Raw genomic sequence first — 230,686 nt, forward strand, 5'->3', positions numbered from 1 at the left:
ACAACCCGAACAATCGTGCTGACTTACAAAGTTTTAAAATGCGTAACCGCGTGCTGACCGATGCGATGGAGCCCGGCTCTACAGTAAAACCGTTTGTGGTTTTGGCAGCCTTAGAGAACGGTACCGCAGACCCAGATATCGTTATTGATACTGGCAATGGCATCATGCAAATCGGTGGTAGCCGTGTACGAGACTCTTCTAAAGTGGGTAAGGCTGACTTAGCTTTGATCCTCAAGAAGTCGAGTAACATCGGTGTGGCGAAATTGGCACTTAACATGCCACTAGAAGCCTTACTTGGAATGTACAGCTCTGTTGGTCTAGGCGAGATGTCTGGTCTGAACTTAATCGGTGAAACCAGTGGTATTTTCCCGAATCGACGTCGTTGGTCTAAGTTTGAAATTGCTACCTTATCATTCGGTTATGGCTTGTCGGTTACGCCGATGCAATTAGCGCATGCTTATGCGACGTTGGCTAACAAAGGCATGTATGAACCGATTCATATTATTAAGAGTAACGACCAAGATTTTTCAAAGCAGATCATCAAGCGCGAGAACGCGGAACTGGTGTTGAATATGCTAGAAGGGGTGACTCAAAAAGGCGGTACGGCAACAAGAGCTGCTGTACCAGGTTACCGAGTTGCAGCCAAAACGGGTACATCTCGTAAGGCTGAAGCGGGCGGGTACAGTGATGAATACATTGCGATCACCGCAGGCTTTGCCCCTGTTAGTGACCCAAGAGTGGCGCTGGTTGTTGTGGTCAATGAACCTCAGGGTGACCTTTACTATGGCGGTTCAGTTGCAGCCCCCGTTTTTTCTGAAATCATGAAGGGTGCACTGCAAATACTCAATGTCCCTGCTGATGAAAACAAATTTCAAGAATAGAGCCAATCAGGATTCAATATGAGTAATAGCCTCACGCTGTCATCTTTACTTTCTCCTTGGGGAGACTTCAGTTCTTCTGAGCTAGATGCGATTGCTGTTGAGCAGTTGGAGTTAGATAGCCGTGCGATCAAGGACGGTGATACCTTTGTTGCCATTGTTGGACATGCCGTTGATGGTCGTCGCTTTATCGATAAAGCCATCGCTCAAGGCGCGAAAGCCGTCATTGCACAGGCTGGTGATGACAAAGCTCATGGCTTGGTTGAGTGGTTAAATTCAGTTCCTGTTGTTTATGTAGCAGAGCTCAATTCAATTCTCTCTGAACTGGCTGGCCGAGTTTATTCTTCTCAGGCGACCAAACTGATAGGTGTTACTGGCACCAATGGCAAAACCACCATCACTCAATTGATTGCTCAGTGGTTAGATCTCGTTGGTCAACGCTCTGCGGTAATGGGCACTACAGGTAATGGCTTCTTAGATAATCTAAAAACAGCAGCGAACACTACCGGCAGCGCGATTGAAATACAGCGCACGCTGAGTGAGTTGGCTGAAGAAAAAGCCGTTTATACCGCGATGGAAATCTCTTCTCATGGTTTGGTTCAAGGCCGAGTAAAAGCATTGGATTTTGAGGTTGGTGTATTTACTAACCTGAGCCGTGATCACCTTGATTACCACGGCACAATGGAAGAGTACGCATTGGCTAAGAAAAGCCTGTTTACTCAACATAAATGCAAACATGCAGTGATCAATGTAGATGATGAAGTAGGTAAAGCGTGGATGTCAGACTTGTCCAATGCGATAGCGGTTTCATTGCTTCCGTTGTCTGGTTACCAACAGTCGGTGTGGGCCTCTGATGTCGCTTATGCAGAGACAGGCATCAAACTCAATTTTGATGGTAGCTGGGGGCAAGGTCAGCTTTCGGTTCCTTTAATTGGTCAGTTCAACGCATCAAATGTGTTGGTTGCTTTCGCGACTCTGCTTTCACTGGGCATCGACAAGCAAATCTTGGTCGACACCGCGCCTCAGCTTCAACCTGTGATTGGTCGCATGGAACTGTTCCAAGTACCAAACAAAGCAAAAGTCGTTGTCGATTACGCACATACACCAGACGCACTAGAGAAAGCATTGGCGGCACTGCGTGTACACTGCTCTGGAAAACTATGGGCAATCTTTGGCTGTGGTGGTGATCGAGATACCGGCAAGCGCCCAATGATGGCGGTAACGGCTGAGCAGTTCGCCGACAAAATTATTATTTCAGATGACAACCCTCGCAGCGAAGATCCTGCTTTGATTGTTAAAGACATGCTAGCTGGCTTAAGCGAACCTGAATCTGCATTCGTCGAGCACGATCGCTATCAAGCGGTTAAGTTTGCTCTAGAACAGGCTGGCAGTAATGACATTATTCTTTTGGCTGGTAAAGGCCATGAGGATTACCAAGTATTGAAAGACGAAACGATCCATTACTCAGATCGCGAGTCTGCGCTCCAACTTTTAGGTATTTCATAATGATTGATGTATCACTCGAGCAGATCTGCTCAGCGGTGAGCGGTCAGCTGATTGAGGCTGGCAAGTCGAGCAATAGTGTTATTAATGCGGTTTCTACTGACACTCGCACTGTTGAAGAAGGTGCACTGTTTGTTGCTCTTGTTGGTGAACGTTTTGATGCGCATGACTTTTGTCATCAAGCGGTAGAAGCTAATGCGAGCGCGTTGTTAGTCGAACTAAAACTTGACCTAAATATTACTCAAGTTGTTGTTGAAGACACTAAACTTGCTTTAGGTCAGCTAAGTGCTTGGATTCACGAGCAATGTAACGTTCTAACTATGGCGATTACAGGCAGCTGCGGTAAGACGACCGTTAAAGAGATGGTCGCGAGTATTCTACAACAACGTGGCAAGGTGCTGTTTACAGCGGGTAACTTCAACAATGATATTGGTGTACCGCTAACTCTGCTACGCAGTGAGCCAAGCGATGACTATGCGGTGATTGAATTAGGCGCTAACCATATCGGTGAAATTGCTTACACTACTCAGCTAGTGAAACCACAGGTTGCTTTGGTGAACAATGTCGCTGCGGCACACTTAGAAGGTTTTGGTTCTATTGATGGTGTGAAGCAAGCGAAAGGTGAAATCTTTCAGGGGCTTGCTGCTGGTGATACTGCTATTGTTAATCTAGATAGCAACGGTGGTGACTTTTGGAATGACGTACTTGCAGATAAAACGGTGCTGACATTTTCAGAAAGCGATAATGCTGCGGATTACTTTGCTAAGAATATTCGCATCAATGAGCAAGGTGAAGCTTGCTTTGATATGCAGACACCGCAAGGTGCAATGGCAGTCGAACTTGGCATTATTGGTCAGCACAACGTGGCAAATGCGTTGGCAGCTGCAGCGTTAAGCACTCAATTTGGTGCCACGCTTGAGGAAATAAAAAGCGGTTTAGCAAACCTTATCTCGGTTAAAGGTCGAGTTGAGGTTCAACAATTAAGTCAGAATATTAAGCTGATAGATGACAGTTATAACGCCAGCGTACCTGCAATGAAGGCAGCAGCAAAATTGCTGTCGAGCTTCAAAGGTCAACGTTGGTTGATTTTAGGCAATATGGCTGAATTAGGCGACGAAAGCCTTGCACTTCACCGTCAAGTCGGTGAATATGCTGCCCCATTCGCTTTTGAGCATGTACTCACTTACGGTGATGATACCAAGGTGATTAGTGAGGTCTGTAATGGGACTCACTTTGCAACGCATCAAGCGATGATCGCGCACATAGAGCAGCACTTAAGCTTGCCAGAAAACGCGTCACATACCTTGTTGGTCAAAGGCGCGAATAGTGCAGGAATGAGTAAAATAGCCGCTGCTTTAAAGGAGAACTTTTCATGATAATTTGGCTTGCAGAGCTACTACAGCCACACTTTTCTTTCTTCCGTTTGTTCGAATACCTATCGTTTCGTGCAATCGCGAGTATTCTGACAGCTTTGTGTCTGTCGCTGTGGATGGGACCTCGTTTAATTGAGCGTCTGCAAATGCTACAAATTGGCCAAGTTGTTCGTAATGACGGCCCAGAATCTCACTTCAGCAAACGTGGTACGCCAACCATGGGCGGTGTGATGATCCTTGCTGCAATCATTATTACAGTATTGATGTGGGCTGATCTTTCAAACCCTTACGTTTGGGCTGTTCTAGTTGTCCTTGGTGGTTACGGTGCGGTCGGTTTTGTTGATGACTATCGTAAAGTCGTTCGTAAGAACACCGATGGCTTGATTGCGCGTTGGAAGTATTTCTGGCAATCAGCGATTGCATTGGTTGTGGCATTTGCTCTGTATGCTCACGGTCACGACACCGCTGCAACGCAATTGGTTGTTCCTTTCTTCAAAGATGTGATGCCACAGCTTGGTTTACTGTACATTGTACTAACTTACTTTGTTATTGTGGGTACCAGTAACGCGGTAAACCTAACGGATGGCCTAGATGGCTTGGCGATCATGCCAACGGTTATGGTTGCGGCTGGCTTTGCTGTTATCGCTTGGGCGACAGGTAACGTTAACTTCGCGGCATACTTACACATTCCATACATCCCATACACCTCTGAACTGGTTGTGGTATGTACTGCTATCGTAGGTGCTGGCCTTGGTTTCCTATGGTTTAACACTTACCCAGCACAAGTATTCATGGGCGATGTTGGCTCTCTAGCACTGGGTGGTGCATTGGGTGTGATTGCTGTGTTGGTTCGCCAAGAGTTGGTACTGGTTATCATGGGCGGTGTGTTTGTAATGGAGACCCTGTCAGTAATCCTGCAGGTAGGCTCTTACAAATTGCGTGGCCAGCGTATTTTCCGTATGGCACCGATTCATCACCACTATGAGCTTAAAGGTTGGCCTGAACCGCGCGTAATCGTGCGCTTCTGGATCATCTCAATGGTATTAGTACTGGTTGGCCTAGCGACACTGAAAGTTCGTTAATCCTATGCGAGCCTCTGAGTAGAGGCTCTTTAAAACTATTAAGAGCATCTTGTTTAAATGGAACGTTGGCAAAATATTCAAAATGTAGTGGTTGTGGGGCTCGGTATTACCGGGCTCTCTGTCGTTAAACATCTCGTAAAATATCAGCCTCACACTCATGTGAAGGTAATCGATACGCGAGAACTACCGCCGGGCAGAGAGTCTTTGCCTGAATCGGTAGAGCTGCATTCTGGAAGCTGGAATACCCAATGGTTGGCTGAGGCTGATTTAGTGGTAGCTAATCCAGGTATCGCCTTAGCGACCCCAGAAATTCAAGATGTGCTTCAAGCGGGAACGCCTGTTGTCGGTGACATCGAGTTGTTTGGCTGGGCGGTGAATAAACCGGTCGTGGCGATTACTGGCTCAAATGGCAAGAGTACGGTGACTGACCTTACTGGTGTGCTTGCTAAAGCGGCTGGCCTTAACGTCGGTGTCGGTGGCAATATTGGAATTCCGGCTTTAGACCTTCTTGAGCTTGATGCAGATTTATATGTTCTTGAGCTCTCAAGCTTCCAGTTAGAAACTACATCGAACCTAAACCTTGCTGCAGCAGCCTTTTTGAACCTGTCAGAAGATCACATGGATCGCTATCAGGGTATGGCTGATTATCGCGAGGCTAAGTTAAGAATCTTTAATAACGCGCAGTGTGCGATTGTAAATCGCGAAGACAAAGAGACTTACCCAGACCACACAATGCCATTGGTGACATTTGGACTCGATGACCAAGAGTTTGGTGTATCGACGATTGATGGCACTGAGTGGTTAATCGATAACGGTAAACCAGTACTTGCTACTCAAGATTTAACATTGGTTGGACGTCATAATGTGGCGAATGCGTTAGTCTCTTTAGCATTATTGAAGCAAGTTGGTATTGATTACAGCAAAAGCCTTGAAGCTTTGAAAGCTTACAATGGTTTGACTCATCGCTGCCAAGTGGTGGCTGACAAGCGCGAAATCAAATGGGTTAACGACTCAAAAGCAACCAACGTAGCGAGCACATTAGCGGCTCTGTCCGGTTTAGAGTACCAAGGTACTTTGTATCTCTTGGTTGGTGGCGTTGGTAAAGGTGCTGACTTTAGCGAGCTTAAACCTGTATTAACGCAACTAGAGCGTGTTCAGTTGTGTTGCTTCGGTGAAGATGCTGCGCAATTTATGCCGCTGCATCCATCAGCTCAAAAGTTCGAGACCATGCAGCAGATAATCGAATCTATCTCACCACAACTGGTGGCTGGAGATATGGTGATGTTGTCTCCTGCGTGCGCGAGCTTCGATCAATTTAATAATTTCATGGCGAGAGGTGACGCGTTCACTGACCTTGCTCATGAGTATGCCTAACGTGTTGAAGGACTAACATTCAGTGCAAAGAGTGAAAGAGATCAATCAATCTATTTGGCAATGGCTTAACCGTGCCACACCAGAGGCGCTCTACGATCGTCAATTGGTATGGATTGCTCTTGGACTGATGCTGACGGGCTTGGTAATGGTAACGTCGGCTTCGTTCCCAATCAGTGCTCGTTTAACCGATCAGCCGTTTCACTTTATGTTCCGTCATGCCATCTTCCTTGTGTTGGCGTTAGGTGTGTCCAGTGTCATATTGCAGATTCCGATGCAACGCTGGTTTCAATACAGTATGTACTTACTGGGCTTGTCCTTCTTCTTGCTGATCGTGGTATTAGCGGTCGGTAAGTCAGTTAACGGTGCATCGCGTTGGATCCCTCTCGGCCTATTTAACCTTCAGCCAGCCGAAGTCGCTAAGCTATCACTGTTTATCTTTATGGCGGGCTACTTGGTTCGAAAACAAGACGAAGTGAGGAAAACCTTCTTCGGTGGTTTCGGTAAACCTATCATGGTGTTTGGCGCCTTTGCTGTGTTGCTGCTCGGTCAACCCGATTTAGGTACCGTAGTCGTAATGTTGGTGACTCTGTTCGGCATGTTATTTATCGCTGGTGCCAAACTTTCGCAGTTTATTGCCTTGATGGTGGCGGGCATTGCCGCCGTTGTTGGCTTGATTGTCATAGAACCTTACCGTGTTCGACGTGTGACCTCCTTCTGGGAACCTTGGAATGACCCGTTCGGCAGTGGCTACCAGTTAACTCAATCATTGATGGCGTTCGGTCGTGGTGATTGGATGGGACAGGGGCTTGGCAACTCAATTCAAAAACTCGAATACCTACCGGAAGCGCATACCGACTTTGTATTTGCGGTCTTGGCAGAAGAGCTTGGTTTCGTCGGTGTTACTTTAGTGTTGATGCTGATCTTTAGCTTGGTGTTTAAAGCCATTTTTATTGGCAAAAAAGCCTTCGATAACGACCAAGTGTTCAGTGGCTATTTGGCTTTCGGTATTGGTATTTGGTTTGCTTTTCAAACGCTTGTTAACGTAGGCGCTGCTTCAGGTATTGTTCCAACTAAAGGTCTAACCTTACCGTTGATCAGTTATGGTGGTTCAAGTCTTATCGTGATGTCGGTGGCGGTTTCTATGCTGCTGCGTATCGATCACGAATGCCGGATACAACAAAAAGAACAAGCCGACAATCAAAACGAATTAGTAGAATAAGAATCTAACGTGATGAAACAAAACAAAAAACTTTTAGTGATGGCTGGTGGTACTGGCGGTCACGTTTTCCCAGGGTTAGCGGTAGCTAAAAAGCTTCAGCAGCAAGGTTGGGAAATTCGCTGGTTAGGAACCGCTGACAGAATGGAAGCGGATTTAGTGCCAAAGCATGGTATTGAAATCGACTTCATCAAGGTGAAAGGCCTTCGAGGTCAAGGTATTAGCAAGCTAATTAAAGCGCCGTTCCAGATTATCAATGCCATACTTCAAGCAAGGCAGCATATCAAAGCATGGCAGCCAGATGTGGTGCTTGGTATGGGCGGCTACGTAAGTGGTCCCGGCGGTATCGCGGCATGGTTGTCTGGTATTCCGGTGGTACTGCATGAGCAAAATGCAGTGGCAGGTTTAACGAATCAATGGCTGTCTAAAATTGCTAAGAAGGTATTCCAAGCTTTCCCTGGTGCATTTCCTACTGCGGAAGTGGTTGGTAACCCTGTACGTGAAGATGTGGTTGCCTTAGCTGAACCAGAGCTACGCATGGCTGAGCGTGACGGCGATATCCGTATATTAGTGATGGGCGGTAGCCAAGGCGCTAAGATCCTTAATGATACTTTGCCAGTGACGATGGCGAAGCTTGGCGAAGGCTTCACAGTGATGCACCAAGCGGGCAAGAACAACCAACAACAAGTCATTGAGCAATACAAATCACATTCTGTAGATAATGTTCAAGTGACTGAATTTATTGATGATGTGGCGCAAGCTTATGAGTGGGCAGATCTATTAGTGTGTCGCTCAGGAGCATTAACCGTATCAGAAGTGTCTGCGGCGGGTGTGGGCTCTATCTTCGTTCCGTTTATGCACAAAGACAGACAACAAGCGCTGAACGCCGATCACTTAGTTGAGTGTGGCGCAGCGTTAATGATTGAACAGCCTCAACTGACGGCTGATAAGCTAGCGAACACGATCGCCGAGCTTGATAGAAATGAATTAAAAATGATGGCAACAAAAGCTCGTCAAGCAGCCAAGCTTGATGCTGATGTGACCGTCGCTGAAGCGATTAAAGCTTTAGCAAAATAATGAGATTGAATTGATGACGATTGAACATACCCAAGACTTAGCGCAAATCCGTGCAATGGTGCCAGAGATGCGCCGTGTTAAATCTATCCACTTCATTGGTATTGGTGGTGCAGGCATGAGCGGGATCGCTGAAGTCCTGCTAAATGAAGGCTACCAAATCACAGGTTCTGATATTGCTCAAAACCCAGTGACTGATCGTTTAGTCAGCAAGGGCGCGACCGTTTACATTGGTCACCAAGCAAGTAACGTTGCCGATGCAAGTGTGGTGGTGGTATCAACCGCTATCAACGAAGAAAACCCAGAGATTATTGCCGCTCGTGAAGCGCGTACCCCTATTGTTCGTCGTGCAGAAATGCTGGCTGAGCTGATGCGTTTTCGTCATGGCATTGCTGTGGCAGGTACGCACGGTAAAACAACAACAACGGCTTTGGTTACACAAATTTATTCTGAAGCTGGCTTAGATCCAACCTTCGTCAACGGTGGTTTGGTGAAAAGTGCAGGCACAAACGCACGTCTAGGGTCGAGCCGTATCCTTATCGCTGAAGCTGACGAAAGTGATGCGTCATTCTTACATCTGCAACCAATGGTTAGTATTGTAACTAACATTGAAGCGGATCATATGGATACCTATGGCGGCGACTTCGAAACGCTAAAGCAGACGTTTATCGATTTCCTACATAACCTACCGTTCTACGGCCAGGCTGTGATGTGTGTAGATGACCCAGTAGTACGCGAGCTTATCCCTCAGGTAAGCCGCCAAGTGATTACTTACGGTTTCTCCGAAGATGCGGACATTCGCATTGAAAACTACGTACAAGAAGGTCAGCAAGGCAAGTTTACGGTTGTGCGTGAAGGCAAAGCGAACCTAGATATTACGTTGAACATTCCAGGTCGCCACAACGCACTGAATGCATCAGCGGCGATTGCGGTAGCGACTGAAGACGACATCAGCGATGAAGCGATTCTAAAAGCGATGGCGGGAACGGAAGGTACTGGTCGTCGTTTCGATCATCTTGGAGAGTACGAAACGGGTAAAGGCGTCGCGATGTTGGTCGATGATTACGGTCATCACCCAACGGAAGTGGATGTGACGATTCAAGCGGCTCGCAGTGGCTGGACTGACAAACGTCTTGTAATGATCTTCCAACCGCACCGCTACAGCCGAACACGTGATTTATATGATGATTTTGCGAACGTTCTTGAACAAGTTGATGTCTTAATCTTATTAGATGTGTATTCAGCTGGTGAGAAACCAATTGCAGGGGCTGACGGACGTTCATTAAGTCGAACCATTCGTGGGCGTGGTAAGATTGATCCAATCTTTGTTGCTGATATCAACACACTGCCATCGGTTCTAGCGAACGTAATTCAAGGCGGCGACCTTGTTTTAACGCAGGGTGCAGGTGATGTTGGTCGTGTAGCTAAGCAACTTGAATCGCTACAATTAGACATTAATCAAATGCGGAACGCGTAACAGAATAGCGTCTACATACTGTGGTCGATCGCTCACTTCTTGCGATTGACCTAAAATTGACCAAAAATCTTATTATCAACGTTTGATAGTTTGATTTTGCTCAGTATAATTCATAGGTTAAAGTAAGTGCTTTTACCTCTATTACGAAGATAGGGAATAGAATTGCGAACCAACGACAGGGAATGCGGGCTTTGGTAGAAAGTACTTTTAGCGAAAACCGCCACCTATTCAGTTTACCGTCGCTCAAGAAACACGCCTTAGGCGGGTCTTTTTTTGTCATGGTATTGCTATTCATTGGGTTTCTTTTCTATACCACACTGACTTGGATGTGGGACGATCAGCGATTGCCTCTCTCCAAAATAGTACTTCAAGGCGACTTAACTTACGTAACCGCTGGTGATGTTCAACATGCCTTTGGCGAGCTTGAACACATTGGAACATTTATGTCACAAGACATCGGCGTGTTGCAAGACAGTTTAGAAGCGTTACCTTGGGTATCTGTTGTCTCTATTCGTAAGCAGTGGCCAGACACAATAAAAGTATTTTTGACTGAGTACCATGCGGCAGCAATCTGGAACGGTAACATGCTGCTGAATGATGATGGTCAGGTGTTCAATGGTGATATCGGCCTCTTGAAGGGCGATAGAGTTAAGCTTTACGGCCCAGACGGCACCAGCCAAGAAGTGATAGAAAAGTGGCGACAGATAACCCCTTTGATTAACAGCCTAGGGTTAACCGTTACCTCGCTCGTTCTCAATGAGCGTCGCGCTTGGCAAATAATCCTAGATAACGGTATCCGTTTAGAACTAGGTAAAGATTCTTTAGATGAGCGTGTTGAACGCTTCATTTCGCTTTACAACGAGTTAGGTAGTAAGGCGAATCAAGTGAGCTACATCGACCTCAGGTATGATACGGGAGCCGCTGTAGGCTGGTTTCCAGAGCAAGAGTTAGAAGAGAGCACAGATGACTAAGACCGCAGATGACAACATAATCGTTGGTCTTGATATAGGCACTGCGACCATATCAGCTCTGGTTGGTGAAATATTGCCTGATGGTCAAATCAATATCATTGGTTCTGGGCAAAGCCCATCCAGAGGTATGGATAAAGGTGGTGTAAACGACCTAGAGTCGGTAGTTAAGTCGGTTCAGCGAGCTATTGATCAAGCAGAGTTGATGGCGGAATGCCAAATCAGCAATGTGTTTATCTCGCTATCGGGCAAACATATCGCAAGCCGAATTGAAAAAGGCATGGGCACAATCTCTGATGAAGAGGTGTCTCAAGACGATATGGATCGAGCGATCCATACCGCAAAATCAATTAAAATAGGTGATGAGCAGAGAATTCTGCACGTGATCCCACAAGAATTTACCATCGATTATCAAGAAGGGATTAAGAACCCACTTGGCTTATCTGGTGTTCGAATGGAAGTCAGCGTTCACCTAATTTCTTGCCATAGCGATATGGCGAGAAACATTATTAAAGCTGTTGAACGATGTGGTCTCACAGTAGAACAGATCGTGTTTTCAGGACTTGCCTCAAGTAATGCGGTAATTACTGAAGACGAGAGAGAGCTTGGAGTATGTGTGGTGGATATCGGCGCGGGTACGATGGATATTTCCATTTGGACTGGCGGCGCACTGCGACACACAGAAGTCTTTTCCTACGCAGGAAATGCAGTAACCAGTGATATTGCCTTCGCTTTCGGCACGCCAGTGAGCGATGCTGAAGAGATAAAAGTAAACCATGGTTGCGCTCTGAGTGAACTCGTAAGCAAGGATGACTCTGTTAACGTCCCAAGTGTTGGTGGTCGCCCATCGAGAAGTTTGCAGCGACAAACTTTGTCGGAAGTGATTGAACCACGTTACACTGAACTTATGGGCCTCGTTAACCAAACTATTGATACGGTTCAATTACAGCTACGAGATGAAGGTATTAAACACCACCTTGCAGCTGGCGTCGTTCTCACTGGTGGAGCGGCACAAATTGACGGATTGGTAGAGTGTGCGGAACGTGTTTTCCGCAATCAAGTTCGAGTTGGTAAGCCATTAGAAGTTAGTGGCTTAACTGACTATGTTAAAGAGCCGTATCATTCTACGGCGGTTGGTTTACTTCATTACGCAAGAGATTGTCAGATCAGTGATGAAGGTGATTACAGCGAACCTAAGCGTTCAGCACCTTCTATGTCTGGTTTGTTTGGCAAATTGCGTAATTGGATACAAAAAGAGTTTTAACCTGAGTTGCAGGAAAAAACGGAGATAACACATGTTTGAACCGATGATGGAAATGTCTGACGATGCAGTAATTAAAGTCGTTGGAGTTGGTGGCGGTGGCGGTAACGCTGTTGAGCACATGGTACGTGAATCAATCGAAGGCGTAGAATTCATCAGTGTTAACACTGATGCTCAAGCACTTCGTAAAACAAGCGTGAGCAGCGTGATCCAAATTGGTGGTGATATCACTAAAGGTTTGGGCGCTGGTGCAAACCCACAAGTAGGCCGTGATGCAGCTCTCGAAGATCGAGAAAGAATTAAAGAAGTTCTAACTGGCGCCGATATGGTATTTATCGCAGCTGGTATGGGCGGTGGTACTGGTACAGGTGCTGCTCCAGTTATTGCTGAAGTTGCGAAAGAGTTGGGTGTGCTAACGGTTGCTGTTGTAACTAAGCCATTCAGCTTTGAAGGCAAAAAGCGTTTAGCGTTTGCTGAGCAAGGTATCGAAGAGCTTTCTAAGCATGTGGATTCTTTAATTACGATTCCAAATGAAAAGCTACTTAAAGTACTTGGCCGCGGCGTAACACTGCTAGAAGCTTTCGCAAGTGCAAATGATGTACTTAAAAACGCTGTACAAGGTATCGCTGAGCTAATTACTCGCCCTGGTATGATTAACGTCGATTTCGCGGATGTTCGCACCGTAATGTCTGAGATGGGTCATGCAATGATGGGTAGCGGTATCGCAAAAGGTGAAGACCGTGCTGAAGAAGCTGCTGAAACGGCAATTTCTAGCCCACTACTAGAAGACATCGACCTAGCTGGTGCTCGTGGCGTTCTTGTGAACATCACAGCAGGCCTAGATATGCGTCTAGATGAGTTCGAAACAGTAGGTAACACAGTTAAGGCATTCGCATCTGATAACGCAACAGTTGTGATTGGTACTTCTCTAGACCCTGATATGACGGATGAAATCCGCGTAACTGTTGTTGCAACAGGTATCGGTACAGAGAAAAAACCAGACATTACTTTAGTTGCTGGTGGTAAAGCTAAGGTTGCACCAACTCCTCAACCACAGGTAGCGGCTCAAACTGCACCAAAAGTGGAAGAGAAAGTGGCACAGCCATTGCAAGAAAAAACTGAGGTTAAACCTCAAGTTAAGCCACAGCCAACAACGTCACCTGTTTCTTCAGGTACAGGAGCTAGCCAAAGTGCTGCACCTAAAGCTGAGAAAGAGAGTGGATATTTAGATATTCCAGCATTCTTACGACGTCAGGCTGATTAACAAACACCCAAAATTTGACTATAGTCGAATTAATGGTAAAATTCGCGGTCGGTAAATACTGACCGTGATTTGTAGCACTGATAACGAGGCAAGCAGATGATCAGACAACGTACTCTGAAAGAAATTGTGAAAACAACTGGTGTGGGTCTCCACTCTGGTCGTAAAGTCACACTTACTCTTCGCCCGGCAGCTGCAAATACAGGCATTGTTTATCGTCGTACAGATGTAAATCCACCTGTAGATTTCCCAGCTGATCCAGCATCAGTTCGTGACACTATGTTATGTACTGCTCTTGTTAATGACGAAGGCGTACGTATCTCTACAGTGGAACACCTTAACGCAGCTCTAGCGGGCATGGGCATCGACAACATTATTGTTGAAGTAGATGCACCAGAGATCCCAATTATGGATGGTAGCGCAAGCCCATTCGTATACTTGCTACAGCAAGCGGGTGTGGAAACACTGAATGCAGCGAAGCGTTTTATTCGTATCAAAAAGCCTATCCGTTTTGAAGATGGCGATAAGTGGGCAGAGTTTGTTCCATTTAACGGCTTCCGTATGGACTTTGAGATCGACTTTAACCACCCAGCAATTGAATCTGATGAGCAACGTTTGTTGTTTGATTTCTCTTCACAAGGCTTTGTGAAAGAAATCTCTCGCGCTCGTACTTTCGGCTTCATGCGCGATATTGAGTATCTACAATCTCAAAACCTAGTACTTGGCGGTAGCTTCGATAACGCTATCGTTCTAGACGAATACCGAATTCTTAATGAAGAAGGTCTGCGTTTTGACAATGAGTTCGTAACTCACAAAGTACTGGATGCGATTGGTGACTTGTACATGTGTGGACACGCTATTATTGGTGAGTTCCGTGCATACAAATCAGGTCACGGTCTAAACAACCAACTACTACGTGCAGTACTTGCTGACGCAGAAGCTTGGGAGTGGGCAACATTCGAAGAAGAAGTAGGCTCTCCTGTTGCATTTGCTGAGCCAGGAATGGTTCTAGCGTAATTGTTGTTTACAACAATATAAGATTTCGAAAACCAGGTCATTGACCTGGTTTTTTTGTATCTATTTTCCAGATACAGTGTCGTCAACATCCGAAAGTTGACTACCAATGGGCTACAGTCTGGCTAATCCGTCAGCAATTAGAAAGAAAAGTTCCAAGCACATCAAACAAATGGGGTTATAAATGGTCGTTGGTGTGAAAATTACTTACACTAAAGGGCATTAATTTTAACTCAAGCCTTGAAAACTCTACTCTCAAGTACAATATCAAAGATACTAGATTTATCTCAGTATCCTTGGTTAGTAACTGAAGACTAGTTCATAGCTAGTAGAGACTGACGGCATTTAAAATAGATCGCGGACGATCTGAGAACGAAGAGATTCCAAGCACATGATTACTAAGCTGCTGACAAAGGTAATTGGCAGTCGCAATGACAGAACACTGCGCCGCCTTAGAAAAATTGTAAAAGAAATTAATAACTACGAACCAACGTTTGAAGCACTTTCAGACGAAGAGCTAAAAGCAAAAACGGTTGAGTTTCGTGAGCGCTTAGATAAAGGTGAATCGCTAGACCAACTTCTACCTGAAGCATTTGCTACGGTACGTGAAGCGTCTAAGCGTGTTTACGGCATGCGTCACTTTGACGTGCAAATGATTGGTGGCATGGTTCTAAATGCTGGCCAAATTGCAGAAATGCGTACTGGTGAAGGTAAGACTCTTACAGCAACCTTACCAGCTTATCTTAACGCCCTACCTAGCAAAGGTGTTCACGTAGTAACGGTGAACGATTACCTAGCGAAGCGTGATGCGGAAACAAACCGCCCATTATTTGAATTCCTTGGTATGACGGTTGGCGTGAACGTGCCAAACATGGCTCCGCCAGAGAAAAAAGAAGCGTACCAAGCTGACATCCTATACGGAACAAACAACGAGTTTGGTTTCGATTACCTACGTGACAACATGGCTTTCCGTGCTGAAGATCGTGTTCAACGCGAACGCTTCTTTGCTGTTGTCGATGAAGTTGACTCAATCTTAATTGATGAAGCTCGTACTCCACTTATTATCTCTGGCCCTGCTGAAGATAGCTCAGATCTTTACACGCGTATTAACACGTTAATTCCTAACCTTGAGCGCCAAGATAAAGAAGATTCTGAAGAATACCGTGGTGAAGGTCACTACACCATGGACGAGAAATCGAAGCAGGTTCACCTGACTGAAAATGGTCAAGAATTTGTAGAAGAGCTAATGGTGAAAAACGGTCTGATGGAAGAGGGCGATACGCTTTACTCTCCAACAAACATCAGCCTATTGCACCATGTTAATGCAGCGCTTCGTGCACACGTATTGTTTGAGAAGAACGTAGACTACATCGTTACTGAAGACGGCGAAGTCGTTATTGTTGATGAACATACTGGTCGTACAATGCCAGGTCGTCGTTGGTCTGAAGGTTTACACCAAGCTGTTGAAGCGAAAGAAGGTGTGAAGATTCAGAATGAAAACCAGACGCTAGCATCGATTACTTTCCAAAACTTCTTCCGTCTATACGAAAAACTGTCAGGTATGACAGGTACAGCCGATACAGAAGCTTTCGAATTCCAGTCTATCTACGGCCTAGAAACAGTGGTTATCCCAACCAATAAGCCTATGGTTCGTAACGATATGCCAGATGTGGTTTATCGTACTGAAGAAGACAAGTTCAATGCGATCATTGAAGACATTAAAGACCGTGTAGCTGCTGGTCAGCCATCACTGGTTGGTACAGTTTCTATCGAGAAATCTGAGCTACTGTCTAACGCACTGAAAAAAGCAAAAATTAAGCACAACGTTCTAAACGCTAAGTTCCACGAAATGGAAGCTGAGATCGTTGCACAAGCGGGTACGCCAAGCGCGGTTACTATCGCAACTAACATGGCCGGTCGTGGTACCGATATCGTGTTAGGTGGCAGTTGGCAGGCACAAGTTGAGAAGCTGGATAACCCAACTCAAGAGCAGATCGATAAGATCAAAGCTGACTGGAGAGTAATCCACGATAAAGTACTTGAGTCAGGTGGTCTGCACATCATTGGTACTGAGCGTCATGAATCTCGTCGTATCGATAACCAGCTACGTGGTCGTTCTGGTCGTCAAGGTGATGCAGGTTCTTCTCGTTTCTACCTATCAATGGAAGACTCACTGTTACGTATCTTTACATCGGATCGTATGGCTGGTCTTATCCAAAGTGGTATGGACGAAGGCGAAGCGATCGAATCTAAGATGCTTTCTCGCTCAATTGAAAAAGCACAACGTAAAGTTGAAGGTCGTAACTTCGATATTCGTAAGCAGCTTCTTGAGTACGATGATGTAGCCAATGACCAACGTAAAGTGGTTTATGAGCTTCGTGATGAACTGATGAGTTCTGACGACATCAGCGAAATGATCGAACACAACCGTGAAGATGTGTTTACTTCGGTTATCGATGAGTACATTGCTCCTCAATCGCTTGAAGATATGTGGGATATCGCAGGTCTGCAAGATCGCCTGAAGAACGACTTCGATCTAGAGTTCGATATTCAAGGTTGGTTGGACGAAGACGACAAGCTTTACGAAGAAGCACTGCGTGAACGTATCCTAGGTATGGCGGTTGATTCGTACAAACAGAAAGAAGAAGTGGTTGGTGCTCAAGTACTACGTAACTTCGAGAAATCTGTAATGCTACAAACGCTAGATGGCCTTTGGAAAGAGCACTTGGCTGCGATGGATCACCTTCGTCAAGGTATCCACCTACGTGGTTACGCTCAGAAGAACCCGAAACAAGAGTACAAGCGCGAGTCGTTTGAACTGTTTGAAGGTCTACTAGAAGTACTGAAATCAGATGTTATTACCATCCTTTCTAAAGTTCGCGTTCAGCAACAAGAAGAAGTAGAAAAGATGGAAGCTCAACGTCAAGCTCAAGCTGAAGAAGCGGCGCGTCGTGCACAAGCACAACACGCAACGGCTGAAAATCAGTTAGGTGACGATGAAGCTGAACCAGCATCTCCACAAACGGTAGTACGTGATGAGCGTAAAGTGGGTCGTAACGAACCATGCCCATGTGGAAGTGGTAAAAAGTACAAACAGTGTCACGGTAAAATTGACTAAGTTTGGTGAATCGTTGCTGTAACGGATGATTGCAGTGTCGGAGGTACTCACTTACTAACGTAAGCTCCGTGCCCTTCCTTGCACTCACCACGTCACAGCTTAGCTTCAAACAAACTTATTGATAAAAAGAGTCGCTTAGGCGGCTCTTTTTGTATGTAAATTTCATGGCTTACTTTGTTATACAAGGAAGTCGTCATGCCCTATAGCGAGGAACGAGCGTAGTAGGGAATCTCGTTTAGTTAGACTCACGTTGTTTTATATCCCCAACTCAGTCGTTCCTCCTTCTTGAGGATGACGTATTCGGGGACTATGTGAGTTAACCGTTTTATTAAGGAACACCAACACATGAAAAGAATCCATATTGTAGCGGGCATTATCTTCAACCAAGATAAGTCGCAGGTATTTATCACTAAGCGCCCAGACGACAAACATAAGGGTGGTTTTTGGGAGTTCCCTGGCGGCAAGGTTGAAGCGGGCGAAACCATTGAACAAGCGATGACTCGTGAACTGGATGAAGAGATTGGCATTAAAGTAACTGAACAGTCTTTGTTTGAGCACCTTGAATTTGATTACACGGACAAGTCGCTTAAGTTCGACTTCATCCTTGTGACCGACTTTGAACAGCAACCTTATGGCAAAGAAGGCCAGCAAGGTGAATGGGTAAGTCTTGAATCATTGAATCAATACGCCTTCCCTGAAGCAAATGTGCCAATTTTAGAGCGAGTGGTAAAAGAGTTTTCGTAATTGCTAGCCTGAGTTTGAGATTGTTGTTAGTTTAAAGAGATTAATCGAATGAACGTTGCTGCAAGAGATAAGTGGCAACGGTAACCAAAACAATGGAGATATTCGCAGTGGTAAGAATTGCAATTGCAGGAGCAGCGGGCCGTATGGGTCGCAACTTGGTGAAAGCCGCTCATCATAATTCAGAAGCAAGTGTTGGTGCTGGTTCAGAGCGTCCAGAGTCATCTTTGGTAGGTGTTGATGTTGGCGAGTTATGTGGTGAAGGTCGTTTTGATGTCGCTCTAGTGGATGACTTGTCTAAAGCGATCGAAGAGTTTGATGTGATTGTCGATTTTACTGCCCCTGTTAGCACATTAGCGAATATTGAACTTTGTAAACGTCACGGTAAAAAGCTAATCATCGGTACGACGGGTTTCTCTGAAGAAGAGAAGCAGGTGATTGATGCGGCTTCAAAAGAGATTCCTATCGTAATGGCACCTAACTACAGTGTCGGTGTGAACCTGGTATTTAAGCTGCTAGAAAAGGCCGCTAAAGTCATGGGCGATTACTGTGATGTTGAGATCGTTGAGGCTCACCACCGTCATAAAGTCGATGCTCCTTCTGGTACAGCGATTGGCATGGGCGAAGCGATTGCTGGTGCGATGGGCAATGATCTTAACGATGTAGCCGTATGGTCACGTGAAGGTATTACTGGTGAGCGTACGAAAGATGAGATTGGTTTCGCTACGATTCGTGCCGGTGACATCATTGGTGAACACACCGCTATGTTTGCTGATATCGGTGAGCGAGTCGAAATTACTCATAAAGCCACGGACCGAATGACTTTCGCTAATGGCGCAATCAAGGCTGCAGTCTGGTTAAATGATAAACCAGCCGGCTTTTATACCATGACTGATGTCCTAGGTTTGAATGACCTGTAAATAGATATTTATGCGCTGGCAGTTGCCGGCGCTTTCTTTATTTGGTACATTTTTCCTCGTAATATCCCTTTTACAAACCTCCCTCTAGTTTCTTCTGATCGTCGATTTTTCCTTATTTAACTTTGTTTTTTAATGCTTATAGTGTGTTTTTTGTTTTAGGTCTTTAAATTACGATCTTTTCTCTTTGTATTTATCGATTGCGTTTTGTTGCTGATATTTTTATCACTCTATGGTTGGCTAAAATGAGGGGTGAAAATTAGAAAATCGTAATATTCGGCCGAAATGAGCATGAAAGTTAAACTTTTGAAGCTTTGATGGCGTAAATTGAATTAGTCCTTACAAATGTTTAATTTCTTTTGCGTTAAATGTTGACACGTATCACGCACATCACTAAAATACCGCCAATTTGTCTAATTTCCATAAACACGCAGTTTCTGGTGTTGCAGGAAGGTAGATTTGCAAATTAAATCAATTTTAATGCATTTTTATTTCTGGAGGTTGTCTTGAAGAAGTCAGCACTACTCGTCCTAGAAGATGGGACAGTATTTCACGGTGAAGCCATTGGCGCTGTAGGTTCTGCAGTTGGTGAAGTCGTTTTTAATACCTCGATGACGGGGTACCAAGAAATCCTCACTGATCCTTCCTATTCTCAACAAATCGTTACCCTTACTTACCCTCACATTGGCAATACCGGAACCAATTCCGAAGACGAAGAATCTTCTTCAATCCACGCTCAAGGCCTTGTGATTCGCGATCTCCCTCTAATCGCTTCTAACTTCCGTAATGAACAATCCCTTTCTGATTACCTTAAGTCGCAAAACGTTGTTGGTATCGCTGATATCGATACTCGTAAGCTGACGCGTATTCTTCGTGAAAAAGGCGCACAGAACGGTTGCATCGTAGCGGGTAACAACCTAGACGAAGCTTTGGCTCTAGCTAAAGCAAAAGAATTCCCTGGCCTGAAAGGTATGGACCTTGCGAAAGAAGTTACAACAAAAGAAGCGTATCAATGGAAACAAGGTTCGTGGACGCTTACGGGTGGACTTCCTGAAGCGAAAGCAGACTCTGAATTGCCATACCACGTTGTTGCTTATGACTTCGGTGCAAAACGAAATATCCTACGAATGCTTGTTGACCGCGGCTGCCGCCTAACGGTTGTTCCAGCTGAAACTTCTGCTGAAGAAGTACTAGCTCTGAACCCAGACGGTGTTTTCCTTTCAAATGGCCCTGGTGACCCAGAACCATGTACTTACGCAATTGAAGCGACAAAAGTGTTCCTAGAAAAAGGCTTACCAATCTTCGGTATCTGTCTAGGTCACCAGATTCTTGCTCTTGCGTCAGGCGCTAAGACAGTGAAGATGAAGTTTGGTCACCACGGTGCAAACCACCCGGTTAAAGATTTAGATCGTGATGTTGTGATGATTACTTCGCAAAACCACGGCTTTGCTGCTGACGAAGAAACCCTTCCAGAGACACTACGTGCAACGCACAAATCACTATTTGATGGTTCTCTACAAGGTATTCACCGTACAGACAAACCAGCATTCAGCTTCCAAGGTCACCCTGAAGCAAGCCCAGGTCCAGAAGACGCAGCGCCGTTATTCGACCACTTTATTGAACTAATCAAACAGCACACAGCGTAATTCGGAGTAGTAGACAATGCCAAAACGTACTGACATTAAAAGTATTCTTATTCTAGGTGCTGGCCCGATCGTTATCGGCCAAGCATGTGAGTTCGATTACTCTGGTGCTCAAGCTTGTAAAGCGCTTCGCGAAGAAGGTTACCGAGTTATTCTTGTAAACTCGAACCCAGCGACAATCATGACTGACCCAGATATGGCCGATGCAACTTACATCGAACCTATCCAATGGGAAGTTGTGCGTAACATCATCGCTAAAGAGAAGCCTGATGCAGTTCTACCTACTATGGGTGGCCAAACTGCATTGAACTGTGCTCTAGACCTAGAAAAGCACGGCGTTCTTGAAGAGTTCGGTGTTGAAATGATTGGTGCAACGGCTGACGCTATCGATAAAGCAGAAGACCGTTCACGCTTCGATAAAGCAATGAAAGCAATTGGCCTTGAGTGTCCAACTGCTGATACAGCGAAAACGATGGAAGAAGCTTACAAAGTTTTAGACATGGTTGGCTTCCCTTGTATCATTCGTCCATCGTTCACGATGGGTGGTACTGGTGGCGGTATCGCTTACAACAAAGAAGAATTTGAAGAAATCTGTCGTCGTGGTTTGGACTTATCTCCAACTAACGAACTTCTTATCGATGAATCACTTATCGGTTGGAAAGAGTACGAGATGGAAGTGGTTCGTGACAAAAACGACAACTGCATCATCGTATGTGCGATTGAAAACTTCGACCCAATGGGTATTCACACAGGTGACTCAATCACTGTGGCTCCAGCTCAAACGCTGACAGACAAAGAATACCAACTAATGCGTAACGCATCTCTAGCAGTACTGCGTGAGATTGGTGTTGAAACAGGTGGTTCAAACGTACAGTTTGGTATCAACCCGAAAGATGGCCGTATGGTTATCATCGAGATGAACCCTCGTGTATCTCGCTCTTCAGCACTAGCATCTAAAGCTACAGGTTTCCCAATCGCTAAGATTGCAGCGAAACTGGCTGTTGGCTTCACGCTAGACGAGCTAATGAATGACATCACTGGCGGCGCAACGCCAGCATCATTCGAACCAACAATCGACTACGTAGTAACTAAGATTCCTCGTTTTAACTTCGAGAAGTTTGCAGGTGCTAACGACCGTCTAACGACGCAAATGAAGTCTGTTGGTGAAGTTATGGCTATCGGCCGTAACCAACAAGAATCTCTACAAAAAGCACTTCGCGGCCTAGAAGTTGGCGCGACTGGTTTTGACGAAATGGTAGACCTAGATGCACCTGATGCTCTAACGACTATCCGTCACGAACTGAAAGAAGCTGGCGCAGAGCGTATTTGGTACATCGCTGACGCATTCCGTGCTGGTATGTCGGTAGATGGTGTATTCAACCTAACGCAAATCGACCGTTGGTTCCTAGTTCAAATCGAAGACATCGTTAAGCTAGAGCAAGAACTGAAAGCGAAAGGCTTTGCTGGTCTGAACAAAGACGAGTTAAACAAGCTTAAGCGTAAAGGTTTTGCAGATGCGCGCCTATCTAAGATTCTAGGTGTAGCAGAAAGCGAAATCCGTCGTCTGCGTGACCAATACGATATCCACCCAGTGTACAAGCGTGTAGATACGTGTGCGGCTGAGTTCTCTTCAGACACAGCTTACATGTACTCATCTTACGATGACGAGTGTGAAGCGAACCCAACAGACAAAGACAAGATCATGATTCTAGGCGGCGGTCCAAACCGTATCGGCCAAGGTATTGAATTTGACTACTGTTGTGTACACGCATCACTAGCACTACGTGAAGATGGCTACGAAACTATCATGGTTAACTGTAACCCTGAGACTGTTTCTACAGACTACGATACATCTGACCGTCTGTACTTCGAACCAGTAACACTGGAAGATGTACTAGCAATCGCTCGCGTTGAGAAGCCAAAAGGCGTTATCGTTCAGTACGGTGGTCAAACGCCACTTAAACTGGCTCGTGCTCTTGAAGCTGCTGGTGTACCAATCATCGGTACTAGCCCAGACGCAATCGACCGTGCAGAAGACCGTGAGCGTTTCCAAGTTGCTGTAGACCGTCTAGGCCTACTTCAGCCAGAGAACGCAACAGTAACAACAATGGAGCAAGCGGTTGAGAAATCTCGCGAAATCGGCTTCCCACTTGTTGTACGTCCTTCTTACGTACTTGGTGGTCGTGCGATGGAAATCGTATACGACGAGCAAGATTTACGTCGCTACTTCAATGAAGCAGTTAGCGTATCAAACGAATCTCCAGTACTACTTGATAGCTTCCTAGACGACGCTGTTGAAGTAGACGTAGATGCGATTTGTGACGGTGAACGCGTTGTAATCGGCGGTATCATGGAGCATATCGAGCAAGCGGGTGTTCACTCTGGTGACTCAGCATGTTCTCTTCCTGCATACACGCTAAGCCAAGAAATCCAAGACGTAATGCGCGAGCAAGTTGAAAAGCTAGCGTTCGAGTTGGGTGTTCGTGGTCTGATGAACACGCAGTTTGCTGTTAAGAACAACGAAGTGTACCTAATCGAGGTGAACCCTCGTGCAGCACGTACGGTTCCATTCGTATCTAAAGCAACTGGCGCACCAATCGCTAAAATTGCAGCTCGTGTAATGGCAGGTCAATCGCTAGAGTCTCAAGGCTTTACGAAAGAAATCATCCCACCTTACTACTCAGTGAAAGAAGTTGTACTTCCATTCAACAAGTTCCCTGGTGTTGACCCACTGTTAGGCCCAGAAATGCGCTCTACTGGTGAAGTTATGGGTGTTGGCGCGACGTTCGCAGAAGCATACTCTAAAGCTGAATTGGGTTGTGGCAACATCTACCCAGAAGGCGGCCGTGCACTTCTTTCTGTTCGCGAAGGCGACAAAGAGCGTGTTGTTGACCTAGCATCTAAGCTATCTAAGCTTGGTTACCAGCTAGACGCAACACACGGTACAGCGGTTATCCTTGGCGAAGCGGGTATCAACCCACGTCTAGTCAACAAGGTACACGAAGGTCGTCCTCACATTCTTGACCGTATCAAGAACAACGAGTACACGTACATCGTGAACACAGCTGCTGGTCGTCAAGCGATTGAAGATTCTAAAGTACTTCGTCGTGGCGCATTGGCTGAGAAAGTTAACTACACGACTACGCTAAACGCTGCATTCGCGACTTGTATGGCGCATACTGCAGACGCGAAGACATCAGTAACTTCAGTTCAAGAGCTACACGCACAGGTTAAAGCTTCTCAAGCTTAATCGCCTAAAGTGTATCGCTGTTAAGCGGATATAAATGCTCAAAGCCCACTCTCCGGAGTGGGCTTTTTTATGCCTGTTAGATAGCATGAGTTAAATGATGAAAATATGGAATAGGTTAGAATCTTGTGTTTCGTTGTTGTTCGTTTGCTCACGGTGGTAACTTGTCGCTACACAAGAATTTAAGGCGTTGGGTATATGGAAATCACTCTAGAAATATTGGCTATCTTGTTTGTTGTTGCAACGGCAGCAGGCTTTATTGATGCAATGGCTGGCGGCGGTGGGTTGTTGACTCTACCTGCATTGCTCGCGGCTGGCGTGCCACCCACGCAAGCACTGGCGACTAACAAACTCCAGAGCTCATTTGGCAGCTTCTCTGCGAGTTGGTATTTCGTGCGTAACGGTATCGTCAGTATTAAGGAGATGCGCCTCGCTATCTTTTGTACCTTTATAGGTTCGGCTATTGGTGCTGAGTTGGTTCAATACATCGACGCGAGCCTTTTGACCAGCGTGATCCCACTGCTGCTTATCGCGATCTCTCTCTATTTCCTATTAGCACCACAAACCAGAGCCTCTGAAGGCAAACAAAAGATCTCTGAGGCGATGTTTGCGTTATGTGTCGGTGGCGGTGTTGGTTTCTATGATGGCTTCTTTGGCCCGGGTACAGGCTCAATCTTCACGGTTTGTTTTGTAGCTATTGGTCATTTCTCATTAGTCGATGCTACGGCACGCACCAAAGTATTGAATTTCACCTCGAACATCGCTGCACTGATCTTCTTTATTTTGGCTGGTTTGCCAATTTGGGAGTTAGGATTAGTGATGGCGGTTGGTGGCTTTATGGGAGCTCAGCTTGGCGCTAAAGTGGTGGTGGCAAAAGGGCAGAAATGGATTCGCCCTCTTGTGATCGTCATGTCGATGCTCATGGCTTCTAAACTCCTTTGGGAACAGCATCAACAATGGATTCTATCAGTATTTTAACTCTCGGAGACTGATAGCTATTTGGTCTAACACAGACATGAATCGGTCGAATTAAGCCTGCTAATTCATGGAAGCTATACAAGTATTGAGGCTCAATATTGAGTGTTTTTACGATAGAGAGCGGGATTAACGCCGGTCCCGTTCCGCCCAATGCAAGTTGCGCCGCTGCGGTGTAGGCATCCATCTCCATTAAGGGTTTTATGCCGAATTTTTCTAATACAGATAATTGATAAGAGTTAGCAGGGTTGGTCATATCGTTGGTAATGACCAGTGGAGGAAGGGCCTTGAGTGGCTGCTTACTCACAATGTAAAACGGCTCATCAAACAGGTGGAAGGTCATCAATCCATGATGCGGTGGCAATAAGCCTGCGCACAATCCTAGAGTTGCCTTGCCTGATTGCACTCGTTCTATGATTCTCGGCGTGTGGTTGGTGGTAATGGTGATGTATTTATCTTGCTGGATAAATTGCCCCATCATCTCACCTAAGTAGCCCGCTATTAGAGATTTAGAGCTGTCTAAGGTGATGAGAGTGGTATCTTCCAACTCTTGTTGTTCATAAATAAGGCCACGAAGCTCATTGAACGTAGGGCCGATACTCTCGATCAATGCAACCGCATCCGGCGTCAGTTTTATCTGTCGGCCACTCGGCTCGATGAGCTTTTTACCTAGCTTCTTTTCTAAATTTGCAATCCGTTTGCTGACCGCTGATTGGCTGATATAAAGCAAACTGCCGGTACGGCTCATCGTCTTTGCTTTACTCAATACCAATAGAGTTTCGATTCCTTCGAGTAGCATTTAGTAATATTCATGAAAGTTGGGAATGATTGAATCAAGTTACCTGAAACGACAGCCATTCTCTAGTCTTGAGCTCATAGATATCACACAAGCTACGAACTTTGAACCAAGCTCGCGATGCGTTGACCAAAATAGAAAGCGGTTTTTAGGTCATTTGCATTAACGCTGTTGTTTGTTGAGGTTGGGGCTTCATCGACACTGGCAACCAAGCCAATGCTCGAACCAGTGCGATTCAGGCCTAGGTCGTCGATGTGTTTAGATACATCAAGCCCTGCCCAAATCATGCCATGTTGGCAAGCTAGAGTGAAAAAGCTGAGTAGGGTTTGTTGTTGCTCTCCGTTGAGGCTGCCACCGGTGGTAAAGCCTGCAGCAAGTTTGTTTCTCCATGATTTCTTACCGTAAGTATCACTGCTCGCGTCCATAAAACTCTTAAACTGAGCGGCAGGTGACCCCATATAAGTTGGCGCTCCAAAGACAATCGCATCACAGCTGTCTAATACCTTGAGCTTATCGATATTGTCATACCTTCCTTCTATGATTTCAGACGAGAGAACCTCGATGAGCAATGCCGAGCTAGGCAGTTGAGAGTTTACGCCCTCTGCGATGAGCTCTGCTACTTGCTTGGTTGCCCCGCATTTGGAGAAGAAAACAATTCCAATTTTATTACTGCTCATCCTTAAACCCTCGTAGTTAGCATTAGTAAGTAAATATATTTGTAAAGTCATTTGTTTACTAATATAGTCTGGTAATCGTATAAGTAAACAAAAAACATTATTAACTAAATTGAAATTTGGAAACGATAGAGGGACTTTGGAAAGTGAAACTTAGGAATTCGTATTGAATGACAGATGTTTATGAGTGAATTAGAAGATGAAGTAGAATTAAAAAAGGCCCCTTACGGAGCCTTTAATCTATTGTGTAGCGCTCGCTTATTTGATGGCGAACGTCGGCAGTGATAAGTGCCAGCGAATAGCCCCAAGCCTAATCAGCAGCGTTGAGAATACACCGGCTAAAAATGCCGTCTCTGAGTCGTGCCCCATGCTGATTGCCATGGTGTGGAAAGCGCCACCAATAATACAAGCGGTCGCGTAGACTTCACTTCTTAGGATCATCGGCACTTCACGGGCAAGCACGTCGCGAATAATACCCCCACCACAACCTGTGATGACACCCATGATAATGGCCACCAATGCAGAATCTTGGTAAATCAGCGCCTTTTCAACACCAATGCCCACGAATACCGCTAGGCCGATTGCATCACATACCGGCAGTATCCACCATGCCAGACGCTTGGGACGTCTTACGATGATCATGGTCAGCAAGCAGGTAATGATGATTACCCAAAGGTAGGTGGTGTCAGTGATCCAGAACACTGGAGTTGCACCCAATGCCATGTCACGAATAGTACCGCCGCCAATCGCGGTTACACTGCCTAGAACGGCTACGCCAAAGGGGTCCATCTTAAGACGGCCTGCGACAAAAACGCCTGAAATAGCAAAGATGGCAGTGCCAAATAAATCGATAATATAAAGCAGCATGGAGTCCATGATACTGGTGCTCTTATAGTTAAAATTGTAGGGACAGGTCGGTGGCGAATTGTACGAAAAAACGCAGCAAAAAGTTAGTGATTTTGCCTAGCTCTATCGAAGAAATCGCACACTTGTTGGATCGCTTGCAAAGTTCTGGTTGTCGGGCGATTAATCCAATCTGAATTGAGTGACCAAATCTGATCTTGAGCGACAGCTGGGATCTCTTCTTCCCAAGTTTGCCACATGGTTCCGTTCTCGATGGCGTGCTGAGATGTGAAGATCACTTCAGGTTTCTTAAGTACAACCTGTTCAATACCAACTTGCGGATAAGGGGAGGCGCTGTCTTCAAAAATATTGTGCCCACCACAAAACTCAAACACCTCACTTGGCCAGTGCCCTTGAGCCACAGTGATGATCGGCTTTTCGCTAAGCTGATAAAAGTAGTTCACAGGCTCGGCGTCTTTATATTTTAGCCTTAACGCGTTGAGCTGTTCTTTGTATTGCTTAGCATTATTTTCACCGACACTTGGGTCACTTGCGTACTGGCTTAGTTGTTCAATATTGGTCGCGATGCTGTCTAGGCTTTTGGTTTTGGAGTAGTAAATATTAAAACCAAACTGCTCTAACTTTGCGAGTTCTCTAGGCGGGTTGCCTGCAGGCCATGCAAGAATCAGATCTGGCTGCAGTGCGATGATTTTCTCAACCTTGATGCCTTGATAGTTTGCTACCTTCTCAAGCTTATCAGCCTGTGGTGGGTAATCACTTCGTTCGCTCACTGCGATAAGGTTGTCACCCAAGCCTGCACTGTACGCAAGCTCCGTCGCATGAGGAGCGAGGCTGATAACACGTTCGGCTGTTGCTATTTCTGTCGCAAGTGAAGTGGGTGCCCAAAAACTGAAGCTGAGACTGAACGTGAGGGCTGTACATCGTGTAACAAATTGAGAGGGTTTCACTTTAAATCCCTTGGTGAATAATGAGGAAGGCTAGGCTTTGTAAGAATATCCAGATAGCGATGCGACCAAAAAGCAGCTTTTGAACCTGAGATAAGTGCAGCGCTGATGGGGCGATTCTGCCACCTAATTTTGCACGAATGGCTTTGGTGTTGTCATAAATCGCAGGGCCACCTAGTGATAACTCTAACTTGTTACCTACGGCTGTAATTAACCATGCTGGGCCGGGTAGAGGCCAGGAGCGACTTTGAACGAGCATTATCTTAAATGTGTGGGACGCTTTATCACCACAGACGATCATCAAGGCAAACAAGCGCATTGGTATAAATTCTAGGATCGCGACGATCTTGATTGCCGTAGAGCCGAAAGGAGAGAACTGCTTGCGGCTTGGTGACCAAGCTCGAGCTAATTCGACAATCAGACGATACATCAATGCGGCGATACCACCACCGATGGCGTACCAGAACAGCACACAAACCACGTTACGAGCGTAACCCATAATGATGGTTTCTGTAGCGGCTTTGCCTAGGCCAAGTGATGAAAGTGATTCGGTCTGACGATTGACAATTGGATCCAGTAACTGACGAGCGGCAGCTTTATCTTCTCGACCAAGTGCCTTGATCAACTGATTAGCCAGCTTTTCATTGTTACGCCAATCAATGGCGAGTAATAGCAGTGCTAACTCAAATAGCTGAGATTGCCAAACCAAAGGTTGTAAGGCCAACAGAATAACCAGAGTCGGTAATACCATTAATCCCCAGGCTAACGTGCCCGAGATTAGGCTTTGGGAATAGTTTTGGTTGTTATTAACCTTGCTTGCTAAAAGCTCAGCAAACTTATGCCATAAGGTCGTGGGGTGTGCGGCATGAGGGATAGGTAAGATTAAATGAAAAAGCAGTGCTCCCCACATTACAAGGAGCACGCCATTTGCAAATACCTGATCAAACAGTGTTTGCATGTCTAGTCGCTTACTTTAGTAGGGCAACCATTTTGATAACCATTTCAGAAGAGCTTTGCGCTGCTAGTGGCAGGAACTCTTCGAAGCTCATTGGTGACTCTTTGTCTGCAACGTCAGAGATTGCACGCACAACCACGAATGGAACTTGGAATTGGTGACAAGCTTGAGCAATCGCAGAAGCTTCCATCTCTACAGCAACCACTGATGGGAAGTGCTTACGGATGAACTCTTGGCGCTCAGCGGTGCAAACAAATGCATCGCCAGTACAGATAAGACCGCGAACAGCATGCTTATCTTCCATTTGAGATAGCGCTTGTTCAGCAACTTGCATCAGTTTGTCGTCAGCTTTGAATGCTGCAGGTTGACCTGCCATTTGACCGATTTCGTAACCGAAAGCCGTAACGTCTGCATCGTGGTGACGAACTTCAGTCGAGATAACAACATCGCCAAGGTTCAGTGTTGAATCAAAACCGCCAGCAGAGCCAGTGTTTAGAACGACATCTGGTTGGTATTCGCTTAGTAGGATTGAAGTACCAACTGCTGCTGCTACTTTACCAATACCTGATTGAAGCAAAACAACGTCAACACCATTTAGCTGACCAGAGAAAAAGGTACAACCGCCTTTATTAACTTCAGTAATGTCTGAAATTGCTGCTTTTAGGATCGCAACTTCTTGCTCCATTGCGCCAATGATGCCGATTTTCATGTGTAGTCTCTTAATAAAAATATTTAAACAGTAGAGCGAAATTGTAGCATGGAAGAGAAGTGTCGAGCGACAGCCCAGAAGCACTTCTCATCCGAATAGCAGCGATTTATCTGCGTATTCTTTTATCTATTTGATTAGGCCTTCGCTTTTTAGGCTTGCGCGAAGTTGTTCAGAACGTTTTCGGTTCACACCAAAATCAGAATGACCAGTACGAGACTCAGAACGCACGATCAGTTTGCCATCGGTGATTTTGAGTTCTAAGTCATCGACAAAGCGCATGATGCGAGAGGTACATTCGACACGCAGGTAATCTTCTGTTTTGCTCGCGGTTTTCGAACCCGGTAAGGTTAGCGCAACCTGCTCAATCGCATCTAGGTTTGCTGAATCTGATAACTCGAACGCGGCCAATGCATGCTGTTCACGATCATCTTGAGTTGATACGCAGTTTGGTTTGTCTCCACAAGGTGATGAAGTTCTGTCTTTCATATCCGTAATTCCTTGGCTGCATGCGGTTAACGTTAAAAGTGATAGCGAGAGGAGAGCGGCTTTTTTCATAGTGTTTCCTATGGCTTGTTTTTAATTCTAATTGTAGTTATCGGTATTGGCTTGTTTGCGATTGTTCTACGTATTTTTGTTGTGCTTGTGATAAACGTATCTAATTCAAAAAAGGATCCATAATTGGATCCTTTTTTATAGTAACGGCTTGAGTAATAAAGGAAACCTTATACTAGGGCGTGTTGACCTTTCGTGGTTAAATTTTGTTCGAGATAAAAGCGTTTTAATCGCGGCGAGGGGGAAGTAGCCTAGTCACTCTAAGCAAATCTCCCTCAACAAAGAGTAAAACGCTTTTAGCCGAACCCTTCGGGCAGCGTTTGCTGGTCATTTCTACTACGTTATCGGCTTCTCATGTAGGCTAGCTACACATCGACGCCTCTGCCTTGTATAAATGCCCAGCAACTCGCTGCAAAAATCAGCTCGAAAGATCAACACGCCCTGGTCACACTTCTAGGTAATCTAATATCCCTTCCGCGGCTTTTCGACCTTCATCGATAGCGGTCACTACCAAGTCAGATCCTCGAACCGCATCGCCACCTGCAAAGATCTTGCTGTTGGTGGTTTGGTATTGAAACTCTTGTTGTCCGGGAGCCTTGATTCGTCCCCATTGATCCAATTCAACACCGAAAGGTTCTAGCCACTCCATCGCGTGAGGTTGGAAACCAAATGCCATGATCACTGCGTCGGCTTCAAGAACATGCTCACTGCCTTCGACAGGTTCTGGACGGCGGCGACCTGCTTCATCAGGCTCACCCAAAGCGGTTTTCACGACTTTGACGCCAACCACATGACCAGCGCTGTTAAGCTCTAAGCCGATAGGTTGGAGGTTGAACTTGAACTTCACACCCTCTTCACGTGCATTTTTTACCTCACGGCGAGAGCCTGGCATGTTGGCTTCATCTCGGCGGTAAGCACACACAACATTGGCTGCATGTTGGCGAATCGAGGTTCGTACACAGTCCATCGCGGTATCACCACCACCAAGCACGACCACCTTCTTACCTTGCATATCGATGAACGGAGTTGGGTTTTCTAAATCCATTACCTTGTAGGTGTTAGAGATTAGGAAAGGCAGGGCATCATAAACGCCCGGTGCATCTTCGTTATCTAAACCCGCACGCATGTTTTTATAGGTGCCGACACCTAAGAAGACTGCATCGTAATCATCGACAAGTTGCTGAAGTTGTACATCTTTGCCGACTTCGGTATTCATTTGGAACTCAACGCCCATCTCGCTAAAGATGCGGCGACGATTTTCCATGATGCCTTTCTCAAGTTTGAACGATGGAATACCAAACGTCAGTAGGCCACCGATCTCTGGGTAACGGTCAAATACAACAGCTTTCACGCCATTACGAACTAGGATATCAGCCGCCGCTAGACCTGCCGGGCCTGCTCCGATGATAGCCACCTTTTTATCAGTCCACTCAACATGAGACATGTCAGGCTTCCAGCCCATCTCAAAGGCTTTGTCGGTAATGTACTTTTCAATATTGCCAATGGTTACTGCGCCGAAATCATCGTTGAGGGTACAAGAGCCTTCACACAAACGGTCTTGAGGACAAACTCGTCCACAAACCTCAGGCAGGCTGTTGGTTTGGTGAGACAGTTCAGCGGCTTCGATAATACGTCCTTCATTGGCAAGCTTAAGCCACTGAGGGATGTAGTTGTGAACTGGACATTTCCATTCACAGTATGGGTTACCACAGTCTAAACAACGGTCTGCTTGCGCTTTCGCTTGCTGTTTCGTGAAAGGTTCGTAGATCTCTACAAACTCAATCTTACGTATCTTGATTGGTTTCTTCGCTGGGTCTACGCGATTCACATCAATAAATTGGTATACATTCTGGCTCATTATTGGCTCCTTCCAATTATTGCGCTTGAACACGAAGTTCAGCTGAGCTGCGGCTTTGGTGGCCGAGCAAGGTGTTTAGATCCGCCGTCTTTGGCTTCACTAGGTAGAACTTCGGAATCCATTCATCAAAGTTCGCCAGAATAGCTTCAGCGTGTACTGAGCCAGTCTCTTCTAAGTGCTCTGCAATTAAGCCACGCAGATGTTCTTGGTGGATAAATAAGTCAGACAGAGAAAGAGCCTCGACCGACTCGTTATTAACTCGGCCTTGGAAGTCTTCATTCTTATCCATGACATAAGCAAAACCACCTGTCATACCGGCGCCGAAGTTGACGCCAGTTGCGCCAAGAATGGCAACAATACCGCCCGTCATGTATTCACAGGCGTTGTCACCCGCACCTTCAATCACAGCAACCGTGCCTGAGTTACGGACGCCAAATCGTTCGCCCGCTGTACCTGCGGCAAACAACTTGCCACCGGTTGCACCATACAGACAAGTGTTGCCTATGATGGTCGCTTCGTTACAAGTAAATGCGGTGCCTTGGTGAGGCTTGATAACCACTTTGCCGCCAGCCATGCCTTTGCCAACATAGTCATTGGCATCACCTGTTAGGTAAAGCTCAACGCCGCCTGCGTTCCAAACTGCAAAAGATTGGCCTGCTGTACCATCGAGATACAATTTGATTGGTGAGCCAGCCATCCCTTGGTTGCCGTATCGCTTAGCTATTTCACCAGAGATACGAGCGCCAATCGAACGGTCTGTGTTGATCACGTTGTAGTAAAGGCTGGTGGATTGACGTTTCTCAATCGCATCGAGTGCATCATCAAGGATCTGTTGATTGAGTTGCGCCTTATCAAACGGTGCGTTTGGTTCTGTCCAAAACAGAGGGTGACCTTCTGGAGAAACAGGAGCTTCGAGTATTGAAGATAGATCGAGTTTGCTCTGTTTCGCAGTGAGGCCCTGAACGGCTTCAAGCAAATCAGTACGACCAATTAGGTCTGTAAGTTTTTCTACACCAAGCTCTGCAAGGTATTGGCGAACTTCATCGGCTAGGCCAGTAAAGTAGTTCACCACCATGTCAGGCAGACCTTTGAAGTATTCGCGACGTAGTGTTTCATCTTGAGTCGCGACACCCGTTGCACAGTTGTTGAGGTGACAAATTCGCAAGAACTTACAACCCATTGCGACCATCGGCGCGGTACCAAAACCAAAGCTTTCAGCACCTAAAATCGCACCTTTAATCACATCAAGACCGGTTTTTAAACCGCCATCGACTTGTAGACGGATCTTATGACGAAGCCCGTTTGCAACCAGTGCTTGCTGGGTTTCTGCTAGCCCTAGTTCCCAAGGGCATCCTGCGTATTTTACCGAAGTCAGTGGGCTCGCTGCGGTACCACCATCGTAACCAGAAATGGTGATCAAATCGGCGTAGGCTTTTGCTACACCAGTCGCGATAGTGCCGACACCCGGTTCAGACACTAACTTCACTGAAACCAGTGCGTTAGGGTTCACTTGCTTAAGGTCGAAAATCAGCTGCGCTAGATCCTCGATAGAGTAAATATCGTGATGTGGAGGAGGGGAAATCAGAGTGACACCTTGAACTGAGTATCTCAGTTTGGCGATTTCTGCCGTCACCTTATGACCTGGCAGTTGACCACCTTCGCCAGGTTTAGCGCCTTGTGCGACCTTGATTTGCAGAACATCTGCATTGGTTAGGTAATGTGGCGTGACACCAAAACGACCAGAAGCAATTTGCTTAATACGAGAGTTACGGTCGGTACCAAAGCGTCGTGGATCTTCACCGCCTTCACCTGAGTTGGAGTAACCACCCAAGCGGTTCATCGCCATCGCTAATGCTTCATGCGCTTCTGGGCTCAGCGCACCAATCGACATCGCAGCCGAATCAAAGCGCTTAAAGAGATCACTACTCGGCTCTACTTGCTCAAGCGTTAGTGGGTTATCGGCTTTTTTAAGGCTCATTAAGTCACGCAGCATCGCAGCAGGGCGAGCATTTACCTGCTTAGCAAAAGAGAGGTAATCCGAAGTTTCGCCGGTTTTAACTGCCGTTTGCAGTGTGCCGACCACATCTGGGTTATAGGCGTGGTATTCACCACCATGCACGTATTTCAGTAAACCACCGTGCTCGATTGGCTTACGTTTGGTCCACGCTTTGCGAGATAAGTTATAAATATCTTGTTGGAAATCGCTAAAGCTTGCGCCTTGGATTCTTGTAGTAACTCCGCGGAAACAGAGCTCAACAACGTCGGAATGTAGGCCAACGGCTTCGAAAAGTTGCGAACAACGATATGAAGCAATCGTAGAAATACCCATCTTCGACATGATCTTATACAGACCTTTGTTGATGCCGTTTTGGTAGTTTTGCATCGCGGTGCGATAGTCTTTGTCTAAAGAGCCATCATCCAACATTTTACCTAACGCTTCATAAGCAAGGTACGGATAAACCGCGGTCGCACCGAAGCCAAGTAGAACTGCGAACTGGTGTGGGTCACGAGCAGTTGCGGTCTCAACCACGATGTTGGCATCACAACGTAGGTTGGTATCAGCAAGTCTTGTTTGCACCGCACCAACTAACATGGCTGCAGGGATGGATAGTTTACCTTTCTCTAAACCTTTATCCGACAGTACAACTAAAACGGCACCTTCACGGACTTCTTGTTCGGCGCTATCACATACTGCTTTGATTGCTTGTTCAAGGTCTTGATGGTTAGGGTCGTAGTGCATGCTGAGAATGACATGACGGTAATGTTTTTGGCTTAACTGCAGAAGCTGCTGCATGTCTGAGTAAAGAAGTACTGGTGAATCAAACGTGACACGATAGGCGTGACCGTCTGTTTCACAGAACACGTTCATCTCTTTACCAATACTGGTCGCCAAAGACATCACGTGTTTTTCACGCAATGGATCAATAGGTGGGTTGGTGACCTGTGCAAACTTCTGACGGAAGTAATCAGTGACCAGACGTTCTTTTGAAGAGAGAACAGCCATCGGCGTATCATCGCCCATCGAACCTACCGCTTCTTGCCCCATGTCACCAAGCACACGCAGTACTTGGTCAGACTCCTCGTTGGTCATCGCAAACTGTTTCTGATAAGTCTTGAGCGTGTCATCGTCAAAGCTACGCTTACCGACTTGGTCATCTTGCAGCGCAGAAAATGGCGTTAACTTGTGAACGTTCTTTTCCATCCATTCTTTATATGGGTGGCGACCTTTGAGGTCATTGTCGATCTCATTAGATTGCCACAGCTTGCCGCGGCGAGTATCGATCACCAGCAACTCACCCGGTCCAACACGGCCTTTTTCTGCAACTTCATCTGGTGCGTAGTTCCAGATACCGACCTCAGATGCCAGTGTGATTAGGTTGTCTTTAGTAATCACATAACGCGCTGGGCGCAGGCCATTTCTATCGAGGTTACATGCGGCGTAACGACCATCTGAAAGTACGATACCTGCAGGGCCATCCCACGGTTCCATGTGCTTGGAGTTGAAGTCGTAAAAGGCACGCAGATCTGGGTCCATGTCTGGGTGATTTTGCCAAGCGGGCGGAACAAGCATACGCATCGCTCGGAACACATCCATACCACCCGCTAGGAACAGGTCGAGCATGTTATCTAGGCTTGAAGAGTCTGAGCCTGTCTCATTCACAAAGGGTGCTGCGGTTTGTAAATCTGGCAACAGTGGTGAAGAGAATTTATAGGCACGAGCCTTAGCCCATTGACGGTTTCCTTCAATGGTATTGATCTCACCATTGTGAGCCAAATAGCGGAACGGTTGAGCCAGTGGCCAGCGTGGTTGTGTGTTAGTTGAGAAACGCTGGTGGAACAGACATATTGCAGATTCCATACGTAAGTCTGCAAGATCGAGGTAAAATCGAGGAAGATCGGCAGGCATACACAGACCTTTGTAGACCATTACCTGTGTTGAAAGGCTACAAATATAGAAATCTTTGTCTTCGGTGATCTGCTTTTCAATTCTGCGACGAGCAATGTATAGGCGGCGTTCGATATCACGCTCACGCCAACCGGCAGGAGCAGAGATAAACACTTGCTGAATATTCGGAACCGAGTCTTTTGCGATTGGACCCAAAACGTCGGTGTTAGTCGGCACGACACGCCAACCTGCAACGGTGAGTGTCTCTTGAGCGAGCTCTTTATTGACGATGTCTTGCGCGGATTGCGCTTTGATTGAGTCTTGGCTGAAGAAAATCATGCCGACAGCGTATTGCTTGCCGAGGTTGAAGTTATTCTCTTCTGCGATAATTCTGAGGTAAGAGTCTGGCTTCTGCAGTAATAAGCCACAGCCATCCCCGGTTTTACCATCCGCAGCGATACCACCACGGTGTGTCATGCGATCTAGGGCTGAAATAGCAGTTCTTACCAACTTATGACTAGGTTGGCCTTCCATTTGCGCTATTAAACCAAATCCACAGTTGTCTTTTTCAAGACTAGGATCATATAGAGCCATTGCAATTCTCCCTTTTGCTTCTCTGTCATCCAGACAGTAAATGACTAACTATTCATGTACTTGTTGTTTTTTATAAACTGATAGTTTGCTTTAGCCAGTTAAAACGTTATTGGTTGTGTTAACAAAACCGATTGATTTTATTTTCATCAGCTTTACAACGTATAGCTAATTGTGTTTAAGGTCAAGTTCATGGTTAATTATCATGCATAAACGCGATTAGCCACTTAATAATCTAAAATAGTCGATGGATATCAATGAGATATGCAAGGCGAATGTTAATGGTATTTAACATATACAACAGGGTGTTTTTGAAAACGCCGAAGGCTAGATAGAAAAAAGGCTAGCATCGAGTGCTAGCCAAATATAAAAGTTAGGAAGGGTGTTGCTTTTCCTCTAGGCTAACGTCATCGACGCTAGCCCGAGAAATATTATGCGGAAAGCATGAGTGAATCAGCTTTCGCTTCTAAGTTTGAGTTACCCATTAAGAAGTCATCAATAGCAATTGCACATTCACGACCTTCATTAATACAACGTACTACTAGAGACTGACCTGTACGCATATCACCAGCAGCGAAAACGCCTTTCTGGTTAGTTGCGTAACCTTCAGAAGCGACGTTACCGCGCTCGTCCAGTTTAATGTCTAGTTGAGCTAGCACACCTGTTGGCTCTGGGTGCAAGAAACCCATCGCTAGGAATGCCATATCACAAGGGATAACACGTTCTGTGTTCGCCACTTCATCAAAGCTTGGGCGCTCACCAGGTTTCGCATCTTGCCAAACGATGTCAGCAATACGTAGACCCGTCACTTGACCTTGCTCGTTACCGATGAACTCTTTGGTTAAGATGTTCCAGTGACGCTCACAACCTTCTTCGTGAGAAGTCGTTGTTTTCATGATCATTGGGTATTGAGGCCAAGGCATATTTGCAGGGCGCTTCTCTGGTGGGATCGGCATGATCTCTACCTGAGTAATGCTTGCTGCTTTATGACGGTTTGATGTACCCACACAGTCAGAACCTGTATCACCACCACCGATAACCACAATGTGCTTATCTTGAGCGTGAATCTCTTCTGTTTTCAGGTCTAGGTCGTTGGCTCGACGGTTGTTTTGGCCAAGGAATTCCATCGCAAAATGAACGCCTTTTAGCTCACGACCTGGAATTGGAAGGTCACGAGGAACCGTAGAACCACCTGTTAGCAAGACTACATCAAACTCTTGACGTAGTTGTTGAGCGTTAACATCAACACCGATGTGCTGGTTCACTTTAAACTCAACGCCCGCTTCAGCCATAAGGTTGATCTTACGATCAATTACGTCCATACCCAGTTTGAAATCTGGGATACCGAAACGCAGTAGTCCGCCAACTTTCTCGTCACGTTCAAATACAGTCACTGAGTGACCTGCACTGTTTAGTTGCTCAGCAGCGGCTAGGCCAGCAGGACCTGAACCGATAACAGCTACTGTTTTGCCTGTGCGAGAACGAGGTGTTTTAGGTTTTGCGTACCCTTCACGGTACGCAGTTTCTACTATGGTTTTCTCGATATTACAGATAGTGATTGGGTCTTGGTTGATACCTAGTACACAAGCACTCTCACAAGGAGAAGGGCACACACGACCTGTAAATTCAGGGAAGTTATTGGTCGAGCTTAGGATGTTCCAAGCCTCTTCCCAGCTGTCACGGTAAACCGCGTCATTGAATTCTGGGATGATGTTACCAATAGGACAACCGCTGTGACAGAAAGGTACGCCACAGTCCATACAACGAGATGCTTGAGTATTGATCTTGTCACCAAACTCTTCGTTAAGTACGAACTCTTTGTTGTCTTCGATACGAACTGACGGGTCGAGCTTCTTTGGAAGCTCACGACCGTGTTCTAAAAATCCAGTAGGCTTACCCATTATACTGCCTCCACTTCTTCCGTTTGTGCTTGTTGTGCTTCAGCTTTACGCTTCTCAAGAACTGCTTTGTAGTCGCGTGGCATTACTTTTATTAGTGATGCAACACTTGCTTCAAAGTTGTCTAGGAAAGACTGAGCAACTTCACTTCCTGTGAATTCAACGTGCTTGGTTAGCATATCTAGTAGAAGATCTTTATCTTCTTGTTCAATTGGATCTAGGTCTACAAGTTCAGAGTTAAGCTTGGTTTCGAAGTCGCCCGCTTTATCCCAAACATAAGCGACACCGCCACTCATACCCGCAGCAAAGTTACGACCTGTTGAACCAAGGATAATGGCAACACCGCCAGTCATGTATTCACAACCGTGGTCACCAACGCCCTCAACAACAACCTTCGCACCTGAGTTACGAACACAGAAACGTTCACCAGCCATACCGCGAATGAAAGATTCACCTGAGGTTGCGCCGTAGAAACATACGTTACCAACCACGATGTTATCTTCAGCAACGATAGAAGATTTCGCATCTGGGTACAGCACCAAAGTACCGCCAGACAGACCTTTACCCCAGTAATCGTTCGCGTCGCCTTCTACTTCGAACTTAACGCCTTTCGCAAGGAACGCACCGAAAGATTGACCAGCACTACCGTGGAACTTAACGTTCATTGGTTGTGGTAAACCTTGGTCTTTGTAAACCTTCGAGATTTCGTTCGACAGCATGGTGCCCGCAGAGCGGTCTGTGTTGATGATAGGGAAGGTTGCATTTACAGCTTCACCTTTCTCAAGTGCTGGAATCGCAGCTTGAATCAACTTACGGTCTAGAACATCTTCAAGGTTGTGGTTTTGTTGTGTCTGGTTGTAGATACCATCTTCTTCACGAGCCTGTTCAATGTGCAGTACAGGTGTTAGATCTAGGTTCTTGTACTTCCAGTGGCCGATGTCGTCACGAACTTTAAGTTTGTGTGATTGACCCACCATCTCATCGATAGAGCGGAAGCCAAGTTCAGCCATTACTTCACGTAGGCCTTCAGCCATGTATTGGAAGAAAGTCACTACGTCTTCTACGCGGCCGTCGAAACGCTCACGCAGAGTCTTGTTCTGTGTTGCGATACCAACAGGACATGTATTCTTGTGACACTTACGCATCATGATACAGCCTTCAACAACCAATGCTGCTGTTGCTACCCCCCATTCTTCAGCGCCAAGTAACGTTGCAACTGCAAGGTCTCGTGGTGTTTTCATCTGACCATCAGACTGAACAACGATACGGTTACGTAGGCCGTTTTTCAGTAGTGTTTGGTGCGTTTCTGCTAGACCCAGTTCCCAAGGTAGACCAGTGTGACGGATAGAAGACATCGGTGACGCCCCCGTACCACCATCAAAACCTGCGATAAGTACTACGTCAGCTTTCGCTTTTGCTACACCTGATGCAATCGTACCTACGCCTGCTTCCGATACTAGCTTCACGTTTACACGGCCATTACGGTTCGCGTTTTTCAGATCGTAAATTAGCTGAGCCAAATCTTCGATTGAGTAAATATCGTGGTGTGGTGGTGGCGAGATAAGACCTACGCCCGGAGTCGAGTGACGCGTTGCGCCGATCCAGTCATCAACCTTATCACCAGGTAGTTGACCACCCTCACCAGGTTTCGCACCTTGAGCCATCTTGATTTGCAGCTCATCAGCGTTAGATAGGTAGTAAGACGTTACACCAAAGCGACCAGAAGCCACCTGTTTGATAGCTGAACGTTCCCAGTCACCGTTTTCTTTACGTTCGAAACGTGCTGGATCTTCACCACCTTCACCTGAGTTTGATTTCGCGCCAATGCGGTTCATCGCAACAGCCAGTGTTGAGTGAGCCTCATGCGAGATTGAACCAAAGCTCATTGCGCCAGTAGCGAAACGCTTAAGGATGTTCTCGATTGGTTCTACTTCTGCTAGAGGAATAGAGCCTGCAGGGTTCTTGATGAAATCAAGTTGGCTACGTAGCGTTGCTGCGTTGTCGCCTTGGTCATCGACTGCTTTTGCGTACTTCTTGAACTGGCCGTAATCTTTGTTACGCGTCGATTCTTGAAGTAGAGAAATCGTTTCTGGGTTGAATAAGTGTTTCTCACCACGTTGTTTCCACTGGTAAACACCGCCAACATCAAGGATTTGAGCTGGGATTTCACGAGCAGGGTAACCAACACGGTGACGAACAAGCACTTCACGTGCGATATCGTCGATCGTTAGACCTTGGATACGAGAAACAGTACCAGTGAAGTATTTCTCAACCACTGATTTGCTTACACCAAGTGCTTCAAAGATTTGTGCACCGTGGTAAGACTGCAGCGTAGAGATCCCCATTTTAGAGAATATCTTCAGTAGACCGCCGTTGACACCTTTACGGTAGTTATCGAAGAACTCACGTGGGTGTACGTTTGGATCTAGCTTCTTAGTACGTTGCAGTTCAACAATCGTTTCAATCACTAGGTATGGGTTAACCGCGTTTGCACCGTAACCGATAAGCGTTGCAAAGTGGTGTGTTTCACGAGCATCACCCGTTTCAACAACGATGTCACACTTAGCACGTAGGCCTTTACGGATTAGGTGGTGGTGAACCGCGCCAACCGCCAGCATTGCTGGAATAGCTGCGTGGTTAGAGTTAACCGCACGGTCAGTCAGTAGGATGATAGAGTAGCCATCAATCACTGCGTCTTCTGCGTATTGGCAGATACGCTTAAGTGCGCGCTCTAACTTACCTTGGTCGCCATTTGCTTGGAATACGATATCCAGCGTCTTCGCTTGAAGGTGCTCGTTATCGATTGCACGCAGCTTTTCTAGCTCAGAGTTAGAAAGTACTGGAGACTCAAGCTCTACCTTTTGACAGTGCTCAGGTGTTTCAGCAAGTAGGTTCTGATCTTTACCTAGGTAAGTGTTCAGAGACATAACCATGCGCTCACGAATCGGGTCGATTGGCGGGTTAGTTACTTGAGCAAACAATTGTTTGAAGTAGTTTGAAAGGTGCTGCGATTGGTGAGAAAGAATCGCTAGCGGCCAGTCAGCACCCATTGCAGAAAGCGGCTCATAGCCTGTTTTCGCAAGAGGTAGAATGATTTCGTTTACTTCTTCAGAGCTCACGCCAAACGATTGTTGTTTGTGCAGAAGCTTCTCTGGAGAAGGTTGGCTAAATTCGTTGCTCGCATCTGGTAGCTTTTTCAAGCTCAGAAGGTTTTCTTCAACCCATTTCTCGTAAGGTTGTGCTTTCGCGATGCCATCTTTCACTTCTTCATCAGAAATGATGCGGCCTTGCTCAAGGTCAGCAACGAAGATACGACCTGGTTGTAGACGACCACGGTACTCAACGTTTTCTGGTGCGATTTCAACTACGCCAGACTCAGACGCCATCACTAGGAAATCGTCTTTTGTCACTGTATAGCGAGAAGGGCGCAGACCGTTACGGTCGAGTGTTGCACCTACTTGAACACCATCAGTGAAACATACCGAAGCTGGACCATCCCATGGTTCCATTACGTTCGCGTGGTACTGGTAGAACGCGCGACGAGTTGGGTCCATGTTTTTGTTTTCTTGCCATGCTTCCGGGATCATCATCATCAATGCGTGTGGCAGAGTACGACCAGACAGAACCAGAAGCTCAAGTGCCATATCGAAGTTTGATGAATCCGAGCTACCTTCCTGACAGATAGGCAGTAGCATGTCGATTTCAGCTTGTGTGAATAGATCCGATTCAAGGATCGCTTCACGCGCTTTCATCCAGTTTAGGTTACCGCGAACCGTATTGATTTCGCCATTGTGCGCGATGTAACGGAAAGGCTGAGCTAGACGCCAACGTGGGAATGTATTAGTAGAGAAGCGAGAGTGTACAAGTGCTAGAGCTGTCACCATAGTTGGGTTTTGCAGGTCTAGGAAGTACTGAGGAACTTGTTCTGTTGTTAGCTGACCTTTGTACACCAATGTCTTGTAAGACATAGAGTTGATGTAGAAGTCATCACCGATATTTGACACGCTTTCTAGGCACACACGAACTGTGTAGTTACGTAGAACGTACAGTTTGCGCTCAAGCTCTTCTGGAGTAATACCAGGGCCGCCAGAGATAAATACGTGTTCAAATTGAGGTTCAGTGCTTAGTGGGTCAGCACCAATCATTGAGTTGTCAGTTGGAAGTTCACGGTAGCCGATAACTTCTAACTCTAGGCGTTGTGCATTGCGTTCTAGAATGTCACGACACTGTGCACGTTTGTGTTCATCTTTAGGGAAAAGTACAACACCAACACCATATTTTTCAAAAGATGGCAGTTTAATTCCAAGCTTTACGGCTTCTTCTAGTAAGAATTCGTGGGGCTTCTGTAGCAGGATACCTGCACCATCACCAGAACACGGATCACAGCCTTGGCCGCCACGGTGTTCCATACGTGCAAGCATATCGAGTGCTTGAGTTACTACATCATGAGATTTGCGATTCTTTAGATGCGCAACAAAACCGATACCACAAGCGTCATGCTCCAGTTCAGGAGTATACAGACCCTGTGAGTTCTGCTCTTGATCTACCATAGATACATCCTTCCAGTTAAATCTAGGCGCAACTTCTTTGTACAAAGTCAGCCTTGTCCTTTTATATTTATGGGTCTAAACCTGCCTATGCTGGCGGTTTGAATCCTTTCCGTATCTCGCAGGAAAAGTATTGCGAGAAAAACAATCCTTAGTGATATCCGTTTATTTTTAACCACAAACTAGTGGTTTATATAGGTGGGAGTTAGATATCACCGACTTATTAGCAAGTTTTCGTTGTAAGTAAACACTCAAAAATAGCCAATATGTGTAAGTATCCTACAATTTTGTCTAGGCGAATTGCAATGAAAGTTGACCCATGTAGACCATTTTTTTCGTTTTATTTTGAATTTTTTGTCTAACAAACGCGCAACATTAGGCAAATAGAGCCGATTTTTTGCATGTTTATTGATATTTGATAGGTTGCTTGCAAAAAGCCTTGAGTAAACTAATTGGTCGAATTTTGCAGGGATGTAATTTTTTTTCAAAAAAAGACTGATATTCATTCTTATTTACTTGAGCGCTTTGAAAATATGCAATTACATGAGTTGGTCAATACTATCGGCCAAGATCTTCAACGTCGTTATGGCGAAAAGGTTCACAAGCTAACACTGCACGGCGGTTTTAGTTGTCCAAACCGAGATGGAACCATTGGCCGCGGAGGCTGCACTTTTTGCAATGTTGCGTCCTTTGCTGATGAACAAACTCAGGTTCAAAGTATTGCAGACCAGTTAAAAGATCGTGCGGGTGAAATTGCTCGTGCTAAGAAGTATCTTGCTTATTTTCAGGCGTACACCAGCACTTATGCTGAGGTGCAAGTGCTTAAGAATATGTATGAAGAGGCGCTAAAAGCACCGGGTGCCGATATTGTAGGTCTTTGCGTGGGCACAAGACCTGATTGCGTACCTGATTCAGTGTTAGATCTGCTCGCGGGATATGTAAAACAGGGCTATGAAATCTGGCTAGAGCTTGGCTTGCAAACGGCCAATGATAAGACCCTTAAACGAATTAACCGCGGACACGATTTTGCGGTGTATGAAACGATCACCCACCGCGCACGTGCGTTAGGTATCAAGGTGTGTACTCATCTTATTGTTGGCCTGCCAAAAGAGACCAAAGCGGACAATCTTGAAACTTTAGACAAGGTATTAGCGGTAGGAACCGATGGCATCAAACTTCACGGCCTTCATATAGTAGAGGGCAGTACCATGGCTAAGGCGTGGAAAGCAGGAAAGCTAGAAGCACCAAGCCTTGAAGAGTACATAGATGTTGCTACGGATATCATTCAATGTACGCCTGCGAACGTGGTTTACCATCGCGTTTCATCAGCCGCGAGGCGTCCAACGTTGCTCTCGCCTTTATGGTGTGAAAACCGCTGGTTAGCGATGACTGAGATTGGTCGTTCACTCGATAAAACCGGCGCGCAAGGCATCAAAACAGGTTCAGCATTTGAATACACGCTACCCGTTTTAAACACAGCCAATTGATAGAAATCGGTGAGAGTAGGTAACAGCAGATAAAACCAACAAATAGTGGTAACATTTCCCTCACAGAATTTATGGTATAGATTGAGAGTAAATGGAACTGGTAATGACTTGGTTGTGGGACAGGGCGTATGGCTACGGTATTTATATCGTTCTCATGTTGCTGATTGCTCTCATCTGCTGGCATCTTTATTCACGTTATCAGTCGCATATTGAACAGCTTCTTCTTTCTACTCCGTCGCCACTCTATTTCGTCGATGTGCGAAGTGGCGAGATCCTCTATGCCAATCGCCAAGCGATGCAACTGCTTGGTATCCGCCAAATCGGTGTTAATTTTCGCTTTCCTACCGTGGAGAGTGAGAACAGCTTTCGCCACTATTTAACCAATCACATCAATTCCCGAGCATTTGAGCAGATCTCGTTTTGGGCTCTTTCTGAATTTGAATCTTTTAAGATCAATTTAGTGGCTCGTAAGATCCGCTTTAGAAGCAAAAAAGCGTGGATGATTCACGCCTCTCCCTACAAGAATACTAATGAAGAGCAGTCCCAAGAAGTTCGCGAGCTGAATGTTGCGCGTACGGCTTTGGATTCTCTGTCTGAGCTGATCTACGTAAAAGATCAGAAGGGTGAGTTGGTCGCGAGTAATCGTTCGTTTAAAAAGTTTTGGCATGGTCGTCCTGAAGAGGGTACCTTGAGTGTGTCTGGTGGTGCATTAAAAGGTCGTGTCAGTGAGCGATCGTGGACAACCGACCAGGACGGCAAAGGTTGCCTGCTCGAAACCTATCAAAGTGTGTTGCTTTCCCAAGACGGAGAAACAATCGGTACGCTCTCTATTAGCCATGATGTGACCGATTGGCATGACATGCAGCAGAAACTGCGTGGCGAGATGGAGAAGCGTAAAGATACCGAGGTCGCACTTGCCCAGCGTGACACCATCTTACAAAACATCTTAGAAGCCAGCCCTGACTCGATTGGTATCTTCAACGAGAACATGGTTTATCAAGCGTGTAATAAGCCATTCGTCGCGGCGCTTGGTATTTCTGAAGTGAGTGATTTAGTCGGCAAACGTCTGCAAGATGTGGTGCCAAACAGCATGTACATGCGTATCTCAGACACAGATCATCAAGTGCTCCATCACGGAAAATCACTGCGCTACATAGATAAGGTGGTGTCTAGTGATGGCGAATACACTTGGTACGATGTGGTGAAATCTCCGTTTAGAGATCCAGCCTCAAGCACCAATGGCGTGTTGATCATGGCGCGTGATATCACCGAACGTTACCTTGCTGAGCAAAAACTTGAAGAAGCCAACCTTGAGCTTGAGCGCCTCAGCTTTATGGACAGCCTAACTCAGGTGTCTAACCGACGCCGTTTTGATGAACAGCTGTCGACACTGTGGCATTACCATGTGCGTGAGAAGTTGCCACTGACGATTATGTTGTGTGATATCGATTTCTTTAAAGGCTATAACGACTATTACGGGCACCAGCAAGGTGATGATGCGCTTATCCAAGTCTCTCAGGCGTTTAAAAAGGTGCTCAATCGCTCGTCAGATTGTGTGGCTCGTTATGGCGGTGAAGAGTTCGGCTTTATTCTGCCAAATACAACGGCTGATGGTGCGCAGCTGGTGGCGGAGCGCATTCATAGTGAAGTCCTTAAACTGGGGCTAATACACGAGAAATCGGCAGTCTCCGAATTCATCACGGTGAGTATTGGTATTATCTCTTACATTCCGACTCCTGATGATGAAATGGAGTCTGCGGTTGCCTTGGCTGATAGCGCGTTGTACCAAGCAAAATCCGATGGCCGAAACCGTTCAATCGTGCATCCATCGTCGATTCGCTAAACAAACCTATCACTGACTTAATCAGTATTTACTTGGGTTATCTGTTTTAAACAATATAACCCGAGCTCTCTTGCTGCATGTGATGTAGCTAGCTTACCTCCTATCTTCAAACAGGGTAGAATGTTGCTAGTCTTATCGCATGGAGCGCTAAATGAAACCCATGAAAAATCTCGCCCAGTATTACGTGGATCTACTCGTAAAACTGGGGATTGTCCGCTTTTCTATCTTACTAGCCCTAGCGCTTGTTGCCCTCGCTGTTGTTGTGCAAGTCGGCATAACCCTCGCACTCAAAGGTAATGTTGATGATATCGACATTGTCCGTTCAGTTTTCTTCGGTTTAGTGATCACACCTTGGGCGGTTTATTTCTTGTCAGTGGTGGTTGATCAGCTGGAAGAGTCTCGTCAAAGATTGGCGAAGTTAGTCTCTAAGCTTGGTGACATGCGTGAGCGAGACCAAGAGCTCAACAATAAACTGCAACTCAATATCGAGAAGCTCAATCAAGAAATCGAAGAGCGTGAAAAAGCTGAAGAAGCACGCGCTGAAGCGATGCATGATCTCGAAAATGAAGTCTTTCAACGTGAGCGAACTCAGCTTGAGCTAGCAGAGCGTACTGCATTGTTACGTTCGTTTATCGATGCCTCGCCTGACCTTATTTACTACCGTAATGAAGAGGGTGTTTTCTCTGGTTGTAACCGTGCGGTTGAAGAGCTCACCGGCAAGACAGAAAAAGAGCTAGTCGGTTTGACGCCTTGGGATGTCTACAGCAAAGAGGTCGCTCAACAAGTTGTGGAAACCGATAAGAAGGTGTTTGCTGATAACCAAGCGCTAACTTATGACCAATGGCTTGAATACCCAGATGGGCGTAAGAGCTACTTCGAACTGCGTAAAGTACCTTTCTACAGCAAAGATGGTCGCCACTTAGGCTTAGTGGGTTTTGGTCGTGATATTACCGAGCGTAAAGAGCATCAAGAGTCGCTAGAGAAAGCCAGTCGTGATAAGACCACCTTTATCTCAACCATTAGCCATGAGTTAAGAACACCGCTTAACGGCATCATTGGCTTAAGCCGTATGTTGCTCGATAGTCAATTGACCACTGAGCAGCGTAAACAGATGCAAACCATCAAGGTGAGCGCGGTGACACTGGGTAATATCTTCAACGATATTATCGACATGGATAAGTTTGACCGTCGTAAGCTTGAGTTATTCCCAACCCCAATCAACTTTGAAGATTTCGTTGTTGAGATCGAAAGTATCTCTGCATTGATGGCCGAGCAAAAAGGATTGAGGTTCGATCTAGAAAGGTTGTCTGATCTGCCTGCGGCCGTTGAAGTGGATGGCACTCGCCTGAGGCAGGTGCTGTGGAACCTCGTAAGTAACGCCATGAAGTTCACCAAAGATGGTGGTGTGGTGATGACAGTCAGCGCCGACATCGATGGCGACTTTGCCAACATTACGATGGAAGTGGAAGACACCGGTATTGGTATCCCTGAAAGTGAAATCGAAAAGATCTTCGCGATGTATTATCAGGTGAAATCTGGAACGGATAATCTGCATGCGGTGGGTACAGGCATTGGCCTAGCTGTATCGCAGCAGCTGATCAATATGATGGACGGCCACATCGAAGTGACCAGTGAAGAGGGCTTTGGTAGTACCTTTACGGTATCGATTCGAGTTCCTGTTAATCACGATACTCAAGCACTGATTAAAACACCAAGAAAGCAGTCGAATCTTAAGATCTTCATGGTTGAAGATATTGAACTGAACATCACGGTGGCTCGCTCTCTACTTGAAAGCTTGGGTCACGAAGTGACGGTGGTGATGACGGGTAAAGAGGCGCAAATTGCTTTCAATCCTGAAGACTATGACTTGGTACTGTTGGACATCCAACTGCCAGACATGACTGGCTTTGATATTGCTCAATACTACCGTGAGAAGTACAGCCAGTTACCGCCTTTGGTTGCGTTAACTGCCAACGTGTTAAATAACAAACAAGAGTATTTCCAGAAAGGCATGGACGAAGCGATCAGTAAGCCATTGTCGGTTCGAGCTATTCAGGATGTGATCAGCGAGCTTATCGAGGATGCACCAGAGGTGGTCGAAAAAGTCGGAAATATTGAAAAGATAGAAGAGAGTAAGCCAGTTCTTTCATCGATTGACACCACTTTGCTTGATATTGATATGCTAGAGTCTTATGTTGACATTGTTGGGCCGAAACCGGTTTTGGATAGCATCGCGATGTTTGAAGATATGATGCCGGAGTATATGGAAATATTGAATTCCAACATGGTCGCGAAAGACCAAGCCAGTATCGTTTCTGAGGCGCACAAGATCAAAGGCGCGGCAGGTTCGATTGGTTTGAAACGCATACAGCAAGTTGCTCAGAAAGCTCAGTCTCCAGATATGCCTGCTTGGTGGGAGAATATTTCAGACTGGGTCGATGAAATTAATAACGAATACCAGAATGACATTGAAGTCTTAAAAAGTTGGTTAAACCAAAGGTAGAAGAATAATGAAAAAATTAGCATTCGCCGCATGCGTAGTGGCATTAGCAGGTTGTTCTGCACCGCAAGTAGAATGGCAGCAAGGTAACCAAGTTGAAGTATCAGCAACGACAGTAACAATGAAAAGCAATCTTTGGCACAACAAGATGCCAACGATTGGAAAGACTCAAGATAAGACACTGCATGGTGCTATCTACCTAGAATCAGACTCAGAGCTGCCAGCAACGCTAGCGGTTGAAAGCGTTACGGTAAAACAAGGTGCAGATACCTTGTTAGTGACGGCTGACGATCTTGATTTAAGAACGCACAGTGAAACTCAGTGGGAAGTCGCTTTTGTGTGGCAACTAGAGATCGACAGCGACAAGCCTGTTGATGTTGCGGTTGAACTGAAAGATGGTGAAACCGTGAAGTGGCTGGTGGAGAAAGACGTTAAGGTTGATACGGTTTACTAAACCTTAGCGAACAATGAACAACAAAAAAGGGAGAATGCGTTGGCATTCTCCCTTTTTAATAACTATTGATTGCGCCTCTACTGTTCAAACACTAAGTGCTAAACGACTAGAAACGCGAATCGAATTAGTCTTCTAGGTCACCACAAAAGCGGTAGCCTTCACCGTGAATCGTTGCGATGATTTCTGGCGTACCAGAAACAGATTCAAAGTGCTTACGAATACGACGGATTGTTACGTCTACAGTACGATCGTGTGGCTTAAGCTCACGGCCAGTCATCTTCTTAAGAAGGTCTGCACGTGTTTGGATCTTACCTGGGTTCTCACAGAAGTGAAGTAGAGCACGGAACTCTGAACGAGGTAGCTTGTAACCTTCGCCATCTGGGCTAACCAGAGAACGACTGTTGATATCTAGTACCCAACCGTTGAACTCGTACTTCTCAACGCTACGCTTTTCTTCTTGAACAGAGCTTGTGCTCATTGAACGGTTAAGAAGGTTGCGTGCACGGATAGTCAGTTCACGAGGGTTGAAAGGCTTAGTGATGTAGTCATCAGCGCCGATCTCTAGGCCAAGGATCTTATCAACTTCATTATCACGACCAGTTAAGAACATAAGCGCTACATTTGCTTGCTCACGTAGTTCACGCGCAAGTAGTAGGCCATTCTTACCTGGCAGGTTGATGTCCATAATTACAAGGTTAACTTGGTTGTCAGATAGCACTTGGTGCATCTCTTCACCGTCGCTAGCCTCAAAAACAGCATATCCCTCTGCTTCAAAAATACTCTTTAGAGTGTTACGAGTTACTTGCTCATCTTCAACGATAAGAATCTGCGGGGTTTGCATTTGGCGGTACCTAAATTTGTGACGAAACTGTGCTAATAGAATAAATTCTAGGCAAAAACATAACATACAGGTAATGTATTTTTGATGATAACTTAAAGTTTTCAAAAAAACACTTACTTCCAGCTATCTGCCTTCCTTGAAGTATTGCCCAATAACGTAGATCCAGTACGCCTTTCAATCATTCTTTTAGTGATTGCAACGGATTCTATAATGTTAACAGCATGCTAACAACGCGAGAATGTTAATTCCATTCACTTTGTTGATTTACATCAATTGCCGTATCGCAACAAACTTTAATAGTATGGCTACAACTTAACCAGTGTTATGGTGATTATTTAGCATCAAAACCAGAATGGTTATTCGAGATAGTTCTCACATCTCGTATGCTAAAGACCTGATTATGAACCAAGGAAGCGGAAAGCTGTCCTTAGAGTCTAGTAGATAAATATGCTCAATCAACTTTAATTAATGATTAAATTGAGCATAGAACAATGAAAACAAAGGATTAATTTTAATAACATATAAAAGCATAGAGGTAAGCCTGACTTAACAGGTAGCGCCTTACTCACGGAGGATATATGCACGATATAACACCCGACTTGTGTGATGAGTTTGAAAGCAAAGTCACCCTACTTAACCTTCCATTACAGAACTTCGGTCAACGTGGTGCGTTCTGGGGAAAAATTGTAACAGTTCGTTGTTATCACGATAATTCCAAGGTTCGCGAGGTTTTAGCGACCGACGGCAGCGGTAAAGTACTGGTTGTTGACGGAAATGGCTCGTGCCAGAAAGCACTGCTTGGTGACCAACTTGCTATTCTTGCAATAGAAAATGGCTGGGAGGGCGTGATCGTTAATGGTGCTGTACGGGATGTTGGCATGATGTCGCAAATGGATCTGGGCGTTCAGGCGCTAGGTGCATCACCATTCAAAACCGAGAAGCGTGGCGTAGGCCAAGTTAATGTGACACTGACAATGCATAACCAACTGATTCAGCCTGGTGATTACATTTATGCAGATTGGAATGGCGTGTTAATTTCGTCGGAGCTGTTACTCGAATCATAACGCCGATTTGAGTAACAGTTGTTAATGGGTAACAAGCTTATTGGGTTAGAAGCGAAACCCTAATCTCACTTCAACACCTTGCTGCCACTCTTCATAATCAAGGGTGGCATGCAGATCCAAGTTGTCCGTCAGTTGAACTCGGCTTGACACTTCCGCGGCTACCGACTTTTCATTCTCTTCGGTTTCATCCTTATAGGTATGGAGAGAGCTATTGAAAGAGATTCTTTCAGAGAATTGATAACTGACACCGCTCAAGAATCCACTTTCACTTTTCAAAGACGCACTGTTTATACGTGTACCGACATAAAGGTCAACATCATCAAACAAGCTATAGGCGTAGCCACTGTCGACTTTCCAAGTATCGAAACTTTCGCTCGACGCATTTTGAGTTGAGATAAAGAACTTATGAGAAGAACGATCGATTTGACCGGGTAATAGGGGCAGGTTGCTTAGCAGGGGTAAGCTGTTCGCTGAACAAACAACAGGCATAGCAAAGGCTAAAAGAATAAGTAATCTCTTCACTTCCCACTCCTGATGTCATTATTATTGTTCTTTGAACGTTATCGTTCAATTAAAGCACAGTTCTTGTGTGCTTGCTGAACAATCGATATAGCATTTTGTTATGACTATATATGCAATTAATCACTCTTGAGTGTTTATAGGATAAATCCACGATCTGAATTACAGGTGCATACAGGGTGTTTTATCCCTTAAATGACGGTTTGCTCTGAAAAACGGTGTGAATGTAAAAAAAACGCAACTTTTCATTGACGTCTAGTGGTAAAAATTGATACACGTAGAGTAAAGCACAAGCAGAGAATTTGATATGCAGCACGTAAGCCACCTAGTAATGACCACAACCATTATTATTACCGACATTAACATTGTTGGGGCAGGCTGCTAAGTAACGGATTTTAAAAAAAAGGCCTGTATCCAACAAGATACAGGCCTTTTTTTGTACCATTTTTATGACTTATGGAGAAAGGGATGCGCGTTTTAAAGTTTGGAGGTTCATCATTAGCTGATGCAGATCGTTTTTTACGAGCGGCTGATATCATCGCTAATAATGCCCAGCAAGAAGAGCTAGCCGTTGTACTATCGGCTCCAGGAAAAACAACCAATAAGTTGGTCGCTGTTATTGAAGCTGCACTGAAAAATGGTGAAGCTGACGCACAAATCACAGAGATCGAATCTTCATTTACTGCGCTGTTTGCAGAGATTAAAGCGGTTGTACCTTCGATTGATGGTACTGCGTTCCAAGAGCAGGTTGATACCTCTCTTGCTCAGCTAAAGCAGTTCGTGAACGGCATCAACCTACTTGGTATGTGCCCGAACCACGTTAATGCTCGTATCATCAGTAAAGGTGAGCGAATCTCTATCCAGTTAATGAAAGCGGTACTTGAAGCAAAAGGCCAACCAGCAAGCCTGATTGACCCAGTTCAATACCTATACGCTAAAGGTGATCACCTTGAAGCTATGGTTGATGTGGATGTGTCTACTCAGAACTTCCGTCAATCGCCACTTCCACAAGGTCACGTTAACATCATGCCGGGCTTCACTGCAGGTAATGATAAAGGCGAGCTAGTTACACTTGGTCGTAATGGTTCTGACTACTCAGCGGCAGTGCTAGCGGCATGTCTACGTGCTGATTGTTGTGAAATCTGGACAGATGTAGACGGCGTTTACAACTGTGACCCACGCTTAGTCGATGATGCTCGTCTGCTTAAATCACTGAGCTACCAAGAAGCAATGGAGCTTTCTTACTTTGGCGCTTCGGTTCTACACCCGAAAACCATCGCTCCTATCGCACAATTCCACATACCTTGTCTGATCAAAAACAGCTTTAACCCACAGGGTGCAGGTACTTTGATCGGCCAAGACACTGGCGAAGATAACCTAGCAATCAAAGGCATCACGACGCTAAGTGACCTAACGATGGTTAACGTATCAGGCCCAGGTATGAAGGGTATGGTTGGCATGGCGAGCCGTGTATTCGGTGCGATGTCTTCAGCTGGCGTTTCTATTGTCCTTATTACTCAATCTTCTTCTGAGTACAGCATCAGCTTCTGTATTGAATCAGCAGATAAAGTAAAAGCGAAGCAAGTACTGTCTGACGCATTTGAACTTGAACTTAAAGATGGCCTATTAGAGCCAGTTGAGTTCATGGACGATGTAGCGATTGTAACGCTGGTGGGTGACGGTATGCGTACTTCACGCGGTGTCGCTTCTCAGTTCTTCTCTTCTTTAGCTGAAGTGAACGTTAACATCGTTGCAATTGCTCAAGGTTCATCTGAGCGCGCTATCTCTGCGGTTATCCCCGAAGATAAAATTTCAGAAGCAATCAAAGCGTGTCACGAAAACCTATTTAACTCTAAACACTTCCTAGACGTATTCGTTGTGGGTGTTGGCGGTGTTGGTGGTGAGCTTGTTGACCAGATCCAACGTCAGCAGGGCAAACTGGCTGAAAAAGGCATCGTGATTCGTGTATGTGGTTTAGCAAACAGCAAAGGCTTATTGCTAGACAGTGAAGGCTTACCACTAGAGCAATGGCGTGATCGCATGTCGAGCGCGACAGAAGAGTTCAGCCTAGCGCGCCTAGCAGCTCTAGTTCAACGTAACCACATCATCAACCCGGTATTGGTTGACTGTACGTCTAGTGAAGGTATTGCTGCTCAATATGCAGACTTCCTAGCAGCTGGTTTCCACGTGGTAACACCAAACAAGAAAGCGAATACAGCTAGCATGGCTTACTACCATCAGCTTCGTGAAGTTGCACGTAACTCACGTCGTAAGCTGATGTACGAAACAACAGTAGGCGCAGGTCTTCCGGTAATCGAAAACCTACAGAACCTAATCTCTGCAGGTGATGAACTTGAGAAGTTCAACGGTATCCTCTCTGGTTCTCTGTCTTACATCTTCGGTAAGCTTGATGAAGGTATGACGTTAAGCCAAGCAACCAACATCGCTAAAGACAACGGCTTTACAGAACCGGATCCTCGTGACGATCTATCTGGTATGGATGTAGCGCGTAAGCTACTTATCCTTGCTCGTGAAGCAGGCATGGCACTTGAACTTGAAGACGTTGAAGTAGACCAAGCACTTCCACCGGGTTTTGATGATTCAGGTACGGTTGAAGAGTTCATGGCTCGCTTGCCAGAAGCGGATGCTTACTTCCAAGAGCAGTCAGCTATCGCAGCAGAAGAAGGCAAAGTACTTCGTTATGTTGGTGAGATTGCCGATGGTAAATGTAAGGTTCGTATCGCAGCTGTTGATGGCGACGACCCAATGTTCAAGATTAAAGATGGCGAGAACGCTCTAGCATTCTACAGCCGTTACTACCAACCAATCCCGTTAGTACTTCGTGGCTACGGTGCTGGTACTGAAGTAACAGCAGCAGGCGTATTCTCTGATGTGATGCGTACTCTTGGTTGGAAATTAGGAGTTTAGGAATGAGTTCAAGTGATATGGATGTTGTCGTTTATGCTCCTGCATCAATCGGTAATGTCAGTGTAGGGTTTGATGTGCTGGGGGCCGCTGTGTCTCCAGTGGATGGCACACTGCTGGGTGACCGAGTTATGGTTAAAGCAGGTGATGAACCATTCTCACTTAAAACAGCAGGCAGCTTTGTTTCTAAGCTGCCGACTGAAGCCAAAGAAAACATCGTCTACGACTGCTGGGTGGTGTTCTCTAGAGAGCTTGCTAAAAAAGGCGTTGCGCTAAAGCCTTTAGAAATGACACTCGAAAAGAACATGCCTATCGGTTCTGGTTTAGGTTCAAGTGCATGTTCAATCGTAGCGGCGCTTGATGCGCTAAACCGTTTTCATGGTCAGCCATTGAATGAAACTGAACTGCTTGCTCTGATGGGCGAGATGGAAGGTAAGATTTCTGGTGGTATTCACTACGATAACGTTGCGCCATGTTACCTTGGTGGCGTGCAATTAATGCTTGAAGAGCTTGGCATCATTAGCCAAGAAGTACCGTGTTTTGATGATTGGTACTGGGTGATGGCTTATCCGGGCATTAAGGTTTCAACGGCAGAAGCGAGAGAGATCCTACCATCTCAGTACCGTCGTCAGGATATCATTGCTCATGGTCGCCACTTAGCGGGCTTTATCCACGCGTGTCACTCAGGTCAACCTGAACTGGCAGCGAAGATGATCAAAGACGTGATCGCTGAACCATATCGTGAGAAACTGCTTCCAGGGTTTGCTGACGCTCGTAAATACGCGCTGTCGGCAGGTGCATTGGCTACTGGTATTTCTGGTAGTGGCCCAACTCTATTTAGCATTTGCAAAGAACAAGATGTCGCCGAGCGTGTTGCACGCTGGTTAGAACAAAATTACGTACAAAATGAAGAAGGATTCGTTCACGTTTGTCGCCTAGATAAGCAGGGTTCGATCGTTACAGGAAGTGAGTTATGAAACTGTACAACATCAAAGAAAATGATGAACAAGTCTCTTTTGGCCAAGCCGTTCGTCAAGGCTTAGGCCGTAATCAAGGTCTATTTTTCCCATCAGAACTGCCTAAGTTTGATGATATCGATGCGCTGCTAGCAGAGGACTTTGTCCCTCGTAGCTCAAAGATCTTGTCGGCGCTTATCGGTGATGAACTGTCGAAAGAGCAAATTGACCAGATGGTGGATGCAGCATTCCAATTCCCTGCGCCAATCAACCAAGTAAAAGACGGTGTTTACGCACTTGAGCTTTTCCACGGTCCAACACTGGCATTTAAAGATTTCGGTGGCCGCTTTATGGCGCAATCTTTAGCAGCAGTTTCAGATGGTGGTCAAATCACTATCTTAACGGCAACATCAGGTGATACTGGTGCGGCGGTTGCGCATGCTTTCTACGGCATGGAAGACATCAACGTTGTGATCCTTTACCCTAAAGGCAAGATCAGCCCTCTACAAGAGAAGCTGTTCTGTACACTGGGTAAGAACATCCACACTGTTGCAATTGATGGCGACTTTGATGCGTGTCAGGCACTGGTTAAAGACTCATTTGATGACGCTGAACTGCGTAAAGAGATTGGCCTTAACTCGGCAAACTCTATCAACATCAGTCGTTTGATGGCTCAGATCTGTTACTACTTTGAAGCGGCTTCTCAGCTGACTAAAGAGCAACGTGAAAACCTGGTTATCTCTGTACCAAGTGGTAACTTTGGTAACCTAACAGCTGGTCTATTGGCTAAAGCTCTAGGTCTACCAGTTAAGCGTTTCATAGCTGCAACTAACGAAAATGACACGGTTCCTCGTTATCTAGAAACAGGTCAATGGGATCCAAAACCGACCGTTGCAACAACATCGAACGCGATGGACGTAAGCCAACCGAACAACTGGCCTCGTATCGAAGAGCTTTGCCAACTGAAAGGTTGGGGCTTAGATACACTAGGCAAGGGTAAAGTATCTGACGAGCAGAGCGCTGAATCAGTACGTGACCTAAAAGCACAAGGTTACCTATGTGAACCACATGGTGCGATTGCTTACCGTCTATTGGAAGAGCAACTGCAAGAGAACGAAACTGGCTTGTTCCTATGTACAGCGCACCCAGCGAAGTTCAAAGAAGTGGTTGATGACATTCTAGGTTCTGATATTGAACTGCCTGGCCCGTTAGCAAAACACGCTGCGATGGAGTTGTTGTCTGAAGATCTAGATAACGATTTTGAAGCGCTAAAAGCGGTACTTCGTCGAGTTCAACCAGCGTAATTTTTCACAAACGTTATGTGAAAACTTAGATGGTTAAGAGAAAGGTGAATGAGCAATCATTCACCTTTTTTATTGCCTGATGGCTTTTAACCAGTAAGCTCTAATGAAGCATTTTCTTAAGCTTGAGGTTAGCTCAAGCTCGCGGTGAACTGACCAAAGTAAAATAGAAAGGGATAGTATGAATTTTTTGATTTTTCTTGGCTCTGTACGTGAGAGCACCCCACCAAGACCAGCCCGATTAGGGATGAGAGTTAGCAAGGCGTGTGCAAAGTTACTGGCGGATAAACACGCTGAGCATACCGTCGAGATCATCGACCCATTGCATTACGATTTTGGTGACGTATTTAAACCAGAGTTTTCTTATCATCGATCCAAAGTACCTGCACATCTTGCGGAGTTAGCGGACAAGATCGCAAAAGCCGATGGCTACGTGATGGTCAGCCCTGAATACAATCATTCAATGAGCCCTGCGCTGGCTAATATTCTCAACCATTTTGGTAGCTCGTTATTCTCATATAAGCCGAGCGCGATTGTGACTTATTCTGCCGGTCAGTGGGGCGGGGCAAGAGCATCCGTTTCGATGAGAACTTTCTTATCAGAGTTAGGTTGTTTACCCGTTTCTGCGATGATTCATCTACCTAAAGCACAAGAAGTGTTTGATGAAGAGGGCTGTGTTGTTCAAGAGTCAGAACAGGCACAATGGGATGAGTACATGAACCGAACGTTCCATCAATTAATGTGGTGGGCACAAGGTGCAGCGTTGCAAAGAGACAATGTGGATCCAACTGCGTTAGCGAAAGCCTTTACTAAAGATCCTTCTCAACGAAACGCGCCATAGTTAGATCGAGTAGTGTGCGTGATGGGTTAATCCAGAGTGATCCGAACTTGCGTTGAGATAGTTAGCTATAAAAAATGGGTAAGACTAAAACGAAAAAAGCTTGGTCATTTCTGACCAAGCTTTTTAAATCTTTAACACTCTAGTTTACTGAGATTATAGAGACTCAGTGAACGTACGTGCGATAACGTCACGTTGCTGTTCAGTTGTTAGAGAGTTGAAACGTACAGCGTAACCCGATACACGGATTGTTAGCTGAGGGTAGTTCTCTGGGTGAGCAACTGCATCTTCTAGCGTTTCACGCTTAAGAACGTTAACGTTTAGGTGTTGACCACCTTCGATGCGTGGTGCTGCTTCGATTGCAACTTCACGGCTTTCGTACTCGCCTAGGTCTGCAGCTGAGATAACTTGGTCAGCTTCGAAACCTGCAGTAGCAACAACACAACGAGCTTCATTCTTCTCGCTATCTAGTAGCCAGATTGAGTTTAGTAGGTCATCGTTTGCTGCTTTAGTAATTTGAATACCTTGGATCATAACTATCTCCTAGTCCACTGAACGTGGTTTGATTATGGTGTTAACTTTCGATTTTTATTGAGCTGGGTAATATATACCTAATGTTCGTAAGGTTAACATTGATTTAAGTCAAAAAACAACCAAAAACCATATTTTTACAAAGGTGATTATATTGAGGTAAATCAATAAAACCTTTGAAAACAAAGTAATTACAAAATATTTTAAAGTATAAAAAATATTTAACAGTCTTATTTGGTGTAATTTTACTACATTTGTTGTGTTTTAATTGAACTACAACCGATATGACCCTTTATTTATGATGCATTCTGAAAGTGTAAAGTGATTTAATGACAAACAAAATTTCATCCTCAAAACCTGAGACAAATATTAAGTTTATTGGCGCTCACGTGTCGGCGGCGGGCGGTGTTGATCAGGCACCCATGCGTGCGCGTGAGATCGGTGCTAATGCGTTCGCACTGTTTACCAAAAACCAGAGGCAGTGGGCGGCAAAGCCACTCGAAGCCAAAACCATTAGTGCATTCAAAGCCAACTGCAAAATGTTGGGCTTTGCTGCCGAGCACATTCTTCCTCATGATTCCTACTTGATTAACCTAGGCGCACCGGAAGAAGAGAAACTAGAGAAATCGCGCGCAGCTTTTATTGATGAGATGGAGCGTTGTAACCAACTTGGCTTAACGCTTTTGAATTTTCATCCTGGCAGTCATCTTAAGAAGATCTCTGAGACGGAGTGCTTGGCTAAGATAGCTGAGTCGATCAACCTCGCTCATCAAGCGGTTCCAGATGTGATTGCGGTGATCGAGAATACGTCAGGCCAAGGTACTAACTTGGGCTGGAAATTTGAGCACCTAGCAGAGATCATCGATCAAGTAGAAGATAAGTCGCGTGTTGGCGTGTGTTTAGATACTTGCCATACCTTTACTGCGGGTTATGACCTACGAACAAAAGAAGCGTGTGAGCATACTTTTTCAGAGTTCGACCGCATTGTGGGCATGCACTATCTGAGAGCAATGCACATCAATGATTCAAAAGCTGAGTTCGCGAGCCGAGTTGATAGACACCATTCTTTAGGAAAAGGCGAAATTGGCTGGGATTGTTTTGAATATATTGCCTCAGATTCTCGCTTCAACGGAATTCCTCTTATCTTAGAAACGATTGACTCGACGATTTGGAAAGAGGAAATTCAACAACTTAGAATGTTTCATCGCTCAGCAACGGTCGCGACTGAAGAGGCGTAATAATAGAGGGGAAAATTAACTTTCTTCTATTTGTAAAAATTGGCACCTTTCTTTCATAGTCTTAAAGTGAATATGTATTTCACGATGTCTTAGAGGAGGTGCCTTTATGTATTCAAAAGCCCAAACTTCAACTGTTTCTGCTGCTCGCCGTTTACCAACTCCAAACCGTCACGTGCATAGCCACGGTCACCATCGCACACAGCAGAAAAGTGGTTAATCGAGATCAACACAACTTGAACTGATTATTATGATTCATCAACAAGTGAACCCTACACATCATGTTTATTGATAGCTGTATGAGGTATAAATAGGGCGTGTTGATCTTTCGAGCTGATTTTTGCAGCGAGTTGCTGGGTATTTATACAAGGCAGAGGCTTTGACGTGTAGCTAGCCTACATGAGAAGCCGCTAACGCAGTAGAAATGACCAGCAAACGCTGCCCGGAGGGTTCGGCTAAAAGCGTTTTACTCTTTGTTGAGGGAGATTTGCTTAGAATGACTAGGCTACTTCTCCCTCGCCGCGATTAAAACGCTTTTATCTCGAACAAAATTTAACCACGAAAGGTCAACACGCCCTAAAGCCTTATTTAGGACAGTTAGCCGATACAGCTATTTTTTGTCTGGCGAAGCCTAGAAACCTTGATGATTGGGAAGTAAAACGATGAGCACACCAAAGACTTGGGAATCCATTATTAATGATGAACGTGAGAAAGAGTACTTCCAGAGTGTTCTCGCTTTCGTCGAACAGCAACGTAATAGTGGGAAAACCATCTACCCGCCACAAGAGCAGGTGTTCAGTGCCTTCGATATGACACCTTTCGAATCTGTGCGAGTGGTTATCCTAGGGCAAGACCCTTATCACGGCGCCAATCAAGCGCACGGCTTGGCATTCTCAGTGTTGCCCGGCGTTAAAATCCCGCCTTCTCTACGCAACATGTATAAAGAACTCGCACTAGATATAGAGGGCTTTGAGATCCCTAACCACGGTTATCTTGATGCTTGGGCATCGCAAGGGGTGTTGATGTTGAACACCGTGCTTACAGTCGAAGAGGCAAAAGCACACTCACACGCGAAATGTGGCTGGGAAACGTTTACCGATGCCATTATTGCAGAACTAAACCAGCGATCTGAACCGATCATCTTCTTGTTGTGGGGCGCACACGCCCAAAAGAAAGGCCAAGCGATTGATACAGGCAAGCACCATGTGCTGGCTGCGCCTCACCCCTCGCCATTGTCTGCACGTCGCGGTTTCTTTGGTTGTCAGCACTTTTCGACAACCAATAAGCTGCTTTCTTCTATGGATCAACGACCTATCGACTGGCACTTACCAACAGAAGTGTAGGTTGGTGGTTTTCTGAGCAGGGTCAAATCATAAATCAGCATCTTCGTATACACTTATAAATAGTAGGTGTAATGGAGTGCAATACTATGATGATTGAAAGGATAAGACGAGAGCATGGCTATATGGCTCGTTTACTCGCGATACTCAATAATAAATTAGAGTTCCTCAAGCAGGAGCGAGAAATTAACTATAGCCTGATCGCCGAGGTAGTTCATTACTTGATGAACCACTCAGACAAAGTACATCACCCTAAAGAAGACGTCATTTATCGCTACTACCTTAAGCAATATGGCAGTGACCAAGCAATTGAGGACTTGGAGCTCGAGCATCAGTTGCTATCTGAGAAAACAGCCGACTTCTTAGGCGTGGTTGATATGATTCTCCAAGATGCTGTGGTGCCGCAACAGGTGTTCATTGACCAACTCGAAAGCTTTGTAAAAGCTCAGCGCAAGCACATGGAATATGAAGAGAAGCATGTGTTGCCAATGATTGTTGATGCATTCACGGTTAAGGATTGGCAAGAGGTTGAGTCACAGTGGCTTCAACCAGAAGACGACCCTGTTTTTGGGGACACGATTGCTGATCAATATCGCCAGCTTGCAGCTCGCGTTCGACAAAATGAGCAAGAGTGCGTTTAGATAATATCAAGAGTGAGTCTCCCAGTTAGAAGTGCCTTCTATATAAGAGGCGAGAGTTTGGGGCTCCCTCTATATTAGGTGATTCGGTTTTAATGCAGCGCTTTGAACGGATACGAGAGTCTAGACAATAAAAAAAAGGCACCTTTATAGGTGCCTTTTGCTATCTGATTTCTTATCGAGCTGATTAAAGCTTTATATCGTCAAGGCTAAAATCGAGACCGAGGTTCATCTCTCTTAGCTCTTTCTCAAGTTGCCTACGATCGTTGATTGCTTCGATTTCACGCCACTTACGCTTGAGTGGTTTAGAGCGTGTTTTTTGAGTTGCACGAGGCATTTCTAGTTCTGATACTTCATCGAATTGAAAGCTATCCATAAGCCATATCTCCTTCCGTGGGACTAGTTCTTACGAACCATTAAATATCATATTTAGGTTTACCATAACCTTGATTTGTTTCTCATTTGTTTCAAAACTATGAAGCTTTTGTTCTGTTTTTTTATGCATGCTCACACATTGAGGGAATTTTTATGTATAAAAAATAAGCAAACAAACCGAAGTAAACGATTAAATTAGGGGTTATTGAATGTTAATTCATTGTGCGAAAGGAATAGCACTTTAGCCACAATGCATTTAAGTGCGTATTGCTGTGTGCGAGATAGCAATCTTATTGCTCTAGAAAAAAACGCAGATCTTCACTATACCTTGTAAAACCTAGGCTGACGTCATTTTTATAGGATGGTGTTCTTGTTGCGGTGAGGCGATGGTTGTTGTTGATATTATGTCCCGATAATGTGATTTTTATTGGGCTGTATTGTTGAAAAGTGTGTTAACAAAAGGTGTGTTATTAGTGAAATGTCATTTTAATATAAGTGTATTTGCATATTGATTTTTAAGCCGTCTCGCTGCATTATCCGCCCGTCAAAAAATACACTGATACGTAAAATGGATGCATGAAGCGACATTTACAATCTAGATCGCAGCAAATAAATATAAAACTAATGCCGACACAACTATTGACACTGGCATAGGTGATCTAGAGGAAGGCTAGGAAGCATGATCGGTGCTTAAACTCAATTACGAGGTTCACGTGACAGACTTAATCAATTTGATGAACGATCTCCTTTGGGGATCTATCTTAGTTTACTTACTGGTTGGTGTGGGTATCTACTTCACCGTACGACTAGGCTTCATTCAATTCCGCCATTTCGGCCACATGTTCTCTGTTCTAAGAAACAGCCGTAAAGCAGACAGTGCTGGTATCTCTTCTTTCCAAGCTCTTTGTACTAGTCTCGCTGCTCGTGTAGGTACGGGTAACATGGCAGGTGTTGCTGTAGCGCTAACCGCTGGTGGCCCTGGTGCTATCTTCTGGATGTGGCTAATCGCAATGCTAGGTATGGCAACATCGTTTGCTGAAAGCACACTGGCACAGCTATACAAAACGCGTGATAACGACGGTAACTACCGCGGCGGCCCTGCATACTACATGGAGAAAGGCCTAGGCATGCGTTGGATGGGGGTTCTATTCTCTATCTTCCTAATCATTGCATTCGGTCTTGTATTCAACGCGGTTCAAGCAAACGCGATTGCAAGCGCAATGAACACAGCATTTGACCTTGAGCGTAGCTACGTTGGTGTTGGTATCGTAATTATCTCTGCATTCGTTATCTTCGGTGGTATCCGTAAGATTGCACGTACAGCAGAAATTATCGTTCCAATCATGGCATTGGCTTACCTAGCGATCGCTATGTACGTGATGTTCGCGAACATTGAGAAAGTGCCTGAAGTATTGGCTCTTATCTTCAAGAGTGCATTCGGCCTGCAAGAAGCAGCAGCGGGTGGCCTAGGTTACGCAATCGCACAAGCGATGATTAACGGCATCAAACGTGGTTTGTTCTCGAACGAAGCGGGTATGGGTTCTGCGCCAAACGCAGCAGCTTCTGCTACGCCTTACCCACCGCACCCAGCATCGCAAGGTTACGTGCAAATGCTAGGTGTATTCATGGACACTATTGTTATCTGTTCTGCAACAGTGGCAATCATCCTGATGTCTGGTGAGTATGTACCACACGGTGAAGTAACAGGTATCGAACTAACGCAACGTGCACTAACAGCACAAGTTGGCGAATGGGGCGGCATCTTTGTAGCGGTAGCGATTTTCTTCTTCGCTTTCACTTCAATCATTGCAAACTACTCGTACGCTGAAACGAACCTTATCTTCCTAGAGCACAACAACAAGAAAGGCCTAGTGCTGTTCCGTATTGTTGTACTGGGTATGGTTATGTTCGGTTCGCTAGCGACGCTACCAACGGTATGGGCTCTAGCTGACGTATCGATGGGCCTAATGGCGATTGTTAACTTGGTGGCGATTATCCTGCTATCAGGTATCGTGATTAAGCTAGCGAAAGACTACAACCGCCAATTAGACGCGGGTAAAGTACCGACATTCGATTCGAATGACTTCCCTGAGCTTAAGTCTCAACTGGAAGACGGTATTTGGGACAACAACAAGAAGTAATCTTGTTGGAGCGATAAATCGCTCATCCTAAAACGATTAGAAAGGCTAAGGTTTCGACCTTAGCCTTTTTCGTTGCCTGTCGTTTGTCTCATTCTGTCTATCAAAGCTCATTCTCCCTATCAAAGTAATAGGAAGAGTCATAAAGACAAGTTGATGTTTTTTCTATACTCTAGCAGCATCCAGTTAGATAACCGATTAGGGTAAAGTTATGTTAGTTGTCGTTTCTCCAGCCAAAACACTTGATTACGAATCACCATTAGCGACTGAACGCTTTAGTCAGCCTGAGTTTGTTGAACACTCTGCTGAGCTTATTGAAGAGTGCCGTAAACTGACACCTGCAGATGTATCTGCATTGATGAAAGTCAGCGATAAGATCGCAGGGTTGAACGTAGCGCGCTTTGAGCAGTGGAGCGAGACCTTTACCCAAGACAACGCACGCCAAGCCATCCTTGCCTTCAAAGGCGATGTATACACAGGCTTAGACGCAGAGACACTATCGGATGAAGATTTTGACTACGCACAAAATCACCTGCGCATGCTTTCTGGATTGTATGGTTTGCTTAAGCCGTTAGATTTGATGCAGCCTTACCGCCTAGAGATGGGCACACGCTTAGCGAATGCTCGTGGTACTAACTTGTACCAGTTCTGGGGCAACATCATCACAGATAAGCTGAATGAAGCGCTGAATGCTCAAGGCGACAATGTGTTGATCAACCTAGCGTCGAACGAATACTTTAAAGCAGTGAAGCCGAAGAACTTGGATGGCCAAGTGATTACACCTGTATTCAAAGACTGTAAGAATGGTCAATACAAGGTCATCAGTTTCTACGCGAAGAAAGCGCGTGGCATGATGGCTCGCTACATTATCGAAAACAAAGTGGACTCAGTCGAAGCGCTGACCAAGTTCGATACTGCGGGTTACTACTTCGTTGAAGAAGAGTCGACCGCGAAAGAGTTGGTCTTCAAGCGTGAAGAGCAAAACTAGACGCTATTGATTAAAGGTCGTCACGCTCTATAGCGCGATACCACCCAGATAGAAAAAGCCCCATGCAGCGAACTGCATGGGGCTTTTTATTGAATCGTGGAAAGCGTTAGATTACTTGTTCTTAACCGCTTTCTTTTTCTTAGCGATTTTCTTCTTCTTAGCGATTTTCTGTTTCGCTACCGCTTTCTTATCTTCTTTCTTCGGCTTCTTCTTCTTCGTCACGGCCGCTTTCTTGTGCGTTGGGCGCATGCCTTCGATGAAGCGCTCTTTGATTGGTTCGTCTGTGTAACGAGCCACACGTTCAATCATCAGTTGATCGTGCGCTTCAATGATAGAAACCGCGTTACCTTTCTTACCAGCACGAGCCGTACGGCCGATACGGTGTAGATATACGTCGGCAGTACGAGGCATGTCGTAGTTGATTACGTGGCTTACGTCTGGAAGGTCGATACCACGAGCCGCAACGTCAGTCGCTAGTAATACGTTTACTGAACCGTCACGGAAACGAGCAATCGCGTTGTTACGACGATCTTGAGGCATCTCACCTTGGATCCATGCACATGGGATTTGCGCGCTTTCTAGTTGAGCACGAAGATCACCTAGACGATCACGAGTCTTCAAGAACACGATGCTGCGCTCAGCTTGTTCTGTGATGATGTGCTTCAGGATGTTTAGCTTGTGCTCTGCTGTGTCTGCACGGTGGTACCACTGAGTGATCTTCTTACGCTCACGAAGTGATGATTTCGCATCGATCTCCGCTGGGTTTTTCAGTAGATCTTCAGTGAAGCCTTCAACACCTTTACCTTCTAGCGTTGCTGAGAAAAGTAAAGTTTGCTTACGCCAGCGACACTCTGCAGACAGACGGTCAACAACAGGACCAAAGCCCATGTCTAGCATACGGTCTGCTTCGTCTAGGATCAGCCATTCGATAGCACGACAGTCAAAGCGCTCAGCTTCGATGTATTCCATCAGACGGCCTGGTGTTGCTACTACGATGTCTTGCGTTGTGCCAAGGATATCTGCGTGCTCTTGGTACATCACACCACCTGTGATGGTGAAGATGTTTAGTGCAGTGTATTTCGCAAGCTCACGAGCTTGGTCAGTGATCTGCATTGCCAGTTCACGAGTTGGCGTCAGGATAAGCATACGAGCAGGGCCCGCTTTCTTGCGTGGGAAATCCTGTAGGTACTGCAGTGCTGGCAGTACGAATGATGCTGTTTTACCAGTACCTGTTGGCGCAGAAGCCAAAACGTCTCTTCCATCTAACGCTTGTGGGATTGCTTCAGCTTGTATCTGTGTTGGACGTTCATAGCCCATTTCGTCAATTGCTTTAAGCAGCTCTTGGTTTAGATCGAGTTCTGCAAAGGTTCTGATCACTGTTGTTTCTCCACAAGCAATAAATGTTTCTGCCTCAAAAAGCAGACGATAAAAAAGAGTAGTCGGACATTATAGAAGCATTAGTGATTAGGATCACATGGTATTTGCTACATCTTGAGATAAAAATCTTTAGTAAGTGCAATAAATGCTGCGCTATAACCACCTTGATGATGAATCGTAAGCGATTCACGCTGCAAATCTTGCTCACAAGCAGGATTTTTAGATAACTCAAACAGGATTCGGCTCGCGGGTTTCTTGTCTGTTGTTTTCACATCAAGGCGCTTTGCTAGGTACCAACCACACTGCTGGGCAAGCTTGATGAAACCTTCTCCCTCTGGCGTTGGCAGTATGAAACTGGCCGTCGCAGAGTCAGTTGTTACCTCGAAGCAGCGCTTCGCAAGATCAAGGTGATCCAAACTGTCTGTGTGTCTGGCTGTGGCTCTTTGGCTTTGCTGTGCTTGTTCGCCTGAGTTGAAGTAGGGCGGGTTACAGATGATCGCGTCAAACTTCTGTGGAAAGTTTGCTGTTAAAACGCTGCCGTGATGAAGCGCGATACGATCTTGCCAAGGTGACTGCTCAATATTGACTGTCGCTGCGTCAATGGCGTGCTGATCAATATCGATTGCTGATATAGCGGCATCTTCAAAGCGCTGTGCGGTCATCAAAGCTAACAACGCGGTGCCTGTTCCTATGTCGAGTACCGATGATTTCGGCGCAAGGCTCATCCACGCACCAAGTAGCACGCCATCGGTGCTGACAGGCATACCGCTCTGTCCACCGTAAATAGAGAATTTCTTAAAATTGAAGCTTTTGGTTTCTACTGTTTTGTCTTTCATGAATGTTCTGAGTATCGAGATATTTTGAGTGATTAGCTCTAATGTTAACCACTTGTATGGATCAATGTTCTGCTTGGTGATTTATTGTTGTGAATTATGGTTAGTTTATAATTATGGCTATTTTTCCATATCCAGTGGAATCCACTGCTTTTTGTTCATATATACAAATTTATATGGTGTTTTTTTATGGTGACTTGCAGCTAGCTAAGTGTTTCGTCATTATGCGCGACTATTTTATAGATTGATTGGCAGCCTTGAGCTGTAACATTCATGTAAGCACAACATAAATTCATAAATATAATTAAGGATTATCTGTGAAACAGAGTCTAAAACTAACAGATATAATGGCATTGGGCTTTATGCTTTTTGCGTTTTTCTTGGGTGCGGGGAACATCATCTTCCCACCTCTAGCTGGTCAATTGGCTGGTGACCACTTTCTTCCAGCTATGTCTGGTTTTCTGCTGACTGCCGTTGGTCTGCCGTTAATCACAATCGTAGCCGTTGCTGTCGCTGGTGGCTCTTGGGGTCATCTAACCAAAGATCTTCCTAAGCAAGCTGCAACCATCATGGCTGTGCTGATCTTCATCATTATCGGTCCTGCATTTGCTGCACCACGTACCGGTCTTGTTGCTTATGAGATGGCGGTGAAACCGTTCTTCATCGATGCCTCTCAAGCTCACCTAACTCTTTTTTCGATTGCCTTTTTTGTTGTAGCGATGTTCTTCTCATGGTCGCAAGGTAAGCTTATCGACGTAATTGGCAAGGTACTGACACCTGCACTATTCGTTGGCTTGGTTGTATTGGCAATTGCTGTATTCGTTAACCCTCAAGGTGACGTGCTTGCGGCTCACGGTGAGTACATCACTCAACCACTGACCAAAGGTTTCCTTGAAGGCTACAACACCATGGATACTTTTGCTTCTTTGATGTTTGGTATGCTGATTGTTGATGCGATCCGCAGCAAGGGCATTACTGACCGCGCAGCGACGACTAAGTATCTGATCAGCGCAGGTTGTATTGCAGCTGCTGGTCTAGCGTTTGTTTACATCTCTCTTTTCTTCCTGGGCGCAACAAGCGCAACAGTAGCAGCGGGTGCAGACAACGGTGGTGCTATCTTAAGCCTATACGTTCAATCTTTGTTTGGTCCTTCTGGTCAGCTAGTGCTTTCTGTGATCGTACTGTTGGCGTGTCTAACAACAGCAATTGGCCTTGTATCAGCATGTTCTGATTACTTCAGCTCGCTAACGCCTCTGTCTTACAAGACTTGGGTAATCATTAACGGTGTCGCTTGTGCAACCGTAGCGAACGTTGGTCTTTCTCAGCTGATTTCTCTGTCTGTACCAGTACTGTTTGCACTTTACCCAGTCGCGATTGCATTGGTTGCTTTGACGTTCTTGCGTAGTCGTTTCCCTAATCCAAAAGCGGCTTACCGCGTGGTGGTATTAGTGTCTCTACTGTTTGCTCTAATTGATGGTGCTAAAGTAGCGGGTGTTGATGTATCTGCACTGAAGATGCTGCCACTGTTTGAGATCGGCATGGGTTGGTTACTACCAACAACTGCAGCAATCATCTGTATGTTCTTTGTTGGTAAATCAACAGAGCAAGAGATGGCAGAAGAGACGGTTTAATCTTTCCGTTGAGATTAAATAGTCACTAGATATAGAAAAGGCCTCATTACTTCGCAGTAATGAGGCCTTTTTGTATTCTGTGTGTTTAGATGAACTGGTCTTCGAGAGCGTATGTGCGTTTATAGCTTTTCGCTGTACTCAACCAGAACTTGCTCTACCCAGCTTGCGATACGCTCGTCGCTGAGTTCGTATTGTGAATCTTCATCAAGCGCCAAACCCACGAATTGTGACTGGTCTTCGGTGAGTGCTTTAGACGCTTCGAACTCGTAGCTGTCATCGTTTGGCCAGAAGCCAACAAACTCTGCACCAGCGGTTTTCAGTTCGTCATGCAATAGACCCATCGCATCTAAGAACCATTCGCCGTAACCTTCTTGGTCACCCAAACCAAACAGTGCCACAACCTTGCCTTTAACTGGCGTTGTCGCGATGTCGTCCCACAGTTCATTCCAATCTTCTTGGATTTCACCGAAGTCCCACGTTGAGATGCCCAGTAACAAAAGGTCGTAGTCTGCCATTAATGAAAGAGGGGTTTCTTTCACGTTATGGATATCAACTAGGTCTTCACCAATAATGCCGCGAATCTTTTCTGCTGCCATTTCGGTGTAGCAGGTGGTTGAGCCGTAAAATAATCCAATTTTCATAGCAAACGTTCGATTTTAATTTCAGATGGCGAATTCTAACCATAAATCGACTTCGATTGCAGCGATTATCCGCTCAAGTCGTAATTTTTATGGCATTCATATTTGCTCTGGCATACTCTCAAAACAGTTTCCAATATTGTGAGTAACACTATGCAGTCGCCTCAAGGGCAGAGCGCAGACCACGGTCTAGTTGAACAGTTTTTAGATGCTATGTGGATGGAGCGAGGGTTATCTGAGAATACGCTTGTCTCGTATCGTACCGATTTGTCCAAGCTACTTACGTGGATGGAACAGCACAATTACCGCCTCGATTTTATTAGCCTTTCAGGGCTACAAGATTATCAAGGCTGGTTAGTCGACGCTGATTTTAAGCAGACTTCTCGTGCACGCATGTTGTCGGCAATTCGTCGCCTGTTTCAATATTTGCACCGTGAGAAAATCCGAGCGGATGACCCAAGCGCTTTATTGATCAGTCCCAAGCTTCCTCAACGCTTACCAAAAGATTTGAGCGAAGAACAAGTGGACGCGTTACTCGATGCGCCAGATCCGAACGATCCTATCGAGCTTCGCGATAAAGCCATGCTTGAGTTACTCTATGCAACCGGTTTACGTGTGACTGAACTGGTTAGTTTGACGATGGAAAATATCAGTCTAAGACAAGGCGTGGTGCGTGTTATTGGTAAGGGCGGCAAAGAGCGATTGGTGCCAATGGGCGAAAATGCCGTGGATTGGATAGAGACATTTATTGAACAAGGTCGCCCGCAGTTGCTTGGTGAAAACAGTTCAGATGTGGTTTTTCCAAGTAAGCGCGCCAAGCAAATGACCCGTCAGACGTTCTGGTACCGTATTAAGCATTACTCGGTTATCGCAGGTATCGATACTGAATTGTTGTCACCGCATGTATTAAGACACGCTTTTGCGACGCATTTACTGAACTATGGCGCAGATCTCAGGGTCGTACAGATGTTGCTTGGGCATAGTGACTTATCGACAACCCAAATTTATACTCACGTGGCGACTGAAAGGCTGAAGCAAATTCACGCGCAGCATCACCCTCGTGCTTAAATCCATTTATTTTTAAGGTGAACTTAATGAGCGTATTACGCCGTCTTCCTCTATTAGCGCTTCCGCTGATGATTACTGCATGTAACGCATCAGAAGCTAAAGTAGAACAAACATCAACAGCCGCAGAAGTTGCTCCAGCTCAAGCGATTGATACAGCAGCGTTAACTAAGCGTTTTGAAAAAATCGGTATCAAAGTTGATAAGATCGTTCCTTCAGATATCGATGGCCTGTTAGAGATTCAAACCAACAGCGGCATTATCTTCTCTTCTCCAAAAGGTGATCACTTTCTAGCGGGCACACTTTACTCTTTGGATGAGAAAGGCAAATTCAGTGATGTATTGGCTGAGCGACAAGCGCCGCTTAATGCTGAAAAAGTAGCAGCATTGTCAGATACGGTTATCGAATATAAAGCGGATAACGAAAAGCACGTTGTGACTGTGTTTACTGATATTACGTGTGGTTACTGTGTTCGCTTGCACAGCCAAATGCAAGGCTACAACGACTTAGGAATTACCATTCGTTACATGGCTTACCCGCGCCAAGGTGCAACGGGTCAAGTTGCAGACCAAATGGCAGCGATTTGGGCTTCTGAAGATCCAAAAGCAGCTATGCACAATGCTAAAGTAGAACGTCAGATGCCAGCATCAGGCAAAGACCTTGCTGAGCAGAAACAGATCATCGCAAAACAATACCAACTAGGCCGTGAGCTTGGTATCAACGGTACGCCAGCTATCGTATTAGAAAGTGGTGAGTTGGTGAGTGGTTACTTACCGCCAGCACAACTGCTTCAACGTTTAGAGCAATAATCTCGTTTTCTGTATTGCCAACTTATCCCCCATGTTTTTGATTTAAGGAGTGGCCTGATTGATATCGGGCCCATTTTTATATGATAGAGATCCAACGCCGTCCTGAGGTCGACATTTCAGTTTTACCTGCTCACTTACCTGACTTGTTAAAGCGCATCTATGTGAGTCGTGGTATCGACAGTGCTGACCAACTTGAGACTGCTGCGAAAGGCTTGCACTCTTATCAGAAACTGGGCGGCATCGATGCTGCGGTTGAGTTGTTGTTCAACGCGATTCAGTATCAAAAACGCATCATCATTGTTGGTGATTTTGATGCCGATGGCGCGACCAGTTCAGCGTTGTCAGTGCTTGCTCTGCGTATGTTGGGCAGCTCTAACGTCGATTATCTGGTACCAAATCGTTTTGAAGATGGCTATGGCTTGAGCCCCGAGGTTGTCGAACAGGCCATCGAGCTTGGCGCTGAAGTGATCATGACGGTTGATAACGGTGTCTCTTCGATTGAAGGTGTGCGTTTTGCCAAAGAGAAAGGGCTAGAAGTTCTGGTTACCGACCATCACTTGCCGGGCAACGAACTGCCAATGGTTGATGCGATGGTGAACCCGAATCTTGAAAGCTGCGCTTTTCCTTCAAAAGCTCTAGCCGGTGTAGGGGTTGCGTTTTATCTTATGATGGCGCTGTGTGTTCACATGCGTAAGCTAAATTGGTTTGCAGAACGTGGCATGACCGAACCTAAGCTGATGGAGCTGATTGACCTTGTGGCGTTAGGCACCGTAGCCGATGTTGTGCCACTCGATGAGAACAACCGCATCTTGGTACATCAAGGTTTGCAACGCATTCGTGCGGGCAAAGCTCGTCCGGGTATTCAAGCCTTGATTGAAATTGCCAAGCGAGACGCTAAGCGATTAGTCGCTTCTGATTTTGGTTTTGCGTTAGGTCCTCGTATTAACGCTGCGGGCCGATTGGATGACATGTCCTTCGGTGTTGAACTGCTGATGAGTAATAACATCCATGCAGCGCGTCGAATGGCGAGTGAGCTGGATGGCTTGAACCAGACTCGTAAAGAGATTGAAGAGGGCATGAAGCAAGAAGCGATGGCTTTTTGTGAACGCCTTGAGTTTGGTAAAGACGACCTGCCTTCTGGTTTGGCTTTGTTCCAACGTGATTGGCACCAAGGCGTGATTGGTATCTTGGCTTCGCGTATCAAAGACAAATATCATCGACCTGTGATTGCATTTGCTGACGGCGGGGAAGGTACCATCAAAGGTTCGTGTCGTTCGATTCCGGGGTTACACATGCGTGACGCATTGGATCGCATTGATACTCAAAACCCAGGCTTGATTCTTAAGTTTGGCGGCCATGCAATGGCGGCGGGTTTAAGCATCATGGAAAAAGACTTCGAACGCTTTAGCAAACTGTTCAATGACGTGGTTAAGAAAGAACTGGGAGAAACGGCACTTAAAGGCATTATCTTGTCTGACGGTGAGTTGCTGCCTGAAGAGTTTTCGATGCACACCGCTGAAACGTTGCGTGCAGGTGGCCCGTGGGGACAAGCTTTCCCAGAGCCAATCTTCGATGGTGAATTTAAAGTGCTGCACCAAAAGCTGGTGGGTGAAAAGCACCTTAAGTTGATGCTTGAGCCGTTATACAAAGGTCACCCAACCAATGTGATGATTGATGGGATTGCCTTTAACGTGGATTTGCGTCGCTGGCCTGATGCGTCAGTGAAAACAGTTCACCTTGCGTTTAAGCTCGATATTAACGAGTTTCGTGGCAACCAATCCTTGCAGTTGATGATTGATCACATCGAAGCTAAATAGCCAGATCTCGGCTGATTAATGTTAAACATTTAGCGCTAAATTCAACAAGCTCTGTACATAATACAGGGCTTGTTTTCCTCCCAGTGATTGCCTGAATGGCAGGATTTCCCCAGTGTTCAAAATTATATTCTTCTAAGTGATTGAATCTTGTTTCGAACCCCAAAAATTTCTGTATCTCCGTCACACTTTTGAGTACAATTCTCCGGTTAAATTCTACTCATAAATGATGAGCTAAAATGTTTGAAATCAATCCTATAAAAAACCGTCTGCAGGATGTGTCTGAGCGCACAAATATCCTGAGGGGGTATCTTTGACTATGACGCTAAGCAAGAGCGTCTAGAAGAAGTAAACGCAGAATTAGAACAACCGGATGTATGGAACGAACCTGAGCGTGCTCAAGCGCTAGGTAAAGAACGTTCTGCATTGGAAGCGGTAGTAGAAACGATCGATCAACTTGACCAAGGTGTTGAGGATGTTGATGGCCTATTAGAGCTTGCGGTTGAAGAAGAAGACCAAGAAACGTTTGACGAAATTGAACCAGAGTTGGCTGAGCTAGAAGCTAAGCTAGAGAAGCTGGAATTCCGTCGTATGTTCTCTGGTGATCACGATGCATCAGATTGCTACATCGATCTGCAGTCAGGCTCGGGCGGTACAGAAGCTCAAGACTGGACTTCAATGATGTTGCGCATGTACTTACGCTGGGCAGATTCGAAAGGCTTCAAAACTGAAGTTATCGAAGTGTCTGATGGTGATGTTGCTGGCCTTAAAGGCGCAACGGTACGTATTTCTGGTGAGTACGCTTACGGTTGGTTACGCACAGAGACAGGTGTTCACCGTTTAGTTCGTAAGTCGCCATTTGACTCAAGTGGTCGTCGTCATACTTCGTTTGCATCTGCGTTTATCTATCCTGAGATTGATGACAACATTACGATCGACATTAATCCTTCTGACTTACGTATCGACGTATACCGTGCCTCTGGCGCTGGTGGTCAGCACGTAAACACCACGGAATCGGCGGTACGTATTACTCACGTTCCAACCAACACCGTGGTTCAATGTCAGAATGACCGTTCGCAGCATAAGAACAAAGATCAAGCGATGAAGCAGCTACGTGCTAAGCTTTTTGAACTTGAGATTCAAAAACAAAATGCTGAAAAACAGGCGAGCGAAGAAACGAAATCAGACATCGGTTGGGGCAGTCAGATCCGCTCTTACGTACTGGATGATTCTCGTATCAAAGATTTACGCACCGGCATCGAAAACCGTAATACTCAAGCGGTTCTTGACGGTGACTTAGACAAATTTATTGAAGCTAGCCTGAAATCAGGTCTGTAAGCTAACCAAGTATATTTGTAAAAATGCCTATATTTGCAAAGATATAGCGGTCCAAATTATAAAAGCAGGGTACATCTCTAATGACTGATGCTGTTCAAAACGAAAACGTACAAGAAGAAAACAAATTAATTGCTGAGCGCCGTAGCAAGCTGGATCACATCCGCCAAAACTGCAAAGCAAATGGTCACCCAAATGATTTCCGTCGTGAGCACCTAGCTGGCGATCTTCAAGCGGAATTCGGTGAGAAGACTAAGGAAGAGCTAGAAGAGCTTAACCACATCGTTGCGATCGCTGGTCGTGTTATGGCGAAGCGTGGTCCATTCCTTGCGATTCAAGAAACTTCTGGTCGTATCCAAGCATACGCAGCGAAAGACGTACAAAAAGTACTGAAAGAGAAGTACCAAGGCCTAGATATCGGTGACATCATCGGTGTTAAAGGTGCGCTTCACAAATCAGGTAAGGGCGACCTTTACGTGAACATGGAAGAGTTTGAATTGCTGACTAAAGCACTTCGTCCTCTACCAGAGAAGTTCCACGGTCTAACTGACCAAGAGATGCGTTACCGTCAGCGTTACGTTGACCTAATCGTGAACGAAGATTCTCGCAATGCATTCATCGTGCGTTCTAAGCTTGTATCTTCAATCCGTAACTTCATGAGCGCTAAAGGCTACCTAGAAGTTGAAACGCCAATGATGCACGTGATCCCTGGTGGTGCAACTGCACGTCCATTCATCACTCACCACAATGCACTAGACATCGACATGTACCTACGTGTTGCACCTGAGCTTTACCTTAAGCGTCTAGTTGTGGGGGGGTTTGACCGTGTATTCGAGATCAACCGTAACTTCCGTAACGAAGGTCTGTCTCCACGTCACAACCCAGAATTCACAATGATGGAATTCTACCAAGCGTACTCTGATTACAAAGACCTTATGGATCTGACTGAAGAGATGCTAAGCACAGCAGCAATGGACGTTCTTGGTTCTACTTCTATGCCTTACGGTGACGAAACAGTTGAGTTCGGTGGCACTTACGCTCGTATGAGCATGTTCGATGCAATCAAACACTACAACCCTGAGCACGCTGAGATTCAAGCGCTAACAGAAGCAGACCTACAAGACCGTGAGAAGATGGTAGCTATCGCTAAATCTGTACACGTAGACGTAGAAACGTTCTGGACATGTGGTCAGCTTCTTGAAGAGATCTTTGGTGAAACAGCTGAGCCTCAGCTAATTCAACCAACGTTCATCACTGGTTACCCAGCGGACATCTCCCCTCTAGCACGTCGTAGCGATGACAACCCGTTCTTCACAGACCGTTTTGAGTTCTTCATCGGTGGCCGTGAAGTAGCGAATGGCTTCTCTGAGCTGAACGATGCACAAGACCAAGACGAGCGTTTTAAAGCGCAAGTTAATGCGAAAGACGCAGGTGATGATGAAGCAATGTACTACGATGCAGACTACATCACAGCGCTTGAGCACGGCTTACCGCCAACAGCGGGTCAAGGTATCGGTATCGACCGTCTAGCTATGCTATTTACAAACACGCACACAATCCGTGACGTGATCTTGTTCCCGGCAATGCGTCCACAAGCGTAATTTTCGCTTAAGGGTCGTAGCAGCCCATAAAATTAAAAAGCCGCCTTCGGGTGGCTTTTTCTGTTTTTGTCCTCCAAAACCTAACCTGTACCGCACTCTTGATTCGAAAAATCATTATTTCTGACATAGTCTTACTATTGAGACAAAAAATCTAAGATAGTCTCACTACTATACGTCTCTGCGCTGAATACGATCTCGTGGCATTTTGTCGAACGATGAAGCAGTGACTCGTATTAGCCTGATTTAAATAAAAATAGAATAAGGAAGAAGGATGGGAACTCAATTTAAGATGGATTCCTTACCAGGTTCTCTTATCGTCGTTGGTGGTGCGTACGAACCCTGGTTATCTGTATTAGAACAAGTGGGTTGGCAATGCACCCAATGTGCAGATTTACGAAAAGCCGATGCCTTGATTGCGGACATTGGTCCATGCATTGGCATTGTGGATCTTAGCCATGATGAGTTCAGCCTTAACGGTATTGCTAACCTTGTGAGCAATAACAAACAGGTGAGATGGCTCGCCTTCATTCGTGAATCGCAATTAAGCTCTGATACGATCTGCCAGTTTATCGTTAACTTCTGTATCGACTTTTTCACAGCGCCAATTCCAGATGCTCAGCTATTGAGTACCATTGGTCACCAGTTGGGTATGCTCAAGCTTGAGCAGAAAGTATGGCCAAACTACGGCATTAACAACAATATGGGCCTACTGGGTGACTCTGTGGCTGTGAAGCGCTTGAGAGACCAAGTGAAGCGTATTGGGCCGACTGACGTCAGTATCTTAATTTACGGCGAGAGTGGGGCAGGCAAAGAGACGATTGCACGCTCGATTCATCAAAACTCTTCGCGAGCACAGAAACCATTTCTCACGGTGAATTGCCGTGCCTTGTCTGAAATGAGAATAGAAGCTGAAGTGTTTGGTATCTCAGCATCAGCACAACAAGCGACAGCACCATGTATGTTGGAAGAGGCCGATGGCGGAACCATCCTACTCAATGATGTGTTGGCGATGCCACGCAATCAACAATTGAACCTGCTGCGCTTTTTGCAGGAAGGAAAAATTGAAACAGCGAACGGTCCAAAATCGGTCGATGTACGTATTCTTGCTGCGAACTCTTCTGATATCGAAAAAGCACTGATTGAAGGTGACTTTAATGAAGAGCTTTATCACTACATCAATGTTCTGCGTATTCATGTTCCGAGCCTGAAAGAGCGTGTGAGTGATATTTCGGTACTGGCGAATCATTTCCTGCGTGAGTACTCGAAAGAGTTTAATGCTCAGGCTAAGAGCTTTTCAGACGACGCTATTCGTTCGATGAATCGCTATCACTGGCCAGGCAACGTCCGTGAGCTGATGAATCAGATTAAGCGTGTTGTTCTGATGTCGGATGCAGTGATCATCGAAGATCACCAACTTGATTTACCAAAACAGAATGATGAACGCCGTAGCTTGAAAAGCATCCGTGAGCGTTCAGAGCGCGATGCATTGCTGATTGTATTGGAGTCTTATGGTGGACAGGTTTCGTTGGCGGCTAAGGAGCTTGGTGTATCACGAGCCACCATGTACCGTTTGTTGAATAAACACAGCCTTATTTCTGAGGGTGTTGTGTAGAACTCTCTTCTAAGTCATTCAATCTGTTAGTGTAAATTTAAGAGCCACGCATCATGCGTGGCTTTTTTATTGCTAATCGCTGCGTTGATGTTCGAATAATCGAGAGATGAACTCTCAGTCACTAAGAGAGATATGCTGTGATTTTATATAATCATAGTGAATATCTTATATATAAATGAATATGCAACTGATATTTCAGGTGAATGCATTGTTTTGAAAATGTTAACCAATTATCGGTTGAATAATATACTCACTTGGTTAGACTTTAACCGTGAAAGCAGCGATTTAACAAAGACTTGTCTGCTTTTACTACCCATTTCTTTTTGGATTTTTTAGTTAGCTTGGAGGCGCAAATGAAACATTTCGATTTTATACAGCATATTTGCGCTTCGTTTGATCCGTGTTCTGACATGGTGACTGTTATGTCACAAACATCAGCCATGGCCGATCGAAACACCCAAGATAAACCTAACTAATAGATCCGTATCCTTATTTGGCTGCGGAAAAATAGCAGCTAAATGAGAAGTCCTCATACTATCTAACACGCTATTTTTCCTCAGTTTATTCAACAACTGGAGAGTTATTATGCGTCACTCAGTATATTTAAAATTAGCAACAGTCCTTATCCGTGCAGACCTTCGTCGTGAAGAGCGTGAATGGCAACGAAAAGTTCGTCGCAGTTCATATGATCTACCATGGAACAATACTCACTTACTAAGAGATATTGGTCTTGAAGCAGATGGTCGACCTATTGGTTTTTCTGAACCTGAAGTCGTTACTATTGAACGTAGAGTACGTCACCTTCGTCGTGTCTTAAGTGCGCGAATACCGACGTAATCTGCGGGGTTGATAGCACCTTTCAACCCCTTAGATAAGTCACAGGGATAGTTATGGCGTCAAAAGTGTGAGCTTTTGAACTAGAACTGACCAAAAAAGAGAAGCTCTAGCTTCTCTTTTTTGGTTTTTTAATCGAGAAAAATCAACACGCCCTAGTAAAGAAATAGAGTTCTACTAAGCTTTAGAGAGCAAGGGAGGCCGGTTATGCAAAAGCATCAATTAGACATGTGGTTACATGGAGAGCACAAAGACTCTTATCAAACACCCAAAGTGTACGTTATTGGTTGTTCTGATATCTCAGAGTATCTATTGGCGGTGGAGTACAAACACAAGCTAGAACCGGTCAAGCAAGACGGCGAGCCGCTTCACTTTGGATCTTTGGATCAAGTGAAAGAGGAGTTACTCCGGCTCGGTTTTGAAAAGGCCTACCTTCGCTTGCACAACGCGTATGATGAGTTTGGTAGTGAACCAAGCCAAAGCTACTGCGATATTGAACTGGCGCTCAAACCTCATTAGAACTCGTTTCTTATTACCGACGGTTTATAACACATTGATCATCCGATCTTTGAGGTGTATTAAAACGACTTATACGTAGTGTGTTGTCAGCAATTTGTGGGTGAATTGAGTTCTTAGGTAAAAACCACGCGGTTTAGTCTTGATGGGCTTTCCACTTGCACCGTAAGCTTCCGTTAACACTCGGCTGTTGGCGGCTTTTGGTCGTAGATGCAGCGCTTCACCGTGTCTTGCTGTTATCTGTTCAACATTGCCTAACACGATCAATTCCATCAGTTCTTCCCAATCCCTTTTTAGAAGCTCGTTTTCAGCCTCGCTTGGTGTCCATAGTAAAGGGGATCCTACATGCCTTTCTGCCAATGGGATCTCTCTTTCTCCCTCAACAGGGATCCACAACACTTTGGATAGCTTATTACGAACGTGACTGGTTTCCCAGGTAATGCCTTGCACGCCCATTAATGGTGCGACACAAACAAACGTGGTTTCGAGCGGCTTTCCAGAGTAGCCAATCGGAATGCTTTTGAGCTCAATACCTAGCTTCGCAAAATCTTGTTCTGGCTTACTGCCAGCAGGTGCGCCTAAGTGCCATTCCAAAAGCTGTCCAACCCAGCCTTTATCACGCTTGAGGTCGTTCGGCATGTCCATTTCGGCTTCGTCAGCGAGCTCTTTGAAAGTCATTCCGGCAATCGCGTAGGCTCTGTCTAACAGCTCTTGTTGTGTTTGTGGTTCTGGTTTCATAATAAAAGGCATGATCAAAAAAATGATTTTATCAGAAGTTATCACCATATGACGACTGGTTAAGAAATGATCTCATTGCGACGAAAGGGATCAAAGTCAGGGTTATCCACAGGACATGAACGTAATTAATTGAAATATTAATTTAGTGGATAAATAAACAGGGGTTTGTGGTGGATAAAATGCTTGCCAAACAGGGGTTAAAATGAATCTTTCCATTAGCAGTGTGGATAAACACCTGGGTGGTTGATCTTTAACCACGTTCTGATTTTAAAAGATCTTTTCCATTTTAAATGTTTTTGAAAATTGATTTTTACTTTTAATTGCCTGATTTTAAATGATTTTAATATTGATTTATCGATTTGTTGTTTTGGGTGTTGATGAATCTATGGATTAAAAAAAACGATTGCGGGTAATTCTTCACATAGTTATTCACAGAAAAGGTGAATAAATGTGGTCTATGTCTCACTATTGTGTGGGTAACTAAATTTTGAACAAAACTTATCCATATTCTTAGTTAATATTCATAAATATAGCGCTTATCACGTCACTAAGTTTGCTCCGATTGGGGATATGTGGAAAAATCAGTGTAATTAAAAATTTAGATAGAGGTTGGCCAGTGATAGATGGCGATGGTTACCGATTAAATGTTGGTATTGTAATCTGTAACAACCATGGTCAGGTCTTCTGGGCTAAACGATACGGACAACATTCATGGCAATTTCCTCAAGGGGGAATAGATGAAGGTGAGACTCCGGAACAGGCAATGTACCGAGAGTTGTATGAAGAGGTTGGCCTTACTAAAAAGGATGTAAAGATCGTCGCGACAAGTCGTCATTGGTTACGCTATAAGCTACCCAAACGACTGGTTCGATGGGATTCGAAACCTGTCTGTATTGGACAAAAACAGAAGTGGTTCCTTTTGCGCTTAGATTGCGATGAATCGCGTATCAATATGCAGCGTGGAAGTACACCTGAGTTTGATGGTTGGCGTTGGGTGAGTTACTGGTACCCAGTTCGACAAGTTGTTTCTTTTAAGCGAGATGTTTACCGTCGAGCGATGAAAGAATTCGCATCTTTAGCAATGCCGTTTAAAGAGCGAAAAACAAAAGGAAAACGCAAATTGCGTAGAGGTTAAGCATGCTCAGTCAACTAAGGGAAATAGTTGAACACGTATCAAGAGTTGAAGATGTGTCGACGGCACTTGATATTTTAGTTAAAGAGACATGCAGTGCGATGCAGACGGAATGTTGCACCGTGTATTTAGCCAATAATGATATGCAGCGCCTTGAGTTGATGGCAACTCAAGGCCTGATCTTTGAAGGCAATAGTATCCACATTGGTTTTGACGAAGGTCTGGTTGGCCTTGTTAAGCGAAGTGCGGAACCTATCAACCTTGCACAAGCGTCTGCTCACCCTGCTTATAAGTTTTTTCCAGAGCTTGGAGAAAACGTCTATCACTCTTTTCTTGGTACTCCGATTATCCATCGCAAGCAAGTGCTTGGCGTATTGGTTATTCAGCAGAAATCCCCTCGTTTATTCAGTGAGATGGAAGAGTCCTTCCTTGTCACGCTCTCGGCACAACTTGCGGTTATTGTGGCGCACGCCCAAACTCAAGGCCATTGGCTACTAGAGCAACAGAAGCTACCTGCAACTAAAGGTATCGCTGCCTCATCGGGTGTCGCGATTGGTGATCTTTGGTGGGACAACACACAACCTGAACTAACGGATGTGTACCCAGCATCAACACTCAACATCGAGAGAGAGCAAGAGTTGTTGGCGGTTGCAGTAGAGAAAGCCCTCAATGACTTTAAGCGTATGCGAAAGCGCTTAGACAGCGAAATCAATAAAGACGCATTGGCGATCTTTGACCTGTTTACTCACTTACTCAACGATCCTATGTTGCGTAAGGATCTAAAGAGCCAGATTCAGAAAGGCGATAAAGCCGATTGGGCATTAAGACAAGTGGTTGAGAGTTACTCCAACCGCTTTGCTCGTATGTCTGATGTTTATCTTCGTGAGAGAGCGCAAGACATCCGAGAACTCGGACAAAGGCTGCTGTATTTCCTTCATAACTCAGAATACGAGCTACGCACCTTAGATAAACCTATTATTCTGGTGGTTCGTGAATTAACGGCTTCGGTATTAGCGTCGATTCCAAAAGAGAAGCTGCTGGCAGTGATCTCCTTGGAAGGGGCGGCGAACTCGCACGCTGCGATTTTATCTCGCGCTCTTGGCATTCCTTCAGTAATGGGGGTTAACCTCAACCTTGTTCAAGCCAATGGCAAGCAAGCGATTGTTGATGGGTACAGCGGTGAGATCTTTATTGAGCCGACGAAAAACCTACTCAAAGAGTATCAAGGGCTGATTCTTGAGGAGAGTGAACTCTCTTCTATGGTCAATCGAGAACTGTATCTACCAGCCAAAACGCAAGATGACCAGCAGGTCGAGATTCTGCTTAATGCGGGTTTGAGTGCCGATACTAATATCGCCATCAACCAAGGTGTTGATGGGGTAGGGCTGTATCGAACGGAAATCTCTTTCTTGTTGCAACAAAGGTTTCCGTCAGAGGACGAACAGTTCAAGCAGTATCGTTCTGTATTAGCAAGTTACCCTAAGAAGCAAGTTGTGATGCGTACGCTCGATATCGGTGGTGATAAGGCGTTACCTTACTTCCCAATAGAAGAGGACAATCCATTCCTTGGTTGGCGTGGTATTCGCTTTACGCTCGATCATCCTGACATCTTTATTATTCAGTTACGCGCCATGTTGCGTGCGAGTTGTGAGAGCCACAACCTAAGTATTTTGCTACCGATGATCTCAGGTGCTCAAGAACTTGATGACGCGCTGCAGTTGATTGAGCAAGCCTATGATGAAGTGCACGAGCTTGATAACCGAGTGCGTATGCCACGCATAGGTATCATGATCGAAGTACCATCAATGCTTTATCTGCTGCCGCTGATTGCGGACAAGGTCGATTTTGTTTCTGTCGGTACCAATGACTTAACCCAATATTTATTGGCCGTTGATCGGAACAATTCACGAGTCTCCGATGTCTATGAATCAATGCACCCTGCGGTGATCATGGCATTAAAACAAATTCATGATACTTGTAAGCAATATCAATTACCCGTGTGTATTTGTGGAGAGTTAGCCGGTGATCCAATGGGCGCACTGTTACTGATTGGGTTGGGGTATCAGACACTAAGTATGAATACCTCGAATGTGGCCAGAACCAAATATCTGATTCGTCAATCTAACTTGGGTGAATTACAGGATTTAGCAAATAAGGCACTTTCAAAACCGTATGGTAGTGACATCTATAGTATGATGCTGAACTATTTCGAAGAGCGTGAATTTACAGGCTTCATTCGAGCAGGTAAAAAATAGGATTTAACGTGTCATATGAACTGATAGGCTTGTTAGCAGGCCTTGGTGCTATTGTTGGTGTTTTAGCTGGCTTGCTAGGCATTGGTGGTGGTTTGTTGGTGGTTCCGGCCTTACTGTTTTTGCTTCCTAAAGCGGGTATACCTCAAGAGTTTGCAATGCAAATGGCACTTGCTACGTCGCTATCCACCATTATTGTTACGTCGGGATCGTCTGCGATTAACCACTTAAAATTGGGTAACGTGGATATCTTTGTCGTTAAGTGGTTAATGCCAGGAGTGGTTGTCGGTGGTTTCCTCGGTTCTTTTGTGGCCGAAGTGATTCCGGCTCAGTATCTGCCAAAAGTATTCGGTATGATCGTGTTGGTGTTGGCTTTGCAAATGCTGTTGTCGATTCGCTCTAAGAGCCAGAAGGCGATGCCAAGCTCAGCTAAAACCATGTTATGTGGCGGCGGTATTGGTTTGGTATCAAGCTTAGCGGGTATTGGTGGCGGATCGTTGTCTGTACCTTTCCTTAACCATCACGGTGTGGAAATGCGCAAAGCGGTTGGCTCATCATCGGTGTGTGGTTGTGTTATTGCGATCTCGGGAATGCTCGGTTTCATCTGGCATGGTTCTTCTGTCGATGATCTGCCTGCATTTAGCCTGGGCTATGTTTATCTTCCTGCTTTGATTGCGATATCTTGTACCTCCGTTCTGACGACGCGAGTGGGTGCGAAGCTGGCTACTCAATTGCCAACCCCTGTGTTAAAGAAATTCTTTGCAGTATTTTTAATGTTTATAGCAGCCACAATGTTGCTGTAGTGTCTTTTCTGTTAGCTGTGAGCTAACCGTTGATCAATTTAGATAGAGAGCCAAGTATGTCTCAGGGTTTTATCGAATTCCCAAATATCGATCCTGTTCTTATTGAACTAGGACCAATTTCAGTTCGTTGGTACGGCCTAATGTACCTCGTTGGTTTTATGTTTGCTCTTTGGTTAGCAAATCGCCGAGCTGATCAGCCAGGTAGTGGTTGGACTCGTGAGCAAGTATCAGACTTACTGTTTGCTGGTTTTCTAGGTGTGGTTCTAGGTGGTCGTATTGGCTACGTACTTTTCTACAACTTCGACCTTTTCCTAGCAGACCCACTTTACCTATTTAAAGTATGGACTGGCGGCATGTCTTTCCATGGTGGTTTGCTGGGTGTTATCACCGCAATGTTTTGGTATGCGAAAAAGAACGGCCGCACCTTCTTCGGCGTAGCAGACATGATTGCACCATTAGTACCATTTGGTTTAGGTATGGGCCGTCTAGGTAACTTCATGAACAGCGAGCTTTGGGGACGTGTGACTGATGTGCCATGGGCTATCGTGTTCCCTAATGGTGGTCCACTTCCTCGTCACCCATCTCAGCTTTATGAAATGGCGCTTGAAGGTATTGTTCTGTTCTTCATCTTGAACTGGTTTATTAAAAAGCCGCGTCCTCTTGGTTCTGTATCAGGATTATTCCTAGCAGGATATGGTACATTCCGTTTCTTAGTAGAATACGTACGTGAACCAGATGCTCATCTAGGCTTGTTCGGCGGATTTATCTCGATGGGACAAATCCTGTCACTGCCAATGGTTATCATCGGTGTGCTGATGATGGTTTGGGCATACAAACGCGATCACTACAAAGACGAATTACCACAACAAACGAAGTAAGGAATTGGTGTGAAACAGTATTTAGATCTCTGTCAGCGTATCGTTGATGACGGTACTTGGATTGAAAATGAACGCACGGGTAAGCGCTGCCTAACCGTTATCAATGCTGACCTGGAATATGATGTTGGTAATAACCAGTTCCCTTTAGTAACAACGCGCAAGAGCTTCTGGAAAGCGGCGGTTGCTGAACTGCTTGGCTACATTCGTGGTTACGATAATGCTGAAGACTTCCGCAAACTAGGCACTAAAACTTGGGATGCGAACTCTAACTTGAACGAAGCATGGCTGAACAATCCTTACCGTAAGGGTGAAGATGACATGGGCCGTGTTTATGGTGTTCAGGGGCGAGCATGGGCGAAACCTGATGGTGGTCATATCGACCAACTGAAGAAGATTGTGGATGACCTAACGAACGGTATCGATGACCGTGGTGAGATCTTAAACTTCTACAACCCTGGCGAGTTCCACATGGGCTGCTTGCGTCCGTGTATGTACAGCCACCACTTCTCTCTACTTGGTGACACTCTGTACCTAAACAGCACTCAACGCTCTTGTGACGTGCCGCTAGGCCTGAACTTCAACATGGTTCAAGTGTATGTGTTCCTAGCAATCATGGCGCAAATCACTGGCAAGAAGCCGGGTGTGGCTTACCACAAGCTGGTTAATGCTCATATTTATGAAGACCAATTAGCGCCAATGCGTGATATTCAGTTGAAGCGTGAGCCTCTAGCTGGCCCTACATTCCATATCAACCCTGAGATTAAATCTCTAGAAGATTTGGAAACATGGGTAACTATGGATGACTTCTGGGTTGAAGGTTACGAATGTCACGAAGCGATTAAGTACCCGTTCTCGGTTTAATGTTATCCGCTTTATTTGATAGAAAGGCTGCCACTGTGCAGCCTTTTTTTATTTGCAATGCTTGGCTTGCTTACTATTTATAAAACCAATAATCTTGTGGGGTCTTTTCTAACTACAGAACAGCTATGACTCGCTCGCATTGCTTCCTATTGCAACACGACTTTCCTATTTCTTTTTACCCTGAGAAGAATCAGTTGGTGATTGATAGTGAAGAGATTCATTTAGAGCCATTGCAAGCAAAGCTGCTCAGCTATTTCATCGAAAAGCGTGGGATGGTGGTGAGTACGCAACAGATCGCTACCGATGTGTGGCAAAGAGCTCACGTATCCGACAACTTGGTCAGACAGGTCATCAGTTTATTGCGCAGTCAACTTCAGGATAAGTCTCGCCCGTATCGGATTATTCAGACGATACCTAAACAAGGTTATCTGTTTGATATTGAAGTGACTCAGCCGAGCGTTAAACTTATGTCTGCCGAAAAGACTTCTCTATCTGCGACTGCAACTCTCGCTCCTTATTACAAAAAGAAAATCATCGTCCTCACCGTAACCGCAGTATTAGCGGTTGGCGTAACTGCAGTTTGGGTATGGAACAATGACTTCCAAACTAATGACCCTATGGTGATTACTGCACGCCAGGCTGATGTGATTCCCGTTTATATCCATGACATCACCCTTGATTCAGCGAACAATTATGAGATGTCGGAAAGTGTATATAACTATCTTTTCTACGGGTTGAACTCAGCTAAAAATCTATCGGGTTACCACTTCTCTCAGCTATCAAAACAAGGCAAGCAATCACTTGCCAACAATGGTGTCGAACTCAAAAGTTGGCTCAAGAAAAAGGATGGGGATTATGTACTGAGTGTGCTGGTACAAAACAATAATCACCCTAACCAAAGCCAGAAAGTAGAAAAAAGCTTTAGCCAAGATAATTTCTTTGATGCCATTGGGGATGTCATCCTTGAGATTAAAGCGATTATCGCACCTATGGGGTCTGAGTATGGCGTAGCGAGTCATCGAGTGACCTCTATTGATAGTTACGATGATTGGAGTGTTATCTCTGAGGGGATATCTCTTTTTTACCAAGGCAAAGGTGGTCAGCCATTTGAAGACATAGCGGTTCAGTTGAATGCGATTCAACAGCAAGGGCGAGACAATTATCTGGTGAATGCCTTGCTTTCGTATTCGGAGTCTTTGGCTTATTTGCAAAACAGTGAGCAAGAAGATCGCGAACGCGCTCTGCAATTGGCAAAGCAAGCCTTTGAGATGAATCCACGTTGTGATATTGCCAATCTTACTCTGGGACTAGCATTGTTAATCAACCAACATGCCAACCAAGCTTTCCCTTACCTTTCCTATGCTGCTGAAAGTACACCGAGCCCAATCAGCTTTTATCTGCTTAGTGTTGCTGACAAGCTGTCGGACAACCCAAAAGGCTCGCAATACAACTACCAGCGCTATACTGACGTAAAAAAAGAGCATACTGGTCAACTGTTTGATCTTATTGAATCTTTATAAAAAAACAAACCTTTCCTAAACCGCGAAATACGTTTTCAAGTGAAGGTGTTTCGTGAGAGCTGATTGCAATGGTATTTCTATACGGCTCACTTGTACCAGCTAGCTTTTCAACATGTTTGATTATTGTTTGGACTCAGGCTCAATTGCCTTGCATCAAGCGTAAAAACATCGACTTCCACATACTGGTCACCAAATCATTCATTATTTGGGATAAACACATGTTGAAGAAGTTTGCTTTTCAGATCATTCCTATTCAGATCTTCTTATTCGTCTTTTGGTTCAAAAATGGCTTTATCGATAAAGTGATGGGCGTGCTACTTGGCTTTATCACTCCAGATACTGCTTATGCGGGAGACACCTGGGCAGGCTGGAAAGGCTATATTGTCGGTACTTGGGACAAGAGCCAAGTCGGTCACGCTTTACTGAGCCCAACGTTCGACTTTATGTTTCCGATTCTAATTGCTTTGCAATGTGTGCCGTTTTTATTGGTTATTCGCTCGGTACTTGGTGGTGAGTTCATGGTTGGTAAAGAACGTCCGTGGTTGCTTTATGCCGCATTTTCATCTTTATTTGTGACTGCTTGTATGGCTTTCACTCAAACCATCACTGGCGCAAGCGATGGACAGTATCTATGGCAATTTATCGGTTTTGGCATGGTTGCGATTATGTACCTGCGTAATGAGCAAGGTAAGTAGGGTAGCTAGATACGAGTAAACGGGATACGAGATGCGAAGAGCAAAGACTCCGTCATTCCCTAGACCGACGAAGGAGGGAGTAGGGAATCTCTAGGAGCCTGTGATAGCTAGATTCCCTATCACGCTCGTTCCTCGCTGCAGGGAATGACGGCTTTTACCTGCTTTTGCTCTTCGTTACTCGTTCACTCGCATCCCGTATCTGTTCCTAAAAAGAAAAAGCCCGCAACCTAGGTTGCGGGCTTTGTTATAAGCGATGTTTATTTTGCTGTTAAGCGGTAAGAGCTAAGACGCTACCAGGCAGTACAAGGAATACCGCAACAAGGTAACCAGCCACTACAGCTTTGTTCTTCACAGCCATGTCTGAAATTAAGTCAGCTGCTTTTACTGGTAGTTCACGTAGGAACGGAATACCGAAGATGAATACCGTTGCCATGATGTTGAATACCAAGTGTACTAGAGCAATCTGTAGTGCGAATACTGCGAACTCACCAGATACTGCTGTTGCTGCAAGTAGAGCGGTAATACATGTACCGATGTTTGCGCCCAGAGTGAATGGGTAAACATCACGTACTTTAAGAACACCTGAACCTACTAGCGGAACCATCAAGCTTGTTGTCGTTGAAGAAGACTGAACAAGGATAGTAACGATAGAGCCAGAAGCGATACCGTGGATTGGACCACGACCGATTGCGTTCTTTAGAATCTCACGAGCACGGCCAACCATTAGGCTCTTCATCAGCTTACCCATTACAGTGATAGCTACGAAGATAGTTGCGATACCAAGAACGATAAGCATGATGCCGCCAACAGTGTCGCCAAATGTTGATAGTGGCTCTTTAATCGCGCTTACTACAGGCTTAGTGATTGGCTTGATGAAGTTAAGACCCTTCATGCTCATATCACCTGTTGCTAGCATTGGAGACACTAACCAGTGAGAAATCTTCTCTAGAATACCAAACGCCATCTCTAGTGGTAGGAAGATAGCAACGGCTAATAGGTTAAAGAAGTCGTGAATAGTCGCACTTGCGAACGCACGCTTGAACTCTTCTTTACAACGAACATGACCAAGACTAACTAGCGTATTGGTTACCGTAGTACCAATGTTTGCACCCATGATCATAGGGATTGCTAGCTCAACAGGTAAACCACCTGCCACAAGGCCAACGATAATTGAAGTAACTGTACTTGATGACTGAATAAGTGCTGTTGCCACTAAACCAATCATTAAGCCTGCAACTGGGTGTGAAGCAAATTCAAAAAGAACCTTTGCTTGCTCGCCTGTTGCCCATTTGAAGCCTGTACCAACCATTGAAACTGAAAGTAATAGTAGGTAAAGCATGAATGCCAAGTTAGCCCAGCGTAGCCAACGAGTTGTGCTCGAGATAGGCGCTGCTGCAGTAGTAGCTTGGTTCATAATGTTTTCTCCATTGGACCGTTTAAGTCTGTGTTTGGTCTGTTTGTTTAATCTGAGCGTGATGTTAGAGGGGAAATATTTCAGTAATATTACATTTTGGTTTAGGTGAGACTTTTTTGTGATGATTTACTCTTTAAATATTCCCATGGCTAATGTGGTTATTTTAAGTGTTTGTTTTTAAGGGAATTTAAAGGGTGTTTCTATAGGTGATATAGATCTTAAAAGTTAGAAAAAAATTGAAAATAATCGCTCAAATATTACATTATGAAATCACACACTTCGAAAAAATAAGTGGTAATTAGTGGTTGGGGTAGGTTTTTCCGAGTTTGTTGAGCGGGAGTGTCATATTTGATATAAAAGGGTATCTACTCCTTTATTACGGCACACCTATGTCGCACCTCAACTATAACCATCTTTATTACTTCTGGATGGTCTGCAAGCAAGGCTCTGTTACCAAAGCGGCAGAAGCTTTATTTCTCACTCCTCAAACGGTAACGGGTCAGATAAAAGCATTAGAAGAGCGAATGGACGGCAAGCTGACCAAGCGCAATGGGCGTAGTGTTGAGCCAACAGAGCTTGGGCAGCTGGTCTTTAAGTATGCCGATCGTATGTTTGGCCTGAGTTACGAAATGCTCGATATCGTGAATTACAGCCAGCACTCCAATATTTTGTTTGATGTGGGTGTAGCGGATGCGCTGTCAAAAAGGCTCGTAAGCAAGATCTTAATGTCGACGATTCCAGAAGATAACAGTATCCACCTTCGCTGTTTTGAATCGACTCACGAAATGCTGCTTGAGCAACTCTCTCAACATAAGCTGGATATGATTTTGTCTGACTGTCCGGTGGACTCTAGCCAAAGCCCTGGTTTGTTTAGTAAGAAACTGGGTGAGAGTGGCATGAGCTTTTTCAGTTCAGGCAAGGTTGAAGGCGTTAACTTCCCGGCAGTATTAGAACAAAGGAAGCTTTTGATCCCTGGTAGCCGAACCTCGATGGGGCGTAAGGTGCTGCAGTGGTTTGATAGGCAAGGGCTTAAACCTGATATTTTAGGTGAGTTTGATGATGCGGCATTGATGAAAGCTTTTGCTCGTTATCATCATGACGCTATTTTCTTGGCACCGACACTGTATATGTCTGAAGTGGAAGAAGATACATCGCTGCAATTATTGGGCGGTATTGAAGAGTTAAAAGAGGAGTACTACGTCATATTTGCTGAGAGGATGATCCAACATCCAGCAGTTAAAAACGTATGTGACGCAGATTTTAGCAAATTGTTCGAGTGAGATAGTTTGTTAATGAATTGATATCGATTATCATAACTCCGCAATATGCCGGAAATACTGATAGCCCGTAGTTGGCGAAAAGGTTGTAGGGAGCCAAACTATGAACTTAAAAGAGATGGAGAAGAACTCAGCACAAGCTGTGATTCTACTCAAAGCCATGGCCAACGAGCGTCGCTTACAGATCTTATGCTTATTACATGGCACTGAACTGTCGGTTGGGGAGTTGTGCGGCAAGTTGGAACTGAGTCAGTCTGCTTTATCTCAACATCTTGCTTGGTTGAGAAGAGATGGTTTGGTCGAAACTCGCAAAGAAGCTCAAACTGTGTATTACACATTGAGCAGTGAAGAAGTAAAAGCGATGATTAACCTACTGCATGGTATTTACTGCAAGTAGCTTATTACTGATGAGGGAGATGATTTCTTGTCAGGGGTAAGGTCGACACAAGGAAGTGTCAGTATTTCACGTCGAACGTTAATCCTGAACAGCTTGTTTTCCTATCGACTTATTCTGTTTATTGAAAAGCCGATTCGGTGAATAAGCAAAACTGTTTTCAGTGAGTAAAGTCGCTTTTAGTCAGTAAATAGCAGCGTTACTCAAAATTTAGATATAAAAAAACCGGCCTAGGCCGGTTTTTTTCGTTTTGCGTTGTAATCAAATTTCTATTAAAGAGCTTTGATTGCAGCAGCGAAACGAGACTTATGACGTGCAGCTTTATTCTTATGAATAAGGCCTTTAGTCGCCATACGGTCAAGAAGTGGTGTAACTTCTACAAGAGCAGCAGTTGCAGCTTCTTTATCACCAGCTGCGATAGCTGCGATAGTCTTTTTCATGTAAGTGCGCATCATAGAACGACGGCTAGCATTGTGCTGGCGACGTTTCTCAGCTTGGATAGCGCGCTTCTTAGCAGATTTACTGTTTGCCAAGGGTCTAACTCCCAAAAACTTAGTTCGGTGACAATTTAAGGGCGAGGACTATCCCTCATTAGCGCTTAATTGTCAAATGATTTGTGCAAAAACCAATCGTAGCCAAACAAACTTTGGTATGGAAAGGTCATCGCGGTTAAGATGGCGGGGATTCTAACAGCATTTTTAGACCAATGCTAATAAATATGCTTCTTAGGATAGGATAGTATTTATCCTCGCTTGAAAGTAATCAACTAGTGTCAGAGGTTTCTGTGAGTAAACGACTATTAAAGTCAGGCCTGATTGTCAGTGCTATGACTTTTGTTTCCCGTGTATTGGGGCTAGTACGTGATGTAGTAGTAGCAAATTTGATGGGGGCTGGGGCGAGTGCCGACGTATTTTTCTTCGCTAATAAAATCCCTAATTTCTTACGTCGACTTTTTGCAGAAGGTGCGTTTTCTCAAGCGTTTGTTCCTGTATTAACGGAATATCACGCGGCAGGTGATAAAGATAAGACTCGAGATTTAATTGCTAAGGTGTCGGGTACGCTCGGGGTTTTAGTATCTATCGTCACGGTTATCGGGGTCTTGGGCTCAGGTGTGATCACCGCGATGTTTGGCGCAGGCTGGTTTATCGACTGGTTGAATGATGGCCCTGCGGCGCCTAAGTTTGAGCTGGCGAGCTTCATGCTCAAGATTACCTTTCCTTATTTATGGTTTATCACCTTTGTTGCTTTATCTGGTGCGATTCTTAATACATTAGGTAAATTTGCGGTCTCTTCTTTTACCCCTGTGTTTTTGAACGTAATGATCATCGGCGCAGCGTGGTTTATCTCTCCTAATCTAGAGCAACCTGAAATTGGCTTGGCAATCGGTGTATTTCTTGGCGGCTTAGTCCAATTCCTATTCCAAATGCCTTTCTTGATAAAAGCGGGTGTGTTGGTTAAGCCGAAATGGGGCTGGAGAGACCCAGGCGTCGTTAAGATCCGCACATTAATGATCCCAGCTCTGTTTGGTGTGTCTGTTAGTCAAATCAACTTATTGTTTGATACCTTCATTGCCAGTTTCCTAGCGACGGGTTCTATCAGTTGGTTGTACTACTCAGACCGACTACTTGAGTTTCCACTCGGTTTATTCGGTATCGCGATTGCGACGGTGATTCTTCCTGCTTTATCTCGTAAACACGTAGATGCTCAAAGGGAAGGGTTTGCACAAACCATGGACTGGGGTGTGCGCATGGTTTTGCTTCTCGGCATTCCTGCGATGTTAGGTCTTATCGTTTTAGCTAAACCGATGTTGATGGTGCTCTTCATGCGTGGTGAGTTCTCTCCACACGATGTACAACAGGCATCGATGTCTTTGGTTGCTTACGCATCTGGCTTGCTTAACTTCATGCTGATAAAAGTATTGGCTCCGGGTTACTACTCTCGCCAAGATACGAAAACACCGGTTAAGTACGGCATTATAGCTATGGTGACCAATATGGTATTTAACGCGATCTTTGCTTATTTCTATGGTTATGTTGGTTTGGCGATTGCGACAGCCTTGTCTGCTTTTGTGAATATGGCCTTGTTATATAGAGGATTACATCTTGCAGGTGTATATCAATTAACAAAGACAACCTTATTGTTCAGTGCCAAATTGATTATCTCGGGTGTGGTGATGGTAGCCGCTATTTTATGGCAGCTGGATAATATGCAACATTGGCTTGAATGGAGCTTTAGCCAGAGAGCGCTGACATTAACAGGCTTGATTGGACTTGGTGGCTTTGTTTATATTGTTTCGGTACTGATTTTAGGTATCCGAGTAAAACATTTAAAAGCAGCGACAGATTAATACTGATTAGTATATAATCCGTCGGTTTCACACAATAAATGATGCAAATAACAGGTTTTAGCTGATCATAATGGAACTGATCCGAGGTATACACAATATTAAAGCGCAGCATCATGGCTGTGTATTAACCATAGGTAACTTCGATGGTGTTCATTTAGGACATCAAGAGGTTCTGAGTCAGGTTTCTAAACAAGCTGCAGCATTAGGGCTACCTTCTGTTGTTATGACGTTTGAGCCGCAACCTATGGAGCTGTTTGCCCGAGATAGAGCGCCAGCACGTTTAACTCGCTTACGCGATAAGTACGTGCAACTGAGCAAGCTAGATATTAGTCGTTTATTGTGTGTCAATTTTAATCAGTATTTTGCAAGTTTATCCGCAGAAGCATTCATTAAAGATCTTTTGGTTGATAAGCTTGGTGTGAAGTTCTTGGTGGTTGGTGACGATTTTTGCTTTGGCAAAGGCCGCACTGGTAATTTCGCTATGCTTAAAGAAGCGGGCGAAAAGTATGGCTTTGAGGTGGTAAGCACCCAAAGTTATTGCTTAAACCAATTACGAGTCAGCAGTACTGAGATACGAAATGCATTAGCGGTCGATGACTTGGCTGCAAGTGCTACCATGTTAGGACGTGATTACAGTATTAGTGGTCGTGTGTCCCATGGTCGTAAACTGGGGAGAACCATAGGTTTCCCTACCGCTAATATTCCATTAAAGCGTTGTGTTTCTCCTGTATCGGGAGTGTATGTTGTTGAAGCATTGGATATCGATGGGGTTCCTGTCGGTGGCGTTGCTAATATTGGACAACGACCAACAGTTAATGGTGTAAGGCAGCAATTAGAAGTGCACTTTTTTGACTTTAAAGCCAATTTGTATGGTAAACAGTTAGAAGTACGACTTTTGCACAAACTGCGCGACGAGATAAAATTTGAATCGTTCGACGCATTAAAGAATCAAATAGAATTGGATGCTGAAGCCGCAAGGGTGTGGCTGCTTCAGCTAAAGAATTAATCGGATGATTCCACCGATTAACATAATGTCTAACTTCGCCCAATATAACGGAATTAAGAATCGATGAGTGATTATAAAGATACCCTGAACTTACCAGAAACAGGGTTCCCAATGCGCGGCAATCTGGCAAATCGTGAGCCAGAAATGCTTAAGCGTTGGTACAAAGAAGATCTTTACGGCGAAATCCGTAAGGCAAAGAAAGGTAAAAAATCTTTCGTACTGCATGATGGCCCTCCATACGCGAACGGCGACATTCACATTGGCCACGCGCTGAATAAGATTCTTAAAGACATTATTATTAAATCTAAGACCCTTTCTGGTTTTGATGCACCGTACATCCCTGGTTGGGACTGTCACGGTCTTCCAATCGAGCTAATGGTTGAGAAGAAGAAAGGTAAGCCTGGTCAGAAGATTTCGGCTGCTGAATTCCGCGAAGAGTGTCGTAAGTACGCTGCGGGCCAAGTTGAAGGTCAGAAAGAGAGCTTTAAACGTCTTGGTATCATGGGCGAGTGGGATAAACCTTACCGCACTATGGATTTCGGCACAGAAGCGAACATCATTCGTTCTCTAGGTAAAATCGCAGACAAAGGTCACCTTCTTAAAGGTTTCAAACCAGTTCACTGGTGTACTGACTGTGGTTCTGCTCTGGCTGAAGCTGAAGTTGAATACAAAGATAAAGTTTCTCCATCTATCGATGTGAAATTTACAGCAGCTGACGAAGCGGCTCTTCTAGAGAAATTTACTCTAGCTGAAGGCCACGCGGGTCAGGGCGAAATCTCTATCGTTATCTGGACAACAACACCATGGACTCTGCCTGCTAACCGCGCAGTATGTCTACGTGATGATCTTGAATACGTGCTTATCCAAGTTGAAGCAAATGGCGACCAGCCGGCTCAACGTATCGTTGTTGCTTCTGAACTAGCAAAAGACGTAATGGATCGTGCAGGTATCGAGCACTTCCACAACCTTGGTTTTGCTACTGGTGCTGATCTTGAGCTTTCTCAGTTCAACCACCCGTTCTACGACTTTACTGTTCCAGCTGTTCTTGGTGATCACGTTACAACGGATTCAGGTACTGGTGTGGTTCACACTGCACCTGGTCACGGTCAAGAGGATTTCGTGGTTGGTAAGAAGTACAACCTAGAAATCGCTAACCCAGTAGGCTCTAACGGCGTTTACCTGCCAGATACTGAGCTATTTGCTGGTCAGCATGTATTCAAAGCGAACGACTCTGTTTTAGAAGTTCTAAAAGAGAAAGGTGCACTTCTGCATCACCACGCTTACGAGCACAGCTACCCACACTGTTGGAGGCATAAAACTCCAATCATCTTCCGTGCAACACCACAATGGTTCATCTCTATGGATCAAGCTGGCCTACGTGCAAAAGCACTAGAGTCAACTAAGAATGTTGAGTGGATGCCGGAGTGGGGTCAAAGCCGTATCGAAGGTATGATCGAAGGTCGCCCTGAGTGGTGTATCTCTCGTCAACGTACTTGGGGTGTGCCAATTGCTCTGTTCGTTCATAAAGAAACGTCAGAACTTCACCCTGATAGCCCAGCACTTATTGAAAAAGTAGCGAAGCTAGTTGAAGAGAAAGGCATTCAAGCTTGGTGGGATGTAGACGCTGCTGAACTTATGGGCGCAGAAGACGCTGATAAGTACGAAAAAGTAATGGATACGCTAGACGTATGGTTCGACTCAGGTGTTACGCACTTCTCTGTTGTTGACTCTCGTGAAGAATACAACGGTAACAGTGCTGATCTTTACCTTGAAGGTTCAGACCAACACCGTGGCTGGTTCCAGTCTTCTCTAATTTCATCTATCGCGATGAAAGACGAAGCACCATACAAGCAAGTACTAACTCACGGTTTCGTGGTTGATGGTAACGGCCGTAAGATGTCTAAATCTATCGGTAACGTTGTTGCGCCTAAAGATGTAACCAACAAGCTAGGTGCAGACATCCTGCGTCTATGGGTTGCTTCTACAGACTACACGGGTGAAGTTGCGGTTTCTGATGAAATCCTGAAGCGTTCAGCTGATGCTTACCGTCGTATTCGTAACACAGCTCGTTTCTTCCTTGCGAACTTGAACGGTTTCAACCCTGAAACTGACCTAGTTCCAGCTGAAGAGATGGTTGCACTTGATCGCTGGGCTGTTGGCCGTGCTCAAGCTGCACAAGAAGAGATCGTTAAAGCATACGGTGAGTACAACACTCACGGTGTAACTCAGCGTCTAATGCAGTTCTGTTCTATCGAAATGGGTTCTTTCTACCTAGACGTAATCAAAGACCGTCAGTACACAGCGAAGCAGGGCAGCCATGCTCAACGTAGCTGTCAGACTGCGCTTTACTACATCGTAGAAGCTCTAGTTCGTTGGATGGCACCTATCATGTCGTTCACTGCAGATGAAATCTGGAACGAGATGCCTGGTCAACGTGACAAGTTCGTATTCACGGGTGAGTGGTTCGAAGATCTATTTGGTCTTGCTGAAGGTGAAGAGCTAAGCAACGAATTCTGGGCTGAAATCCAAACCGTTCGTGGCGCAGTGAACAAGTTTCTTGAAGACGCTCGTAAAGAGAAAACAATCGGTGGTGCACTGCAAGCTGAAGTGACTCTATACGCTGACGACGCACTAGCGGCTAAGATCAACAAGCTAGAAGATGAGCTACGTTTCGTACTTATCACTTCTGCTGCGGTTGTTAAGCCACTAAGCGAGAAGTCTGATGCAGCTCAAGCGACAGACGTTGAAGGTCTATTCGTTGAAGTAGCGGCAACTGAAGCTGAGAAGTGTGACCGTTGCTGGCACCACACTCCAGATGTAGGCACTATCGAAGGTCACGAGAAAGTTTGTGGTCGTTGTGTGTCGAACATCGACGGTGAAGGCGAAGTGCGTAAGTTCGCATAACCGCTCGAGAAAGACTGAACTTTTTGTAAAAATTATAGCCCCAGTATCAACTGGGGTTATTTTTAATTATAGAAAATGTGTTTCGCCAAGTTGGGTACTGATGATCACTTAAATCGGGTGAGAATGAATACCAGCTTCGTAAATACTAGGAATAGAAATGAGTGAAGTTTCGTTAAAACAATCTGGTGTACGTTGGTTGTGGTTGGCTCTGTTGGTCTTCCTTGCTGATATCGGCATTAAACTTTTCGTGATGGACAACATGGGTTATGGCTGGGCAAACCGTATTGAGGTGCTGCCGTTCTTTAACTTTTTGTACGTTCACAACTACGGCGCAGCATTTAGCTTCTTGAGCGACCAAAGTGGTTGGCAGCGTTGGTTATTTACCGGTATCGCATTTGCGGTAACGGGTATGCTGACGTACTGGATGAGCAAGCTACCAGCGACAGAAAAGTGGAACAACATCGCTTACGCCATCATTATTGGTGGTGCAGTAGGTAATGTATTTGACCGTGTAGTACACGGCTTTGTTGTCGATTACTTAGATTTCTACTGGGGCACTTACCACTGGCCTGCATTCAACTTAGCGGATATGGGAATCTGTATCGGTGCTGCGATGATCATCCTCGATGGTTTCCGCAAGAAAGACGAAGGCAAATAAGCTAATAAGCCTTAAGTAAAAGAGCCTTGAAATAGATTGCCCTAAAGTCAGTCTATGACTCACAGAATAGAATAGCCCTAAGCGCTGTCGGTTGATTCCGGTGGCGCTTTTTTTTATGCTGCAACTAATATGAGAGCAAAGCAGAATGCGTTCTCAAATAATAAAGAAGTCTAAGGAAAGTAACGTGGCAGCAATTAAAAATGATTCAGCAGTAACCCTACATTTTACGATTAAGATGAAGGATGGTTCAGTTGCCGATAGCACCGAAAATATGGGCAAACCAGCGAAGTTCGTTATGGGTGATGGCAGCCTAAGCGAGAACTTTGAAGCATGCCTGCTTGGACTTGAAGAAGGCACAGAAAAGTCTATCGAACTGAAAGCGCAAGATGCGTTTGGTATGCCTAACCCAGACCATATCCACCATATGGATAAAGCAAAATTTGCTGGTGGTACTGATGTTGAGGTCGGCACCATCATGGCATTCTCTGGCCCTGACGGTATGGAAATCCCAGGTATTATTACAGATATCGCGGGTGACTCAGTGACGGTTGATTTTAATCACCCACTTGCAGGCCAAGACGTTACGTTTGATGTCAATATCTTAGCTGTCGAATAACATCACCTTACAGCTGTGACACAACCCAGAGCTTCACTGTCTAGGCGCTTCACTGTAGAATGCGAACCTCGCTGACGGCGAACTCTATAGAAACAACCTTAGTACCGCGGTAAATGATGAGCAATGAAATGAAAATAATGTTAGCTAACCCTCGTGGCTTTTGTGCCGGTGTCGATCGTGCGATCAGCATCGTGGAGCGCGCACTTGAAATGTATCAGCCACCGATTTATGTTCGTCATGAAGTGGTACATAACCGCTTTGTTGTTGAAGGGCTTAAGCAACGTGGTGCTATTTTTGTCGAAGAGCTGAGTGAAGTGCCAGACGATAACATCGTAATTTTCTCTGCTCACGGTGTATCTCAAGCCGTTCGTAAAGAAGCGAAAGAACGTGAACTGACTGTATTTGATGCAACGTGTCCTTTGGTGACGAAAGTTCATATGGAGGTTGCTCGTGCGAGCCGCAAACATATGGAAGTGGTACTGATTGGTCACGCAGGTCACCCTGAAGTTGAAGGTACTATGGGTCAGTACGCTAGCCAAACCGGTGGTATGTATTTGGTTGAGAAGCCAGAGGACGTACAAAACCTAGTGGTAAACGATCCAACTAACCTGCACTACGTGAGCCAAACGACGCTATCTGTTGATGAGACAGCTGACGTAATCGAAGAGCTACGTCGTGTCTTCCCTGAGATTCAAGGTCCTCGTAAAGACGACATCTGCTACGCAACTCAAAACCGTCAAGACGCAGTGCGTGAGATGGCAAACGACGTCGACGTAGTGATTGTGGTTGGTTCTAAGAATTCATCGAATTCAACACGTTTGAAAGAGCTGGCTGAGAAGCTAGGCACACCTGGTTACCTAACTGATTGCCCTGAAGACATTCAGACCGAGTGGGTTGAAGGCAAGAAGAAAATCGGTGTAACCGCTGGTGCTTCTGCTCCTGAAGAGCTAGTAAATCAAATCTTAGATCGCATTCGCGAGCTTGGTGCTACTGACGTTGAAGAGATTCAAGGTCGTGAAGAGAACATGTTCTTCGAAGTACCAAAAGAGCTACAGATTAAACAAGTCGATTAATCTCTATCGATTTGTGACATTAACGATTCGTCATACAGTCGATTCGCAAGGAGTAAAAAGCCAACGTTGATACGTTGGCTTTTTTGATCGTGCGCTTTGATAAGCTATTGGATCCCGAGTTGTTCTTTTAGTGTCTTGAGATAGCGACGACTCACAGGCACTTCAAAGCCGGTGAGTGTGATGATCTCTGCTAATCCATTCTCGAGTAACTTGATCTCTTGGATCGATTTTATGTTGATCAAATATTGTCGGTGACAACGGATCAAATCGGTCTTCTCTTCTAAGATCTTTAGCGTTAACTGTGAAGTGGCCGTTTGTGATGAACAGCGAACATGCACGCCACTGATATCAGAGTAGGCACACTCGACACTCTGGCTCGCCATGATCACAATGCGGTTGTGACCAATACACGGAATTTGTTCTAGGCGGGAAGGGGCGATGGAAGCGACATTTTGCTCTGGTGCTTTTTGGTTCTGCTTAACGACTTTGTTCAGTCGAGAGACACTTTTATTGAGTCGGCAGGGCTCAACGGGTTTAAGCAGGTAATCAAAGGCGTTGTCTTCAAAGGCTTGAATTGCATATTGGTCGTAAGCGGTCACGAACACCACGTAAGGCATGGTATCTGGGTCAAGCATACTCAACAGTTCAATCCCCGTAACTTGAGGCATCTGAATATCCAAATACACCACGTCGGGTTTAAGAAGGTTGATCTGCTTAAGCCCTTCGATCGCGTTGCTTGCTTGACCGATGACTTCCACTTCTCCCGTTTCAGTTAGTAACTCAATCAGCTCTTCGCGAGCAAAAAGCTCATCATCGATAACGAGTGCTTTTAACATCCTGCAATCTTCATTTTTGTTCTGTCCCTGCTTATTCCGCTTATCTTTTTAATGCCTGCTTCTAAATGTCGCTACTGAGAAGCGATTACCTACGAAAACACCATTATTTTAGTATAGGTATGATAAAGCTCATTCGAGTAAATTGCTGTGGTTGAGATTCTATTTTTAGTGCTGAGTCTTGTCCAAAGAAATTAGTGAGTCGTTTATCAACAATTTCCATCCCTAATCCAACATGATCTTGAGATGGCTTCTGGTAGTTACCAGCGTTGTCTTCGACGATCAGTCTAAATCCGCCTTGGAAAGCTTCGCTATAGATCTTCACTTTGCCGCCTTCCAGCATATTTGAAATTCCGTGTTTAATGGCATTTTCAACCAGAGGTTGCAGGGTAAAGCTCGGCAGTTGTGATTCAAACAGTTGTGGGTCTATGTCCCATTCAATTTCTAAGCGGTCAGTAAAACGTGCCTTTTCAATCGTCAGGTACGCATTAACGTGTGCGAGCTCGTCTTTAAGCTTCACGGTATTGATATTCTGCTTAAGGTTACTTCTGAAGAAGTGAGATAGGTGCTGAATGAGCTCACGTGCTTTATCTGGGTCACGACGTGTTACGGCACTGATGGTGTTGAGCGCGTTAAACAAGAAGTGCGGGTTGACCTGTGCGTGCAGAAGCTTGATTTCAGCTTGAGTGAGCAGGGTTTGCTGTTGCTGGTAGTTGCTGAACAGGATCTGACTCGACAATAGCTGCGCGATACCCTCTGCCATCGACATGTTAATGGTCGAGAATAGCTTCAGCTTAGGCTCATACAGTTTAATGGTACCGACGACTTCGTTACCAGCACGTAATGGAATGATTAGCGCAGAGCCCAACTTACAATCTTGAGATAGAGAACATTGGTATGGGTTCTCTTTACCATCAAGATAGATGATGTCGTTCTTTTCCATCGAAGTGAGGGTGCTCTGCGATGAAATTGGGGTATTTGGAATATGGTGTTCATCGCCAATGCCGACGAACGCGAGGATTTTTTCTCGGTCGGTAATCGCAACTGCGCCTACGTTGGTTTCTTCGTAAACGATACGCACGATCTTTTGTGCGTTATCGGAAGTGAAGCCACCATGAAGAATGCCCACCGAACGCTCGGCAATGGTGAGGGCTCTGCGTGAGAAGGTGGCGGAGTATTTCTCGAAGATGGTTTTTCGGTCTTGGATGATGCTCATGAACAGTGCCGCACCCACTGAGTTAGCAATGATCATTGGCGCAGCAATATCGGAAACTAGCGCGTAGGATTGCTCAAACGGTTTGGCGACTGCGAGCAGAATCAACATCTGAATGATTTCTGCAAACAGGGTGACAGAGAACACTACCAGCGGATTAAACAGCTGACTGGCTTTGTTCTTTCTGACTAGGTAAACATGCAGCAAACCACCAATCAAGCCTTCTGCTGTCGTTGATATAGCACAAGCTAAGTCCGTAAAACCACCTAATGAATATCGATGTATCCCGCCAGTAAATCCGACCGCAAAGCCAACCACAGGACCACCGAACAAACCGCCCATGACCGCGCCCATCGCTCGCGTATTAGCGATGGCGTCATTGATCTGCAGTCCGAAATAGGTGCCCATAATGCAGAACAATGAAAACAGAACGTAGCAGCTGATCTTATGGCTTAAGCGAGATGAGATGCTCAACAAAGGGAGAATCAGTGGGGTTTTACTTAACATGTAAGCAATCACTAAGTAGACGCAGGTTTGTTGTAGCAGAGAGAGAATGAGTTCCATATTTTCACCTATTGAGACGCTTGTTAAGTGTAAAGCTCATTGCTTGGTAACGGTAGCTTTGCTTGTGTTTTAGTGGGTTATATTCGCTTCCCAGAGTCGAAAGCACTAACGCCTGAAAACAATAAAGCCCATCACAGTGGACGGGCTTTAGTCTTAGGTTCCACGAATCACTGAGTGATTACGGGAGCAAGCGAAGTTGTGTTTGGCTGTTCTTTTATCTCTTTCTATGAAGATTGGTCTCTTGTTATCAAGAGCCTTAAAGAACTAGGCTGTTTTGGTGACGCCTTTTGCTTCTTTCTCTTCTTCATCAGCAAGGTCGATATCGCCTTTGCCTTTTGAAATTTTGATAACGTAAGCCGCAACACCTAGCGCACTCACCACACCAATGATGGTTGAGATTTGCATTGGTAGACCGAAGCCCAGTTGGCTGTTGTTCAGGATGAATGTGATACACACAGACGTCATGAAGATAGCTGGAACCGTTGTTACCCAGTGCAGTTTGTTGTGACGAAGTAGGTAAGCTGAAGCTGTCCACAGCATCATCACTGCTGTTGATTGGTTAGCAAAACCGAAGTAACGCCAGATGATACCAAAATCAACTTGAGTCAAGATGCCACCGATAACGAACAGTGGTAACGCCATTAGTAGACGGTTACGCAGTGTTTTCTGTTCCATGTTGAAGTATTCAGCAAGGATAAGACGGCTTGAACGGAACGCTGTGTCACCAGAAGTGATTGGTAGGATAACCACGCCAAGGAAAGCAAGGATACCGCCAAATACACCCAGTAGACCAAATGAAGCGCTGTATACCACGTTACCTGGACCGCCGTTTGCAATCGCGTCAGACAAAGACTCAACTGAACCGAAGAAAGACAGAGCAAGTGCACACCAGATTAGAGCGATGATGCCTTCACCAATCATTGCGCCGTAGAATACGAAGCGACCGTTCTTCTCGTTTTCCATACAACGCGCCATCAAAGGAGACTGAGTTGCGTGGAAGCCAGAGATAGCACCACATGCGATTGTGATGAATAGAGCCGGCCAAAGTGGTAGGTCATTCGGGTTCATGTTAGTGAACATGTCGCTCATCTCAAAGCCACCCATGATTTGGTGCTCGTCAGATAGACCAATCGCAGTGATTAGGCCAACAGACATAAAGATAAGAAGTGCACCGAACAATGGGTAGAAGCGACCAATGATTTTATCGACAGGGACAATCGTTGCGATGATGTAGTAAGCAAAGATGATAACAACCATCGTAGTAGCAGACATCGCGAAATCAGTTTGGTCGTTCACTAGGTTCGTGATCATACCTGCTGGAGCAGATACGAATACCACACCAACAAGAAGCAGTAGAACAATGGCAAAGATGTTCATAAAGTGTTTTGCGCCATTGCCTAGGTAACGTCCAGTGATGGTTGGAACCGAAGCACCGCCATTACGGATAGATAACATACCTGAGAAGTAGTCGTGTACTGCACCTGCGAAGATACAACCTAGCACGATCCAAAGCATTGCTGCTGGGCCGTATAGGGCACCCATGATAGGGCCGAAGATTGGACCTACACCAGCGATGTTAAGCAGCTGAACTAGGTAAACCTTCGGTGTCGACATTGGAACGTAGTCCACGCCATCTTGCTTAGTGTGAGCAGGTGTTTGGCGCTTTTCATTGATACCGAAAATCTTCTCGATAAAGGTACCGTAAATAAAGTAGCCACCAATGAGTGCTGCAACACAGGTAAGAAACCACATCATAATTTGTTATCCCTGAATGTATTAATTAAGTCAGGGTGTATATTAAAGGAGTCGATGAGAAGAAACTTCCGCTACGAGAGTGAGTGGTCGAATAGCCAATTTAACGGTGTTATAACTGATTGAGTGGTTTGTTCACTGTGGTGAGTGGCGGATATTTCTATCGAGAGGCCTATTAGCTATATAGAGAGGTTGTTTGAGCTGGCTTAGCGGCGACTACCGATTCCGAGTGGTCGAAATTGGCCTAAAGTGGCGAACATTAGACAATAAGTGGACATCGACAGGCGTTCAGCGGAGAATCACCACAAAGGCAGCGCTTCGTCAGAAAGTGGTGAAGTAATAATATAAAGGATTGAAATGAGAAAAATAATCGCACTATTCGCCGTGGCATTTAGCCTTGCAGGATGCAGCGCCAATATTCAAGATTTAGCGGCAGAAGGTAACTGGAAAGAGATTGGTTACCGTGATGGTATTAAAGGCCACACTCAGCGTTCTTATCAAGAGATGACTGCGCTTGGTGCTGTTGACCAAGCAAGTTACACAGAAGGTTATCACTCAGGTGTGACTGAATACTGTAACCCTAATCATGCTTATCAGATTGGTCTGTCTGGTCAGGTGTATGAAGGTGTGTGTTCTGGTACGGAAGACGCTCAACGTTTCCGTATGGAATGGCAGCGTGGTTGGGATGAGTTCTCGAACGACTATTAATCTGGTTTACGGTTAGTTATTGATCTCGTTAAATAACAAAACCGCTAACTAAAAAACATCTAGCTAAATCAAAAACCAGTACCTCATGTGTACTGGTTTTTTGTATCAAGCTTTCATCTGTATCGAAGACTAATCCGATATTTTACTGATTATTCTCAACCGCTTTTCGCAGAAAGCCATTTTGTTGATCAAGCTGAGCCTTGGCTGCTTCAAAATCAAGCCCGGTTAGAATCATCAAAATAGCGAGCTTCACGTCATAATCGGTGGTTTTTAGCGTCGCCACGGCCAGTGCTTTATCACACTCAGTCGCTTGAATCACGATGCGAGCGGCGCGGGCAACCAACTTTTCATTGGTTGCTTTTACGTCCACCATCAAGTTCTGGTAGCTCTTACCAATGCGAATCATACTCGCAGTCGTCAGCATATTAAGTACCAGCTTTTGTGCCGTACCTGATTTGAGTCGTGTTGACCCCGTTAATGCTTCTGGGCCAACCACTGGGCTAATTGCTATTTGAGCGATCTCGGCAATTGGAGAGTCAGGGTTACAAGACAGCGCTACGGTCACCGCCCCGATTTGATTGGCATAGTTAAGTGCACCAATCACGTAAGGTGTGCGACCGCTCGCAGCGATACCTACCACGACATCATTTTCTGAAAACTGAATTGCTTTAAGGTCCTCAATACCAAGAGTTAGCGAATCTTCCGCGCCTTCTTTAGCTTTTAAAATCGCTTCTGGCCCGCCTGCAATTAGGCCGATAACCATCTTGTCTGAAACACCGAAAGTCGGTGGGCATTCTGATGCATCTAACACACCTAATCGACCACTGGTGCCTGCGCCCATATAAATCAGTCGACCGCCGTTTTGGAAGGCGTGAGCGATCTTGTCAACGGCTTGAGCGATCTGTGGAAGCTCGGCCTCGATAGCGAGTGGTACTTGTTTGTCTTGTTGATTAATCTTTTCAACCACTTCGAGAGAGGTGAGTAGATCAATATCCATAGTATCAGGGTTTCTCCCCTCCGAAACGAGGTGCGAGAGCGCTGATATGAGAGCGTCGTTACTCATAATGATCCTTAAATGGTGATTCTAAAATGATGGTTCTAAATTGTTTAGTCAGCACGATAGAGGACGCCTAGAGAGGCAGCCCTGCTTGCGCCCGTCACTTCGGGTAAATTACTTGGCAATTGATGAACATGACGTTGGGCAAGCCATGCAAAGGCCATGGCTTCCATGTAGTCGGCATCAACGCCTTTACTAGTCGTAGAATCAACTTCCCAACTCGGAAGCAGTTCAGCCAACCTTTTCATCAACAATGGATTCCTCGTACCGCCGCCACACACATAGAGTGCAGGTTGATTACCTAAGCGATAAGTCTCCACTTCATTGGCTATCGTCAATGCTGTGTATTCACAAAGCGTGCGTTGGACATCTTCTGCTGCAAGGTCTTTAAATTCTGTTAATTGTTGCTCTAGCCACGGTAAGTTAAACAACTCTCTACCGGTGCTTTTTGGTGGCATCTGAGATAGATAAGATTCATTTAACAACTGTTTGAGCAAGTCATGGTTCAGTTGACCTTTCAGAGCGAACTGTGCGTCACGGTCAAACTTTTCACCCGTGTGTTTATCTACCCAAGCGTCCATCAACATATTGCCAGGGCCTGTATCATAACCAAGTGTTGGCTGGTTCGGGCGCAGCACTGAAATATTCGAGATACCACCAATATTCAGCACAACAACTGAGCTGTCTTGCGGGTGGAAAATCGTATGATGAAACGCTGGTACGAGTGGGGCACCTTGCCCGCCAAGCGCCATGTCTTTGCGTCTGAAATCAGCGACCGTTTGAATCTCCGTTTTCGCTGCAATGATATTGGCATCACCCAACTGCATGGTAAAGGGTGATTCACCGGTTGGCTGGTGGAACACCGTTTGACCATGGTTACCAATCGCCGTTACAGAAGAGGCCGGAGTACCTGATTTTTCGAGAAGTTGTAGAACTGCGTCAGCAAATAGATGACCAAGCTGGTGGTCGAGTTCACCAATGGTTATCAAATCCGTTTTCTGACCAATACACACCTCAAGCAGGCGGGCCTTAAGGTCATCTGGCATAGGGAACTCATCATGAGCGAGCAATGTGATACTAGCACCTTCTATCGACACTAAGGCCGTATCAACACCGTCCATACTCGTGCCGGACATCACGCCGATATATAACTCTGACTTCATTGTTCATTTCCTAAATTGAGCATATGGATCTTTTGGTGAGCGATAACTTCGGCACCATTCAGAGCATCACCTTGAATGTCTGAGGCGCGAGCTTGAAGCTCTTGAGAAAGCTTAGGGCGATAGAATTGCCCTAAGCTGCCTAAAAACATAATCGGTAAGCTGTTATTTTCTGAGCATGTTCGTGTGAGCTTCTCTATGTGGTCAACCCCTTGCTCTATTATGCTCCTTGCTGTTGGACAGCGCTGTTCTATATCAACGAGCTCTCGTGCAAATTGCGCATAATCGGTCGCATTGGCCGTGTTGATCCACTTAAGAATGTCACTTCGTTCGCTGCCTGTTTTCTTCATGACATATTGGCTCGTTACAGAGGAATGTTTGTCATCAAATTCGGCTAGAGTTTGCTGCACAGCTCGAAATCCAAGCCAAGCGCCGCCCCCTTGATCGCCAATCGGGAACCCCCACCCACCAAACTGATGAGTCACATATTCGCTATCTAACTGAATGGCAACTGAACCTGTGCCAATCGCAATGCAGTTAACGCCTTGCCCTGCGTTAGCACCAAATACCGACGCCTCAGCATCGGTTGTCACATATAGGTGTGGGCAGTGGGCTAATGCCGATTGTAGCTTGGCTTTTAATTGTTTATTTCCTGCACCAGCCACGCCAACCACAATATAGCACTGTTTAGCTTTAATCTGATTCACACTCAACATTTCCTCAATATAATTAGTCAGTTGAGTGATTGCCGTTTCACCATATAAGGTCAATGACGTCGCCGCTAAAGTGCGTTCTTGAATGACACTTGGTGTGGGTGATATTTGCTTCAGTCTCATGGCGGTTTTGGTTCCACCGCCATCGACTGCCAGAGTATGGGTAATCATTGGCTAAACCGTTTGTAGTTTATTAACTTCTTGAGTCTGCTTCTTTCCTGCAAGGCACACGATTAATGATACAAACGTGCCGACACAGAGTTGATACGGGAAGGCTAATCGAATACCCACCCAATCTGCGTCAATAACACCCATCACGCTATCCCACACATAAGCTTGCATCAGTAATGTCGTTAAGAAGCCTGCCACAAGCGCTAAGGCTACAGACGTTTCATTGCCTCGTTCAGTGAAGATCGCAGTGAAGTAGACACCCAATAATCCGGTATAAGCAAATACCATCACACTCAAAGCGAACGATAACAGTGGCATGTCTGTGTACTGTTGCCAGTAGTAACAAAGGATACCCATGCTACCTAAGGCTACGGCCGCTGTAGCCATTCCAAAGCGGCCAGCCTTCACGTAATGGAAGTCATCTTGATCTCCCTTACGAGCTTCTAACCAAGGCTTGTAAATGTCTTGTACCGCAACTGAAGACATAGAGTTTAAGCCAGAGTTTAGTGTTGAAAGCGCTGCGGCTACTACGCCAACAGTGACTAAGCCACGAAGACCAGCCGGCATTTCATTGAGCACGTAGTACATGAAGATCGTGACGTTTTCGCCATTGAAATTTTGTACGACATCTTTGCCTTCAACACCCATGAGTTCAGGTCTTTGGTAGAAGACATACAAGAGTAGGCCAATCGACATGAATACCAACACTACGGGAATCGAGAAGATGATTGAGTTGATCATCGCCTTTGAACCTTGCTTGGCATCTTTACAAGTCAAAACGCGTTGCGTCATGTCTTGATCAAGACCAAACGCCCCGATGTTTAACAGGACAAAACCAGTGATACATGCCCAGAAGCTGAAGGTGCCAGCAGGGCTAAAGTCGAGCGTGAAATCAAGTAGGGTCAGCTTCGAAGATTGTCCTTCCCCCGGATTAGCAAGTACCTGAGCAATTTGGCTAAAGTCGGCTGGGATCTGACCTAATAGGTAGATAATTACCGCAATAGCTGCGCCGACATAAACAATGAGCTGGATTAAGTCACTCCAGATAACGGAACGAATGCCGCCCATGTAGGTATAAGCGAGGCCAACAGCGACAAGGATCACAACCGAAGTGATTACGCTGCTTGGATCAATGTTGGTAAATAGAATCATAGATACTGCGATAGCCGCCATGTATAGGCGGGCACCAGAAGCAAACACACGACCGACCAAGTACATCACACCGGCGCGCTGTTTGGTCTTCTCACCAAAACGCACTTTCAACAGTTCATAAACGGTAGAGACTTTGTTTTGGTAGAAACGAGGAATTAGAACGAGCGCGACAAAAATCGCACCAAGAATACCGCCAATGTTGGTCGCTAGGTAAGTGAGATCACCACGGTAGCTCGACTCTGGTCCACCTAAAAACGTCGCTGCGGATTGTGAGGTCGCCAGTACCGAGATAGCAACAACCCACATAGGCATGGAGTTACCACCTAAGAAATAGTCTTTGGTACTTGTTATTTTTGTTCGGCTAAAGTGCCAACCAGTAAAAGCGATAATGGCGAAATATATCGCAAATACCGCCCAGTCCAGCGAGGTAAATAGTGAATTCATAGCAGCTCCGTAGCATGAATAGAGTAGAGGGTGTTTATTGTTATTTTTTCAGAATGTCAGTTTGAATAATGAGTTTCAAAATCTATTCCTTGGTGGAATAGTGACCAATGGTTTTCTTTGACAGTGATCCCAGAAGGTTATGTCAGCTATTCCAAACGGTAGAATGTGAAGGAATAATTATTCCAATGAAAATACAAAACTCGTTATGATAACGAGGTGAGGTCAGAGGGAAGAGGAAGAGCGTTTAATGAAAGGCATTGCGAAAGTTAAAACGTTATTACCAAAACTCTCTCCATCGGATTCGCTGGTGGCTCGTTACGTATTGGATCATCCACAACAAGTTAAGCAACTCTCCTCTCCTGAGTTGGCCAAAGCGGTGGGGGTCAGCCAATCGACGATCGTAAAGTTTAGTCAGAAGCTCGGTTACAAAGGGTTTTCTGAGATGAAGATGAAGCTCTATCAGAGTGATATGACTTATCAGCCTGTATCCCAGCGCGGGATACATGGCACCATCACCAGAAAAGATCCGCACGATACCGTGATGGACAAACTTCTTGCAAGTAAAACACAATCGCTTGAGCGTACCGTGTTATTAAATGAAGGCGAACAGCTGAGCAATGCCGCTGATTTACTGCATCTTGCTAATAAAGTACAGATTTCAGGTGTGGGTGCATCGTCTCTGGTCGCCAAAGACTTCGCTTACAAGCTGATGAAAATAGGCCATGCTGTTAACGCAGAACAGGATGCCCACATTCAGATAGCTAACGCCGCTTCTCTTTCTGAAAATGATGTGTTGGTTGCGATTTCCTATTCAGGAAAAACCAGAGAAGTGGTGAAGGTAGCTCAGCTGGCGAGATCGAAAAAGGCCAAGGTGATTGTGATTAGTCAGTTATCTCCGTCTGCCCTAGACAAATATGCGGATATCAAACTTATCTCCGCGGCTGACGAAAACCATATTCGCAGTTCATCGATTACGGCTCGTGATGGCCAGCTTTATATTACTGACTTGTTGTTCATTGCGTTAACTCAGCAAGAAGAGCAAGCCGACCAATTAATTGAACAAAGTAAATCTGCAGTAGCGGAATTTAAGCAATAGAAGGAAATTTTATGGGACCGTTGTGGGTTGATGTTGCAGGCTACGAACTGACTGCTGAAGACAGAGAGATTTTAGAGCACCCAACCGTTGGTGGTCTCATCTTATTTGCTCGAAACTACCACGATAGTAAACAACTATCGGCGTTAAACAAAGAGATCCGTAAAGTTGCCAAGCGTCCTATTTTGATTGGTGTTGACCAAGAGGGCGGTCGAGTACAACGCTTCCGCGACGGTTTTTCTATTATCCCTGCTGCGCAAGAGTTCGCGACCAAAAACAATGGTGAACAATTAGCAGAACAAGCGGGTTGGTTGATGGCAGCGGAATTGATTGCCCATGATATCGACCTGAGTTTTGCACCAGTATTAGATAAAGGCCATGACTGTAAGGCGATTGGTAGCCGAGCATTTGGTGAAGATATCGATACCATCGTCCGCCACAGCAGTGCTTTTATTAAGGGCATGAAATCGGTTGGCATGGCGACAACTGGAAAGCACTTTCCTGGACATGGCGGTGTGATTGCTGATTCACACCTTGAAACGCCTTATGACCCAAGAGCCGATATCTTTGAAACCGACATGGCGATCTTCAAGGCGCAAATTGAAGCCGGAATATTGGATGCGATGATGCCAGCGCACGTGGTTTTCTCTCATTATGATGATCAGCCAGCAAGCGGCTCTCAGTATTGGTTGCAGAAAGTATTGAAGCAGCAGCTTGGATTTAAAGGCTTGGTGTTCTCTGACGATTTAACCATGGAAGGCGCTGCGATTATGGGCGGTCCTGCCGACAGAGCAAAGGCAGCCTTGAATGCAGGGTGCGACATGGTGTTGATGTGTAATAAACGAGATGCACAAATAGAGGCTCTCGATCACTTAGCTATCCAAGAGGTGCCTTTAGCCAACTCATTGCTTAAAAAACACAGCTTTGATTTATCGACTCTTCACTCAGATAGCCGATGGAAAAAGGCTTCAGAGCAAATTAAGCGAATGCTAGGTAATGAGTGATAAATAAACACATAAGAATTTTAGATAGGGCGATATGATGAATATCGCCTTTTTTGTATGTGTAGGGCGTGGTTTAGCGCTATTTGATAGTCTGAAGGAGTTAAAGTAATGGTGTAAATAATAATTTACATTTAATGTTTTTTATTGTTTACACTTGCAATCGTTTTTGTAGCTGTTATTGTGTTTTTAAAGATTGTTAGCCCAAATGGAAATGTTGGGTGTAAAAATAAATATACAGGTTGAGTTATGCAGAAAAGTGAATTAAGCAATGTCAATATCATCGACGAACAGGTACTGATTACTCCTGAGGAGTTAAAAGCAAAACTGCCTTTGAGTGATAATGCTCGTCGTTTCATTCAAGAGTCTCGTCAAACTATCGCGAACATCATTCATAAGAAAGATCATCGCATGCTTGTTGTATGTGGCCCATGTTCTATCCATGACATTGAAGCTGCGAAAGAGTACGCGAAACGCCTAAAAGCACTTTCTGAAGAACTGAGCGATCAACTGTATATTGTAATGCGTGTTTACTTTGAAAAGCCTCGTACTACTGTTGGCTGGAAAGGTTTGATTAATGACCCTCATCTAGATGGCACGTTCGATATTGAGCATGGTCTGCATGTTGGTCGTGAGCTATTGGTTGAACTTGCTGAGATGGAAATTCCACTCGCAACAGAAGCACTAGACCCAATCAGCCCACAATACCTAGCAGACACGTTCAGCTGGGCAGCAATCGGTGCTCGTACGACTGAGTCACAAACTCACCGCGAAATGGCAAGTGGCCTTTCAATGCCAATCGGCTTCAAAAACGGTACCGATGGCAACCTAGGTACTGCAATTAATGCGATGCAGGCAGCTTCTTCTAGCCACCGTTTCATGGGTATTAGCCGCGAAGGTCAAGTTGCGCTGCTTACTACTCAAGGTAACCCAAATGGTCACGTTATTTTACGTGGCGGTAAGCAAACGAACTACGATTCAGTATCAGTACACGAATGTGAACAAGAGCTTGGCAAGTCAGGCCTAGAAGCGGCACTGATGGTTGACTGTAGCCACGCGAACTCTCGCAAAGATTTCCGCCGCCAACCTCTAGTTGCAGAAGATGTGGTTCACCAAATTCGTGAAGGCAACAAGTCGATTATCGGCCTTATGATTGAAAGCCATATTAACGAAGGAAACCAATCTTCGGATATACCTCTCAATGAGATGAAATACGGCGTATCTATTACCGACGCGTGTATCAATTGGGATTCAACTGAGGCACTATTGAAACATGCACATACGGAATTAGTCCCGTTCTTAGAGAACCGCTTGAAAGGTTAGTCAGAGTTTAAATTTAAGTGCCTCATCTAATGGGGCATTTTAAGATCTGTTACTAACGAAATCTGGGTTAGTACGGGCTTATAGATTAGTAAGGAATAAAATGGCCGTTGAACTGAACGAATTACGCGACCAAATCGATGCTGTCGATAAACAAATGCTGGATTTACTTGCTCAGCGATTGGCTTTAGTGGAGAAAGTCGGTGAAGTAAAAAGTGAACATGGTTTACCTATTTATGTGCCGGAGCGCGAAGCGGCAATGCTGGCATCTCGTCGTCAAGAAGCCGAGAAAATTGGGGTTCCACCACAGTTAATCGAAGATATTTTGCGTCGTACTATGCGTGAGTCTTATGCCAGTGAGAAAGATTCTGGTTTTAAGTGTCTTAACCCAGAGTTACGTTCAGTGGTTATTGTTGGTGGTAATGGTCAACTTGGCGGTCTGTTTGGCCGGATGTTTAAGCTTTCTGGCTACGAAGTGAAAATCCTTGGCAGCCAAGATTGGGATAGAGCCGACGAAATCTTAGATAACGCAGGACTTGTGGTTGTTACTGTTCCAATTCACCTAACGGAAGGTGTGATTGCAAAACTAGGTAACCTGCCAAGCGATTGTATTCTTTGTGATTTAACATCGATTAAGTCAAAACCACTGCAAGCAATGATGAACATACACCAAGGCCCAGTGGTTGGTTTACACCCAATGTTTGGCCCTGATGTACCAAGCCTAGCGAAACAAGTGATTGTTTACAGTGATGGACGTGGTTCTGAAAACTACCAATGGCTACTGAATCAATTTGGTATCTGGGGCGCAAGCCTATGCCAGATGGATGCCGCTGAGCATGATCATGGTATGACCTTGATTCAAGCACTGCGCCACTTCACCTCGTTTGCTTACGGTTTGCACCTAAGTAAAGAGAACCCAAACATTGATCAGCTTCTGAAATTAAGCTCGCCAATCTACCGACTAGAGATTGCGATGGTTGGTCGTCTGTTTGCTCAAGACCCGAACTTGTACGGAGACATCATTCTGTCTTCAGATGAGAATATTGAGATGATTCGACGCTTCCACAGTTGTTTCGGAGAAGCTCTAGAGATTTTGGACGGGAAAGATAAAGCTAAGTTTGTTGATAGTTTTAACCAAGTGAGCGATTGGTTTGGTGATTACTCACAGCAATTCTTGCAAGAGAGCCAAAGCTTGTTAAAACAAGCACATGACTCGATTCACCGTGGCTAAGTACGGTTTAGAATGTACCGTCCTGATATGGGTTGACACTTGATTGACTAAAACGCTCGATGTATTTCATCGGGCGTTTTGTATTTTAGAGCAGTGTGAGGCCTATATTCATTATAGATTTTTACTGATTCGGCGACCATTTTCTTTGCTTCATCTAAATCATTCGGTTTATTCAACAGATACTCCATCTTCAATATTCCGTTGATCCTCTCTGCTAACGCATTTTGATAACAGTCATAGCCATCAGTCATTGAGCAAGATACATCATACTGTCGATGCAACTCTTGGTATTCAACAGAGCAGTACTGAACACCTCGATCTGAGTGATGAACAAGCTCACCTGTATTCTTCCGCTCTTTCAACGCGTTTAAAAAGGCCTGCTTGACCGTGCGAGCTTTCATATCATCACCTATGTGATAGCCCACGATTTTTCTTGAATAAGCGTCCGTCACTAAACTGAGATAAGTACTACCACACCGCGTTGCTAGATAAGTAATATCGGCAACCCATAATTGCTCTGGTCTTTCCGGTATTAAGCCTTCTTTGGTTCGATTTGGATGGCAGTAAAAGCGATGATTACTGTTTGTGGTTCGATGATAAGCCCTTCGATTCTGCACTAATAATCGATTCATTCTCAGTAGAGAGAATAAGCGGTCTCGCCCGATTTCAATTTCGTTCTGAGCAAGTAAATACTTGATCTTACGAGTTCCTATACGAGGGTGCATCATCCTTTGCTCCTTCACAAAACCGAGTACTGATTCATCTTTCTTTGTCTGATGAATTTCCGCAACACAGCGCTTGTAGAAAGCTTGTCGTGTAATACCGATGAAGTGACAAGCTTTAGTGACGGTCAACTTTCTGACCGTTTTTTCCTTAATAACTCGGCCTTGCGCTTCTTTGAGATTCGGACACCGAAATCTCGATCCATGACTTTTACAACCGCTTCAAAGAACTCAGCTTTAAGCTGAGTTTCTTCTAATTGCTGTTCGAGTTCTTTGATTCGTTGCTCTGGGGTTTGAGTTGAGGAAGAGTTTGACATAGTCGCTCCTAACGCTCTCGATTGTTCTATTCCTTTAGACCAATCTAGTTGACCATGTTTGCGAAGCCAAACTAAAACGGTAGAGCGACCTTGGATCCCATAACGCTCTTGAGCCTGCTTATAAGTCATTTCGCCTTTTTCAACTTGGCTTACTACTGCCAATTTAAAGGCAAGAGAATAATCTCGTTGAGTACGTCTACTTGTTGTTTTCATGACACTCTCCAATTTCATGTTGGAAATGTGTCAACCATATTTAGGACGGTACAGAATCATAAAAAAAGCGACCATCGGGTCGCTCTTTTTGTTTGTACTGAACGCTATGAAAGCATTTGGCCTACAGTAGGCTAAAAGTAATTAGATCATCGTAGGCCAAACCAACAGCTCCTAATAATCAATAGCTAATAACCAACAGCGAATAACTAGTTAGTCGCGATAGGCTTTTTAGTGTCTTCGCTTGATACTGTGTCGATGGTCGAACTGATGTAAGGCACGTTTGTTAGGTTTATCTGCAAACGAACCACATTATCTATTAGTTGAACCAGTGGTCCCCACTTAACCTTTTTCTCTTTCTCGAACACGTAGTTGAAGTTTTCTGGTGTCCAGTCCATCAAGTATTGAGGGTTCAACGAACGGCCAAGGAAGCGTACTTCATAGTGTAGGTGTGGCCCGGTTGAGTTACCTGAGTTACCACAGCTTGCAATCACATCGCCTTTACTTACGAACTGACCGCTGCGAACTTTGAATTTCTGTAGATGAGCGTAAGAACTCATGAAGCCAAACGAGTGGCGCATGGTAATAAAGTTGCCGAAGCCTTTATTACTTGGGCGAACCGTTTCAATCACACCATCAGCAGGCGCTAAGATATCTTCGCCGCGCTTACATGTTAGATCGATACCGGTATGGTTGTGGCGTTTACCTGTGATCGGATTGGTACGGCGACCATAAGAAGATGAGATACGCTGATAAGCCATTGGGCTGTCGTTTGGAATCAAGCGGAACATGGTGGCTCTTACCGCTGAATCGACGGCCGCAGCATCAATGCGATCTTCTAAAGAGACTTCATCAGTAAGTAGTTCTTCATCGGCAAGGCCAAGTACGGATTCCACATCAAATACACGCTTACCAAGCAGCTGAATCGTGCCTTCTTTCTCGGTTAAGGTTTGCGACAAAGAGTGGTTGGTTTCTACTTGTTCTGCGTAAAGAAACTCAGTTTGCTCTTTTTCAACAATCAGGGTTTCAATCAACTCTTGTGCGTCACCCGCTTGCATCGCGAGCTCTTGTTGATTCTCGAAGTGCATGTAGGCCGCGCCGCCAATCAGTAGTGGTACTGAAAAAATTGCAGTGGTGCACATGAGCACGGCTTTTCGGCCGAAGTAAAACGTCTGTTCCCCCTGACTAGAGGGAATAGTGATGGAAATTTTTTTAGACATGGTTCTGTATTAACTAAATGCTTCTAATAGACAAATGGGTTACGGAGATATCACTCACTACCTAAGTCGGTAAGGTGTTCAATCTCTCTATAAAGCAGTTCATCGTCACCAACGTTAAGCTCCACAAGGCGCTTAAGGTGGCTAATACTATCAATATCTAAATGCTCTATGCGTAAACGCATTGAGGTATTGATGGTAGAGACTATCGTTGCTTCTAACTGAATATTGATATCACTGTTTGTCAGCGTAAAGCTCACGTGAACAGGCTTATCGTGGCTGAGTTGTTGCCACTTCTCACATTGAATGAGTAAACCATGGAGCGACAAATCTTGCACTGAGCCGGATACATTTACTTGTCCTTGTGAGATCTCAGTCGGGACTTGATAAATAACTCGTGAAAATTGACGTCTTTCAACCATAGGTAATATCTCTATATCAATAGGTAAATAGTAAGCCAGATATATCAAAGGCCGCTATTATCGCGGCCTTTGTTCAGAATACAAGCTAATTTACTTAGATATACGCTTGTACTTGATGCGGTGCGGTTCTGCCGCTTGAGCGCCCAGAGTCTGCTTCAGCCACTCAGTGTACTCAGTATAGTTACCTTCGTAGAAGTTAACTTGACCTTCATCACGGTAGTCTAAGATATGGGTCGCAATACGGTCTAGGAACCAACGGTCATGCGAGATAACCATTGCACAACCAGGGAACTCAAGCAGTGCTTCTTCAAGAGCACGTAGAGTTTCAACGTCAAGATCATTGGTAGGTTCATCGAGTAGTAGTACGTTACCGCCCGCTTTTAGCAGTTTCGCTAAGTGAACACGGTTACGTTCACCACCAGAAAGCTCACCGATGATCTTCTGTTGGTCATTGCCTTTAAAGTTGAAACGAGAACAGTATGCACGTGCAGGGATTTCGAAGTTGTTGATCTTAATGATATCAGCGCCTTCAGAGATCTCTTGGAATACTGTCTTCGTGTCGTCCATGCTGTCACGGAACTGATCAACAGAAGCAAGCTTAACGGTTTCGCCTAGTTCAACTGTACCTGAATCTGGCTGTTCTGCGCCGCTTAGCATCTTGAATAGTGTTGATTTACCTGCACCGTTGGCACCAACGATACCTACGATTGCACCCTTAGGCATGCTGAACGATAGGTCGTCGATAAGAACGCGATCACCAAACGATTTAGTTAGGTTGTTCACTTCAAGAACTTTGTCACCTAGACGCTCACCTGGCGGGATGAACAGTTCGTTGGTTTCGTTACGCTTCTGGTATTGACCAGTAGTCAGTTCTTCAAAACGAGCCATACGAGCTTTAGACTTAGCTTGACGGCCTTTAGGGTTTTGACGAACCCATTCAAGCTCTTTCTCGATAGTCTTTTGACGTGCGCTTTCGCCCGCTTTTTCTTGCTTAAGACGCTCGTCTTTCTGTTCTAGCCAAGATGTGTAGTTGCCTTCCCATGGGATACCTTCACCACGGTCAAGTTCTAGGATCCAGCCAGCTGCGTTGTCTAGGAAGTAACGGTCGTGGGTAATTGCCACAACAGTACCACTGTAATCAACTAGGAAGTGCTCAAGCCATGCTACTGATTCAGCATCTAAGTGGTTGGTTGGCTCATCAAGAAGCAGCATGTCTGGCTTTTCAAGAAGTAGACGACAGATAGCAACACGACGACGCTCACCACCAGATAGGAATTCAATTTTTGCATCCCACTCAGGAAGACGAAGTGCATCAGCAGCACGCTCTAGAGCTGTTTCTAGGTTGTGACCGTCTTTTGCTTGAATCAGTGCTTCTAGCTCGCCTTGCTCTTTAGCAAGTGCATCGAAGTCAGCATCTGGTTCTGCGTAAGCTGCGTAAACTGCGTCGATACGCTTAAGTGCGTCAGCAACATCAGAAACCGCTTCTTCTACGATTTCACGCACTGTTTTTGATTCGTCTAGTACAGGCTCTTGCGGTAGGTAACCTACTTTAAGGCCTTGCTGTGCACGAGCTTCACCATCAATATCAGTATCAATACCAGCCATGATACGTAGTAGGGTAGATTTACCTGAACCATTTAGACCCAAAACACCGATTTTAGCGCCAGGAAAAAAGCTAAGAGAAATGTCTTTAAGAATTTGACGCTTAGGTGGAACAGTTTTGCTCACCCGAGACATGGTATATACGTATTCAGCCATTGCCGATCGATCCTAATTATTGTTCAAAATTGTCTGCTATTTTATACCAATATCCCCAAAGATGTTACTCCTAGGTCAGAAAAGCCATTCTTGAACTAATCCTTACCTATTATTGTCACATTGGTCATTAAAACTATATTTAATGAGCTTCTGAGGCGAAGTGTTAAATATTAATAATATTTACACTCAAACTCTTTACATTTGATGTGATGTCGGGCGTAAATAGACTTCACGTATTCATACACGCACTAAGGAAAGAGCGAATGTTTTTCCGCATTGGTAATACGAAAATTGCTGTGGCTGCATCAGCAATTTTGTCTTCATTTTCACTGGCTCCGATGGCTATGGCTAGCAACGCCTCCGAGCTTGAAATGCAGCGTGATGTTTATGATAGAGCGCAAGAGGTTTTAGACAACCGTGATCTAAAAGCCTACTCCGCGCTGCGTAACAAAATTCAAACATACCCTTTAACACCTTACACCGATTATCGAGCCTTTTTAATTGGCTTGGGTAATCGCACTCCTGCTGAGGTCGATGCTTTTATTGAAGAGAATAAGGCACTGCCATTTTCTAATCGAATGCGCGCACCTTATCTGGATTCATTGGCTTCTCAAAAGCAGTGGAAGACCATCCTTGAGTTTCAAACCAAAGAGCCTGTCGGTGAAAAATATCAATGCATCTATTATCGAGCGCATTACGAGCAAGGTAACAAAGAGCTCGCTTTTAAAGGGGCGAAACAGCTTTGGTTGAGCGGTAGTGGTGTTGATGATGCCTGTGACCCTCTGTTTAAGAGCTGGGATCAAGCTGGTTTAAGAACGGATGAACTCATCCTAGATAGAATGTTATTGGCGTTTGAAGGCCGTAACGGCAAGCTGATGAGCTACCTGATCAAGCAATTGGATCATGATGAGTCAATTGCTCAAGCTAAGCAGATGAAGGCGTTGTACAACAAGCCTGAAAACGTGCTCGCATTTGCTAAGAAACATCCTGCTAATGAATTCTATCAAGCTCAAACCGAGTTTGGTTTCGAGAAGCTAGCAAGGAAGTCATCAAGCAGTGCTCAAGCGGTGTTTGATGATGTCATCAAGGCTCAGAAGTTTTCGAAAGAGAAATCTCAAGAACTTGCGGATTATCTAACGTTCCGTTTGATTAACACCGATTCTGAAGAGTTGATGGTGTGGCGAGACAAAATGCTCGCGAGCTCATCAAAGCAAGTGTTGCTTGAGCGACGTGCTCGTTTAGCGATCCAACATGCCGATTGGACTGGTCTACAACAGTGGATCGCGCGCTTGGATGACAAGCACCAAGCTTCGCTTCGCTGGCAGTATTGGCAGGGCAGAGCAGAAATTGCGCTGGGTGATACCGCGGTAGGTAACAAGCGATTGTCAGATATTTTGGGGCAACGTAATTTCTACAGTGTGGCTGCAGCGAAGCAATTAGGAAAGCCAGTTCAATACCCAACATCGACTCTTAAATATAATGCTGAAATGGTGAAGCCGTTCGATACTTCTTTAGGTCGTATTGGTGAGCTGATTGACCGAGATAAAATTGCGGCTGCGAAGAGTGAGTGGCGTTGGTTATTAACCAATGCAGACAAAGACCAAAAGGCGATGCTTGCTGCCCACGCTGCGACACAACGATGGAATCACTTTACGGTGACCGCGAGTATCTCAGCGAAAATGTGGGATAACATTGCATTACGTTTCCCTGTTGCTCATAAATGGTGGTTTAATTTCTATGCTGAAAAGCACGATATCGACCCAATCACCTTGATGTCTTTAGCAAGACAAGAGAGTGCGATGGATTCGGAAGCTCGCTCTCCTGTTGGCGCACGCGGCATCATGCAAATTATGCCGAAGACGGCGCAATACACAGCTAACAAGCATCAGATTAAGTACAAGGGTAGTGATGATCTTTATGATGTCGGTAAGAACATAGAGATTGGTAGCCACTACTTAGATGGCTTGCTTTCTCAATATGACAACAACCGTATTTTTGCTTTTGCTGCATACAACGCAGGACCAAGCCGTGTGAAGCAGTGGCGTTCTCGCAGTGACGAAAAGCTTGATGCGTATGCCTTTATTGAAATGATCCCATTCAAAGAGACACGTGGCTATGTTCAGAACATCTTGATGTTTGAGACTTACTATCGAGATATCTTAGGTGAGAAGGGCACGTTTTTAGCGCCTCATGAGGCAAAAACGAAATATTAAGCTCTCGGCGCTTGGTCCGAAACTGAGTAAATATTAAAGGCAGTGAGTGCGAACCATTTCCACTTACTGCCTTTTTACATTGGATTGCAGCAAGTGTTGCGGTATAAAGTGTTAAACGCTTTCAATCGTTAAGCGACTCTTTAAAGTCAGAATTTAAAAGTAAGTGTAGAGATATGGCATCACAACCTGAATATGATAATTGGCAACAACTAATGGATTTGGTAAAGACGGCTGTCGAAAAAGATCAGCATGAACTGTTGTTGACTATGATGATGACACCCGATGAGCGAGATGCTCTGGTTGCACGAATTAATATCTTTTGTGAGTTGATGAAAGGCGAGATGTCTCAAAGACAGGTAAGCCAAATGCTAGGAGTAGGTGTTGCGACAATTACTCGAGGCTCGAATGAGCTAAAAGCAAAATCGGAACAAGAGAAAGCCGTGATTGCGGATCTGCTGCTCAAATAGTCACTAAGTTGTGAGAGTAAGAATTCGATAAAAAAACGCTAACTGATTGTTAGCGTTTTTTTGTTTGTGAGCATCCATTTCAGCTCATTCATTTCATGTGCTCTTGAGCTCTAGCTACACACTAAATAGGAAAGTGCTCAGGATTCACAAATGGGATCAGCGCTAAGATTAAAGCTTGGTGATACACCGAGCTGCGAGACAGTTGGTTATGTGTCAGTAAGCCAATCGCACCGCTTTTCTGTTTGATATTGTCAGTACCAAACACTTCATCCATTACATCTCCCAGCTCGTTTGCATGCTCTAGCTTTTCAAGCACGGCTGGTGGCAACATCAAACTTGCTGAACGTGATTCGCCTCGTTGCCCGTTAGATTCAATCACCATCCATGCAAAGGTAACATTTCTTTCTATTCCAGCCTCTAGACCAACATAAAAATCAGAATTAGGCTGCGCTTTAGTAGCGTTATGCACACGGTTCACAGCACCTTGATAGGTTTCATCATTGCTCATCGGTTGATCTGCTACGCCACTTGGCACACTGACGCCAGTGAACTCAAAATCTGTATCTGGGAAAGCTGACTGAAACGCACTTTTAACAGCATTTATTTTTGCAGGGTTTAGCGAAGCAATGATGACGTTCTTCATGTATTGGATTCTTCTTGTTGTTGATTAAATCGAAGCTGATTAAAGCGAAGTTGATGCGATCGATACCATTTGTTGAGATCTTGCAGTGGCATAGGTTTACCAAAGTAATAGCCTTGCAACATGTCACACTGGGCGTCTTGTAACCATTTGTGCATCTCTTTAGTTTCGATGCCTTCAGCTGTAACGGTTTTGCCCTGTGCATGACACAGCTCTATCACGGGTTTAACTATGTTCTGATTGTCTGTTTCGATCAAGGTCTCTAAAAAGCCTTTATCCAATTTAATTTTCTGGGTTGGGTACTCAACCAACTGGGTTATGGATGTGTAGCCCGAACCAAAATCATCAATTGCTAATCGGTAGCCCATTCGAGACAGTTCGTTGAGCAGCGGGAAACCTTGTGAGTTTGAATAGAAAGTTTCGGTGATCTCAAAATCAATCAAACTTGGTGGGATGTTTTGAATCCCAGCATGTTGGTCAATAAATTCAGCGAGGTGCGTGGTTTCTATCCCAGCTGAAGACAAGTTGATTGATAATTGAATGGAGTGATCAAATTGAGCCTGCAGTTGATGAAACGAGGCGAATGCATTCTTAATCACCCAGCGGTCGACAAGCTCAAATAAACCGGTTTGTTCGGCTATCGGAATAAACTCATTCGGCGGAACCAATCCAAGATGACTTGATTCCCAACGCAGTAGTACCTCTACGCCAATAACCTCACGGCCACTTGAGTCCATATAAGGCATGTAAACAAGCTTAAACTCTTCATCAAAGTTCTTCTCTCTTAACGCTTGCTCGATGCTGGCTTGCCGTTGAATTGTTTTGTCTAAGTCTAGCGAGTAATCCGCAAACTGGTTCTTACCAGCACGCTTTGCTTGATACATCGCAGTATCGGCATTCGATAATAGCTTTTCGATCGAGTACCCATCATTCGGGTAGGTCGCGATGCCAATGCTGACGGTGATCGGAAAGCTACCCGACTCGGTAATAAACCCTTTTTGCAGCGGCTCTAATAGTTTTTCAGAGAAATCATGTGCCATGTTACCCGAATGAACAGGCGCATTGATATAAACAACAAATTCATCGCCAGACAAACGTGCAGGCATGCAGTGAGCACGGTACTTATCTTGATAAAGAGCACAAATGTCCGTGATGCGCTGGGCGAAGGACACCAGAATCGAATCACCGATCTGATGACCATATTTGTCGTTCACAAATTTGAAGTTATCTAAGTCGAGATAAAGCACCCAGGTATAGGTATTTGAATTCGGTTTAGGCAGAGATTGTTCAACGAATGATTGGAATTGACGTCGGTTGGCAATCTTGGTTAGTTGGTCGTTTTCTGCCAACACCTTCGTCTGCTGATAGGTGTTATCCAACTCTTGGTACATATCGTAAAAGCGTTGTGATAAACGGCCTAACTCATCATTCGTCCCCAAACGTTCAATGTTCTTTCTCTGTTTCTTTTCTACTTGCTGAAGTTGTTTGTCTAAACGTGTGATTGGGCTTATTACACAACGAGACAGAAGAATCAGTAGCAAGGTAACTGAAACAAATGCAGATAAAGCAAAAGACAGGCTGAGTTCATTCCAGATAGATTTGAGTTTGTTGTCTAACAAGAACTGTGCGGGATCGAGAGTGGCGTAAAGCTCTGGTGCAAGTTTTACGGTTTGGGTTAATTCATGCCCTAAAGTGACTGGTGCTGGGGTAAAGAACAAACTGGTTTGGTAGTCGAACTCTATCTGTTTCCGCAGTGAATTAAATTTATCGAGAGAGACTGACACCACCACAAAAAACACATTGTTGAGTTGATAGCTTATGGGTGTCGAAACCGTTTTTTTATCAAGCACCTCATAGTGAACCAACATCCCTTCGCCTTCGGAGTTTTGTATGTAGTTGGTGCTCGAAGTGGCTAAGGTTTCTTGATATTGATGGTCGATGAATTCCAACACTTTAGGATCCATCTTTGCGAAAGGATCACTATTATTTTCAGCGTAATAGCTGAGGGTTCGATCGCCATCGAGTAGGGCAAGCCCTGTAAAGCTGTCGTCGCCATCTTGCAGTAGTTGAATCGTCTCGTGGAGGTTATCAATCAGCTCAAGCTCACGGTTTGGATTATCATCAACCATAAAGTAGTTCTTAACCATGTCACTTTTGGTGAGGGTATAAGAGTAACTGTTTAGGAAAGATCGAGACTGACGAAAGTAACCAGCTAGCTTTTCCATGCTTAACTGCAGTGCATTGTCTTCACGTTTTATGAAGCTGCTTTTTTGCGTGGAGTAGATGATATAGCTAGAAGTCGCCGTACTGATCAGTATTACAGGGGCAATCAGAAGTAATATTTTCGTACTTAGCTTCATGGCTATTCACAACATTGTTTATAAATTTTAGCGCGTCAGTTTATGTTACTTGCGTGGAGCTCGCTATTTTTTAGACGATGTTCGGTGATTTCCTGTGAAGGGAGTAAGGTTTTGTCTTAATTGATAAAAAAGGCACTAGTGAGTTTTATTGTAGAAGGCCATAAAACGATAGTGGTCGGTACATATGCAGGGTCTGCGAAACAAATAAATTGTGTCTAAGGCGTGTTAGGTTAACTGTTTTTGGTTCGAATTGTATTTACTAGCTAATGAATAAAGCATTTGGCCTACTGTAGGCCAAATGCTCGTGAAGCTAAAATTCAGACTCGTTCAAAGTTATGACAACTTAACTTGCGTGGCTTTGATGTTTTCACTTGGGTAGCAGCCCAGAACCTTCAGATGACGAGTAATCGCTGTTAATTCAGTGATTGCTTGCTGCATATTGTCTGAATCTAGGTGGGCTTCTAGATCGACATAAAACATCTCTTCCCATGGGTTGCCCATGATAGGACGAGACTCTAGCTTAGTCATGTTTATACCCAAGCGTTGCAGAATCAGTAGTGTTTCTACCAAAGAACCTGCCTCTTGAGAAGTTGACATGATCAGTGTCGTTTTCGCAGGGATCTGAGTCGATACTTCAACAGGCTTACGAGCGACCACGATGAAACGTGTGTGGTTTTCTGTCTGGTTTGCAATGTTGCCTTGAATTGGCTGAAGTCCGTAAAGCTTGCCGCTAGATGCATTACCAATTGCTGCAACATCATCACCGTCCAGCTCTTTAACCTTTTTCATTGCGTCGGCTGTGCTTGCGCAAGATTCAAGAGTCACACCTTTGAGGCGGCTCAAGAACTCACTGCATTGTTGATGTGGTTGTGGATGCGAGTAAAGTGTTTTGATGTCTTCTAATCGGATATCACTTTTCGCCACTAGGCAGTGTTCGATTGGTTGAGAAAGCTCGCCAACGATGTAAAGCGTTGTGTGTTGTAGTAGGTCGTAGACTTCGTTAATCGAACCTGAGCTGGTGTTCTCAATAGGCAGTACACCGTAATCAGCATGGCCAGATTCTACCGTAGAGGCGACTTCCTTGAAGTGATTACAGTTTAGCTCAATCAATTCCATATTCTTGCGGCTGAAGTATTCTCGACTCGCAAGGTGAGAATAAGATCCCTTAGAGCCTAAGAATGCAACACGAGCCAATGGCTTGCGGCTTTGCGGATTCGCTAGGTTTTGTAAATATGACTGTTGCAGTAAAACAGAATCTTCGATGATGGTGTGAAACAGCTTAGTAATGTACTGCGCATCAAGTTCGTATTTATCTTTGCCGTTGTTGATCAGCTTTACTAATAGTTGTTGTTCTCTTACTGCATCACGAACTGGCTTTGATGTTTCTACCTTGCTTTTCGCAACTTCGATACTTAGCTTGCGACGCTCTGAAAGTAGGTTCAGTAGTTCGTCGTCTAAGTCATTAAGACGAAGGCGGATATCATCCAGTGAAATTGAGCGGTCAGTCATAAATGTGTCCTTATAAAAAAGCCTCCCTAGTGTGGGAGGCTTCTTGTTCGTTTTTGACTTGTTTTTCTAAAACGACTTAGCCTCCGATTTACGGAAGAAAAAAGAAGTCAAAAATAAACAAAAATTGAGTGTGCATAAAAAGTGATTGTTTTATGAATGTTTAAACACAATAAGCAAGCGAGCTACGAGCGTCAAGCAAAAAAATAGCGCCCTGAGGCGCTATTTTTTAATCTGTTATCTTTCCTTATTCTACTTCAGCTTCTAGCTCTTCGATTTCAGGCTTTTCAGCGCGGCGCGCTTCTGGTTTATGACGCAGCTTGTTGAGTTGACGCTCTAGTTTTTGTTCTACTTCGTTGATGGCAACGTAGAGGTCGTCATGGATTGATGAAGCAACAAGTTGGCCTTTTGGTACGGTTAGTACCGCTTCAAATTTCTTCTTCTTGTTTGGTTCTTCACTAAAGCTCGCTTGGCAGCCAATGATGTCTACTTGCCATTTATCCAGCTTCTTAAATTTGCTTTCTATGTGATCACGGATTGCAGAGGTAATGTCGATGTTTTTACCAGTGATGTTCATTTTCATAGAAGTTTTCCTCTGTTGTATCCCTCATGGGTTAACTTCAGATTACGACTTTTAGGAATAAAGAATGTGATCTAGATCTTGTTTTGGTCGGGTGTCATGATCATTAAAATCAAATGTGATCTCACGCAAGTCTTGGTATCTTTTTGTCGAAAAATGCTTGTTATCCCTATGAAAAACGATAACTTGGAGGCAAGGCTTCGCTAAAAATTAAAACGGTTTTTAGGGGCGTCTTACAGCTTATTGAAAGTGCTTGATGAAAATTTACTCAATACGCTTTCGTGATCGGAATCACACTCAAGACCTCTACGAATTTTATAAGCAAAAGCCGCATAAGTTTTCTTATGCGGCTTTTGTGTTTTTAGTCCGTTCTCAAGCGCTTGTTGTTATGGTTAATAGTGCCAATAGGCGTTAATCGTTGGTTTGCAGTAGTCTCGCGGTTCCGTTTTCTCGAGTAGCATTAATCGCCGCTAGCTGTTTGTAGATAACAAAGTAACGGTTGATATTAGCAACATAGGTTACAGGCTCTTTACTGACATATTTACGAGTGATGATTTCGACATTCTTGAACCAGATGTTGGGGTTATAGCCTTGTTTCTTGGCCAGTTGTCTCATCTTTCTGATTTTGGCTGGACCTGCATTATAAGCGGCCAAGGTGAAGTAGATCTGGTTGTCGGGGGAAATCGCCACGTCACTAAAATAGCGGTCCTTGATAAAGCGCATGTACTTCACGCCTGCGTGGATATTGTTGTCTACTTTATGGATATTCTTGATGTTGACGTTTTTATCTCGAGCTGTGCTAGGCAATACCTGCATCACACCAATGGCACCACGGTGAGAGACTTGGCTCTGATCAAGCCCTGACTCTTGAAAGCCCTGAGCCGACATCATTAAAGGGTCAAATTCGTATTTGCTAGAGTATTTCTCAAAGACATCCGCCAATTTAGCGACTCTGTCTACTTTATTTGGGTTGAGGGCTCGCCCTAACCAACGGGTGTTGTCGATGTACTTCTGGTAAATCACGTTCCCCAATAAGGTCCCAGTACGAGCTTTCTTAACGTATTTATTGATCTCTGCTTTGAGGATTGGGCTGTCTTTTCTCAGAGCCCACGCAATACGGCCATTCTCACGTAACGGTAAGTCGTTATGAACCTGAATGTTTTCCATTACATCGATCCACAGTTTAGCTTTATGGCTATCTAGGATTGTGCCTTGTATGTAGCCTTGGTTAACCAACTCTATCAGCTCATAGTCTTGCAGTGATTCTTCGATAAAGTGGACATGCAGTGGTGGTAAACCTAATTCGTTGAGCTCTTTATTCACCCTTTGCACACTCTCGAAGTAGCTTGAGCTCGCGCGTATCCAAACTTCCTTACCGCTCAACTGCTTGATTTCAGTGATAGGCGCTGACTTCTTCCCGGTGATAATGAGTTCTTTACCATCTTTAATCATAGGATCTGAGAAATCGATGCTTTCTAATCGTTTATCGGTGATCGTCAGGTTAGCTACGGCGACATCACCATAACCAGACTGTAAAGAGGGAAGCAGATCATCTCGCTGTACAGGGATGATTTGAACATTGAGGTAAGGGTGTTTCTTGCGAAGGCTTTTCTCAAAGTGGTAGAGCATTTCTGCCACGATACCTTTTGGCTTTCCATCTTCTATGTAGTAGAAGCCAAGATCAGCAGAAACCAGCACTCTAACCGTTCCTTTGGTTTTGAGTACATCTAAGTCGCCCATGTATGGCTTATTGCTCAATGGGGACAGTTCTAATGCGTGGGAAAATTGGCTAAATAGCACGATCCCGATAAGTAATAACAACCTACTCACATCCACACTCCATGTTGATGTTTTGTTAACAGTTATTTATTGAAGATACCGTGTATTGTGCGATTCATCAAGTTGCGAAATCCAGTTGAAAAAAAGCGCGCTAGTTAATTAGCGCGCTTTTTTGATTGATATGTAAATTGTTGATTAAGGGAGTGGGTTTAACTCAATCAACTTTTCTGTTCTTGAAACTGCGTCTTCTAGGCCCAGTTGTTTGTAGGCTTCGAGCTGTATTTTCAAAGATTTACGCGCTGCAATGGTGTCAGGGTAAGTCTTTTGCAGTTCTTGAGTTCTGTTAACTGCAGCAATCCAAGCTTCACGGCGTAAGTAGAAATCCGCTGTTGCTAAGTCGTATTCCGCTAGGCGGTTCTTCAGTGCGAACATACGTTTTTGTGCATCTTCCGCGTAAGGGCTTGCTGGGAAACGCTCAAGTAGTCGCTTGAAGTCAGCAAAAGCAAGCTTCACTGGCTCTGGATCTCGGTCACTACGATCGATATTAAAAATATCGTGCATGAAGTTTCGATCTTGTGCCATGTGCGTTAGGCCGCGCATGTAAAGAACCCAGTCTTGTTTCTCATGAGTTGGGTTTAAACGCAGGAATCGTGAAATGGTCGCAAGGCCAAGAGCCAAGTCATCATTTTTATAGTAAGCGTAAATCAGATCGAGCTGTACTTGCTCAGAATAGGCGCCGAATGGGTAACGAGAGTCTAGGGCTTCTAGCTTTTCGATTGCAGAAAGCCAGCTACCGCTCTGCAGTGATTCTTGAGCGTCAGAGTAGAGAACCGATGGTGGTACATCTGGCACTATCTCTTCACTACTTGAACAGCCAACCAAGAGTGATACGGCTAATAGACCCGATAAAGTAAGGTGTTTCATGTCAGGCGTCGATTCCTTGAATTAAATATTTCGTAAGCTTCCGTTACTTTCTAACCAGTAACAGATACAATGATGCAATTATTCTATTTTATCCATACTAATGGGTATTAGTCTCACGGTTTTTAAAAAAGTTCGATATGGCTCAGCAGATCACATTAACAGACACAGTAAAAAGCAGCCAGTTAGGTCAACGTTTAGACCAAGCTGTCGCTGAACTATTTACCGATTTTTCTCGCTCTCGTATTAAAGAGTGGCTTCTCGACGGCAAAATCCAAGTGGATGGCGAAGTTATCACTAAGCCGCGCGTTAAGGTTATGGGCGGTGAAGAGATCATCTTGCAAGCTGAACTTGCAGATGAAGAGCGCTGGGAAGCACAAGACATTCCTCTAGACATTGTCTACGAAGATGACGACTTATTGGTTATCAACAAGCCTCGCGATTTTGTTGTTCACCCTGGAGCAGGTACGCCGGATGGAACCGTGCTAAACGCGTTACTGCACCACTACCCACAAATTGCTGAAGTACCTCGTGCAGGTATTGTGCACCGTCTTGATAAAGATACAACCGGTCTTATGGTTGTCGCTAAAACGGTTCCAGCTCAAACTCGTCTTGTACGTGCACTGGCTAAGCGTCGCATTACTCGTGAATACGAAGCGATTGCCATCGGTAAAATGACTGCTGGTGGTGTGGTAGAAAAAGGCATTAGCCGTCACGCAACTAAGCGTACGTTAATGGCGGTAAATGAAGTTGGTAAGCCTGCGGTAACTCACTACCGTGTTGCTGAGCACTTCCGCGAACATACGCGTATTCGTCTGCGTCTAGAAACAGGCCGTACTCACCAAATCCGTGTTCACATGTCATACCTTCAGCACCCGCTGCTAGGTGATGTGGCGTACGGTGGTCGTGCACGCATTCCAAAAGGTGCATCTGAAGAACTAACGACAATGATTCGTTCTTTTGACCGTCAGGCACTGCACGCGGTTATGCTTAAATTTGTTCACCCAATTACAGGTGAAGAAGTTGAGTTCCACGCTCCAGTACCAAATGACATGGTTGTGATGGCTGAAGCGTTACGTGTTGATGCTCGCGAAAATCTAGAAGACGACATTTAATCATGTCAATGATCATCCCTAACTGGAATGCGCCTAAAAACGTGAAGGCATTTGCTTCGACACGTTTCGAGGGCTTTTCAATGGGTGCGTATCAAGGGTTAAACCTAGGTACGCATGTTGGGGATGATGCTTCGCTTGTTGAAAAAAACCGAGTATGGCTTAAGCAACAAGCGAATATGCCTGTTTCACCAGTCTGGTTAAATCAAACTCACTCAACGGATGTTGTTACGGTTTTAGAGCCAACGACGGATATTCTCGATGCTGATGGTGCATTTACCACGGCCACGGGTGTTGTCTGTTCTGCAATGACAGCTGATTGTTTGCCAGTCATTCTTACTGATACCAAAGGCATTCAAGTCGCTGCTGTTCATGCAGGTTGGCGTGGTCTTGCTGGTGGTATTCTTGAAAATGCAGTCGCAAAGTTTTCAAACCTCGATTCAGATAACCAAATTATGGCTTGGCTTGGTCCTGCTATTGGTAAAGATGCGTTTGAGGTTGGTGATGACGTGCTAGAAGCTTTTGTTAATTTTGACCCTCAAGCTCAATCAGCATTTCAAGCCAAAGCTGAACCAGGAAAATGGCTAGCGAACATGTCTCAACTTGCAACACAAAGACTCGCGAAAGTGGGCGTGTCACAAGTGACAGACTCGAATCTATGTACATACGCAGATTCAGACGCTTTCTATTCCTATCGCCGCGATGGCATCACTGGGCGTCAGGCTACTTTTATTTGGTTAGACTAACCTCTAACTAGTGCAACTACTCATCCAGCTCATTTATATTTTTAGATAAGCTCTATTCTTCATTCTTATCCCTTGAAAATCTGCGTTACCGTATCCATCTTCTAACCATAAGATAAACATATCTAAGAGTAGGAAGGTTGGCATGCGTCTCGATCGATTCACTAGTAAATTCCAAATTGCGATATCTGATGCTCAGTCGCTCGCATTAGGTCGTGATCACCAATATATAGAACCTGTACACCTAATGGTGTCTTTGCTTAATCAAGATGGCAGTGCAATTCGCCCATTGCTGACCATGTTGAATATTGATGTGGTTCAATTGCGTTCAAAGCTAAGCGAAATATTAGATCGTGTACCAAAAGTAAGTGGTATCGGTGGTGATGTTCAGCTGTCGAATGCAATGGGCACGTTATTCAACCTATGTGATAAGGTCGCGCAAAAGCGCCAAGACAGTTACATATCTTCAGAAGTCTTCCTACTTGCTGCGATTGAAGACAAAGGTCCTTTAGGCAACTTGCTTAAGGAGCTTGGTCTTACTGAGCAAAAATTATCTCAAGCTATTGAGCAAGTTCGCGGTGGTCAGAAGGTCGATGACCCAAATGCTGAAGACAGACGCCAAGCATTAGAGAAGTTCACCATTGATCTGACTGAAAGAGCAGAGCAAGGCAAACTCGATCCTGTGATTGGCCGAGATGATGAAATTCGTCGCACTATCCAAGTACTTCAGCGTCGTACCAAGAACAATCCTGTCATTATTGGCGAACCTGGTGTTGGTAAAACCGCGATTGTGGAAGGTTTGGCTCAACGCATTATCAATAATGAAGTACCAGAAGGTTTAAGAGGCCGACGTGTGCTTTCGTTAGATATGGGCTCTTTAGTTGCGGGCGCTAAATATCGTGGTGAATTTGAAGAGCGCTTGAAATCGGTTCTTAATGAATTGTCTAAAGAAGAAGGCAATATCATTCTCTTTATCGATGAAATTCACACCATGGTCGGTGCTGGTAAAGGTGAAGGCTCTATGGATGCGGGTAACATGCTTAAACCAGCATTGGCTCGTGGTGAATTACATTGTGTAGGCGCGACAACCCTTGATGAATATCGCCAATATATAGAGAAAGACCCTGCATTGGAGCGTCGATTCCAGAAAGTACTGGTCGATGAGCCAACAGTTGAAGACACGGTAGCAATCCTTCGTGGCCTGAAAGAGCGCTACGAACTTCACCATCATGTTGAAATTACTGACCCAGCAATCGTGGCTGCGGCAACGTTATCTCATCGATACGTTTCTGATCGTCAATTACCAGACAAAGCGATTGACCTGATTGATGAAGCGGCTTCAAGCATCCGTATGCAGATCGATTCAAAACCTGAATCTCTGGATAAGCTTGAACGCAAGATCATTCAATTGAAGATCGAGCAGCAAGCTCTGACTAACGAAAATGACGAAGCCAGTGAAAAACGTCTTCGTACATTACAAGCAGAGCTTTCAGATAAAGAAAGAGATTTTGCAGAGCTTGAAGAAGTTTGGAATGCAGAGAAAGCGGCATTGTCTGGCACACAACATATCAAGTCAGAGTTAGAACAAGCTCGTATGGATATGGATTTTGCAAGACGTGCTGGTGATCTTAACCGAATGTCTGAATTGCAATATGGCCGAATCCCTGAATTAGAGAAGCAGCTAGATCTCGCGACTCAAGCTGAAATGCAAGAAATGACCTTATTACGTAATAAGGTTACCGACGCAGAAATTGCAGACGTGCTATCTAAGCAAACGGGTATCCCAGTTTCCAAAATGTTAGAAGCGGAGAAAGAGAAGCTTCTTAAAATGGAAGGTGTTCTGCATAAACGTGTCATCGGTCAAGCAGAGGCGGTGGAAGTGGTTTCGAACGCGATTCGTCGTAGCCGCGCAGGTTTGTCTGATCCGAATAAGCCTATTGGTTCCTTCCTATTCCTTGGGCCTACCGGGGTTGGTAAAACCGAACTTTGTAAAACACTCGCTAACTTTATGTTTGATAGCGATGATGCGATGGTTCGTATCGACATGTCTGAATTCATGGAGAAGCATTCAGTCGCTCGTTTGGTCGGCGCGCCTCCAGGTTATGTTGGGTATGAAGAAGGTGGTTACTTAACAGAAGCTGTGCGTCGCAAGCCTTATTCAGTGATTTTGTTGGATGAAGTAGAGAAAGCGCACCCGGATGTTTTCAATATCTTGTTGCAGGTTCTTGATGACGGTCGCTTAACCGATGGTCAGGGGCGCACGGTCGACTTCAGAAACACGGTAGTGATCATGACATCTAACCTTGGCTCTTCAAGAATCCAAGAGAACTTCAACACACTCGACTATCAAGGAATAAAGAATGAGGTGATGGAAGTCGTAGGTAAGCATTTCCGTCCGGAGTTTTTAAACCGTGTTGATGAAAGTGTTGTGTTCCACCCACTAGGCCAAGAACACATTCAATCTATTGCTTCTATCCAGCTTGAGCATCTTAAAAAGCGTATGGAAGATAACGGTTATGAACTTGAAGTGTCGGAAAAAGCGCTTAAGCTGATTTCTCAAGTTGGCTTCGACCCGGTATATGGTGCACGACCGTTGAAAAGAGCGATTCAACAGAGTGTTGAGAACCCGCTAGCGAAAGCGATACTGGCTGGAAAAATAAACCCAGAGAAAAAAGTACAACTATTAGTAAATAACGACAGAATTATTGCTCACCAATAGTTAAAGCACGAACGGTAGGTACGATTAGCTAAAATTAAGGCGTAATCGTACCTATTTTGAACGCTTTGTGTGAATAGTGTTCGAACGGTCGCCAGTGGCGGCTTTTTTTCGTTTTTGGCCTTGTGCAAAGGATTATTCTCTCTATAATGCGCCTCCGTTGCCAAGGATAACCAAGCGGTTTGAACTGAGTAACAAGACGGAACTAAGCATTTAAGATGCTTTGAAAAAATAGCTGGAAAAAGTGTTTGACACTGGAACCCAATTCGCTAGAATGGCCGTCCACTTCGAGAGGCTCCTTACTGAAAGGAACGCTCAACAAGTAAAGCTCTTTAACAATTTAAACCTATCAATCTGTGTGGGCACTCGTTGATGAATATCAAAACGTTATTACTTAGGTAATAGCAGTTACTTCGGTAACGCAATGATTTCAATGAGCTGAGTGACCAATACAAATAATTACTTTCTATATAGAGAGGGGTTATTTGGCACAGTCAATTCATTATCATTCTGTTGGAATGGTAATAGCTTTAGAATTACTTTTTGTAGTTTTGAAGTCAGTATTCGTTGAGTCACAAAATCTTAAATTGAAGAGTTTGATCATGGCTCAGATTGAACGCTGGCGGCAGGCCTAACACATGCAAGTCGAGCGGAAACGACACTAACAATCCTTCGGGTGCGTTAATGGGCGTCGAGCGGCGGACGGGTGAGTAATGCCTAGGAAATTGCCTTGATGTGGGGGATAACCATTGGAAACGATGGCTAATACCGCATAATGCCTACGGGCCAAAGAGGGGGACCTTCGGGCCTCTCGCGTCAAGATATGCCTAGGTGGGATTAGCTAGTTGGTGAGGTAATGGCTCACCAAGGCGACGATCCCTAGCTGGTCTGAGAGGATGATCAGCCACACTGGAACTGAGACACGGTCCAGACTCCTACGGGAGGCAGCAGTGGGGAATATTGCACAATGGGCGAAAGCCTGATGCAGCCATGCCGCGTGTATGAAGAAGGCCTTCGGGTTGTAAAGTACTTTCAGTTGTGAGGAAGGGGGTAGCGTTAATAGCGCTATCTCTTGACGTTAGCAACAGAAGAAGCACCGGCTAACTCCGTGCCAGCAGCCGCGGTAATACGGAGGGTGCGAGCGTTAATCGGAATTACTGGGCGTAAAGCGCATGCAGGTGGTTCATTAAGTCAGATGTGAAAGCCCGGGGCTCAACCTCGGAACTGCATTTGAAACTGGTGAACTAGAGTACTGTAGAGGGGGGTAGAATTTCAGGTGTAGCGGTGAAATGCGTAGAGATCTGAAGGAATACCAGTGGCGAAGGCGGCCCCCTGGACAGATACTGACACTCAGATGCGAAAGCGTGGGGAGCAAACAGGATTAGATACCCTGGTAGTCCACGCCGTAAACGATGTCTACTTGGAGGTTGTGGCCTTGAGCCGTGGCTTTCGGAGCTAACGCGTTAAGTAGACCGCCTGGGGAGTACGGTCGCAAGATTAAAACTCAAATGAATTGACGGGGGCCCGCACAAGCGGTGGAGCATGTGGTTTAATTCGATGCAACGCGAAGAACCTTACCTACTCTTGACATCCAGAGAAGCCAGCGGAGACGCAGGTGTGCCTTCGGGAGCTCTGAGACAGGTGCTGCATGGCTGTCGTCAGCTCGTGTTGTGAAATGTTGGGTTAAGTCCCGCAACGAGCGCAACCCTTATCCTTGTTTGCCAGCGAGTAATGTCGGGAACTCCAGGGAGACTGCCGGTGATAAACCGGAGGAAGGTGGGGACGACGTCAAGTCATCATGGCCCTTACGAGTAGGGCTACACACGTGCTACAATGGCGCATACAGAGGGCTGCAAGCCAGCGATGGTGAGCGAATCCCAAAAAGTGCGTCGTAGTCCGGATTGGAGTCTGCAACTCGACTCCATGAAGTCGGAATCGCTAGTAATCGTAGATCAGAATGCTACGGTGAATACGTTCCCGGGCCTTGTACACACCGCCCGTCACACCATGGGAGTGGGCTGCAAAAGAAGTGGGTAGTTTAACCTTTCGGGGAGGACGCTCACCACTTTGTGGTTCATGACTGGGGTGAAGTCGTAACAAGGTAGCCCTAGGGGAACCTGGGGCTGGATCACCTCCTTATACGAAGATATTCACGATAAGTGTCCACACAGATTGATGGTTTAATAAGTTAAGAGTAGGAAATACTTTTCCAGATGGGGCTATAGCTCAGCTGGGAGAGCGCCTCGCTGGCAGCGAGGAGGTCTGCGGTTCGATCCCGCATAGCTCCACCATCTTTAAGTGTTCTTCCTTAAGAATCTTTAAAAATGGTTATTTCTTTTGAAATATCTAGCTCTTTAACAATTTGGAAAGCTGACTGATTGATTACTTACGAGTAATTCAATCAAATTTAAAAGTTCTCAATGTTTATCTTTTGATAAACACAACAAACACATTCAAGTGTCTTGTATTCGATTCAAACTTGTTTGAATCACATTGAGTCCGGCAAACAGTCATTGAGAATTAACCCTTCTTAATGACAACCAAAAACCTTGGTTAGTTGCCATACATTAAGACCCTTTCGGGTTGTATGGTTAAGTGACTAAGCGTACACGGTGGATGCCTTGGCAGTCAGAGGCGATGAAAGGCGTAATAACTTGCGATAAGCCCAGATTAGGTAGTAATAACCTTTAAGTCTGGGATTCCTGAATGGGGAAACCCACTTACATAAGTAAGTATCCTGTTGTGAATACATAGCAACAGGAGGCAAACCGGGGGAACTGAAACATCTAAGTACCCCGAGGAAGAGAAATCAACCGAGATTCCGAAAGTAGCGGCGAGCGAAATTGGATTAGCCCTTAAGCTTTTAATGAGACAGATGAAGGCTCTGGAAAGTGCCGCAGTAAAGGGTGATAGCCCCGTAATCGACATCTCATCATCAGTGAAAACGAGTAGGGCGGGACACGTGATATCCTGTCTGAATATGGGGGGACCATCCTCCAAGGCTAAATACTACTGACTGACCGATAGTGAACCAGTACCGTGAGGGAAAGGCGAAAAGAACCCCTGTGAGGGGAGTGAAATAGAACCTGAAACCGTGTACGTACAAGCAGTAGGAGCACCTTCGTGGTGTGACTGCGTACCTTTTGTATAATGGGTCAGCGACTTAATTTTAGTAGCAAGGTTAACCGTTTAGGGGAGCCGTAGGGAAACCGAGTCTTAACTGGGCGTACAGTTGCTAGGATTAGACCCGAAACCAGGTGATCTAGCCATGGGCAGGTTGAAGGTTGAGTAACATCAACTGGAGGACCGAACCGACTAATGTTGAAAAATTAGCGGATGACTTGTGGCTAGGGGTGAAAGGCCAATCAAACCTGGAGATAGCTGGTTCTCCCCGAAAGCTATTTAGGTAGCGCCTCGGACGAATACTACTGGGGGTAGAGCACTGTTAAGGCTAGGGGGTCATCCCGACTTACCAACCCTTTGCAAACTCCGAATACCAGTAAGTACTATCCGGGAGACACACGGCGGGTGCTAACGTCCGTCGTGGAGAGGGAAACAACCCAGACCGCCAGCTAAGGTCCCAAAGTATAGCTAAGTGGGAAACGATGTGGGAAGGCTCAGACAGCCAGGATGTTGGCTTAGAAGCAGCCATCATTTAAAGAAAGCGTAATAGCTCACTGGTCGAGTCGGCCTGCGCGGAAGATGTAACGGGGCTAAGCTATACACCGAAGCTGCGGCTACGTACCTTAGGGTATGTGGGGTAGGGGAGCGTTCTGTAAGCCGTTGAAGGTGGTCTGTAAGGGCTGCTGGAGGTATCAGAAGTGCGAATGCTGACATGAGTAACGATAAAGGGAGTGAAAAACTCCCTCGCCGGAAGACCAAGGGTTCCTGTCCAACGTTAATCGGGGCAGGGTAAGTCGACTCCTAAGGCGAGGCCGAAAGGCGTAGTCGATGGGAAACGGGTTAATATTCCCGTACTTCTTACAATTGCGATGGGGGGACGGAGAAGGCTAGGTGGGCCTGGCGACGGTTGTCCAGGTTCAAGTATGTAGGCGGAAAGTTTAGGTAAATCCGGACTTTCTTAACGCTGAGATACGATGTCGAGCTACTACGGTAGTGAAGTCATTGATGCCATGCTTCCAGGAAAAGCCTCTAAGCTTCAGATTGTAAGGAATCGTACCCCAAACCGACACAGGTGGTCGGGTAGAGAATACCAAGGCGCTTGAGAGAACTCGGGTGAAGGAACTAGGCAAAATGGTACCGTAACTTCGGGAGAAGGTACGCTCTTATCAGTGAAGTCCCTTGCGGATGGAGCAGACGAGAGTCGCAGATACCAGGTGGCTGCAACTGTTTATTAAAAACACAGCACTGTGCAAAATCGTAAGATGACGTATACGGTGTGACGCCTGCCCGGTGCCGGAAGGTTAATTGATGGGGTTAGACTTCGGTCGAAGCTCTTGATCGAAGCCCCGGTAAACGGCGGCCGTAACTATAACGGTCCTAAGGTAGCGAAATTCCTTGTCGGGTAAGTTCCGACCTGCACGAATGGCGTAATGATGGCCACGCTGTCTCCACCCGAGACTCAGTGAAATTGAAATCGCTGTGAAGATGCAGTGTACCCGCGGCTAGACGGAAAGACCCCGTGAACCTTTACTACAGCTTGGCACTGAACATTGAACCTACATGTGTAGGATAGGTGGGAGACTTTGAAACCGCGTCGCTAGATGTGGTGGAGTCGTCCTTGAAATACCACCCTTGTAGTTTTGATGTTCTAACGTTGGTCCCTGAATCGGGATTACGGACAGTGCCTGGTGGGTAGTTTGACTGGGGCGGTCTCCTCCCAAAGAGTAACGGAGGAGCACGAAGGTGGGCTAAACACGGTTGGACATCGTGTGGTTAGTGCAATGGCATAAGCCCGCTTGACTGCGAGAATGACAATTCGAGCAGGTGCGAAAGCAGGTCATAGTGATCCGGTGGTTCTGAATGGAAGGGCCATCGCTCAACGGATAAAAGGTACTCCGGGGATAACAGGCTGATACCGCCCAAGAGTTCATATCGACGGCGGTGTTTGGCACCTCGATGTCGGCTCATCACATCCTGGGGCTGAAGTCGGTCCCAAGGGTATGGCTGTTCGCCATTTAAAGTGGTACGCGAGCTGGGTTTAGAACGTCGTGAGACAGTTCGGTCCCTATCTGCCGTGGGCGTTGGAAAATTGAAGGGGGCTGCTCCTAGTACGAGAGGACCGGAGTGGACGAACCTCTGGTGTTCGGGTTGTCATGCCAATGGCATTGCCCGGTAGCTAAGTTCGGAATCGATAACCGCTGAAAGCATCTAAGCGGGAAGCGAGCCCTGAGATGAGTTTTCCCTGACGCTATAAGCGTCCTTAAGGGTTGTTCAAGACTAGAACGTTGATAGGCAGGGTGTGTAAGTGCTGCGAGGCATTGAGCTAACCTGTACTAATTGCCCGTGAGGCTTAACCATACAACACCCAAGGGGTTTTGTGGACTCAAAGACAGACCTTGAATGAGTTTGAAGAGACTTTTAAATTACAGTTTTCCAGATTATTTTGCCTTCAGTTTTTAAAAAAAGCTGAAAGTAAAAGCAAAATTTGCTTGGCGACCATAGCATTGTGGACCCACCTGATTCCATGCCGAACTCAGAAGTGAAACACAATAGCGCCGATGGTAGTGTGGGGCTTCCCCATGTGAGAGTAGGACATCGCCAGGCTTTAAATTATGAACGACTTGTCAGCGACGACAAGTAGTCCACTGCGGAGTGGTAGTTCAGTTGGTTAGAATACCGGCCTGTCACGCCGGGGGTCGCGGGTTCGAGTCCCGTCCACTCCGCCACTTATTCAGAGTTTCAGCTCTTTAAAACTGAAAATAGGGGTGTAGCTCCAATTGGCAGAGCAGCGGATTCCAAATCCGCGTGTTGGGAGTTCGAATCTCTCCACCCCTGCCATTTTTAAGGCTCTAGTCGATAGACTAGAGCCTTTTTGCTTTCTGACGTCGAAATACTTCATTAACCCCCTTTCAGATTCTTCCATCTCAAATACCTCTTTGTTTATTCCCGAAAAGTTACCAATAATCGTCAACTATTCTCTAATGACGACTAGTATAAATAATATGCATCGCTTACTTGGAATTGGTATGAGGTTATTTTGTGTATTAGTTGGGACTTTTTGTTCTTTTTTAGTGTCTGCAACGACTTGGGAGAAAGAAAAGACCCCCACGGTAAACTCAACCTCATCAATAGGAAGCTATGCCAACGGTTGCCTTGATGGCGCACAGGCCTTGCCAATCGATGGGATCGGCTATCAGATTATTCGTCCCCAGAGAGGGCGTTATTATGGTCATACAGAGGCCATTCAGTTCATTGAAAGGCTAGGCATAACTACAAGCGAGCAACTCGATACCAACTTACTGGTAGGAGATATTTCTTTGCCTCGGGGAGGGCGCTTTTCATCTGGTCATTCAAGTCATCAAACAGGGTTAGATATCGATATATGGTTAAGACTCACAAGCAAGAGGCTTTCGGTGAATGAGCTTGCTGTTCCTAAGCCAGTGAGTGTCGTTGATCTTACTGACTACAAGCTTCGCAAATCAAATTGGACAGATGATCATTTTCAAGTGATCCGCTACGCCGCGAAAGATGAAAAAGTAGTGCGTATTTTTGTTCATCCCGTGATTAAGCAAGCTCTTTGTGACCGAGAAACCCCTGATGCAGGTGATAGAGCTTGGCTCGGAAAAATCAGACCTTGGTGGGGACATCATTCTCATTTTCATGTTCGCTTGAAGTGCCCTGAAGGGAGTACGAACTGCATTGCTCAAGCCAGCCCTCCAAAAGGTGATGGTTGTGGAGAAGAACTTGCGAGTTGGGCTCCGAAAACCATACCTGTACCTCCTCCTAAAAAAGTCGCAAAAAGTAAGAAAAAGAAGAAAGTTAAAGTGATGCCAAGTCAGTGTTTAGCCTTGATATCTAATAAGTAATCGCATCTATCGAGGTTAATTACAGTGGTAATGCCACTGGCTTTCTCGTCTCTGAAAGTTGAGAAATGTCACACTTTTGTCTAGAGTTTATAAACACGAGATTAAGAACATCGTTTGATATTAACAAAACCAATAACGACAACAGCAAGAACAGTGACGAATTTGACAAGGTTTGGTCAGGGATGGAGTGTTTTTGGGGTGAAAGATGCGGCTTATGTGCAGTATGCGAAATCAGAGTCTGATACCCGTCGATAGATAATTCAAGGATAAGACTATGACTATGATTTGTGCAAAGGAATTTTCAGAATGGTTAAGACATAGGTTCAGTACAGAAAACTCGGGTATTTCTATTTCAAGAGATGACATCAACCAATTGACGGGCAGACAACGACTAGACCCTAGTTTTGTAAACGATGTCCATTATGAGTTGATGCAATATGGAATGGCGTTTGTGACTGATACCAGCAGGGAAAACTTTTATCTCGTCCCTATAGCTCAATCAATCAATTGGCGAGAGCGACTCGAATATCAATTTGAAAAAGAGCTCTTCTGCAATATTTATCCAATCGAGAAATCTGGATAAAAAAAAGGTTCAACTTACAATGAGTTGAACCTTTTCTCTTTTAGGTCAAGCCTTGAATGATGACAAACTTTTCTAGCAACTCGTCATCTGTTTCAACATGGTTTGGGTCAGTGATTATGCACTTTGTAATCGGACATACTGACTGACACGTTGGCTTCTCATAGTGACCTTTACATTCAGTACATAAATCTGGATCGATTTCGAAGATGCTGTCACCCATAGTGATTGCGCCGTTTGGGCATTCAGGGTCACACATATCGCAGTTGATGCACTTGTCAGTGATTAACAGAGCCATTGCTTACTTCTCAGTTTTCTAAGTAAAGTTACTTACCTGATGCATTGCGTGTGTCTTGGCCTTCGCTCAAGTTACGCATCAGCAAGCCGTACTCTAAGTCTAGATCGGCTGGTACAGGAATAAATACAAAGTGACCGTTACCTTTTGCGTCTTCTACTGCTTCAGACTTACGGTTTTCCATTATCTCTAGTTTGAAAACAACGTTACCTTTCGGTGTCATCATTTCTAAGCTATCGCCAACTAGGAATTTGTTCTTCACTTCTACTTCCGCTAGGTCACCGCGGCGCTTACCTGTGAATTCACCAACAAATTGTTGAGTATCAGAGATAGAGTAACCGTACTCGTAGTTCTGGTATGTATCATGAGTGTGGCGGCGTAGGAAACCTTCAGTGTAACCACGGTGAGCTAGGCTCTCTAGTGTACCCATTAGGCTTTCATCAAATGGCTTACCCGCAACAGCGTCATCGATAGCTTTACGGTACACTTGAGCTGTACGTGCACAGTAGTAGAAAGACTTAGTACGACCTTCAATCTTCAGAGAGTGTACGCCCATCTTCGTTAGGCGTTCAACGTGTTGGATCGCTCGAAGATCTTTCGAGTTCATGATGTAAGTACCATGCTCATCTTCAAACGCTGCCATTTTCTCTTCAGGCTTGTGTGATTCAGAAAGTAGAACGACTTCGTTTGTTGGTTTACCAAGACCTAATGTGTTGTCTGGACGTTCGTCTTGAACCTCTACATCTTGAATCTCAACACCAGTAGGGTTTGCTTCAACGATTTGACCGTTCTCGTCTTCTTTTGCCGCTTCTGTTTTGTATTCCCAACGACAAGCGTTAGTGCAAGTACCTTGGTTTGGGTCGCGCTTGTTCATATAGCCCGAAAGTAGACAACGACCAGAGTACGCCATGCAAAGTGCACCGTGAACAAAGATCTCTAGTTCTGTTTCTGGGCAGTGTTCGCGAATCTCTTCGATCTCTTCAAGAGAAAGCTCACGAGATAGGATCACACGCTCAACGCCTTGAGTTGACCAGAACTTAACGGTCGCCCAGTTTACTGCGTTTGCTTGAACAGAAAGGTGGATTGGCATCTCAGGGAATGCTTCACGAACCATCATGATAAGACCAGGATCTGACATGATAAGAGCGTCAGGCCCCATATCTACAACTGGTTTAAGGTCGCGAATGAATGTTTTTAATTTAGAGTTGTGTGGCTGAATGTTACATACAACATATAACTTTTTGCCTTGAGCATGAGCTTCATCGATACCGATTTGTAGGTTTTCGTGATTGAACTCGTTGTTACGAACACGAAGGCTGTAACGTGGCTGGCCTGCGTAAACTGCATCTGCGCCGTAGGCGAATGCGTAACGCATGTTTTTAAGGCTTCCTGCCGGTGATAATAGTTCAGGTACAAATGGTTTTTGTGTAGTCATTGCTTCGTTCTCTAATCTGATCTCAAGTCAGGTTGATACCACCAAGTGATATCAAAGGGGCGCAAATTTTACGCTAAAACGAGTTTGGTTGATAGCCCTAAAGATAGCAATGACATTAAGAAGAGGGCTGAGAGACGAATATAAGCAGGAGTTTGGTAGGAAATAAGCTCAGATGCCGTCGACATCTGAGCTTTTAAAATCACAGATTAAGCGTTTGGTTGAGTTAACCCGCCAAGTGATTCGAATAAGTTAGGAAGGAAAACACTGAACTCACCACATAGAAGTGAAAAATCAGCATCAAAACGTGCAGCTTGGTCTTCACGAGGGATATCGTCGTTTTCATCTTTGAGTTCATCACTGAATTTTAGGCGCTTGATGCTGCCGTCTTCTGCCAGAATGAATTCAATACGATCTTGCCAGTTGATAAGAAGTTTAGTCACCATCTTATTGGCTTCGATGTGGTTCTTAATCTCGTCCGCTTCTAGTTCTTGCTTCTTAACTCGAACAATACCGCCGTCTTCTTGAATCGACTTAAGCTCAGCTTCATCAAGCATCGTGATACCTTGAGGCGTATCACCCGATTTAACCCACTCGGTAAGAGTCGTTTCAATCGCTTGCTCAGGAATAGCTGGCACGACGGGTAGGCTACCCATTGTTTTACGTAGTAACGCCAATACGTCTTCCGCTTTTTTGTAGCTGCTAGCATCAACCACGATGAAACCTTCTTTTGGCATGATCAGCGCGTAAGTGAAGTTACTGCGGCTGAATGCACGAGGAAGCAGGTCAATGATGATGTCTTCTTTTAGGCTGTCTTTCTCTTTCTTTTTAAGAGGAGTGCCAGATTCAGCTTCAAGCGTTTCTACTTTTGCGTTCAGTGATTCTTTGATCACAGAAGCAGGTAGCATTTTCTCTTCTTTCTTTGCACAGATTAGAATGCGGTTTTCTGATACGTGCGTCATCATATCGCCATGTCTACCCATTGCATGTACCCAACCAAACTTCTGTTTGTCTTGGCTACCACAAGGAGTAAAGCGGAATTCTTCAAGTTGTTTCTCTAGCTGATCTGCGTTGAAATCAATATCACGGTTGAAGCGATAGACTAGGCAATTTTTAAACCACATAAATTTTTCTCATACCTTTTTAGAAGTGCTTCATGATATGAGATCTAATTCGATTTGTCCTTAGCTCTGTATCAAAAGTTGTAAAGTGAAACGTTTGAGACAGTTATATGAAAATTTGTTTTCAAAGGTCACAAAAGTGTCATAATTAACTCAGATAATGCAATGCGTTGATTAAATACAAAGGCTATTCAATTATGTCGAGAAGGATTCTGGTCGTTGAAGATGAAGCACCTATTCGTGAGATGCTGTGTTTTGTACTTGAACAAAAAGGCTACCAAGCAGTAGAGGCTGAAGATTACGATACAGCGGTAAACAAGCTATGTGAACCTTTCCCAGATCTAGTATTACTAGATTGGATGCTACCTGGTGGTAGCGGGATAAACTTTATCAAGCACATGAAGCGTGAAGAGTTAACTCGCAACATCCCAGTGGTGATGCTGACGGCTCGTGGTGAAGAAGAAGATAAGGTTCGCGGTTTAGAAGTTGGCGCTGACGACTACATTACCAAACCATTTTCTCCAAAAGAGTTAGTAGCTCGCCTGAAAGCGGTTATTCGTCGTGTAACACCAACCGCATTGGAAGATGTGATTGATGTTCAAGGTCTTAAACTAGACCCTGTATCACACCGTGTTACCGCGAGTGAAGGTCCAGTAGATATGGGACCAACAGAATTCAAAATGCTGCACTTCTTTATGACGCATCAAGAGCGTGTATATAGCCGAGAGCAGCTGCTTAACAACGTTTGGGGTACCAACGTTTACGTTGAAGACCGCACCGTTGATGTACATATTCGACGCCTACGTAAAGCGTTAGAATCTGCAGGTCACGATAAGCTAATCCAAACGGTTCGCGGCGCGGGCTACCGTTTTTCTACAAAGGCTTAATGTGGCTTCGCTGCACAGCTTACGGAGTCCTGAATGGTTGAAAAGTTAACCTGGAAAAAGCTGGCTTGGGAGCTGGCTTTTTTTTACGCACCATGGGTTTTAGTCGGATGGATATTCGGTTACTTACCTTGGTTACTGCTGGCTGCTACGGTATTGCAGCTCGGCTGGCATCTACACAATCAAATGCGTTTATCTGCATGGTTGTGGGATGAGAAGCGTCTAACACCACCTTCAGGTTCAGGAAACTGGGAATCTCTGTTCAACGGTATTTATCGTATGCAGCAGAGACAGCGTCGCAAACGTAAAGAACTGACTAACCTTATCCGCCGTTTCCGTAACGGTGCAGAATCGCTTCCCGATGCCGTTGTGGTATTTCGCGGTGAAGGCAATATCGTTTGGTGTAACAAGCTTGCTCAGTATTTACTGGGTTTTCGTTGGCCAGATGATTCAGGACAACCGATCTCGAACCTGATTCGCACTCCAGATTTCATTAAGTATCTCAATAAGCAAGACTTCTCTGAACCATTAGAGATGCCTTCTCCATTGAATGTGGAGCGTATGCTTGAGCTGCGTATTGTGCCGTATACCGAGGGTGAACACCTGATGGTAGTACGTGATGTGACTCAGCTTAAGCAGCTAGAGGGCATGCGTCGTAACTTCTTCGCTAATGTATCTCATGAGCTACGTACTCCAATGACCGTACTTCAGGGCTACCTTGAAATGACGGAAGACCCAGACATGATCGTTGGCCCAATGTGGACCAAGGCGCATGGTGTAATGACTGAGCAATTGAATCGTATGAACAGTCTGGTTAATCAGTTGCTCACGCTTTCGAAAATTGAAGCAGCGCCAATGCACGAGTTGGATGAAGTGGTGAACGTTCCCGCTATGCTTGAGGTTCTTGAGAAAGAAGCCGCGAGTTTAAGTGGCGATCGTGAACACAAGCTTGAGTTTGATATTGATAAGAGCCTACGCGTATTAGCTGATGAAGATCAGTTGCGAAGTGCGATATCGAATCTGGTTTACAACGCAGTCAAATACACACCACCGGGTGCAACGGTTAAGGTTCGCTGGTATCAAACAAGCCAAGGTGCCTGTTTGGATGTCTCAGACACCGGAGACGGTATCGAGCCCCAACACTTACATCGACTTACAGAACGATTCTACCGTGTTGATAAGGCGCGCTCACGTGATACTGGCGGCAGTGGTCTCGGGCTGGCTATCGTTAAGCATGCTTTGACCCACCATGATTCTCATTTGGAAATTCAGAGTGAGTTAGGCGTCGGAAGTCGTTTCCATTTCACGCTACCAAACCGACTAACCGTATCATGATTGCTTTAATACGCAGGATGCGTTTACCCATCAGTTCGTTGTTAGCGTGTGCTTTAATTTCTCCAGTTCATGCAGAACTGACCGTGGAATCGCTTCCTGATTATTCTAAGGTACCTGGGATTTCTGGCAGTTTGTTATCGGTAGGTTCAGATACCTTGGCGGGTATGACGACATTGTGGGTTGAAGAGTTTAAATCTTATTACCCGAACGTGAATGCTCAAGTTCAGGCTTCAGGCTCTGCGACTGCACCTCCCGCACTTACTGAGGGCACAGCACACCTAGGACCAATGAGCCGACCGATGCGTTTGCGTGAGATTGAGGCATTCGAGAGAGAGCATGGTTACAAGCCCACAGCGCTTAGAGTCGCGATTGATGCGATTGGCGTGTTTGTACACAAAGATAACCCGATCAAAGGGCTCAATTTTCGTCAGATAGATGGCATCTTTTCTGAAACGCTGCGCTGTGGCGGTGTTAAAAATATCGAGAGTTGGCAAGAGCTAGGCATCAAGCAACCTTGGGCAAAACATCGTTTCCAACTGTTTGGCCGAAACTCCGTATCCGGTACTTATGGCTACTTTAAGCAGAATGCTTTGTGTGGCGGTGATTTCAAGAACCGAGTCAATGAGCAGCCGGGTTCAGCCTCTGTTGTTCAATCTGTTGCCTTGTCGATCAGCGGCATTGGATACACAGGCATCGGTTACCGTGTTGCGGGTGTGAGGCAGGTTCCTGTGGTTAAGACGGGTGACCAATATGTACACGCAACAAGAGAAAATATTCTAAGCGGCGCTTACCCACTTTCACGCTTCTTATACGTTTACGTGAATAAACACCCAAACAAGCCGCTTTCTCCGGTAGAGCAAGAGTTCCTAACTTTTATCTTCTCTAAACAAGGCCAAGAGTTGGTGGAAAAAGACGGCTACGTTTCTATTCCTCACGAATACGCTAAACAAGAGCTTGCAAAAGTAGGGCTTTAACCTCCCGATTGGCAATTACGCTTTTTAATTCTCATCGAAGCTTAGTTGCCATTCAGCATTACTCCACAGCTCCTGTTCTGCGAGTAAGTCCGCCGCCAATAGTTTATTTTCATCAAGCCAATCACCATCGGCCCCACAAATCTTCCAATGATCTTTCTCGATGACCTCAATGCGTATTTTTAGGCGTGGGGAGTCGTTGCGTTGACCATTGAGAATGATGGATAGACGTAATATGCGAATCAAGCTGATCAGGTGTTTACTCTTAAACAAGTTCAGTTCAGGCATCTCTTGAAGCTTGAGCGCTTTACGTTGGAAGCGAGCTAAAATCGACATGACCATCTGTTGCTCGCTATTAAAGCCCGGCATATTGGTATGTTGCAGAAGATACGCAGAGTGCTTATGGAAACCAGAGAAGCTGATACTCAGTCCAACCTCGTGTAATAGCGCACTCCATTCAAGTAGTTCAAACAGCTGACTTTTTTTCTTAATGCATAGTTCATCGCATATCTGATGTAAGAACTCGCTTGCTTGATCTTTTACGCGAGTTGCGTGGTCGAAATCAACGGAGTGTTTGGTCGCGAGGTTCTCAGTGGTTCGCATACGAATGTCCGAACGCTGAAAGCGATCTTCCATCTCATAGAGCAATCCTTCACGAAGTGCACCGTCTGAAAAGTGCATCTCTTTGACTGAAAGAGCCATGAATATCGCAGTGAGGATAGCCACTCCGCCAGCAAAAACGGGTTGGCGCTCCTCAGTGAGTCCTTTGAGTTTTATCTCTTCAATAGTGTCGTGTTCGCACAACACATCAATTAAGTGGCCTAATCGCTTTTCGGTGATCATGGCATCTTCGTAGCCCATTCCGACCAAGACTTCTTTGATTGCTTTGATGGTTCCTGAAGAGCCAAGAGCAGTATCCCAGCCTTTCTTTTTGTATTTAACAGCAAGAGGCTCTAAACGTTGTTGAGCCGCAATGATGGCCTTAGAGAAGTTCTTGCGAGAGAGTTTTCCATTCGAGAAATATCGCTGTGTAAAGCTCACGCAGCCCATCTGTTTACTGTTGACGAGCTTCGCCTCAAACCCTTTGCCGATAATCAACTCGGTACTACCACCACCAATATCCACAACTAATTTCGAATCTGACTCGGGTTGTGTGTGTGCAACGCCTAAATAGATAAGTCGCGCTTCTTCTTCGCCGGGAATCACTTCGATAGGAAAAGGAAGCACCTCACGTGCACGCTGGATAAAAATATGAGCGTTGTTTGCTTGGCGAAGTGTGTGGGTGGCTGCAATACGAACGTTTTCGACTTCAAAGCCTTGTAAGCGCTCGGCAAACATCGCGAGACACTCTAAACCACGCTCGATGGCTGCATTGTTGAGGTTTGATTGGTCATCGAGGCCAGAGCCTAATCTGACTCTTTGTTTGTGTCGGCTGACAAGTTGCAATTCTTGCCCGATGACTTTTGCCACAACCATGTGGAAGCTATTAGAGCCTAAATCGATGGCAGCAACGTTTTTGATAGGTGGAGATACCGCCTCAAGTGAGGCGGTATTGTTGGAATCTTCTGGCGTATTGGCCTTCGTATTTTTAGCTTGGCTCATCGTGAGATTGTTGTTCCCTAGCTTTTCGAGTCTGTTTCTCTACCTGCTTGAGGTAATCATAGATGGCGACTTGAGAGCGACGTTTTTTACGGTTACCACGAGGGACGTAAGCGTTGCTCATCTCTTTATCTATCCACCTTGCCTTAACTGTATCGGTAAAATGAATATTTACAATGTCGATGATGCGTTGTTTCAAACGTTCATCACGGATTGGCGACGCGACTTCAATGCGGTGATCGATGTTTCGCGTCATCCAGTCTGCCGATGAGATAAATACTTTTGGGTCACCATCGTTGTGTGTAATCAAAACGCGTGGGTGCTCTAGGAATCGGTCGATGATACTGATGATTTCAATGTTCTCACTAACGCCTTCGACTCCCGGAACCAGTGAGCACATACCTCGGATGATCATGCGAATTTTGACACCCGCATTGCTTGCGCCATAAAGCTTATTGATAAGCCCTTTATCAACCAAGTTGTTCACTTTTAAGGTGATCTGCGCTTTTCTACCCGCTTTAGCACTAGCTATTTCTGTATCGATAAGACGGTAAAGTTTCTTACGTGAGTTTCGTGGCGACACAATTAAGTGGTCAAACTTTACAGGGCGATAAGGGTTCTCAATATACCCAAAGACATTACGCACTTCGTTAGTCAGTTCTTGGTCGGCGGTAAGCAGCGAGAAGTCGGTGTAGATTCGTGCGGTCTTTTCGTGGAAATTTCCTGTGCCGATATGTGCGTAGCGAGTGATTTCTTCACCTTCACGGCGGCTGATCAGAAGTAACTTAGAGTGTATTTTTAGACCCGGAGCACCAAAGATAACTTGAACGCCAGCTTCAGTTAGGATCTTTGACCATTCGATATTAGCTTCTTCGTCGAATCGAGCTTGAAGCTCAACCACTACCGTTACGTTTTTGCCATTGTGAACGGCATCGATCAACGAATTCATTAATCGTGAGTTTTTCGCGACACGATAGATGTTGATCTTGATACTGATGACTTTTGGGTCAAATGAAGCCTGACGAACCAACTCTGTCATGTGGTCAAAGGTATGATATGGATAGTACAGCAAGATGTCTTGATTCTTGATTGCATCAAAGCTGTTATCAAACCCATCAAAATCCGCACATGACATTGGTGGTAAAGGTTTGTTTTCTAAGTATTCACGGCCTACGTTCGGGAAACCGATGAAATCTTTAAAATTATGGTAACGACCACCCGGAATCAGGTTGTCGTAGTTAGAGATGCCTAATTTTCCACACAAGAAATCCAGCATGTTTTGAGGCATTGTATGTTCATAAACAAAACGTACAGGTAGAGCACTGAGCCTCTGAGCCACACCTTCAGACATCTGTTCCAGCAAGCTGTGTTCGACTTCGTGGCTAAGGTCATATTCAGCATCACGAGTCATTTTCATCGCGTGGCAGTTGAGCTGGTCGTATTCGAAAAAGCCTTTAAATAGATCATCGATGCAGTATCGGATAATGTTATCAAGTAAGATGATGGTCTTACGGCGTTTTCCTTTCTGCTCTGGCACCATGACAAAGCGCGGAAGGTGATCGGTCGGTATCTCAATTACGGCGTATTTGGATTGCTGCTCTTTTTGAAGCTCGACGGTCAGGTAAGCATACTCATCTTTTAAGAACTGAAGTACATTCATTTCGTCGTTCATTAAAAGAGGTGTGATGTGAGGAAGCACTTCTTTCTTAAAGTATTTCTTTACCCATTTCTTTTGAGCGTCATTCAGTTGTGTCTCGTTAACCAGGAAAATACGTCGTCTTGCCATCTCTAGAATGAGATCATTGTAGAGTTCATCAAAACGTTGGTTTAACTTAAACGCCTTGTTTTGCATCTTAGTGAGTAGATGCTTTGAGTTGTCATTGATCCCACGCTCTTGGTTGATCAAAATGCGACGTTTCACATCAGAGAATCGAACCTTGTAAAACTCGTCTAGATTGTTAGAAAAGATCCCGAGAAAGCGTACTCTTTCGATCAAAGGTACTGTTTTGTCCGCTGATTCCTGTAAGACTCTTTCGTTAAAAGAGAGCCAACTGAGTTCTTTTTCTATATAGAGCTTTTCAGCGTTCATAATCAATCCTAGACATCTTAAAGAGTGTGAGATTACTCAAATTGTAAAAAATGAGCAGAGTATGCTGTTTTTGTTACGTTATTATTTCACTCTACAGTTTCAATAAAACTTACTATTATTTTCAGTTGTTTAATGTGAGTTGTAATATAATTGTCATGTAAACGAAATATTATGATATTAGCTCAAAAAAGGTAGATAGACAGATGGCCGCAGCCGAACTTTCATTGAAAAAACGAGATAAAAAAAGATGGTTGAAAGACCGTCTTATGCGTTTTGCGGTGACATTAGGCGGTGTGAGCGTGCTGGCAGCACTTGTTCTGATCTTTATTTACCTAGCGATGGTCATTCTTCCGATCTTCGCTGACTCAAGTTTAGAGACCGATCAAAAAGTCCAACCTGTGATCGTGCAAGATCCTATCGCAATGACGATCGATGAGTATGGCCAACATGCGTTAGTGATCGACCGTGATGGTTCAGTCGATTATTGGACTCTCGATAACTCCCAAACTACGCCGTACTTTTCTGAATCCATTATTCAAGACTCGGTCGCGTTTGCTCGAAGCACACCAGCAGACAATTGGTTTGCCTTTGCTAACCGCCAAGGCCAAGTTCAGTTGTTTCAACCGGAATTTTCAAAGCCTCTTGCCGTAAAAGGGCAAGCCGCTAGCCCTCGCATTAATTACCTTCAACCCAAAAGCAAACCATTTCAATTTTTAGATGGTGTTGCGTTGGGTGATGGTTTGAGCATTGAGAAGCTCACATTTGCGACTGACAATGGTCATCTGACACTGGTGTCTCAGCTATCCGATAAACGCATCTTGGTGAAATGGTATCAAGCGTCGCTAACGGGTGAATACTCAGAGATTAACTCTCAATGGTTATCGAAAGAGTTTGGTCAGCAAGACCAGCTTTTAATGACACCTAACGGGCATACTTTGTATCTTCGAAACGCCTCTGACCTTACGGTTCTAACTGCGGAAGCGAACAAGTTCTCGGTTCGAGAAGTGATCGATTTAAGTTTAGGTGATGAGCAGCATGCCGTTAAGAATATTGACTTGTTGTCAGGTGCTTATTCTCTGCTGGTGAGTCATTTTGATGGGCGAGTCTCTCAATGGTTTGATGTATTGAGTAATGAGCAGCGCAGCCTGACTCACATCCGCGATTTTAAACTGCCTTCTGAGGTTCAGTTCTTATTGCCTGATACTTATCGCAAAGGCTTTTACAGCTTCTATAAGAATGGCACGATTCAAAGCCATTATACGACCAGTGAAAAGCTATCCCTATTTGAGAAAGCTTATAAGAAGTCGCCACAACTTGCGGCTATGTCTGCCAATGAACTTCATCTCGCAACGCTGAGTGATGGCGTTATTAGTCTTGCATTGGTTGATAACCCATATCCTGAGATATCGTTTTCATCGTTATGGAAAAAGGTGTGGTACGAGAGCTACCCAGAGCCTCAGTATGTGTGGCAATCCACTTCTGCGAATGATGATTTTGAAGGTAAGTTCAGCTTAGTGCCTTTGACTTTTGGTACGCTTAAAGCGGCGTTGTTTGCAATGTTGTTCGCCGTGCCTATTGCGGTACTTGGTGCCATTTATACAGCTTACTTTATGACACCTAAGATGCGTCGAGTGGTAAAACCTTCGATTGAATTAATGGAAGCATTGCCGACCGTTATCATCGGATTTATCGCGGGCTTATGGTTTGCTCCTATCGTGGAAACGCATTTAACCGCCATTGTGTCACTGCTATTGGTGTTGCCTCTTAGTACTCTGGTTGTTGGCTTAATTTGGTATTGCTTACCACAGGACTGGGTGAGCCGTTTCCCTAATGGTTGGCACGCACTTATTCTGGTTCCGGTGTTGATTGTGACTACAGTGGTCGTGCTTAACTTTGGTGGGAAAATTGAATCACTACTGTTTGCTGGTGATATCAAACTCTTCTTAAATCACCACGGAATCGATTTTGATCAGCGTAACGCACTCGTGATTGGTTTCGCGATGGGCTTCGCGGTTATCCCGACCATTTTTACAATCGCAGAAGATGCTATTTTCTCAGTGCCTAAACATTTGTCGGACGGTTCTTTGGCACTAGGCGCCACGCCTTGGCAAACACTGATTTATGTTGTTCTGCTTACTGCGAGTCCCGGTATTTTCTCAGCAATTATGATGGGCTTGGGCAGAGCGGTTGGTGAGACCATGATTGTGTTAATGGCGACCGGTAATACGCCTATCATGGATTGGAATATTCTTGAGGGGATGCGAACGCTCTCTGCGACGATTGCGGTTGAGCTTCCTGAATCCGAGGTTGGCAGTCCTCACTTTAGATTGTTGTTCTTAGCTGCGTTACTTCTATTCATCTTTACCTTCGCCGTGAACTCGATTGCGGAATGGGTTAGACAAAGGCTGCGAGATAAATACCGTGCTTTATAATTTTTATCTGAATCGTCAATCGCAACCAGTAAGAGAGCCTCTTCATGTTTAAGTGGATTAAATCGGGATCTCCTTGGATATGGCTAACTGGTGGTGCCGTTAGTATTAGTATGCTGTCGGTACTTGGCCTGATCTTATTCATTGGTTGGAAAGGGTTGACCTATTTCTGGCCTGCGCCTCTTTATCAGTGGCAAGTGAATGAAACAGAAAGCCTTGCCAATGTTCCATTTCAACATCAAGAGATGGCGAAGAATCGTTTAATTGGTCAACTTTACGAACGTAAATACATTCCGGTTGAACAACTGTCGAATGTGCAGGATAAGAAGCTACCACAAGAGATCATCGATAAAGGGTTAGTTCGACGTTTGAGCATCAAGATCGCTAACCGTGAATTGTACCCTGCAGACTTTGTGTCAATTCTTGAGGTGAATCTGAAAGAACCGACGACGCCAAAAGAGTGGGCTGTGATCGAGCGTAGCCGCGGTGGTTACTTCTTCGGAAAACCGGTTGGCTTTAGGAGTGCTGACGGTGTTCTAACCGATGACATCGAGAAAGAATTGGTCAAAGGTTTAACTCACGCTGATACGTTACGTGATGAAATTCAAAAGATCGTTAACCAAACGGTTCGAACGACTAGTTGGTCGTTGGAGCAGTTACGTTTAGAAAAGCGTAAAAAAGAACTCAATGACAACCTATCCGAGCAAGAGCGACAAGATCTGGAATCTAAACGTTTGGCTTTAGGTCAAGAGCTCGCCTCTGGAGAGTATCAACTTGATTCTCTTAGGCAACAGCTCAACCTTGATGCTCTGATTGTTGAAGATATGACGGGCAAAGTCGTCGAGATTCCACTGAGTGAGATCTTAGACTTCTGGTTCCCTAATCAGATGACTTATCCAGAGAAAGTGCTGCATTGGTGCGAGCAAGTCTGGAAGTTCTTATCTGAAAACCCTAGAGAGTCCAACTCTGAAGGTGGTGTATTCCCTGCAATTTTCGGCACGGTGCTCTTAGTGCTTATCATGTCGATCGTCGTGATGCCGCTTGGTGTCATTGCTGCGATTTATCTACATGAATACGCAAAAAACAATGCGCTAACTCGCTTGATTCGCATAGCCGTCATAAACTTAGCGGGTGTGCCATCCATCGTTTACGGCGTATTTGGCTTAGGCTTTTTTGTTTACACTATTGGTGGTTCGATAGACTCATTATTCTATGCAGAGCGTTTACCTGCTCCGACGTTTGGTACGCCGGGTCTGCTGTGGTCGGCATTAACGCTGGCTGTGTTAACATTGCCTGTCGTGATTGTGACCGCCGAAGAAGGCTTAACTCGAATCCCAAGCTCTGTGAGACACGGCTCTCTCGCTTTGGGTGCAACCCAATCTGAAACCTTGTGGCGAATCGTGTTACCTATGGCGAGCCCTGCAATTATCACCGGGCTTATTTTGGCTGTGGCCCGTGCTGCGGGAGAAGTGGCGCCATTAATGCTGGTGGGTGTAGTGAAACTAGCGTCGAGCCTACCTGTCGATGCGCAGTTCCCATATGTGCACCTCGACAGAAAATTTATGCATTTAGGTTTTCACATCTATGATGTGGGCTTCCAAACATCAAACATAGAAGCAGCAAGACCGCTGGTTTATGCAACGTCATTTTTGCTGGTTACCGTGATTGTTGGATTGAACTTAACGGCAATTAACATTCGAAATAACCTGCGTGAAAAGTACCGAACCTTAGGACAAGATTAAGATGTTCTCAATTAATGAAACCTTGGGTTATCAAGCACCTTTAGATGTGCACAACCTAACCGAAGAGCAAACAGCCATCTCGATTGAGGGGCTGAACCTATACTATAAAGAAGCTCAGGCGCTTGATGATATCTCGATGACGATACCGAAAGGGCAAGTGACGGCTTTTATCGGTCCTTCTGGTTGTGGCAAATCGACACTGCTTCGTTGTATTAACCGTATGAACGATCTTGTCGAAGGTTGTAGGGTCTCTGGCAAGGTGAAATTGTACGGTAATAATGTTTATCATCCGAAGGTTGATGTCGCGACCTTGCGACGTCGTGTGGGCATGGTATTCCAACGCCCGAACCCTTTTCCTAAATCGATTTATGAGAATGTGGTTTACGGGTTAAGACTGCAAGGCGTGAGCAACAGCCGTGACTTAGATGATGCTGTTGAGCGTTCGTTACGTGCCGCCGCGTTATGGGATGAAGTAAAAGATCGTTTGCATGAAAATGCCTTTGGTTTATCGGGTGGTCAGCAACAGCGTTTGGTCATCGCTCGCGCGGTGGCAATTGAGCCGGAAGTACTTTTGCTTGATGAGCCGACATCTGCCTTGGATCCGATTTCTACTCTAACGATTGAAGAGCTGATCAACGATCTAAAAACACAATACACCGTAGTGATCGTGACCCATAACATGCAACAGGCCGCTCGTGTGAGTGACCACACTGCGTTTATTCATATGGGAAAATTGATCGAGTACTCAGATACGGATTCAATATTCACGTCACCATTGAAAAATCAAACGGAAGACTACATTACTGGTAGATATGGCTAACGTTACTGTTCGCGCCATTTAGAGCTGAGCCACTCTTATGTAAACGGCTTAATTCATTTCTATTAAGGAGCTGACATGCATTTTGGTCGCCACATCTCAGGACAATTCAATGTTGAATTAGAGTCTATCCGTACTCATGTACTTACTATGGGCGGGTTAGTGGAGCAGCAGCTTTCTTTTGCGATGCAAGCGCTTCACAAAGATGATGTGGAGTTGGCTAAAAAAGTTATTCGTGACGACCATAAAGTAAATGCGATGGAAGTGTCGATTGATGAGGCATGTACGCGAATCATTGCCAAGCGTCAGCCAACAGCGAAAGATTTGCGCTTGATTATGGCGATCATCAAGACCATTACTGATCTGGAACGTATTGGTGACGTTGCTTCTAAAATAGCGCAAGGTGCTATCGAGATCCCTTCGACTAAAGAACAAAAATTCCATGTGTCTTTAGAACCACTGTGTCGACAAGCGATTACCATGCTGCATCAGGTTTTGGATGCTTTTGCACGAATGGATGTAGATGCGGCAGCCGAAGTGCATAAACTCGATGACAAGCTTGATGCTGAATACGAAGCTGTGATTCGCCAGTTAATGACTTACATGATGGAAGACCCGAAGAATATTCCTAACATCTTACAAGTGATGTGGTCTGCACGAGCTATTGAGCGTGTAGGGGATCGTTGTCAGAATATTTGTGAATACATCATCTACTTTGTGAAAGGTAAAGATGTTCGTCACCTAGGAGAGCAAAGCCTAGATGACGTTTTACGATAGCTTTCCTATCTTAAAATCTAATCAATCTAGAAGCGTATGATTGCCCCTAGGTTGAGGCTGATTGTGGTGTTATAAGGCACGAAAGTCTTATTGTGATCAAAAATATTTAAGTCCGCCCCTGCTCTCAAGGCCAATACTGAATTAGCTTGATACACGTAAGCACCACCTAAACTTAAGCCTGTCGCCGTTTTCCTTTCCGTAATGTCAGAACGTGTCTTTTCACCGTCGTAGTCGGCAAATCCAATCTCAGCTTGAAAGCCGTGTATTTGCTGTGAACCAAACATGTTCTGGATACCAATCCGGTACGAGTTTACCGTTTCATCATAACGACCACTTTCATACCAAATATCTGAATAGCTTAAGTAGATTGCACCAAGATCAGCAACCTCAGTGATTCCTGCTTGAATACCAAAGCCATGATAGGCCCCGATTTTTAGTTCTGGGGATAGGTGTAGTCCGCTTGCTGAAACTGAAGTTGAAAGAAGGGTTAGCAAAAGCAGGGGAGTTTTTATCTTCATAACAATACCTAGAACATATAGCCGTCCTTGGCTGCAATGAATTTTGATTCGAATCGTTTAAAAGTGAGTCAGGTTTATTGAGGTGTTTAATCTCGGTAATATTAGATCGTAAAAAGCCAGCTTGGTCGCTGGCTTTATAAGCTGTTAGAAGCGGTATCCGACAGTCCACGAGAATGTGTCGTAATCTACGTCGTCGTAACTCGCGAATTCAAAACGCACATCAGTGTATAGGTGTTGTCCGAATTCAGCTCGGCCACCTAAACCAACAACAAAGCTGGTATCGTTGTATGAGTCAGTATACTTTGTATCGGAGTAGCTAATCGAATTATCTTCGCTGTGGCGCGCTAGACCAAGAACACCGTAAGGTTTTAAAGAGAAACCATCCAGCTCAAACTTGTAACCGATATCGGCGTCAACTTGGAACTTGTAGCCATCGATCTCAGTCTTGATACCTTCAAAACTCTCATCATCACTGTTGGCTGCATAAGAAACATTGATACCTACGATACGGTTAAATTCGTAACCATATTCAAGCTTGATACCGTTACCCCAATCAACAGTATCGTCTGTCAGCCAAGTATCAATTTGGGTTTTGTTATAGCCAATACCGACACGATGTTGGCTCTCGAAACTGTTTGCTAGCGCTGGAACAGATAGTAGTGAAGCTGAGATTAGGGTAGTAAGTGCAATTTTCATATTAGTCTCTATTTAGGGTTAACTTTAACTGCACGATCCTTCGTACTTCAGTGTCCGTTTTGATAGAGCTAATATTAAACAGTGTTTTATTGTTATTCTAAGTAGGTATTTATATATCTATGATAAGCAATTCTTATTAAGTTGCTTCTCCAATGCGGTTTGAATAACATTGAATAACCAGTGAAAAAGAGGGTTGTTCCGATTTTTGGTATGGATATGGCTGTAGACAGCAACTTTCTTATATTCATCTGCAATTAAGATATCAATGGCTCTAAGGCTAGGGTAGCTGTCTATGGGGAATAAGTTTGAATGTGGTAAGTACATATCTGAGTGGTTTAAAACGTCGATAATGGCCATAACGATTTCAGAACGAAAACCTATTTTATGAGGGACAGAAAGGTCGTCTAAAATCTGTGAAGCTCGACTGAAGTTATCGTTCCAACCCGGGGATATCATCGATGCGATATCGTAGCCCGCCAAACCTTGTGGTGTTACCAAAGATTGTTTGATTGGGTGATCTTTTCTCACTATCAAACGGCCCGTTACTTCAACCATTTGCTTGGCATAGATTTCCTTCGATTGGTTTGGCAGTTCATACGCAACCCCGAGTAAAACTTCCCCTTTTTGAATATCTTCGGCTGACGATGTCGTCCAGCTTGTAAGCTCTAGCTTTGAGTTCGGAGCTTGGGTCATGATCTCTTTATATAATGTGCCAGATAAGCAAGAAAGTACGACTGGAGATAAGGCTATTTTTATCGGGTAATCAATGGCTTTTGGATCGAATGCTTTTGAGGAGTTAACGGCTGTCATCAAACCGTCTAAATGAGGGGTGATCTCATTGGCTAGCTGATCGCTAAAGGTCGTTGATTGCAATCCCCCATGAACTTTGACAAACAGATCATCGGAGAAATGATGGCGAAGTTTCTGTAAGGCTTGGCTCACCGCTGGCTGAGATACGAACAAACGTTCCGCTGCTTTTCTGGTGTTTTTCTCTTGGTAAACAATCAGAAAGGTACGTAACAAGTTTAAGTCGAGAGAGCTGAATAGATCCTTAGCCATAACATTCCATGAGTCGCCATATCGAGTCTATTAATATACGTGACTTCTAGGCTTTTACTAGCCATGTTGTGTTGGGATTTCGTCAGCTCTGGGTGCTTATCTATTTGTTGAGGGATGCTATCAGGTCTTGAATCTTTGCTGTGCTCGTTACTGGGATTAAGTAGTCGTCTACGTCGTCGTGCCCCATTTGAGCTTGAGAAGCTTGTGTCATGAGGCTTGGTCTTGTCGACTTACCGGAGAGGTGCAGCGCTTGAACGTTAGTGTGCTTGAGAATTTCTCGGCCATTTTCAGCGGTAACGCCTGCCCCAGCCATAATATCTAAGCGGCTTTGAGTGAGCGTAACCATTTTCTTGAGAATGTCTTTTCCTTGCTCTGCGTTACTTGCTAAGCCTGAAGTTAAAACACGTTCACAACCTAGCTCGATAATCTGTTCTAGAGCCTTTTGGTAATCCTTAAGTTGGTCGATAGCACGATGAAAGGTTACGCCAAGCTTTAGCTGGTGGGCTTTTGAGGTTAGTGTGTTCATCGCAACCATGTCTATTTCACCTTGAGCGGTAAGCACACCTAACACCACACCATCTAAGCCAGCATCAGCTGCGGCTTGGATATCATCAAGCATGCACATCATATCGTCATTATCGAAGATGAAGTCACCTTGTCTTGGGCGAATCATTGCATACACGGGAACCGACGAGATACGAGCGGCTTGCTTCATCATTCCGAAGCTCGGAGTCAATCCACCAAGTGCTAGTGAAGAGCAGAGCTCAATACGATTAGCTCCGCCTGCTAGGGCATTGTGTAGGGATTCTAGGTTATCGATACAAACTTCAATTTCGATGTTCATGATACTTTACTCGTTCAAATTGAGACTGAGGAAATCATAGCAATCTTGAGACGATTCTGAATAGGTAGCAGTAGAGGAAAATAGGGGTAAAGTTTGGCTTTGCGGTTACCTCTATTTATTGTGAAAAAGAGTATAGATTTAATTGTTGCTAAAGTGTGTAAAAACAAAAAGCCCGAAGCGTTAACTTCGGGCTTTGAATAAGACTTTACTTCTTAACTGATTGGCGGTGCGCTTTGCGCTGTTAGCTTATGCTTTATTTCTCTTTAAAGAGATTCATCCAACCATTAACCCGTGTTGAGGCGGGCTTAAGAGGTAATTACTTGCTTAGGTCGTCAGCGTGCTCAGATAGGAATGCTGCAACACCTTTTGGAGATGCGTCCATACCTGATTTACCTTCTTCCCATTGTGCAGGACAAACTTCACCGTTCTTTTCGTGGAAGTTTAGTGCGTCTACCATGCGTAGCATTTCATCGATGTTACGACCTAGTGGAAGATCGTTAACTACTTGGTGACGTACAAGACCGTCAGCGTCGATTAGGAAAGAACCACGGAAAGCAACGCCTGCTTCTGGGTGCTCAACATCGTATGCTTTACAGATTTCGTGCTTAACGTCAGCAACTAGTGGGTATTTAACTTGACCGATACCGCCATCAGCGATAGCAGTGTTACGCCATGCGTTGTGAGAGAATTGAGAATCGATAGAAACACCAATTACTTCAACGCCTTTAGCTTGGAAATCTTCTAGACGGTTGTCGAAAGCGATTAGCTCTGAAGGACAAACGAAAGTGAAGTCTAGTGGGTAGAAGAAAACAACCGCTTTCTTACCTTTAGTGAACTCTGCGAAGTTGAAGTTATCAACGATCTCACCGTTACCTAGAACAGCTGCTGCAGTAAAGTCAGGGGCTTGACGACCTACTAGTACCATTTTGGAATCTCCTAAAAAATTAGTTGGCCCAACACATCTTTGTTTGGGCTCCGTTTCTACGCGACAAACTATAGTACAATCGGTACTATAGAAAAAAGCGAATTAAATAGATTAAGTTCATCGAAAAAAGCGATAAGCTTATTCTTTGTCCTTTTCTCAGGTCTTATGACCTTCGTTTAACTTATCCTACTCATATTACAAAGTAATTTCATGAATAAATGGCCAAGTCTTAAGCAACTTCACTATCTTGTTACTCTTCACGAAACACGCCACTTTAGCGACGCCGCTGATCGCTGTTTCGTTAGCCAATCGACGCTAAGTAAAGGCATTCAAAACCTAGAAGAGCTTATCGGTTGTCCTCTTTACGAGAAGAAAGATAAAAAGAGTCCACTTGTTTTCACTCAAGCGGGAGAGCTGGTGGTTAAGCATGGTCGAGAGTTATTGGCGAAAGGACAGGACTTGGTTGAACTCGGAAACCTATGTAATGGGGATGCGATGCAAGGTCAGTTGCGAGTAGGGTGTATCCCTACCATTGCACCATTTCTTTTGTGCGACTTGGTACAAGAAGCTAACCAACGCTTTCCTCAGCTAAACCTGCTGCTACGCGAAGACACAACAACGAACTTACTCGCGGCATTGCGCCACGGTGAGTTAGACGTGTTGATTCTGGCTCTGCCTGTCGATATCGACAACATGGAAAGTAAAGTGGTTGGGCAAGACCCTTTCAGAATGGTGATCAGTCGCAATCAAGCGGATGGCATTCGTGTCCCTATTAAATATGACGACCTGCCAGACGAATCTGTATTTTTGTTGGAGAACGAGCACTGTTTAACCGAACACGCGGTATCAGCGTGTAAGTTAACCGACAAAGAAAAGATCAATCCGTTTACAGCGACGAGTCTTCATACATTAGTGCAAATGGTAGCAAATGGGTTAGGAACCACCTTTATTCCGCAAATGGCTATCGACCACGGCCTGCTGGAAAATCAGAACCTAGTGGTTATCGATCCACCAGGCCAGCAAGCATACCGAGACATCGGCCTGGTTTGGCGTCCAAGCTCATCACGCCGCGAAACATTTCATCAGTTAGCAGATGTGGTTTCTGAGTTGCTTTAAAATCTCAGTGTACGAATAGATAAAAATCTACCTTTGAGCGGCTATGTAAGCCGCTCTTTCTATAGCTTCGAGCGCTACTCTACTTCAGCTTCTTCTGGCTCTACTTCTTCCTGTAGCTCTAGCAAGTTTATCGCGATGGTGACGAAGTCGCTGTCAGTGATAATGCCGATCAATTCGTGGTTATCGACGACAGGTAAACAGCCCACCTTGTGTTTCTGCATATAAATAGCTGACTCTTTTAATCCTGCACGTGGTTCTACCGACATAACGCTTTTGTGCATGATGTCGTTGAGTGGTGTTGAAAGGGTAAAAGATTGAGCTTGAGGGATGTTTTGTAGACTGGATTCTTGGGCTGCGAGAACATCTCGCTGAGTAACCACACCAAGCAGCTTTCTGTCGGCATCGACGACTGGGATATGGCGGATATCAAGCGCTTCCATCATGTGCTTTGCATCGGCCAGTGAGTGTGAGCGCAATAGAGTATGAGGGTTGCGAGTCATCATATCTTCAACCTTGATCATACGAACCTCCTTATTTTTTATTTGTTGCTATCACTATAGTTTTTTATCCAAAAAATAACTGAGAGCTGGCGCATTTTTGAGGGAGTTTTATGCAACTAATTCTCTGACTTGAAGCGGTGAATCAGTAGCATTATTTTACGCCTCTTTACAATAATCCATCGCTGTAAACCTTGCTATTGCGGCTCGTGTGCCTATACTAGCCCACTGCGAAATTTTTAGTCGTGTTTGCGCTTTGTTTACGGTAACGGTTTACTTACTATAACGATTGATTAGCGACAACGATTTATTATTCGTCAACAGCACAAATCTCATCAACTAAGACAAGACTAGACACATGCAAGTTTCAGATTTTCACTTTGACCTACCAGATGAACTTATTGCTCGCTACCCTCAAGAAGAGCGTACAGCAAGCCGCCTGCTTAAATTAGACGGTAATAATGGCAACCTGACAGATGGTTCGTTTAAAGACGTTTTAGACTTGGTTGAGCCAGGCGATCTTGTTGTTTTCAATAACACGCGCGTGATTCCTGCTCGTGTATTCGGTCGCAAGGCATCAGGTGGTAAGCTTGAAGTGCTGGTTGAGCGTATGCTTGATGAGAAAAGTATTCTAGCGCATGTTCGTTGTTCTAAATCACCTAAACCGGGCACTAAGTTGTTCCTTGGTGAGAACGATGAGTATGAAGCTGAAATGGTGGCGCGACATGACGCGTTATTTGAAATCCATTTCACATCTGATCAAAGCGTTTTAGAAATTCTGAACAGCGTTGGTCATATGCCGCTACCTCCTTATATTGATCGTCCAGATGAAGACGCAGATAAAGAGCGTTATCAGACGGTCTATAATGAGAAGCCGGGTGCGGTTGCCGCTCCAACAGCGGGTCTTCATTTTGATGACAAGCTAATGGCTGACATGAAAGAGAAAGGTGTTGAGTTTGCTTACGTGACGCTTCACGTTGGCGCTGGCACATTCCAGCCCGTTAAAGTAGACAACATCAATGACCACCACATGCATGCTGAGTACGTTGAAGTACCACAAGAAGTGGTTGATGCTGTTGCAGCGACTAAAGCGCGTGGCGGACGCATTATTGCGGTTGGTACAACATCGGTTCGCTCATTAGAAAGTGCTGCGCAAGATGCATTGAAGAAAGGTACAGAGTTAGTGCCGTTCTTTGGTGACACTGAAATCTTCATCTTCCCTGGTTACGAATACCAGTTGGTGGATTGCTTGATTACCAATTTCCACTTACCAGAATCAACGCTGATTATGTTGGTAAGTGCATTTGCAGGTTACGACAACGTGATGGGCGCATACGATCACGCAGTGAAGAGCGAATATCGTTTCTTCAGCTACGGTGATGCCATGTTCATCAATAAGAAAACAAGCTAATTTAAGCTAGTTATAAACGATATACATAAGAATTTACGGGTGCTAGCAGTAAGCTAGGAGTCGGGCAGGGTGTCTGTCTAATCTCTCGCAAGGAATACGCGACCGCTCCTCATAGAACCCACTGGACTGAACTTTTGTTTGGCTTAAGGTTCTGAATTAACAGTCAGATTGTTTCTCTGGCATATTGGAGGCTTCGTGAAATTAAAATACGAACTTAAAAAAACTAATAGCGGCGCACGTCGTGGTCAACTTCAGTTTGAACGCGGTACCGTTGAAACCCCAGCATTCATGCCTGTAGGTACTTACGGTACTGTAAAAGGTATGACACCTGAAGAAGTGAAAGACACAGGCGCTGAAATTCTATTAGGTAACACATTCCACCTATGGCTACGTCCTGGTCAAGAAATCATGAAGATGCACGGCGACTTGCACGATTTCATGAACTGGCACGGTCCTATCCTGACTGATTCAGGCGGCTTCCAAGTATTCAGCCTAGGTGCAATGCGTAAGATCACTGAAGAGGGTGTTCACTTCCGTAACCCTGTAAACGGTGACAAGATCTTCATGGACGCTGAGAAGTCTATGGAAATCCAAAAAGACTTAGGTTCAGACATCGTAATGATCTTTGACGAGTGTACGCCTTACCCTGCGACACACAAAGAAGCAAAAGACTCAATGGAGATGTCTCTTCGTTGGGCTGAGCGTTCACGCAACCACTTCGACAAGCTTGAAAACCCGAACTCACTATTCGGTATCGTTCAAGGTGGTGTGTACGAAGACCTTCGTGATGTATCTGTTAAAGGCCTAACTGAAATTGGTTTTGACGGTTACGCAGTTGGCGGCCTAGCAGTAGGCGAACCAAAAGAAGACATGCACCGTATTCTTGAGCACACATGTCCTCAACTGCCTGAAGATAAGCCTCGTTACCTAATGGGCGTAGGCAAACCAGAAGACCTAGTTGAAGGTGTTCGTCGTGGTATCGACATGTTTGACTGTGTAATGCCAACGCGAAATGCACGTAACGGCCACCTGTTTGTGACTGAAGGTGTGATCAAGATCCGTAATGCGAAGCATAAAACCGATACAACACCACTAGATTCAGAGTGTGACTGTTACACTTGTAAGAACTACAGCAAGTCGTACTTACACCATTTGGATCGTTGTAACGAAATCCTAGGTGCTCGACTGAACACGATTCATAACCTGCGTTTCTACCAACGAGTAATGTCAGACATTCGTCAGTCTATCGATGAAGACCGCTTTGAAGAGTTCGTTGCAGAGTTCTACGCAAGAATGGGGCGTGAAGTGCCACCACTAGGTAAAGAATCTTAGTATTTCTTTTTTTGCGAGCCCTATCTCTCTTCCGAGTGATGGGGCTTGAAAATAAAGGGATGCAACCCAATTAGACAAACAATTACGAAAATATAAATAGAGGATGTTTTAAATGTTTATTTCTCAAGCTCACGCAGCAGCAGAAGGTGCACCAGCAGGCGGCGGTTTCGAAATGCTTATCATGCTAGGTATGTTCGCTGTGATCTTCTACTTCATGATCTACCGTCCACAAGCTAAGCGTGTTAAAGAGCACAAGAACCTTATGTCTTCTATGGGCAAAGGCGATGAAGTTCTTACAAGCGGCGGCCTAATCGGTAAGATCACTAAGATTGCAGAAGACAGCGACTACGTTGCTATCGAACTGAATGCAAACAACGAAGTAGTTATCAAGAAAGACTTCGTTACAGCAGTGCTACCAAAAGGTACTCTGAAATCTCTATAAACAGCTAGAGGATCCTCGCTGTGCTAAACCGTTACCCGTTATGGAAGTACCTGATGGTGGTGTTTACTATCGCCATCGCTGCGTTGTACGCACTTCCGAATATATACGGTGAAGATCCGGCAGTTCAAGTTACAGGGGCGCGTGGCGCCTCTGTAGATATGTCTACGCTGGATGCTGTCACCAATGCTCTTGAAGCTGAAAACCTTTCTACGAAATCCGTTGCTCTAGAAAACGGTTCCATTCTTGTTCGCTTTAACGATACAGACTCTCAAATTAGTGCCCGTGATGTCATCACTGAAGCATTAGATGAAGATGTAATCGTTGCTTTAAACTTAGCGGCTTCAACTCCTGATTGGCTTGAATCTATTGGTGCTGCACCAATGAAGCTTGGTCTTGACCTACGTGGTGGTGTTCACTTCTTGATGGAAGTGGATATGGACGCTGCGATGCAAAAGCTGGTGGGCCAACAAGAAGAAGCGTTCCGTAGCGAACTTCGTGAAGAAAAAATCCGTTACCGTGCAATTCGCCCATCTGGTAAAGATGCGGTTGAAGTGATTCTACGTAACGCAGAACAGCTTGCTGAAGCGAAATCGCTACTGCAATCTAAGCACCAAGACATGACGTTTGTGGATTCTGAATCTAACGGTCGTTTTTCTTTGGTTGCTAGCTTCACAGAGACTCGTCTTCAAGAAATCCGCAACTATGCGGTAGAGCAAAACATTACCATTCTACGTAACCGTGTGAACGAACTTGGTGTTGCTGAGCCTTTGGTTCAACGTCAAGGCGCTAGCCGTATCGTAGTGGAATTGCCTGGTGTTCAAGACACGGCTCGTGCTAAAGAAATTCTTGGTGCGACGGCGACACTTGAGTTCCGTGAAGTGGATAGCAGTGCTGATTTAGCCGCTGCCGCTTCTGGTCGTGCCCCTGCGGGTAGTGAAATCAAGCAAGATCGTGATGGTCGCCCTGTGGTACTTAAGAAGCGCGTTATCTTAGGCGGTTCAAGTATTACTGATGCAAGTTCAAGTGTTGATGAATATGGTCGCCCTCAAGTTAACATCTCGCTAGACAGCGAAGGTGGTAGCAAGATGTCAGCGTTCTCTCGTCAGAATATCGGTAAGCTAATGGCAACGGTATTTGCAGAGTACAAAGACAGCGGTCGTAAAACACCTGAAGGCCGAGTGATCTTAAGTAAGCACGAAGAAGTGATTAACCAAGCGACGATTCAGTCTGCACTTGGTCGTAACTTCCGTATTACTGGTATCGACTCAACGGCTGAAGCTCATAACTTGGCACTTCTACTTCGTGCTGGTGCTCTAATTGCACCTATCTCGATTGTAGAAGAACGTACGATTGGTCCATCTATGGGTCAACAAAACATCGATATGGGTATCATGGCGATGGTTTGGGGTATGGCTGCAGTAATGCTATTTACACTGCTTTACTACCGTAGCTTTGGTCTGATTGCGAACGTTGCACTAATGGCTAACTTGGTGTTGATTATCGGTGTGATGTCGATGATTCCGGGGGCAACCATGACCCTGCCAGGTATTGCCGGTATCGTATTAACGGTCGGTATGGCGGTCGATGCGAACGTTCTGATCTTTGAGCGTATACGTGAAGAGCTTCGAGATGGACGCAGTCCTCAACAAGCGATTCACCAAGGTTACGCGAACGCATTCAGCACAATCGCCGATGCCAACATCACCACACTACTAACAGCAATCATTCTATTTGCTGTGGGTACTGGTGCGATTAAAGGCTTCGCGGTAACGCTGTCTATCGGTATCTTGACTTCAATGTTTACAGCTATTGTCGGAACACGTTGTATCGTGAACCTGATGTATGGCGGCAAACGCGTTAAAAAACTGTCGATCTAAGGCTAGGAATTAATATGTTTCAGATTCTAAAAGCAGACAAAATGATCGACTTTATGCGTTGGTCAAAGGTTGCCTTTGTTTTTTCTATCTTGATGATTGGTACTGCTATCTTCACCCTAACAACGAAATCGTTGAACTGGGGTCTAGATTTTACTGGCGGTACTCTGATTGAAGTTGGCTTTGAACAACCAGCACACCTTCCTGATATCCGTAGTGCACTAGAAGCCGAAGGCTTTGGTGATGCAACGGTACAGAACTTCGGTTCAGCTCGTGATGTAATGGTTCGTCTACGTCCACGTGATGGCGTAGCGGGCGAGACGCTTGGTAACCAGATCCTTTCTGCTATTGAGAGCGGTACTGGTGAGCAAGTTGAAATGCGTCGTATCGAGTTCGTTGGTCCTAACGTGGGTGACGAATTAACAGAAGCTGGTGGCCTTGCTATCTTAGTTTCTCTTATCTGTATCTTGATCTACGTATCAGTGCGATTTGAATGGCGTTTGGCAGCGGGTGCGGTATTAGCACTTGCGCACGATGTTATCATCACACTTGGTGTGTTCTCTCTAATGCAAATTGAGGTAGACCTAACCATCGTAGCAGCCTTGCTAACGGTAGTCGGTTACTCCCTCAACGATACCATCGTTGTATTCGACCGTATCCGTGAGAACTTCCGTAAGATGCGTAAAGGTGAAGCTCCTGAAGTACTGAACAGCTCAATCACACAAACATTGAGCCGTACATTGATCACTTCTGGTACTACGTTGTTCGTAGTTATCGCACTGTTCGTTCAGGGCGGCGCTATGATTCACGGCTTTGCAACCGCACTTCTACTAGGTATTACGGTTGGTACTTACTCTTCTATCTACGTTGCATCTGCACTAGCTATGAAGTTGGGTATTACGCGTGAGCACCTAATGCCACCACAAGTGGAAAAAGAAGGTGAAGAGTTTGACGAAATGCCTTAGGCCTTGGCTTAACAAGTTTCGCTAAACCAAAAAAACCGCTAGGCAACTAGCGGTTTTTTTACGTCTGTATTCTAGGGGAAGCTAAATACAATTTAACGTTGAAGTGAGTTGTACTTCATTTCACTAAGAGACATTCTGATCGTATCTCGTATCTCGTATCTCGTATCTCGTATCTCGTATCTCGTATCGCAGATACAAAAAAGCCCCGCGATTGCGAGGCTTTGAAATTTCTACTCTCCCTTGAAACAGGGAGCTTTTAACGTAAGGCCTGAATTACTTCAGCATACCTTCGTTAGCGTTCTCACGAACGTGCTTAAGAATAGACTTAACACCACGTGCGCTTGAAGCAACAACATTACCAGAAGTCATGTAATCAGTACCGCCAGCAAAGTCAGTCATGATAGCACCAGCTTCACGAGCGATTAGGTCGCCAGCTGCTAGATCCCATGGCTTAAGGCCTAGTTCTAGGTAACCATCAACACGGCCAGCAGCTAGGTAACATAGGTCAAGAGCAGGAGAACCTGTACGACGGAAGTCAGCACAGTCGATGAATAGACCAGAGATGATCTTCATGAAAGATTCAGAGTGTTGTTTTTGCTTGAATGGGAAACCAGTCGCTAGAACAGTACCTTGAAGGTCTTTAAGTTGAGTAACACGCATACGAGCGTTGTTAAGTTGAGCGCCAGCGCCACGTTGAGCTGTGAATAGCTCGTTTAGCATTGGGTCATAAACACAAGCAACTTCTGTACGACCGTTCATGCGAACAGCGATAGATACAGAGAAGTGAGGGAAACCTTTTACAAAGTTGTTGGTGCCATCTAGTGGGTCAACGATCCATTGTACGTCAGAGTCTTTACCTTCAGTCAGGCCTTTCTCTTCAGAAATAATGCTGTGCTCTGGGTAAGATGCTTTGATTGTCTCAATGATCATGTACTCAGCTTCTTGAGCAATGTTAGTAACGTAATCGTTGTTACCTTTTAGAGACGTTTCGATCTTATCAGTTGTTTCTAGAGATTTAGCAATATGGTTGCCAGCTTTACGCGCAGCGCGTATCGCAATGTTTAGCATTGGATGCATATGGTTTTTCCCACAAGATGTTAAAGAACAATTTAAAGCGGCGGCGAGTATACCAAAGTTTTACCAAAAGGGAAGTGGTTATTTTTTGAACTCTTGGTTTCACATTCCGCGAAGGGTCTGACCATTTTACTTTGCTATGTGTTAATATCTCGCGATTATTTTTAAAGTGGTGTCATATAGCATGTTAGACAATGTAAAAGTCGTTCTGGTTGGTACGTCTCATTCGGGAAATATCGGATCAGCAGCTCGCGCAATGAAAGTGATGGGTTTGAGTCAATTAGTTCTTGTAGACCCTCAATGTGAAGTTGACGAGCAGACCTTAGCACTGGCTGCTGGTGCAGGTGACATCGCAGAAAACGCGACGATTGTTTCTACTCTTGAAGAAGCAGTAAAAGACTGTGGTTTGGTTGTGGGTTCAAGTGCTCGTTCTCGTACGCTTGAATGGCCAATGCTCGAGCCTCGCGAGTGTGGTGAAAAGTTTGCGGTTGAAGGTCAGAAGCACCCGGTAGCATTAGTCTTTGGTCGTGAGCGTACTGGCTTAACTAATGATGAGCTGCAGAAGTGTCATTACCATGTATGTATTCCAGCTAACCCAGAATACAGCTCGCTAAACCTAGCAATGGCAGTACAGACACTAAGCTACGAAGTACGTGTTGCACACCTTGATATGGTCGCTAGCCAATATCAGCCACAGCAACAAGATGAGTACCCACGTCACGACGAACTAGAAATGTTCTATGAACACCTTGAAAAAGTGATCATCGATACCCAATTTATCTCTAAGGATAAGCCGGGTCAGGTAATGAACAAGTTACGTCGTCTATTTAGCCGTGCTCGTCCAGAACTGCAAGAAATCAACACACTTCGCGGTATTTTGACTTCGATTGAGAAGAGCAAAAACGACAAATAAAGCCCATACAATAGTTAAGGGTGAATACCTGACTAAAATAGTCAACTAAATACTTGACCAATTTAGTCGGGTATGGGAAGATTCCAACCACATAAACAATGTGGATACGGTGTGATATGAAACTTACATCTAAAGGAAGATATGCGGTAACAGCTATGCTAGATGTAGCACTGCATTCGCAAAAAAGCCCAGTTCCTCTGGCTGACATTTCAGAGCGACAAGGCATCTCGTTATCTTACTTAGAGCAACTTTTTTCTAAGTTACGCAAAGCTGGCTTAGTTGCTAGTGTTCGCGGCCCTGGTGGTGGTTACCGTTTAGGTGCTGAAGCGAGCGATATCGCTGTCGGAACTGTGATTGCAGCAGTAGACGAATCAGTGGATGCGACTAAGTGCCACGGTCGAGCAGATTGCCAAGGTGGCAGTCGTTGTTTAACTCACACTTTATGGCGTGATTTAAGCTCCCGAATCAGCAGCTTCTTAAACGACATTACGCTCGGTGAGCTAATGAAAGATAACGAAGTTTTAGAAATTTCTGATCGTCAAGATATCGATCTTGCGGTTAATAATGGTTTTGCACATAAAAATACGAGCACTACAACGATTAGTGCAGCACCTCACGGTGTTAATGCCCGCTCTTAGCGGTCAGTTTTTACATTGGAGTAGAAAATGAAACTGCCTATTTACTTTGACTATTCAGCTACATGCCCAGTCGATCCACGAGTTGCTGAGAAAATGGTTCAGTGCATGACGATGGACGGTAACTTCGGTAACCCTGCATCTCGTTCACACCGTTACGGCTGGCAGGCAGAAGAAGCAGTAGATAATGCTCGTGAGCAAATTGCTGACCTACTAAATGCAGACCCACGTGAAATTGTTTTCACTTCAGGTGCTACAGAGTCAGATAACCTTGCTATTAAAGGTGCAGCGCACTTTTACGAGAAGAAAGGTAAGCACGTAATCACGTGCAAAACAGAACACAAAGCGGTTCTTGATCCATGTCGCCAACTAGAGCGTGAAGGTTTTGAGGTCACTTACCTTGAGCCAGAAGCAAACGGCATCATCGATCTAGACAAGCTACAAGCTGCAATGCGTGAAGACACTGTTCTAGTTTCTATCATGCACGTTAACAACGAGATTGGTGTAATCCAAGATATCTCTGCAATCGGCGAACTATGTCGTTCACGCAAGATCATCTTCCACGTTGATGCGGCTCAGTCTGCGGGTAAAATCCCACTAGACGTACAAGAAATGAAAGTTGACCTAATCTCACTTTCAGCTCACAAAATGTATGGTCCTAAAGGTATCGGTGCACTTTACGTTCGTCGTAAGCCACGTATCCGTCTTGAAGCGCAAATGCACGGTGGCGGTCATGAACGTGGTTTCCGTTCAGGTACGCTTGCTACTCACCAAATCGTGGGTATGGGCGAAGCTTGTGCTGTTGCTAAGCAAGACATGCAGAAAGATTACGATCACGCACTAGCACTTCGTGAGCGCCTACTGAAAGGTGTTCAAGATCTAGAAGCGGTAACGGTAAACGGTGACTTAGACCAACGTGTACCACATAACCTAAACGTGAGCTTTGCTTTCGTTGAAGGTGAGTCTCTGCTTATGTCTCTAAAAGACCTAGCGGTATCATCAGGTTCTGCATGTACATCAGCAAGCCTAGAGCCTTCATACGTTCTACGTGCTCTTGGTCTGAACGATGAACTGGCACACAGCTCAGTACGTTTTTCATTCGGCCGTTTCACAACGGAAGAAGAAATCGACTACGCGATTGCACAAATCCGTGTAGCGGTAAACAAATTACGCGACATGTCTCCTCTATGGGATATGTATAAAGAAGGGATTGATTTGAACACTGTTGAGTGGGCTCATCACTAATCTCACGGAAATAGAGGATTCGAGGTAACTATCATGGCATATAGCGAAAAAGTAATTGATCACTACGAAAACCCACGTAACGTAGGTTCGTTTGATAAAGAAGACCCAAGTGTAGGTAGCGGCATGGTTGGCGCACCGGCTTGTGGTGACGTAATGAAACTGCAAATCAAAGTATCTGCAGAAGGTATTATTGAAGACGCAAAATTCAAGACTTACGGTTGCGGTAGCGCGATCGCTTCTAGCTCACTAGTAACTGAGTGGGTTAAAGGTAAGAGCATTGATGAAGCAGCGGCTATCAAAAACTCTGAAATTGCAGAAGAACTAGAATTGCCACCAGTGAAAGTTCACTGTTCAATTCTTGCTGAAGATGCAATCAAAGCAGCAGTTGCGGATTACAAAAAGAAGCACTAATCGCTTCTACAAGGTAATCACTTCAAAAAAGTAATATTTGGGAGCATCCTTTGTGCTCCCCCTGAGTTCTCAATTTATATAAAACACAAGGTTGTAGTATGGCCATCACCATGACAGATACGGCAGCAAGCCGAGTTCAAGCTTTCCTAGATAACCGAGGTAAAGGTATCGGGTTGCGCTTAGCGGTAAAAACTACTGGCTGTTCGGGTATGGCGTATGTACTGGAATTCGTTGACGAGCTTAACGAAGAAGACGAAGTGTTCGAGCATTCAGGTGTTAAGGTCATCATTGATCCAAAGAGCCTAGTTTACCTAGACGGTACTGAGCTTGATTACGTAAAAGAAGGCCTAAACGAAGGTTTTGAATTCAACAACCCGAACGCGAAAGGCGAATGTGGTTGTGGTGAGAGCTTCAATGTATAAACGCCTCAATCGTTGAGCGTCTATAATGAGCGAAGAATAAAATTAGGCTCTGTTTTAAGGGCCTAAACTTAGGACCACCGTTACATGAATCATTTCGAATTATTTGGGCTACCACTTCAGTTTCAACTGGATGGTAGCCTTCTTTCTTCTCAGTTTAGAGATCTGCAACGCCAATTCCACCCTGATAAATTTGCCACAGCTTCTGAGCGTGATCGCCTATTAGCCGTGCAAAAAGCTGCGCAAATTAACGATGCGTACCAGGTGTTGAAGAATCCAATCAGCCGAGCTGAATACCTGTTAATGCAACATGGTGAGGATATTCGCGGCGAGCAGCAGACCATGCAAGATCCAATGTTCCTGATGGAGCAAATGGAATTGCGTGAAGAGCTTGAAGACATCGCCGACAGTTCTGAACCTGAAGATGCATTGTTTGCATTTGAAGGAAAGGTTAGCAAAATGTATAAACAACAATTAAGCGCTATCCAACAAGAACTCGACAGCGAAGCTTGGTTAGAAGCTGCAGACCGAGTAAGAAAGCTTAAGTTTATTGCAAAATTAAAGAATGAAATCGAGTTAGTTGAAGATCGTCTGATCGGCTAGTTCGTATAACAAGGACACATCCATGGCACTACTTCAGATTGCAGAACCAGGGCAAAGCGCCGCTCCTCACCAGCATAAGCTTGCTGTGGGTATTGATTTAGGTACAACAAACTCATTGGTTGCAGCAGTGCGCAGTGGTGAGGCGAGCACACTCGTTGATCAACAAGGTCGCAGTATTCTGCCTTCCGTTGTTCACTATACGTCAGAGTCGTACACGACTGGTGATGAAGCTCGTGCAAATGCACAGACTGATCCTAAAAATACCATTATCTCGGTGAAGCGATTGATCGGTCGTTCATTGTCAGATATCCAACAGCGATACCCGTCTCTGCCATATCAGTTTGAAGAAAGTGATAATGGTCTGCCTGTGATTCTCACAGAACAAGGCAACAAGAACCCAATTCAAGTATCTGCAGACATTCTGCGAGCGCTAGGTCAACGTGCTGAGTCAACATTAGGTGGCGAGCTATCTGGTGCTGTAATTACCGTTCCAGCGTACTTCGATGATGCACAGCGTGCTGGTACGAAAGACGCGGCGCAACTTGCTGGTCTTCACGTGTTACGTCTTCTTAATGAACCCACTGCGGCAGCGATTGCCTACGGTTTGGATTCAGGTAAAGAAGGTGTTATCGCGGTTTACGACTTAGGTGGCGGTACGTTTGATATCTCAATCTTGCGCCTATCTAAAGGTGTTTTTGAAGTTCTAGCAACAGGCGGTGACTCTGCACTAGGCGGCGACGACTTTGATCACTTAGTAGCTGATTATTTTCAAGAGCAAATGGGCTTATCAGAGCTTACGGCAGAACAGAACCGTATTCTTCTTGATGCGGCAACAGAAGCAAAGATTGGCTTGTCTGAAGCAGAAAGTGTTGATGTTGAAGTGCTGGGTTGGTCTGGCTCATTAACTCGTGAAGAGTTTGAAGACATCATCAAGCCACTTGTGAAGAAAACATTGCTTTCATGCCGCCGTGCTTTGAAAGATGCAGAAGTTGACGCTGACGAAGTTCTAGAAGTCGTGATGGTGGGTGGTTCTACTCGTACATTGCTTGTCCGTGAAATGGTCGGTGACTTCTTCGGTCGCACGCCATTAACTAGCATTAACCCTGATGAAGTGGTTGCGATTGGCGCTTCAATTCAAGCGGACATTCTAGTTGGCAATAAGCCAGACTCTGAAATGCTACTGCTGGACGTTATTCCTTTATCGCTCGGTATTGAAACTATGGGTGGCTTGGTCGAAAAGATCATTCCTCGTAATACCACGATCCCTGTCGCTCGCGCGCAAGAATTTACCACGTTCAAAGACGGTCAAACTGCAATGACAGTACATACCGTTCAAGGCGAACGTGAAATGGTTGACGACTGTCGTTCACTGGCTCGTTTTGCTCTAAAAGGCATTCCACCAATGGCTGCAGGCGCGGCGCATATTCGAGTGACTTACCAAGTTGATGCTGATGGTCTGCTATCGGTTACAGCGATGGAGAAGAGCACGGGTGTTCAAGCTGAGATTCAAGTTAAGCCTTCTTACGGCCTAAGCGATGATGAAGTAGCGAACATGCTGAAAGACTCAATGACGTTCGCTAAAGAAGACATGCAAGCACGTGCTCTTGCTGAACAACGTGTAGAAGCGGATCGTGTGATCGAAGGCCTTATTGCTGCGATGCAAGCTGACGGCGACGAACTGCTTAACGAACAAGAAAAGCAGCAGCTGCTACAAGCGATTGAAACACTCATCGAAGTGCGCAATGGCGACAGCGCTGATGCCATTGAAGTAGAAATTAAGAATACCGACAAAGCGAGCCAAGACTTTGCTTCTCGTCGTATGGATAAATCAATTCGTGCTGCACTGTCAGGTCAGTCAGTCGATAATATTTAATAGTTAGAGAATAGATAAACATGCCAAAGATTATTGTTTTACCTCACGAAGATCTATGTCCAGAAGGCGCTGTTTTAGAAGCAAAAACTGGTGAGACGGTTCTTGATGTTGCATTGAAGGCCGGTATTGGTATTGAGCACGCATGTGAAAAATCGTGTGCATGTACAACATGTCACGTTGTGATTCGTGAAGGTTTCGATTCTTTAGAAGAGAGTGATGACCTAGAAGACGACATGCTAGATAAGGCATGGGGCTTAGAGATGGAATCTCGCCTTGGTTGCCAAGCAAAAGTGGCTAACGAAGATCTTGTAGTAGAGATTCCAAAGTACACATTGAACCTAGCGTCTGAAGATCACTAAGAACTTCTCTACAGTCATGGTGGTTTCGCCATGACTGAGATAACGGTTTAACAAAACTGGCCTAGAATATAGATCATAAAGGTGACCAAGCGTCGCTAATAAATATAAGGAAGTGTTATGAGCTTGAAGTGGATTGATTCGCGAGACATCGCAATTGAGCTATGTGATTTGTACCCAGATACTGATCCTAAAACGGTACGTTTTACCGACCTGCATCAATGGGTGCTAGACCTTGAAGAGTTTGATGACGAGCCTAATCACTCGAATGAAAAAATCTTAGAGGCTATTATTTTATGCTGGATGGATGAGATGGATTAATCCTCTCATCGAATGATTTGGTCGCGGGTTGGAACCACTCCAATATAAAACGCAGCCAAGTTAACAATTCTTACCAAAAAAAGCGGACCTTATGGTCCGTTTTTTTATCAAAATGACATTTTCCTCCTACATAATGCTAACATCAGTGCGCTAATAAAAAATAATCAGAATCACACACTCAAAGTGGTTCGTGACAAGGAGAAATCATGTCTACACAGATGTCAGTATTTTTAAGTCAAGAAGCTGCCCAGCCTCAGTGGGGAGCAAGAGCTATTTTATCGTTCTCAGAAGCGGGAGCGACAATTCACATTGGTGAAGGCCACGATTTAGGCGCGGTTCAACGTGCTGGTCGTACGCTTGACGGACAAGGTATCGCATTCGTTTCACTTCGTGGTGAAGGTTGGGATCTAGAAAGCGTTTGGGCTTTTTACCAAGGCTACCGTGGACCAAAGAAAAAGAATGCATTGGAATGGGATGCACTTTCAGAAGCCGATCAAGCTGAGCTAGAAGCTCGCATCCGTGCTACTGATTGGACGCGTGACATTATCAACAAAACCGCTGAAGAAGTGGCACCTCGTCAACTTGCGACAATGGCTGCTGAATACATCAAATCAGTGGCGCCAGCGGGCACAGTAAAAGCAAAAATCGTTAAAGACAAAGATCTCCTAACTGAAGGTTGGGAAGGCATCTACGCAGTAGGCCGTGGCTCTGAGCGTACATCAGCAATGCTGCAACTGGACTTCAACCCAACAGGCGACGAAAACGCGCCAGTGTTTGCTTGTCTAGTCGGTAAAGGTATTACTTTCGATTCAGGCGGTTACAGCATCAAACCCGGTCAATTCATGACAGCGATGAAGGCTGACATGGGCGGCGCTGCTACTATCACTGGTGGTTTAGGTCTAGCGATTGAACGCGGTCTGAACAAGCGCATCAAGCTTATCCTATGTTGTGCAGAGAACATGATCTCCGGTCGTGCATTGAAGCTTGGCGACATCATTACTTACAAAAATGGTAAGACAGTTGAGATCATGAACACCGATGCGGAAGGTCGTTTAGTTCTAGCTGATGGCCTGATGTATGCAAGTGCACAAAACCCTGAACTTATCATCGACTGTGCAACGCTAACTGGCGCGGCTAAAAATGCACTAGGTAACGACTACCACGCACTACTAAGTTTCGACGATGAGTTGTCTCACCAAGCACTAACGGCGGCAAATCAAGAGAAAGAAGGCCTATGGCCACTGCCTCTTGCTGATTTCCACCGTGGTATGTTGCCTTCAAACTTTGCTGATCTTTCAAACATCAGCACGGGCGATTACACGCCGGGTGCAAGTACAGCGGCTGCGTTCCTTTCTTACTTTGTAGATGACTACAAAAAAGGTTGGATTCACATGGATTGCGCGGGCACTTACCGTAAGTCAGCAAGTGACAAATGGGCGGCAGGCGCAACGGGTATGGGTGTTCGCACACTGGCTCGTCTTCTTGTTGACCAAGCAAAATAATAATAAGAGTGAGCGGTATTTCGGTACTGCTCACTCCTAAAGCTCAGATCGAAAGATCTCAGTAGTTTCAGTATTTAATAACAAAAAAATGAAGTGAAGGAATCCCTATGGCTCTAGAAAGAACGTTCTCAATTGTTAAGCCAGATGCAGTTAAGCGTAACCTTGTTGGTGAAATCTACCACCGTATCGAAAAAGCAGGCCTAGAAATTATTGCTGCTAAAATGGTTCGTCTTACTGAAGAGCAAGCGAGTGGCTTCTACGCAGAACATGAAGGTAAAGAATTTTTTGGTCCACTAAAAGAGTTCATGACTTCTGGTCCTATCATGGTTCAAGTGCTTGAAGGTGAAAACGCAATCGCTCGTTACCGTGAACTTATGGGTAAAACTAACCCAGAAGAAGCGGCGTGCGGCACTATTCGTGCTGACTACGCAATCAGCATGCGTTATAACTCAGTACACGGCAGCGACAGCCCTGAGTCTGCAGCTCGCGAAATCGAATTCTTCTTCCCAGAATCTGAAATTTGCCCGCGTCCAGCTCAATAATCGGCACAGCAAATCATTCTAAAGGCTTCACTTTGGTGAGGCCTTTTTTGTAAGTGTGTCTCGTCCTGAAATGTGTTTACACATTGAGGACGAATTATGACTACTTCAAATAATACCTACGTTAAGCGCACTCAGCGTGATTACACACTAGGCTTTAAATTACAGGTCGTCGCCGCTGTAGAAAGAGGCGATATGACATATAAACAAGCCCAAACCATTTATGGTATCCAAGGCCGTTCAACCGTTTTAACCTGGCTTCGAAAGCACGGTAAGATGAATTGGGCGCAAAATCCAAGGATGAATGTCATGAGCCAATCACCTAAGCCTAAAGAATCGCCTGCACAGAAAATAAAACGTCTTGAAAAAGAGTTGGAAGACGAAAAAATCAAGAACCTCTTCTTAAATAGAGTGGTTGATATCCTTGATGCTGAGCACGGAACCAGTCTCAGAAAAAAGTATCTAGCCAAGGAGCCAGAAGCCTTCAAAAGCAAGAAGGAATAAGTCTAGTTCGAGTATGTAGGCTTTGCGGCATAACAAGGCAGAGTGTTTATCAACGAGAAAAGCGAGCTCATCACCGTCGGTTAGAGCTTAAACCGATTAAAAAAATGGTGTTGGATATTAGGCGCTATATGCCTCGGGTTGGTACTAGGAAGCTCTATTTTTTAATAAAACCCAGACTACAAGAACAAGGTATCAAGTTAGGCCGAGATGCGCTTTTCAACTACTTACGCGCTGAGCGATTGTTGGTAAGACCTAAGCGTAGTTTTACAAAAACGACCAATAGTCGGCATTGGATGAAGAAACACCCGAACTTATTAAAGGACTACAAGCCATGTAGTCCAGAGAGTGTGTTGGTGAGCGATATAACCTATGTTCAATCTGATGAAGGAGTTCACTACCTATCATTGGTTACAGATGCTTTTAGCCGAAAAATAATGGGTTATGAGCTGAGTAATGAAATGAAAGCGACGGATGTCGTGAAAGCGCTAGATATGGCTATCAAAGAGCGTCGATATCATCATTCTTGTATCCATCATTCAGATCGTGGTCTACAGTATTGCTCAGGTGTATATCAAGATAAACTGAAAACTAGCGGCATAATGCCTTCGATGACAGATGGTTATGATTGCTACCAAAATGCCTTAGCAGAAAGAATAAACGGGATCCTGAAACAAGAGTTCTTACTTGATAGGTGTAAGAGTCTTGAGGAGCTTAAACGACTAGTAAAAGAGTCTATCAATATCTATAACAATATGAGGCCGCACCTCAGTCTCATGATGAAAACTCCAAATGAGGTGCATGAAAAAAGCCAACAGCTGGCGCTGTTGGCTTAGTAGAAATACTGTCAACGTATTTTAGGACGAGACAGTGGACTTTGCGTTCTCGATAATCAACTTAGTCGTCATTCCCGATAGCGACGGAGGAGTGTAATCGGGAATCTGAGCTTGTTATTGGAGATTCCAGATACCTCGTTCCTCGGTTCTGGAATGACGGGCTTTGAGGAACTCGTGACCTGATGGCGATGAATGGAAAGTTATTGAGTAAGTTTTAGCCATTCTCGATAGCGACGAAGGAGCGTAGTCGGGAATTTGAGTTTGTTATTGGAGATTCCAGATACCTCGTTCCTCGGTTCTGGAATGACGGGCTTTGAGGAATTCATGGCCCGATGACGATGAATGGAAAGTAATTGGGGGAGTCTTCACGTTATTCCCGGTAGTGACGAAGGAGTGTAGTCGGGAATCTGAGTTTGTTATTGGAGATTCCAGATACCTCGTCCCTCGGTTCTGGAATGACGGGATTTGAGTCGCTTGTGACCTGATAACGATGAATTGTGGGGGCTACAATCTCGTAGTAAATCTTACCGAGCTGTTGGAGATTATTTACGTCATTCCCGAAAGCGACGAAGGAGCGTAATCGGGAATCTTTTCTTTAAATTGGGTAATCTCAGGCCAATAAATAGAGTTGTTCAATTTTTAATCGCTTAACTTTGAATGTCTTAATAAACACAGGGTTTTACAGCGCTTGTTGAAGTTGCGTAAAGCCTGTACAATTCGCGCCCTTAATTATTGTTCCGTCATTGAGAGGCATCATGACCACAGCTAAAGTCAATCTACTCGATTTTGATCGTAAAGGTCTTCGTAAATTTTTCACAGAAGAACTGAATGAGAAAGCGTTTCGAGCAGAGCAAGTGATGAAGTGGATTTATCACTTCGGTGTCGATGACTTCGAACAGATGAACAACATCAACAAAAAACTGCGTGAAAAACTTCAACGTCGTTGTGAGATTGTTGCACCTGTTGTTTCTGAAGCTCAACACTCTTCAGATGGCACAATTAAATGGGCGATGAGCGTTGGCGACCAAGACGTTGAAACGGTATACATCCCAGATGGTGACCGTGCGACGCTGTGTGTATCTTCACAAGTTGGTTGTGCACTTGAATGTAAGTTCTGCTCTACAGCTCAACAAGGCTTCAACCGTAACCTAAAAGTTTCAGAGATTGTTGGCCAAATCTGGCGTGCATCTCGTGAAATCGGCCTAGAGAAAGAAACAGGTCGTCGTCCAATTACTAACGTCGTAATGATGGGTATGGGTGAGCCTCTATTAAACATGAAGAACCTAATGCCATCATTAGAAATCATGCTTGATGACCTAGGCTTCGCACTGTCTAAGCGTCGTGTAACTGTATCAACTTCTGGTGTTGTTTCTGGCCTTGACCAAATGACTGACAACATCGATGTGGCACTGGCTATTTCTCTACACGCGCCAAACGATGAACTTCGTAGCCAAATCATGCCGATCAACGATCGTTGGGATATTCAAGACTTCCTAGCGTCTGTTCGTCGTTATATTGCATCTTCAAATGCTAACCGCGGTAAAGTAACGGTTGAGTACGTGCTATTGGATCATGTGAATGACGATATGGACCACGCTCGTGAACTTGCTGAGCTAATGAAAGATACGCCATGTAAGATCAACCTGATTCCATTTAACCCTTACCCGGGTTCGCCATACAAGAAACCAAGCAACTCTCGTATTGACCGCTTCCAAAAAACGCTGATGGAATACAACTACACAGTAACCGTTCGTAAGACTCGTGGTGATGATATTGATGCCGCATGTGGTCAGTTAGTTGGTGATGTGATTGATAGAACCAAACGTACCAAAATGATCAAAGCAGCCTCAGAAGCGAACTTGATTGCCGGTGGTGTGATTGAAGTAAAAGCGGTATAAAACGCGAATTGAACCTAAACAAGCCAGAAGTCTTACTTCTGGCTTGTTGCTTTTCTGGGGTATGGTTTTTCGATTTTTGGACTTCTTGCCCACGCTTTCTTACATTTTTCGTCAAATTTTGGACAAAACCATGAGCTGACGGTAAATTTTGTTTAAAGTGTTTTTGCCTTGTAATGGCATTAGCTTATGATTAACTAATCTTAAATTAATTTAAGTGCTCGCTTGCTACTGATCATCAATATGTCTATTTAGGTTGGCTACTTGATAAACTAGCTTCCTGAGAAGGTCATCCATAACAATATGCGTGACATTCGTCTTTAAGGGTTGATGATTTAGGTAACAGGAAAAATTCCACATAAAGTGGGTTGTTAGATTGAGCTTAAACGACAATAAAAACCGCTCTCGTCAACCTGCGATAATACTTTAGAAGTTCACTCTCTATGAACACAGAACACGAAACACAAACGCAAGAAACGATTGCTCCTGCTTTAGAAGCGGGAACGCTGCTTAAGAATAAGCGCGAATCTCTTGGTTTAACGCAAAAGCAGATTTCAGATCGCCTGAAACTTCGTATTACGTTGATCCAGCAAATAGAAGAAAACCAATTCGAATCAGATCAAGTAGCAACGTTCATGCGTGGCTACATTCGTTCGTACGCAAAATACGTCAATCTTGATGAAAAAGTGGTACTGAACGCGCTTCATCATGCTGGTGATGCTCAACATCAAGAACAAGAAATGCTGAGCTTCTCTCGTAAAACAAAGACCGAGAAGCACAACAGCCGCATTATGATCCTTACTTGGAGCATTTTTGCTGTAATTGCTGGTATCTCTTCACTTTGGTGGTGGCAGAACCAACAACAAGACACGCTATCTCAATCTCTAGTGAATACTGAAAGTTCAGAAGAGCTCGCTGTAGAAGAGTCACTTGATCCTGAATTTGCTTCTTTAGAAGTGATTGAAGCGGGGCAAAACGACGCTGCTGCCTCTGTTATTGAAGACACTGAAGGCCTTACTGCAATCAGTGACGCGGCAGTTACTTCAGAGGCCTTAACGCAAGCTGATGAGACCTACGCACAATCAGCGACAGAAACCACAGCTGTAGTTGCTGCTGAGCCAGAAGCGGTTGAAGCAGACGCTGCTCCTGAAGCTGTAGCGAACGAGTTAGTGATGCAGTTCTCTGCTGATTGCTGGATCCAAGTAAAAGATGCAACGGGTAAAACCTTGTCGACTGGCATCAAAAAAGCAGGTCAGTCATTAAATCTATCAGGAACTGCGCCATATAAAGTGATTCTAGGTGCGCCAGAGGGCGTATCAATGACATTTGCAAGTGAACCTGTCGACCTTTCTGGGTATACTTCAGGCAAAGTAGCCAGAATAACCTTACCTTAGAGTTAATATGCAACACGAATCTCCTATTATTCGTCGCAAATCAACCCGTATTTATGTGGGTGATGTGCCGATCGGTGATGGTGCACCAATTGCTGTGCAATCCATGACCAACACAAGAACAACAGATGTAGCCGCGACCGTTGCTCAAATTCGAGCTTTGGAAAAAGTTGGCGCTGATATCGTTCGCGTATCTGTACCGACTATGGATGCCGCTGAAGCCTTTAAGCTAATCAAGCAGCAGGTTTCTGTTCCTTTGGTTGCTGACATTCACTTCGACTACCGTATTGCTCTTAAAGTGGCAGAGTACGGCGTTGACTGTCTGCGTATCAACCCAGGTAACATCGGTAACGAAAGCCGTATCCGCTCAGTTGTTGATTGTGCACGCGATATGAATATTCCGATTCGTATTGGTGTTAACGGTGGTTCTCTTGAGAAAGAGATCCAAGAGAAATACACAGAACCTACAGCAGAAGCACTTGTTGAATCTGCAATGCGTCACGTAGATATCCTAGACCGTCTGAACTTTGATCAATTTAAAGTCAGCGTTAAGGCTTCTGATGTATTCCTAGCCGTCGGTTCTTACCGTTTGCTGGCTAAGCAGATTGATCAGCCGCTTCACCTTGGTATTACCGAAGCGGGGGGTGCACGTGCTGGTGCAGTTAAGTCGTCTGTTGGTCTAGGTATGCTTCTTTCTGAAGGTATCGGCGATACGCTACGTATCTCGCTAGCTGCTGATCCAGTTGAAGAGATCAAAGTTGGCTTTGATATTCTTAAATCTTTGCGCATTCGCTCGCGTGGCATTAACTTCATTGCGTGCCCGAGCTGTTCACGTCAAGAGTTCGATGTTATTAACACCGTTAATGCCCTTGAAGAGCGCCTAGAAGACGTTATCACACCAATGGATGTATCAATCATCGGTTGTGTGGTTAACGGCCCTGGTGAAGCTGAAGTGTCTCACTTAGGCTTAGCGGGTAGTGCACGTAAGAGTGCCTTCTACGAAGACGGTAAGCGTCAGAAAGAGCGTTTTGACAACGATGACCTTGTCGATAAACTTGAAGCGAAGATCCGAGCAAAAGCGTCAGTGCTTGATAAAGCAAATCGCATTGATGTAGAAAACTTAGAAGATTAATACAACGCGATGGGGTGTGATTGTCTATTCGCATTAACACCTGGTCGTGAGAAATTACGGAATAAATACTGTGGCTAAAAATATCCAAGCAATTCGAGGCATGAACGACTGCCTTCCAACTCAATCACCACTGTGGCAGAAAGTAGAAAGCGCAGTTAAAAACGTGGTGAGCGCATACGGTTACAACGAAGTACGTATGCCAATCGTTGAAGAAACGAACCTATTTAGCCGTGCGGTTGGTGAAGAGACTGACGTTGTTTCTAAAGAAATGTACACCTTTGATGACCGTAATGGCGATAGCCTAACGCTGCGTCCAGAAGGCACAGCAGGTTGTGTACGTTCATGTATTCAAAACAGCCTTATCAACCGTGATGAACAGCGCCTATGGTACATGGGTCCAATGTTCCGTCACGAGCGTCCTCAAAAAGGTCGTTACCGTCAATTCCACCAATGTGGTGTGGAAGTGTTTGGCCTAGACGGTCCAGATGTAGACGCAGAACTTATCATGATGACAGCACGTCTATGGCGTGAGCTAGGTATCGATAAGCACGTTCGCCTAGAGCTGAACTCAATCGGTTCTCAAGAAGATCGCGTAAGCTACCGCACTGCGTTAGTGGCATTCCTTGAGCAACACATCGATGTGCTAGATGAAGACTGCAAACGTCGCATGCACACCAACCCGCTTCGTGTACTAGATACTAAGAACCCAGACGTTCAAGCTATCTTAGGTGACGCCCCTCGACTATCTGAATATTTAGGTGAAGAGTCGAAGCAACATTTTGCTGGTTTGTGTGAACTTCTTGACGCAGTTGGTATCGAATACCAAGTTAATGAACGTCTAGTACGTGGCCTAGATTACTACAACCGCACTGTATTTGAGTGGATCACTGACAGTCTTGGTGCACAAGGTACAGTATGTGGCGGTGGCCGTTACGATGGTCTTGTTGAGCAACTAGGCGGCAAAGCGACCAATGCGGTTGGTTTCGCAATGGGTCTAGAGCGTTTGGTTCTGATGATGGAAACGCTAGAGCTAACAGAAGTTCGCCGTAGCGTTGATGTTTACGTAGTTGCTGCTGGCGAAGGTACGATGATCGCGGGCATGCAGTTAGCGAATCAATTACGCGACACCGTTGAAGGCGTGCGTGTAATGAACCACTTCGGTGGTGGTAACTTCAAGAAGCAATTCAAACGTGCTGACAAAGTAGGTGCTGTTGTAGCGCTTGTACTTGGTGAGAACGAAGTTGCTGACAATACAGTAGTGCTAAAAGATTTGGTTGGCGGCGAGCAAGAAACCGTGTCTCAAACGGAAGTTGCAGAGAAAGTTGCTGCGCTAATCTAATTAGCCCTTGAGCAAACGCTCATAATGAATACTAACGTCAGCACTATGCTGGCGTTTAAAGAATTTAAAGAGGACAGGAAGTGGAACTTTACGATAGCGAAGAGCAACAGGTTGAAGCCATTAAAGATTGGTGGAAAGAGAACGGTAAAGCCGTAATCTTTGGTGCGGTTATTGGTTTAGGTGGTCTATTTGGCTGGCGCTATTACCAAGATTCAGTAGTTGAAGCGCGTGAAGCAGCTTCAGAAAGCTACACTTCTGTAATTTCAGCTCTTGATGTTAAGGGCGTTGATGCTCAATCTGATATTCAAGCTTTCATCGACGCAAACAAAGACGCTGAGTACTCAGTACTTGCTGCTATGCAACTAGCAAAAATACAAGTACAAGCAGGCGATCTAGCGGCGGCACTTGAACAGCTAGAGTGGGCAAAATCGGCAACTAAGGACGCGGCACTTGCGCCACTACTTACTTACCGTGTTGCACGTATCAAAGCTGAGCAAGGTGAATTTGACGCAGCATTGACTGACCTTGCTGCAATGACAGACGAATCTTGGAAAGGCCGTGTTGCTGAATTACGCGGTGATATTTCACTTCGTAAAGGCGACACTGACGCAGCATACAGTGCTTACACAGAAGCACAGCAAGCTGTTGATGCTAGCCAAACGCTTCAAATCAAACTTGACGACCTAGCTAAATAAGGCGCTTTGAATGAAGAAGATGTTTCCAAAAGCGGCGTTATGTGCGATTGCTCTTGGCCTACTAGCTGGCTGTGCAGGTGAAGAAGACACCGTAATCATGGCTCCAGTACCAACAGTAAACAGCGAGTTCACTCCTAAACAGGAATGGTCTACGTCGGTTGGTGATGGTGTTGGTCACTACTTTTCAAAACTAACGCCTGAATTGGCTTACGACAAAGTGTTTGTTGCAAGCCGTGAAGGTCTCGTTAAGGCGCTTGATCCTGAAACAGGTAAAGAGCTGTGGAAAGTGGATCTTGAGAAAGAAGTACTGGCTCGTTTGTCAGGCGGCTTAACCGCTGCTTACGGCAAGGTGTTTGTAGGTTCTGAAAATGGCGAAGTGATCGCGATGGACGAATCGACAGGTGAAGAACTGTGGCGTGTATCAGTGAACGGTGAGGTGCTTGCATCTCCTGCGACTGAAAGCAACATGGTACTGATTCACACCAGTCGCGGAATGATGATCGCATTAGACCAAGAAAGCGGCGAACAGAAGTGGACAATCAGCACTGAAGTTCCAAGCCTAACACTGCGTGGCGACAGCACACCTGTTGCGGTTTCTGGCGGTGTATTCTGGGGCACGGCAAATGGTCGTTTAGCAGCTGCTATCGTAGACCGTGGTCAGCTTATTTGGCAACAGCCAGTAGGTACGCCAAAAGGTGCTACGGAAATTGATCGCTTGGTGGATGTTGATGCATCACCAATTGTTCTTGGCGGCACTCTGTATACCGTAGGTATCAATGGTCAGCTTATCGCTATCGATCTTCGTTCTGGTAAGCCAGTTTGGAAGCGTAACTACTCGTCTGCGATTGATTTAGCAAGTGACGGTAGTCGCTTGTTCGTTGTTACCGACAAAGACCATGTGGTAGCGGTTGATGCGCGTAGTGGTACTGAACTTTGGAGCACTCCATTGTTAGAAAACCGCTTACTGACAGCACCTGCTATTATTAATGGTTATGTAGTCGTGGGTGACACCGAAGGTTATCTGCACTGGTTAGATCGTTCATCGGGTGAGTTTGTTGCTCAACAGCTCGTCGATGATAGCGGCTTTGCGGTTGCACCAATTGAATTACCTGAAGGCTACTTAGTGACGACTCGCAATGGCGATGTAAAGAAACTAACGATTAGCCAATAAAAGCGTGATATAATTCACAGTCGGCTCCTGGTTGGTAACAGCCAGGAGCCGTTTTGTTGTTAAAAATTAATAAACCGTGTGGTTATAGGTAAGAGTTTAAACTTGCGAACAAGTGCTTACCTATAACTACATTTAGAGAAGAAATTGTAGAGGTTGTTATGGTACCTGTTGTTGCTCTAGTAGGGCGTCCGAACGTAGGTAAATCTACGTTATTTAACCGATTGACTCGAACTCGTGATGCATTGGTTGCGGATTTCCCTGGCTTAACGCGTGACCGTAAATACGGCCATGCTCATTTTAGCGAGCATGACTTTATTGTTATTGACACTGGCGGTATCGACGGTACTGAAGAAGGTGTTGAAACTAAAATGGCTGAACAGTCGCTAGCGGCGATTGATGAAGCTGATGTTGTTCTATTTATGGTAGATGGCCGTGCTGGTCTAACACCATCTGACGTTGCGATTGCTAAGCACCTTCGTCAGCTAGAAAAGCCTTCAATGCTAGTAGTAAACAAGGTTGACGGTATCGACCCTGATGCTGCAAGTGCTGACTTCTGGCAACTAGGCGTAGAAGACATGTATCAAATCGCAGCTGCGCACGGTCGTGGTGTAACAGCGCTGATTGATCTTGCTCTTAACCCGTTCGCAGAAGCGCTAAAAGCGGAAAATGGCGAAGTAAGCGATTTAACTGAGTTTGAAGACGAAGAAGAAGAGCAGGTTGAATTCACAGAAGAAGAAGCTGAAGAAGAATTCAAGCGTCTTCAAGATCAACCTATCAAGCTAGCGATCATTGGTCGTCCTAACGTAGGCAAATCAACACTAACTAACCGTATTCTTGGTGAAGAGCGTGTGGTTGTTTACGATATGCCTGGTACGACTCGTGACTCTATCTACATCCCAATGCAGCGTGACGAGCGTGAATACGTTCTGATCGATACTGCGGGTGTTCGTCGTCGTAAGAATATCAACGAAACAGTAGAGAAGTTCTCAGTAGTTAAAACGCTGAAAGCGATTGAAGATGCGAACGTTGTATTGTTGCTTATTGATGCTCGTGAAAACATCTCTGACCAAGATCTAAGCTTGTTGGGCTTTGCATTGAACGCAGGTCGTTCAATCGTGATTGCAGTAAACAAGTGGGATGGCCTAGATAACGACGTTAAAGAGCGCGTTAAGAAAGAACTAGACCGCCGTTTAGGTTTCGTTGATTTCGCACGTATTCACTTTATCTCTGCACTTCACGGTACAGGAGTTGGTCACTTGTTTGAGTCTGTTCAAGAGGCTTACAAGTCAGCGACGACTCGTGTTGGTACTTCTGTTCTAACTCGTATCATGAAGATGGCAACTGATGATCACCAACCGCCTATGGTTCGTGGTCGTCGTGTGAAACTGAAATACGCGCACGCTGGTGGCTATAACCCACCGATTATCGTTATCCACGGTAACCAAGTACGTAACTTGCCAGATTCATACAAACGATTCTTGATGAACTACTACCGTCGTTCACTAGAGATTATGGGTACACCAATTCGCATTCAATTCCAGAACAGCGAGAACCCATTTGAAGCGAAGACTAACAAGCTGACAATCTCTCAAGAGCGCAAACGTAAGCGTATGATGAGCATGGTTAAAGGCCGTAAATAGTCCTTTCCAATAGATTTGATACCCGAGCCTGTCTCGGGTATTTTTTTAAGCAAAATTCACGTTAATCCATAACGGCACATTCTTGTTTCGCTGTGGCTTAACGAATCAGACTAGATTCCAAAAGAAGAACGATATGACCACTAGCGATTTGATTACACAAGCTGAAGCAATCACGCCAACCATTACTCAATTCTGTCATCAAGCTTGGCAACTGACGGCGAAAGCGTTGTATGTAGAAAGCGACAGCAGCAAAACCTACCTGATCACTGATGTGACGCCTTTTCACCCTGTCAGTCATATTTGGCCTGATCATCCGGCAGACCAAGGTTTTGTGACTGTTGGTGACGTTCAATATCCAGTGGAAGAGTGCCTTGTTGGTGCAATAGAACAATCTACTGGCAAGCTTTATATCGCAGCAGATATTCCTGTTAAACGTGATACGGAAGGTTGGGCGTTTGTGGTAGTCCACCAACTGCCTGCATTTGCTTCTATGATTAATGTTAACGACGAAGTGGTGTTGTCGGTAGATAAAGCGTATCAAGCAAGCTTGAGTCGTGGTCACAGTGCGGGTCACATTGCTTTCTTAGCGTTGAATAAAGTATTGGCTGAGAGCTACTGGCGCAAAGATGCCGACAGAAAGGATCCGCTCGGTAGCTACGACTTTAATAGTTACGCACAAGTGACCAGCTTTGTGACTCCTGAGCTATGTACTGATAAGTATCGTTTGGGTAAAACGCTGAAGAAGCGCGGCTTGAACGTTGCAGACATGCTTGCAAACCTTGAAGGTATCGAAGCCGACATTAACCAGATGATTTCAGGCTGGCTCGCACAATCGACGCCTGTCGTGATGAGACTGGAAGGTGAGGCACTCACTGACTCTCGTTACTGGGAATGGCAACTGGATGCTGAGACGCTGGTGTCGATTCCGTGTGGTGGTACTCACATCGAGAACACCTCAGAGCTTAATGCATTATCGGTTAAATTAACCCAGTTAGATGACCAGCACATTGAAATGCTGACGCATGTAATTCGATGATTTAGGTTACAGATCGAAATGGCTTGTGCTGTTTATCCTGTTTTAATATGTCACTTTTAATATAAATGACTATTTAAAATTGAAATGCAGCACATGTAACTTATGCTTTCGGTGTGTGGTGATATAAATATTCTTTTTGGGGTAGATCGCTGATCAAAATAGATAAAGCGAAAGATCAACCTATGATCTTCGGTTGTGTGTGGTACTAAGTTAGTGTGTTATTATTAACCAATAACAAGCTTGCATAAGAACAGGCTGTACCCAATTACATAATTGAAAGCTTTAGTGAATGGAACAACAATTTTTATTAGAAGGCCACCGAGCAGTCAATAGTTTGCTTCGGAAGCTTGCCCTTGGGATGGATCGCAAGGACTTAAACCACAAGATCATTCAGCTTACTGAGCAGCTTTTTGGTCAGCGTATGGCTTCAATCTTACTGCTCAACTCCGAGTCAAATACTCTGCATCTTGAATATGCCCCGAATCTACCTGATTTTTATAATCAACAGATAGAAGGGGTAGGCATTGGTGCCGGGATTGGTTCTTGTGGTGAGGCGGCGGCGCTTAAAAAAGCCGTCATGATCTCCAATATTAATACACACCCCAATTGGGCACCTTTCTTAGCTTTAACTAATCAAGCCAATCTTCATGCGTGTTGGTCGGTGCCAATCATCTCTTCACATGGTCATGTGTTAGGTACCTTCGCGATTTACAGCCAATATGTTTCTGAACCCCATGAGTTTGAACTAGAGATCCTAGAGCTATTAGCGTCTCTTTATTCAGTCGCACTCGAGAAGTATGAGTTAGAGAATCAACTCAACTTCTTTGCCAACCGCGACTCTCTGACACACAGCTTGAATCGTCGAGCCTTATTGAGAGAAGCCGAGCAAGTGTTAACCAAGCGCTGTTTTGCACAAAAGGTGATGGCGTGCTTGTTTGTTGATGTCGATAAATTCAAATCAATCAACGATACCTATGGTCATAGCTTTGGTGATGATGTGCTGTTAGCGGTTGCCAAAGTGCTGGAAGAGGCGACCACAGCCTGTGCCAAGATCGGGCGTTATGGTGGTGATGAGTTTGTGGTGTTCTCTTGCTTTGACGATCAAGAAAGCGTGCTTAACTTTTATCGAAGCTTAGAAAGAACCTTGGAACAGGCTCTCTATATCAACGACACTCAATTTGCGGTCAGTGTAGGGCTTTCTTACGAGAAAGATCCTGAGTCGTTAGAAGCTTTGATCGCACAAGCTGATAAGAACATGTACCAAATCAAGCAAGCTAAGTCTCAGCAGTAGTAGATTGTCAAAATAGTAGTGAATTAGGAAATGCTAATGAGTGAAAATATCTGCCCTAAGTGCCAGTCAGAGTTAGGCTGGGATGGTAAGTATCACTGTGAAAGTTGTCAGGCTCACTTTACCAAAGTTGGGTTCTGCCCAGAGTGCAGCAGCCAACTAGAGAAGCTTCAAGCCTGTGGTGCTGCCAGCTATTTTTGTAATGCTGATTGTAACGAGCTTAAATCTAAGTCGAGAGTAAAATTCGAGTTCCAAGCTGCGGACTAGCTTGAAAGCTATAAGATTCAGTATCGCAATCCATACAATTTAATAGAGGCCTAATACCTATGTATTGGGCCTTTTTTATATCCATTGTGCGGTTGTGTCTCATCTTGGTTCATTCTTATCGTCGCTGCACCAGTATGAAACATAGTTACATTATTGCTATGCACGCTATTGGTGTGAATGGTTTTTTAGTTCCATTAATACAATGACTTATAATTTTAATGGTTAATTTTTAAGTTTGGCACTCTTCTTGTAACTCTGTAATTGAATAACAAAAATACAATTATGGAGTACTATCATGAACAAGGTGTTCAATTTATCGCTAGCTGCACTGTGTACAACACTTTCATTTTCTTCTGCATCTGTGCTTGCGGCTGATGAGACCATCAAGGTCGGCGTTCTACATTCACTGTCTGGCACCATGGCGATCAGTGAAACCACGCTAAAAGATACCGTGCTAATGCTCATCGAAGAGCAGAACAAAAAAGGCGGTTTGCTGGGTAAAAAGCTAGAGCCTGTGGTTGTTGACCCTGCATCAAACTGGCCGCTATTTGCAGAAAAAGCGCGTGAGCTTATCGAAAAAGAGAAGGTCGATGTGGTCTTCGGTGGTTGGACATCGGTATCACGTAAATCCATGCTGCCGGTATTTGAAGAGCTTAACAGCATCCTCTTCTATCCAGTTCAATATGAAGGTGAAGAGTCGTCTAAAAACGTTTTCTACACCGGCGCTGCGCCAAACCAACAAGCAATTCCTGCTGTGGATTACTTGATGGAAGAGCTTGAAGTCGAACGTTGGGTACTCGCGGGTACGGATTACGTTTACCCACGTACGACCAACAAGATCCTTGAAGCCTACCTAAAAGATAAAGGTGTCGCAGAAGAAGACATCATGATCAACTATACGCCATTTGGTCACTCTGATTGGCAGTCTATTGTTTCAGACATAAAAAAGTTCGGCGAAGCAGGTAAGAAAACCGCAGTGGTTTCTACTGTGAACGGCGATGCGAACGTACCTTTCTACAAAGAGCTTGGCGCTCAAGGCATTTCATCTGAAGACATTCCAGTTATTGCATTCTCTGTTGGTGAAGAAGAATTGTCAGGTATGGATACTGAACCACTGGTTGGTCACCTAGCGGCTTGGAACTACTTCATGAGTGTTGATACCGAAGCCAATGAAGAGTTCGTTGAAACGTGGCAGTCATTCATCAAGAGTGAAAAGCGTGTTACCAACGATCCAATGGAAGCGCACTATGTTGGCTTCAACATGTGGGCGCAAGCGGTAACCAACGCGGGCACAACCGATCCTGAATCTGTACAAGATGCCCTGATTGGCGTGTCTGTTCCTAACCTTTCTGGCGGCTACTCTACCATGCTGCCAAACCACCACATCACTAAACCTGTCCTGATCGGTGAAATCCAAGACGATGGTCAATTTGATATCGTGTGGGAAACAACAGGCCTTGTTGCAGGTGATGCTTGGTCTAGTTACCTACCTGAATCAGCGAAGCTTTTCTCTAGCTGGTCTAAGCCATTCTCATGTGGTGCGTTTAACGTCGAAACCAAGAAGTGTTCTGGCGGTAACTAGAGCGTTAATTTAGGAATATTGAGCCTTCTTGTTTGGGAAGAGCGCCTCTGTTTAAGAGGTGAAGCAAACGGAAGGCTCATCGTTTCAACTAACAATAATTCTCCACATGTCCACTGAGCAAAAATAACAATATCTAGCTCGGTGGGTTAAGGAAGCAGGGATGAAAAACGTATTGAACGTATTTAAGGCGCTATTGCTTATGGCAGTCAGTGCTCAGTTGGCTTTTGCTGGAATAACGGATGAAGCTAGCTTTACCAAGGCGCTAGTTGGTAAGAAAACATCGGATAAAGAATTGGCTATCGATTGGGTTATTGAGACACAAGCGGAAGACGTGTCGAAACCTATTTTGGATGGCTGGTTAAACGGAAATCTCTATTACTTTAATGACAAACAGAGCGAGCAATATAAACAGCTCTACTTGATTCAAAGCATTAAAACGGCAACTTCAGCTCAGTCGGTGTGGGATGAATCAAGCCTCAGTATCGAGAATGCTCGGCAGTTTAAGAAGGTTCGCGTGAACAACAAGCTTCGCGGGATCTTGCGTGGGGAAATTGCTTCGATTGGACTGAACAGCAGTAATCCAGACGTGCGTTATAAAGCGGTTCTGGATCTACTCGGCACTAAAGATTCTGACATCATCGATCGTTTATCTGTACTTAGAACCAGCGAATCTGATGGCAAAGTCGCTGAGTTGATGGACTTGTCGTTAGCCATTTTCACCTCTCTTGATAAGAGCGCCACGATTGAAGATCGCGTGGCTTCGATTGACCGAGTCGGTGACTTCAAACATTCAGTGGTACTCAAAACCTTAAATCAATTGCTCAACAGCGAACAAGACTCAAAAGTATTGGCAGCGGCAGAGCGTGCGATGGACGATTATCAACAGAGCCAAGCACTTTACTCGGGTGTTGAGACCGTATTCTTCGGCTTGAGTTTGGGTTCTGTGTTGGTGCTGGCTGGCATAGGCTTGGCGATTACCTTTGGTGTGATGGGCGTTATCAACATGGCTCATGGCGAGCTGATCATGATTGGCGCATACACCACCTATGTATTGCAACTGCTAATGCCGAACCACATCGGTTTAGCGCTGATTCTCTCTATTCCGGCAGCGTTTATTGTGTCTGGCTTAGTGGGCATTGCGATAGAGCGCAGCGTGATTCGTCACCTTTACGGTCGCCCATTGGAAACCTTGCTTGCGACCTTCGGTATTAGCTTGATCTTGCAGCAAGCCGTTCGTTCTATTTTCTCTCCTTTGAACCGTTCAGTAAGCACACCTGAATGGATGTCTGGTGCACTTCAATTGAATCCAATGTTGTCTCTGACCTACAACCGCTTATACATCATCTTGTTCTGTGGTTTGGTGTTTATGGGCTTGTTGATGGTTCTGAAAAAGACGCCACTAGGTTTACAGGTTCGTGCGGTTTCTCAAAACCGTGGTATGGCGCGTGCGATGGGTATTCGATCTGAAAGAGTTGATGCGATGACCTTTGGCTTAGGTTCTGGCGTGGCGGGTGTCGCAGGTGTGGCACTGTCTCAATTGACTAACGTTGGCCCTAATATGGGGCAAGCGTACATCATCGATTCTTTCATGGTGGTGGTGTTCGGCGGAGTCGGCAACTTGTGGGGAACACTCGTCGCAGGTCTGAGTCTTGGCTTGTTCAATAAGATCTTAGAGCCATGGGCTGGCGCAGTACTCGCCAAGATTCTAGTACTGGTTTTCATCATTCTATTTATTCAAAAACGCCCACGCGGATTGTTCCCGCAACGTGGTCGTGCGGCTGAAGGTTAAGGACAACATCATGCAGTCTAAATCATTTGTACTTTCGGCAATGCGTGGTGATAAAGGTGGCCAACTGACCATCCTTGCCATTCTTGCGGCCGTGATTCTTATTCCACTGGCTAACACCATGTTGCCAAGTGGGCACCCGCTTCATGTTGAGACCTTCACTATCTCACTAATGGGCAAATACCTAAGCTATGCGATGTTGGCGTTGGCGCTCGATCTGGTGTGGGGCTATCTCGGCATATTAAGTCTAGGCCACGGTGCTTTCTTTGCGCTTGGCGGTTATGCCATGGGTATGTACTTAATGCGCCAGATTGGTGACCGTGGGGTCTATGGTGATCCAATCCTACCTGACTTTATGGTGTTCCTTGATTGGTCAGCGTTGCCGTGGTTTTGGCAGGGCTTCGATCAGTTCTGGTTTGCTTGTCTGATGGTGGTGTTGGTACCGGGCGCATTGGCTTACTTGTTCGGTTATTTAGCTTTCCGATCTCGCGTGTCTGGGGTTTACCTTTCGATCATGACCCAAGCGTTAACTTACGCCTTGATGTTGGCGTTCTTCCGTAATGAGATGGGCTTTGGTGGCAACAACGGACTGACAGATTTCAAAGATATCATCGGCCTGAGTTTACAGAGTGACGCGGTCAAGATTGGTTTGTTTGTCGCGACGGGTATCTCGCTCATCTTAAGTTATATCGCGTGTCGCATGGTAGTGACCAGTCGATTAGGGCGTGTGGCATTGGCGATTCGTGATACCGAGTCTCGCACTCGCTTTATGGGTTACGACGTCGATGGCATTAAGCTATGGGTATTTGTTTTGTCTGCGGTTATCGCGGGTATTGCTGGTGCTTTATATGTTCCTCAAGTCGGCATCATCAACCCGGGAGAGTTTGCGCCGCTTAACTCGATTGAGATTGTGGTTTGGGTTGCTTTAGGCGGTCGTGCCACTCTGTTTGGGGCCATTGTTGGTGCGCTGATCATCAACTACGCCAAGAGCTGGTTTACGGTTGAATTCCCAGAGGTGTGGTTATTCGCTCTCGGTGGTTTATTCGTTCTTTCAACCATGTACTTCCCACAAGGTGTGATTGGCTTTGTCAGTGAAAAGTGGCAAAAGTTACGCAAGGCATCGAATTCAAAAGGCGAAGGACAAGATCAGGATGATCAACATAAAGGCAAGGAGGCAATCGCATGACCACATTTAACAGCGTAAAGGAATCCGTTCAGGCGTTCACTCGTCGAGACGAAGTTTTTGATTACCTTAAACCCGATGTTCATCCTGCCATCGATACCCGTCACAACGTGTTGTTGTACGTGGAAGGCGTCAATAAAAGCTTCGATGGTTTCCAAGCGATAAACGATCTAAATCTCTATATCAAGGAGGGTGAACTGCGCTGCATCATCGGTCCTAATGGCGCAGGCAAAACGACCATGATGGACATCATCACCGGGAAAACTAAACCAGATACTGGCGAAGTGTGGCTAGGTTCGAACATCAATCTACTCAAGATGAATGAAGCTGAAATTGCTAACGCAGGCGTTGGGCGTAAGTTCCAAAAGCCGACCGTGATTGAATGTTTAACTGTGTGGCAGAACCTTGAATTAGCCATGGCAGGTGATCGCTCGGTGTGGGCAACTTTCACTGCCGTGATGTCTGGCGAGCAGAAAGACAAACTGACCTCGGTACTAGAGCTTATTCACCTTAAAGACGAAGCGGCCAACTTAGCGGGCAACCTGTCTCACGGTCAGAAACAGTGGTTAGAGATCGGTATGTTGCTGATGCAAAACCCTAAGTTACTCTTAGTCGATGAACCCGTGGCAGGTATGACTCACCAAGAGATGGATCGAACCTCTGAGTTACTCAACTCACTGGCAGGTAAGCACTCAGTGGTCGTGGTTGAACACGATATGGATTTCGTTCGTTCGATTGCTAGCCATGTCACCGTGCTTCATCAAGGTCACGTGTTGGCAGAAGGCACCATGGACCAAGTGCAGGCTCACCCTGAAGTTAAACAAGTTTATCTCGGAGAATAGGATGTTAGAGGTTAAATCAGTTAATCAATATTACGGTGAGAGCCACACCTTATGGGATTTGGATATGCAGATCCCTGAAGGTAAATGCACGGTGTTAATGGGGCGTAATGGCGTCGGTAAAACCACCTTGCTGCAATGCATCATGGGGTTGGTTAAGGTTGAAAGCGGCGACATATCCTTATCGGGCGAGTCACTTTTGAAAACCGATGCCGAGGATCGTTCTCGCCAAGGGATCGGTTATGTACCGCAAGGTCGTCAGATATTCCCGATGCTCACCGTTCAAGAAAACCTAGAGGTCGGCCTACCGATTCGAGAGAAGGGCGATCGTAAGATCCCCGAATTCATCTTCGATATCTTCCCTGTCTTGAAAGAGATGCTGCATCGCCGTGGTGGTGACTTATCGGGTGGTCAGCAGCAACAGCTTTCGATTGGTCGTGCGCTGGTGGTTAATCCCAAGCTATTGATCTTGGATGAGCCGACGGAAGGGATTCAACCCAATATTGTGCAAGAGATTGGCGATATCATTCGCATGCTCAACGAGAAGATGGGACTTACAGTTCTGTTGGTTGAGCAGAAGCTGCCATTTGCAAGAAAGGTCGGTGACCGTTTTTGTATTCTCGACCGTGGACGTCAGGTGGCTGAAGGTGAAATGACAGGGCTCGATGAGTCCTTGATTAAGGAGTACCTAACCGTATGAATTCTCTCTTTTCTCCGAATGAAGTAAGGAACGCTTCTTTAGTAGAAGCCTTGTCTCTGAAAGAGACCATCGAACAAGATATTCGAGACGGTTGGCAAGCGAGCTTAAACCTCACCTTTGTCGACCGCGGTGATAAAACCGTATTAAAGAATCGTCAGCAGTCTGGTCCGCTTGCGGTGCAACGCCCCCTGTATCCTGATGGGGAAACGTGTCACACCTACTTACTCCATCCCCCCGGCGGAGTGGTGGGTGGTGACACTCTCAATATTGAGGCAACTGTAGAAAGCGGTGCTCATACGTTGATCACCACACCCGGCGCGACCAAGTTCTATCGTTCTAACAACAAGTACGCCAAACAAAAGCAAACCCTTCGCGTCAAAAAAGGTGCGCGCTTGGAATGGATGCCGCAAGAGAACATCTTTTTCCCCAATGCACACGTTCGTTTAGATACTGAAATTCGCCTTGAAAAGGGTGCACAGTTTTGGGGGTGGGAGATGCACTGTTTTGGGCGGCCTGCACAGAATGAGGGATTTGAGCGTGGTCACCTTGTTGGGAAAACGGAAATCTATCTTGATAATCAAAGGCTTCTGACAGAAGGTTTTAATTTTCACGGTGGCGATAAGTTAATGATAAATATGGGGTTACTTGATTTTTCAATGATGGGTACCTTTTATCTCACCTCAAATGAGAAGCAAGCTTTAGAGTTGGTACAGAGCTTGCTCTTAACTATTACACAGCAAGCTTCACAGCAATCAGTTACATCAAAAACGTCGAGTGAACCCACATTAATATTGGGTGCGACGCAGATAGAAGGATTGATTGTGGTGCGAGCCTTGGGTTATTGGAGTGAAGACATCCTCCAGGCCTTTGGTCAGATATGGCAAGCAACTCGCTCTCATTTATGTGGTACGACTCCTGATTTACCAAGGATTTGGGCGACTTAGCGATTAGCCCTATTTGTACCGAGGGCGACTTCCGGCCCTCGGTACATTTTTTCAAGCTTGCTGTGATTGAATCCCACTTACTGCTCATGCGTTTCTGAGCAATAAGAAAACAACACTAACAGCGGGCGGCTAAATGGAATTAACACCAAGAGAAAAAGATAAGCTCCTTATCTTCTGCGCAGGAATGCTGGCACAGCAGCGCAAACAAAAAGGCTTAAAACTCAACTACCCAGAATCTATTGCGCTGATCAGCAGTGCCATTCTTGAAGGTGCCCGTGAGGGAAAAACCGTTTCGGAATTGATGGATTTTGGACGCACACTGCTTACCGTCGATGACGTAATGGAGGGGATTCCTTCCATGATCCCAGATGTACAAGTCGAAGCTACTTTTCCTGATGGCACCAAGTTGGTGACCGTTCATGAACCTATCGTGTAGGGAGAAGAAGTATGGCTGGCTCCACCAAACAATATTCAGGCTTAGTTCCCGGAAAAGTAGAAACCGCTCCCGGAGACATCACTCTAAATGAAGGCCGAGATACGACGTCCGTTAAGGTTCAAAACATTGGCGACCGTCCCGTGCAAATTGGCTCTCATTACCACTTCTATGAAGCAAACCCTTCGCTGATCTTTGACCGAGAAGCTACTAAAGGCTTTCGACTCAATATCCCTGCAGGCACCGCCACCCGTTTTGAACCGGGTCAGTCGCGCAGCGTCGAGTTAGTGCGTTACGCCGGTAAGTTAGAGATCTACGGCTTCCAAGGGAAAGTGATGGGCAAGCTTTAAGCGCTCTCACGAAAACAATGAAAACAACAAAGGATTGATCATGGCGAAGATATCCAAACAGGCTTACGCCGAAATGTTTGGGCCAACAATCGGAGACCGAGTGCGTCTTGCTGACACCGATTTATGGCTAGAAGTTGAAAAGGATTACACCGTATACGGTGACGAAGTGAAGTTCGGCGGCGGTAAAGTGATTCGTGATGGGCAAGGGCAAAGCCAACGTCCAAGTGCAGAAACGCCAGACTTGGTGATCACCAATGCGATTGTGTTGGACTACTGGGGCATTGTAAAAGCCGACGTCGCCATCAAAGACGGCCGAGTTCAAGCGTTAGGTAAAGCAGGCAACCCAGATGTTCAACCGGGCGTTGATATTGTGATCGGTCCGGGTACGGAAATTTTAGCCGGCGAAGGTTCGATCCTCACTGCAGGTGGCATTGACTCACATATTCATTTTATCTGCCCGCAACAGATTGAAGAGGCGTTGGCGTCGGGTGTGACTACCATGATAGGCGGTGGCACTGGGCCAAACACAGGGACTAACGCAACCACATGTACACCGGGTCCGTGGAACATGCACCGTATGTTGGAATCACTCGATCAATTCCCAATGAACTTTGGTTTGTTAGGCAAGGGCAATGCGAGCCAACCGGAAGCATTGCGTGAGCAAGTAGCAGCGGGTGCTGTGGGTTTGAAGTTGCATGAAGACTGGGGAACAACCCCTGCTTCAATCGATACCTGCTTAAGTGTTGCCGATGAAATGGACGTACAAGTTGCGATTCACACGGATACATTGAACGAATCGGGTTTTGTTGAATCGACACTTGGTGCCATCGGTGATCGCGTGATTCATACTTATCACACCGAAGGTGCGGGCGGCGGCCACGCTCCCGATATTATTCGTGCTGCTGGTGAGCCGAACGTTCTGCCTTCTTCTACCAATCCGACACGTCCTTACACCGTCAATACGGTCGATGAGCATTTAGATATGTTGATGGTGTGTCACCATTTATCACCTTCGATTGCTGAAGATGTCGCGTTCGCTGAATCGCGTATTCGCCGTGAAACCATTGCCGCAGAAGACATTCTTCATGACTTAGGCGCATTCTCGATGATCGCTTCGGATTCACAAGCAATGGGTCGCGTAGGCGAGGTGGTAACCCGTACTTGGCAAACTGCACACAAGATGAAAGTGCAGCGTGGCAGCCTAAAAGAAGATTCCGACTACAGTGATAACTTCCGCCTAAGACGTTATGTCGCTAAGTACACCATTAACCCTGCGATTACGCACGGCATGGCACATGAGATCGGCTCTATTGAAGCTGGAAAGCTAGCGGATCTAGTGCTGTGGAAACCAGCCTTCTTTGGTGTGAAACCGAGTGTGATTTTGAAAGGCGGCATGATCGCGATGGCACCAATGGGTGATCCTAACGCTTCAATCCCAACCCCTCAGCCCGTTCACTATCGCTCTATGTTTGGTAGCTATGGCAAGGCATGTCAGAACACATCGATGCTGTTTGTTTCTAAAGAAGCCAAGGCACAAAACATCGACAAGCAGTTGGGTTTACAGAGCCTGATTGGCGTAGTCAGCAACTGCCGAAACATCAGCAAAGCGGACATGAAGCTTAACGATTGGATGCCGAAGATTGAGGTCGACTCGCAGACTTATCAAGTGCGCGCTGATGGTGAACTGTTGACGTGTGAGCCTGCTGAAGAACTACCAATGGCTCAAAGATATTTTCTATTTTAATAGCTCGGCTGAAGGCTCTTATTTTAAGTCTTTGCCTGAGGGCTTTTGACTGAAGACTCTTATTTTGAACGTTATAAATCTCACGAGGAGATTGAGGTAATAGCATGATTGAACTGACTCAACTGAATACTCAAATACAAAATGCACCGGACGGCTATTTAAGCTTGCCGATCGATAGCCGCATTAAAAGTCGCCTTAAGGTGATACTCGATGACGGGCGCAATGCTGGATTGTTTCTACCACGCGGTCATATCTTGCGTGGCGGAGAGCAATTAACTAGTGAGTGTGGCTTAACTGTCGAAGTAAAAGCGGCGCCGGAAACCGTGTCGACCGTTTACTGTGAGGACTCGCATCTATTAACTCGTGTTGCTTATCACCTTGGCAACCGTCATGTTCCGCTACAAGTGGAAGCGGGCTGGGTGCGTTATCAACACGACCATGTTTTGGATGAAATGGTTGAAGGTTTGGGCGCGACTGTGACGACCGAAAAACAACCTTTTGAACCTGAAGGTGGCGCTTATGGCGGTCGCTCAGGTGGTCATCATCACCATCATTAATCGAGTCATTTGAGACTCACCCATTTATAGATACAACCACGATATTAATAACTATAAACGCAAGGAACTCGCGATGAACTTTAAAACAGCTGCAGGCTTATGCACTTTCACACTGGCTTCTCTAACAACATCGACATTGGCTTTGGCTCACCCGGGTCATGGTTCGCATTCGGTTCATGAGTCTCACTCATTTATGTCTGGCTTAACTCACCCTGTGACAGGTATGGATCACCTGATCATGCTGATCGCTTTTGGTCTGTTAATTGGCGCACTGTCGTTTTCAACCAAGATAAAAGCCGCTTTGATTGGTGGTGGATTGGCTTCATTGGTCGTTGGGCTTATCGCAGGCCAAGCCTTAGGTTTCTCTGTGATTGTTGAACCAGCAATCATCGCTTCTCTGTTCGTCGTCAGCCTATGTCTATGGCACGTATTCTCACCATCAACAAAGCGTGTAAACAGCGTATTAGTCGCTTCCATTGCGATGTTGTTTTTCCATGGTTACGCACACGGCGTTGAAGCTGCGAGTAACTTAACTCAATTTGCAACAGGCATGAGCATTACTGCTTTGGCATTAATGGTTGTCGGTACCTTTGTAGGGCGCGCAGTTTACTCTAAGTGGCTTTCAGTTGGCGTGGCTTCAGCGAGCGCACTATTACTGTTAGGCGCGTAACCTCTCGAATTTTTCGATTCTAGAAGACAGAGAGCAGAGTATGAGTACAACAGAAAATGTCGCGATTTATCGTCTGTTCCAATTGATCAGTCCGTCGTTGCCGATTGGTGGTTTCACTTATTCGCAAGGGCTAGAGCTGGCGGTTGAGGCTGGATGGGTGACCAACCGCGATAGCATGGAACAGTGGCTTAATACCATCGTTAGTTCCAGTGTCGCGACCTTGGAATTACCTATCTTAGAGCGTCTTTACCATGCTCTAGAAAAAGGTGAACTCGATGAGATTGAGCACTGGTGTAACTACTTGTACTCAAGCCGTGAAACCAGTGAATTACGAGCAGAAGAAAAGCAGCGCGGACATGCATTGAATACCTTGTTAAAGCGCTTAGAGATCGATATTTCGCTGGTGGATTCTGTTGATAGTCACCCAAACCAACTGTTGGGCATGTGTATCGCTGCTCAACATTGGGATATTGGTTTAGAAAGCCTCAAGCAAGGTTACTTATGGAGCTGGCTTGAAAATATCGTTACTGCAGGCGTCAAACTGGTGCCTTTAGGCCAAACCGATGGGCAGTTGGCGCTGATTAATATCACCAACACCTTTCCTGAGGTGATTGAGAAAGCACGCACGATAGAGGATTGGATGATAGGTAGCTTTTCGCCTTCGATGGCATTAGCGAGTTCACTGCACGAAACACAATACACACGACTATTTCGTTCGTAGCGGTCAGCGCTAACGAGGTAGCAAGAAAAGAATATAAGGAAGTAGACAATGGAAAGTTATAAGCAACCCCTTCGAATTGGTATTGGTGGCCCGGTTGGGTCTGGTAAAACAGCGTTGTTGGAAGTGCTATGTAAGGCGATTCGCGACAAGCTCAATATTGCCGTAGTAACCAACGACATCTATACCCAAGAAGATGCCAAGATACTTACACGAGCTGAAGCTTTAGAACCTGATCGTATTATCGGTGTAGAAACGGGTGGTTGTCCGCATACGGCGATTCGTGAAGATGCTTCGATGAACCTCGCAGCAGTCGAAGAGCTAGCTAAGCTACATAAGAACCTTGATGTGGTGTTTGTAGAGAGTGGTGGCGACAACCTGAGTGCGACTTTCAGCCCTGAATTAGCCGACCTGACTATCTACGTGATTGATGTAGCGGAAGGGGAGAAGATCCCACGTAAAGGTGGCCCGGGTATTACACGATCTGATCTTCTGGTTATCAATAAGATCGATTTGGCACCGTATGTTGGCGCGTCACTTGAGGTGATGGAGCAAGACACACAACGCATGCGTCCAACCAAGCCTTACGTGTTCACCAACCTCAAAGAGAGCAAAGGGTTAGACTTCATCATCAACTTTATTGTGACCGAAGGGATGCTCACCATGAAGGAGCCTTCTACGACTGAGTAGGGCTTAAATTCGTTAGTTTTTCTCAAGCCGTTAGATACTAAAATGTATGGTCCGCCCCGTTATTGCAACTACAATTAAGTAATAACGGAGTTGGTTTGCGCTAATGTATTCGGAGTCCTTGTTGGGAGCACTAGCTTCCCAGCTCCACGATGATATCCGCGCCAGATTATCCTTAAAAAGCCCAAAGCATTGATTGCTATTTTTTGTGTCAGGTTCTTAATCTGGCCGATTGACCGTTTTTGTCATCACGTTCATTGACGTTGCAAACTTGGTTATAGCTAAACAGCCTTAAAAGCTTGGCGGTGGTATAACACCGCCCAAGCTATCCTCACTAGCTTGTTGGCTAATGCGACTACCACTACATTAAATGGTTTGGTGGCTCGTAGATTCACAAGTCACTCTCCAAACACTTTCCCTGTCGTCTCTAGTCTAGAGAGTACAGCCCTTGCCCCATGGACAAACAGAGTTCTGAGGTGTTTATTCCCTCGTTTACTCATACCAAGTAGCTTGGTCTTTCCTCCCGTTGAGAATTGCCTTGGCACAAGCCCCAACCAAGCCGCCATCTCACGGCCATTGGTAAAGTTACTCGGAGAGCTTACATCGGCAATACACAATGTGGAGGTAAGATCACCAATTCCAGGGATAGTTTTTAATAATTGAGCACTTTCGTTGTTATTAACAATAGTTTGAAGCTTGTTATCTTGAGTTTTGATTTGTTCATTAAGGTACTTGTAATGCTCGTGGATAGATATCAATTCACATAGCAAGCTTTTTGGTAATGAGACGGTTTGTTCTGCTAACCATTGAAACAAAGACTTCATCTTTGCATGCCCTTTGGGAAAGCTAAGGCCGAACTCAAGTAAGATCGCTCCGATCCGCGACATAGTGGCAGTTCTCTCCTTGATATAACTATCTCTGACTCGATGAATCGCTGCGATGACTTGAGCCTCTTCACTTTTTACAGCTACAAACCTCATGGTCGGTCGACCCGCAGCCTCTGCGATCGCTGAAGCATCGATGAAATCGTTTTTATTGCCTTTGACATAAGGCTTAACATACTGAGGGGGAATAAGTCGGGGTTGATGCCCAAACTCACTACATTTTCGAGCAAGCCAATGAGCACCGCCACAGGCTTCGAAAGCAATAGTTGTTGGTTCTATTTTACTAAGAAAGATTAAGAGTTGGTTACGATTAAATTTACGACGAAGCACCTCCACACCACAACGGTTATGTGCGATAGCATGGAAGCAATGTTTACCTAGGTCGATACCTAAAATATGAATAGAAGACATATGGTTCACCTCATTCTGAGAGCCTACTCTAAGCTTAAGGGCTTGAGAGTGAGGCGGACCATATAATTAAGCCCTGTCGATTATCGATAGGGCTTTCTGGTTTCAAACGTTAGAGTCGAACTTAAAGCTCGCTCTTAGTAACTCTTGTGGTCACTTGCGACTCAATCACACCGTCTTCAACTTGAGTGGTGATCACTTCACCGACTTCGACATCGTTAATTGATGATACAGTCTTGCTCGATGCTGAATGAGTAATGCTGTAGCCGCGCTTTAGCGTTGCCAGTGGGCTTACTGTTTCTAACTTCTCTGCAGCCATAGCGAGCTGGTGGCGAGTCGTTAGTAACGTTTTATCCATCGCATCTAATAGCTTTTGCTCTGAACGTTGCAGATGCAGTTTCTGTTCGCCAAGACGTTTCACTGGCGAGTTCAATTGAAGCTGATGCTGTTTACGTTCAACACGCTGTGCATGCTGCTTTAGGTATTGAGTCATACCACGACGCAAACGCATATCTAGGTCATCAAGCTGCTGACTTTGCTTTTGCAGTTGGTAGCTCGGGTGTTGCTTTTCTAAGCGGTACTTCAACGTTTGGGTGGATTGCGCTTGTTTGATTAACACATGACGAATCGCACTGACTAAGCGAGCACGTTTAGACGCGAAAGCTTGTTCTTTATGACTGTTATCTCGGCTAACCAATTCAGCGGCTGCTGATGGTGTTGGAGCGCGCATATCTGCGACGAAATCAGCGATAGTGACATCAACTTCGTGGCCAACGGCGCTGATAATCGGTATTTGGCTTGCTGCGATTGTGCGAGCTACGATCTCGTTATTGAAGCACCATAGGTCTTCTAACGAACCGCCGCCACGACCCACGATCAACACATCACATTCATTGCGCTCATTGGCACGTCCAATCGCTTGAGCTATCTGAATAGCAGCCTCTTCGCCTTGAACCATGGTTGGGTAAACCACCACTGGCAGCGAAGGATCACGCCTCTTCAAGACATCTAGGATGTCAAACAGCGCTGCACCGGTTTTAGAGGTGATAACGCCAACGCGTTTCGGGTGTTCAGGAAGATCTTGCTTACTTGATTGAGCAAACAGCCCTTCTGCGGCAAGGTTCATCTTCAGCTTTTCAAACTCTTGTTGAAGCTTACCGTCACCCTCTGGCTGCATGCTTTCGATAATTAGCTGATAGTCACCACGTGGCTCATAAAGAGATAGGCGAGCTTTGACTAACACTTGATTGCCGTTCTGAGGCTTAAAGGTGACTCGGCGGTTATTGCCACGAAACATGGCGCACTTAACTTGAGCGCGAGAGTCTTTAAGCGTGAGGTACCAGTGACCAGAGACAGGTGCTGAGAAGTTTGAGATTTCACCAACGAGCCAGACTATTCCCATTTCGTTTTCTAATAGGAGACGAACCTCTGAGTTGAGGCGAGAAACAGTAAAGATGTTTGGATTAGTCATAGAAGCACTATCTTTCCTTGAAGGAAGGTCTTTCTTGGAATCTCACAGGGCGTGAGTATGGAAGATAGCGGCAATATAATACATAGCAAGGGGGTAAATGCAAATTAAAAATACAAAAATGTGTAGCCAAGCGATTTCGCCGTGCGTATAATCCGTCTGCAATATCAAATCCAAATCACTTTATTATGCGAAACGATAAAGTTGGGTTTACTCCTTTTAACACCTTTGTTGTGAGATATTGCAAATGCTACGAATCGCAAAAGAAGCTTTAACTTTTGATGACGTTTTACTCGTCCCAGCACACTCAACCGTTCTTCCGAACACAGCTGATCTTCGCACTCAGTTAACGAAAAACATTTCTTTAAACATCCCAATGATCTCTGCATCGATGGATACTGTTACGGAAGCACGCCTAGCAATTGCCCTTGCGCAAGAAGGTGGTATTGGCTTTATTCATAAGAATATGTCAATCGAGCAGCAAGCTGAAATGGTTCGCCAGGTTAAAATTTACGAAGCTGGTGTGGTTTCTCACCCAGTAACTGTAAGCCCTGACGCGACAATCGCTGATGTTGTAGCCCTTACTCAAAAACACGGCTTTGCCGGTTTCCCTGTTGTTACTGAAACAAACGAATTGGTTGGTATTATTACTGGCCGTGACGTTCGCTTTGTTACTGACCTTTCTAAGAAAGTTGATGTAGTAATGACGCCTAAAGCTCGCCTTGCTTCTGTTAAAGAAGGTGCAACTCGTGAAGAAGTTCAAGAGAAAATGCACGAAGCGCGTGTTGAAAAAGTTCTTGTTGTAAATGATGACTTCCAACTGACTGGAATGATCACTGCAAAAGATTTCCACAAAGCAGAACGTAAACCAAACGCTTGTAAAGATGAACGCGGCAGCCTACGAGTAGGTGCAGCTGTTGGTGCTGGTGCTGGTAACGAAGAGCGCGTTGCTGCTCTAGTTGAAGCTGGCGTAGACGTTCTACTTATCGACTCTTCACACGGTCACTCTGAAGGTGTACTTAACCGTATCCGCGAAACTCGCGCTGCATACCCTGATCTACAAATCATCGGTGGTAACGTAGCAACTGGCGCTGGCGCTCGTGCTCTTATCGAAGCTGGTGTTAGTGCGGTTAAAGTAGGTATCGGCCCTGGTTCAATCTGTACGACTCGTATCGTTACTGGTGTTGGTGTTCCTCAAGTAACAGCAATCGCAGACGCAGCTGAAGTTGCAAACGAATACGGTATTCCAGTAATCGCAGATGGCGGCATCCGCTTCTCTGGCGATATCTGTAAAGCTATCGTTGCTGGCGCATCTTGTGTGATGGTTGGTTCAATGTTTGCTGGTACTGAAGAAGCACCGGGTGAAGTTATCCTTTACAACGGTCGTTCTTACAAGTCTTACCGTGGTATGGGTTCTCTTGGTGCTATGTCTCAAGGTTCTTCTGACCGTTACTTCCAATCTGACAACGCTGCAGACAAGCTTGTTCCAGAAGGTATTGAAGGTCGTATCGCATACAAAGGTCGTCTAAAAGAGATCGTTCACCAACAGATGGGCGGTCTACGCTCAAGCATGGGCCTAACAGGTTCTGCAACTGTTGAAGACATGCGTACTAAAGCTGAGTTTGTTCGTATCTCTGGTGCGGGCATGAAAGAATCTCACGTACACGATGTTCAAATCACGAAAGAAGCACCTAACTACCGTTTAGGTTAATAATACGTCCAAACGTTTGAATAATGTGCTGATTTAGTCGGCACATTATTTTATCTACCGTCTGTTTTGTTGAACGTATGATTTTTGCAAAACATCGACTTACAGATAACCAACGAAAACGTTTGCTTTATTTCTTGAAGAGTTAATCAGAGGTGAGTAAACTCGCCTCCGTTTTATCACATAGCCAATAAGACTGCTTACAATGACTAAAAATATTCATGACCAACGTATTCTAATTCTGGACTTCGGTTCTCAATACACACAGCTAGTAGCTCGTCGTATTCGTGAGATCGGTGTTTACTGTGAACTTTGGAGCTGGGACGTAGAAGAAGCGGATATTCGTGAATTCAATCCAGATGGTATCATCCTATCTGGTGGCCCTGAAAGTGTAACGGAAGAGAACTCTCCACGTGCACCTCAGTACGTATTTGATTCAGGTGTTCCTGTATTCGGTATCTGCTACGGCATGCAAACTATGGCTGAGCAACTTGGCGGTAAAGTAGCAACGTCTACTGAACGCGAGTTCGGCTACGCTGCTGTACAAGTGACTGGTGAATCTGCACTTTTCGCTGACCTTGAGTCTACTCAAGATGTTTGGATGAGCCACGGTGACAAAGTAGTTGAGATCCCAGCTGATTTCACAAAGGTCGCTGAAACAGACACTTGCCCATACGCTGCAATGGCAAACGAAGAGAAGAAGTACTTCGGTGTTCAATTCCACCCAGAAGTAACACACACTAAAAACGGCCTGAAAATGCTTGAGAACTTCGTTCTTAACGTATGTGGTTGTGAAGGTCTGTGGACTTCAGCTTCAATCATTGAAGATGCAGTTGCACGTATTAAAGAACAAGTAGGTGACGACGAAGTTATCCTTGGTCTTTCTGGTGGCGTTGATTCATCTGTAGTTGCGATGCTTGCTCACCGTGCTATCGGCGACAAACTAACATGTGTATTTGTTGATAACGGCCTTCTTCGTCTAAACGAAGCTGAGCAAGTTATGGATATGTTTGGTGACCAGTTCGGCCTAAACATCATCAAAGTAGATGCAGAAGATCGTTTCCTTAAAGCTCTGGAAGGCGAAGCTGAACCAGAAGCTAAGCGTAAGATCATCGGTCACGTATTCGTAGATATCTTCGATGAAGAGTCTAAGAAACTGTCTAATGCTAAATGGCTTGCTCAGGGTACTATCTACCCAGACGTAATCGAGTCTGCGGCATCTAAGACTGGTAAAGCACACGTAATCAAATCTCACCACAACGTTGGTGGCCTTCCTGATGATATGGAAATGGGCCTTGTTGAACCTCTACGTGAGCTGTTTAAAGATGAAGTACGTAAGATCGGCCTTGAGCTTGGTCTTCCATACAACATGCTTTACCGCCACCCATTCCCGGGTCCTGGTCTAGGTGTTCGTGTTCTTGGCGAAATCAAGAAAGAGTACTGTGATCTACTGCGTCGCGCAGATGCTATCTTCATTGAAGAGCTTCACGCTGCTGACCTTTACCACAAAGTATCTCAAGCATTCACGGTATTCCTACCAGTACGTTCAGTTGGCGTAATGGGCGATGGTCGTAAGTACGATTGGGTTGTATCTCTACGTGCTGTAGAAACTATCGACTTCATGACTGCTCACTGGGCACATCTACCATACGACTTCCTAGGTAAGGTATCTAACCGTATTATCAACGAAGTTAACGGCATTTCACGTGTTGTTTACGATATTTCTGGTAAGCCACCAGCAACTATCGAGTGGGAATAATCTCTTAGAGATTTAACCAGCTTTGATTAAGATCTTAAGCCTCGAACTCAGTTCGGGGCTTTTTTCTTTTCGATTTATTACATTGATTCATTGCATTAAAGGCTTGTGAGCAACACTTAGAAACCAAGTGAACAATACCTAGAAACTGAATCAGTTGGAAACTAGATATCAGCTCAAGAAAGTATGAGACGTGCTGTTACGTTGAACTATACATAAAACTATCACTCGCACTTTTTATAAATTCACACCTCAACAGCTAGGCTATTTCCCACGTGCCACATACTCTTTGATGGACTTATTAAGGACAGATAAGAGAATCCATCATGTTAAGAATCAAATATTTGGCGACAGTACTGGGCTGCACCTTAGCAGCACAAAGTCATGCGTCTTTGAACATTCAACCTGATCCGCAAAACCCGAATGGCTACCTTGTTGAAAAGTCGGCGTTACAAGCCGCTGAACAAGCAAAAACCTCGGATCCTATGTATGCGATCTGGTCACAAGCATTACAAACTCGTTCGAACACCATCGTTGAAGCGATTGAGCCCGGTTCACCTTCTAACCCTGAAAACGTAAAACGGGTTGAGCGTGTATTCCCTCAATCTGAATGGGATTTCCTTACTCAGATGGCGGCACCAGAATACACTTACACTCGTTTCTTACGTGCGATTGGTAAATTCCCTGCGTTCTGTGGAGAGTACACCGACGGCCGTGATTCTGATGCCATCTGTAAGAAATCCATCATCACTGCTTTTGCTCACTTCTCTCAAGAGACGGGCGGTCACATAGCAATAGATAACACCTCTGATAACCCATTAGCTCTCGAAGAGTGGCAGCAAGCGCTGGTACATGTTCGTGAAATGGGGTGGTCTGACGGTCAAGAAGGCTACACCACTGGTTGTGGTCAGAACGATTGGCAAAATGCACGCTGGCCATGTGCCGCAGGGCAGGGCTACTTCGGTCGTGGCGCTAAACAGCTTTCTTACCACTTTAACTACGGTGCCTTCTCTGAGGTGATGTTCGATGGTGATGCGACGGTGCTATTGAATAATCCGGGCTTAGTGGCTGACTCATGGTTGAACTTAGCTTCAGCTATCTGGTTCTTCTTAACCCCACAAGCGCCTAAACCGGCCATGCTGCATGTTATCGACCGTACATGGACGCCATCTCAACGTGAATTGGATGCTGGGATTGGTTATGGCTTTGGTACCACAATCAACGTGATCAACGGTGGTATTGAGTGTGGTGAACAGAATAAAGACAAAGGCCAGCCAGTTAACCGCATTCGTTACTGGGAAGGGCTAGCGGCGCACTATGAAATTCCTGTAGAAGCGGATGAAGCGAATACCTGTTGGCAGCAAACGCCTTATGGAAGTTTGAACCTTAATGGCGCCACTGACGTGCTGTACACCAACTGGGATGGTAACTGGAAATACTACGCAGACCGCCCAGAAGGCTACTCATTTGAATGTGAGTTGGTTGGTTTCCAAACGGCATATTCAGCGCTAGTGGCGGGCGATTACGAGAAGTGTGTGACTAACTTCTATGGCTCTCATGCGAGTTGGCCTGAAGTGAAAGTGGTCGACAAGCTTGATCCGGTAGACCCAGGAACCGATCCTGGCGGTAACGGCTGGAGTGCGACTAAGGTTTACAACGCTGGCGATCAAGTGACTCACAACGGTGCGACTTACGAAGCGAAATGGTGGACTCAAGGGGATGACCCTAACAATGGCGGCCCTTGGAAACTAGTAGCAGGGGAGCCAACACCACCAGTAGTGACTGACCCAGCTCCTGTTGACCCTGCACCAATCGATCCTGCTCCGGTGAACCCTACACCAGTTGAGCCGCCAGTAACTGAGCCACCTGTCGTTGTTGACCCATCGGTGTTTATCACATGGGAAGCGGGCGTTAGCCAAGTAAGTAACGGTGACAAAGTGACACATAACGGCAAGTGCTTCGTGGCTAAAAATGGTCCGGGTGTTTGGGAGAGTCCTGTTCAATCGAATTGGTTCTGGGATGAAGTCAGTTGTAATTGATAGTCTAAATATCGAAAAAGCGGTTTAAACGACGAGTTCAATATTACGACTGTAGCGATATTAATAGTCAAATGCCGAAAGTTTCTACTTTCGGCTTTTTTTCGTTTCGAACTTGGCGGTCTAGGAAGGTCGATGGACCTATTCGGCTATGTTAATGCGCATTTAAAGACTAATTATCCAGTTAGAGAATAAAGTCCTGTACAAATTGTGGTTGTGAATTTATATTCAAATTTAATTTATATTTATTCTTTATTTTTAGGGTTAAGGTGTACCTATGGAACAGACAGATATCACGTCACTCATCCCCATTGTGATTACTTTGGTGTTGTCGTTGGCGACAAGGAATGTGGTGATAGGCCTTTTTGCTGGCGTGCTAAGTGGCGTTGCGATGTTGACTGGCATGTTTAGCGAACTTAACCCGCTTGATACGTTTGGTACCATGGTTAAAGGTTACTTAGTCCCTCAGCTTACTGATAGCTACAATGCTGGCGTGATTATGCTGTTGGTGTTCATCGGAGGCTTTGTTGCCTTGATGGAGAAATCGGGCGGTGGCGTTGCGTTTGCTAAGCGTGTTACCCAATGGGTAAGCAATAAATGCCAAGCTCAAATCTCAGCATGGTTTGGGGGAATCGTTATATTTTTCTCTGACTTAGGCACCCCTTTAATCGTTGGCCCTGTTTTTCGTCCCCTTTTCGATAAACTGAAACTTTCAAGACAGAAGCTAGCATTCATTATTGATTCAACCTCATCGCCAGTTGCGATCCTGATTCCTTTCATTGGATGGGGCGTTTACATCATGAGCCTGATTCAAAAAGAGTTCACGGCTTTGAATGTCAACATGTCTGACTGGGATGCATTCATCGGTGCGATTCCTTTTCAGTTCTACGCATTCCTAGCGATTTTCATCGTTCCTTTGGTTTCATTTAAAGGCTTAGATTTCGGACCGATGGCAAAAGCCGAGCGTGATTGCCAAGCGGGAGTTAATTCTGGCGTGAATAGCGAATCACTTAATCCTTTTTCGCATAAAAATGCAAAGGCCTCTTTTGTTTGGGCTCCGTTGTTAGTGATGCTAATGGTATTGTGTGCCATGTTAGTTCCACAAGGCTTCCCATTCCAAAAGGTTGCAGGCTCATCATTCAGAGCAGCATTATCTTCGGCTTACTTCTTTGCTGCGATTACCTTGATCTCGTTGATGGCTTACTACGGTGTAAGAAAGCTTTCTGATGGTGTTTCCGTATACCTAAAGGGTATGGGGAACATGATGCCCGTCGCGATTATCTTGGTACTGGCGTGGGCGTTAAGCTCGATTGGTAAAGAGTTAGGTGCGGCAGCTTATATTGCAGAACAAGCGCAGAGCGGTTTCCCTTACTGGTTAGTGCCTGCGGTAGCCTTCTTGCTGTCGGCTATTATCTCATTCGCTACGGGGTCGTCATGGGGAACCTTTGCCATCATGATGCCGTTGGTTATCCCAACCGCGATTGCAATTGATGCACCGCTGTTAGTTGCGATTGGTGCGGTGCTATCTGGCGGCTTGTTTGGTGATCACTGCTCACCGATCTCTGAAACCACCATTCTCTCTTCGACAGGTGCCGGGTGTGACCAGTTTGAGCACTTTAAGACACAACTGCCTTACGCATTGATGAACGGATCTATTGCTCTAGTGAGCTTTGTTGTTGCAGGCTTTACTGGTAGTTCGTTGGTTGTGTTAGGTGCGCTTGTCGCTCAGTTGGTTGTTGTAACACTGCTAGCCAAGCGTGATGCGAGTAAAAACGCTTCTTCAGAAGTTCAATCTCAAGTGTCTGAATCTAAAGCTCAACAAGCGTAATTTAAGATGACAAATGGGGGATGAGATTTAATGAAATAGATACGGGATGCGAGTAAACGAGTAACGAAAAGCTCGCTCTCTTGATCTTCATCTCATTTACTCGCACCTAAGCAAGCCTTCGTCATTCCCTACAGTGAGGAACGAACGTGATAGGGAATCTCTTTAGTGCGCCAAACGTGCTTATATCGAAGATGAGATTCCAGATACCTCGTTCCTCGATTCTGGAATGACGATTCGATGAATAGATACGGGATGCGAGTAAACGAGTAACGAAAAGATCGTCCTATTATTACTCGTGTTTGCTATTTAGTTTCTCGCTTACTCAATCTGAACGCGCTGTTCGCATCCCGCATCTCGTTACCCGCATCTACATAAACCTCCGTCATTCCCTACAGTGAGGAACGAACGTGATAGGGAACCTCTTGTTTGCCATAAGTGCTTCTATCGAAGATGATATTCCAGATACCTCGTTCCTCGATTCTGGAGTGACGATTCAATCGAGACCTGCTCTTCGTATCCCGCTTACTTGAATCTCAAGACTCTTTTCGCATCTCGCATCTCGCATCTTTTTATAGCGTGATAGGGAATCTGCTCATTGATAGTTTCTGTGAATCAATACAGCTTGTTATGAAACTAATCTTCCATGTGATCATTTCAACAACCTTAGTTTTCGATAACTGGATTACCCCAAAAGCAATTTATCAATTAAAATTTTCTTACAAATTTTATCGATTTTTTTTAATCAACCACTTTAATAAGGTAAATTCGCAATGTCGACCAAACTAGCTAACCCAGCGCCATTAGGCTTAATGGGTTTCGGTATGACCACTATTCTTCTTAATATCCACAACGCAGGTTTCTTCCCAATGGATTCAATGATCCTTGCGATGGGTATTTTTTACGGTGGTTTGAGCCAAGTTATCGTGGGCACTATGTGTTTCAAACGTGGTGACACGTTCGGTACAACTGCGTTTACTTCTTACGGCCTATTCTGGTTGTCTTTGGTTGGTTTGATTGTAATGCCTTACATGGGCCTACCAGCAAGCCCTGCGGCATTCATGGGTTGGTACCTACTACTATGGGGCATCTTCACAGGCTTCATGTTTATCGGCTCTCTATGCTACCCAGTAGCGAAGCAAGTAGTATTCGGTTCACTAACTATCTTGTTCTTCTTACTTGCAGCTCATAACTTCACAGGCAGCGCATTGATCGGCACTATCGCTGGTTTTGAAGGCATCTTCTGTGGCGCTTCTGCTATTTACTTTGCAATGGCACAAGTAATCAACAACGAATACGGCCGCACAGTACTGCCAGTTGGTGAGAAGAAAGCTCCTCAAATGGCAACACAAGAAATCGCTGCATAATTTAGCGTTTCTTAGAAATATAAAAAAAGGGTTAGCCATGGCTAACCCTTTTTTGCATCTTGCTTCAAAGAAAAACAGAATCTAAAACATCGTTATCATTTAAAGCAATATCACTGTTTGAACGTCTTACGCTGAAGGCTGCTCAACAGGCTTGCTGTCTGCCGCTTCGGCTTCAGGCGATTTGCCCGTTTTGCGCTTGTACTTCTCTTCCCAGTAAGTAGCACCTTTAATGCCTAGTTTCACAGGGTTGAACGTGTACTCAGTTACGCCTTGTTTCTGTTGTTCTTCGTAATCAGCCAGTGCTTTAAGCGCAGGCTTAGACATGAAGAAGATAATCAGAATACCGACGATGTTTAACCATGCCATCAAGCCAACACCAACATCACCCATTGCCCATGCAAGGTTCGCTGTTTTAACTGTGCCATAGAAAACTGCAGTGATAAGAACAAGCTTAAGTACGAACATCATGCCAGGGATCTTGATGGTACGACGTAGGTAAGCAATATTCGTTTCTGCGATGTAGTAGTAAGCAAGAATCGTTGTAAATGCGAAGAAGAACAGAGCAAATGCGATGAATGGCTTACCAATGCCTGGTAGTGCACTTTCAATAGCAAGCTGTGTAAATACAGGACCATTCGCGCCGATGTTTGCTGCTAGGTTCTGAACAAGGAATACACCTTCAGCTCCACCGTGAACGTTGTAAGCACCAGTGATGATGATCATGAACGCTGTAGCAGAACATACTAGAAGTGTATCGATGTAGATAGAGAACGCTTGTACCAAACCTTGTTGAGCAGGGTGATCAACACTTGCAGCCGCTGCCGCGTGAGGACCAGTACCTTGACCTGCTTCGTTTGAGTAAACGCCACGCTTAACACCCCAACCAATTGCAGCACCGAAGCCTGCCATAGGTGTGAATGCATCACCAACAATCATTGCGAAAACAGTTGGCACTTGGCTGATGTTTAGCAGAATGATAACGAACGCGATGATGATGTAAGCCAATGCCATGAAAGGAACAACGATCTGTGTGAAGTTCGCAATACGTTTAACACCACCAAAGATGATGAAAGCAAGGATGATAGCGACAACAGTACCAGTGAAAATTTTAGCAAAACTGAATGTACCAACAGCTGTTTCGATCATATCACCTGAACCAAATGCAGCTTCTACAGCGTTACCGATACTGTTTGACTGAACACCTGGAAGTAAAATACCACAAGCAAAAATAGTCGCGATTGCGAAGATCCATGCGTACCACTTCTGACCCATCGCTTTTTCGATGTAGTAAGCCGGACCACCACGGAACTGGCCTTCGTCTTCTTCTTTATAGATTTGCGCTAGCGTTGATTCTGCATACGCAGTCGCGGCACCAAAGAAGGCTACAACCCACATCCAGAATACTGCACCTGGGCCACCGAAACCGATAGCAGCAGCAACACCTGCAATGTTACCTGTACCTACACGGCCAGATAGCGAAACAGCGAGAGCTTGGAAAGACGAGATGCCTTTTGACGAGCTTTTACCCGAAAGTAACAAGCGCCACATTTCAAAGAAGTGACGGATTTGTACAAATCGAGTCATGACGGAGTAGAACAAACCTGCACCTAAACATAGGTAGATAAGCACTGGACTCCAGATAATTCCATTCAAAAAATCAACGAATGACTGCATGAGTATTTTCCCTGTTAGTTTTACTTGTGATTGTTTTTCGAACAACACAATACTTCACTTGTAACCTGAGTGTTAAATTATTTAACTGCGCATTGGGATTACTGTGACATAAAGCATGTTACAGGGGCTAATTGTTAACGCTTAGTGCTATTTAGGAAATCGTTCTATTTAAACGCAAGTGCAACTAGTTGCTTTGTTTCGGGTTTTGCAAAGTGAATAAATAGTGATTAATACAAACAAGTAAGTTTCGCGATCGGTAACTAAGAAAGGGTGGTGATAAAATAGACGAATCGACCATTTAGCATGAACGGCTGTTAGAGTGATTTTGTTTCGGGTAAGTTAGAATATATCACTTGCTCAGAATAGGTAGGCAGTTTTAGAACGCTATCATTTTTTGAGGGGATAAAATGATAGTTTCTATCTTTACGGTAGGAAAAGTGCCTAATTAGACACTTGTTTCAAACGACCTTGAATCCCTGTTTTAGCAACTCTTGAGCGAATTCAGACTGAGTATTTGGTTCGCCATGTATTAAATGCAGCTCTTTTGGCTTAACAGGAATGCCAGTAATAAATCGATTGAGATCCTCTTTATCGGCATGAGCCGAGTAGCCAGACATGCCATGAATTTGAGCATTCACGTTCACTTGTTTGTTGTCGATTGAAACCTGCGTTTCACCTTGTTGAAGCTCTCTTCCAAGGGTTCCATGAGCTTGGTATCCTGCCAGAATCACATCGGTTCGTTTATCTGGAAGTAAGGCTGATAAGTAGTTCATGATCCTGCCACCCTGACACATTCCAGATGCCGCGACCACAATCGCTGGTTCACCTGTCGACTTGAGGCGATTAACGATTTTCTTATGCATTCTATGCCCATCAACAGCAATACACTGATCAAAAGCAAGTGGGTGACGTTTCAGTTCTAGGCGTTGTTTTGCTTCTTGTCCCCAGAGTTCTTTAAAACGTCGATAGGAACGTGTCACTTTCTCTGCCATCGGAGAATCGAGGATGATAGGAATATCGGCGCTGAGTTGATGCTCAAAGATCAGGTGTTCGATATCAAATAACAGCTCTTGTGTTCGACCGATACTGAACGCCGGAATTAGGATGACACCGCCATCGAGTAGTGAACGATCAATGATTGCTTTAAGACGCTCTGCTCGTGTTGCAATATCATCATGTGTACTTGTGCCATAAGTGGATTCGATAAACAGATAGTCGGCTTGTTGTGGCGGCATAGGGTCCGGAAGCAAGGGTGTGTTGCTTGGCCCTAAGTCCCCAGAAAATACGACCACTTCTTGATTAGGTAACTTTATCTCGATATAGGCAGAACCCAAGATATGTCCAGCAGGTTGAAAACGAGCATACAGAGTATTTGGCCTACTATGATCCTTTCCGTTGTTTTGCGGTTTAGAGATGATAGGAAACCAATTTCCATAAGGCTTGGGCGCGATTAACGAATGAATCTTTTTAAGGATGAGTTTGGATTGTTTATGACTGAGCCCTAGTAGTTTTAAGCCGTCTTCAATCATTAAAGGGGCAAGTTCAGCCGTCGCTTGAGTACAATAAATCGGTTGGTTAAAGCCGGTGGCGAGTAACCAAGGCAGTCGTCCAATATGATCAATATGAGTATGGGTTAGCAGTAGGGCATTGAGGTGGGATGTTTCAAAATCGATATCAAGAGGGCGTGTGTCTCTACCCTGAAACAAGCCACAATCGATGAGCACCGCTTGGCCTGAATCTCTTAACTCGTGACAAGATCCTGTGACCGTATGTTTACCGCCATGGTGAATCACTTCCATCGTTTACTCCCATTGCTCTATCAAGCCGTTAGTGCCTGTTTTTATTTTGCGGATAAGCGCCAGCAAGTAAAACAAGAACAATGAGAGTTGCGATCGTTGAGTATCTTTTTAAGTAACTGAGCGATGACTCAGTGTGTTCGTTGCGAGTTAGTTAGTGGAAGAACGGTCTGAATCAAGCTCTGGGTTTTGTTGTGATTCCAATCTAGCGACTTCGGCATCAAGCTCTGCAATCTTCTCAGCCATTAGCGCATGGCAGTGATTGGCCAGCTCTCTAGCGTCACTCAGTTTGTATCCAGACACATCAATAGGTTCAAGCATCTCGGTAATCACAATACCGTTGTTTAATCGGTTAAAGTCGATTTTGTTGTGAGTGGTGCTCGTGCACATAGGGGTGATAGGCACACCCGCCTCAATTGCCATTCGGAAAGCGCCAGTTTTGAAAGGCAATAGCCCGCGGCCTTTACTACGAGTTCCTTCAGGGTAAACCCACACAGACAGATCTCGTTGATGAATCGCTTCTGCCACTTGTTTGATGGTATCGCGCGCTTTCGACTTGTCTTCACGATTGATCAAAATGTTCCCCGTGATCCAATACAGCAGCCCAAAAAACGGCACTACTAACAAATCGCGCTTTCCTAAAGAAACGGTGCGTGGTCTTAGCATTCCAGGGTCGGTGACAAAGTCCAATATGCTTTGGTGGTTAGAGATATACACGCTTTTTTCTGGTGTTGGCGCATTCTCTAGGCCGCGCTGAACCAGTTTTACACCAACTATCTTTTGTAGTTGATTGAACCAACGACAGAAAACGTACACATGCTTAGGGTTCTTGGGGCTAAACAAGCAGTAAACAAAAGCACATAAAGTGGTGAAAATAATAAACACTGTCGCCAAAATAATACGAAGAACAGCAAGCACAACTCACTCCTTATTCACTGCAAGGGTGCAGCGATTAAATAGTTTTAGATAGTTGAAGTTTTCACTCTATTTAACCGAATTGCAACAATTAACTGTGCTAGAGGTCTTTTTTTAGATCTTTATATAAAACAATGACTAACAATAGGTATTAGACGCGCATATCGAGCTTACACGTGTTCACCAGTAATGGTTCATGATAACCAATATTGTTTATTTGGGTCCGTTTTTTCTACCCATTCAGGATCTTGGCGTGCCTCTAAATAGAGTTGCAGGCCGTTGTAAGACATGAAAGCTGCGGGGCCACCAAGGTGTTCAAAATAGTCAAAATAATCATCTTCAAGCGCACATAGCTGAGCTAAGTCTTCCACCTTGTTTGCGATTGCCCATTGAATTGCAAACACTGGAGCCGTTGAGCCTGAAACCGACACTTCTTCAATATTGGGGTTAAACATCGCGTTAGCCTGTTCCAGTAAAATCTCTTGTTGTTCAGATTCTTGCTGCAGCACCTCGTCGATGATCGCCAAGCGCTTGGTATTCGAGACATTCTTATTCAGCTTCGCAATTTTCAGTGCGTAGCTAAACCTTTCTGATGAAACAATATTGACCAGCTCTGAGAGTAGTTCTTTGTCTACGCCTGCAGCCTTGGTGAAATAGTCGATACAAGAATGGATTGAAGCATAACGAGTGCCTTCAAATTCAAAGCCACTAGTTTCGTCGTAGGCCTCAATCGCGGTGTTATCAACCGACAAAGGCCAACCTTGATACTCGACTCGCTGCTTGGCGATTTGATACATCTTCCAAGCGCTGCGCCCAAAACCGCCAAGTGTCGAGCCTGTAAACTCGCTGTCTATCAGCTCTTGCTCAGTCCAGTTCTCACCAATGCCTAAGTGCTTGGCATACTTATCTATGAGTGCATGCTTTATCTGGTCGCGCACCGCCCATATAGATGTCAGGTCTTTCGCGTACTTAACACTCGCGCACTCTTTACACGCTGGTAGTGCTATCGGCACATGACCAACCTTGGCAAAAAGCTGAGCAGTTTTAGGAAACTCAACGCTGTGATCAGAAGGCTCACCACAAAACCAACAGGTGTGGCGCAGGTTGAACGGGATATCTATGTAGGAGTATTGAGTCATTGAGCTTCTATCGGCTAGGGATTGAGGTTAGGGGGATTGTTGTAAAAGTAATTATCTCTATTTGAGTGTCACCTTGCACCTGGTTTATTTCACTTTTCTTTGGATGAGTTCGATAGGGATATGTTGATATAAAACAGCCACTAATGATGAATGTTGACGGATGTTGCTGAACCTACATGTGCCGCTAGTAATCCTATTAGGCCACCATTACTATAGGACTAGTCTCCTTACTCCAATAGTGTATATGTCCTCATCGATTCCTTTTTACGATAAAAATGCTCCTGCACTTTGTCAGCAGTACAACTCCGTGGCTTTCGAAGTGGTACATAAAAGCTGGCAAGCTTACTGGCCTTTAGAGGGCGATAAGGTGTTAGATGTCGGTGCGGGCAGTGGCCGTGATGCGTTATGGATGCAAAAGGCTGGAGCTGAAGTTATTGCGATAGAACCCAGTGCGTCATTACGCGATCAAGGTGCTGAACATACTGGGCCAAGTGTTACATGGTTAGATGATTCACTGCCATCATTGAGCCGAACAGAAAACCTCGGAATGCGTTTTGACCTGATATTGGTGAGTGCTGTTTGGATGCACCTTGCACCGTCATATCGAGAGCGAGCATTCAGAAAGTTATCTAACTTACTCGCTCCAAATGGCAAGTTGGTGATTACGCTACGTCACGGAGAGTTTCATGACGACCGAGAGGGCTATGAGGTCTCTGTTGAAGAGCTTGAGCGTTTATCGAAGAACAGTGCTTTGTTGGTGCGTCATCTTGATAACAGCCAAGACACATTGAACCGCAGTGAGGTTTGGTGGCAAACCGTAGTGATGACGTTGCCAGATGACGGTTCGGGTGACTTAAACAAGGTGCGCCACATTATTGTGAATGACAATAAGTCGGCTACATACAAATTGGCATTGTTAAGAACCTTACTACGAATCGCAGATGCCCATTCAGGTGCCGTGCTAGATCGAACCGATGGAAAAATATCTCTACCTGTGGGTTTGGTTGCTCTGTATTGGGTTAGGCAATTTAAGCGTCTAATTGATATCGATATAGAAGGCGTTGGGATTCAGCAAAACAGCAACACGAGTAAAGGCCTAGGGTTTGTAAAAGACGATGGTTGGAACAAGCTCAAACACCTCAGTGCCGATGATTTAGCGATTGGTACCATGTTTTTGGGCGAGGAAGCCAAAGCATTGCAGAAGCTGTTTTCACAAACGATCAGTACTCTTAAATCGGGTCCAGTGACCTTTATTTATCAAGGCTCTAAAGAGAATAAGTTGTTTGAGATACTCCCACCTCAGCAGCGACGTAAGAGTCGAGAATCACTGGTCATCGACAGTGAGTTCTTAGCAAGCTTTGGTTACTTCACACTGGATGAAAGCTTATGGGAATGTTTCAGAATCTATCACTCTTGGATTGAGCCGCTAGTCGTGAATCAATGGGTGATGGAGATGCAGCGTTTTGAGTTAAATCGACAGCGCAACATTTCACTACAGACCTATCACGACTGCTTAGTATGGATTGACCGAAACCACGATACTCGTGACGTACGCAAGAGAGTTGAACAGCTTAGATCGGATCAGGCAGACATTGTCAGTGTCTGGAGTGGAAAGTCATTAAAAAATGAGTATCACGTTGATCACTGTCTGCCTTTTGCTTACTGGCCGAATAACGACAAGTGGAACCTCTTTCCAACCACAAGCAAAGAGAATCTAAGTAAAAGTGACAAAGTGCCTACCGCTGAAAAACTTCGCGCGTCTAAACCTCGTATTCTCGAATGGTGGCAATTGGCGTGGAGTGATTCGGCTCATTTTGAACAGCAGTTCTTTTCTGAAGCGGCACTTTCTTTACCCAATATTCCACCACAGTGTCGAGACTTCGAAGAGGTGTTTGACGCAATGGGTCTGCAGGTACGCGGTGTGAAAAGCCGACTATTAATCAATGAGTGGCACTGATCGCAGTTTACCCTCTAATTTAATCCTTTACGAAACGGTAGAGTAAACAATGAAATACATCGGAATTGATGGCTGTAAGGCGGGTTGGATCGCTTGGATTGTCTCTGATAATCAGGCGCCAGTTTTCAAAGTAGTAAAGGCGCTTGATGAGCTTGCGAGTGATCTCATCGGTTCAACGGCGCTTATCGACATGCCGATTGGTTTCAGTGATGCGCAGACTCCAGATCGTTTATGCGACAAAGCAGCAAGGCGTTTTCTAACCAGCAAACGTGGTTCTTCGGTGTTTCCAGTTCCGTGTCGTGAGGCGGTTTATCAAACCGATTATATTGCGGCGTGTAATGCCAATGTGCAGCAGCTTGGTAAGAAGTTCTCTAAGCAAACTTGGGGGATTGTTCCTAAAATCCGAGAGTTAGATAAACTCATCGATGATCACCCGAACTTATCGATCAGAGAGTCTCACCCTGAGGTGGTATTCGCTGCCTTAAAAGAAGAACCGCTTACGTTTTCTAAGCGAACTCAAGAGGGCAAAGAAGAAAGGCTTTCGATTATTCAGCAACTCGCTCCGCAATGGTGTGAGGGTGTGGCTTTAGCTATCTCAAACACCAAGCGTAAAGATGTCGCGATAGATGATATTTATGACGCATTTATATTGATGCTGATTGCTTATCACGCTCCAACATTGTCGTGCTTGCCTGAACTTTCAGATATTGGCGAAAAGGCTGATAAGGATCAGAATGGTCGAGTTCGCGAAATCGTTTATTGGAACAAAGCGCACTAGTAAGGTATGCGCTCTGTTAGGCTGAGTGTGTTATTTTCCACTTCCTGTCTTTTTACTCTTACTGTTTTTGAGCCTTGATATGAAACGTTTAATTGTTGGTTTGCTGGCAACCTTGCTCAGTGCGGCGAGTTACGCCCAAGTTGCGCCTGTCTCTCAATGGCAGTGTGACATGATGCAAAAGAACAAGGTATTGAATAGCGGAGCGCCAGTCGGTTGTGACCGCCTATCCAAAGTGGACTTTGATTTCGTAAACTTTAAGGGCGAAACGCAGCAAGGGAACATGATCGTGCTTGATGTTATCGCCCCTTCTGTTGAACAAATCTTTTTAGAACTCAAACAGCGTAACTTCCCACTGCATTCTGCGCGACTAATGCGTGAGTTTAACGGTGATGACAACGCCTCGATGGAAGCTAACAACAGCAGTGCGTTTAATGCTCGGCCTATCACTGGCGGAGGAGGTTGGTCGAAGCATGCTTACGGTGTGGCAATCGACATCAACCCAGTTCAAAACCCTTTCTTAGCGTTCGATAGCAACGGAACCATCACGGTTAAGCCATCACAATCGGCAACCAGCTATGTAAACAGAACGCGCTTTCGTGCTCGTAATGATATTGAGCGCCGAGGCATGGCGGAAGATGTGGTCGAGCTGTTTGCACATCATGGTTTTATGATCTGGGGAGGAGACTGGAATACCCCAATCGATACTCAGCATTTCGAGGTCGGTTCGAGAAAGTTCGTTAATCAACTGCTCTCTAAACCAGAACCTGAAGCCAAAGTACTATTTGAGCGATACGTCGAATCTTACCGCCAATGTTTTAATAAAAATAAAGGCGAGGGCGCAGAAAAAGCTCGCGCTGTCTGTGCAAAGAAAACGGTCGGGACTTTTTAGTGCTATGTTTATCTAGAACCGTTTGTGTTTTAGCAACTTAAGATCGCTTCAAGGGTATTTTGAATCGCTAAGGTCAACGCACGTCGTTGGCCTTTTTTATATTCGTTTCTCCAATAGAATACCGAGCAATCAAAAGGTTATTGGGTATCCGTTAGTCAATAATTGATGAAGTAATGCGGCGCAAAGTCATCGGTTTGTCATTGAAAAAGTCATAGCGTAAACGTTATGTGAGAACCATCGCTGGTGGAGGAACTTCTTGCCTATTCGCCAGTATTATTAGTGTACTGATCACAACGGACCAACTAATGAAAAAGATACCTTTGGCTCTAACTCTTTTAAGCACTCTACTTTTTTCACAATATTCTTTGGCTACAGACACTTCACACACCACACAAAACCCGACTTACGAACTCGATGGTAAGGCGGTATTAGGCCGTACTGAGAATGTGTACCTTTCTAGCGTTCAAGGGCTTAAAGACGTTCCTTTCATTGGCAAAATCGACACCGGTGCCGAAACCACTTCCATGCATGCCGAAGACATTCATGTAAAAAGCACACATGCCGACTACAAGAATTTCAAAGACAAAGAGTTGATGGCGGCATTAACCGAAGATGTGTTGAACAACAGTGATGTTGATTACGATGATTGGGATGGCAGCACCTTTGAGAAATATGAAGCTGTGGTGTCTTTCAAGGTTCAAAACCCACGCATGGGAGACATGGTATTAATTGAAGCGCCTTTAGAGCGTGTCAGTATGATCCGCAGCCGCACTAGCAGCACACCTCTGCTTCGCCCAACGATTAAAATGTCTCTGACCATTGCAGACCAAGAGCTAAAAACCGACGTTAACCTGACAGACAGAAGTCACTTCTCCGCGCCTGTATTGATCGGTAAAACCTTTCTTGCTGACAACGCTCTAGTGTTTGCTGGCTACGACTATTTGCAAGAGCAAGAGAACGCAACCGTGGTTGGCCGCAAAGAGGTAGTGTCTATCTCGGGCATGGCGATGAACGCGACCTTCTCTTTAAAGAACCGCTACAGCATTTTGCATGCAAAAAATATCGACGTAGACAAAAAGAACAACGAAGTGACGTTTGATATGTTCGACAACGATGGCAAACAGAAAGAGATGACATTGCCATTGGTTCGTATGTTAAGCGTGAGCGGCAACAAGAGACCTTTAGTGTATGTACCTGTTCAACTTGATGAGAACACAACTAAAGATGTTCTCGTGTACTTACGTGACCGTTCAAGCAGCAGCTCACAGCTTAGATTGGGAACCAACACCGCTAGCGAACTCTTCATGATTGATACCAATGCTGAGAATATTCTTTCAGAAGGCTCAGAGAGCTTTAGTGATGTTGCTGATGCAAGTGAACCGTTGATCATCTCGCCGGAAGAAGACATTACCATCGACAACTTTCCACTCAAGGCTGTGGCTTCTTTCACGGTAAATACACCTCTGTTGAAGGTCGATAGCTTTGAGATTATCGGCAAGGGCAAAGATGAATCTGTTGAGTTCTACTTAACTGACGTCAATGGTGAAAAGCAGAAGGTGACCAAGCCAATTATTAAAAAGCTCAAAGTAGGAGAAGATACTCGCCCGGTTGTAAGCGGTGAGTTCTCGGTTTCTGGCAAAGTTCGCCAACAAGACTTCGCGATTGATGTGTTAGACAGCAATGAAAAAGAAGCCTACTTCATCCTTGGTAAGAAGATGGCGAAAGAGGGCGTTTATGTAAACACGCGTTCTGACTATCTATTGAAAGCCGAGCCTCTGTTTAAAGTAGGACACATTGAAGTGGTTGAAGTGAACGGCATGACATTCCCTGCCAAGCTAGACACAGGTGCTGATGTTAGCTCAATGAATGCGCTGAACATCAAACGATTCAAGAAAGATGGCCAAGACATGGTGACCTTTACTTATCAAAACAACCAAGGCGATAAGCAAGAGTTCACTAAGCCAGTGATTGATGTAATGCGCATTAAAGCCAAGAAAGGCGAGAAGGTGAACATTCGCCCAGTAGTCGAAATGAACGTTAAGCTAGGTGACCTTGAGAAGAAGGTGAGAGTTAACCTTCAAGATCGTTCTCGCTTCGAGTACAGCATGATTTTAGGTAAGAACTTCCTGAAGCACGGCGCAGTAGTGAGTAGTGATGAAGATTACGTACTAGGCGAGATGGAGTAACGCCTCAACTTACTGAGAGAGAAATAGAACAGTTCTAAATAGCCACACATTTCAGTAATGGGATGTGTGGCTTTTTGTTGAGTGTCTGTTTTTGATATTTACGATTATAGCCCTAAGTGTTTGTTATTTATTGGGTTGTTTGCTAAGTCATTACCTTTAGACAAACAAAAAGGGCCAACTCTTTCGAGTTGGCCCTTTCCAAACGTTTGGTGGAGCTGGCGGGAGTTGAACCCGCGTCCAAAAATCATTCATCATTGGTACTACATGCTTAGTCGATCTTTAATTTCACCAGCAACCTGCGAACCGACACGCTAGTTAAAGGCTAACCTGAATTATAATTCGCGCTTTTCCTCTCAGGTGGGAGAAGCCACGCTAGCTAGTTTGGGTTTGATCTCTTATTGGTCCCCGTCTTACGAGCGGAAGCTAGGGTAAGAGAGCTCTGAGCAGGTTATTAAGCTGCTAGTGCGTAGTTTTCGTCGTTTGCGACTATTTTTTTGCGGCTTTTTACGTGGCCAACCGCCCCACGGCATGCACCTCAGACTTCAAAATTCCTGTCGAATCCTAAATCAGCCCCAAGTGTTATTTGCATAGTACCAGAAAAGCTTAACCTGTCTAGCACTGTGCGTTTAAGTGCTTAAAATTAACGCAAATTACTCTTCATAATTCGTGCTTTATCTCTCGCCCAATCTTTTTCTTTCATATCAGTACGTTTATCGTGCAGCTTTTTACCTTTCGCTACGCCCACTTTAATCTTCGCCCAAGAGCGAGACCAATAAAGTGCAGTTGCGACAAGTGTCATGCCTTCACGGTTAATACGACCGATAAGGTTGTCGAGTTCTTTTCTCGACATAAGGAGTTTACGGATACGTGTTGGGTTCGCCACGATATGAGTACTCGCTTGAGTAAGCGGAGTGATCGTCATACCACTGATGAATGCTTCGCCATCTCGGATGTAAACGTAGCTTTCTGCGATATTGGTTTTGCCTTCACGTAGGGATTTTACTTCCCAGCCTTGTAGCTCAAGCCCCGCTTCTATCTCATCATCGATGAAATATTCGTGGCGAGCTTTCTTATTAAGCGCAATGGTATTACTACCGGCTTTTGATTTTGATTTATTCTTTGCCATAATGGCCTCATTATACGGATTGCGCCCTAGTTGGGGAATCCTTTTTATTTGCGCTCTGGCCCAATACAATTAAAATTGCAGTTTGTGTTAATGTAACGCTGTCTTTAACAGGAGTCTATATGCCAAAGGTTACTCGTTCAGCATTAGTGTCGTTTAGTGCCGACCAGATGTTCAGCTTGGTCAATGATGTTGCTCGTTATCACGAGTTTTTGCCAGGGTGTTCTGGTTCACGTGTGATCGAATCTTCAGATTCAACTATGGTGGCTTCGGTTGATGTCTCTAAAGCCGGTATCAGCAAAACATTTACTACGTCGAATCGCTTAGCGGAAGGTGCTGAGATTTTGATGGAGCTGGTGGACGGCCCATTCAAAAAATTGCAGGGTGGTTGGTACTTTACTCCTCTTGACGATCAAGCGTGTAAGGTCGAGCTTAAGTTAGAGTTTGAATTTTCTAGCCGAATGATTGAAATGGCTTTTGGTAAGATTTTCAATGAGCTGACGAGCAATATGGTCAGTGCTTTTACTCAACGCGCGAAACAGGTTTACTAAGCCATGACTATTGAATCAGATATGATCCACGTAGAAGTTGTGTTTGCTCTTCCACACGAACAGCGAGTGTTTACCTTAGTCGTGAACAAGAACGCGACCGTTGAAGAGATCATCGCGCAGTCAGGTGTATTGGAGCTGTATCCAGAGATCGACTTGGCTAAGAACAAGGTTGGTGTATTCAGCCGTAACGTGAAGCTAGATGCAACGGTTCGCGATAAAGACCGTATCGAAATCTATCGTGCTCTGTTAGCTGATCCAAAAGAGATTCGCCGCAAGCGTGCAGAACAAGCGAAAGCAGCAGCTGCCAAGTAGCATTGTAAAACCTATTTTATTAAGAAGAGCTCGCTATATTGGCGAGCTTTTTTGTGCCCGTTGGGATTGGGCACCGTGAGTTAATTTGTTAGCGGATATTAAAAAGCCTGCTCATTGAGCAGGCTTTTGCGATTCTTGCTTTGTCCACTAATAGCTTTATCGGCTGAAAGCTTTGTTGACTGGAAAGCTAGCGAAGGCTTTCGAAGAACTCATCACTGGCTTCAAAATCACCGTTGATCGTTACTAGAGTGCCAGTAGCATCAAAGTTCACGACAAGGTTTTTCTGAATAGGGTCGTTGTGACCTTTTTGATGGTGATAAATGTAGTACCACGTATCTGGGTAGCCATTTTCGATAAGCATAGGTGAGCCCATAACGTAACGAACTTGTGTTTTTGTCATGCCAAACTTGAGCTGGTCGACAGCTTCTTGTTCAACATAGTTACCCTGATTGATGTCAATTCGATAAACCAACTTCTCTAGTAGAGAGCAACCGGTCAACATTGTTAGTGCAAGTGGAACTGCAACTAACCACTTTTTAATTCGCATAGTTTGAGATCTTTCTTCGCTAAAATACTGCCTGATAATAAACAAGCTCCAGCAAGAAGTAAAAAGCTCCTTGCGCTTTGAGCTTGTTATGACTGGCAATTTTGAATTTAGTTGCAAAATTGCCAAGAATTTTCGGTAAATTATCAGAAATTTGCTGAATATTTGACCTAAGCTGCGATTAATAACTCTTTTGCGTTGGCAAGGGTCGATTCTGTAATTTGGCTGCCACCAAGCAGGCGAGCAAGCTCTGAAACGCGTTGTTGCTCATCAAGCGTGTACATTTGCGTTTCTGTTTTACCCGACTTGGTACTCTTGGCAACGAACAGTTGTTGGTGACCACAACCTGCTACTTGAGGTAAGTGAGTCACACACATCACCTGAGTTGATTCACCTAGCGTACGCAGCATTTTTCCGACAACCGCAGCGGTAGGTCCACTGATACCCACATCGACTTCATCGAAAATCAGACTTGGAGTGTCGACTTTCTGCGCCGTGATGACCTGAATCGCGAGTGAGATTCGTGATAGCTCACCACCAGACGCTACTTTAGCAATTGGCTGCATCGGTTGGCCTGGGTTGGTGGACACAATAAAGGTCACGTTATCCATACCTAATGGTGATGGGTGTGTATTGGTATTGTTCACTTCAATAGCAAATTGTGCTTTTTCCATGCTGAGTTCGTGCATGCTTTGAGTGATCAGCTTGTTCAGCTCTTTCGCGTAGCGAGTGCGTGACTTATGCAGCTTTTCTGATTTCGCAACGAACGACTGGTATTGGTTCTCCACCTCGTTAGCTAATTCATCCAGCTTTTCATCAGAGCAATCCAGCGCTTCGACTTGTTGTAGCAAGTCTTGATGGTGCTTATAAAGTTCTTCTGGCAACACATGGTGTTTACGCGACATCGACATCACTTTAGAGAAGCGCTCTTCCACGTAAGCCATGCGAGCAGGGTCGACATCAATGCTGTCTAGGTAACTTCTTAACTCGCTATTGGTCTCTTCAATCTGAATTATGGCTTCAGATAGTAGATTTGGTAGCTCAGCTAATCTTTCATCTAAATCAGCAAGTTGAATTAGGGAGTGATTGGCCGATTGCAAAATACCAAGCGCATTAACTTCTTCACCTTCGTAAATAAGTTCGATAGCTTGCTGGCAGGTTGAGGCCAATTCTCCGCTATTGGAGAGGCGCTTATGCTCTTGTTCGAGCTCTTCATATTCTTCCTCCCCAATAGATAACTCGTTTAGCTCTTTGATTTG

General features: G+C 45.1%; 185 protein-coding genes, 3 tRNA genes, 3 rRNA genes, 1 other RNA gene, 3 pseudogenes and 2 other annotated features (2 of these 197 cut by a window edge). Of the genes and pseudogenes, 134 read left to right on the forward strand and 61 right to left on the reverse strand.

The genetic code is table 11. The features are described from left to right. From FLM53_RS10275 to FLM53_RS10360, 18 genes are all read left to right on the forward strand, one after another. Positions 1-881 carry the 3' portion of a penicillin-binding transpeptidase domain-containing protein gene (locus FLM53_RS10275; RefSeq protein ID WP_132762223.1) on the forward strand. Its footprint begins 877 nt before the window's first position, so the window shows 881 of its 1,758 coding nt (coding positions 878-1,758); the start codon falls outside the window, past its left edge; its stop codon occupies positions 879-881. 18 nt (positions 882-899) lie between these two features. After that, positions 900-2,384, forward strand: coding sequence for a UDP-N-acetylmuramoyl-L-alanyl-D-glutamate--2,6-diaminopimelate ligase (murE, locus tag FLM53_RS10280; RefSeq protein WP_176680899.1), 1,485 nt, complete (start codon positions 900-902; stop codon positions 2,382-2,384). Next, positions 2,384-3,757 carry a UDP-N-acetylmuramoyl-tripeptide--D-alanyl-D-alanine ligase gene (gene murF / locus FLM53_RS10285; protein WP_176680900.1) on the forward strand — a complete coding sequence of 458 codons (1,374 nt, stop codon included), beginning with the start codon at positions 2,384-2,386 and terminating at the stop codon, positions 3,755-3,757. Before murE ends, murF begins: the two co-directional genes overlap by 1 nt. Further along, positions 3,754-4,836, forward strand: a complete 1,083-nt coding sequence (gene mraY, locus FLM53_RS10290; protein ID WP_048658030.1) for a phospho-N-acetylmuramoyl-pentapeptide-transferase — start codon at positions 3,754-3,756, stop codon at positions 4,834-4,836. The genes murF and mraY overlap by 4 nt, the downstream gene beginning before the upstream one ends. A gap of 57 nt (positions 4,837-4,893) precedes the next feature. Further along, positions 4,894-6,210, forward strand: a complete 1,317-nt coding sequence (gene murD / locus FLM53_RS10295; protein ID WP_176680901.1) for a UDP-N-acetylmuramoyl-L-alanine--D-glutamate ligase — start codon at positions 4,894-4,896, stop codon at positions 6,208-6,210. A 22-nt stretch (positions 6,211-6,232) separates the two neighbouring features. After that, the gene (gene ftsW / locus FLM53_RS10300; RefSeq protein ID WP_176680902.1) at positions 6,233-7,429 is read left to right on the forward strand and encodes a cell division protein FtsW; all 1,197 of its coding nucleotides are present in this window, start codon (positions 6,233-6,235) and stop codon (positions 7,427-7,429) included. 12 nt (positions 7,430-7,441) lie between these two features. Then, positions 7,442-8,503, forward strand: coding sequence for an undecaprenyldiphospho-muramoylpentapeptide beta-N-acetylglucosaminyltransferase (gene murG, locus FLM53_RS10305; RefSeq protein WP_176680903.1), 1,062 nt, complete (start codon positions 7,442-7,444; stop codon positions 8,501-8,503). Positions 8,504-8,516: 13 nt separating this feature from the next. Continuing rightward, positions 8,517-9,977, forward strand: coding sequence for a UDP-N-acetylmuramate--L-alanine ligase (gene murC, locus FLM53_RS10310; RefSeq protein WP_176680904.1), 1,461 nt, complete (start codon positions 8,517-8,519; stop codon positions 9,975-9,977). A 278-nt stretch (positions 9,978-10,255) separates the two neighbouring features. Next, positions 10,256-10,948 (forward strand): cell division protein FtsQ/DivIB, encoded by a 693-nt coding sequence (locus FLM53_RS10315; RefSeq protein WP_017629344.1) that lies wholly within the window; start codon positions 10,256-10,258, stop codon positions 10,946-10,948. After that, positions 10,941-12,209 carry a cell division protein FtsA gene (gene ftsA / locus FLM53_RS10320; protein WP_010434747.1) on the forward strand — a complete coding sequence of 423 codons (1,269 nt, stop codon included), beginning with the start codon at positions 10,941-10,943 and terminating at the stop codon, positions 12,207-12,209. Before FLM53_RS10315 ends, ftsA begins: the two co-directional genes overlap by 8 nt. Positions 12,210-12,240: 31 nt before the next feature. Next, positions 12,241-13,470 carry a cell division protein FtsZ gene (gene ftsZ, locus FLM53_RS10325; protein ID WP_017059291.1) on the forward strand — a complete coding sequence of 410 codons (1,230 nt, stop codon included), beginning with the start codon at positions 12,241-12,243 and terminating at the stop codon, positions 13,468-13,470. Positions 13,471-13,566: 96 nt separating this feature from the next. Further along, complete coding sequence (lpxC, locus tag FLM53_RS10330; RefSeq protein WP_010434751.1) at positions 13,567-14,484, forward strand: UDP-3-O-acyl-N-acetylglucosamine deacetylase; 918 nt, start codon at positions 13,567-13,569, stop codon at positions 14,482-14,484. A gap of 388 nt (positions 14,485-14,872) precedes the next feature. Further along, positions 14,873-17,599 carry a preprotein translocase subunit SecA gene (gene secA / locus FLM53_RS10335; RefSeq protein ID WP_176680905.1) on the forward strand — a complete coding sequence of 909 codons (2,727 nt, stop codon included), beginning with the start codon at positions 14,873-14,875 and terminating at the stop codon, positions 17,597-17,599. Positions 17,600-17,944: 345 nt separating this feature from the next. Continuing rightward, positions 17,945-18,343, forward strand: coding sequence for an 8-oxo-dGTP diphosphatase MutT (mutT, locus tag FLM53_RS10340; RefSeq protein WP_176680906.1), 399 nt, complete (start codon positions 17,945-17,947; stop codon positions 18,341-18,343). A gap of 92 nt (positions 18,344-18,435) precedes the next feature. Further along, complete coding sequence (gene dapB / locus FLM53_RS10345) at positions 18,436-19,260, forward strand: 4-hydroxy-tetrahydrodipicolinate reductase (protein WP_176680907.1); 825 nt, start codon at positions 18,436-18,438, stop codon at positions 19,258-19,260. 503 nt (positions 19,261-19,763) lie between these two features. After that, complete coding sequence (gene carA, locus FLM53_RS10350; RefSeq protein ID WP_048609692.1) at positions 19,764-20,903, forward strand: glutamine-hydrolyzing carbamoyl-phosphate synthase small subunit; 1,140 nt, start codon at positions 19,764-19,766, stop codon at positions 20,901-20,903. Between the two features lie 16 nt (positions 20,904-20,919). Next, positions 20,920-24,150, forward strand: a complete 3,231-nt coding sequence (gene carB, locus FLM53_RS10355; protein ID WP_061019048.1) for a carbamoyl-phosphate synthase large subunit — start codon at positions 20,920-20,922, stop codon at positions 24,148-24,150. A gap of 195 nt (positions 24,151-24,345) precedes the next feature. Continuing rightward, positions 24,346-25,125, forward strand: coding sequence for a TSUP family transporter (locus FLM53_RS10360; protein ID WP_176680908.1), 780 nt, complete (start codon positions 24,346-24,348; stop codon positions 25,123-25,125). Here the strand turns inward: FLM53_RS10360 and FLM53_RS10365 are convergent. The 11 genes from FLM53_RS10365 to gltB (FLM53_RS10415) form a co-directional block, all read right to left on the reverse strand. Continuing rightward, the gene (locus FLM53_RS10365; protein ID WP_176680909.1) at positions 25,076-25,921 is read right to left on the reverse strand and encodes a LysR family transcriptional regulator; all 846 of its coding nucleotides are present in this window, start codon (positions 25,919-25,921) and stop codon (positions 25,076-25,078) included. The genes FLM53_RS10360 and FLM53_RS10365 overlap by 50 nt on opposite strands. 92 nt (positions 25,922-26,013) lie before the next feature. Next, positions 26,014-26,595 (reverse strand): flavodoxin family protein, encoded by a 582-nt coding sequence (locus FLM53_RS10370; RefSeq protein ID WP_176680910.1) that lies wholly within the window; start codon positions 26,593-26,595, stop codon positions 26,014-26,016. Positions 26,596-26,850: 255 nt separating this feature from the next. Beyond that, positions 26,851-27,468, reverse strand: coding sequence for a TRIC cation channel family protein (locus FLM53_RS10375; protein WP_048658038.1), 618 nt, complete (start codon positions 27,466-27,468; stop codon positions 26,851-26,853). A gap of 74 nt (positions 27,469-27,542) precedes the next feature. Then, entirely contained in the window at positions 27,543-28,403 is an 861-nt protein-coding gene (gene btuF / locus FLM53_RS10380) for a vitamin B12 ABC transporter substrate-binding protein BtuF (protein ID WP_176680911.1), read from the reverse strand. A 1-nt stretch (position 28,404) separates the two neighbouring features. Continuing rightward, positions 28,405-29,358 carry a cobalamin biosynthesis family protein gene (locus FLM53_RS10385; RefSeq protein WP_176680912.1) on the reverse strand — a complete coding sequence of 318 codons (954 nt, stop codon included), beginning with the start codon at positions 29,356-29,358 and terminating at the stop codon, positions 28,405-28,407. Positions 29,359-29,368: 10 nt separating this feature from the next. Then, positions 29,369-30,064, reverse strand: coding sequence for a 5'-methylthioadenosine/S-adenosylhomocysteine nucleosidase (gene mtnN / locus FLM53_RS10390; RefSeq protein ID WP_017630246.1), 696 nt, complete (start codon positions 30,062-30,064; stop codon positions 29,369-29,371). A gap of 126 nt (positions 30,065-30,190) precedes the next feature. Continuing rightward, entirely contained in the window at positions 30,191-30,619 is a 429-nt protein-coding gene (locus tag FLM53_RS10395) for a DUF1499 domain-containing protein (protein WP_176680913.1), read from the reverse strand. A gap of 442 nt (positions 30,620-31,061) precedes the next feature. After that, the gene (locus tag FLM53_RS10400) at positions 31,062-32,474 is read right to left on the reverse strand and encodes an FAD-dependent oxidoreductase (RefSeq protein ID WP_145575403.1); all 1,413 of its coding nucleotides are present in this window, start codon (positions 32,472-32,474) and stop codon (positions 31,062-31,064) included. Between the two features lie 16 nt (positions 32,475-32,490). After that, a complete protein-coding gene (gene gltB / locus FLM53_RS10405) occupies positions 32,491-36,954 on the reverse strand; it encodes a glutamate synthase large subunit (RefSeq protein ID WP_176682022.1) in 4,464 nt (1,487 codons plus the stop codon). A 428-nt stretch (positions 36,955-37,382) separates the two neighbouring features. Next, positions 37,383-38,852, reverse strand: a complete 1,470-nt coding sequence (locus tag FLM53_RS10410) for a glutamate synthase subunit beta (RefSeq protein WP_017630242.1) — start codon at positions 38,850-38,852, stop codon at positions 37,383-37,385. Continuing rightward, positions 38,852-43,399: a glutamate synthase large subunit gene (gltB, locus tag FLM53_RS10415; RefSeq protein WP_017630241.1), complete on the reverse strand. Its 4,548-nt coding sequence runs from the start codon at positions 43,397-43,399 to the stop codon at positions 38,852-38,854. The genes FLM53_RS10410 and gltB (FLM53_RS10415) overlap by 1 nt, the downstream gene beginning before the upstream one ends. Positions 43,400-43,929: 530 nt before the next feature. Here gltB (FLM53_RS10415) and FLM53_RS10420 point away from each other — a divergent pair. From FLM53_RS10420 to FLM53_RS10435, 4 genes are all read left to right on the forward strand, one after another. Then, entirely contained in the window at positions 43,930-44,883 is a 954-nt protein-coding gene (locus FLM53_RS10420) for a TIGR01212 family radical SAM protein (RefSeq protein ID WP_176682021.1), read from the forward strand. Between the two features lie 91 nt (positions 44,884-44,974). Continuing rightward, positions 44,975-46,726, forward strand: a complete 1,752-nt coding sequence (locus FLM53_RS10425; RefSeq protein WP_026084177.1) for a diguanylate cyclase domain-containing protein — start codon at positions 44,975-44,977, stop codon at positions 46,724-46,726. 151 nt (positions 46,727-46,877) lie between these two features. Next, on the forward strand, positions 46,878-49,229 hold the full coding sequence (gene arcB / locus FLM53_RS10430) for an aerobic respiration two-component sensor histidine kinase ArcB (RefSeq protein WP_176682020.1): 2,352 nt from the start codon (positions 46,878-46,880) through the stop codon (positions 49,227-49,229). 7 nt (positions 49,230-49,236) lie between these two features. After that, the gene (locus FLM53_RS10435; protein WP_176682019.1) at positions 49,237-49,680 is read left to right on the forward strand and encodes a hypothetical protein; all 444 of its coding nucleotides are present in this window, start codon (positions 49,237-49,239) and stop codon (positions 49,678-49,680) included. A gap of 124 nt (positions 49,681-49,804) precedes the next feature. Here the strand turns inward: FLM53_RS10435 and arcA are convergent, their stop codons facing one another. Together arcA and FLM53_RS24015 are read right to left on the reverse strand one after the other, a co-directional pair. Then, positions 49,805-50,521: a two-component system response regulator ArcA gene (gene arcA, locus FLM53_RS10440; RefSeq protein ID WP_004741534.1), complete on the reverse strand. Its 717-nt coding sequence runs from the start codon at positions 50,519-50,521 to the stop codon at positions 49,805-49,807. Positions 50,522-50,893: 372 nt separating this feature from the next. After that, positions 50,894-51,052: pseudogene (locus FLM53_RS24015) on the reverse strand (ribonuclease activity regulator protein RraA). Between the two features lie 47 nt (positions 51,053-51,099). Here FLM53_RS24015 and FLM53_RS10445 point away from each other — a divergent pair. Beyond that, positions 51,100-51,585 carry a putative 4-hydroxy-4-methyl-2-oxoglutarate aldolase gene (locus tag FLM53_RS10445; RefSeq protein WP_176682018.1) on the forward strand — a complete coding sequence of 162 codons (486 nt, stop codon included), beginning with the start codon at positions 51,100-51,102 and terminating at the stop codon, positions 51,583-51,585. Between the two features lie 45 nt (positions 51,586-51,630). Here FLM53_RS10445 and FLM53_RS10450 read toward each other — a convergent pair whose 3' ends face one another. After that, a complete protein-coding gene (locus FLM53_RS10450; RefSeq protein WP_176682017.1) occupies positions 51,631-52,107 on the reverse strand; it encodes a ribonuclease regulator in 477 nt (158 codons plus the stop codon). 317 nt (positions 52,108-52,424) lie between these two features. After that, positions 52,425-52,543 (forward strand) — a sequence feature (Thr leader region). 29 nt (positions 52,544-52,572) lie between these two features. On the opposite strand from FLM53_RS10450, the gene thrA reads away from it, so the two are divergent. The 4 genes from thrA (at position 52,573) to FLM53_RS10470 (ending at position 58,127) form a co-directional block, all read left to right on the forward strand. Further along, positions 52,573-55,032: a bifunctional aspartate kinase/homoserine dehydrogenase I gene (gene thrA, locus FLM53_RS10455; protein WP_176682016.1), complete on the forward strand. Its 2,460-nt coding sequence runs from the start codon at positions 52,573-52,575 to the stop codon at positions 55,030-55,032. Positions 55,033-55,049: 17 nt separating this feature from the next. Next, entirely contained in the window at positions 55,050-56,006 is a 957-nt protein-coding gene (thrB, locus tag FLM53_RS10460) for a homoserine kinase (RefSeq protein ID WP_176682023.1), read from the forward strand. Then, on the forward strand, positions 56,003-57,289 hold the full coding sequence (gene thrC / locus FLM53_RS10465; RefSeq protein ID WP_017630232.1) for a threonine synthase: 1,287 nt from the start codon (positions 56,003-56,005) through the stop codon (positions 57,287-57,289). Before thrB ends, thrC begins: the two co-directional genes overlap by 4 nt. A 178-nt stretch (positions 57,290-57,467) precedes the next feature. Then, a complete protein-coding gene (locus tag FLM53_RS10470) occupies positions 57,468-58,127 on the forward strand; it encodes an NADPH-dependent FMN reductase (protein WP_176682015.1) in 660 nt (219 codons plus the stop codon). Positions 58,128-58,280: 153 nt separating this feature from the next. Here the strand turns inward: FLM53_RS10470 and grcA are convergent, their stop codons facing one another. Further along, positions 58,281-58,658: an autonomous glycyl radical cofactor GrcA gene (gene grcA / locus FLM53_RS10475; protein ID WP_017059315.1), complete on the reverse strand. Its 378-nt coding sequence runs from the start codon at positions 58,656-58,658 to the stop codon at positions 58,281-58,283. A 326-nt stretch (positions 58,659-58,984) separates the two neighbouring features. Between grcA and nfo the strand changes: the two genes are divergently transcribed. The 3 genes from nfo (at position 58,985) to FLM53_RS10490 (ending at position 61,871) form a co-directional block, all read left to right on the forward strand. Then, positions 58,985-59,893 carry a deoxyribonuclease IV gene (gene nfo, locus FLM53_RS10480; RefSeq protein WP_176682014.1) on the forward strand — a complete coding sequence of 303 codons (909 nt, stop codon included), beginning with the start codon at positions 58,985-58,987 and terminating at the stop codon, positions 59,891-59,893. Positions 59,894-60,552: 659 nt separating this feature from the next. Next, on the forward strand, positions 60,553-61,233 hold the full coding sequence (ung, locus tag FLM53_RS10485; RefSeq protein ID WP_176681982.1) for a uracil-DNA glycosylase: 681 nt from the start codon (positions 60,553-60,555) through the stop codon (positions 61,231-61,233). 86 nt (positions 61,234-61,319) lie between these two features. Then, positions 61,320-61,871 (forward strand): hemerythrin domain-containing protein, encoded by a 552-nt coding sequence (locus FLM53_RS10490; protein ID WP_026084176.1) that lies wholly within the window; start codon positions 61,320-61,322, stop codon positions 61,869-61,871. Positions 61,872-62,055: 184 nt separating this feature from the next. Here the strand turns inward: FLM53_RS10490 and FLM53_RS10495 are convergent, their stop codons facing one another. Next, positions 62,056-62,244, reverse strand: a complete 189-nt coding sequence (locus FLM53_RS10495; RefSeq protein ID WP_008224353.1) for a DUF3545 family protein — start codon at positions 62,242-62,244, stop codon at positions 62,056-62,058. 712 nt (positions 62,245-62,956) lie between these two features. Here FLM53_RS10495 and FLM53_RS10500 point away from each other — a divergent pair. Beyond that, positions 62,957-64,384 carry a sodium:alanine symporter family protein gene (locus FLM53_RS10500; RefSeq protein ID WP_032545312.1) on the forward strand — a complete coding sequence of 476 codons (1,428 nt, stop codon included), beginning with the start codon at positions 62,957-62,959 and terminating at the stop codon, positions 64,382-64,384. 208 nt (positions 64,385-64,592) lie between these two features. Next, positions 64,593-65,369, forward strand: a complete 777-nt coding sequence (gene yaaA, locus FLM53_RS10505) for a peroxide stress protein YaaA (RefSeq protein ID WP_176681983.1) — start codon at positions 64,593-64,595, stop codon at positions 65,367-65,369. A 111-nt stretch (positions 65,370-65,480) separates the two neighbouring features. On the opposite strand, the gene srmB is transcribed toward yaaA, so the two are convergent. Continuing rightward, positions 65,481-66,746 carry an ATP-dependent RNA helicase SrmB gene (gene srmB, locus FLM53_RS10510; RefSeq protein WP_017630226.1) on the reverse strand — a complete coding sequence of 422 codons (1,266 nt, stop codon included), beginning with the start codon at positions 66,744-66,746 and terminating at the stop codon, positions 65,481-65,483. Positions 66,747-66,853: 107 nt separating this feature from the next. Further along, the gene (locus FLM53_RS10515) at positions 66,854-67,582 is read right to left on the reverse strand and encodes a tRNA1(Val) (adenine(37)-N6)-methyltransferase (protein WP_176681984.1); all 729 of its coding nucleotides are present in this window, start codon (positions 67,580-67,582) and stop codon (positions 66,854-66,856) included. A gap of 314 nt (positions 67,583-67,896) precedes the next feature. On the opposite strand from FLM53_RS10515, the gene brnQ reads away from it, so the two are divergent. After that, positions 67,897-69,210 carry a branched-chain amino acid transport system II carrier protein gene (gene brnQ / locus FLM53_RS10520; protein ID WP_017630224.1) on the forward strand — a complete coding sequence of 438 codons (1,314 nt, stop codon included), beginning with the start codon at positions 67,897-67,899 and terminating at the stop codon, positions 69,208-69,210. Positions 69,211-69,329: 119 nt separating this feature from the next. Here the strand turns inward: brnQ and fldB are convergent, their stop codons facing one another. Continuing rightward, positions 69,330-69,851 (reverse strand): flavodoxin FldB, encoded by a 522-nt coding sequence (gene fldB, locus FLM53_RS10525; RefSeq protein ID WP_176681985.1) that lies wholly within the window; start codon positions 69,849-69,851, stop codon positions 69,330-69,332. 150 nt (positions 69,852-70,001) lie between these two features. Here fldB and xerD point away from each other — a divergent pair, with 150 nt between their 5' ends. From xerD to FLM53_RS10565, 8 genes are all read left to right on the forward strand, one after another. Then, positions 70,002-70,916, forward strand: a complete 915-nt coding sequence (xerD, locus tag FLM53_RS10530; RefSeq protein ID WP_176681986.1) for a site-specific tyrosine recombinase XerD — start codon at positions 70,002-70,004, stop codon at positions 70,914-70,916. Between the two features lie 26 nt (positions 70,917-70,942). Continuing rightward, positions 70,943-71,722 carry a thioredoxin fold domain-containing protein gene (locus FLM53_RS10535; RefSeq protein WP_176681987.1) on the forward strand — a complete coding sequence of 260 codons (780 nt, stop codon included), beginning with the start codon at positions 70,943-70,945 and terminating at the stop codon, positions 71,720-71,722. A gap of 80 nt (positions 71,723-71,802) precedes the next feature. Beyond that, complete coding sequence (recJ, locus tag FLM53_RS10540) at positions 71,803-73,539, forward strand: single-stranded-DNA-specific exonuclease RecJ (RefSeq protein ID WP_176681988.1); 1,737 nt, start codon at positions 71,803-71,805, stop codon at positions 73,537-73,539. A gap of 236 nt (positions 73,540-73,775) precedes the next feature. Next, positions 73,776-74,874, forward strand: a protein-coding gene (gene prfB, locus FLM53_RS10545) for a peptide chain release factor 2 (protein WP_102300662.1) whose coding sequence is annotated in 2 segments (ribosomal slippage) — positions 73,776-73,850 and positions 73,852-74,874 — 1,098 coding nt in all. Because the reading frame shifts where the segments join, the coding sequence is not laid out codon by codon here. A gap of 80 nt (positions 74,875-74,954) precedes the next feature. Beyond that, positions 74,955-76,472: a lysine--tRNA ligase gene (lysS, locus tag FLM53_RS10550; protein ID WP_176681989.1), complete on the forward strand. Its 1,518-nt coding sequence runs from the start codon at positions 74,955-74,957 to the stop codon at positions 76,470-76,472. A gap of 271 nt (positions 76,473-76,743) precedes the next feature. Next, the gene (gene vpsR, locus FLM53_RS10555) at positions 76,744-78,084 is read left to right on the forward strand and encodes a cyclic-di-GMP-binding transcriptional regulator VpsR (RefSeq protein ID WP_176681990.1); all 1,341 of its coding nucleotides are present in this window, start codon (positions 76,744-76,746) and stop codon (positions 78,082-78,084) included. Between the two features lie 585 nt (positions 78,085-78,669). Beyond that, a complete protein-coding gene (locus FLM53_RS10560; RefSeq protein WP_004735015.1) occupies positions 78,670-78,921 on the forward strand; it encodes a hypothetical protein in 252 nt (83 codons plus the stop codon). A gap of 204 nt (positions 78,922-79,125) precedes the next feature. Then, the gene (locus FLM53_RS10565; protein WP_176681991.1) at positions 79,126-79,437 is read left to right on the forward strand and encodes a DUF6482 family protein; all 312 of its coding nucleotides are present in this window, start codon (positions 79,126-79,128) and stop codon (positions 79,435-79,437) included. A 69-nt stretch (positions 79,438-79,506) separates the two neighbouring features. Here the strand turns inward: FLM53_RS10565 and mutH are convergent, their stop codons facing one another. Further along, on the reverse strand, positions 79,507-80,172 hold the full coding sequence (gene mutH, locus FLM53_RS10570) for a DNA mismatch repair endonuclease MutH (RefSeq protein WP_256099390.1): 666 nt from the start codon (positions 80,170-80,172) through the stop codon (positions 79,507-79,509). Positions 80,173-80,788: 616 nt separating this feature from the next. Here mutH and rppH point away from each other — a divergent pair. The 7 genes from rppH to FLM53_RS10605 all read left to right on the forward strand — a co-directional run bounded on the left by rppH (position 80,789) and on the right by FLM53_RS10605 (position 88,313). Next, complete coding sequence (gene rppH, locus FLM53_RS10575; RefSeq protein ID WP_004739545.1) at positions 80,789-81,307, forward strand: RNA pyrophosphohydrolase; 519 nt, start codon at positions 80,789-80,791, stop codon at positions 81,305-81,307. 2 nt (positions 81,308-81,309) lie between these two features. Next, positions 81,310-83,559, forward strand: a complete 2,250-nt coding sequence (ptsP, locus tag FLM53_RS10580; protein WP_176681993.1) for a phosphoenolpyruvate--protein phosphotransferase — start codon at positions 81,310-81,312, stop codon at positions 83,557-83,559. An 8-nt stretch (positions 83,560-83,567) separates the two neighbouring features. Continuing rightward, complete coding sequence (locus tag FLM53_RS10585; RefSeq protein ID WP_176681994.1) at positions 83,568-84,359, forward strand: sulfite exporter TauE/SafE family protein; 792 nt, start codon at positions 83,568-83,570, stop codon at positions 84,357-84,359. Between the two features lie 56 nt (positions 84,360-84,415). Further along, positions 84,416-85,237, forward strand: a complete 822-nt coding sequence (lgt, locus tag FLM53_RS10590; RefSeq protein ID WP_176681995.1) for a prolipoprotein diacylglyceryl transferase — start codon at positions 84,416-84,418, stop codon at positions 85,235-85,237. A gap of 9 nt (positions 85,238-85,246) precedes the next feature. Next, positions 85,247-86,098, forward strand: a complete 852-nt coding sequence (locus tag FLM53_RS10595; protein WP_176681996.1) for a thymidylate synthase — start codon at positions 85,247-85,249, stop codon at positions 86,096-86,098. Between the two features lie 125 nt (positions 86,099-86,223). After that, positions 86,224-87,618 (forward strand): winged helix-turn-helix domain-containing protein, encoded by a 1,395-nt coding sequence (locus FLM53_RS10600; protein WP_176681997.1) that lies wholly within the window; start codon positions 86,224-86,226, stop codon positions 87,616-87,618. Positions 87,619-87,836: 218 nt separating this feature from the next. Further along, positions 87,837-88,313: a hypothetical protein gene (locus FLM53_RS10605; RefSeq protein ID WP_176682013.1), complete on the forward strand. Its 477-nt coding sequence runs from the start codon at positions 87,837-87,839 to the stop codon at positions 88,311-88,313. A 268-nt stretch (positions 88,314-88,581) separates the two neighbouring features. Here the strand turns inward: FLM53_RS10605 and FLM53_RS10610 are convergent, their stop codons facing one another. Continuing rightward, complete coding sequence (locus FLM53_RS10610; RefSeq protein ID WP_017629800.1) at positions 88,582-89,727, reverse strand: Na/Pi symporter; 1,146 nt, start codon at positions 89,725-89,727, stop codon at positions 88,582-88,584. Between the two features lie 389 nt (positions 89,728-90,116). Between FLM53_RS10610 and nhaR the strand changes: the two genes are divergently transcribed. Both nhaR and FLM53_RS10620 read left to right on the forward strand, forming a co-directional pair. After that, positions 90,117-91,007: a transcriptional activator NhaR gene (nhaR, locus tag FLM53_RS10615; RefSeq protein WP_017629799.1), complete on the forward strand. Its 891-nt coding sequence runs from the start codon at positions 90,117-90,119 to the stop codon at positions 91,005-91,007. Between the two features lie 100 nt (positions 91,008-91,107). Next, positions 91,108-91,401, forward strand: coding sequence for a metalloregulator ArsR/SmtB family transcription factor (locus FLM53_RS10620; protein ID WP_004735028.1), 294 nt, complete (start codon positions 91,108-91,110; stop codon positions 91,399-91,401). Between the two features lie 269 nt (positions 91,402-91,670). On the opposite strand, the gene rpsT is transcribed toward FLM53_RS10620, so the two are convergent. After that, on the reverse strand, positions 91,671-91,931 hold the full coding sequence (gene rpsT, locus FLM53_RS10625; protein WP_004739529.1) for a 30S ribosomal protein S20: 261 nt from the start codon (positions 91,929-91,931) through the stop codon (positions 91,671-91,673). A gap of 251 nt (positions 91,932-92,182) precedes the next feature. Here rpsT and murJ point away from each other — a divergent pair, with 251 nt between their 5' ends. The 6 genes from murJ (at position 92,183) to ispH (ending at position 100,002) form a co-directional block, all read left to right on the forward strand. After that, positions 92,183-93,745 carry a murein biosynthesis integral membrane protein MurJ gene (gene murJ, locus FLM53_RS10630; protein WP_370780774.1) on the forward strand — a complete coding sequence of 521 codons (1,563 nt, stop codon included), beginning with the start codon at positions 92,183-92,185 and terminating at the stop codon, positions 93,743-93,745. Positions 93,746-93,815: 70 nt separating this feature from the next. After that, complete coding sequence (gene ribF / locus FLM53_RS10635; RefSeq protein ID WP_017062867.1) at positions 93,816-94,751, forward strand: bifunctional riboflavin kinase/FAD synthetase; 936 nt, start codon at positions 93,816-93,818, stop codon at positions 94,749-94,751. Between the two features lie 63 nt (positions 94,752-94,814). Next, on the forward strand, positions 94,815-97,655 hold the full coding sequence (ileS, locus tag FLM53_RS10640) for an isoleucine--tRNA ligase (protein ID WP_176681999.1): 2,841 nt from the start codon (positions 94,815-94,817) through the stop codon (positions 97,653-97,655). A 157-nt stretch (positions 97,656-97,812) separates the two neighbouring features. After that, positions 97,813-98,313 carry a signal peptidase II gene (lspA, locus tag FLM53_RS10645; protein ID WP_176682000.1) on the forward strand — a complete coding sequence of 167 codons (501 nt, stop codon included), beginning with the start codon at positions 97,813-97,815 and terminating at the stop codon, positions 98,311-98,313. A gap of 184 nt (positions 98,314-98,497) precedes the next feature. Then, positions 98,498-98,929 (forward strand): FKBP-type peptidyl-prolyl cis-trans isomerase, encoded by a 432-nt coding sequence (gene fkpB, locus FLM53_RS10650; RefSeq protein ID WP_145575390.1) that lies wholly within the window; start codon positions 98,498-98,500, stop codon positions 98,927-98,929. A gap of 116 nt (positions 98,930-99,045) precedes the next feature. Continuing rightward, positions 99,046-100,002 (forward strand): 4-hydroxy-3-methylbut-2-enyl diphosphate reductase, encoded by a 957-nt coding sequence (gene ispH / locus FLM53_RS10655; protein ID WP_081090359.1) that lies wholly within the window; start codon positions 99,046-99,048, stop codon positions 100,000-100,002. 104 nt (positions 100,003-100,106) lie between these two features. Here ispH and btsR read toward each other — a convergent pair whose 3' ends face one another. The 3 genes from btsR to FLM53_RS10670 form a co-directional block, all read right to left on the reverse strand. Continuing rightward, entirely contained in the window at positions 100,107-100,838 is a 732-nt protein-coding gene (gene btsR, locus FLM53_RS10660) for a two-component system response regulator BtsR (protein ID WP_176682001.1), read from the reverse strand. A 103-nt stretch (positions 100,839-100,941) separates the two neighbouring features. Continuing rightward, positions 100,942-102,612: a sensor histidine kinase gene (locus tag FLM53_RS10665; protein WP_176682002.1), complete on the reverse strand. Its 1,671-nt coding sequence runs from the start codon at positions 102,610-102,612 to the stop codon at positions 100,942-100,944. Positions 102,613-102,876: 264 nt separating this feature from the next. Next, positions 102,877-104,367 (reverse strand): carbon starvation protein A, encoded by a 1,491-nt coding sequence (locus FLM53_RS10670; RefSeq protein WP_017629791.1) that lies wholly within the window; start codon positions 104,365-104,367, stop codon positions 102,877-102,879. A gap of 193 nt (positions 104,368-104,560) precedes the next feature. On the opposite strand from FLM53_RS10670, the gene FLM53_RS10675 reads away from it, so the two are divergent. Together FLM53_RS10675 and FLM53_RS10680 are read left to right on the forward strand one after the other, a co-directional pair. After that, on the forward strand, positions 104,561-104,704 hold the full coding sequence (locus tag FLM53_RS10675) for a hypothetical protein (RefSeq protein ID WP_176682003.1): 144 nt from the start codon (positions 104,561-104,563) through the stop codon (positions 104,702-104,704). Between the two features lie 17 nt (positions 104,705-104,721). Continuing rightward, positions 104,722-105,072 carry a DUF2799 domain-containing protein gene (locus FLM53_RS10680; RefSeq protein ID WP_176682004.1) on the forward strand — a complete coding sequence of 117 codons (351 nt, stop codon included), beginning with the start codon at positions 104,722-104,724 and terminating at the stop codon, positions 105,070-105,072. A 142-nt stretch (positions 105,073-105,214) separates the two neighbouring features. On the opposite strand, the gene murQ is transcribed toward FLM53_RS10680, so the two are convergent. Genes murQ through FLM53_RS10700 form a run of 4 tightly spaced genes read right to left on the reverse strand, consistent with a single transcriptional unit; the run spans position 105,215 to position 109,769 of the window. Next, positions 105,215-106,135: an N-acetylmuramic acid 6-phosphate etherase gene (gene murQ / locus FLM53_RS10685; RefSeq protein ID WP_176682005.1), complete on the reverse strand. Its 921-nt coding sequence runs from the start codon at positions 106,133-106,135 to the stop codon at positions 105,215-105,217. Positions 106,136-106,179: 44 nt separating this feature from the next. Then, entirely contained in the window at positions 106,180-107,292 is a 1,113-nt protein-coding gene (locus FLM53_RS10690; RefSeq protein ID WP_176682006.1) for an anhydro-N-acetylmuramic acid kinase, read from the reverse strand. Further along, complete coding sequence (locus FLM53_RS10695; RefSeq protein WP_176682007.1) at positions 107,289-108,173, reverse strand: BadF/BadG/BcrA/BcrD ATPase family protein; 885 nt, start codon at positions 108,171-108,173, stop codon at positions 107,289-107,291. The genes FLM53_RS10690 and FLM53_RS10695 overlap by 4 nt, the downstream gene beginning before the upstream one ends. Before the next feature lie 3 nt (positions 108,174-108,176). After that, positions 108,177-109,769 carry a sodium:solute symporter gene (locus FLM53_RS10700; protein WP_176682008.1) on the reverse strand — a complete coding sequence of 531 codons (1,593 nt, stop codon included), beginning with the start codon at positions 109,767-109,769 and terminating at the stop codon, positions 108,177-108,179. Positions 109,770-110,016: 247 nt separating this feature from the next. Here FLM53_RS10700 and FLM53_RS10705 point away from each other — a divergent pair, with 247 nt between their 5' ends. The 4 genes from FLM53_RS10705 to tyrA all read left to right on the forward strand — a co-directional run bounded on the left by FLM53_RS10705 (position 110,017) and on the right by tyrA (position 114,414). After that, a complete protein-coding gene (locus FLM53_RS10705) occupies positions 110,017-110,865 on the forward strand; it encodes a MurR/RpiR family transcriptional regulator (protein ID WP_176682009.1) in 849 nt (282 codons plus the stop codon). An 11-nt stretch (positions 110,866-110,876) separates the two neighbouring features. Further along, a complete protein-coding gene (gene nagZ, locus FLM53_RS10710; RefSeq protein WP_176682010.1) occupies positions 110,877-111,866 on the forward strand; it encodes a beta-N-acetylhexosaminidase in 990 nt (329 codons plus the stop codon). Positions 111,867-112,112: 246 nt separating this feature from the next. Then, complete coding sequence (locus FLM53_RS10715; protein ID WP_176682011.1) at positions 112,113-113,186, forward strand: 3-deoxy-7-phosphoheptulonate synthase; 1,074 nt, start codon at positions 112,113-112,115, stop codon at positions 113,184-113,186. A 100-nt stretch (positions 113,187-113,286) separates the two neighbouring features. Next, on the forward strand, positions 113,287-114,414 hold the full coding sequence (gene tyrA, locus FLM53_RS10720) for a bifunctional chorismate mutase/prephenate dehydrogenase (RefSeq protein ID WP_176682012.1): 1,128 nt from the start codon (positions 113,287-113,289) through the stop codon (positions 114,412-114,414). A 47-nt stretch (positions 114,415-114,461) separates the two neighbouring features. Here tyrA and FLM53_RS10725 read toward each other — a convergent pair. The 4 genes from FLM53_RS10725 to ettA all read right to left on the reverse strand — a co-directional run bounded on the left by FLM53_RS10725 (position 114,462) and on the right by ettA (position 119,060). Next, positions 114,462-115,666 (reverse strand): IS3 family transposase gene (locus FLM53_RS10725; protein ID WP_178992101.1). Its coding sequence is split into 2 segments (ribosomal slippage): positions 114,462-115,279 and positions 115,279-115,666, totalling 1,206 coding nucleotides; the frame shifts between segments, so codons are not numbered across the junction. A gap of 206 nt (positions 115,667-115,872) precedes the next feature. Further along, positions 115,873-116,883, reverse strand: coding sequence for a M23 family metallopeptidase (locus FLM53_RS10730; protein ID WP_176682024.1), 1,011 nt, complete (start codon positions 116,881-116,883; stop codon positions 115,873-115,875). 50 nt (positions 116,884-116,933) lie between these two features. Then, positions 116,934-117,302, reverse strand: a complete 369-nt coding sequence (locus tag FLM53_RS10735; protein ID WP_176682025.1) for a PilZ domain-containing protein — start codon at positions 117,300-117,302, stop codon at positions 116,934-116,936. Between the two features lie 90 nt (positions 117,303-117,392). Further along, positions 117,393-119,060 (reverse strand): energy-dependent translational throttle protein EttA, encoded by a 1,668-nt coding sequence (gene ettA, locus FLM53_RS10740; RefSeq protein WP_017629779.1) that lies wholly within the window; start codon positions 119,058-119,060, stop codon positions 117,393-117,395. A gap of 263 nt (positions 119,061-119,323) precedes the next feature. On the opposite strand from ettA, the gene FLM53_RS10745 reads away from it, so the two are divergent. Together FLM53_RS10745 and trpR are read left to right on the forward strand one after the other, a co-directional pair. After that, positions 119,324-121,273, forward strand: coding sequence for a transglycosylase SLT domain-containing protein (locus tag FLM53_RS10745; protein WP_176682026.1), 1,950 nt, complete (start codon positions 119,324-119,326; stop codon positions 121,271-121,273). Between the two features lie 173 nt (positions 121,274-121,446). Then, positions 121,447-121,740 carry a trp operon repressor gene (gene trpR / locus FLM53_RS10750; protein WP_004739494.1) on the forward strand — a complete coding sequence of 98 codons (294 nt, stop codon included), beginning with the start codon at positions 121,447-121,449 and terminating at the stop codon, positions 121,738-121,740. Positions 121,741-121,861: 121 nt separating this feature from the next. Here the strand turns inward: trpR and yjjX are convergent, their stop codons facing one another. The 6 genes and pseudogenes from yjjX to bamD all read right to left on the reverse strand — a co-directional run bounded on the left by yjjX (position 121,862) and on the right by bamD (position 129,529). Next, on the reverse strand, positions 121,862-122,383 hold the full coding sequence (gene yjjX, locus FLM53_RS10755) for an inosine/xanthosine triphosphatase (protein WP_176682027.1): 522 nt from the start codon (positions 122,381-122,383) through the stop codon (positions 121,862-121,864). Continuing rightward, positions 122,331-124,740, reverse strand: a pseudogene (locus FLM53_RS10760) (putative bifunctional diguanylate cyclase/phosphodiesterase). The gene yjjX and the pseudogene FLM53_RS10760 overlap by 53 nt, the downstream one beginning before the upstream one ends. Before the next feature lie 333 nt (positions 124,741-125,073). Next, positions 125,074-126,249 carry a prephenate dehydratase gene (gene pheA, locus FLM53_RS10765; protein WP_176682029.1) on the reverse strand — a complete coding sequence of 392 codons (1,176 nt, stop codon included), beginning with the start codon at positions 126,247-126,249 and terminating at the stop codon, positions 125,074-125,076. Positions 126,250-126,261: 12 nt separating this feature from the next. After that, positions 126,262-126,383, reverse strand: a sequence feature (Phe leader region). Between the two features lie 110 nt (positions 126,384-126,493). Next, positions 126,494-126,829, reverse strand: coding sequence for a ribosome hibernation-promoting factor, HPF/YfiA family (gene hpf / locus FLM53_RS10770; protein WP_004735034.1), 336 nt, complete (start codon positions 126,827-126,829; stop codon positions 126,494-126,496). 408 nt (positions 126,830-127,237) lie between these two features. Further along, the gene (locus FLM53_RS10775; protein ID WP_366942679.1) at positions 127,238-128,662 is read right to left on the reverse strand and encodes a lytic transglycosylase F; all 1,425 of its coding nucleotides are present in this window, start codon (positions 128,660-128,662) and stop codon (positions 127,238-127,240) included. Positions 128,663-128,800: 138 nt separating this feature from the next. Next, positions 128,801-129,529 (reverse strand): outer membrane protein assembly factor BamD, encoded by a 729-nt coding sequence (gene bamD / locus FLM53_RS10780; protein ID WP_176682030.1) that lies wholly within the window; start codon positions 129,527-129,529, stop codon positions 128,801-128,803. Between the two features lie 137 nt (positions 129,530-129,666). Here bamD and rluD point away from each other — a divergent pair, with 137 nt between their 5' ends. From rluD to FLM53_RS10835, 11 genes are all read left to right on the forward strand, one after another. Then, the gene (rluD, locus tag FLM53_RS10785) at positions 129,667-130,641 is read left to right on the forward strand and encodes a 23S rRNA pseudouridine(1911/1915/1917) synthase RluD (protein ID WP_017629774.1); all 975 of its coding nucleotides are present in this window, start codon (positions 129,667-129,669) and stop codon (positions 130,639-130,641) included. 2 nt (positions 130,642-130,643) lie between these two features. Further along, positions 130,644-131,384 (forward strand): peptidoglycan editing factor PgeF, encoded by a 741-nt coding sequence (gene pgeF, locus FLM53_RS10790; RefSeq protein ID WP_176682031.1) that lies wholly within the window; start codon positions 130,644-130,646, stop codon positions 131,382-131,384. Between the two features lie 142 nt (positions 131,385-131,526). Then, a complete protein-coding gene (clpB, locus tag FLM53_RS10795; RefSeq protein WP_176682032.1) occupies positions 131,527-134,100 on the forward strand; it encodes an ATP-dependent chaperone ClpB in 2,574 nt (857 codons plus the stop codon). A gap of 581 nt (positions 134,101-134,681) precedes the next feature. Further along, positions 134,682-136,236 (forward strand): 16S ribosomal RNA (locus FLM53_RS10800). Between the two features lie 76 nt (positions 136,237-136,312). Beyond that, positions 136,313-136,388, forward strand: a tRNA-Ala gene (locus FLM53_RS10805). A 298-nt stretch (positions 136,389-136,686) separates the two neighbouring features. Next, positions 136,687-139,578 (forward strand): 23S ribosomal RNA (locus FLM53_RS10810). A 130-nt stretch (positions 139,579-139,708) separates the two neighbouring features. Then, a 5S ribosomal RNA gene (rrf, locus tag FLM53_RS10815) occupies positions 139,709-139,824 on the forward strand. Together the 16S, 23S and 5S rRNA genes with 3 tRNA genes alongside form the textbook arrangement of a ribosomal RNA operon. 45 nt (positions 139,825-139,869) lie before the next feature. After that, positions 139,870-139,946, forward strand: a tRNA-Asp gene (locus tag FLM53_RS10820). Positions 139,947-139,981: 35 nt separating this feature from the next. Then, a tRNA-Trp gene (locus FLM53_RS10825) sits at positions 139,982-140,058 on the forward strand. A 188-nt stretch (positions 140,059-140,246) separates the two neighbouring features. Continuing rightward, positions 140,247-141,086, forward strand: coding sequence for a penicillin-insensitive murein endopeptidase (mepA, locus tag FLM53_RS10830; protein WP_176681981.1), 840 nt, complete (start codon positions 140,247-140,249; stop codon positions 141,084-141,086). A 274-nt stretch (positions 141,087-141,360) separates the two neighbouring features. Next, complete coding sequence (locus tag FLM53_RS10835; RefSeq protein WP_076656433.1) at positions 141,361-141,669, forward strand: hypothetical protein; 309 nt, start codon at positions 141,361-141,363, stop codon at positions 141,667-141,669. 40 nt (positions 141,670-141,709) lie between these two features. On the opposite strand, the gene FLM53_RS10840 is transcribed toward FLM53_RS10835, so the two are convergent. The 3 genes from FLM53_RS10840 to rdgC all read right to left on the reverse strand — a co-directional run bounded on the left by FLM53_RS10840 (position 141,710) and on the right by rdgC (position 144,517). Next, positions 141,710-141,964 carry a YfhL family 4Fe-4S dicluster ferredoxin gene (locus FLM53_RS10840; protein ID WP_176681939.1) on the reverse strand — a complete coding sequence of 85 codons (255 nt, stop codon included), beginning with the start codon at positions 141,962-141,964 and terminating at the stop codon, positions 141,710-141,712. Positions 141,965-141,992: 28 nt separating this feature from the next. Next, positions 141,993-143,396 (reverse strand): tRNA 5-hydroxyuridine modification protein YegQ, encoded by a 1,404-nt coding sequence (gene yegQ, locus FLM53_RS10845; protein WP_176681938.1) that lies wholly within the window; start codon positions 143,394-143,396, stop codon positions 141,993-141,995. 206 nt (positions 143,397-143,602) lie between these two features. Further along, positions 143,603-144,517: a recombination-associated protein RdgC gene (rdgC, locus tag FLM53_RS10850; RefSeq protein WP_017062534.1), complete on the reverse strand. Its 915-nt coding sequence runs from the start codon at positions 144,515-144,517 to the stop codon at positions 143,603-143,605. 194 nt (positions 144,518-144,711) lie between these two features. Here rdgC and phoB point away from each other — a divergent pair, with 194 nt between their 5' ends. From phoB to FLM53_RS10865, 3 genes are read left to right on the forward strand one after another with little or no spacing between them, the layout of a single operon-like run. Then, entirely contained in the window at positions 144,712-145,401 is a 690-nt protein-coding gene (phoB, locus tag FLM53_RS10855; protein ID WP_004735064.1) for a phosphate regulon transcriptional regulator PhoB, read from the forward strand. A gap of 33 nt (positions 145,402-145,434) precedes the next feature. Then, on the forward strand, positions 145,435-146,733 hold the full coding sequence (phoR, locus tag FLM53_RS10860; protein ID WP_176681937.1) for a phosphate regulon sensor histidine kinase PhoR: 1,299 nt from the start codon (positions 145,435-145,437) through the stop codon (positions 146,731-146,733). Positions 146,734-146,750: 17 nt separating this feature from the next. Next, positions 146,751-147,707 carry a PstS family phosphate ABC transporter substrate-binding protein gene (locus tag FLM53_RS10865; RefSeq protein WP_176681980.1) on the forward strand — a complete coding sequence of 319 codons (957 nt, stop codon included), beginning with the start codon at positions 146,751-146,753 and terminating at the stop codon, positions 147,705-147,707. Positions 147,708-147,731: 24 nt separating this feature from the next. Here FLM53_RS10865 and ppx read toward each other — a convergent pair whose 3' ends face one another. Both ppx and ppk1 read right to left on the reverse strand, forming a co-directional pair. After that, positions 147,732-149,180, reverse strand: a complete 1,449-nt coding sequence (gene ppx / locus FLM53_RS10870) for an exopolyphosphatase (protein WP_370780771.1) — start codon at positions 149,178-149,180, stop codon at positions 147,732-147,734. Between the two features lie 112 nt (positions 149,181-149,292). Continuing rightward, a complete protein-coding gene (ppk1, locus tag FLM53_RS10875; protein WP_176681936.1) occupies positions 149,293-151,392 on the reverse strand; it encodes a polyphosphate kinase 1 in 2,100 nt (699 codons plus the stop codon). A gap of 203 nt (positions 151,393-151,595) precedes the next feature. Here ppk1 and FLM53_RS10880 point away from each other — a divergent pair, with 203 nt between their 5' ends. The 4 genes from FLM53_RS10880 (at position 151,596) to phoU (ending at position 157,157) form a co-directional block, all read left to right on the forward strand. Next, entirely contained in the window at positions 151,596-153,824 is a 2,229-nt protein-coding gene (locus FLM53_RS10880) for an ABC transporter permease subunit (protein ID WP_176681935.1), read from the forward strand. A 44-nt stretch (positions 153,825-153,868) separates the two neighbouring features. Then, on the forward strand, positions 153,869-155,563 hold the full coding sequence (gene pstA / locus FLM53_RS10885; RefSeq protein ID WP_176681934.1) for a phosphate ABC transporter permease PstA: 1,695 nt from the start codon (positions 153,869-153,871) through the stop codon (positions 155,561-155,563). Between the two features lies 1 nt (position 155,564). Continuing rightward, positions 155,565-156,383 carry a phosphate ABC transporter ATP-binding protein PstB gene (pstB, locus tag FLM53_RS10890; protein ID WP_017632980.1) on the forward strand — a complete coding sequence of 273 codons (819 nt, stop codon included), beginning with the start codon at positions 155,565-155,567 and terminating at the stop codon, positions 156,381-156,383. A 75-nt stretch (positions 156,384-156,458) separates the two neighbouring features. Next, positions 156,459-157,157 (forward strand): phosphate signaling complex protein PhoU, encoded by a 699-nt coding sequence (phoU, locus tag FLM53_RS10895; RefSeq protein ID WP_017632981.1) that lies wholly within the window; start codon positions 156,459-156,461, stop codon positions 157,155-157,157. A gap of 26 nt (positions 157,158-157,183) precedes the next feature. On the opposite strand, the gene FLM53_RS10900 is transcribed toward phoU, so the two are convergent. From FLM53_RS10900 to FLM53_RS10920, 5 genes are all read right to left on the reverse strand, one after another. Beyond that, entirely contained in the window at positions 157,184-157,675 is a 492-nt protein-coding gene (locus FLM53_RS10900) for a hypothetical protein (RefSeq protein ID WP_176681933.1), read from the reverse strand. Positions 157,676-157,819: 144 nt separating this feature from the next. After that, on the reverse strand, positions 157,820-158,371 hold the full coding sequence (locus FLM53_RS10905) for a porin family protein (protein ID WP_176681932.1): 552 nt from the start codon (positions 158,369-158,371) through the stop codon (positions 157,820-157,822). 117 nt (positions 158,372-158,488) lie between these two features. After that, positions 158,489-159,430 (reverse strand): LysR family transcriptional regulator, encoded by a 942-nt coding sequence (locus FLM53_RS10910; protein WP_176681931.1) that lies wholly within the window; start codon positions 159,428-159,430, stop codon positions 158,489-158,491. A gap of 100 nt (positions 159,431-159,530) precedes the next feature. Beyond that, the gene (locus FLM53_RS10915; protein WP_017632985.1) at positions 159,531-160,274 is read right to left on the reverse strand and encodes a copper homeostasis protein CutC; all 744 of its coding nucleotides are present in this window, start codon (positions 160,272-160,274) and stop codon (positions 159,531-159,533) included. Positions 160,275-160,590: 316 nt separating this feature from the next. Beyond that, positions 160,591-161,199: a peroxiredoxin C gene (locus FLM53_RS10920; protein ID WP_004740353.1), complete on the reverse strand. Its 609-nt coding sequence runs from the start codon at positions 161,197-161,199 to the stop codon at positions 160,591-160,593. 210 nt (positions 161,200-161,409) lie between these two features. Here FLM53_RS10920 and FLM53_RS10925 point away from each other — a divergent pair, with 210 nt between their 5' ends. Further along, complete coding sequence (locus FLM53_RS10925; protein ID WP_017632986.1) at positions 161,410-162,315, forward strand: hydrogen peroxide-inducible genes activator; 906 nt, start codon at positions 161,410-161,412, stop codon at positions 162,313-162,315. A 74-nt stretch (positions 162,316-162,389) separates the two neighbouring features. Here the strand turns inward: FLM53_RS10925 and FLM53_RS10930 are convergent, their stop codons facing one another. Then, positions 162,390-162,836 (reverse strand): CBS domain-containing protein, encoded by a 447-nt coding sequence (locus FLM53_RS10930; RefSeq protein ID WP_176681930.1) that lies wholly within the window; start codon positions 162,834-162,836, stop codon positions 162,390-162,392. 334 nt (positions 162,837-163,170) lie between these two features. Here FLM53_RS10930 and queA point away from each other — a divergent pair, with 334 nt between their 5' ends. The 5 genes from queA (at position 163,171) to secF (ending at position 168,836) form a co-directional block, all read left to right on the forward strand. Next, positions 163,171-164,223 (forward strand): tRNA preQ1(34) S-adenosylmethionine ribosyltransferase-isomerase QueA, encoded by a 1,053-nt coding sequence (queA, locus tag FLM53_RS10935; RefSeq protein ID WP_176681929.1) that lies wholly within the window; start codon positions 163,171-163,173, stop codon positions 164,221-164,223. Between the two features lie 195 nt (positions 164,224-164,418). Then, positions 164,419-165,555 carry a tRNA guanosine(34) transglycosylase Tgt gene (gene tgt / locus FLM53_RS10940; protein ID WP_017056177.1) on the forward strand — a complete coding sequence of 379 codons (1,137 nt, stop codon included), beginning with the start codon at positions 164,419-164,421 and terminating at the stop codon, positions 165,553-165,555. A 112-nt stretch (positions 165,556-165,667) separates the two neighbouring features. Then, the gene (yajC, locus tag FLM53_RS10945; RefSeq protein WP_010440492.1) at positions 165,668-165,997 is read left to right on the forward strand and encodes a preprotein translocase subunit YajC; all 330 of its coding nucleotides are present in this window, start codon (positions 165,668-165,670) and stop codon (positions 165,995-165,997) included. 20 nt (positions 165,998-166,017) lie between these two features. Continuing rightward, complete coding sequence (gene secD / locus FLM53_RS10950; protein WP_123309911.1) at positions 166,018-167,874, forward strand: protein translocase subunit SecD; 1,857 nt, start codon at positions 166,018-166,020, stop codon at positions 167,872-167,874. A 14-nt stretch (positions 167,875-167,888) separates the two neighbouring features. Then, a complete protein-coding gene (gene secF, locus FLM53_RS10955; protein ID WP_086716169.1) occupies positions 167,889-168,836 on the forward strand; it encodes a protein translocase subunit SecF in 948 nt (315 codons plus the stop codon). A 273-nt stretch (positions 168,837-169,109) separates the two neighbouring features. Here the strand turns inward: secF and suhB are convergent, their stop codons facing one another. Further along, the gene (gene suhB, locus FLM53_RS10960) at positions 169,110-169,913 is read right to left on the reverse strand and encodes an inositol-1-monophosphatase (RefSeq protein WP_017062520.1); all 804 of its coding nucleotides are present in this window, start codon (positions 169,911-169,913) and stop codon (positions 169,110-169,112) included. A 181-nt stretch (positions 169,914-170,094) separates the two neighbouring features. On the opposite strand from suhB, the gene trmJ reads away from it, so the two are divergent. The 35 genes from trmJ to ureG all read left to right on the forward strand — a co-directional run bounded on the left by trmJ (position 170,095) and on the right by ureG (position 204,114). Further along, a complete protein-coding gene (gene trmJ, locus FLM53_RS10965) occupies positions 170,095-170,823 on the forward strand; it encodes a tRNA (cytosine(32)/uridine(32)-2'-O)-methyltransferase TrmJ (RefSeq protein WP_123301608.1) in 729 nt (242 codons plus the stop codon). 116 nt (positions 170,824-170,939) lie between these two features. After that, positions 170,940-171,461: a Fe-S cluster assembly transcriptional regulator IscR gene (gene iscR, locus FLM53_RS10970; RefSeq protein ID WP_010440512.1), complete on the forward strand. Its 522-nt coding sequence runs from the start codon at positions 170,940-170,942 to the stop codon at positions 171,459-171,461. A gap of 27 nt (positions 171,462-171,488) precedes the next feature. Continuing rightward, on the forward strand, positions 171,489-172,703 hold the full coding sequence (locus FLM53_RS10975) for an IscS subfamily cysteine desulfurase (RefSeq protein ID WP_017629866.1): 1,215 nt from the start codon (positions 171,489-171,491) through the stop codon (positions 172,701-172,703). A 33-nt stretch (positions 172,704-172,736) separates the two neighbouring features. Continuing rightward, positions 172,737-173,114 carry a Fe-S cluster assembly scaffold IscU gene (iscU, locus tag FLM53_RS10980; protein ID WP_004735094.1) on the forward strand — a complete coding sequence of 126 codons (378 nt, stop codon included), beginning with the start codon at positions 172,737-172,739 and terminating at the stop codon, positions 173,112-173,114. Positions 173,115-173,212: 98 nt separating this feature from the next. Next, on the forward strand, positions 173,213-173,536 hold the full coding sequence (gene iscA / locus FLM53_RS10985) for an iron-sulfur cluster assembly protein IscA (protein WP_010440519.1): 324 nt from the start codon (positions 173,213-173,215) through the stop codon (positions 173,534-173,536). Positions 173,537-173,620: 84 nt separating this feature from the next. After that, the gene (hscB, locus tag FLM53_RS10990; protein WP_176681928.1) at positions 173,621-174,136 is read left to right on the forward strand and encodes a co-chaperone HscB; all 516 of its coding nucleotides are present in this window, start codon (positions 173,621-173,623) and stop codon (positions 174,134-174,136) included. Between the two features lie 22 nt (positions 174,137-174,158). Then, positions 174,159-176,009: a Fe-S protein assembly chaperone HscA gene (hscA, locus tag FLM53_RS10995; RefSeq protein ID WP_176681927.1), complete on the forward strand. Its 1,851-nt coding sequence runs from the start codon at positions 174,159-174,161 to the stop codon at positions 176,007-176,009. Positions 176,010-176,029: 20 nt separating this feature from the next. Next, complete coding sequence (fdx, locus tag FLM53_RS11000; protein ID WP_017629863.1) at positions 176,030-176,368, forward strand: ISC system 2Fe-2S type ferredoxin; 339 nt, start codon at positions 176,030-176,032, stop codon at positions 176,366-176,368. A 117-nt stretch (positions 176,369-176,485) separates the two neighbouring features. Next, positions 176,486-176,686, forward strand: coding sequence for a Fe-S cluster assembly protein IscX (gene iscX / locus FLM53_RS11005; RefSeq protein ID WP_004740335.1), 201 nt, complete (start codon positions 176,486-176,488; stop codon positions 176,684-176,686). 206 nt (positions 176,687-176,892) lie between these two features. Further along, positions 176,893-178,188 (forward strand): aminopeptidase PepB, encoded by a 1,296-nt coding sequence (pepB, locus tag FLM53_RS11010; protein ID WP_017629862.1) that lies wholly within the window; start codon positions 176,893-176,895, stop codon positions 178,186-178,188. Positions 178,189-178,295: 107 nt separating this feature from the next. Further along, positions 178,296-178,730 (forward strand): nucleoside-diphosphate kinase, encoded by a 435-nt coding sequence (ndk, locus tag FLM53_RS11015; protein ID WP_008222758.1) that lies wholly within the window; start codon positions 178,296-178,298, stop codon positions 178,728-178,730. Positions 178,731-178,826: 96 nt separating this feature from the next. Next, positions 178,827-180,064 (forward strand): IS3 family transposase gene (locus FLM53_RS11020; protein ID WP_176679224.1). Its coding sequence is split into 2 segments (ribosomal slippage): positions 178,827-179,199 and positions 179,199-180,064, totalling 1,239 coding nucleotides; the frame shifts between segments, so codons are not numbered across the junction. 755 nt (positions 180,065-180,819) lie between these two features. Further along, positions 180,820-181,962: a bifunctional tRNA (adenosine(37)-C2)-methyltransferase TrmG/ribosomal RNA large subunit methyltransferase RlmN gene (locus FLM53_RS11025; protein WP_017629861.1), complete on the forward strand. Its 1,143-nt coding sequence runs from the start codon at positions 180,820-180,822 to the stop codon at positions 181,960-181,962. A 440-nt stretch (positions 181,963-182,402) separates the two neighbouring features. Further along, a complete protein-coding gene (gene rodZ / locus FLM53_RS11030) occupies positions 182,403-183,353 on the forward strand; it encodes a cytoskeleton protein RodZ (RefSeq protein WP_176681926.1) in 951 nt (316 codons plus the stop codon). Between the two features lie 7 nt (positions 183,354-183,360). Continuing rightward, on the forward strand, positions 183,361-184,482 hold the full coding sequence (ispG, locus tag FLM53_RS11035) for a flavodoxin-dependent (E)-4-hydroxy-3-methylbut-2-enyl-diphosphate synthase (protein WP_017629859.1): 1,122 nt from the start codon (positions 183,361-183,363) through the stop codon (positions 184,480-184,482). Positions 184,483-184,552: 70 nt separating this feature from the next. Further along, positions 184,553-185,821, forward strand: coding sequence for a histidine--tRNA ligase (gene hisS, locus FLM53_RS11040; RefSeq protein WP_017062514.1), 1,269 nt, complete (start codon positions 184,553-184,555; stop codon positions 185,819-185,821). An 80-nt stretch (positions 185,822-185,901) separates the two neighbouring features. After that, positions 185,902-186,516 (forward strand): YfgM family protein, encoded by a 615-nt coding sequence (locus FLM53_RS11045; protein ID WP_176681925.1) that lies wholly within the window; start codon positions 185,902-185,904, stop codon positions 186,514-186,516. A gap of 10 nt (positions 186,517-186,526) precedes the next feature. Beyond that, positions 186,527-187,687, forward strand: a complete 1,161-nt coding sequence (gene bamB / locus FLM53_RS11050; protein WP_017629858.1) for an outer membrane protein assembly factor BamB — start codon at positions 186,527-186,529, stop codon at positions 187,685-187,687. 158 nt (positions 187,688-187,845) lie between these two features. Then, on the forward strand, positions 187,846-189,327 hold the full coding sequence (der, locus tag FLM53_RS11055; RefSeq protein ID WP_017629857.1) for a ribosome biogenesis GTPase Der: 1,482 nt from the start codon (positions 187,846-187,848) through the stop codon (positions 189,325-189,327). Between the two features lie 133 nt (positions 189,328-189,460). After that, positions 189,461-190,363 carry an alanyl-tRNA editing protein gene (locus FLM53_RS11060; RefSeq protein WP_176681924.1) on the forward strand — a complete coding sequence of 301 codons (903 nt, stop codon included), beginning with the start codon at positions 189,461-189,463 and terminating at the stop codon, positions 190,361-190,363. Between the two features lie 289 nt (positions 190,364-190,652). Next, complete coding sequence (locus FLM53_RS11065; RefSeq protein WP_176681923.1) at positions 190,653-191,654, forward strand: sensor domain-containing diguanylate cyclase; 1,002 nt, start codon at positions 190,653-190,655, stop codon at positions 191,652-191,654. A gap of 36 nt (positions 191,655-191,690) precedes the next feature. Further along, entirely contained in the window at positions 191,691-191,918 is a 228-nt protein-coding gene (locus tag FLM53_RS11070; RefSeq protein WP_176681922.1) for a zinc ribbon domain-containing protein, read from the forward strand. 295 nt (positions 191,919-192,213) lie between these two features. After that, a complete protein-coding gene (urtA, locus tag FLM53_RS11075; protein WP_017629853.1) occupies positions 192,214-193,500 on the forward strand; it encodes an urea ABC transporter substrate-binding protein in 1,287 nt (428 codons plus the stop codon). A 160-nt stretch (positions 193,501-193,660) separates the two neighbouring features. Then, positions 193,661-195,289 carry an urea ABC transporter permease subunit UrtB gene (urtB, locus tag FLM53_RS11080; RefSeq protein WP_176681921.1) on the forward strand — a complete coding sequence of 543 codons (1,629 nt, stop codon included), beginning with the start codon at positions 193,661-193,663 and terminating at the stop codon, positions 195,287-195,289. Positions 195,290-195,299: 10 nt separating this feature from the next. Further along, positions 195,300-196,472, forward strand: a complete 1,173-nt coding sequence (gene urtC, locus FLM53_RS11085; RefSeq protein ID WP_176681920.1) for an urea ABC transporter permease subunit UrtC — start codon at positions 195,300-195,302, stop codon at positions 196,470-196,472. Further along, complete coding sequence (gene urtD / locus FLM53_RS11090; protein WP_076650850.1) at positions 196,469-197,311, forward strand: urea ABC transporter ATP-binding protein UrtD; 843 nt, start codon at positions 196,469-196,471, stop codon at positions 197,309-197,311. The genes urtC and urtD overlap by 4 nt, the downstream gene beginning before the upstream one ends. Before the next feature lies 1 nt (position 197,312). Then, a complete protein-coding gene (gene urtE / locus FLM53_RS11095) occupies positions 197,313-198,008 on the forward strand; it encodes an urea ABC transporter ATP-binding subunit UrtE (protein WP_176681919.1) in 696 nt (231 codons plus the stop codon). Next, positions 198,005-198,952, forward strand: coding sequence for an urease accessory protein UreD (locus FLM53_RS11100; protein ID WP_176681918.1), 948 nt, complete (start codon positions 198,005-198,007; stop codon positions 198,950-198,952). The genes urtE and FLM53_RS11100 overlap by 4 nt, the downstream gene beginning before the upstream one ends. Positions 198,953-199,085: 133 nt before the next feature. After that, positions 199,086-199,388: an urease subunit gamma gene (gene ureA, locus FLM53_RS11105; protein WP_004735119.1), complete on the forward strand. Its 303-nt coding sequence runs from the start codon at positions 199,086-199,088 to the stop codon at positions 199,386-199,388. Between the two features lie 11 nt (positions 199,389-199,399). Then, complete coding sequence (locus FLM53_RS11110; RefSeq protein WP_017069302.1) at positions 199,400-199,735, forward strand: urease subunit beta; 336 nt, start codon at positions 199,400-199,402, stop codon at positions 199,733-199,735. 40 nt (positions 199,736-199,775) lie between these two features. Then, a complete protein-coding gene (ureC, locus tag FLM53_RS11115) occupies positions 199,776-201,479 on the forward strand; it encodes an urease subunit alpha (RefSeq protein ID WP_055318868.1) in 1,704 nt (567 codons plus the stop codon). A 104-nt stretch (positions 201,480-201,583) separates the two neighbouring features. Next, complete coding sequence (gene ureE / locus FLM53_RS11120) at positions 201,584-202,036, forward strand: urease accessory protein UreE (RefSeq protein WP_048663725.1); 453 nt, start codon at positions 201,584-201,586, stop codon at positions 202,034-202,036. 73 nt (positions 202,037-202,109) lie between these two features. Continuing rightward, positions 202,110-202,706, forward strand: coding sequence for a HupE/UreJ family protein (locus FLM53_RS11125; protein ID WP_176681917.1), 597 nt, complete (start codon positions 202,110-202,112; stop codon positions 202,704-202,706). Positions 202,707-202,746: 40 nt separating this feature from the next. Next, complete coding sequence (locus tag FLM53_RS11130) at positions 202,747-203,427, forward strand: urease accessory protein UreF (RefSeq protein WP_176681916.1); 681 nt, start codon at positions 202,747-202,749, stop codon at positions 203,425-203,427. A gap of 48 nt (positions 203,428-203,475) precedes the next feature. Beyond that, positions 203,476-204,114 carry an urease accessory protein UreG gene (ureG, locus tag FLM53_RS11135; RefSeq protein WP_176681915.1) on the forward strand — a complete coding sequence of 213 codons (639 nt, stop codon included), beginning with the start codon at positions 203,476-203,478 and terminating at the stop codon, positions 204,112-204,114. Positions 204,115-204,392: 278 nt separating this feature from the next. Here ureG and FLM53_RS11140 read toward each other — a convergent pair. Then, positions 204,393-205,406 (reverse strand): annotated as a pseudogene (locus FLM53_RS11140) (IS110 family transposase). Positions 205,407-205,527: 121 nt separating this feature from the next. Beyond that, entirely contained in the window at positions 205,528-206,874 is a 1,347-nt protein-coding gene (gene xseA, locus FLM53_RS11145; RefSeq protein ID WP_176681914.1) for an exodeoxyribonuclease VII large subunit, read from the reverse strand. Positions 206,875-207,118: 244 nt separating this feature from the next. Between xseA and guaB the strand changes: the two genes are divergently transcribed. The 5 genes from guaB to FLM53_RS11170 all read left to right on the forward strand — a co-directional run bounded on the left by guaB (position 207,119) and on the right by FLM53_RS11170 (position 215,563). Then, positions 207,119-208,582, forward strand: coding sequence for an IMP dehydrogenase (gene guaB, locus FLM53_RS11150; RefSeq protein WP_017062496.1), 1,464 nt, complete (start codon positions 207,119-207,121; stop codon positions 208,580-208,582). A 202-nt stretch (positions 208,583-208,784) separates the two neighbouring features. Next, positions 208,785-210,338, forward strand: a complete 1,554-nt coding sequence (gene guaA, locus FLM53_RS11155; RefSeq protein WP_176681913.1) for a glutamine-hydrolyzing GMP synthase — start codon at positions 208,785-208,787, stop codon at positions 210,336-210,338. A 323-nt stretch (positions 210,339-210,661) separates the two neighbouring features. Then, positions 210,662-212,374 (forward strand): chitinase, encoded by a 1,713-nt coding sequence (locus FLM53_RS11160; protein ID WP_176681912.1) that lies wholly within the window; start codon positions 210,662-210,664, stop codon positions 212,372-212,374. Positions 212,375-212,648: 274 nt separating this feature from the next. Next, positions 212,649-214,199: a Na+/H+ antiporter NhaC family protein gene (locus FLM53_RS11165; RefSeq protein WP_176681911.1), complete on the forward strand. Its 1,551-nt coding sequence runs from the start codon at positions 212,649-212,651 to the stop codon at positions 214,197-214,199. A gap of 770 nt (positions 214,200-214,969) precedes the next feature. Then, a complete protein-coding gene (locus tag FLM53_RS11170) occupies positions 214,970-215,563 on the forward strand; it encodes an acetate uptake transporter (RefSeq protein WP_176681910.1) in 594 nt (197 codons plus the stop codon). A gap of 126 nt (positions 215,564-215,689) precedes the next feature. Here the strand turns inward: FLM53_RS11170 and FLM53_RS11175 are convergent, their stop codons facing one another. The 4 genes from FLM53_RS11175 to FLM53_RS11190 all read right to left on the reverse strand — a co-directional run bounded on the left by FLM53_RS11175 (position 215,690) and on the right by FLM53_RS11190 (position 221,087). Then, entirely contained in the window at positions 215,690-217,237 is a 1,548-nt protein-coding gene (locus FLM53_RS11175; protein ID WP_176681909.1) for a sodium:alanine symporter family protein, read from the reverse strand. Between the two features lie 458 nt (positions 217,238-217,695). Next, complete coding sequence (locus tag FLM53_RS11180) at positions 217,696-219,036, reverse strand: MBL fold metallo-hydrolase (RefSeq protein WP_176681908.1); 1,341 nt, start codon at positions 219,034-219,036, stop codon at positions 217,696-217,698. Positions 219,037-219,183: 147 nt separating this feature from the next. After that, positions 219,184-219,951, reverse strand: coding sequence for a 1-acylglycerol-3-phosphate O-acyltransferase (locus FLM53_RS11185; protein ID WP_176681907.1), 768 nt, complete (start codon positions 219,949-219,951; stop codon positions 219,184-219,186). A 191-nt stretch (positions 219,952-220,142) separates the two neighbouring features. After that, a complete protein-coding gene (locus FLM53_RS11190; RefSeq protein ID WP_176681906.1) occupies positions 220,143-221,087 on the reverse strand; it encodes a hypothetical protein in 945 nt (314 codons plus the stop codon). Between the two features lie 244 nt (positions 221,088-221,331). On the opposite strand from FLM53_RS11190, the gene FLM53_RS11195 reads away from it, so the two are divergent. From FLM53_RS11195 to FLM53_RS11210, 4 genes are all read left to right on the forward strand, one after another. Further along, positions 221,332-223,044: a bifunctional 2-polyprenyl-6-hydroxyphenol methylase/3-demethylubiquinol 3-O-methyltransferase UbiG gene (locus tag FLM53_RS11195; RefSeq protein WP_176681905.1), complete on the forward strand. Its 1,713-nt coding sequence runs from the start codon at positions 221,332-221,334 to the stop codon at positions 223,042-223,044. Positions 223,045-223,093: 49 nt separating this feature from the next. After that, complete coding sequence (locus FLM53_RS11200) at positions 223,094-223,822, forward strand: DUF429 domain-containing protein (protein ID WP_176681904.1); 729 nt, start codon at positions 223,094-223,096, stop codon at positions 223,820-223,822. Between the two features lie 79 nt (positions 223,823-223,901). Continuing rightward, entirely contained in the window at positions 223,902-224,711 is an 810-nt protein-coding gene (locus FLM53_RS11205) for a M15 family metallopeptidase (RefSeq protein WP_176681903.1), read from the forward strand. A 305-nt stretch (positions 224,712-225,016) separates the two neighbouring features. After that, positions 225,017-226,897: a RimK/LysX family protein gene (locus FLM53_RS11210; protein ID WP_176681902.1), complete on the forward strand. Its 1,881-nt coding sequence runs from the start codon at positions 225,017-225,019 to the stop codon at positions 226,895-226,897. 207 nt (positions 226,898-227,104) lie between these two features. Here the strand turns inward: FLM53_RS11210 and ssrA are convergent. Together ssrA and smpB are read right to left on the reverse strand one after the other, a co-directional pair. Continuing rightward, positions 227,105-227,471, reverse strand: a transfer-messenger RNA (tmRNA) gene (ssrA, locus tag FLM53_RS11215). A gap of 66 nt (positions 227,472-227,537) precedes the next feature. Next, complete coding sequence (smpB, locus tag FLM53_RS11220; protein WP_004735156.1) at positions 227,538-228,023, reverse strand: SsrA-binding protein SmpB; 486 nt, start codon at positions 228,021-228,023, stop codon at positions 227,538-227,540. A 119-nt stretch (positions 228,024-228,142) separates the two neighbouring features. On the opposite strand from smpB, the gene FLM53_RS11225 reads away from it, so the two are divergent. Then, positions 228,143-228,571, forward strand: a complete 429-nt coding sequence (locus tag FLM53_RS11225; RefSeq protein WP_016767156.1) for an SRPBCC family protein — start codon at positions 228,143-228,145, stop codon at positions 228,569-228,571. A 3-nt stretch (positions 228,572-228,574) separates the two neighbouring features. Then, the gene (locus tag FLM53_RS11230) at positions 228,575-228,883 is read left to right on the forward strand and encodes an RnfH family protein (protein WP_004737569.1); all 309 of its coding nucleotides are present in this window, start codon (positions 228,575-228,577) and stop codon (positions 228,881-228,883) included. A 187-nt stretch (positions 228,884-229,070) separates the two neighbouring features. Here FLM53_RS11230 and bamE read toward each other — a convergent pair whose 3' ends face one another. Beyond that, positions 229,071-229,430 (reverse strand): outer membrane protein assembly factor BamE, encoded by a 360-nt coding sequence (gene bamE, locus FLM53_RS11235; protein ID WP_009848326.1) that lies wholly within the window; start codon positions 229,428-229,430, stop codon positions 229,071-229,073. Positions 229,431-229,597: 167 nt separating this feature from the next. Next, positions 229,598-230,686, reverse strand: partial view of a DNA repair protein RecN gene (gene recN / locus FLM53_RS11240; protein WP_176681901.1) — the 3' portion only. It continues 576 nt past the right edge of the window; 1,089 of the gene's 1,665 nt are visible here — the last part of the coding sequence; the start codon falls outside the window, past its right edge; the stop codon is at positions 229,598-229,600.

The organism is Vibrio sp. Scap24, from assembly GCF_013394185.1.
GTDB lineage: Bacteria > Pseudomonadota > Gammaproteobacteria > Enterobacterales > Vibrionaceae > Vibrio > Vibrio pomeroyi.

What these genes read in the sequence shown, in the direction of transcription:
- FLM53_RS10395 (WP_176680913.1), bottom strand. Translation starts at nt 30,619, where the DNA reads ATGAAAAAAGCCGCTCTCCTCTCGCTATCACTTTTAACGTTAACCGCA.
- FLM53_RS11060 (WP_176681924.1), top strand. Translation starts at nt 189,461, where the DNA reads ATGACCACTAGCGATTTGATTACACAAGCTGAAGCAATCACGCCAACC.
- dapB (WP_176680907.1), top strand. Translation starts at nt 18,436, where the DNA reads ATGGAGATATTCGCAGTGGTAAGAATTGCAATTGCAGGAGCAGCGGGC.
- FLM53_RS10445 (WP_176682018.1), top strand. Translation starts at nt 51,100, where the DNA reads ATGCACGATATAACACCCGACTTGTGTGATGAGTTTGAAAGCAAAGTC.
- FLM53_RS10905 (WP_176681932.1), bottom strand. Translation starts at nt 158,371, where the DNA reads ATGAAAATTGCACTTACTACCCTAATCTCAGCTTCACTACTATCTGTT.
- FLM53_RS10610 (WP_017629800.1), bottom strand. Translation starts at nt 89,727, where the DNA reads ATGAACCAAGCTACTACTGCAGCAGCGCCTATCTCGAGCACAACTCGT.
- gltB (WP_176682022.1), bottom strand. Translation starts at nt 36,954, where the DNA reads ATGGCTCTATATGATCCTAGTCTTGAAAAAGACAACTGTGGATTTGGT.
- arcB (WP_176682020.1), top strand. Translation starts at nt 46,878, where the DNA reads ATGAAACCCATGAAAAATCTCGCCCAGTATTACGTGGATCTACTCGTA.
- FLM53_RS11190 (WP_176681906.1), bottom strand. Translation starts at nt 221,087, where the DNA reads ATGACTCAATACTCCTACATAGATATCCCGTTCAACCTGCGCCACACC.
- FLM53_RS11065 (WP_176681923.1), top strand. Translation starts at nt 190,653, where the DNA reads ATGGAACAACAATTTTTATTAGAAGGCCACCGAGCAGTCAATAGTTTG.
- FLM53_RS10695 (WP_176682007.1), bottom strand. Translation starts at nt 108,173, where the DNA reads ATGATTACCCATACTCTGGCAGTCGATGGCGGTGGAACCAAAACCGCC.
- queA (WP_176681929.1), top strand. Translation starts at nt 163,171, where the DNA reads ATGCAAGTTTCAGATTTTCACTTTGACCTACCAGATGAACTTATTGCT.
- pepB (WP_017629862.1), top strand. Translation starts at nt 176,893, where the DNA reads ATGTCTACACAGATGTCAGTATTTTTAAGTCAAGAAGCTGCCCAGCCT.
- FLM53_RS10410 (WP_017630242.1), bottom strand. Translation starts at nt 38,852, where the DNA reads ATGGGTAAGCCTACTGGATTTTTAGAACACGGTCGTGAGCTTCCAAAG.
- pstB (WP_017632980.1), top strand. Translation starts at nt 155,565, where the DNA reads ATGTTCTCAATTAATGAAACCTTGGGTTATCAAGCACCTTTAGATGTG.
- FLM53_RS10370 (WP_176680910.1), bottom strand. Translation starts at nt 26,595, where the DNA reads ATGAGCAGTAATAAAATTGGAATTGTTTTCTTCTCCAAATGCGGGGCA.
- FLM53_RS11100 (WP_176681918.1), top strand. Translation starts at nt 198,005, where the DNA reads ATGAATTCTCTCTTTTCTCCGAATGAAGTAAGGAACGCTTCTTTAGTA.
- pgeF (WP_176682031.1), top strand. Translation starts at nt 130,644, where the DNA reads ATGTCAATGATCATCCCTAACTGGAATGCGCCTAAAAACGTGAAGGCA.
- FLM53_RS10925 (WP_017632986.1), top strand. Translation starts at nt 161,410, where the DNA reads ATGAATAAATGGCCAAGTCTTAAGCAACTTCACTATCTTGTTACTCTT.
- ureA (WP_004735119.1), top strand. Translation starts at nt 199,086, where the DNA reads ATGGAATTAACACCAAGAGAAAAAGATAAGCTCCTTATCTTCTGCGCA.
- ppk1 (WP_176681936.1), bottom strand. Translation starts at nt 151,392, where the DNA reads ATGAACGCTGAAAAGCTCTATATAGAAAAAGAACTCAGTTGGCTCTCT.
- FLM53_RS10560 (WP_004735015.1), top strand. Translation starts at nt 78,670, where the DNA reads ATGCGTCACTCAGTATATTTAAAATTAGCAACAGTCCTTATCCGTGCA.
- smpB (WP_004735156.1), bottom strand. Translation starts at nt 228,023, where the DNA reads ATGGCAAAGAATAAATCAAAATCAAAAGCCGGTAGTAATACCATTGCG.
- FLM53_RS10435 (WP_176682019.1), top strand. Translation starts at nt 49,237, where the DNA reads ATGAAAAAATTAGCATTCGCCGCATGCGTAGTGGCATTAGCAGGTTGT.
- FLM53_RS11195 (WP_176681905.1), top strand. Translation starts at nt 221,332, where the DNA reads ATGTCCTCATCGATTCCTTTTTACGATAAAAATGCTCCTGCACTTTGT.
- pstA (WP_176681934.1), top strand. Translation starts at nt 153,869, where the DNA reads ATGTTTAAGTGGATTAAATCGGGATCTCCTTGGATATGGCTAACTGGT.
- FLM53_RS11130 (WP_176681916.1), top strand. Translation starts at nt 202,747, where the DNA reads ATGAGTACAACAGAAAATGTCGCGATTTATCGTCTGTTCCAATTGATC.
- urtB (WP_176681921.1), top strand. Translation starts at nt 193,661, where the DNA reads ATGAAAAACGTATTGAACGTATTTAAGGCGCTATTGCTTATGGCAGTC.
- hscA (WP_176681927.1), top strand. Translation starts at nt 174,159, where the DNA reads ATGGCACTACTTCAGATTGCAGAACCAGGGCAAAGCGCCGCTCCTCAC.
- murG (WP_176680903.1), top strand. Translation starts at nt 7,442, where the DNA reads ATGAAACAAAACAAAAAACTTTTAGTGATGGCTGGTGGTACTGGCGGT.
- FLM53_RS10535 (WP_176681987.1), top strand. Translation starts at nt 70,943, where the DNA reads ATGAGCGTATTACGCCGTCTTCCTCTATTAGCGCTTCCGCTGATGATT.
- FLM53_RS10360 (WP_176680908.1), top strand. Translation starts at nt 24,346, where the DNA reads ATGGAAATCACTCTAGAAATATTGGCTATCTTGTTTGTTGTTGCAACG.
- iscU (WP_004735094.1), top strand. Translation starts at nt 172,737, where the DNA reads ATGGCATATAGCGAAAAAGTAATTGATCACTACGAAAACCCACGTAAC.
- bamE (WP_009848326.1), bottom strand. Translation starts at nt 229,430, where the DNA reads ATGCGAATTAAAAAGTGGTTAGTTGCAGTTCCACTTGCACTAACAATG.
- urtD (WP_076650850.1), top strand. Translation starts at nt 196,469, where the DNA reads ATGACCACATTTAACAGCGTAAAGGAATCCGTTCAGGCGTTCACTCGT.
- FLM53_RS10315 (WP_017629344.1), top strand. Translation starts at nt 10,256, where the DNA reads ATGGTATTGCTATTCATTGGGTTTCTTTTCTATACCACACTGACTTGG.
- FLM53_RS10470 (WP_176682015.1), top strand. Translation starts at nt 57,468, where the DNA reads ATGAATTTTTTGATTTTTCTTGGCTCTGTACGTGAGAGCACCCCACCA.
- bamD (WP_176682030.1), bottom strand. Translation starts at nt 129,529, where the DNA reads ATGAAACACCTTACTTTATCGGGTCTATTAGCCGTATCACTCTTGGTT.
- rdgC (WP_017062534.1), bottom strand. Translation starts at nt 144,517, where the DNA reads ATGTGGTTTAAAAATTGCCTAGTCTATCGCTTCAACCGTGATATTGAT.
- nhaR (WP_017629799.1), top strand. Translation starts at nt 90,117, where the DNA reads ATGTCGCACCTCAACTATAACCATCTTTATTACTTCTGGATGGTCTGC.
- thrC (WP_017630232.1), top strand. Translation starts at nt 56,003, where the DNA reads ATGAAACTGTACAACATCAAAGAAAATGATGAACAAGTCTCTTTTGGC.
- der (WP_017629857.1), top strand. Translation starts at nt 187,846, where the DNA reads ATGGTACCTGTTGTTGCTCTAGTAGGGCGTCCGAACGTAGGTAAATCT.
- arcA (WP_004741534.1), bottom strand. Translation starts at nt 50,521, where the DNA reads ATGCAAACCCCGCAGATTCTTATCGTTGAAGATGAGCAAGTAACTCGT.
- trmJ (WP_123301608.1), top strand. Translation starts at nt 170,095, where the DNA reads ATGTTAGACAATGTAAAAGTCGTTCTGGTTGGTACGTCTCATTCGGGA.
- FLM53_RS11070 (WP_176681922.1), top strand. Translation starts at nt 191,691, where the DNA reads ATGAGTGAAAATATCTGCCCTAAGTGCCAGTCAGAGTTAGGCTGGGAT.
- FLM53_RS10515 (WP_176681984.1), bottom strand. Translation starts at nt 67,582, where the DNA reads ATGAAAGACAAAACAGTAGAAACCAAAAGCTTCAATTTTAAGAAATTC.
- yjjX (WP_176682027.1), bottom strand. Translation starts at nt 122,383, where the DNA reads ATGAAGAACGTCATCATTGCTTCGCTAAACCCTGCAAAAATAAATGCT.
- FLM53_RS10400 (WP_145575403.1), bottom strand. Translation starts at nt 32,474, where the DNA reads ATGAGCCAGAATGTATACCAATTTATTGATGTGAATCGCGTAGACCCA.
- murQ (WP_176682005.1), bottom strand. Translation starts at nt 106,135, where the DNA reads ATGAGTAACGACGCTCTCATATCAGCGCTCTCGCACCTCGTTTCGGAG.
- guaB (WP_017062496.1), top strand. Translation starts at nt 207,119, where the DNA reads ATGCTACGAATCGCAAAAGAAGCTTTAACTTTTGATGACGTTTTACTC.
- ileS (WP_176681999.1), top strand. Translation starts at nt 94,815, where the DNA reads ATGAGTGATTATAAAGATACCCTGAACTTACCAGAAACAGGGTTCCCA.
- FLM53_RS10920 (WP_004740353.1), bottom strand. Translation starts at nt 161,199, where the DNA reads ATGGTACTAGTAGGTCGTCAAGCCCCTGACTTTACTGCAGCAGCTGTT.
- FLM53_RS10670 (WP_017629791.1), bottom strand. Translation starts at nt 104,367, where the DNA reads ATGATGTGGTTTCTTACCTGTGTTGCAGCACTCATTGGTGGCTACTTT.
- guaA (WP_176681913.1), top strand. Translation starts at nt 208,785, where the DNA reads ATGACTAAAAATATTCATGACCAACGTATTCTAATTCTGGACTTCGGT.
- phoU (WP_017632981.1), top strand. Translation starts at nt 156,459, where the DNA reads ATGCATTTTGGTCGCCACATCTCAGGACAATTCAATGTTGAATTAGAG.
- ung (WP_176681982.1), top strand. Translation starts at nt 60,553, where the DNA reads ATGAGCACACCAAAGACTTGGGAATCCATTATTAATGATGAACGTGAG.
- rodZ (WP_176681926.1), top strand. Translation starts at nt 182,403, where the DNA reads ATGAACACAGAACACGAAACACAAACGCAAGAAACGATTGCTCCTGCT.
- murE (WP_176680899.1), top strand. Translation starts at nt 900, where the DNA reads ATGAGTAATAGCCTCACGCTGTCATCTTTACTTTCTCCTTGGGGAGAC.
- lgt (WP_176681995.1), top strand. Translation starts at nt 84,416, where the DNA reads ATGTCTCAGGGTTTTATCGAATTCCCAAATATCGATCCTGTTCTTATT.
- FLM53_RS11180 (WP_176681908.1), bottom strand. Translation starts at nt 219,036, where the DNA reads ATGGAAGTGATTCACCATGGCGGTAAACATACGGTCACAGGATCTTGT.
- ureE (WP_048663725.1), top strand. Translation starts at nt 201,584, where the DNA reads ATGATTGAACTGACTCAACTGAATACTCAAATACAAAATGCACCGGAC.
- FLM53_RS10730 (WP_176682024.1), bottom strand. Translation starts at nt 116,883, where the DNA reads ATGTCTAAAAAAATTTCCATCACTATTCCCTCTAGTCAGGGGGAACAG.
- ribF (WP_017062867.1), top strand. Translation starts at nt 93,816, where the DNA reads ATGGAACTGATCCGAGGTATACACAATATTAAAGCGCAGCATCATGGC.
- FLM53_RS10600 (WP_176681997.1), top strand. Translation starts at nt 86,224, where the DNA reads ATGACTCGCTCGCATTGCTTCCTATTGCAACACGACTTTCCTATTTCT.
- FLM53_RS10705 (WP_176682009.1), top strand. Translation starts at nt 110,017, where the DNA reads ATGAAAGGCATTGCGAAAGTTAAAACGTTATTACCAAAACTCTCTCCA.
- FLM53_RS10835 (WP_076656433.1), top strand. Translation starts at nt 141,361, where the DNA reads ATGACTATGATTTGTGCAAAGGAATTTTCAGAATGGTTAAGACATAGG.
- FLM53_RS11210 (WP_176681902.1), top strand. Translation starts at nt 225,017, where the DNA reads ATGAAAAAGATACCTTTGGCTCTAACTCTTTTAAGCACTCTACTTTTT.
- FLM53_RS10700 (WP_176682008.1), bottom strand. Translation starts at nt 109,769, where the DNA reads ATGAATTCACTATTTACCTCGCTGGACTGGGCGGTATTTGCGATATAT.
- FLM53_RS10385 (WP_176680912.1), bottom strand. Translation starts at nt 29,358, where the DNA reads ATGCAAACACTGTTTGATCAGGTATTTGCAAATGGCGTGCTCCTTGTA.
- tyrA (WP_176682012.1), top strand. Translation starts at nt 113,287, where the DNA reads ATGGCCGTTGAACTGAACGAATTACGCGACCAAATCGATGCTGTCGAT.
- rluD (WP_017629774.1), top strand. Translation starts at nt 129,667, where the DNA reads ATGGCTCAGCAGATCACATTAACAGACACAGTAAAAAGCAGCCAGTTA.
- btsR (WP_176682001.1), bottom strand. Translation starts at nt 100,838, where the DNA reads ATGTTAAAAGCACTCGTTATCGATGATGAGCTTTTTGCTCGCGAAGAG.
- FLM53_RS10425 (WP_026084177.1), top strand. Translation starts at nt 44,975, where the DNA reads ATGGAACTGGTAATGACTTGGTTGTGGGACAGGGCGTATGGCTACGGT.
- thrB (WP_176682023.1), top strand. Translation starts at nt 55,050, where the DNA reads ATGGATGTTGTCGTTTATGCTCCTGCATCAATCGGTAATGTCAGTGTA.
- vpsR (WP_176681990.1), top strand. Translation starts at nt 76,744, where the DNA reads ATGGGAACTCAATTTAAGATGGATTCCTTACCAGGTTCTCTTATCGTC.
- lysS (WP_176681989.1), top strand. Translation starts at nt 74,955, where the DNA reads ATGACTGATGCTGTTCAAAACGAAAACGTACAAGAAGAAAACAAATTA.
- hscB (WP_176681928.1), top strand. Translation starts at nt 173,621, where the DNA reads ATGAATCATTTCGAATTATTTGGGCTACCACTTCAGTTTCAACTGGAT.
- iscX (WP_004740335.1), top strand. Translation starts at nt 176,486, where the DNA reads ATGAGCTTGAAGTGGATTGATTCGCGAGACATCGCAATTGAGCTATGT.
- urtE (WP_176681919.1), top strand. Translation starts at nt 197,313, where the DNA reads ATGTTAGAGGTTAAATCAGTTAATCAATATTACGGTGAGAGCCACACC.
- FLM53_RS10745 (WP_176682026.1), top strand. Translation starts at nt 119,324, where the DNA reads ATGTTTTTCCGCATTGGTAATACGAAAATTGCTGTGGCTGCATCAGCA.
- FLM53_RS10690 (WP_176682006.1), bottom strand. Translation starts at nt 107,292, where the DNA reads ATGAAGTCAGAGTTATATATCGGCGTGATGTCCGGCACGAGTATGGAC.
- recJ (WP_176681988.1), top strand. Translation starts at nt 71,803, where the DNA reads ATGATAGAGATCCAACGCCGTCCTGAGGTCGACATTTCAGTTTTACCT.
- fldB (WP_176681985.1), bottom strand. Translation starts at nt 69,851, where the DNA reads ATGAAAATTGGATTATTTTACGGCTCAACCACCTGCTACACCGAAATG.
- FLM53_RS11170 (WP_176681910.1), top strand. Translation starts at nt 214,970, where the DNA reads ATGTCGACCAAACTAGCTAACCCAGCGCCATTAGGCTTAATGGGTTTC.
- FLM53_RS11165 (WP_176681911.1), top strand. Translation starts at nt 212,649, where the DNA reads ATGGAACAGACAGATATCACGTCACTCATCCCCATTGTGATTACTTTG.
- ispH (WP_081090359.1), top strand. Translation starts at nt 99,046, where the DNA reads ATGAGCAATGAAATGAAAATAATGTTAGCTAACCCTCGTGGCTTTTGT.
- ptsP (WP_176681993.1), top strand. Translation starts at nt 81,310, where the DNA reads ATGCTCAGTCAACTAAGGGAAATAGTTGAACACGTATCAAGAGTTGAA.
- FLM53_RS10490 (WP_026084176.1), top strand. Translation starts at nt 61,320, where the DNA reads ATGATGATTGAAAGGATAAGACGAGAGCATGGCTATATGGCTCGTTTA.
- FLM53_RS11225 (WP_016767156.1), top strand. Translation starts at nt 228,143, where the DNA reads ATGCCAAAGGTTACTCGTTCAGCATTAGTGTCGTTTAGTGCCGACCAG.
- FLM53_RS11110 (WP_017069302.1), top strand. Translation starts at nt 199,400, where the DNA reads ATGGCTGGCTCCACCAAACAATATTCAGGCTTAGTTCCCGGAAAAGTA.
- xseA (WP_176681914.1), bottom strand. Translation starts at nt 206,874, where the DNA reads ATGACTAATCCAAACATCTTTACTGTTTCTCGCCTCAACTCAGAGGTT.
- FLM53_RS10865 (WP_176681980.1), top strand. Translation starts at nt 146,751, where the DNA reads ATGCGTTTACCCATCAGTTCGTTGTTAGCGTGTGCTTTAATTTCTCCA.
- carB (WP_061019048.1), top strand. Translation starts at nt 20,920, where the DNA reads ATGCCAAAACGTACTGACATTAAAAGTATTCTTATTCTAGGTGCTGGC.
- xerD (WP_176681986.1), top strand. Translation starts at nt 70,002, where the DNA reads ATGCAGTCGCCTCAAGGGCAGAGCGCAGACCACGGTCTAGTTGAACAG.
- murF (WP_176680900.1), top strand. Translation starts at nt 2,384, where the DNA reads ATGATTGATGTATCACTCGAGCAGATCTGCTCAGCGGTGAGCGGTCAG.
- hpf (WP_004735034.1), bottom strand. Translation starts at nt 126,829, where the DNA reads ATGAAAATGAACATCACTGGTAAAAACATCGACATTACCTCTGCAATC.
- ureC (WP_055318868.1), top strand. Translation starts at nt 199,776, where the DNA reads ATGGCGAAGATATCCAAACAGGCTTACGCCGAAATGTTTGGGCCAACA.
- suhB (WP_017062520.1), bottom strand. Translation starts at nt 169,913, where the DNA reads ATGCATCCAATGCTAAACATTGCGATACGCGCTGCGCGTAAAGCTGGC.
- nfo (WP_176682014.1), top strand. Translation starts at nt 58,985, where the DNA reads ATGACAAACAAAATTTCATCCTCAAAACCTGAGACAAATATTAAGTTT.
- FLM53_RS11200 (WP_176681904.1), top strand. Translation starts at nt 223,094, where the DNA reads ATGAAATACATCGGAATTGATGGCTGTAAGGCGGGTTGGATCGCTTGG.
- FLM53_RS10975 (WP_017629866.1), top strand. Translation starts at nt 171,489, where the DNA reads ATGAAACTGCCTATTTACTTTGACTATTCAGCTACATGCCCAGTCGAT.
- ndk (WP_008222758.1), top strand. Translation starts at nt 178,296, where the DNA reads ATGGCTCTAGAAAGAACGTTCTCAATTGTTAAGCCAGATGCAGTTAAG.
- FLM53_RS10605 (WP_176682013.1), top strand. Translation starts at nt 87,837, where the DNA reads ATGTTGAAGAAGTTTGCTTTTCAGATCATTCCTATTCAGATCTTCTTA.
- bamB (WP_017629858.1), top strand. Translation starts at nt 186,527, where the DNA reads ATGAAGAAGATGTTTCCAAAAGCGGCGTTATGTGCGATTGCTCTTGGC.
- mepA (WP_176681981.1), top strand. Translation starts at nt 140,247, where the DNA reads ATGAGGTTATTTTGTGTATTAGTTGGGACTTTTTGTTCTTTTTTAGTG.
- pheA (WP_176682029.1), bottom strand. Translation starts at nt 126,249, where the DNA reads ATGACTGACCGCTCAATTTCACTGGATGATATCCGCCTTCGTCTTAAT.
- mraY (WP_048658030.1), top strand. Translation starts at nt 3,754, where the DNA reads ATGATAATTTGGCTTGCAGAGCTACTACAGCCACACTTTTCTTTCTTC.
- FLM53_RS11175 (WP_176681909.1), bottom strand. Translation starts at nt 217,237, where the DNA reads ATGCAGTCATTCGTTGATTTTTTGAATGGAATTATCTGGAGTCCAGTG.
- FLM53_RS10930 (WP_176681930.1), bottom strand. Translation starts at nt 162,836, where the DNA reads ATGATCAAGGTTGAAGATATGATGACTCGCAACCCTCATACTCTATTG.
- FLM53_RS10680 (WP_176682004.1), top strand. Translation starts at nt 104,722, where the DNA reads ATGAGAAAAATAATCGCACTATTCGCCGTGGCATTTAGCCTTGCAGGA.
- FLM53_RS10715 (WP_176682011.1), top strand. Translation starts at nt 112,113, where the DNA reads ATGCAGAAAAGTGAATTAAGCAATGTCAATATCATCGACGAACAGGTA.
- mutH (WP_256099390.1), bottom strand. Translation starts at nt 80,172, where the DNA reads ATGAAACCAGAACCACAAACACAACAAGAGCTGTTAGACAGAGCCTAC.
- yegQ (WP_176681938.1), bottom strand. Translation starts at nt 143,396, where the DNA reads ATGACTACACAAAAACCATTTGTACCTGAACTATTATCACCGGCAGGA.
- fdx (WP_017629863.1), top strand. Translation starts at nt 176,030, where the DNA reads ATGCCAAAGATTATTGTTTTACCTCACGAAGATCTATGTCCAGAAGGC.
- FLM53_RS11160 (WP_176681912.1), top strand. Translation starts at nt 210,662, where the DNA reads ATGTTAAGAATCAAATATTTGGCGACAGTACTGGGCTGCACCTTAGCA.
- yajC (WP_010440492.1), top strand. Translation starts at nt 165,668, where the DNA reads ATGTTTATTTCTCAAGCTCACGCAGCAGCAGAAGGTGCACCAGCAGGC.
- ftsZ (WP_017059291.1), top strand. Translation starts at nt 12,241, where the DNA reads ATGTTTGAACCGATGATGGAAATGTCTGACGATGCAGTAATTAAAGTC.
- FLM53_RS11230 (WP_004737569.1), top strand. Translation starts at nt 228,575, where the DNA reads ATGACTATTGAATCAGATATGATCCACGTAGAAGTTGTGTTTGCTCTT.
- thrA (WP_176682016.1), top strand. Translation starts at nt 52,573, where the DNA reads ATGCGCGTTTTAAAGTTTGGAGGTTCATCATTAGCTGATGCAGATCGT.
- ftsA (WP_010434747.1), top strand. Translation starts at nt 10,941, where the DNA reads ATGACTAAGACCGCAGATGACAACATAATCGTTGGTCTTGATATAGGC.
- lspA (WP_176682000.1), top strand. Translation starts at nt 97,813, where the DNA reads ATGAGTGAAGTTTCGTTAAAACAATCTGGTGTACGTTGGTTGTGGTTG.
- FLM53_RS10880 (WP_176681935.1), top strand. Translation starts at nt 151,596, where the DNA reads ATGGCCGCAGCCGAACTTTCATTGAAAAAACGAGATAAAAAAAGATGG.
- phoR (WP_176681937.1), top strand. Translation starts at nt 145,435, where the DNA reads ATGGTTGAAAAGTTAACCTGGAAAAAGCTGGCTTGGGAGCTGGCTTTT.
- secF (WP_086716169.1), top strand. Translation starts at nt 167,889, where the DNA reads ATGTTTCAGATTCTAAAAGCAGACAAAATGATCGACTTTATGCGTTGG.
- nagZ (WP_176682010.1), top strand. Translation starts at nt 110,877, where the DNA reads ATGGGACCGTTGTGGGTTGATGTTGCAGGCTACGAACTGACTGCTGAA.
- mtnN (WP_017630246.1), bottom strand. Translation starts at nt 30,064, where the DNA reads ATGAAAATCGGCATCATTGGCGCAATGGAGCAAGAAGTTGCGATCCTA.
- murD (WP_176680901.1), top strand. Translation starts at nt 4,894, where the DNA reads ATGGAACGTTGGCAAAATATTCAAAATGTAGTGGTTGTGGGGCTCGGT.
- clpB (WP_176682032.1), top strand. Translation starts at nt 131,527, where the DNA reads ATGCGTCTCGATCGATTCACTAGTAAATTCCAAATTGCGATATCTGAT.
- ppx (WP_370780771.1), bottom strand. Translation starts at nt 149,180, where the DNA reads ATGGTTGTGGCAAAAGTCATCGGGCAAGAATTGCAACTTGTCAGCCGA.
- FLM53_RS10375 (WP_048658038.1), bottom strand. Translation starts at nt 27,468, where the DNA reads ATGGACTCCATGCTGCTTTATATTATCGATTTATTTGGCACTGCCATC.
- ettA (WP_017629779.1), bottom strand. Translation starts at nt 119,060, where the DNA reads ATGGCTGAATACGTATATACCATGTCTCGGGTGAGCAAAACTGTTCCA.
- FLM53_RS11125 (WP_176681917.1), top strand. Translation starts at nt 202,110, where the DNA reads ATGAACTTTAAAACAGCTGCAGGCTTATGCACTTTCACACTGGCTTCT.
- yaaA (WP_176681983.1), top strand. Translation starts at nt 64,593, where the DNA reads ATGTTAGTTGTCGTTTCTCCAGCCAAAACACTTGATTACGAATCACCA.
- murC (WP_176680904.1), top strand. Translation starts at nt 8,517, where the DNA reads ATGACGATTGAACATACCCAAGACTTAGCGCAAATCCGTGCAATGGTG.
- iscR (WP_010440512.1), top strand. Translation starts at nt 170,940, where the DNA reads ATGAAACTTACATCTAAAGGAAGATATGCGGTAACAGCTATGCTAGAT.
- FLM53_RS10910 (WP_176681931.1), bottom strand. Translation starts at nt 159,430, where the DNA reads ATGGCTAAGGATCTATTCAGCTCTCTCGACTTAAACTTGTTACGTACC.
- phoB (WP_004735064.1), top strand. Translation starts at nt 144,712, where the DNA reads ATGTCGAGAAGGATTCTGGTCGTTGAAGATGAAGCACCTATTCGTGAG.
- urtA (WP_017629853.1), top strand. Translation starts at nt 192,214, where the DNA reads ATGAACAAGGTGTTCAATTTATCGCTAGCTGCACTGTGTACAACACTT.
- FLM53_RS10565 (WP_176681991.1), top strand. Translation starts at nt 79,126, where the DNA reads ATGCAAAAGCATCAATTAGACATGTGGTTACATGGAGAGCACAAAGAC.
- mutT (WP_176680906.1), top strand. Translation starts at nt 17,945, where the DNA reads ATGAAAAGAATCCATATTGTAGCGGGCATTATCTTCAACCAAGATAAG.
- ureG (WP_176681915.1), top strand. Translation starts at nt 203,476, where the DNA reads ATGGAAAGTTATAAGCAACCCCTTCGAATTGGTATTGGTGGCCCGGTT.
- FLM53_RS10915 (WP_017632985.1), bottom strand. Translation starts at nt 160,274, where the DNA reads ATGAACATCGAAATTGAAGTTTGTATCGATAACCTAGAATCCCTACAC.
- FLM53_RS10365 (WP_176680909.1), bottom strand. Translation starts at nt 25,921, where the DNA reads ATGCTACTCGAAGGAATCGAAACTCTATTGGTATTGAGTAAAGCAAAG.
- FLM53_RS10665 (WP_176682002.1), bottom strand. Translation starts at nt 102,612, where the DNA reads ATGGAACTCATTCTCTCTCTGCTACAACAAACCTGCGTCTACTTAGTG.
- urtC (WP_176681920.1), top strand. Translation starts at nt 195,300, where the DNA reads ATGCAGTCTAAATCATTTGTACTTTCGGCAATGCGTGGTGATAAAGGT.
- ispG (WP_017629859.1), top strand. Translation starts at nt 183,361, where the DNA reads ATGCAACACGAATCTCCTATTATTCGTCGCAAATCAACCCGTATTTAT.
- FLM53_RS10840 (WP_176681939.1), bottom strand. Translation starts at nt 141,964, where the DNA reads ATGGCTCTGTTAATCACTGACAAGTGCATCAACTGCGATATGTGTGAC.
- lpxC (WP_010434751.1), top strand. Translation starts at nt 13,567, where the DNA reads ATGATCAGACAACGTACTCTGAAAGAAATTGTGAAAACAACTGGTGTG.
- gltB (WP_017630241.1), bottom strand. Translation starts at nt 43,399, where the DNA reads ATGGTAGATCAAGAGCAGAACTCACAGGGTCTGTATACTCCTGAACTG.
- FLM53_RS11025 (WP_017629861.1), top strand. Translation starts at nt 180,820, where the DNA reads ATGACCACAGCTAAAGTCAATCTACTCGATTTTGATCGTAAAGGTCTT.
- trpR (WP_004739494.1), top strand. Translation starts at nt 121,447, where the DNA reads ATGGCATCACAACCTGAATATGATAATTGGCAACAACTAATGGATTTG.
- FLM53_RS10620 (WP_004735028.1), top strand. Translation starts at nt 91,108, where the DNA reads ATGAACTTAAAAGAGATGGAGAAGAACTCAGCACAAGCTGTGATTCTA.
- secA (WP_176680905.1), top strand. Translation starts at nt 14,873, where the DNA reads ATGATTACTAAGCTGCTGACAAAGGTAATTGGCAGTCGCAATGACAGA.
- FLM53_RS10495 (WP_008224353.1), bottom strand. Translation starts at nt 62,244, where the DNA reads ATGGATAGCTTTCAATTCGATGAAGTATCAGAACTAGAAATGCCTCGT.
- FLM53_RS10900 (WP_176681933.1), bottom strand. Translation starts at nt 157,675, where the DNA reads ATGAAGATAAAAACTCCCCTGCTTTTGCTAACCCTTCTTTCAACTTCA.
- FLM53_RS10420 (WP_176682021.1), top strand. Translation starts at nt 43,930, where the DNA reads ATGCAATTACATGAGTTGGTCAATACTATCGGCCAAGATCTTCAACGT.
- FLM53_RS11205 (WP_176681903.1), top strand. Translation starts at nt 223,902, where the DNA reads ATGAAACGTTTAATTGTTGGTTTGCTGGCAACCTTGCTCAGTGCGGCG.
- iscA (WP_010440519.1), top strand. Translation starts at nt 173,213, where the DNA reads ATGGCCATCACCATGACAGATACGGCAGCAAGCCGAGTTCAAGCTTTC.
- grcA (WP_017059315.1), bottom strand. Translation starts at nt 58,658, where the DNA reads ATGATCCAAGGTATTCAAATTACTAAAGCAGCAAACGATGACCTACTA.
- FLM53_RS10735 (WP_176682025.1), bottom strand. Translation starts at nt 117,302, where the DNA reads ATGGTTGAAAGACGTCAATTTTCACGAGTTATTTATCAAGTCCCGACT.